Origin of the sequence: Rheinheimera pacifica, assembly GCF_024809855.1 — a bacterium.
Taxonomy (GTDB): domain Bacteria; phylum Pseudomonadota; class Gammaproteobacteria; order Enterobacterales; family Alteromonadaceae; genus Alishewanella; species Alishewanella pacifica_A.
Genome location: NZ_JANUEM010000008.1, coordinates 1 through 171980, shown reverse-complemented (window position 1 = coordinate 171980; position 171980 = coordinate 1). Strand labels below are relative to the sequence as shown.

The 171980-nt window shown below is 49.2% G+C and carries 160 protein-coding genes, 7 tRNA genes and 1 pseudogene; 88 read left to right on the top strand and 80 right to left on the bottom strand.

Annotation, left to right across the window (positions count from 1 at the left end):
• Window positions 1-128 precede the first annotated feature (128 nt).
• Window positions 129-1031, bottom strand: coding sequence for a pseudouridine synthase (locus tag M2404_RS12415; RefSeq protein WP_259240059.1), 903 nt, complete (start codon window positions 1029-1031; stop codon window positions 129-131).
• 91 nt (window positions 1032-1122) lie between these two features.
• Between M2404_RS12415 and M2404_RS12410 the strand changes: the two genes are divergently transcribed.
• Both M2404_RS12410 and hxpB read left to right on the top strand, forming a co-directional pair.
• Window positions 1123-1812 carry a tRNA-uridine aminocarboxypropyltransferase gene (locus M2404_RS12410; RefSeq protein ID WP_259240058.1) on the top strand — a complete coding sequence of 230 codons (690 nt, stop codon included), beginning with the start codon at window positions 1123-1125 and terminating at the stop codon, window positions 1810-1812.
• A gap of 27 nt (window positions 1813-1839) precedes the next feature.
• Complete coding sequence (gene hxpB, locus M2404_RS12405) at window positions 1840-2529, top strand: hexitol phosphatase HxpB (RefSeq protein WP_259240057.1); 690 nt, start codon at window positions 1840-1842, stop codon at window positions 2527-2529.
• Here hxpB and M2404_RS12400 read toward each other — a convergent pair.
• The 8 genes from M2404_RS12400 to hemA all read right to left on the bottom strand — a co-directional run bounded on the left by M2404_RS12400 (window position 2510) and on the right by hemA (window position 10638).
• Window positions 2510-3301, bottom strand: coding sequence for an alpha/beta fold hydrolase (locus M2404_RS12400; RefSeq protein ID WP_259240056.1), 792 nt, complete (start codon window positions 3299-3301; stop codon window positions 2510-2512). The genes hxpB and M2404_RS12400 overlap by 20 nt on opposite strands.
• Window positions 3292-4302, bottom strand: a complete 1011-nt coding sequence (locus M2404_RS12395; RefSeq protein ID WP_259240055.1) for a M14 family zinc carboxypeptidase — start codon at window positions 4300-4302, stop codon at window positions 3292-3294. Before M2404_RS12395 ends, M2404_RS12400 begins: the two co-directional genes overlap by 10 nt.
• Before the next feature lie 131 nt (window positions 4303-4433).
• Entirely contained in the window at window positions 4434-5282 is an 849-nt protein-coding gene (gene kdsA / locus M2404_RS12390) for a 3-deoxy-8-phosphooctulonate synthase (RefSeq protein ID WP_259240054.1), read from the bottom strand.
• A gap of 42 nt (window positions 5283-5324) precedes the next feature.
• On the bottom strand, window positions 5325-5705 hold the full coding sequence (locus M2404_RS12385; RefSeq protein ID WP_259240053.1) for a SirB2 family protein: 381 nt from the start codon (window positions 5703-5705) through the stop codon (window positions 5325-5327).
• 51 nt (window positions 5706-5756) lie between these two features.
• Window positions 5757-7316: a DUF3369 domain-containing protein gene (locus M2404_RS12380; protein ID WP_259240052.1), complete on the bottom strand. Its 1560-nt coding sequence runs from the start codon at window positions 7314-7316 to the stop codon at window positions 5757-5759.
• A 97-nt stretch (window positions 7317-7413) separates the two neighbouring features.
• Window positions 7414-8277, bottom strand: coding sequence for a peptide chain release factor N(5)-glutamine methyltransferase (gene prmC / locus M2404_RS12375; RefSeq protein ID WP_259240051.1), 864 nt, complete (start codon window positions 8275-8277; stop codon window positions 7414-7416).
• On the bottom strand, window positions 8278-9369 hold the full coding sequence (gene prfA / locus M2404_RS12370) for a peptide chain release factor 1 (protein ID WP_259240050.1): 1092 nt from the start codon (window positions 9367-9369) through the stop codon (window positions 8278-8280).
• 18 nt (window positions 9370-9387) lie between these two features.
• Entirely contained in the window at window positions 9388-10638 is a 1251-nt protein-coding gene (hemA, locus tag M2404_RS12365) for a glutamyl-tRNA reductase (protein ID WP_259240049.1), read from the bottom strand.
• 29 nt (window positions 10639-10667) lie between these two features.
• On the opposite strand from hemA, the gene lolB reads away from it, so the two are divergent.
• From lolB to M2404_RS12315, 10 genes are all read left to right on the top strand, one after another.
• Window positions 10668-11333 carry a lipoprotein insertase outer membrane protein LolB gene (lolB, locus tag M2404_RS12360; RefSeq protein ID WP_259240048.1) on the top strand — a complete coding sequence of 222 codons (666 nt, stop codon included), beginning with the start codon at window positions 10668-10670 and terminating at the stop codon, window positions 11331-11333.
• Window positions 11330-12175 carry a 4-(cytidine 5'-diphospho)-2-C-methyl-D-erythritol kinase gene (ispE, locus tag M2404_RS12355; protein ID WP_259240047.1) on the top strand — a complete coding sequence of 282 codons (846 nt, stop codon included), beginning with the start codon at window positions 11330-11332 and terminating at the stop codon, window positions 12173-12175. Before lolB ends, ispE begins: the two co-directional genes overlap by 4 nt.
• A 79-nt stretch (window positions 12176-12254) precedes the next feature.
• Window positions 12255-13190 (top strand): ribose-phosphate pyrophosphokinase, encoded by a 936-nt coding sequence (locus M2404_RS12350; RefSeq protein ID WP_405047784.1) that lies wholly within the window; start codon window positions 12255-12257, stop codon window positions 13188-13190.
• A 183-nt stretch (window positions 13191-13373) separates the two neighbouring features.
• A complete protein-coding gene (locus M2404_RS12345) occupies window positions 13374-13976 on the top strand; it encodes a 50S ribosomal protein L25/general stress protein Ctc (RefSeq protein WP_259240045.1) in 603 nt (200 codons plus the stop codon).
• On the top strand, window positions 13976-14578 hold the full coding sequence (pth, locus tag M2404_RS12340; RefSeq protein ID WP_259240044.1) for an aminoacyl-tRNA hydrolase: 603 nt from the start codon (window positions 13976-13978) through the stop codon (window positions 14576-14578). The genes M2404_RS12345 and pth overlap by 1 nt, the downstream gene beginning before the upstream one ends.
• Before the next feature lie 42 nt (window positions 14579-14620).
• A complete protein-coding gene (gene ychF / locus M2404_RS12335; RefSeq protein WP_259240043.1) occupies window positions 14621-15712 on the top strand; it encodes a redox-regulated ATPase YchF in 1092 nt (363 codons plus the stop codon).
• A 185-nt stretch (window positions 15713-15897) separates the two neighbouring features.
• A tRNA-Met gene (locus M2404_RS12330) sits at window positions 15898-15974 on the top strand.
• 19 nt (window positions 15975-15993) lie between these two features.
• Window positions 15994-16078 (top strand) — tRNA-Leu (locus M2404_RS12325).
• Between the two features lie 29 nt (window positions 16079-16107).
• Window positions 16108-16182: transfer RNA gene (locus M2404_RS12320), tRNA-Gln, on the top strand.
• A gap of 65 nt (window positions 16183-16247) precedes the next feature.
• Window positions 16248-16322 (top strand) — tRNA-Gln (locus M2404_RS12315).
• Between the two features lie 316 nt (window positions 16323-16638).
• On the opposite strand, the gene M2404_RS12310 is transcribed toward M2404_RS12315, so the two are convergent.
• A complete protein-coding gene (locus M2404_RS12310; protein ID WP_259240042.1) occupies window positions 16639-17826 on the bottom strand; it encodes an FAD-dependent oxidoreductase in 1188 nt (395 codons plus the stop codon).
• Between the two features lie 144 nt (window positions 17827-17970).
• Here M2404_RS12310 and M2404_RS12305 point away from each other — a divergent pair, with 144 nt between their 5' ends.
• The 4 genes from M2404_RS12305 (at window position 17971) to ppiC (ending at window position 21336) form a co-directional block, all read left to right on the top strand.
• Window positions 17971-18600, top strand: coding sequence for a peroxiredoxin-like family protein (locus M2404_RS12305; RefSeq protein ID WP_259240041.1), 630 nt, complete (start codon window positions 17971-17973; stop codon window positions 18598-18600).
• Between the two features lie 184 nt (window positions 18601-18784).
• Complete coding sequence (gene aguB, locus M2404_RS12300; RefSeq protein ID WP_259240040.1) at window positions 18785-19681, top strand: N-carbamoylputrescine amidase; 897 nt, start codon at window positions 18785-18787, stop codon at window positions 19679-19681.
• Window positions 19682-20794, top strand: coding sequence for an agmatine deiminase (aguA, locus tag M2404_RS12295; protein WP_259240039.1), 1113 nt, complete (start codon window positions 19682-19684; stop codon window positions 20792-20794).
• 263 nt (window positions 20795-21057) lie between these two features.
• Window positions 21058-21336: a peptidylprolyl isomerase PpiC gene (gene ppiC / locus M2404_RS12290; protein WP_259240038.1), complete on the top strand. Its 279-nt coding sequence runs from the start codon at window positions 21058-21060 to the stop codon at window positions 21334-21336.
• Between the two features lie 9 nt (window positions 21337-21345).
• On the opposite strand, the gene M2404_RS12285 is transcribed toward ppiC, so the two are convergent.
• From M2404_RS12285 to M2404_RS12275, 3 genes are all read right to left on the bottom strand, one after another.
• Window positions 21346-22062 (bottom strand): RES family NAD+ phosphorylase, encoded by a 717-nt coding sequence (locus M2404_RS12285; RefSeq protein ID WP_259240037.1) that lies wholly within the window; start codon window positions 22060-22062, stop codon window positions 21346-21348.
• Complete coding sequence (locus M2404_RS12280; protein WP_259240036.1) at window positions 22056-22454, bottom strand: MbcA/ParS/Xre antitoxin family protein; 399 nt, start codon at window positions 22452-22454, stop codon at window positions 22056-22058. Before M2404_RS12280 ends, M2404_RS12285 begins: the two co-directional genes overlap by 7 nt.
• Window positions 22455-22564: 110 nt before the next feature.
• Window positions 22565-23815, bottom strand: coding sequence for a DEAD/DEAH box helicase (locus tag M2404_RS12275; protein ID WP_259240035.1), 1251 nt, complete (start codon window positions 23813-23815; stop codon window positions 22565-22567).
• Between M2404_RS12275 and M2404_RS12270 the strand changes: the two genes are divergently transcribed.
• The 3 genes from M2404_RS12270 to M2404_RS12260 are packed head-to-tail and all read left to right on the top strand — an operon-like array spanning window position 23809 to window position 25099.
• Window positions 23809-23931 carry a hypothetical protein gene (locus M2404_RS12270; protein ID WP_259240034.1) on the top strand — a complete coding sequence of 41 codons (123 nt, stop codon included), beginning with the start codon at window positions 23809-23811 and terminating at the stop codon, window positions 23929-23931. The two genes, M2404_RS12275 and M2404_RS12270, sit on opposite strands and share 7 nt — an antisense overlap.
• Window positions 23928-24197 carry a GIY-YIG nuclease family protein gene (locus tag M2404_RS12265; RefSeq protein WP_259240033.1) on the top strand — a complete coding sequence of 90 codons (270 nt, stop codon included), beginning with the start codon at window positions 23928-23930 and terminating at the stop codon, window positions 24195-24197. Before M2404_RS12270 ends, M2404_RS12265 begins: the two co-directional genes overlap by 4 nt.
• Window positions 24197-25099 (top strand): AEC family transporter, encoded by a 903-nt coding sequence (locus tag M2404_RS12260; RefSeq protein WP_259240032.1) that lies wholly within the window; start codon window positions 24197-24199, stop codon window positions 25097-25099. The genes M2404_RS12265 and M2404_RS12260 overlap by 1 nt, the downstream gene beginning before the upstream one ends.
• Here the strand turns inward: M2404_RS12260 and M2404_RS12255 are convergent.
• The 3 genes from M2404_RS12255 to acnA all read right to left on the bottom strand — a co-directional run bounded on the left by M2404_RS12255 (window position 25096) and on the right by acnA (window position 28964).
• Window positions 25096-25269, bottom strand: a complete 174-nt coding sequence (locus M2404_RS12255; protein WP_259240031.1) for a type II toxin-antitoxin system antitoxin — start codon at window positions 25267-25269, stop codon at window positions 25096-25098. The two genes, M2404_RS12260 and M2404_RS12255, sit on opposite strands and share 4 nt — an antisense overlap.
• 8 nt (window positions 25270-25277) lie before the next feature.
• Window positions 25278-26120: an SPFH domain-containing protein gene (locus M2404_RS12250; protein ID WP_259240030.1), complete on the bottom strand. Its 843-nt coding sequence runs from the start codon at window positions 26118-26120 to the stop codon at window positions 25278-25280.
• 126 nt (window positions 26121-26246) lie between these two features.
• Window positions 26247-28964: an aconitate hydratase AcnA gene (gene acnA / locus M2404_RS12245; protein WP_259240029.1), complete on the bottom strand. Its 2718-nt coding sequence runs from the start codon at window positions 28962-28964 to the stop codon at window positions 26247-26249.
• Window positions 28965-29241: 277 nt separating this feature from the next.
• On the opposite strand from acnA, the gene M2404_RS12240 reads away from it, so the two are divergent.
• The gene (locus M2404_RS12240; protein ID WP_259240028.1) at window positions 29242-29367 is read left to right on the top strand and encodes a hypothetical protein; all 126 of its coding nucleotides are present in this window, start codon (window positions 29242-29244) and stop codon (window positions 29365-29367) included.
• Window positions 29368-29550: 183 nt separating this feature from the next.
• Here the strand turns inward: M2404_RS12240 and M2404_RS12235 are convergent, their stop codons facing one another.
• The 21 genes from M2404_RS12235 to M2404_RS12135 all read right to left on the bottom strand — a co-directional run bounded on the left by M2404_RS12235 (window position 29551) and on the right by M2404_RS12135 (window position 55139).
• Complete coding sequence (locus M2404_RS12235; RefSeq protein WP_259240027.1) at window positions 29551-30549, bottom strand: hypothetical protein; 999 nt, start codon at window positions 30547-30549, stop codon at window positions 29551-29553.
• A 75-nt stretch (window positions 30550-30624) separates the two neighbouring features.
• The gene (locus M2404_RS12230) at window positions 30625-31500 is read right to left on the bottom strand and encodes an eCIS core domain-containing protein (RefSeq protein ID WP_259240026.1); all 876 of its coding nucleotides are present in this window, start codon (window positions 31498-31500) and stop codon (window positions 30625-30627) included.
• A 99-nt stretch (window positions 31501-31599) separates the two neighbouring features.
• Window positions 31600-33537, bottom strand: a complete 1938-nt coding sequence (locus M2404_RS12225; protein ID WP_259240024.1) for a hypothetical protein — start codon at window positions 33535-33537, stop codon at window positions 31600-31602.
• A complete protein-coding gene (locus tag M2404_RS12220; RefSeq protein WP_259240022.1) occupies window positions 33534-34904 on the bottom strand; it encodes an ATP-binding protein in 1371 nt (456 codons plus the stop codon). The genes M2404_RS12225 and M2404_RS12220 overlap by 4 nt, the downstream gene beginning before the upstream one ends.
• The gene (locus M2404_RS12215; protein WP_259240021.1) at window positions 34885-37752 is read right to left on the bottom strand and encodes a contractile injection system tape measure protein; all 2868 of its coding nucleotides are present in this window, start codon (window positions 37750-37752) and stop codon (window positions 34885-34887) included. The genes M2404_RS12220 and M2404_RS12215 overlap by 20 nt, the downstream gene beginning before the upstream one ends.
• Window positions 37730-40120: a hypothetical protein gene (locus M2404_RS12210; protein WP_259240020.1), complete on the bottom strand. Its 2391-nt coding sequence runs from the start codon at window positions 40118-40120 to the stop codon at window positions 37730-37732. Before M2404_RS12210 ends, M2404_RS12215 begins: the two co-directional genes overlap by 23 nt.
• Window positions 40113-40901 carry a hypothetical protein gene (locus M2404_RS12205; protein ID WP_259240018.1) on the bottom strand — a complete coding sequence of 263 codons (789 nt, stop codon included), beginning with the start codon at window positions 40899-40901 and terminating at the stop codon, window positions 40113-40115. Before M2404_RS12205 ends, M2404_RS12210 begins: the two co-directional genes overlap by 8 nt.
• Complete coding sequence (locus tag M2404_RS12200; protein ID WP_259240017.1) at window positions 40894-44778, bottom strand: hypothetical protein; 3885 nt, start codon at window positions 44776-44778, stop codon at window positions 40894-40896. The genes M2404_RS12205 and M2404_RS12200 overlap by 8 nt, the downstream gene beginning before the upstream one ends.
• The gene (locus tag M2404_RS12195) at window positions 44775-45200 is read right to left on the bottom strand and encodes a GPW/gp25 family protein (RefSeq protein WP_259240016.1); all 426 of its coding nucleotides are present in this window, start codon (window positions 45198-45200) and stop codon (window positions 44775-44777) included. The genes M2404_RS12200 and M2404_RS12195 overlap by 4 nt, the downstream gene beginning before the upstream one ends.
• A complete protein-coding gene (locus tag M2404_RS12190; protein WP_259240015.1) occupies window positions 45201-45500 on the bottom strand; it encodes a PAAR domain-containing protein in 300 nt (99 codons plus the stop codon). It lies immediately after the preceding gene.
• A 9-nt stretch (window positions 45501-45509) separates the two neighbouring features.
• Window positions 45510-47297 (bottom strand): type VI secretion system tip protein VgrG, encoded by a 1788-nt coding sequence (vgrG, locus tag M2404_RS12185; protein ID WP_259240014.1) that lies wholly within the window; start codon window positions 47295-47297, stop codon window positions 45510-45512.
• A 3-nt stretch (window positions 47298-47300) separates the two neighbouring features.
• Window positions 47301-47984, bottom strand: coding sequence for a CIS tube protein (locus tag M2404_RS12180; RefSeq protein WP_259240012.1), 684 nt, complete (start codon window positions 47982-47984; stop codon window positions 47301-47303).
• Window positions 47984-48157, bottom strand: a complete 174-nt coding sequence (locus tag M2404_RS12175) for a DUF5908 family protein (RefSeq protein ID WP_215395576.1) — start codon at window positions 48155-48157, stop codon at window positions 47984-47986. Before M2404_RS12175 ends, M2404_RS12180 begins: the two co-directional genes overlap by 1 nt.
• Before the next feature lie 4 nt (window positions 48158-48161).
• On the bottom strand, window positions 48162-48626 hold the full coding sequence (locus tag M2404_RS12170) for a phage tail protein (protein WP_259240010.1): 465 nt from the start codon (window positions 48624-48626) through the stop codon (window positions 48162-48164).
• Window positions 48627-48641: 15 nt separating this feature from the next.
• Entirely contained in the window at window positions 48642-49100 is a 459-nt protein-coding gene (locus M2404_RS12165) for a phage tail protein (RefSeq protein WP_068229268.1), read from the bottom strand.
• A gap of 41 nt (window positions 49101-49141) precedes the next feature.
• Window positions 49142-50701, bottom strand: a complete 1560-nt coding sequence (locus M2404_RS12160; protein ID WP_259240008.1) for a phage tail sheath family protein — start codon at window positions 50699-50701, stop codon at window positions 49142-49144.
• 17 nt (window positions 50702-50718) lie between these two features.
• Window positions 50719-51561, bottom strand: coding sequence for a hypothetical protein (locus M2404_RS12155; protein WP_259240007.1), 843 nt, complete (start codon window positions 51559-51561; stop codon window positions 50719-50721).
• The gene (locus M2404_RS12150) at window positions 51558-52139 is read right to left on the bottom strand and encodes a Pvc16 family protein (RefSeq protein ID WP_259240006.1); all 582 of its coding nucleotides are present in this window, start codon (window positions 52137-52139) and stop codon (window positions 51558-51560) included. The genes M2404_RS12155 and M2404_RS12150 overlap by 4 nt, the downstream gene beginning before the upstream one ends.
• Window positions 52140-52555: 416 nt before the next feature.
• Entirely contained in the window at window positions 52556-53362 is an 807-nt protein-coding gene (locus M2404_RS12145) for a substrate-binding periplasmic protein (protein ID WP_259240005.1), read from the bottom strand.
• Between the two features lie 173 nt (window positions 53363-53535).
• Window positions 53536-54579: a recombinase RecA gene (gene recA, locus M2404_RS12140; RefSeq protein WP_215396317.1), complete on the bottom strand. Its 1044-nt coding sequence runs from the start codon at window positions 54577-54579 to the stop codon at window positions 53536-53538.
• 62 nt (window positions 54580-54641) lie between these two features.
• Window positions 54642-55139 carry a CinA family protein gene (locus M2404_RS12135; RefSeq protein ID WP_310503087.1) on the bottom strand — a complete coding sequence of 166 codons (498 nt, stop codon included), beginning with the start codon at window positions 55137-55139 and terminating at the stop codon, window positions 54642-54644.
• Window positions 55140-55491: 352 nt separating this feature from the next.
• Between M2404_RS12135 and M2404_RS12130 the strand changes: the two genes are divergently transcribed.
• From M2404_RS12130 to M2404_RS12090, 9 genes are all read left to right on the top strand, one after another.
• Window positions 55492-56187: a 3-keto-disaccharide hydrolase gene (locus M2404_RS12130; RefSeq protein ID WP_259240004.1), complete on the top strand. Its 696-nt coding sequence runs from the start codon at window positions 55492-55494 to the stop codon at window positions 56185-56187.
• A complete protein-coding gene (locus M2404_RS12125; RefSeq protein ID WP_259240003.1) occupies window positions 56187-57866 on the top strand; it encodes a GMC family oxidoreductase in 1680 nt (559 codons plus the stop codon). Before M2404_RS12130 ends, M2404_RS12125 begins: the two co-directional genes overlap by 1 nt.
• Window positions 57866-58663, top strand: a complete 798-nt coding sequence (locus M2404_RS12120; protein ID WP_259240002.1) for a gluconate 2-dehydrogenase subunit 3 family protein — start codon at window positions 57866-57868, stop codon at window positions 58661-58663. Before M2404_RS12125 ends, M2404_RS12120 begins: the two co-directional genes overlap by 1 nt.
• Window positions 58664-58775: 112 nt before the next feature.
• On the top strand, window positions 58776-59372 hold the full coding sequence (locus M2404_RS12115; RefSeq protein WP_259240001.1) for a DUF6088 family protein: 597 nt from the start codon (window positions 58776-58778) through the stop codon (window positions 59370-59372).
• The gene (locus M2404_RS12110) at window positions 59365-60420 is read left to right on the top strand and encodes a nucleotidyl transferase AbiEii/AbiGii toxin family protein (RefSeq protein ID WP_259240000.1); all 1056 of its coding nucleotides are present in this window, start codon (window positions 59365-59367) and stop codon (window positions 60418-60420) included. Before M2404_RS12115 ends, M2404_RS12110 begins: the two co-directional genes overlap by 8 nt.
• A 196-nt stretch (window positions 60421-60616) precedes the next feature.
• Window positions 60617-61501, top strand: coding sequence for a hypothetical protein (locus M2404_RS12105; RefSeq protein ID WP_259239999.1), 885 nt, complete (start codon window positions 60617-60619; stop codon window positions 61499-61501).
• A gap of 152 nt (window positions 61502-61653) precedes the next feature.
• Window positions 61654-64227, top strand: coding sequence for a DNA mismatch repair protein MutS (gene mutS, locus M2404_RS12100; RefSeq protein WP_259239998.1), 2574 nt, complete (start codon window positions 61654-61656; stop codon window positions 64225-64227).
• Window positions 64228-64286: 59 nt separating this feature from the next.
• The gene (locus M2404_RS12095) at window positions 64287-65456 is read left to right on the top strand and encodes a benzoate/H(+) symporter BenE family transporter (protein ID WP_259239997.1); all 1170 of its coding nucleotides are present in this window, start codon (window positions 64287-64289) and stop codon (window positions 65454-65456) included.
• Entirely contained in the window at window positions 65456-66097 is a 642-nt protein-coding gene (locus M2404_RS12090; protein WP_259239996.1) for a GntR family transcriptional regulator, read from the top strand. Before M2404_RS12095 ends, M2404_RS12090 begins: the two co-directional genes overlap by 1 nt.
• A 27-nt stretch (window positions 66098-66124) precedes the next feature.
• On the opposite strand, the gene rpoS is transcribed toward M2404_RS12090, so the two are convergent.
• From rpoS to M2404_RS12035, 11 genes are all read right to left on the bottom strand, one after another.
• Window positions 66125-67117 (bottom strand): RNA polymerase sigma factor RpoS, encoded by a 993-nt coding sequence (rpoS, locus tag M2404_RS12085; RefSeq protein ID WP_259239995.1) that lies wholly within the window; start codon window positions 67115-67117, stop codon window positions 66125-66127.
• 83 nt (window positions 67118-67200) lie between these two features.
• On the bottom strand, window positions 67201-68184 hold the full coding sequence (locus tag M2404_RS12080; protein ID WP_259239994.1) for a peptidoglycan DD-metalloendopeptidase family protein: 984 nt from the start codon (window positions 68182-68184) through the stop codon (window positions 67201-67203).
• Window positions 68136-69038, bottom strand: coding sequence for a DUF368 domain-containing protein (locus M2404_RS12075; RefSeq protein ID WP_259239993.1), 903 nt, complete (start codon window positions 69036-69038; stop codon window positions 68136-68138). The genes M2404_RS12080 and M2404_RS12075 overlap by 49 nt, the downstream gene beginning before the upstream one ends.
• Window positions 69039-69051: 13 nt before the next feature.
• Window positions 69052-69690 (bottom strand): protein-L-isoaspartate(D-aspartate) O-methyltransferase, encoded by a 639-nt coding sequence (locus M2404_RS12070; RefSeq protein ID WP_068229186.1) that lies wholly within the window; start codon window positions 69688-69690, stop codon window positions 69052-69054.
• 1 nt (window position 69691) lies between these two features.
• Window positions 69692-70444, bottom strand: a complete 753-nt coding sequence (surE, locus tag M2404_RS12065) for a 5'/3'-nucleotidase SurE (RefSeq protein WP_259239992.1) — start codon at window positions 70442-70444, stop codon at window positions 69692-69694.
• 4 nt (window positions 70445-70448) lie between these two features.
• Complete coding sequence (truD, locus tag M2404_RS12060) at window positions 70449-71492, bottom strand: tRNA pseudouridine(13) synthase TruD (RefSeq protein ID WP_259239991.1); 1044 nt, start codon at window positions 71490-71492, stop codon at window positions 70449-70451.
• A complete protein-coding gene (ispF, locus tag M2404_RS12055; RefSeq protein WP_259239990.1) occupies window positions 71489-71968 on the bottom strand; it encodes a 2-C-methyl-D-erythritol 2,4-cyclodiphosphate synthase in 480 nt (159 codons plus the stop codon). Before ispF ends, truD begins: the two co-directional genes overlap by 4 nt.
• A complete protein-coding gene (gene ispD / locus M2404_RS12050) occupies window positions 71968-72660 on the bottom strand; it encodes a 2-C-methyl-D-erythritol 4-phosphate cytidylyltransferase (protein ID WP_259239989.1) in 693 nt (230 codons plus the stop codon). Before ispD ends, ispF begins: the two co-directional genes overlap by 1 nt.
• Entirely contained in the window at window positions 72653-72952 is a 300-nt protein-coding gene (gene ftsB / locus M2404_RS12045) for a cell division protein FtsB (RefSeq protein ID WP_259239988.1), read from the bottom strand. The genes ispD and ftsB overlap by 8 nt, the downstream gene beginning before the upstream one ends.
• A 73-nt stretch (window positions 72953-73025) precedes the next feature.
• On the bottom strand, window positions 73026-73679 hold the full coding sequence (locus M2404_RS12040) for a hypothetical protein (protein ID WP_259239987.1): 654 nt from the start codon (window positions 73677-73679) through the stop codon (window positions 73026-73028).
• A 48-nt stretch (window positions 73680-73727) separates the two neighbouring features.
• Window positions 73728-74477: a TerC family protein gene (locus M2404_RS12035; RefSeq protein WP_259239986.1), complete on the bottom strand. Its 750-nt coding sequence runs from the start codon at window positions 74475-74477 to the stop codon at window positions 73728-73730.
• A 155-nt stretch (window positions 74478-74632) separates the two neighbouring features.
• Between M2404_RS12035 and M2404_RS12030 the strand changes: the two genes are divergently transcribed.
• The gene (locus M2404_RS12030) at window positions 74633-75151 is read left to right on the top strand and encodes a DUF1569 domain-containing protein (protein ID WP_259239985.1); all 519 of its coding nucleotides are present in this window, start codon (window positions 74633-74635) and stop codon (window positions 75149-75151) included.
• Between the two features lie 36 nt (window positions 75152-75187).
• On the opposite strand, the gene M2404_RS12025 is transcribed toward M2404_RS12030, so the two are convergent.
• Complete coding sequence (locus M2404_RS12025; RefSeq protein WP_259239984.1) at window positions 75188-75547, bottom strand: DUF3192 domain-containing protein; 360 nt, start codon at window positions 75545-75547, stop codon at window positions 75188-75190.
• A gap of 175 nt (window positions 75548-75722) precedes the next feature.
• Between M2404_RS12025 and M2404_RS12020 the strand changes: the two genes are divergently transcribed.
• Window positions 75723-76013: a hypothetical protein gene (locus M2404_RS12020; protein ID WP_259239983.1), complete on the top strand. Its 291-nt coding sequence runs from the start codon at window positions 75723-75725 to the stop codon at window positions 76011-76013.
• Between the two features lies 1 nt (window position 76014).
• Window positions 76015-76794: a Zn-ribbon-containing protein gene (locus M2404_RS12015; RefSeq protein ID WP_259239982.1), complete on the top strand. Its 780-nt coding sequence runs from the start codon at window positions 76015-76017 to the stop codon at window positions 76792-76794.
• On the opposite strand, the gene syd is transcribed toward M2404_RS12015, so the two are convergent.
• Window positions 76779-77330, bottom strand: coding sequence for a SecY-interacting protein (syd, locus tag M2404_RS12010; RefSeq protein ID WP_259239981.1), 552 nt, complete (start codon window positions 77328-77330; stop codon window positions 76779-76781). The two genes, M2404_RS12015 and syd, sit on opposite strands and share 16 nt — an antisense overlap.
• 20 nt (window positions 77331-77350) lie before the next feature.
• Between syd and queF the strand changes: the two genes are divergently transcribed.
• From queF to M2404_RS11970, 8 genes are all read left to right on the top strand, one after another.
• Window positions 77351-78247, top strand: coding sequence for an NADPH-dependent 7-cyano-7-deazaguanine reductase QueF (queF, locus tag M2404_RS12005; RefSeq protein WP_259239980.1), 897 nt, complete (start codon window positions 77351-77353; stop codon window positions 78245-78247).
• Window positions 78248-78703: 456 nt separating this feature from the next.
• Window positions 78704-80257 (top strand): sensor domain-containing diguanylate cyclase, encoded by a 1554-nt coding sequence (locus M2404_RS12000; RefSeq protein WP_405047783.1) that lies wholly within the window; start codon window positions 78704-78706, stop codon window positions 80255-80257.
• A 32-nt stretch (window positions 80258-80289) separates the two neighbouring features.
• Window positions 80290-81648, top strand: coding sequence for a nucleotide 5'-monophosphate nucleosidase PpnN (ppnN, locus tag M2404_RS11995; protein ID WP_259239978.1), 1359 nt, complete (start codon window positions 80290-80292; stop codon window positions 81646-81648).
• A 1-nt stretch (window position 81649) separates the two neighbouring features.
• Window positions 81650-82462: a flap endonuclease Xni gene (xni, locus tag M2404_RS11990; protein WP_259239977.1), complete on the top strand. Its 813-nt coding sequence runs from the start codon at window positions 81650-81652 to the stop codon at window positions 82460-82462.
• A 1-nt stretch (window position 82463) separates the two neighbouring features.
• Window positions 82464-82889, top strand: a complete 426-nt coding sequence (locus tag M2404_RS11985; RefSeq protein ID WP_259239975.1) for a DUF3192 domain-containing protein — start codon at window positions 82464-82466, stop codon at window positions 82887-82889.
• Complete coding sequence (locus M2404_RS11980; protein ID WP_259239974.1) at window positions 82864-84240, top strand: hypothetical protein; 1377 nt, start codon at window positions 82864-82866, stop codon at window positions 84238-84240. Before M2404_RS11985 ends, M2404_RS11980 begins: the two co-directional genes overlap by 26 nt.
• Before the next feature lie 163 nt (window positions 84241-84403).
• Entirely contained in the window at window positions 84404-85411 is a 1008-nt protein-coding gene (locus M2404_RS11975; RefSeq protein WP_259239973.1) for an isocitrate dehydrogenase, read from the top strand.
• Between the two features lie 78 nt (window positions 85412-85489).
• A complete protein-coding gene (locus tag M2404_RS11970; protein WP_259239972.1) occupies window positions 85490-85708 on the top strand; it encodes a VF530 family protein in 219 nt (72 codons plus the stop codon).
• A gap of 40 nt (window positions 85709-85748) precedes the next feature.
• Here M2404_RS11970 and M2404_RS11965 read toward each other — a convergent pair whose 3' ends face one another.
• The 8 genes from M2404_RS11965 to M2404_RS11930 all read right to left on the bottom strand — a co-directional run bounded on the left by M2404_RS11965 (window position 85749) and on the right by M2404_RS11930 (window position 91654).
• Window positions 85749-86318, bottom strand: a complete 570-nt coding sequence (locus M2404_RS11965) for a nucleoside deaminase (protein ID WP_259239971.1) — start codon at window positions 86316-86318, stop codon at window positions 85749-85751.
• A gap of 45 nt (window positions 86319-86363) precedes the next feature.
• Window positions 86364-86834, bottom strand: a complete 471-nt coding sequence (gpt, locus tag M2404_RS11960; protein WP_215395632.1) for a xanthine phosphoribosyltransferase — start codon at window positions 86832-86834, stop codon at window positions 86364-86366.
• Between the two features lie 32 nt (window positions 86835-86866).
• Complete coding sequence (gene deoD, locus M2404_RS11955) at window positions 86867-87568, bottom strand: purine-nucleoside phosphorylase (RefSeq protein ID WP_259239970.1); 702 nt, start codon at window positions 87566-87568, stop codon at window positions 86867-86869.
• 9 nt (window positions 87569-87577) lie between these two features.
• Window positions 87578-88792 carry a phosphopentomutase gene (locus M2404_RS11950; protein WP_259239968.1) on the bottom strand — a complete coding sequence of 405 codons (1215 nt, stop codon included), beginning with the start codon at window positions 88790-88792 and terminating at the stop codon, window positions 87578-87580.
• 245 nt (window positions 88793-89037) lie between these two features.
• Window positions 89038-91203 carry a prolyl oligopeptidase family serine peptidase gene (locus M2404_RS11945; RefSeq protein WP_259239967.1) on the bottom strand — a complete coding sequence of 722 codons (2166 nt, stop codon included), beginning with the start codon at window positions 91201-91203 and terminating at the stop codon, window positions 89038-89040.
• Between the two features lie 139 nt (window positions 91204-91342).
• A tRNA-Phe gene (locus M2404_RS11940) sits at window positions 91343-91418 on the bottom strand.
• A gap of 19 nt (window positions 91419-91437) precedes the next feature.
• Window positions 91438-91513 (bottom strand) — tRNA-Thr (locus M2404_RS11935).
• A 65-nt stretch (window positions 91514-91578) separates the two neighbouring features.
• A tRNA-Phe gene (locus M2404_RS11930) sits at window positions 91579-91654 on the bottom strand.
• 200 nt (window positions 91655-91854) lie between these two features.
• Here M2404_RS11930 and M2404_RS11925 point away from each other — a divergent pair.
• On the top strand, window positions 91855-94620 hold the full coding sequence (locus M2404_RS11925; protein ID WP_259239966.1) for a hybrid sensor histidine kinase/response regulator: 2766 nt from the start codon (window positions 91855-91857) through the stop codon (window positions 94618-94620).
• A gap of 40 nt (window positions 94621-94660) precedes the next feature.
• Here the strand turns inward: M2404_RS11925 and M2404_RS11920 are convergent, their stop codons facing one another.
• The 4 genes and pseudogenes from M2404_RS11920 to M2404_RS11910 all read right to left on the bottom strand — a co-directional run bounded on the left by M2404_RS11920 (window position 94661) and on the right by M2404_RS11910 (window position 100133).
• A complete protein-coding gene (locus tag M2404_RS11920; protein WP_259239965.1) occupies window positions 94661-97327 on the bottom strand; it encodes a PKD domain-containing protein in 2667 nt (888 codons plus the stop codon).
• Window positions 97328-97461: 134 nt separating this feature from the next.
• Entirely contained in the window at window positions 97462-98064 is a 603-nt protein-coding gene (locus M2404_RS11915) for a response regulator (protein WP_259239964.1), read from the bottom strand.
• Window positions 98065-98073: 9 nt separating this feature from the next.
• Window positions 98074-98349, bottom strand: a pseudogene (locus M2404_RS20340) (winged helix-turn-helix domain-containing protein); the annotation flags it as partial.
• Between the two features lie 188 nt (window positions 98350-98537).
• Complete coding sequence (locus M2404_RS11910) at window positions 98538-100133, bottom strand: isocitrate lyase (protein ID WP_259239963.1); 1596 nt, start codon at window positions 100131-100133, stop codon at window positions 98538-98540.
• A 227-nt stretch (window positions 100134-100360) separates the two neighbouring features.
• On the opposite strand from M2404_RS11910, the gene M2404_RS11905 reads away from it, so the two are divergent.
• Entirely contained in the window at window positions 100361-101299 is a 939-nt protein-coding gene (locus tag M2404_RS11905; protein WP_215395640.1) for a LysR family transcriptional regulator, read from the top strand.
• A gap of 295 nt (window positions 101300-101594) precedes the next feature.
• Here M2404_RS11905 and aceB read toward each other — a convergent pair whose 3' ends face one another.
• Window positions 101595-103199 carry a malate synthase A gene (aceB, locus tag M2404_RS11900; RefSeq protein WP_259239962.1) on the bottom strand — a complete coding sequence of 535 codons (1605 nt, stop codon included), beginning with the start codon at window positions 103197-103199 and terminating at the stop codon, window positions 101595-101597.
• Window positions 103200-103438: 239 nt separating this feature from the next.
• Here aceB and M2404_RS11895 point away from each other — a divergent pair, with 239 nt between their 5' ends.
• The 3 genes from M2404_RS11895 (at window position 103439) to M2404_RS11885 (ending at window position 106589) form a co-directional block, all read left to right on the top strand.
• On the top strand, window positions 103439-104092 hold the full coding sequence (locus M2404_RS11895; RefSeq protein ID WP_259239960.1) for a DUF2726 domain-containing protein: 654 nt from the start codon (window positions 103439-103441) through the stop codon (window positions 104090-104092).
• Window positions 104093-104242: 150 nt separating this feature from the next.
• Window positions 104243-104437: a hypothetical protein gene (locus M2404_RS11890; protein ID WP_173500863.1), complete on the top strand. Its 195-nt coding sequence runs from the start codon at window positions 104243-104245 to the stop codon at window positions 104435-104437.
• Between the two features lie 190 nt (window positions 104438-104627).
• On the top strand, window positions 104628-106589 hold the full coding sequence (locus M2404_RS11885; RefSeq protein ID WP_259239959.1) for a HAMP domain-containing methyl-accepting chemotaxis protein: 1962 nt from the start codon (window positions 104628-104630) through the stop codon (window positions 106587-106589).
• Between the two features lie 66 nt (window positions 106590-106655).
• Here the strand turns inward: M2404_RS11885 and M2404_RS11880 are convergent, their stop codons facing one another.
• Window positions 106656-108209, bottom strand: a complete 1554-nt coding sequence (locus tag M2404_RS11880) for a methyl-accepting chemotaxis protein (protein ID WP_259239957.1) — start codon at window positions 108207-108209, stop codon at window positions 106656-106658.
• Window positions 108210-108431: 222 nt separating this feature from the next.
• On the opposite strand from M2404_RS11880, the gene M2404_RS11875 reads away from it, so the two are divergent.
• The 5 genes from M2404_RS11875 (at window position 108432) to M2404_RS11855 (ending at window position 112410) form a co-directional block, all read left to right on the top strand.
• Window positions 108432-109778 carry a DUF4397 domain-containing protein gene (locus M2404_RS11875; RefSeq protein WP_259239956.1) on the top strand — a complete coding sequence of 449 codons (1347 nt, stop codon included), beginning with the start codon at window positions 108432-108434 and terminating at the stop codon, window positions 109776-109778.
• Window positions 109779-109799: 21 nt separating this feature from the next.
• Window positions 109800-110498, top strand: a complete 699-nt coding sequence (locus M2404_RS11870) for a response regulator transcription factor (RefSeq protein ID WP_259239955.1) — start codon at window positions 109800-109802, stop codon at window positions 110496-110498.
• Complete coding sequence (locus tag M2404_RS11865) at window positions 110495-111586, top strand: HAMP domain-containing sensor histidine kinase (RefSeq protein WP_259239954.1); 1092 nt, start codon at window positions 110495-110497, stop codon at window positions 111584-111586. The genes M2404_RS11870 and M2404_RS11865 overlap by 4 nt, the downstream gene beginning before the upstream one ends.
• Window positions 111587-111669: 83 nt before the next feature.
• Entirely contained in the window at window positions 111670-112053 is a 384-nt protein-coding gene (locus M2404_RS11860) for a response regulator (RefSeq protein WP_068229078.1), read from the top strand.
• An 81-nt stretch (window positions 112054-112134) separates the two neighbouring features.
• Complete coding sequence (locus M2404_RS11855; protein WP_259239953.1) at window positions 112135-112410, top strand: DUF5666 domain-containing protein; 276 nt, start codon at window positions 112135-112137, stop codon at window positions 112408-112410.
• A 70-nt stretch (window positions 112411-112480) separates the two neighbouring features.
• On the opposite strand, the gene M2404_RS11850 is transcribed toward M2404_RS11855, so the two are convergent.
• Together M2404_RS11850 and M2404_RS11845 are read right to left on the bottom strand one after the other, a co-directional pair.
• Complete coding sequence (locus M2404_RS11850) at window positions 112481-114397, bottom strand: phytase (protein ID WP_259239952.1); 1917 nt, start codon at window positions 114395-114397, stop codon at window positions 112481-112483.
• 30 nt (window positions 114398-114427) lie between these two features.
• Entirely contained in the window at window positions 114428-117193 is a 2766-nt protein-coding gene (locus tag M2404_RS11845; protein WP_259239951.1) for a TonB-dependent receptor, read from the bottom strand.
• Window positions 117194-117395: 202 nt separating this feature from the next.
• Between M2404_RS11845 and M2404_RS11840 the strand changes: the two genes are divergently transcribed.
• The 4 genes from M2404_RS11840 to M2404_RS11825 all read left to right on the top strand — a co-directional run bounded on the left by M2404_RS11840 (window position 117396) and on the right by M2404_RS11825 (window position 120817).
• A complete protein-coding gene (locus M2404_RS11840; protein ID WP_259239950.1) occupies window positions 117396-118292 on the top strand; it encodes a GGDEF domain-containing protein in 897 nt (298 codons plus the stop codon).
• The gene (locus M2404_RS11835) at window positions 118292-119320 is read left to right on the top strand and encodes a helix-turn-helix domain-containing protein (protein ID WP_259239949.1); all 1029 of its coding nucleotides are present in this window, start codon (window positions 118292-118294) and stop codon (window positions 119318-119320) included. Before M2404_RS11840 ends, M2404_RS11835 begins: the two co-directional genes overlap by 1 nt.
• 27 nt (window positions 119321-119347) lie before the next feature.
• Window positions 119348-120259: a metallophosphoesterase family protein gene (locus M2404_RS11830; RefSeq protein ID WP_259239948.1), complete on the top strand. Its 912-nt coding sequence runs from the start codon at window positions 119348-119350 to the stop codon at window positions 120257-120259.
• A 99-nt stretch (window positions 120260-120358) separates the two neighbouring features.
• Window positions 120359-120817 (top strand): hypothetical protein, encoded by a 459-nt coding sequence (locus M2404_RS11825; protein ID WP_259239947.1) that lies wholly within the window; start codon window positions 120359-120361, stop codon window positions 120815-120817.
• 27 nt (window positions 120818-120844) lie between these two features.
• Here the strand turns inward: M2404_RS11825 and M2404_RS11820 are convergent, their stop codons facing one another.
• Window positions 120845-121930, bottom strand: coding sequence for an AI-2E family transporter (locus M2404_RS11820; RefSeq protein ID WP_259239946.1), 1086 nt, complete (start codon window positions 121928-121930; stop codon window positions 120845-120847).
• 41 nt (window positions 121931-121971) lie between these two features.
• Window positions 121972-123210 (bottom strand): DUF819 family protein, encoded by a 1239-nt coding sequence (locus M2404_RS11815; RefSeq protein ID WP_259239944.1) that lies wholly within the window; start codon window positions 123208-123210, stop codon window positions 121972-121974.
• Window positions 123211-123416: 206 nt separating this feature from the next.
• Here M2404_RS11815 and M2404_RS11810 point away from each other — a divergent pair, with 206 nt between their 5' ends.
• Window positions 123417-125462, top strand: coding sequence for an alpha/beta hydrolase family protein (locus M2404_RS11810; protein WP_259239943.1), 2046 nt, complete (start codon window positions 123417-123419; stop codon window positions 125460-125462).
• Between the two features lie 41 nt (window positions 125463-125503).
• On the opposite strand, the gene M2404_RS11805 is transcribed toward M2404_RS11810, so the two are convergent.
• Window positions 125504-125851, bottom strand: coding sequence for a HopJ type III effector protein (locus M2404_RS11805; protein WP_259239942.1), 348 nt, complete (start codon window positions 125849-125851; stop codon window positions 125504-125506).
• A gap of 185 nt (window positions 125852-126036) precedes the next feature.
• On the opposite strand from M2404_RS11805, the gene M2404_RS11800 reads away from it, so the two are divergent.
• Both M2404_RS11800 and M2404_RS11795 read left to right on the top strand, forming a co-directional pair.
• A complete protein-coding gene (locus M2404_RS11800) occupies window positions 126037-127410 on the top strand; it encodes a DNA-3-methyladenine glycosylase 2 family protein (protein ID WP_259239941.1) in 1374 nt (457 codons plus the stop codon).
• A gap of 1 nt (window position 127411) precedes the next feature.
• Window positions 127412-127879, top strand: coding sequence for a methylated-DNA--[protein]-cysteine S-methyltransferase (locus M2404_RS11795; protein ID WP_259239940.1), 468 nt, complete (start codon window positions 127412-127414; stop codon window positions 127877-127879).
• A 12-nt stretch (window positions 127880-127891) separates the two neighbouring features.
• Here the strand turns inward: M2404_RS11795 and M2404_RS11790 are convergent, their stop codons facing one another.
• On the bottom strand, window positions 127892-128428 hold the full coding sequence (locus tag M2404_RS11790; protein WP_259239939.1) for a porin family protein: 537 nt from the start codon (window positions 128426-128428) through the stop codon (window positions 127892-127894).
• A gap of 217 nt (window positions 128429-128645) precedes the next feature.
• On the opposite strand from M2404_RS11790, the gene M2404_RS11785 reads away from it, so the two are divergent.
• The 11 genes from M2404_RS11785 (at window position 128646) to M2404_RS11735 (ending at window position 143250) form a co-directional block, all read left to right on the top strand.
• A complete protein-coding gene (locus M2404_RS11785; protein WP_259239938.1) occupies window positions 128646-129533 on the top strand; it encodes a pirin family protein in 888 nt (295 codons plus the stop codon).
• A 91-nt stretch (window positions 129534-129624) separates the two neighbouring features.
• Window positions 129625-130335, top strand: a complete 711-nt coding sequence (mtnN, locus tag M2404_RS11780; RefSeq protein ID WP_259239937.1) for a 5'-methylthioadenosine/S-adenosylhomocysteine nucleosidase — start codon at window positions 129625-129627, stop codon at window positions 130333-130335.
• Window positions 130336-130369: 34 nt separating this feature from the next.
• A complete protein-coding gene (locus M2404_RS11775) occupies window positions 130370-131293 on the top strand; it encodes a cobalamin biosynthesis protein (RefSeq protein WP_259239936.1) in 924 nt (307 codons plus the stop codon).
• Between the two features lie 123 nt (window positions 131294-131416).
• On the top strand, window positions 131417-135916 hold the full coding sequence (locus M2404_RS11770) for an EAL domain-containing protein (RefSeq protein ID WP_259239935.1): 4500 nt from the start codon (window positions 131417-131419) through the stop codon (window positions 135914-135916).
• 110 nt (window positions 135917-136026) lie between these two features.
• On the top strand, window positions 136027-136872 hold the full coding sequence (locus M2404_RS11765; RefSeq protein WP_259239934.1) for a DMT family transporter: 846 nt from the start codon (window positions 136027-136029) through the stop codon (window positions 136870-136872).
• A gap of 304 nt (window positions 136873-137176) precedes the next feature.
• Entirely contained in the window at window positions 137177-138610 is a 1434-nt protein-coding gene (gene miaB / locus M2404_RS11760) for a tRNA (N6-isopentenyl adenosine(37)-C2)-methylthiotransferase MiaB (protein WP_259239933.1), read from the top strand.
• Window positions 138611-138656: 46 nt separating this feature from the next.
• A complete protein-coding gene (locus M2404_RS11755; protein ID WP_259239932.1) occupies window positions 138657-139661 on the top strand; it encodes a PhoH family protein in 1005 nt (334 codons plus the stop codon).
• Complete coding sequence (gene ybeY, locus M2404_RS11750) at window positions 139661-140122, top strand: rRNA maturation RNase YbeY (RefSeq protein WP_259239931.1); 462 nt, start codon at window positions 139661-139663, stop codon at window positions 140120-140122. The genes M2404_RS11755 and ybeY overlap by 1 nt, the downstream gene beginning before the upstream one ends.
• A 33-nt stretch (window positions 140123-140155) precedes the next feature.
• On the top strand, window positions 140156-141028 hold the full coding sequence (locus M2404_RS11745; RefSeq protein ID WP_259239929.1) for an HlyC/CorC family transporter: 873 nt from the start codon (window positions 140156-140158) through the stop codon (window positions 141026-141028).
• 5 nt (window positions 141029-141033) lie between these two features.
• On the top strand, window positions 141034-142596 hold the full coding sequence (lnt, locus tag M2404_RS11740) for an apolipoprotein N-acyltransferase (RefSeq protein ID WP_259239928.1): 1563 nt from the start codon (window positions 141034-141036) through the stop codon (window positions 142594-142596).
• Between the two features lie 75 nt (window positions 142597-142671).
• Window positions 142672-143250: a GNAT family N-acetyltransferase gene (locus M2404_RS11735; protein WP_259239927.1), complete on the top strand. Its 579-nt coding sequence runs from the start codon at window positions 142672-142674 to the stop codon at window positions 143248-143250.
• A gap of 130 nt (window positions 143251-143380) precedes the next feature.
• On the opposite strand, the gene M2404_RS11730 is transcribed toward M2404_RS11735, so the two are convergent.
• A complete protein-coding gene (locus M2404_RS11730; RefSeq protein ID WP_215395674.1) occupies window positions 143381-145774 on the bottom strand; it encodes a Lon protease family protein in 2394 nt (797 codons plus the stop codon).
• 147 nt (window positions 145775-145921) lie between these two features.
• Here M2404_RS11730 and M2404_RS11725 point away from each other — a divergent pair, with 147 nt between their 5' ends.
• The 6 genes from M2404_RS11725 (at window position 145922) to M2404_RS11700 (ending at window position 149639) form a co-directional block, all read left to right on the top strand.
• Window positions 145922-146197: a hypothetical protein gene (locus tag M2404_RS11725; protein ID WP_259239925.1), complete on the top strand. Its 276-nt coding sequence runs from the start codon at window positions 145922-145924 to the stop codon at window positions 146195-146197.
• 93 nt (window positions 146198-146290) lie between these two features.
• The gene (locus tag M2404_RS11720; RefSeq protein ID WP_259239924.1) at window positions 146291-146911 is read left to right on the top strand and encodes an HvfX family Cu-binding RiPP maturation protein; all 621 of its coding nucleotides are present in this window, start codon (window positions 146291-146293) and stop codon (window positions 146909-146911) included.
• Entirely contained in the window at window positions 146904-147572 is a 669-nt protein-coding gene (locus M2404_RS11715; protein ID WP_259239922.1) for a sigma-70 family RNA polymerase sigma factor, read from the top strand. The genes M2404_RS11720 and M2404_RS11715 overlap by 8 nt, the downstream gene beginning before the upstream one ends.
• Entirely contained in the window at window positions 147565-148269 is a 705-nt protein-coding gene (locus M2404_RS11710; protein WP_259239920.1) for a DUF3379 domain-containing protein, read from the top strand. Before M2404_RS11715 ends, M2404_RS11710 begins: the two co-directional genes overlap by 8 nt.
• Window positions 148270-148282: 13 nt before the next feature.
• Window positions 148283-149119 (top strand): helix-turn-helix domain-containing protein, encoded by an 837-nt coding sequence (locus M2404_RS11705; protein WP_259239919.1) that lies wholly within the window; start codon window positions 148283-148285, stop codon window positions 149117-149119.
• A 64-nt stretch (window positions 149120-149183) separates the two neighbouring features.
• Window positions 149184-149639 carry a carboxymuconolactone decarboxylase family protein gene (locus M2404_RS11700; RefSeq protein WP_259239917.1) on the top strand — a complete coding sequence of 152 codons (456 nt, stop codon included), beginning with the start codon at window positions 149184-149186 and terminating at the stop codon, window positions 149637-149639.
• A 72-nt stretch (window positions 149640-149711) separates the two neighbouring features.
• Here M2404_RS11700 and M2404_RS11695 read toward each other — a convergent pair whose 3' ends face one another.
• The 6 genes from M2404_RS11695 to M2404_RS11670 form a co-directional block, all read right to left on the bottom strand.
• A complete protein-coding gene (locus tag M2404_RS11695) occupies window positions 149712-150500 on the bottom strand; it encodes a PEP-CTERM sorting domain-containing protein (protein ID WP_259239916.1) in 789 nt (262 codons plus the stop codon).
• Between the two features lie 150 nt (window positions 150501-150650).
• Window positions 150651-151214, bottom strand: a complete 564-nt coding sequence (gene pnuC, locus M2404_RS11690) for a nicotinamide riboside transporter PnuC (RefSeq protein ID WP_259239915.1) — start codon at window positions 151212-151214, stop codon at window positions 150651-150653.
• Between the two features lie 15 nt (window positions 151215-151229).
• Window positions 151230-151637 carry a DUF393 domain-containing protein gene (locus tag M2404_RS11685; RefSeq protein ID WP_259239914.1) on the bottom strand — a complete coding sequence of 136 codons (408 nt, stop codon included), beginning with the start codon at window positions 151635-151637 and terminating at the stop codon, window positions 151230-151232.
• An 8-nt stretch (window positions 151638-151645) separates the two neighbouring features.
• On the bottom strand, window positions 151646-152356 hold the full coding sequence (locus M2404_RS11680; RefSeq protein WP_259239913.1) for a hypothetical protein: 711 nt from the start codon (window positions 152354-152356) through the stop codon (window positions 151646-151648).
• Between the two features lie 115 nt (window positions 152357-152471).
• A complete protein-coding gene (locus tag M2404_RS11675; protein ID WP_310503086.1) occupies window positions 152472-153170 on the bottom strand; it encodes an aspartate/glutamate racemase family protein in 699 nt (232 codons plus the stop codon).
• A 63-nt stretch (window positions 153171-153233) separates the two neighbouring features.
• Complete coding sequence (locus tag M2404_RS11670; RefSeq protein WP_259239912.1) at window positions 153234-154235, bottom strand: serine hydrolase domain-containing protein; 1002 nt, start codon at window positions 154233-154235, stop codon at window positions 153234-153236.
• Between the two features lie 209 nt (window positions 154236-154444).
• On the opposite strand from M2404_RS11670, the gene M2404_RS11665 reads away from it, so the two are divergent.
• Complete coding sequence (locus tag M2404_RS11665) at window positions 154445-155896, top strand: winged helix-turn-helix domain-containing protein (RefSeq protein WP_259239911.1); 1452 nt, start codon at window positions 154445-154447, stop codon at window positions 155894-155896.
• Window positions 155897-155947: 51 nt separating this feature from the next.
• On the opposite strand, the gene nhaD is transcribed toward M2404_RS11665, so the two are convergent.
• The 3 genes from nhaD to M2404_RS11650 all read right to left on the bottom strand — a co-directional run bounded on the left by nhaD (window position 155948) and on the right by M2404_RS11650 (window position 158994).
• Complete coding sequence (gene nhaD / locus M2404_RS11660; RefSeq protein ID WP_259239910.1) at window positions 155948-157420, bottom strand: sodium:proton antiporter NhaD; 1473 nt, start codon at window positions 157418-157420, stop codon at window positions 155948-155950.
• An 85-nt stretch (window positions 157421-157505) separates the two neighbouring features.
• On the bottom strand, window positions 157506-158360 hold the full coding sequence (locus tag M2404_RS11655) for a universal stress protein (RefSeq protein WP_259239909.1): 855 nt from the start codon (window positions 158358-158360) through the stop codon (window positions 157506-157508).
• A gap of 151 nt (window positions 158361-158511) precedes the next feature.
• Window positions 158512-158994 (bottom strand): zinc ribbon-containing protein, encoded by a 483-nt coding sequence (locus M2404_RS11650; protein WP_259239908.1) that lies wholly within the window; start codon window positions 158992-158994, stop codon window positions 158512-158514.
• A 133-nt stretch (window positions 158995-159127) separates the two neighbouring features.
• Between M2404_RS11650 and leuS the strand changes: the two genes are divergently transcribed.
• The 13 genes from leuS to lipA all read left to right on the top strand — a co-directional run bounded on the left by leuS (window position 159128) and on the right by lipA (window position 171907).
• Window positions 159128-161719, top strand: a complete 2592-nt coding sequence (gene leuS, locus M2404_RS11645) for a leucine--tRNA ligase (RefSeq protein WP_259239907.1) — start codon at window positions 159128-159130, stop codon at window positions 161717-161719.
• A gap of 1 nt (window position 161720) precedes the next feature.
• Window positions 161721-162200, top strand: a complete 480-nt coding sequence (locus M2404_RS11640) for an LPS-assembly lipoprotein LptE (RefSeq protein WP_259239906.1) — start codon at window positions 161721-161723, stop codon at window positions 162198-162200.
• Window positions 162201-162219: 19 nt separating this feature from the next.
• Window positions 162220-163263, top strand: a complete 1044-nt coding sequence (gene holA, locus M2404_RS11635) for a DNA polymerase III subunit delta (RefSeq protein WP_259239905.1) — start codon at window positions 162220-162222, stop codon at window positions 163261-163263.
• A gap of 6 nt (window positions 163264-163269) precedes the next feature.
• Window positions 163270-163905 (top strand): nicotinate-nucleotide adenylyltransferase, encoded by a 636-nt coding sequence (gene nadD, locus M2404_RS11630; RefSeq protein WP_259239904.1) that lies wholly within the window; start codon window positions 163270-163272, stop codon window positions 163903-163905.
• Window positions 163906-163967: 62 nt separating this feature from the next.
• Window positions 163968-164288, top strand: coding sequence for a ribosome silencing factor (gene rsfS / locus M2404_RS11625; protein ID WP_068228951.1), 321 nt, complete (start codon window positions 163968-163970; stop codon window positions 164286-164288).
• 6 nt (window positions 164289-164294) lie between these two features.
• Window positions 164295-164765 (top strand): 23S rRNA (pseudouridine(1915)-N(3))-methyltransferase RlmH, encoded by a 471-nt coding sequence (gene rlmH / locus M2404_RS11620; protein WP_259239902.1) that lies wholly within the window; start codon window positions 164295-164297, stop codon window positions 164763-164765.
• Between the two features lie 2 nt (window positions 164766-164767).
• The gene (mrdA, locus tag M2404_RS11615; protein ID WP_259239901.1) at window positions 164768-166636 is read left to right on the top strand and encodes a penicillin-binding protein 2; all 1869 of its coding nucleotides are present in this window, start codon (window positions 164768-164770) and stop codon (window positions 166634-166636) included.
• Window positions 166629-167747 (top strand): rod shape-determining protein RodA, encoded by a 1119-nt coding sequence (gene rodA, locus M2404_RS11610; protein WP_259239900.1) that lies wholly within the window; start codon window positions 166629-166631, stop codon window positions 167745-167747. Before mrdA ends, rodA begins: the two co-directional genes overlap by 8 nt.
• Complete coding sequence (locus M2404_RS11605; protein ID WP_259239899.1) at window positions 167747-168583, top strand: septal ring lytic transglycosylase RlpA family protein; 837 nt, start codon at window positions 167747-167749, stop codon at window positions 168581-168583. The genes rodA and M2404_RS11605 overlap by 1 nt, the downstream gene beginning before the upstream one ends.
• 39 nt (window positions 168584-168622) lie before the next feature.
• Complete coding sequence (locus M2404_RS11600) at window positions 168623-169786, top strand: serine hydrolase (RefSeq protein WP_259239896.1); 1164 nt, start codon at window positions 168623-168625, stop codon at window positions 169784-169786.
• 106 nt (window positions 169787-169892) lie between these two features.
• Window positions 169893-170174, top strand: a complete 282-nt coding sequence (gene ybeD, locus M2404_RS11595; RefSeq protein WP_215395704.1) for a DUF493 family protein YbeD — start codon at window positions 169893-169895, stop codon at window positions 170172-170174.
• Between the two features lie 49 nt (window positions 170175-170223).
• A complete protein-coding gene (gene lipB, locus M2404_RS11590; RefSeq protein WP_259239895.1) occupies window positions 170224-170931 on the top strand; it encodes a lipoyl(octanoyl) transferase LipB in 708 nt (235 codons plus the stop codon).
• Entirely contained in the window at window positions 170924-171907 is a 984-nt protein-coding gene (gene lipA, locus M2404_RS11585) for a lipoyl synthase (protein WP_259239894.1), read from the top strand. Before lipB ends, lipA begins: the two co-directional genes overlap by 8 nt.
• Window positions 171908-171980 lie beyond the last annotated feature (73 nt).

Below are 171980 nucleotides of genomic sequence, written 5' to 3'. Positions count from 1 at the left end.
GATGTTTGGCGATTGATCTGATCACCGAACGCCATGAATGTTCCTTATGAGTTCATCTTTTTGTTTTAGTTAATAATTTTGTGGGGATACCTCAGACTCTGACCCCTTGAAAATTTTTGTGTGAAAGGTTAACCAGGCCAGGCTGACAGCTGCAACTTACTGCTGAATTGCTGCTGTTTTTGCGTTACAGGGTCGGTAAAACTTAACTGCTTTGCCAACAATTGCAACGGCGTATCAAACTGCGGTGCCTGCTTCGGCTGCAGTACCGGGTAGTAATTATCATGCAAAATCGGCATACCCAGGCTAAGCATATGCAGGCGTAGCTGATGGGTTTTACCGCTGTGTGGTGTCAGCTCAAACAGCCCGAGCTCGCCACTTTTCGACACCAGGCTAATATCAGACTGCGCATTTACCTCACCGGCCACTATGGCGTTAATAAAACGCGGCGTGCTTTTTTCAATGCGGTTTTTAATCTGCCAATGCTGTGGTAACGCAGCTGTGGCGGCCCGCGGTGTTAACCGCGCTACCGCCTGATATTGCTTGTTGATAATACCCTCGCTAAACAGCTGGTAATAAGCGGCGCGGCTTTGGGCATTAACAGAAAACAGTACCAGGCCTGCGGTATCACGGTCTAACCGGTGCACAGGGGCAATATCGCTTATACCGGTGTCGCGCTGTAAACGCGCCAGTAAGCACTCATTAACATACTCACCGCCTGGCGTTACCGGCAAAAAATGCGGCTTGTCGGCCACAATAATATGCTGATCGCGATACACAATGTGGTGGGCAAACGGAATAACCTGCTCAGCCGTTACCTCACGGTAATAGCATAGCCGTTTGCTGGGCATAAAGGGCGTATCTGTGCTGATGGCGTCGCCGTTAAACCAGTGCACTTTGCCCGCAGCAATACGCTCACGCCAGATAGCCTCGCTGATAAACGGAAACTGGCTGCAAAGAAATTGCAATACGCTATGCCAGCCGTTGTTAACGGCTGGCAGGGTAATTTCAGAGGCTTGGCGGGCTATCGACACTGTGTATTCCGGAGTGAAAATCAGCGCGCAGTGTAGCATAAAAGCCGTTACAATAGCCGCCCGTTGCCGTTCAGATGCTGTTGGAACCTGCATGTTGCATATTAATTCTGTCCTTAACCTACGCACGCAAGAACTGGCCAAAGCCACCCGGGTGTTTAACGCCCGTGGCAGTAAGGTTAAACGCTGCGAGCAGTGTCTGCTACCTGCTACCGATTGCATTTGCGCCAGTAAACCCAGCGTCGTGAGTAACAGCGCCTTTTGTTTTATTATGTACACCGGCGAGTGCTATAAACCGAGTAATACCGGCCGTATTATTGCTGATGTGATAGCCGACAACCATGCCTATGTCTGGGACAGAACCCGGCCCGATGCAACCATGCTGGCGCTGCTGAGTGATGCGCGTTATGCACCGATGGTGGTATTTCCGCAGCAATACGCCGAGGCTGAACGTTGCATAAATAGCCCGCTGGAGCTTAGCGCCATACAAAATGGCAAGATACCGCTGTTTATTATGCTGGACGGCACCTGGCGCGAAGCAAAAAAAATGTTTAAAAGCGCTTATTTAGCTAACCTGCCGGTGCTGGGCATTCAGCCACAACAAGCCTCAGGTTATCAGTTACGTGAAGCGGCACACCTGCACCAGCTGTGTACCGCCGAAGTTGCCATTGAAGTACTGAAGCTGGCAAACGATAATAGCGCTGCAACAGCACTGCAACAGTACTTTGATACCTTTCGCAGTGCTTATATTGCCGGTAAACCTCATCTGAGTTTTGCCTTGTAACACAGCAGAGACAACAGCAGGAATACTATGATTCAGGCAGTTATTTTTGATATGGACGGCGTACTGATTGATTCAGAGCCTATGTGGCATCAGGCCGAGCTTGAAGTGTTTAGCAACCTTGGCGTAACTATTTGCCCACAGCGCCAGCAGCAAACCGTAGGTATGACAACCAAAGCCGTTACTGCGCACTGGTACCAGCAGTCGCCGTGGACAACGATGTCACTGGATGACGCTGAACAAGCCGTGCTGCAACACGTTGCGGCGCAAATAAAGCAGCAAGGGGTAGCCAAAAAAGGCTTGCTACCACTGCTAAACCAGTTAAAACAGGCTGCTATACCAACCGGCCTGGCAACTAATTCGCCCGGTTTTTTAATGGATACCACCTTAGAAAAACTGCAGATCCGCCATTATTTTAATACCCACTGTTCGGTAGAAATGGTACAGCAAGGTAAACCAGCACCGGATATTTATTTACTGGCAGCAGAAAACCTTGGCGTAGCGCCCCAGCACTGTCTGGTGTTTGAAGACTCTTACACCGGCTTAAGCGCAGCCAAAGCAGCCGGGATGAAAGTTATAGCCTTGCCCGCCGTACACGACTGGCACCTGGAAAAATTCGATCTGGCCGAACTGAAACTACGCTGCCTCAGTGAGTTTGATTTAAACCAGCTTAGCAGCAACCCTTTTACTGTGGCTCAGTTTAGCGCCCAGCCTGCCTGATAACGGCAAGCTGCTGCCGGTATTGCGCCACCAGCCAGGGGGCGTCATCCAGCGCTAAATCGTGCCCGGCCCAGGGGTGCTGAATATGTGCTACCTGCCAGTAACGGGCTAAATCGGCCGAGCATTGCGGGCTTACCAAGCTATCACCCAGGCTGCTCAGTAATAACGTGGGGCATTGCGGCGCTGGCGTTACCACAAAACGACTTGCTGCCCATAACTGGCGCAGGGCATTTAATTTACTGACCGGCCTTTGTTGTTGCCATAACTGCCAGTCTGGTATGACACGGCTATGTGCGGCGGCATTGGCGCTGGTTAACTGTAAAATGAGTTGTTCACGCTGTGCAGCACCCACCACCACACTGCGCAAAATAGCCGGGTAATTACGCCAGTACAAACGGCGGAAAAACGGTGACAATGGCCTGGCACTACTGTTAATCAGCGTTACCGAGGCCACTTCATACGGATATTGCGCCGCCCAGTCGGCAGCCAGCATTCCGCCCAGTGAAATAGCCAGCAAATGCACCCGGCCGTTATATTGTGGCGTCTGCTGCCATTGTTGCCGCACCGATTGGCGTAGGCCGCTTATGCTGCAAGGCGAACACTGCTGATATAGCTGGCCGGTGCCGGCAAAGTCAAAGCTCAGTACCGGGTTAGGTAACGCAGCACTCAACAGGGTTTTAAATTCACCCCAATGACGCTGCTCACGGGTAAGGCCGCGGATCAGTAATACCGGTGTGGCATCTGCTAATACCGCAAAATTTGTTAATACCATAGCGCTCTGGCCTGTGCCTGTAACTGCGGGCGGTTAACCTGCGGCAACCAGTTTTGGTAAGACATAGTGCTGTTAATAAGAAAATTAATCAGGATAAGGTGACTGCGCAGCACCCGCCTTACCCGGTGTGGCTTTACCGGATGAAACATGCCCAGGCTGGATAACAGCTGAAACGGGTTTTTCCGTACCCAGTTCCACGAGCCCATTTCCAGCGTTAACGGCAGCATAGTGGTGTTGTGCGCCAGCGATAAATCGTACAGATAATCCCATAAATCACCATGGCACAGATAGTGTTGCGATTGCGGCTCAAAAATATAATTCTGGTGCGGGTAAGTTTGAAATAACAGCTCACGCAGCCGGTACATTTCAGCCAGATGTGCAATAGGCTGGCGCTTGCTTTTAGCGTACGGAAACCACAACCGGTCAGTAGTACCAAAACCGGAATGGCAATCCAGCACCAGTGAAAACGGCCGGTTAAACAGCTCGCGCTGAATAAAACCGGCTACGGCCTGGTTTTCTGCTTCCATTCTGTCGGTACGGCCACGATGCCAGGGAATAGTGCGGCTGATACGCTGGCCGCCCACCAGCCAGGCAGCACCTTCAGTGCATTCCACCGGAGCATTACGCATTAAATCAACACTATTGCCATTTGCCCGCCAGCCATTTGCCATACCGGCCGGGTTAACCAGCGGAATAAAATAAATACAGCAATGCGCCAGCGTATGTTGCAGGCATAAGTCCCAGGGTAAGCGGTTAAGTAAGGTTTGCAGATACGCCAGCACTACCTGGGTGCCAATACGCTCCAGGCCATGAATGCCCCCTACCAGCACCACAGCAGGAACAGATGCACTGCGGTTACCAAGTTGCAGGCCATATAATGGCAGGCGCTCTGCCATATGCGGTATGCTGGCAAGCAGCTCAACCTGTAATTGTGGCGGTGCCGTGTCAATTAACTGTTGCAGCTGAGCCAGCTCGGGCAGCATGGTGTCAGTATCAACCAACAGCGCACTCCGTTAGTGAAAGTTATATGACAGCATACCTGATGCCTGGCAGACAAAAATGGCAGTTTTATGAAGATTAACAGTAAAACGCCGCCAGAGTGGCGGCGTGATTAGCTTAGCAAAACGCAGGGTTAGTTGGCAGCGGTATCCAGCGGCGCAAAACTTTTTACTAAATCATCTACGGCTTTCATTTGCAGTAAATAATCTTCCAGTTTGGCCAGTGGTAAAGCACAGGGGCCGTCACATTTAGCCTGATTCGGATCCGGGTGGGCCTCAATAAACAAACCTGCCAGCCCAAGTGCCATACCCGAGCGCGCTAACTGTGCAGCCTGGGCGCGGCGGCCATCAGCCGAGCTTTCGCGGCCACCGGGTTTTTGTAAGGCATGGGTAGCATCAAAAATAACCGGGCCATAGTTTTTCATTTCATCCATGCCCAGCATATCAACCACCAGGTTGTTATAACCAAAACAGCTACCACGTTCGCACAGGATCACCTGCTCATTACCGGCTTCTTTAAACTTGGTAATAATATGGCGCATTTCATGCGGGGCTAAAAACTGCGGCTTTTTAACATTAATAACCGCACCGGTTTTTGCCATTGCCACCACTAAATCGGTTTGCCGGGCTAAAAACGCCGGTAATTGGATCACATCTACCACTTCGGCTACAGGAGCGGCCTGGTGCGGTTCATGCACATCGGTAATTAACGGTACATTAAACGTGCGCTTAATCTCTTCAAATATCTTTAAGCCTTCTTCCATGCCGGGGCCACGGTAAGAATGCACCGACGAGCGGTTGGCCTTATCAAACGAGGCTTTAAATACGTAGGGAATACCCAGCTTAGTGGTAACTTCCACGTAATGCTCGGCAATACGCATAGCTAAATCGCGTGATTCCAGCACATTCATGCCGCCAAATAACACGAAAGGTAAATGGTTAGCCACTTGCGTGCTGCCAACTTTAATAATTTGCGCAGTCATAGTTTTTCCTAAAACACAGGCACAACGCCTGTGGTATCTTTATCAGAATGCCGTTAAAAACACGGGCTGTTTAGTCATGGCAACCCGCAGTACCAGGCCCAGCCAACCCAGCGCACCTAAAAAGCAAATCCAGCGGATAGCCGCAGTGCGGCCTTTAAATGCCATTACGCCAAGCGCAATATAAGCCAGCACCGCAAGAAATTTTTCTGTCAGCCAGGCGTGCACAAACGGGTATTGCTGTAGCGTTAACATTAACAGCACAGCACTAACCAGCAGCAGAGTATCAATAACATGCGGGGCTATTTTAAAAAATTTTGTTTGTAGCATTGCCGCTGGCTTTAGGCTCATGGCATAACGCACTAACAGAAAACTGACACTGAGCACTACCATTAACAGGTGAAAGTGCTTATAAGCCATATACATAATGCTTGTCCTTCCTTTATTAATAAAACAGCCAGCGTAAGCTGGCTGCAGTTACTCGTTGCTATCCGGGTATTTTTGCAGTATTGCTTCCAGTTTGTCGACCCGGCTTTTAAATATTTCTACCAGTTCGGGGTCAAACTGCTTACCAGCTTCAGCTTCTATCGTTGCCATTACCCGTTCCAGCGGCCAGGCAGATTTATAACAGCGCCGGTGGCGCAATGCATCATAAACATCGGCAAGGGCTGCAATACGGCCGTAAATATGAATATCTTCACCTTTTTTACCGGCAGGGTAACCTGTACCATCCCATTTTTCATGGTGATCCTGCGCGATAACTGCACCGGCCTGAATAATGCTGCGTTTGGAGTCTTTTAATATGTCATAACCAATGCTGGTATGGGTTTTCATTACTTCCCATTCCTGCTCCTGCAGTTTAGCCGGTTTATTTAAAATGCCGTCCGGAATACCCACTTTGCCAACGTCATGCAATGGCGCGGCAAACATCAGCCGTTCGGCTTCTTCTTCCGGTAAACCATAAGCTTTTGCCAGATCGTAACAAATAAAGGCTACCCGTTTAACATGGTTACCGGTTTCAACAGAGCGATGCTCTACCGCTTCGCTTAAGCGGTATACAATTTCGCGTTGGGTGTCTTCTATTTCATGCTGCAGTTGCACATTTTCATAGGCTACCTGCACATTTTGTGAGAATAGCTCAATCAGCTTTTTCTGATTTTCGGTAATGGTGCCCGGCAAACCTGAAATATACAGCAAAGAACCATGGGTAAATTTACTGGTGCAGTAAGCCACCAGATAGTTATCGCGGTAAACAATACTGCGTGATTTTAAGGCTTTGTCAAAGGCGTCCATCAGCTCTGGTGCCAGCACTTCCTGCACCGGTTTACCTTCTTTGCTTTCAAACTCGCCCTGGCCGGCAAACACGACCAGATTGTGCGGATCGGTTATTTCACCGGCAACATTACCCGCTACCAGCGATGAGCTGACCAGTAAAGCATCTTCGTTACAGCCCAGAATAGATGTCAGTTGCTGCAATACGCCGTCAATAAACTGCTCCATCGAATGCGATGAGAATAAGTCGGCCGACGCATTAATGATTTTTTCCAGCCCCTGACGGCTTTGCTCCAGTGACATAATATCGCGGTAGGAGCGCAGGCTGGACATAATAACGGTAAACAGTTTTTGCGCAGTAAGCTCGGTTTTTGATTTATAGTCGTTAATATCGTAGTTAATAATAACCTGGCGCTCCGGCGCCTGCCCCGGCTGGCCGGTGCGTAAAATAATACGCACATGTTCGTTATGCAACTCTTCACGGGTATAGCGCGCTACCAGCAAGCCGGCGTCGTCGGTTTCCATGACTACATCCAGCAAAATAATAGCGGTGTCGGGGTGTTGTTTAATAAGTTCTTTAGCTTCAGCACCGGAGTAAGCACTGAAAAACGTCAGGTTTTTACTTTGAAAAGTAAAATCACTCAACGCCAGTTTGGTAACGGCGTGCACTTCCGGCTCATCGTCAACAATCAGTACTTTCCAACTACCGTTAAGCACCGCGACTGTGGGTTCTGGCTCTTCGGCAAATAAAAAATCATCGCTCATCCGCTTTTCCTTTAGCTTGCTTTAGTCTGAGTAATTGCTGAATTAGTTATATGCTGTATCCAGAGCAGGGTCAAAGGAAATGGATAAAAACAACTGCTTAACCCGCTAAACAACCACCACTGATACGCCAGTTGTTACCGTAATCACGTTTTGACTCAACCTGAGTAAAACCGGCTTGCTGTAGCAATAACCGCACTGCATCAGCCTGATTATAGCCATGCTCCAGATAAAGCCAGCCATTGGCATTAAGATGCTGCGGCGCCTGACAGATGATCTGGCTGATATCAGCCAGCCCCTGTTGCTCAGCAGTCAGAGCGGTAACCGGCTCATATTGCAGTGTGGCTAAATGCGGGTCCTGCGGATCGATATACGGCGGATTGCTGACAATCAGATCAAACTTTGTGCTGCCAAGTGCGCTAAACCAGTTACTTTGCAGCACGGTGCAATTTTTTATCTGCAGTTTTTCCCGGTTACGTTCAGCCAGTGCTGCCGCTTTAGCAATGTAATCTACCGCGGTTAACTGCCACTGCGGTTTATTGTGTGCCAGCGCCAGCGCAATAGCGCCGGTGCCGGTGCCTAAATCCAGCACTGCTGCCTTGGCTGGTAGTGGCAGTGCTAAGGCTTGTTCAACCAGTATTTCGGTGTCGGACCGCGGGATCAAGGTGCTGGGGGCGACTTCAAGCTGTAAGTCAAAAAAGTGCCAGTAGCCAAATAAATAGGCCAGTGGCTGGCCCGACAGGCGCGCACTTAGCAGCTCAGTTAACCGGGCCAGCTCGGCACTGCTAAGTTCACGCTCAGGGTGGCTGTATAAATAGCTGTTGCTAACATTAAGCACATGGCACAGGCACAATCTGGCTTCAATATCAGCCGTTGCGCTAACGGCCTGCAGCTGTTGCTGTGCCTGCTTTTGCCACTGTGCCAGTGTTTGCTGTTGCACGTTTTGCCGCACTTTTGGCCGCATTTAGCGGTTCTCGTCGGCCAATGCGGCTAACAAGTCGGCCTGATGCTCGTGCTTTAACGGTTCTAATACCTGATCCAGATCACCTTCCATTACCTCGTTTAAGCGGTAAATGGTAAGGTTTATCCGGTGATCGGTTAAACGGCCCTGCGGGAAGTTATAGGTACGGATGCGTTCAGAACGATCGCCACTGCCTACTAATGAGCGGCGGGTAGATTCTTCCGCCAAACGGCGTTTTTCATCTTCTGCCGCCTGAATACGTGACGCTAACACACTCATCGCCCTGGCACGGTTTTTATGTTGCGAACGTTCGTCCTGACACTCTACCACTATACCGGTTGGTAAGTGCGTTATACGAATGGCAGAGTCAGTACGGTTAACGTGCTGACCACCGGCACCGGAAGCACGGTAGGTATCCACTTTTAAATCTGCCGGGTTTATTTCTATTGCTTCACTTTCCGGGATCTCCGGCATAATGGCAACGGTGCAGGCCGAGGTGTGCACCCTGCCCTGTGATTCGGTAGCCGGTACGCGCTGCACGCGGTGGCCGCCAGATTCAAACTTCAGCGTACCGTAAGCCCCTTCGCCCTGTACGCTGGCAATAATTTCTTTATAGCCACCATGCTCGCCATCACTGGCGCTGACAACTTCAAGTTTCCAGCGGCGTTTTTCGGCAAAACGGCTGTACATACGAAAGACATCACCGGCAAAAATAGCCGCTTCATCGCCACCGGCACCGGCACGAATTTCCAAAAAGCAGCTGTTATTGTCGTTTGGATCTTTGGGCAGCAATAAAATTTGCAGTTCCTGATCCAGTTGCTCAATGCGTTCTTTGGCGGCTTTATATTCTTCCTGCGCCATTTCACGCATATCCGGATCGCTGTCTTTTTGCATTTCTTCAGCCGAGGCTAAATCCTGCTGCGCCTGCTGATAGTCGGCAAAGGCTTTGCTGATATCTTCCAGTTGGCTGTATTCTTTTGACAGCTCACGAAACTTGCTTTGATCGCTTATTACGCCAGCATCACTTAATAATGCCTGCACTTCTTCGTAGCGCTCAGCCAGCCCTTCCAGCTTGCGGTATACCGATTCTTTCATGGTGTTTTATTTGCCTGATTAAAGATCTAACAAGGTGTTGATCAATGTTTGTTTGTTCGGTTCATCATCCTGCACTAACTGGCGGATGGCTTTGGTTGGGCTGTGCATCAGCCGGTTACTCAGTTTAGTTGACAGTTCAGCCAGCACTTTTTCCGCGTCTTGTCCGGCGGCCAGTTGGTTAGCTGCTTTGGCCAGTAATTCTGTACGCACCTGCTCGCAGCGCTGGCGATAATCGCGCACCCAATCGACACTGCCTTGCAGGGTTAACCACTGGGCAAACTCGGCTGCGCCAACGGCAATCATCTGCTTTGCCTGCTCAGCTGCCTGCAAACGGTTATTCAGGTTTTGCGCCACTATCGACTGTAAATCATCTACGGTATACAGGTAAGCATCCTCCAGCTCTGCCACTTGCTGCTCAATATCGCGTGGCACGGCTAAATCAACCAGAAACATTGGCTTATGCTTTCGCTGTTTTAACGCTTGCTCTACCATGCCTTTACCAACTATCGGCAAAGTGCTGGCGGTAGAGCTGATCACAATGTCTGCATCAGCCAGCGTTGACGGCACCTGCGCCAACGTAATGGCCGAGGCACTGAATTGCTCAGCTAAGTGCACTGCACGCTCATAAGTGCGGTTAGCGACTGTTAGCTGCCCGGCGCCTTGCTCCTGCAAATGTTTGGCTACCAGCTCAATGGTTTCACCGGCGCCAATCAGCAACACCCGTACTTTGGCCAGGTTACCGAAAATTTGCCTGGCCAGGCTTACCGCCGCAAACGCCACAGATACTGCATTGGCGCCAATATCGGTGTCGGTGCGCACCTGTTTGGCCACCGCAAAGGTTTTTTGAAACAAACGCTCAAACTGCGGGTTAACGGTGCCAGCACTGCGCGCCTGATTGTACGCTTGCTTTACCTGGCCGAGAATTTGCGGCTCGCCAAGCACCAGCGAATCCAGACCAGAGGCTACCTGCATCAGATGCTCGGCGGCAGCATTGTCCTGATGTAAATACAAATGCGGCTGTAATTCACTGCCATCAATCGCATGAAATTGTGCCAGCCAGGCAATTACCTGTTCCGCTTGGGTGGCTGTGCCGTTAAAATACAATTCAGTGCGGTTGCAGGTAGATAAAATTACCGCATCGGAAATACTGGTTAATGTAGTCAGTTCGCGCAAGGCTTCAGGCAACTGCTCAGGCGCAAAAGCAACTTGCTCGCGCAGGGCAACCGGTGCCGTTTTATGATTAATGCCGAGTGCGAAAATGACTGTCACCTGTATCTTCAGAATTGTCAGGGGGCGAATTGTACAAAAAGCCCCAACTTAATAAAAGCGAAGAAAGCTCAGTGAAGGACTTTAGTGTGGCGCATCCGTTTATTCGTCCGTTATTTATCAGCATTGTTATTTTATTACTCAGTGCCTGTAGCGTATTTCAGCGCCAGGCTCCGGCTGAAACGCCGCTTACCATCAACGAGCGTGAACAACATATACTGGCAATGCAACAATTTTCGTTGCAAGCCAGTGTTGGCATTAAAACACCGGAAGACTCGCTTAGCGGTAACTTGCGCTGGCAACAGCAAGACGGCGCAACTTACAACGCCCGTTTAAGTAATTTTGTTGGTATCAGCCTGTTCGAGCTAAGCGAAACTGAACAAGGCAGCGCTATTACTATTAAAGGTGAAACCTACCGCGCCGTAGATACCAGCACCCTATTGCTACAACTGTCGGGCTGGTCAATGCCGCTGCACGACATGCCGCTATGGCTGCGTGGCTTACCCGGCAGTAAAGGCCGCAACATTATACGCGACGAATTTGGCCGGGTTACGTCATTTGATTTAACAGACAGCACCGGTATTGTCTGGCAGTTGCAGTATCAGGGCTTTTTCCCCGACAGTCTGGCGCTGCCCAGGCGCCTGTTACTGCAAAGCAGCGACAGCCAAATTAAAATTGTGATCCGGAGCTGGCAATGAAGCACCTTACCCTGCCGGCAGTGGCAAAACTGAATTTGTTTTTACATATTACCGGTCGCCGGCCTGACGGCTATCACAACCTGCAAACCTTGTTTCAGTTGCTGGATGTCGGCGATGAGCTGAGCTTTACCCAGCGCCCGGATGGCAATATCACTCTTGATTGTAATGATGCATCGCTGGTTAACGAGCAAAACCTGGTGCTGCGCGCTGCCCGCCTGTTACAGCAATATAGCAACAGTACGCAAGGCTGCGATATTTATCTGGATAAACGCCTGCCAATGGGCGGCGGTTTAGGTGGTGGCTCATCCGATGCTGCCACTACATTGCTGGGGTTAAATAAATTATGGCAACTGAATTTAACCACCGATACGCTGGCTGAGCTGGGGCTAAAACTGGGTGCCGATGTGCCCTTGTTTGTTCGTGGCTACACGGCCTTTGCCGAAGGCGTAGGCGAAAAATTACAACCGCTGCCTATGGCCGAAAAAGTTTACCTGGTGGTTACACCAGATTGTCATATCAGTACAGCTGAAATTTTCCAACACCCTGATTTAATACGCAATACACCCATTATAAGCTTTGAGCAGGTGTTAACAGCGCAATGGCGTAACGACTGCCAGCCATTGGTAGAACAGCTCTACCCTATTGTTGCAATAACCTTACAGTGGTTGGTAGAATACGCGCCGTGTCAAATGACGGGTACTGGCGCCAGTGTGTTCGCCGCATTCCCGGACCAGACCAGTGCTCAGCATGCTCTTGCGCAATTACCGCCGTCCTGGCGTGGTTTTATTGCCAAAGGGGTCAACCAGTCGCCTGTGTGGGCTGCGTTGGCAGATACCGAATAAGTAACCGCAGCGGTGTTTTTGCCGCTGTTAATTGATAAACCGGACTCACCACCGCCCTGAGGATCCTACCGTGCCTGACATGAAGGTTTTCGCTGGTAACGCTATACCAGAACTCGCAAGTAAAATCGCCAGCCGCCTGTATATTAAACTTGGAGATGCCGAAGTCGGCCGTTTCAGTGATGGGGAAGTTAGTGTCCAGATCAATGAAAATGTGCGTGGTTCTGATGTGTTTATCATCCAGTCAACCTGCGCTCCGACTAACGATAACCTGATGGAACTGATTGTAATGGTTGACGCGCTGCGTCGTGCTTCAGCCGGCCGTATCACAGCAGTAATACCCTACTTCGGTTATGCCCGTCAGGACCGCCGTGTACGTTCAGCCCGGGTGCCTATTACCGCCAAAGTAGTGGCCGACTTTTTATCCAGCGTCGGGGTAGACCGCGTATTAACGGTAGACTTGCACGCCGAGCAAATCCAGGGGTTCTTCGACGTACCGGTAGATAACGTATTCGCCAGCCCGGTGCTGCTGGACGATATGCGTAAAAAAGGCTTTACCTCGCCGGTAGTGGTATCACCGGATATCGGCGGTGTAGTACGTGCCCGTGCTATTGCCAAATTACTGAACGACGCCGATTTAGCTATTATCGACAAACGCCGGCCAAAAGCTAACGTTGCCCAGGTAATGCATATTATCGGTGATGTAAAAGACCGCGACTGTATTATCGTTGACGACATGATCGACACCGGCGGTACTTTATGTAAAGCGGCCGAAGCCTTAAAAGAGCAAGGCGCCAAGCGAGTATTTGCTTATGCGACTCACCCGGTATTTTCCGGCGGCGCAGCAGAGAACATCGCCAATTCGGTGATCGATGAGCTGATTATCACCGATACCATTCCGCTAAGTGCCGAAATGAAAGCCGTATCTAAGGTGCGCCAACTGACATTAAGCGAAATGCTGGCCGAGTGTATCCGCCGGATCAGCAACGAAGAATCTATCTCTTCAATGTTCGACTAAGCACCATCTTATATGTGTAAAAGGCGCTGCGGCGCCTTTTTTTGTTTGCCTCGCTTATTAATTCCTTCATTGTTTTCATTTGCAGCTTCTGTAGCCCGGTGGTAATATGTCGCGCCCCTGAAAAGGGCATCCAGCCTGAGACTGGTCGCGAGTCTTGGGAAACCTTAATTTTTGGAGTACATCATGTCTGATGCAATTTTTACATTAAATGCAGAAGTCCGTACTGACGCGGGGAAAGGTGCGAGCCGCCGCCTGCGTCACGAAGACAAAGTACCAGCTATCATTTACGGTGGTAGCAAAGCACCGGTTTCTATCACTTTAGAGCATTCTAAACTGTTAAAAGCTCAAAGCTTTGAAGCGTTTTACTCTCACATTCTGACCATTAAAGTTGGCAAAGAAGATGTAAAAGCTATCGTTAAAGCTATGCAACGTCACCCGTTCAAGCCAAAAATCATGCACGTTGACTTCCAACGCGTTGAAGCTGGCCACGAGCTGAACACTGTTGTTCCTGTTCACTTCGTTAACGAAGAAGCTGCAATCAAAAAAGGTGGCGTAGTAGTACACGCTGCAAACGAAATCGAAATCTCTTGTCTGCCTAAAGACTTACCAGAGTTTATCGAAGTTGACATGAGCAATGTTGAAGTAGGTGCCCACCTGCACTTATCTGATCTGAAAGCACCTAAAGGTGTTACTTTCGTTCAGTTAGCGAAAGGTCACGACTTAGCAGTTGTTTCTGTAAACAAACCAGCTGGTAAAGCTGCTGACGAAGAAACTGCCGCAGAGTAATGTCTGGCAGCGTTCAGTCAACAGTTCAGTTGATTGTGGGCCTGGGGAATCCGGGCCCGGAATACAGCCAGACACGGCACAATGCCGGTGTCTGGTTTGTACAGCAGCTGGCCCACGCCTTTAATGTCAGCTTAAAAAACGAGCCGAAGTTTTTCGGTTATACCGGTAAGTTTGTTTGCGCCGGGCAAGAATTCAAGTTACTTATTCCCTCTACTTATATGAATTTAAGCGGTAAAGCCGTGCTGGCTATGGCACAGTTTTACAAGCTGACACCCGAACAAATACTGGTAGCGCATGATGAAATGGCACTGGAGCCGGGTGTGGCAAAATTTAAACTCGGTGGTGGCCATGCGGGCCACAATGGCCTGCGCGATATTATGGCGCGCCTTGGCAACAACCCGAATTTCTACCGGCTACGGCTTGGCATTGGCCATCCGGGCCATAAAGATCAGGTAACTGGCTATGTATTGGGCAAGGCCCCGGCCAGTGAACAAAACCTGATTGAACAAAGTATTGATGAGGCAGCACGTTGCTTTGACATTCTGGCCCGCGATGGCCTGGTTAAAGCGCAAAACCGCCTGCACAGTTTCAAAGCCAGCTAAACAGCAGGCGCCGTTAATTACAGCACGTAAAGGATACTAGTTATGGGTTTCAAATGTGGCATCGTCGGCTTACCTAACGTAGGCAAATCCACCCTGTTTAATGCGTTAACCAAAGCAGGGATTGAAGCAGCCAACTTTCCGTTCTGTACTATTGAACCCAATACCGGCGTAGTGCCGGTGCCTGATTTACGGTTGGATAAGCTGGCGAAAATTGTTAACCCTCAGCGCGTACTGCCAACTACCATGGAGTTTGTTGATATTGCCGGTTTGGTAAAAGGTGCCTCTAAGGGTGAAGGCCTTGGCAATAAATTTCTGGCAAATATCCGCGAAACAGACGCCATCGGCCACGTTGTGCGCTGTTTTGACGATGAAAATATTATTCACGTAGCAGGCAGAATTGACCCGGCTGACGATATCGACACTATTAATATGGAGCTGGTGCTGTCTGATATGGACAGCACAGAGCGTGCTATGTTGCGTGTTAGCAAAAAAGCCAAAGGCGGCGATAAAGATGCTAAAGCTGAAATGGCCGTGCTGGAAAAAGTTAAAGCGCATTTAGAGCAAGGCCACACACTACGCCAGTTACCGCTTGATAAAGAAGAAAAAGCGTTAATTGCTTATATGAACTTCTTAACCATTAAGCCCACCATGTACATTGCCAACGTAATGGACGATGGCTTTGAGAATAACCCTTACCTGGACATAGTACAGGCTATTGCCGACAAAGAAGGGACGATCGTTGTGCCGGTGTGTGCGGCGATAGAATCAGAAATCGCCGAACTGGACGACGACGAGAAAGCCGAGTTTATGGCCGATATGGGCTTAGAAGAGCCTGGCTTAAACCGGGTGATCCGCGGTGGCTATTCACTGCTAAGCCTGCAAACCTATTTTACTGCCGGCGTTAAAGAAGTACGCGCCTGGACAGTAGCCGTAGGCGCCACAGCACCACAAGCTGCCGGTGTTATTCACACCGACTTTGAAAAAGGCTTTATCCGCGCTGAAGTTATCGCCTATAACGACTTTGTGCAGTTTAACGGCGAAGCCGGAGCCAAAGAAGCTGGCAAATGGCGCTTAGAAGGTAAAGACTACATTGTAAAAGATGGCGATGTAATGCATTTCCGTTTTAACGTCTAACCAAATTTTAGCGCCGGAAAAAGCCGTTGTTTGCCGACAACGGCTTTTTTATTGCTTGTGAAACCAGCGTTTTGCGTATTAATTCGGCAAACGAACCAACATTGATTTTTAAACGCAAAAAAACGGTTGACGCTATAGGAGCAGTTCTGGATAATACGCGCCACTTGCTTAGGTCAAGTTATAGTGGCTACATAGCTCAGCTGGTTAGAGCACAGCACTCATAATGCTGGGGTCGCAGGTTCGATTCCCGCTGTAGCCACCACTTAACTTTACCTGTGCATGCGGGGATGGCGGAATTGGTAGACGCACTGGATTTAGGTTCCAGCGCCGCGAGGTGTGAGAGTTCGAGTCTCTCTCTCCGCACCACTTTACAGTGGTTGCACACAAGTTTTTGCAGGGGCGTAGCCAAGCGGTAAGGCAGCGGGTTTTGATCCCGCCATGCGTTGGTTCGAATCCAGCCGCCCCTGCCATTAATTCAGTGAACGTAGTTTTCGTAAAATCCTGCCAAACGACGATCACACAACAGTGTTTCAGTAGGGGCGTAGCCAAGCGGTAAGGCAGCGGGTTTTGATCCCGCCATGCGTTGGTTCGAATCCAGCCGCCCCTGCCATTAAACAGAAGAACCCAGCTTAGGCTGGGTTTTTGCTTTCTGGTTTCGCCTGTTTTGGTTTAGCTTAAATTTGCCGGTTACAACATCTTTTGTGCTCACCACAGCAACTCACAAATGCTAACGCATTTGTTCAGACACTCTGCGGCTGCGCCAAAAGAGTTCTAATCTGCTATTGAGAGAAGGTTGGAACCCTGCAGCGCACAGCCACAGAGTGTCTGAGTCCTGCCGTAGGCATAAGGACGAGTTGCTGTGGCGAGCACTGTAGGTGTTGCAACCGTATCGCTGGGCACAAGTCCCAACCTACTTTGACGATCAGTTACTCAGAACCAACTGCATAACGTGCTACTAAGGTTTTTAGCATAGTACTGCGCGCAGCCACACTTAATGCAAACTGGCGCAATTTACGCAGCGGCGTAATATCATTACCGAATACCTGATAAAAGCCATCCATCGCGCTCATCATTAATAAGTTCGCCGGCTTACGTTTGCGCTGATAGCGTTGCAGCAAAGCAGCATTGCCAATATCAGTATTATGCCGTTGTGCATCGATAATCAGCTCTGTGAGTAGTTTAGCGTCAGCAAAACCCAGGTTAACCCCCTGCCCCGCCAGCGGGTTAATGGTATGGGCGGCATCGCCTGCTAATGCTACACGGCCAGCGTAATAACGGTTAGCGTCCATCCGTGCCAATGGAAACCAGGAACTGGCGACCACTTCAACTTCACCTATTTGCACCGGAAAAGCTTTCATAAGCTCCTGTGTTAACTGCGCCGGGTTAAGTGCAGCCAGCTGCTTTACCCTTGTGGCTTCGTCGTACCAAACTATTGAGCCTTGGTTACCCGGCAACGGTAAAAAGGCTTTTGGCCCACCTGGCGTAAATTGCTGCCAGGTAACATCTTGTTGCGGGTAAGGCGTATTAACCAGCGCAACTAAACACGCCTGGCGGTATTGCCAGCCATTGGTGCCAATACCAGCCAACTGGCGCAGTTGTGAGTTGCCACCATCTGCTGCAATGACCAGTTTACTTATTAGTGTTTCGCCGCTATCGAGCAGCAATATCGCACTGTCGGCATTTTGCTGCAATGCACTGACAGATGCCGGGCAAAATAGCTGCACATTAGCGCCAAATTGCTGCCACAGCGCCAGTTGCAGCAGGTTATTCTCTACAATATGGCCCAAATGGCTGCGTTTAATATCTGCCGCGTTAAAGGTAACGATGTTGTGTGGCTGTTCAAACGCCTGTAAGCGCTGATAAGGGCACAGGCGCATCTGCGAAAGCGTCTGCCAGGCACCGAGTTGGGTTAGCCAGGCTTCGCTGGCAAGGTTAATAGATGACACCCGCAAATCCGGCGCACTGTCAGCGTTAAATTCAGGCGGCGGCTGCTTTTCTATCAGGGCAACACGCATACCCGCCTGACTTAACGCCAATGCAATAGCGGCGCCTACCATGCCGCCGCCAACGATGCTGATGTCGATATTATGCTCAGACGCTGTATTAGTAGTCATAGGTATTATTCACATTCTCTGTTAGCGGCATTGTACGCCAGAGCCGCGTAAAAACGAAAACTGCCATTTATTGTTGAATACTGAAAGTAAAATGGCTTAGGGCCTGTCTTTGTTAGTTCAAAATTCGGATAACAAGGACACTTTATGAAACTTTATCTAAGTGCAGCTATAGCTTTATTGTTCAGCATCAAACTTATGGCCGCTACCATAGCCCCCTCTCCTGAGCAGGTAACACCTTTGCTGAATGGTTTAACCATACCGGACGTCAGCTTAACAACAGCTGATAATAACCCGGTACAACTTGCGGAACTGGTAAAGCAAAAACCCAGCGTACTGGTATTTTATCGCGGCGGCTGGTGCCCTTATTGCAATGCACAATTATCTGCACTGCGCGATATTGAGCCACGGCTTAATCAACTGGGTTATCAGCTGATTGCTATAACGCCAGATAGTACTGCGTCAATCAATAAGAGTTTAAAAAACACCGGCGGCCAGCGGCTGAACTATGCGCTGTTGTCTGATGCTAATTTTGCTGCCAGCAGCGCTTTTGGCCTGGCGTATTATCTGGATGATAAAACCGCAGCGGCTTACAAAGGCAAGCTAGGCAGCCTGATCACTACCGAAACCGGCACTGAGAAAGTAGTACTGCCGGTGCCGGCAGTGTACATCGTTAACACTCAAGGCGAAGCGCTGTTTAACTATGTACATATTAACTATAAAACCCGGTTAGAAGGCGAATTGCTGTTAAAGGCTGCCGAGTTGGCGCTGCAATAAACCTATCTCTTTTCAGGTCGTCTCTCACCTGTTCATAGCGGCGGACAAAGCCATATTTTCCGCTGCTGTTTTTTTATTAAAAAGCGTTGACGCAACGACAAAAATGCGGCATTTTCGCGCCCTATTTGGCAAGCGCCTTAGCTGATGCTAGCCTGTTGGTTTTACCCTCTGTCGGAGATAACTGATGCGTAATGTAACCGTTGCTGCAACTCAAATGGTTGGCGGCTGGAATGTTGATGAAAACATCAAACGTGGCGAGCGTTTAGTGCGTGAAGCGGCCGCTCAGGGCGCCCAAATTATCCTGCTGCAGGAGTTGTTTGAGCGCAATTATTTCTGCCAGAAACAAAAACCGGATTATTTAGCTTTTGCCACTACAGTAGCAGAGAACAAAGCTGTGGCGCATTTTACTAAAATCGCCAAAGAGCTGAACGTAGTACTGCCCATCAGTATTTACGAGCGCGCCGGTAACTGCCTGTATAACAGCGTGGTAATTATCGACGCCGACGGCGAAAACCTGGGCACTTACCGTAAAAGCCATATTCCGGATGGCCCGGGTTACAGCGAAAAATACTACTTCACGCCCGGCGATACCGGTTTTAAAGTGTTTGCCACCAAGTACGCCAAAATCGGCGTGGGTATTTGCTGGGATCAATGGTTCCCCGAGTGCGCGCGCAGCATGGCACTAATGGGCGCAGAGCTGCTGTTTTACCCTACGGCAATCGGCAGCGAGCCGCACGACCCAACCATCAGCTCACGTGATCACTGGCAGCGCACACAGCAAGGCCATGCTGCTGCTAACTTAATGCCACTGATTGCTTCTAACCGTATCGGTACTGAAACCGAAGGCGATTACCATATTACCTTCTACGGCAGCTCTTTTATTGCCGACGAAACCGGTGCCAAGGTACAGGAAGCTAACGAGACAGACGAAGCCGTGCTGGTGCATACCTTTGACTTAGACGCCGTTGCAGCTACCCGCCGTGCCTGGGGCATTTTCCGTGACCGCCGTATTGATATCTACGGTGCTGTTATGACCAAAGATGGCGAAACCAAACAACCTGTTAAACAAGGTGGTAACTAAGTGGCTTTTACAACACTAAACAGCACGCCACGCGCCGACGGTTTTAGCATGCCTGCCGAGTGGGCTGCGCATAAGCAAACCTGGATGGTATGGCCAGAGCGCACCGACAGCTGGCGTTTAGGCGCCAAACCGGCACAGCAGGCCTTTGTGGCGGTAATTAAAGCTATTGCCGGGTTTGAGCCGGTAACCGTTGGCGTATCTGCTAACCAATACGCCAATGCGCTGGTACAGCTTACCGATGCCGGCACAAAATTTCCTATCCGCGTGGTTGAGATATCAAACAACGATGCCTGGTGTCGTGATACCGGGCCAACCTTTGTAACTAACGCTAACGGCGGAGTACGCGGTATCGACTGGACCTTTAACGCCTGGGGCGGTTTAAACGGTGGTTTGTACTTCCCGTGGGATAAAGACGATCAGGTGGCCAGCAAGGTGCTGGGTATAGAGCAACTGCCGCGTTACCGCACCGAGGGCTTCGTGCTGGAAGGTGGCGCTATTCATGTTGATGGTGAAGGTACTCTGTTAACTACGGCAGAGTGCTTATTAAACAGCAACCGTAACCCGCATTTAAGCCGTGAGCAGATAGAACAGCAGATGCGTGATTATCTGGGCATCGACAAAGTTCTGTGGTTAGAAGACGGTATCTTTAACGATGAAACCGACGGCCATATCGACAACATGGCCTGTTTTGTTAAACCCGGTGAAGTGGTGCTGGCCTGGACCGATGACGAAACCGATCCACAGTATGCCCGCAGCAAGGCAGCGTTGGATTATTTAGAAGCAGCAACCGATGCTAAAGGCCGCAAAATTAAAGTACATAAGTTACCGGTACCGGCGCCTATTATCGCCAAAGCGGAAGAGTACGCCACGGTAGATGCCACCATGAGCGCCATTCCACGCGAGGCCAATGCCCGCCTGGCGGGCTCTTACATTAACTTTTATTTGTGTAATGGCGGCTTAATACTGCCAACGTTCGACGACCCTAACGATAAAGTAGCAGCAGACATTTTGCAAAGCCTGTATCCGGCGCATAAAGTAGTCACAGTGCCGGGCCGCGAGATTCTGCTGGGTGGTGGTAATATTCACTGTATTACCCAGCAACAGCCTCGCTAACTCAATTACTCTGCTGACGTGAATAGCAGATGCGAAGCAGTCTTTTCTTTGACCGTTGAACGCCCGGACGGCGTGTCGAAGAAAAGATCTGCGTAGTAGCTGCGGTATCGCTGAGCTGGTTCATTTAGCGAGCAAGCTCCGATTGCAACACCCGCCCCGGCTCGTCACAGCAACTCGCGAGTGTTAACACACTCACTCAGACACTCTGTGACGACCGAAACGGGGTTCCAATCTACACATAGCCTTCCATTGAGGATTCAAAAATGTCCAAAGCCTGCGCCTTACATATACTGGTAAAAACCCGTGAAGAAGCGGAAAAACTCAAACAGCAACTGGCCAAAGGCGCTGATTTTGGCAAACTGGCCAAACAACACTCACAATGCCCGTCGGGTAAAAAAGGCGGTGATTTAGGCGAGTTCCGCAAAGGCCAGATGGTAAAAGCCTTTGATGATGTTGTATTTAAAGGCCCGCTATTAGAGGTTCAGGGGCCGGTGAAAACCCAGTTCGGCTTTCACCTGATTAAAACTTTGTATCGCAGCTAGTTTAACGGCTTATTCATTACAACTGACAATCTGATTTATCGCGCTGATGCTGCCATTTTGCCAGATCATCTCATAATGGCCGCACTGAACAATTTGCCTGACATACTGCGGGCTAAATAAGCCCCAACACACAGCACCGCTGTTACGCACCGAGTAATACTGTACACCGGCACCGCCCTGCCCACGTAAATGGATCCCAAGCGCACGGGCTGCGCTGTAGTCCTCTTTTGCATAAACCGCGTGCTGTGCTGACAAGGTAGTCAAATCTGCCAGACTAACATCGGCAAACTGACAACTTAGTGCCCGGAACACAAAGCGCTCATAGGCCAGCCCCGGCACTTTGGCCCAATAACAGCCCTGATGGTAAGCCACTTCACTGATTGCCGTTTGCACGGTATCCGCCAGATATAGCACACCAAAACGGCCGTCAGAAAAACGGCTACCGGCCGGGTTTACATGGGTAAAAGGGGCAACAGCATAAGAGCAGCCGGCAATGCCAAAGGGGATCTCAGTGCGGGGCAGCAAACTCAGGTTACCTGCCTGCGCCTGTAGCCTGGGGTTAGTAAGTGCTTGCAGTGTAAATAAGGCATCGAACTCATCAGCATCTGCTACATCGTCAAACACCGACTGCGGCGGATATTTCGAATTAATCAGCCGGTAGCTTTGCTGCTGATGTAATTTAACCTGAGATAAATTGTCCGGCCCCACACTCGCCTTTACTACCACATGCCACCACGCAAGGCATCAATGTGTTTAAAGGTTTCGTACAGCGCCGCAAACTGGCCGCTGCTGATAATATCCAGCGGGCTGCTACCATTAAAATACGGGTTATGGTTGGGTAACGCCATAAAACCATACAGGTTTTGCGGGTTATCAAACAATAGCCTTAAGCTGCTGTGAATATTCAGCAGGTAGCTTATACGCTCTATCTGGTCTTGCGTTAAGCTGGCGCAGTAAGGGTCATTACGGTATTTGTAATATGCTGCTTTGGAGATCTGTAAAATGCGCTGCACTTGCTCTGGCGAGCATTGCCATTTATCCAGAATAGCAAATACGGCTTTAAGCCCTGTAGCAGCAACTTGCCGCTGGCTTTGTCTGTCGAGCTGTACCGCTTGCATAACAACCTCGTACCTTGCCAAATTGATATCAATATAGACCATTAATAAAAATATGTCTACATAGAGACAATCATGCAGCTAAAAAAGCAGACACTATGGTCTGCTTCGTTTTATGCTTTCCCTAAGGCCTTTGCGCGCAGCTTGGCTTTTAGCATACCTTTCTTTGCCGGTTTTTTCGGCCCGTCACCGTGGCGAGCCTGTGCTTGCGCTGGTGAAACATAGGTAGGGTCGTGCTCGTAACCCGGCAGTATTTTAGCCGTGATCACCTGTTGAATAAGCCGCTCTATATCCTGCAACGCTTTAATTTCTTCCGGCGTGATCAGTGTTAACGCCACACCACTGTTACCGGCACGGCCGGTACGGCCAATACGGTGTACATAATCTTCCGGCACCTGTGGTAAATCGTAATTCACTACATAAGGCAGCTCGTTAATATCCAGCCCACGGGCGGCAATATCAGTTGCGACCAGTACCCTTACGCTGCCGGTTTTAAAATCTTCCAGCGCTTTAGTGCGGGCGCCCTGGCTTTTATCGCCATGAATGGCTGCGCTTTTTAAGCCATCTTTCGCCAGTTGCTTCGCCAGACGGTCAGCACCGTGTTTAGTACGAACAAAAACCAGCACCTGCGGCCAGTTATTTTTACCAATAACATGCGATAACAGCTCGCGTTTGCGGTGCCGGTCAACTAAATATGCCAGTTGCTCTACCCGCTCGGCAGTGGCATTGGTTGCTGCTACTTCAATCAACTGCGGGCTGTTTAGCAACTCATCGGCCAGTTGTTTTATCTCATTGGAATAGGTAGCAGAAAACAGCAGCGTTTGCCGTTTAGCCGGCAACTTGGCCATAATGCGTTTGATATCAACAATAAAGCCCATATCCAGCATGCGGTCGGCTTCGTCCAGTACCAGCACCTCTAGCGCAGATAAATCCACGGTTTTCTGGTGCAGGTGGTCAATAAGGCGCCCTGGCGTAGCAACCAGTATATCCAGCCCCTGCCCGGCTTCATCATATTGTGGCCGAATAGATACACCGCCATAAAACACCGCTGAGCGTGTATCCAGGTACTGGCTATATTTACGCACATTGTCATACACTTGCTGGGCCAGTTCACGGGTTGGCGTTAACACCAGTACCCGCACCTGATTTGGCGCTACGACCTTAGGCGCATTGAGCATTTGCTGCAGCAACGGTAAAGTAAAGGCCGCCGTTTTGCCCGTACCGGTCTGCGCACCAGCCAGCACATCTTTACCGGCCAGAATCACCGGTATACTTTGCAATTGCACCGGCGTAGCAGCAGCATAGCCTTGCTCTGACAGAACACGTAAAATGGGCGCCGCCAAGGCGAGAGATTGAAATGACATTAAAATTCCTGTTTTGCCAAAGCTTAACTACCGTTGCCGTTATTGCGCTGAAATACTGCACACGGCTTAAAGCGCGCAGTATAGCAGAACAGCACCGCACGGAGTTAACCCCGTGAGCAACTGGTATCTGTATATGGTGCAAACCGGTAGTGGCATGCTATATACCGGCATTAGTACCGATCCTGTCAGGCGATTGCGCCAGCACAGTGGCGAGCTGGCCGGCGGTGCTAAAGCACTACGCGGTAAAGGGCCGTTAACGCTGGTGTATCAGCAGCCTGTTGCTGATAAAAGCACTGCCGCCAAAGCCGAGTATCAACTTAAACAACTATCCAGAAGTGCAAAGCTGGCACTTGCCGCCAGCTATAACCCAAGTGAGATTTGATGGACAACTTTTTGCTTATCCTGGCTTATCTGTGTATTGGCGTTTTACTGCGCCGGTTACCTGCCATGCCACAAAACAGCGGTATTGCACTGAATATGTATGTGCTTTATGTGGCACTGCCTGCACTGATCCTGAAAAACGTACCCCAGTTACAATTTTCTGCTGCATTACTTATTCCGGCCGTTACACCCTGGTTGCTGCTGTTGGCAGTAGTGGCAACAGTATTGCTGCTCAGTAAAGTATTTCGCTGGCCCCGCGAGGTTACCGGCGCCTTGTTAATCGTGCTGCCGCTGGGTAATACCTCGTTTTTAGGCTTTCCGATGACAGAGGCATTATTTGGCAGTAACGCCATGCCTTATGCGGTGGTATACGATCAGCTGGGTTCATTTATTGCGCTGGCAAGTTATGTCACGGTTATTGCTGCGCTATACAGCCCAACAGCAGCCAAACCAACTGTTAAAGGTATTATCGTTAAAGTTATTACCTTTCCGTCTTTTATTGCCTTACTACTGGGCTTGTTACTGCGCGGCACTGAATATCCGCCCTTTGCCACACAGTTAATTGATAATCTGGCAGCAACTCTGGTACCGGTGGTAATGGTAGCGGTAGGTTTTGCCCTGACGATCAAATTCAGTAAAAGCGAAATATCGCCGCTTATTTGTGCACTGCTGATTAAACTTGCGCTCATGCCTGCGCTGGTAGCTGCGCTGTGGTTTAGTGTTGGCCAACGTGGTATTGCTGTGGATGTCAGTATTTTTCAGGCAGCAATGCCACCGATGATCTCTGCCGGTGCTATTGCCATTATGGCAGGGCTGGCGCCGCGCCTGGTTAGTGGCATTATTGGTATTGGTATCTTACTGGGGCTGGTTAGCTTACCGGTGGTATTCTGGCTGCTGCATTAATCGCCATCAGACTGATCTTTTGCCGGTTTTAACCGGCTGGCTTTCTTCAGCGCATCGTTAAGCAAAAATTCAATCTGGCCGTTAACACTGCGAAACTCATCATCTGCCCAGCGCTGCAAAGCGCTGAGCATTGTTTCGTCAATACGTAAGGCAAAGGCTTTTTTAGCCACAACAACCCCTACTGATACAGGCTACCGGTATTAATTACCGGCTGCACATGATGATCACCACACAATACCACCAGCAGATTACTGACCATTGCAGCTTTGCGCTCGTCATCCAGTTGTACCACGTTGCGCGCAGATAACCGCTCCAGCGCTGTTTCTACCATACCCACGGCACCTTCAACAATTTGCTGGCGTGCAGCAACTATTGCTGCGGCCTGCTGGCGCTGCAACATGGCACTGGCAATTTCCGGTGCATAAGCTAAATGGCTAATGCGGGCTTCCAGCACCTGCACCCCGGCTTTATTTAACCGTGCCTGAATCTCGCTTTTAAGCAGCTCAGTGATGTCATCAGTGCTGCTGCGCAGACTGATAGCCTCATCATTACCGGCATCGTAAGCATAGCTGGAGGCCAAATGACGGATAGCTGATTCACTTTGAATACTGACAAAGTTCTCGTAGTTATCCACTTCAAATACGGCTTCAGCACTGTCTACTACTTTCCACACCACTACAGCAGCAATTTCTACCGGATTACCGGCATTATCGTTCACCTTCATTTTGCTGCTTTCAAAGTTACGTACCCGTAACGATACTTTTTGTTTGCTGTACAAAGGGTTAGACCAACGTAAGCCATTATTCAGATCGGTACCGACATAACGGCCAAACAGCTGCAGCACGGCCGACTGGTTCGGGTGTACCATATAAAAACCAAACCAGCAGATAAACACCACTACTGCCAGCAATAAGGCTAGAGCTTTTACCGCCCCCGGTAACACCACAACCCCTGCTAATGTCAGCAACTGCGCCAGTAGTAACACCCCTATCATGCCAAAACCGCCTTTACTGTTAATCATGCGTTCCTGCAACATAGTCAGCCTCTCAAATTGATATTATTTTGATATCAAAATAGCAGTTATTGTATAAATTGCAAGCAATAAAAAAGCTGATTAAAAAATCAGCTTTTTTGCAATCGGCGTTGCTCAGGCGGCACCGATCATCCTGCGCAGCACATAATGCAAAATCCCGCCATGCTGGTAATAGGCCAGCTCGTTACCGGTATCAATACGGCAGATAACATCTAACTCCTGCTTGGCACCATCAGCATAAGTAATTATTAACTCAAGCTTTTGCCGTGGTTTCAGGTTGTTTAATCCACGCAGCGTAAAGCTTTCTTCCCCGGTCAGCTTAAGGGTTTTACGATCGCTCCCTGACGGAAACTGCAACGGCAACACGCCCATGCCAATTAAGTTAGAACGGTGAATACGCTCAAACGATTCTGCCAACACTGCCCGCACTCCCAGCATCAGCGTGCCTTTGGCTGCCCAGTCTCGCGATGAACCTGTACCGTACTCTTTACCAGCCACTACGATCAGCGGCAGCTCTTGCTGCTGATAACGCATAGCCGCATCAAAAATTGGCAGGGTTTCACCCGACGGATAATGCTTGGTTACCCCGCCTTCAGTGCTCGGCACCATTTCGTTACGAATACGCACATTGGCAAAGGTGCCGCGCACCATTACTTCGTGGTTACCCCGGCGCGAACCGTAAGAGTTAAAATCGGCTTTATCAATATCATGCTCAAGCAAATACTGGCCAGCCGGGCTGCTTTGTTTGATCGAACCTGCCGGTGAAATATGATCGGTTGTCACCGAATCGCCCAGTACAGCCAACAGCCTGGCGTTAATAATGTCGGTTATCGGCTTAGGCTGGCGTGTCATACCACGGAAAAAGTCTGGCTGACGGATATAGGTCGACTCAGGCCAGGTGTACGTTTTTGCCTGCGATACATCAATAGCGCGCCAGCTTTCGTCACCATCAAACACCTGGGCATATTCTTTACTAAACATGCTGCTGTTTACCTGCGCCACCGCAGCTGCAACGTCTTTACTGTCAGGCCAGATATCTTTTAAATATATATCTTTGCCATCTTTACCCTGCCCCAATGGCTGGCTGTTTAAATCAATATTAATTGTGCCGGCCAGTGCAAAAGCCACCACCAATGGCGGTGAAGCCAGCCAGTTAGATTTAACTAACGGATGGATACGGCCTTCAAAATTGCGGTTACCAGACAATACCGCCGAGACATTTAAATCTGCATTGCTAATGGCATTTTCTATCGGTTTGGCCAACGGGCCTGAATTGCCAATACAGGTAGTGCAACCATACCCCACCAGATTAAAACCCAGTTGCTCAAGCGGCTGCATTAAGCCAGCCTGTTGCAGATAGCGGGTAACAACTTTGGAGCCGGGCGCCAGTGAGGTTTTTACCCAGGGTTTACGCGTAAGGCCTTTAGCCACTGCATTTTGGGCCAGCAAGCCTGCAGCCATTAACACACTGGGGTTTGAGGTGTTGGTACAAGAGGTAATAGCGGCAATAACTACGGCATGATTGTCCAGCTTTATGCGGTGCCCATCCAGATCGAAGCTGTGATCGGGCTGTTTTGTGTCGGTTTGTGCCGCACCTTCATTTACCATTTCAGCATCACGTTCTTTGCTTACTTTTGGTTCAAGTGCCATAACATCGTCACAGTGTTGTTTAAGCCCGCTTAATGTCACTTTATCCTGTGGTCTTTTCGGGCCGGCCAGTGACGCCACTACTGTGCTTAAATCCAGATGCAGGGTATCGGTAAATACTGGTGTAACACCTTTTTGCCGCCATAACCCCTGCGCCTGGCTATAGGCTTTTACTCTGGCGATAACCGCCTCATCACGGCCGGTGAGCTGCAGATAATCCAGCGTTACCTGATCAACCGGGAAAAAGCCACAAGTTGCGCCGTATTCCGGCGCCATATTGGCAATAGTGGCACGATCTGCCAGCGCTAACTGATCCAGACCATCACCAAAAAACTCAACAAACTTTCCCACCACGCCATGCTTGCGCAGCATTTGCGTAACGGTAAGCACTAAGTCGGTGGCTGTAATACCAGCATTTAACTTGCCGGTAAATTCAAAACCCACCACTTCAGGGATAATCATCGACACCGGCTGGCCCAGCATGGCCGCTTCAGCCTCAATACCGCCGACACCCCAACCCAGAATACCCAGCGCATTAATCATAGTGGTGTGAGAATCGGTGCCCACCAGCGTATCAGGGTAAGCTAACTGGCCGTCTGCAGTTTGCTCTGCCCAGACTGTCTGGCCCAGATATTCCAGATTCACCTGATGGCAAATACCGGTACCCGGCGGCACTACACGGAAATTGGCAAAGGCTTTAGCGCCCCAGCGTAAAAAGGCATAGCGCTCGTAATTGCGCTGCATTTCAATATCAACATTCTGCGTAAAGGCCTGCTCTGTTGCGTAGCGATCTACCATTACTGAATGGTCAATTACCAAATCCACCGGCGATAACGGGTTTACTTTGTCCGGGTCTTCCCCCAGTGCCGCCACCGCAGCACGCATAGCGGCTAAATCAACCACTGCAGGCACGCCGGTAAAATCCTGCATTAACACCCTGGCCGGGCGAAAAGCAATTTCGCGATCCGAAGTACCTGTTTTTTGCCAGTCAACCAATGCCTGAATATCAGCATCGGTTACGGTATCACCATCAAGGTTACGTAGCAGATTCTCCAGCAAAACCTTAAGTGAAAACGGTAAGCGGCTGATATCACCAAACTGGCTTGCAGCCTTATTCAGACTAAAAATACGATACTGCTGTTTATCTACCGTAAGTTTGTCGGCGTAGGGGTTAGCTGTAGTCATAACATACCTCGTACTGATTACTGTTAACTAAGTGTAGCTCATCAGCATTACAGTACGAGTATGAAACGGTGAGCGGGCAAGCAAAAGAGATAGCACACCAACGGCCCTCCACTTAGCTACATCTTTTAACACGCACCAGACTAGGAGATGAAAAGTGCACACACCGACAAAGCACAAGTTTGATTACCCTCAAACAATATCAATCAATCTAAAAAGGTAATAAACAATGTTTAGCGTAATGGAACTTAGGCTTATCAGAACCTCAGTCAAGAAAACCATGGCTGATATGCTTAAACGTAAGGCCATCCTTGACCCAGAATCCGATGACGCTGTCGAAATAGCCAATGATTTGGTGATGTACCAAAATGTACTGGATAAAATTAATGATCGGGAAGATGTTTAGGTTTTCAGTAAAAAGTTGAGCTAAAACGCTTTATGCGAAGTCAGTAAATGGCCTGACTTCGCCAAAGCGCTGACGTCAGCGTGAAGTAGTCAAAAAAATAATTGAAAATAATTGGGGTCAGATCAGAGTTAAATAGTTAAATAATCTAAATTTAACCTTAACAAGCCCCCTCTAACTGATGCTTTAATCATCTGTCAACTCACTGCCATACTCTGTGTTAAATTCATCTCGGGTTAGCACTTCATAGGGCCCCGATTTAACCGGCCATTCATCAATATGATTCTGCCCTACTTTCCAAACACCCGGTTTAGCTGCATCAAATGCAGCAGCAGTTTGCATGTGTGATGTCCTTTCGGTGCTAATCTGCGCTCTACTTCGACCACCTAAATGCCCACGAACGCCTGATATAGCTGTTGGTAAATTGCTATAGGTAGTTATATCTCTCCCACCCGCTATCGCCTTTACAATGGTCAGTAGGATTTTTACATCAGCGACTAAATTATCTTTTTTCTTAGTATCATCCTGGATCCTGCTATTGTGCACTTCTGCGTCATTGCCAAAACGATATAAAGCTGGCATCGCGCCTCTCATTTCAGATTTCTGGTCAATAGTTAAAGAACCATAATTCGTAGCCTTATTAACCCAGATATCCGCTAGATCGGCCAAAGTTGCCGCATTCATTTCAACAAGCAACTCTGAAGAATCACCTCGGTCTCGTTTATCGGAAGTAAAAATCCAACTAAGTAAATTGCGAGTATCGACACCTTTTCGGTATTCTCCCTCAGTCCAATATCCGCCATCTGTTTCTCGTTTTGAAACTACTTCCTCTGATATTCGTCGACGCCCTGATTCAGGATGGTTTTCTCCTACAACATTTAATTTACCGCTTGATAAGCGTTTTAGCTGCGTTATGTTATCGCTCAGGTTCATTCGCTGACTTACAATGCCACCAAGATGTCTGCGTTGTAATTGCTGCTGTTTACCTTGGCGGATAGCCATTAACTGCGTAGCTTGCTGCTGCAATAACGGACTTTGTTGCAGTGCCGCACTGGCGGCACTAGAACCAGCTGAGTGCTGCGGTTCCAGAGCAGGTTGAGTACGGCCGTTAGCAAATTTCATTTTTAGTAACCTTTTGCTTTGCCAGAACTGCGGCATAAAATCAATGACACTGCCCGTATTCATTCGAAAACGCGCGTGATCAGCTACAACATCGCGAATCAGCTTAAAGCCGTTATTCTGAACTTCGCGACTGGGCCGTCAGTAATTAGCATTTATGTAATCAACGCAAGCCTGATAATTCGTACCCGCTGTACTGAGCCCATATCTTGTGACTGCATCCGCCAATTTATCTAAAATTTGCTGTGCGTTCCTGCCAGTAAAATCTACCCTGGACTTTTGATTACTGCCAAATTTCACATGATCTTTATGGACATGCCAATCAGCCCCTTCTCCGGCCTCAAACCTGATTAACTGGGTAACATGTCGTTGTTTAACTTTGCGCTGCAGCGCCTTAGCCCCCATCACATCCGCTTCATGCTCCAGCCCCGGATCGTCATTAATGGCCTCGCCTTTAAGCTGAGTGGTAGCTTTTACCCTGCCCTGCTTTTGTTGCACTACATGCCAGGCTTCGTGTGGCAGATGTTGTTCCTGCCCCGGCGCTACATGGATATCGCTGCCCTGCGCATAGGCATGGGCTTGCATTTGCGCCGGTTTGGCCGAGTTGTAATGCACTTTTACATCATCCATCGCGTAGCCGGATAAACTCTCGATGCCACTTTTCAGTTGATCCGGCATACCGGTGTTATTGCTGTTGGTAGCTTCGGCCTGACGCTGATTAACAGCAGCAGATTCAAACTTTCCCTGTAACGGCTCCTCTTCATCCGGTTGTCGTTGCATTGCAACATCAAACTTGCCCTGCACAGGCTCTTCATCTTCCAGCGCTGCTTGCTGGCTTACTATGCTTTCATCTGGCTTGTGCTGAATTAAAGCAGCATTACCGTGTTTTAGCGCCTGCAGCTGCCGGGCCTGTTGTTGTTGCCGGCTGCTTTGCTGTAAAGCAGCGCTGGCTGCACTGCCTGACGCTGCAGCTACCGGTTGTTGTGATTGTGAGGTACGGCCAACAGCAAATTTCATGGTTGTTTCCTTAAGTTTGCAAAGCCTGTACTGCGGCTGCAGGTTAATAAAGTGTAGGTTAATACTGTGCTCTGCACACAGTTACTGATAAACGGTTATCTACGGATAATGCTCACGTTGTTGCTGTTGCTTACGAAAATACCACTGCAACAACAAGGTAATAAATAAAGCCACGGCTAACACCAGATTCTGATACCGGTGCCAGAATGGATCACACCATAAGATCAGCAATAGTAAGAAGGGTTGCAGCAGCAGGAAATTTATAAAGTAACGCTTCCGGTACAGCACCCTAAGCTCAAATACCACCAACGAAATAACACCATATAACGCCAGTAACGATACTACGCTAAACAGCAACAGGCGAGCCTGCCAGCGGTTCGGGCAAATCAGGTTGCACAAAGCTTCCGAGGCAGTTAAGTACGTTTTGTAAAACTGGTTGTCGGTTTGTATCTGCGAATTAAAAGCGACTCTTAACCGGCTGTACTGATCTTCGTTAAGCGGCATGCCCCATAGCCCGGCACCGCTGAAATTCCAGTTGGCATAGGTTAATTCATTGGCAAAGCTGTCGGCATCGGCAAAGTGCCGCATATGAAATACCGGCAGCATTTTTTCCAGCAGCATATTGGCATCTGCTGTTGTATCCATACTGTCGATTGCCGACTTTAACTGCTGCATGCCTAGCCTGAAGCCCAACTCTTCGGTACTGAACAGCTGCTCTGCAGAGCTGTTACTTAGCTGGGCTTTGTCATCAAAACGGATCAGCAACAGGTTAACGTAAGGCGCGACGGCCAACAGATTATCCAGCGTATAGAAACCCAGTTCCTGCACCTGAGCTTTGGTATCATCTGGTACCGATTTTGTCTGGCGCAGTAAGGCACTGATTGGCACCGTCAGGTTAACAAAATAAGTGTCGGTATTTGTCGTTGGCTGCTGGTGGTTGAGTTGTAGTTTTAGCGTTTTAATAAAACTGATCACTGTGCCGTGATATTGCTGGGGTAATTGCCTTAAGTCTAAATCCAGCGTAATGCCATCTGCTACGGTGCGCTTTTTACTTAACCCCAAAGTCACCAGCGGCTGCAGGTTGTTAAGCCAATACCCCTGCAGCGAAGTACCAAGCAACGACTGCATATCGCCTATCAGTGCCTGCTGTGCGCGGGCATTTTGCCAAAGCTGCAAATCCTGATTTTTAACCACAATATCAAGATAATTATTATGTGCCTGCGCCAGGTTGATAAACTCATTAAAAGGCCGTGAGTTCTGCCAGTTTGGCGGGGGTTGTAATTTGTGATTGCTGTCGACAGTAAAGGCATACAAGCCGATGCGATGCAGGCTGGCAAAATCGACTTGCTGGGGTGCGTTCAGCCAGTATGGCTGCAACGCATAACTGAAGTTCACAAAAGAAGCCTGAGACGGTACTTGCGGCGCACAACCACAGTCCGCCACAGGTTGCCACTGTAGCGGTGCCATACTGTTAACCGGCCCGGTTTTAAACGCTTGTTGATACAGTAATTGTCGCTTTGCCACGGGCCAACTCTGGTTAGGAATATTTGGCGCAAAACCCACTAAATCCAGTGCTGTATCCAGAAGATCCTGCTGACGAAATACTGCCCCCTGTAAAGATGTCAGTTGCTTACTGTCTTGCGCGGTTATTACCACAAAGGCACTGCGCTGTTGCAAATCTTTCAGCTTTTGGGCACTTACCACATAACCATACTGGTTTTCAGCACTGTCGGCAGTATCCGGTGCTAACGTAACTTTAGTTACCAGTTCAGTAACATAACGCTCGTAATCATGCACCAATGGCCGCAAAGCAGTGCGCACGGCATTGTCCAGCAGGTACTGCTCGGTGTAGATAATATCCTGCAGTGCCAGCAGTTTCTCCAGTTGTGCCTGCCGTTCTGCCAGAGCGGTTAAATCAGCCTCGGTTAACTGATAAAACCCCAGCTCGCGGCTTTCCAGTGGTTGCCATACACCGGTTACGGTGGCATTAAGCCAGGCCGGACATAACAGCAACAGTGCCAGCATCCATTGCTTCATACCATCATGCCTTCTTTACGCCGCTCGCGGCTGATGCCTTGCAGCAAATCAGCTTGCGTCAGGGCTTTGTCGTTACGCAGTAATGCAGCCACTGCGGCATAACGCACTACGTTGGTCATCGCGCCGCCAGCCAGTTCAAACTCATGTGCCAGATAATTCAGATCCACATCACTGCCCAGCGCAACATGCTCACCCAGAATATGCTGCCACAGCCGTAAGCGCTCAGAGATATCCGGTAGCGGAAAATACACCATCGACTGGAAACGACGGGCAAAAGCTTCATCAATGTTGGCTTTAAGGTTGCTGGCCAACAGCACTACGCCCGGAAAATCTTCAATGCGCTGCAGCAGGTAAGATACTTCCTGATTGGCATATCTGTCGTTACTGCTGCTGGTTTGCGTACGTTTGCCAAACAACGCATCGGCTTCATCAAAAAATAAAATCCAGTGCCGCGCCTGAGCCTGATCAAACACAGTAGCAAGGTTTTTTTCGGTTTCGCCAATGTACTTGGATACCACGGCAGATAAATCTATCCGGTAAACGTCAGCGCCGGTTTGCTGGCCAATTAAGGTAGCGGTAAGGGTTTTACCGGTGCCGGGCGGGCCATAAAACAATGCCCGGTAGCCGGGTTTTATACTGCGGCCCAGTTGCCATTGCTGCATCACTGTATGCTGATGCTCGGCCCATCCGATTATATGCTGCACCTCAGCCATGACAGCAGCGGGTAATACCAGATCCTGCCAGTTTAACGGCGTGGTAAGCAGCTTGGCCGGAAAGTGAATGTTGTAATCAGGTTTTTGTCTGGTTCCACTACAAAACAACTGCAAATATTCTGCACTAACCGTTAACCGGGCGCTTAAAAAAGGCTCTTCTGCCTCATCATGGCGCAGGCGGATAATATTTTCCCGGCACAGTAGCTGGTCAGGCTGCAGCAGTTGTATTACCTCCAGCCGGGCAGTTAAATCATTGGCTGCCAGCAAAAATGCTGCCGTTTGTGCACTGGGTAAAAAGCCCTGATGCTGCTTAGCGCTGCAGCCGCCAAATTCGCTGAAATTACGTGCCAGGTTCTCATTACGCACAAAAAAGGTATCCAGCAACTGTGGCTGTAAATGCGGTGCCAGTGCCAGTATTAATATCAACCGCTGCGCTGCACTCAGCTGTTGTTTAATAACAAAAGCGGCATAACTGCCCTGCGCAGTATCCAGTTTTGGGGCTGGCGCCTGCTGTAGCATATTCAGCGGCTGTTGCTGAAAATAGCTATGCAGCCTGAGCTCAATACAACGCGCCAGCCAGTCCAATTCCTGCTGCATGCAGGCGGCATTATCAGGCATTACACTATGTTGCAGTTTAGCCGCGCCAGTGAACATACACTTCTCCTTGCATCCATGGATAACGGATCAGCGAATAAGACCACGGCAAGCCGTCAAGTAACATGTCGTAGGGCCCGCTGTCCAGTTGCAGCTGCCAGCCAGAGCCATTGCCTGCACGCTCCAGCGTACCGCCGCGCTGCAAAAAACATTCGCGTAACGTGGTTACTGTGCTGCCGGCCAGCTTTGGCCACTGTGCCAGTATGCCTGCCAGCAGGCTATCAGCCATCGCCAGAGCTTCATCAGTTAGTTGTGGTACAAACCCTACCGGGCAGGGCGGCTGTACACCGCTTAGCAACATAGGCAATGACCATTGCTGCCAGTAATCCGGTACAAGTTCGGCCTGCCAGTGTGCTGTGGTCATATAGTGCAGTAAAGCGCACGCCTGCCAGGCTTGTTCCGTACTGATAAAGCGCTGTGCCGATACCCAACCCAGCCGCTGCAGTAACATAGGTATATAGGGCGCTGCCAGCACTATACCGGCGTTGGTAACCCAATGCGCTTGTGCCTGTGTTTGCCCGTCGATAAGCCCACCAGTGATATGATCTTGTGCTACACCAGACACCAGCGATGATGATGCCGGTAACACTTCCGGGCCAGGCGCCGCGGCTTTTGGCACTGCTGCTAAAGCAGGCAGCGCTGCCTGAGTAGTTGTAGCAGCCATGCCAGCCAGCTGTACCTTTAACTGTTGCAGCAATTGTGGCTTGCTGCCCTGTGCAGCATTACCAGTGTAATGCTGCAGTTGCTGCGCCAGTTGCTGCAACAGCTTGCGGCTGGCAGCGCCGCCGGTTTCAGTTTCTAACCACAGCTGTAATTGGCTTACTAGCAATGGCAATGTCAGTGGCTGGCGCTGCAGGCTACATTGCAACAGCGGCAACCAGCGCGCCTGACGATATAACGGCAAAGGCAGGCTAATGCCCCCCAATCCCCACTGCAGCAGGCTGGTATAAGGCTGCATACTGGCAAAGCTGGCGGGTTGTAACTGCTGAAACAACCGCTGCAAGTGATCGTCAGACGCATACTGCACCAGGCGCGCTAATAACGAACTGCCCGACAACTGCTGGCGTAAACCGTCCAGCCATAAAGCATTAGGTTGCTGCAACAATTGGCGCAGCAGCAGGTTAAACAGCCGCTGCTGCGCCAGTGTAAGCTGGCCGAGCAATAACAACTGCTGCCACTGGCGCCAGCGCCTGGCCTGATGCTGTAACGCGCTGCGTGGTATAGGCCGTGTTGCACTAACCTGAGGCAAAGCCGTTACCGGCTGTGTCAAACGGTAGCTAAAGTAACCCGGTAAAGCACTGAAGCTGTCATCCAGGCCATCGGCTGCCGGTGGTGTGGGATCTGCAATACCTGCCAGCAACTCTGTTAGTTGCAGCAACAACGGGCTATGCCAGGAAAACAGCTGACGGCTGCGCTGCAATACCCGAAGCATATGCTGCACCAGGCTTTGCACTGATAAGTTGTCATGCGCCGCCATTTTACGCAGCAAATAATGCAGATAGCTGCGCCGGTTAAACTGGCTGCCACGCTCTACCAGCAAATAGCTCAGGCTCAGTTGCCACAAATGGCGTTGCCGCTGCTGTAAGGCAGGCGGAGGTAACTGAGCCTGTTGAGGCTGAGACCGGGCTTTAATACTACTTTGCACCGCACTGAACAACTGCGGCTGAGCCATCAGTTGCAGCATAAACCGCTGCTCAGACGGGGCCAGAAGTTGCAATAGCTGAGCCAGCATGGCCTGGCTTAAACCAAAAGCCAATACATGGCATATATCACTGTGGCTGGCCAGTTGCCGTAATATGGTTAGCAGCTCAGCGCTATGCTGCAGGTAAAAAGCCCAGTTTCGCTGCAGGACCGGGTTATCGGCCAAACGTAATGCTAACAGTAGTTGCTCACGCTGAGGTACCGTTAAACCACCTACTGCTGCTTCTTTAGCAGAAGGAATGTTAGTTGAGTCTGGCTGCGATAAAGGAGCATCTGCCATACCGGTTAGTAATTCTGTCAGTTGCAGCAATAACGGGCTGTGGCGGGCAAACAGCTGACGGCTACGCCGTAAAGTCAGCAACATGTGCTGCACCAGGCTTTGCACCGATAAGTTGTCGTGCGCCGCCATTTTACGCAGTAAATAATGCAGATAACTGCGCCGGTTAAACTGGCTGCCACGTTCTACCAGCAAATAGCTCAGGCTCAGTTGCCACAAATGGCGCTGCCGTTGCTGCAGCGCAGGCGGTGGTAACGACGCCGATTGAGATTGCAGCGCAGAGTTACTGCGGCCCTGCACCACACTGAATAACTGTGGCTGTGCCATCAGTTGTAGCATAAAGCGCTGCTCGGACGGTGCCAGTAACTGCAGCAGTTGCGCCAGCATTGTATGGCTTAAACCAAAAGCCAGAGCCTGACATAAGTTACTGTGGCTGGCCAGGTACTGCAGTACAGCCAGCAGTTGTGTAGCGTGCTGCAAATATAACGACCAGTGTTGCTGTAATGTTTTACTGTCGGCCTGTTGTAATGCCGTGATCAGTTGCTGTTGCTGCGTGGCAGTTAAACCCCGCGGTTTCGTTACCTCTGGCTGCGACACAGCTGTTGGCAATAACAACCACAACTGCTGGCGCAGTGCTTCACGAAAACAATGCTGCAACACATAGCGATCAGCAGGCAAATGCAGCGGCGGCAGTTGTAACTGAATTTCATCAAGCCGCACGGTAGTACCGCTGTCAAACTCGTCTAATACCTGCCGGGCAACAGGCAGCAGCTCTTCAACAAACAGTTGCTCACCGCCTTCGTTAAACCACTGTGCCATCGCTGTTGAATAGCACTGGAAATCAAGCTCAACCTGCATCAGCTGGTGCATCGGCATCCTCCGCAGGCTGGTTTAAGCGATAAAGAAACTGTGCCAGTGCCCGGCGTTGTTTATCTGCTCCTTGCCGATCAGCTTTTAGCGCCGAGCGCCAGTATTTAAACAAGCGCTCAAAGCGGTTCATTTGGGCAAAATCAAGAAAAAACACCCGGCAACTTAAATGCGCCGGGCCGTTCATTTGTAGTGTTTCACACACCAGTTGCTGAAAACCGGTATCGGCAAAACGTGCGGTCCAGGCCGGGCACAATATGCTGATATTGCCTGCATAAAATGTAGCAGGCAGTTCTGCTTCGCTGCTTTGTGATGGCAGTAATAGCAGATGCTCCATCACGTGCAGGCCTTCGGAGGCGCGGCTGACATGAGACAAAAACATCACCAGGCTGTTGGCCATAATTAACGCCCGGCGATAATAACGGTAACTGCCAACCAGCCACCATTCATCCTGCCTGCTATGCGGTACTTTAAGTAATACCTGATAGCGGTTTTGCTGCAGCAAAATACGGTAATTACTTAGCTGAATACCGGTTTGCAGCAGGATCTCCGGCAGGCAGTTACCGTCAAAACAACATGCATCGTCAAGCTTACGCCGCAGTGCCTGGCTATCTGCAGCATAGCGCAAACGCAACGGAGGTACTGGCAGCAGCACTAGTGCACTGCTGCTGGTTTCATCCAGATAAAGCTGCTGCAGTTGGTCGGTATCGCTGCGCAGCCGCAACTTGTGTTGCAGCACAGCTGTGGTTAATGACTGAGCCGTTTGCGCCAAATCCAGCACCAGTGCCTGTTTGCGTACAAAGCCCCCTACAGCGTCACGCCACAGTGGCGCATAATGATCCGGCGCCGCCACCCGATCCCGCGTCATAACAACAATTTGCTGCAAATAACTGACTTTTTGCTGCAACCGCTTAAGTGCCGCTGACTGTGCAGTATGGTAGTAATCAAAATGCTGCAGGCTGTGCTGGTGCAGGCTCTCACCATAGAGTGCCAGCAAATAATCCAGTAGCCGGTGTTTGCGTTGCAGCACATTGTCCAACCGCTGGTAAAGCTGTGCCTGGGTGGCATCCATATCCTGATATAACAGCGCATCCAGATCGCGGATACCGGAATTGCGCAAAGACTGATAATAATAACTCTGCGTAATATGCTGCGGTGAAAACAATGCAGGCAACTGCTGCAACTGCGCAAGAAAATTTGCCAATAGCTGTTCAAATAGCAGTAAGTAACCTTTTAACTGTAACTGACGGGGCGAGCTTTGTGCCAGCGGCCTTTGCAAGCCGTAGTTTTGCGGCAACAGTGTTTGCAACGAATGATAACGCCCCAACGCCCGGTAGCGGCCGGCCGGAGACGGACATAGCGCGGCAATATCCGTTTGCCAGCGGCTGTATTGATGAAAACGTTTTTGCTGATAACGCTGTACAACGGCTTGCCAATCAATATTGATATTCTTATTACCCATACTCAGGCGTACCTGTGGCGGGCTAGTGGCATCAGGCAAGGGTAAATAATATACCGGTAAGCCTTGTTGCAATGGCAAATTATCATAACAAGGGTTGCCCCCGCAGCGCAGATGAAACTGCCGCAGTTGCACTACCCCCTCAATATGCTGCAGTGGCTGAAAAAAGTCGGTGATATGCAACTGGCGCTGCTCACTTTCGCTGTATTCCAGCACGCCGCCGGTGGTTAGCGGCCCGGTAAACAGCTGTTCATAATCAGCACCCAGTGCCAGTAAATCGGTATAGCTGCGCCGGGCACTGCTGCGCTGCAACAATTGCTGACAACGGTAGTAAAACTCTGCCAACAGCTCTACCGGATCGGCAGATGACTGCACATCAAGCTCAGCCACCGGTTCACAGTACAACGGCGTAATAATATCTATCTGCCCCAGTTGCTCACCCAAATTGCGCTGCGCACTGTAGCATCGCCTGATAGCCGCAATCAGTGGTGCCGCAGGCTCATCTGGCTGTGCTGCCACAGCAACGGCGCGATATAACCCTAATACCTTGCCGGGTAGCAGATAAATATCGGCCAGTTGCGGTATCTGATCCAACAGGTAACGGCGGTAATCGGCAGCAGTAGTTGGCCTGCTGCTGAGAATTTGTTCCGGCGATACCAGGCCCAGTGCGGCAAAGTCTATTTTGCCATCCGGGCTACTGAGCAAATCGGCCATCGGAAAATTACAGCGGTACTGCAACTCTGTCAGGCTGAAACAGAGTTGTTCCAGCAAAGTAATACCGGGGTCATGCAGGTTGTAGTCGGTCCAGCGCTTACCGGCCAGTTGCTGAATATCGGCCAGCGCCTGCTGCTTTAAGGCGGTAAAGCTGTCTTTTTCGTGCGTCTGGCGCCGCTTAATACTGTATTCAGTCACCACTGCCTCCGCTGGTACTGTCCTGCCAGCATTGGCTCATGTCAGCGTCAAACCAAAGCTGGGTCAGATAGTAGCTGATACGAACATTCGCGCCCAAATCTGTGCGTGAACGCAACTGCAGACAATAGCCCTGCTCCAGTGCCTGCCAGCGTAAATCCAGCTTGCAACTGCGTGATAAATAATACGCCTGCTGCACGTTAATGCGCTTTTTGCGGTTGAGAAAATTAAACCACCAGCCTTGCGGATTAAACGTATTAAGTGCCACCGCCTGTAGCAAAGCGTACTTGCCAGTACCTTTATTGCCGGTACCGGCCATTACCTCAAATGCCTGACAGCCCTGCAACGGGCCACTGATATCGTGCCACTGCCCGTTGGCAGGCACCTGACGTTTGCCGGTGGGCTGATAACCCTGCCGCCCCTGTTGCGTGAGCACACCGGCGACATCCAGCGTGCTGGCCGGGTTAGCTGTGCCAATACCCAGCCGTTGCTGAGGGGTAAGGCTTAGCAGTGCTTGATCAGCATGCTTAAATTGCAGGGCATTGCTGCTCTCGTCAAAGCTGACGCTCCACAACGGCTGCTCGCTGAGGTTATCGCGGAAAAAACTGAGTAGTTCGGTGTGTTTACCCAACACTGTGATTTCAAAACCATAACGGGCCGATTTATCAAAACCGTCTTCCAGTGTATTGAGTGACGAGTCAATCAGATCAGAAAATTCCTGCGCCGACGGCATAGCGCCATCGCGGAAAAAGTTTTTCAGCGTATTACGGTTACGTTTAGCCATCGCGTGCTTCCTGCTGAATAATAAAGGTATGGCCAATTTCAAGCTCGCTAACACCGGTGCGCTGCGCCAGCTCAGGCTGTGGTACTGCCAGCAAACGTAAACTGTGCTGCCGCGCCGGTGTCAGTAAATTCCAGGGCCGCACCGGCTGCAATACCAGTTGTTCGGTATCCTGGTAGCTGGCACTGTCCTGCAATTGATACTGGCGGCTGCCGTACTGGCTGATATGCAGCAAAGAAAAGTCTGTCACGTAGTCAACATAAGATTGTTGCTGAATAAAAGATTGCACTAACTGTGGCCTTAACTGCCAGCCAAAACGCGCATCCAGCCCCTGCTGATGCCAGGGGCAAAGGTAATCAGACAGTGCCTGCTGCAGGCGCTGTAAGCCATCACCGCTGTGTAACGCCGGATTAAGCTGCACAGCACAGCGTACCTGTAACTGCTCAAAACCGGGGTTAGCTACTTCAATGCTGGCAAAAGGCGATGCCAGCGCAGCAACATAATGCTTAATCTGGCGCAGCAACTCGCCGCTCACCAGGCTGCGCTGGCAGTCCTGATGCTGACAGCCCTGCGGCTTTGCCACCACAATAAGCAGCAGCCGGCCGGGCGTAAGGCTGCTTTGCTCCAGCGCAGCATTAGGAAAACACTTTACCTTAGCCAGTTGCGGAAAAGCCTGCAGCACCAGGCGTTCAAAATCCCAGGCGGTGCTGGCACGTTGTTTGTGGCTTAAGCGCTCGGCAATACGCTGCACTCTGGCTACGCTGCTTTCCTTATGCGGGGTTTGTTGTAAAACGGGCAAATAACCACTAACCGTAATACCTGCCTGTTTACTTTGCAGCGCCCATTGCAAGGCACTCTGGCTTAGCAGAGCGGCATCGGTTAATGGCTCTGTTGCCAGTAATTGCACAGCATTGGTCATAATACGCTGTAAACGGCCATAGCGCCGGCTTTGCCCGGCGCAGCTCAACCGTAACCAGGCCTGCCCCGCAGGCATTAACTGATGCTGTTGCTGCAGTGCATGCGGTAACTGCAATACCACAGCACCGCTTGACGTCAGGCCACGGCTGCTGTCTGTCAGCAGTGCCTGATCGGTAAAATCCAGCCATTCATCATCATGCAGGTATTGCCAGCGCAGCGCGTTTTCCGGCACGGTATTGCTGCTGCCGCTGGCAGGTTCAATGTCAAACAACAAACTCAGCTGACCGCTGACGCTGGCCCCGGTTAACCCGATAAATACGTAAGCCTGATGCGCAAAATGCGGTAGCAACCTTACGGCGTCACGCCGGGCGCTGGGATAACTCTGGCGCTGGCCAAACGGATACAACTGCAGCAAGCGATCCCGGCTGCCAATGGCCGGATCACGGCTGGTATGGATATCGCAAAAAGCGCTGTAACTTACGCTCAGCAGTTGCAACAGCGGCGCATAGGGCGGCTGCGGCAGTGGCCGTGGCTTTTTGTGTTTAGCGTTATAAAGCAGGGTTTCACTCAGCGCAGTGCTATAACGGCTATGACCAAAACCGCTGACCGGCTGGCTCAGGCTAAGGCGGAAAAAGCCCTGGCTGGCGGTAGGGTGATACGCCAAATCAGCCTGCGCCGACGTTAACCTGAAACCACTGACAGCACTGAAAACCAGTTGCTGCTTAGAGCGCACCGGAGCATGGCTGTGTGCTGCTGCAAACAGGCAAAACTCAGCCTGGTGTTGCTTATCTTCAGTTACCGCTTGCCAACGGCCTTGATCCAACAACGCCAGCCGGGCCCTAAAACTGTAATTACTGATATCTTCACCATATGCCGCATAATGGCCAGCCAGCCCTTCGCTGCCAACCGGCAGTTCAGCCCAGTCAAGTTCAAGCTCAAGCTGCTGTAAATGTTTATGTTGCCAGTCACTGTGATTAAACAACAGGTAACTGCCAGGCAGTGGTACCGGGCCAAACGGCCAGAAAGGCTTAGTGGCATCCAGTGGCCCAAGCTGATTACTCAGGTTAAGGCTGCGGGCATTTTTTACGCTGACTTCCAGCCGGCACCGGGCAATATCAAACTGGCTGCAAAGCGAATAACCACACAGCTTAGCCATCGGGTTTAACGTCAGGCGCATACTGGCATCAGTGTCATCAAAAGCACATACGGCGGCAAAGCTGCTACTCAACTGACAACGTAACCGTAGCCCCAGCACAGCCGGGCCCAGCGGCTGAACAGAATATTCAGCCACACTGACAAAACCTGTAGCAGTAGACAGCGATAATAAAAACAGGTCGCTGCAATAACGGTAAAACACCGTCATTCTGTCGTCGCTAAGCAGTTGCTGCACACATTGATAACTTTGCACATCGCCACTTTTAAGCGCCAGCAATTCGGCCTTGGCTAAAATAGCCTGGCTGTCTTTTGCACTTAACCAGTTATCCGGCCCAAACAGATAGTAGCTAAACAGCATACCGAACAAACGGCTAAACTCTGGCTGCTGCTCTGTACGCTGCAGCAACAGCAACAATACCTGCTGATAAAACGCCAGCCAGCGCTCCGCTACCGGCATCACAGGTAAATCGGGCAGGCTGCTGGCCAGCGCAGTGGCGTCCTGCTGCAACTGTGCCGGCGATACTGCATAATCCAGCGTGGTTAAAATTGCAGCCAGTGCCTGCTGCAAACGTTGCGGCCAGCTGTAATCTGCCCGCTGCAACAACCCGGTTAACCGTGCAGCCAGTTGCTGCGGTGGCGTTAAACTTAGCTGCAACTCTATGCAGCGCTCGCCTTCACTTAACTGCAAAGTTGGCGACACTATGGCAAACCCCGGCATGCGGGGTATGCCGTCATTTGCAACAAACAGCGGCCTGCCGACGGATGCCTCAATACTGGCGCCACTGCTGTATATACGGCTGACAAAACCCAGCTCCTGCTCAGGTGAAATACGTTTACTGCTGAGTAAACTCAGGTTGTACAACTGATGCACCTGCACGCTCTGCAGATGCTGTGGCACTGTAGTATGAAACAAAAGAGGCTTGCCGTCGGCCATTTTACCGGCACTAAAACGGGTGTTGGCAGGTAACAATACCTGGCCTGTTACAGGTTGCACACTAAGCCAGATACTTTGTGCTACCGGTTTACGCCAGGGCATTTTCAGGCAGTCGTCATAATAAAATGCCAGATGGCGCTCAGTTAACTGGTTCAGCTGTTGCTGGTTGTTCTGATATAAACGCAAAAACGCCAGAAACAATGCCAGTGCCGGCTCATTTTGCCCAGAGCACAACAATTGGTTAAGTTGCCCGTCAGTTTCCTGCTGCAAATAGCGGCATAGCTGTATCACCCCGGCTGCACTGCGCTGCAGCGCTTCATCTACACTGCATGTTGCTGAACTTGCCGGGGCAAACTGCAACAATGTATCCAGGTCTGCCGCAGCAGGCAGGCTTGCCGTGGCTTGCTGTAACAACGGCAGATAAGGCGCCAGTTGGGTATGCCAGCTGCTGTGTAATTTGTCGGCCAGTATCACCGCAGATTCAGAGCCTGGCTGCAGCAATTGGTGGTACCACTGGTGATATTGCTGTAGCTGCGCCATAACAAAATTAAATTGTCTCAGCGGTGTTTGCTGTTGCAGTATTTCCCAGTCCTGCTGCAGCCGGTTTGCGTCCAGTGCGGCTATCTGCGCCAGAATAGCAGGTTCACTGCGGCTAAATAATTGCCGCCAGTTACCCTGCGTGCTGCCGTCCAGATCAACAAAGCGGATATTCTCTGCCAGCCCGGCAGCCAGGCTCAGCAACTGGTTAAAATTCAATGTATCGGGCTGAAAATAGCCACTTTGCAGCGACGCATAACGCTGCTCACTTTGTACAGTGCCGTCAGCATGAAACAACGCCGGCCAGTGTGCATATGAGCCAAGATGGGCTGTCACTGCGCCACCTCTGTACCTTCAAGTAGGTAAAACGGATACACCATATTGTGCCGGCTGTTGGTACCTCGGATCTGATAATTTAGCTGCAGCATTAACACACCATCAAAAATCTGCTGTAAATCCGGTGTGACCTGCAATAGCTGAATACGCGGTTCGAAAAACAACACAGCATGGCTGATCGCATCAATGATATTGGCCAGGGCATGCTCATCCAGAGTACTAAATACATAACGCTGCAAGGTACAGCCATATTCCGGCTGCATTACCCGCTCGCCGGGCCGGGTAGAGAACAAAATGCGTAAGCTTTGCTCTATATCCTGTTGATCTGTCACCATTTCGCAGTGGCAACTGCCACGACTAAAACCGGGCGGAAAAGCCCAGCCAATACCTAAAAACGCGTTATCCGGTTGCTCAGCGCTCATTTAGCCTCCTATCATCACGGTTGGGGCTCCCATCATCACAGCTCCGCCATGAGCACAGGTATCACCGAGCCGGGCTGCCGGTTTGCCGCCAATCAGCACTGTAGTTGAACCTTTAATAATGCTGTCGGGCGGGCCAACACATACACAGCTGTCACCCAATACCGCTGCAGGCAGTTTTTCAATCAGCACTGTGGGTATGCCCGGCCCAATCACCGGGCCTCCAACATGTGGGATCGGCGGCAGGCCAGGGGTTTGCATCGGGCACTGGTGCATATCGGTTAAACGTGCTGCTGGTGGCATACAAAACTCCTAGTTAATCATTACCAGAGCACCTTTTACCGTAGTCTGGCCGCTGGCAGACAATTCGGCACTGGCACTTCCCTTGGCAGTAAAACTTACATTGGCCTGCTGGCTGATATTCAGCGCTTCGGCCTTAAAATCGGCTTTGGCGGCCAGCTCAACATTACCCACTGCCTGCAGGCTGATTTTGCCTTTGGCGTTTAAGCTGATGTCTTTGGGGCTATCAAGCAAAATGCCGCTGTCAGACAGCTCAACCTTATTACCATGCTGGTCTTGCAGCAGAATGGTTTTACTGTCGTCATCCAGCACGGCTTTATTACCTGCGGGGGTAAAAATGCTGATCTTTTTCTTCTCTTCGTCGTACTCCAGTGTCAGCTTGGTGCGGCTGACAAAAGCTTTAATATTGTTTGCCGCTTCAGCGGCATAAGGCGGCTGTTTATTGCTGCTATATACGCTACCTAGGATCACCGGATAACAGGGATCATTATTCAGGTAGCCCAGGATCACTTCGTCTCCAACCTCTGGCAGACAAAACTGGCCAAAGCCGCTTGAAGCATAAAAACTCAGTAACCGGGCCCATATGCCTTCGGTTTCAGCTTCCAGCAACGGTACTTTGATCTGAATGCGGCACTCGCCCGCCGGATCACTGTCCAGTTGTTGTACAACACCAATTTGCAGCCCACTCACACCAGGCAACATACCGCCCGCTAAGGGAGCGCTGATATCGGTATTTTGTGCAAACCACTGTGCCGACATGCCAAAACTTACCTGAGATATCCAATCGCCATCTTCAATAATATGCCGCACCTGAGACACAAAAACGTCGCCGTTAAAGCGCTCGCCTACACCGTTCACCGTAATTAATACACCGGGTTTTAGCAGCGCAGAGCCCTGGCAGCGCAGCTCACCGCGAATGCGTGCCAGTGCGGATTTCAGCTGCTGCGCTTTCGCCCAGCTGGTTAAACTGGCATCAGTAAGCGGAGCATTACTTTGCAAACGAAATGCTTTTACTGCCGCTACGTCAGCCAGCGTACCGGCAGCTATATTGCCCTGGCCTGTAAGGGTTGCACTGGCAGCTTCGTCGCTTTGAACTTCCTGATTGGCGGGGTTCCAACTAACTGTTTTAACTGAGCTAAACTGCTGGCTGGCATCCAGACTGGCATTAAAACTAAGTAAATCATCGCCGTAAGTAATACTAAGCACCGCTGCGGCTGTAGTATCCGGCGGCGCTATATTCAGCTTGCCATCATCGGCACACAGCAGCATGCCGTTTACTTCGGCACGCAGCAGCATAAAATCCCAGTCAGTGCTGTAATACTGCACCAACTCGGCATGGCTTTCAGCGGTGGCGGTGGCATTGCAACTGACAGCATATTTACCAGCCAGTTGCTGCCAGATATCGCTGTCGGTCATGTCAGTATAATTGGCATTATTACGCGCCAGCGTAGCGGCAAAAACAGGATCACGGCACTCAACAATAAGTTTCGCCTGATTGTTACCACTGATAGCCAGGCTGTGTTTAACCACTACCCCGCTAAAGATTTGTTGTTCATCATCACCATAACCGGCACTTACCACCAGTTTGGCGCCTGGCACCAGAGAAGCCTGATTCGACAGCGGAAAATCTTTCGCCGGCATGTCACCATCACTGAATGTCAGCACAGCCAGCGGTACCCGGTTTAATGCCTTGGTAATATCAACACTGATAATACTGATGCTGTCGGCCAACGCGGTACCATCGCTGGTGATGCTAAGCCGTACCGGACCGTCGGCACCTTGTAACGGAGAATTGGCCATAACTTACCTCAATGGTGGGAAATACAGCTGGCGGCCGGGCGTAAGCACGCTAACGCTGTCTAACTGGTTAAATTCAGCGACTGCCAGGTAGTAGCTGCTGTCACGGTAGATGCGGTAACACAAATTAGGCAGAGTGTCACCGGCTTTTACCAGCACCTGATGCGTCAGATCCGGCGATTGTCTGTCAGCCTTTAGTGCCTCTTGTTTGTTTGACATATAGCTGCCGAAATTCAGCTTAATTTTTGCCCTCAGCGGGTCACCACCGGGTTTAAACAGGGTGTAATCCACTGTCATGCTATTTAAGCGGCCAACAAAACTAAAGTTTTGGCCCCATTGCAGCTTTACAATGCTGGGTTCATGTTTTTCACCAACGTAGTGATACACCACATTTTTCAGCTGCTTTACCTGTTTACTGACATCCGCTACCTGTTGCCCTGATACCGGCACCACGCCGGTGCCATCCAGCACCAGATCAAAGCTGAGTTTTTCCTGCTGGTACTGGCTTAATTTGCTTTCTACTGCCGACTTACCCACAGGTAAATTCTTGCTGTTATCGGTGTTGTAACTAATACCCAACTGATGATTCAGGCTGGCCGGATTAATCATCGCCTGAAACTGCCCTTCGCCTGTGGGCTGGCCATTGTTGTCGCAACAACTTATAGTTAACAGCGACTTACTGCCACTCATCAGCGCGGCCTCTGCTCATACTGCGCCTGCTGCAATAACCGCTGGCATTCCTGCAGGATGTCCTGCTTTAGTTGCTGTAAATCCTGTGCCGGGTAAGGCTGACGTGCCGGGTTGTCGCTTTGCTCTTCCAGCAGGGTAGATTTGACAATCAGTTTGGTGACTTCAATCGGCATAGTGTTAGCGCTCCCGGGTTAGGTACTGATAGCTAAATTCCAGCTTTTCTATGGCTACCTCGTTTTTGCTGGCGTTAAAGCCTTCTACCTGCCAGCTAACGGGGTAAGCGTTAACAAACGACCAGCTGCGGGCAGGCTGGCCGGTTTCATCCAACAATTCCACGGTGATTGTCATGGGAGTAATGGCTATATCTACCCCCTGCTCAAACACCTTAATGCACCATTGCACCAGCAAAGAGCTGTTTGGTGCTATACCACGCTTTAATACCAGATTGCTGTGCTTTACCGCTTTGGGCAGCTTATGCACAAAACGGTTTTCACCGCCTTCTACTACATCTTCAGTATCCAGTTGTGCACCTATACCCGACACTTCCTGAAACGCGGTGTCGGCGCTATCGCCGGATGAAGCAAACTTCACCCGGAAATAAAACGCCGGTAACGGATAATCTGACGCTGCCAGTTCACTCATACTGCGTATTACCTGTTACGGGTTATCAATGGTGATACCTTCATGTACAATTTCGATGGTTTCTATTGCCACCTCATTGCCGTCTGACTTCAGATCCGTGCCGGTAATTTTGGTTGGCCAGGCGTTGGTTAAGGTCCATACCATGGTGGTGCCGCCTGCTTCGTCCAGCAAACTGATGGTAATGGGCAGACGCTTGATGGTGTTCATCTTGATCTGGCTAAACCAGGCCCAGAATTTGTTATCCGATTTATACACGCCTTTTTTCATCGTGACGTTGCCGGACTTTTTCAGCCCCGGCATTTTGGTGGCAGAAAATACCGGGTTATCACCGGCGCGGTATTCAATAATTTGCGCCTCGACATCCAGGCCGGATACTTCCTGAAACGACATTACTTCAGAGTCCCATTTCACCTGAAAATAAAACTTCGGTAAGGGCCATACCGAAGTGGATTGGGTTGAACCGTCATCAGCCATTGTTAAGCTCCTTGTATTCGTTTAATAAACCAGTTAGTTAATTAAGATTTCTGCATTTGCTGCTGGAAAGTAATTTCAATAAACTCGGCCGGACGGATCAACGCCACCAGTACCGTTACCCGCAACACGCCTTCGAGAATATCTTCCGGAGTCATGGTTTCACCTAAGCCGACACTAACGCTGAATGCATCTTCCGGTGACGCACCGGCCAAACCACCACGTTTCCAGATACCGGTAAGAAAATTGCGGATCATGCTTTTAATGGTGACCCAGGTGCTGGCGGTATTGTTTTCAAACACATAGGCTTTGGTGCCAAGCCGGATAGATTCTTCCAGCATAATCATGGTCCGGCGTACACTAACGTAGCGCCAGTCCAGGCTGTTACCATCCAGTGTACGGGCGCCCCATACCAGAGTGCCTTCGCCAATAAAGGTACGAATAGCATTAACCGACTTACCCTGAGTGCTGACGTTTAAATCTTCCTGCTCATCGTGGGTAATATTTACCGCCGGTGACACCACAGCGCTTAAACTGACATTCGCCGGGGCTTTCCACACACCTTTGGTGTTATCCACCATGGTGTAAATACCGGCCATTGCAGCAGCGGGCGGCAGCAGGTTTAATACATCGCGCATTTGCCCCAGTAACTGGTTGTACAGCGGGCTGATTGCTTTTAGACTTTTGTGCAATAACATCTGGCTGGCTACCATTTCGGCTTGATCCAGCTTGCTCCAGTCTTTGCTGATATCGTTAATGGCATCCAGTTGCTGTTGCAGTTTTAACTGAGCGGCTTTATCCGCAGCGGTGGCTTTATCATCCAGCTTGGGCAACTCATCCGGCAGGTTGCGCTCTTGTTTTAATAATTGTTGTAGCAACTCGGCAGGTGTCAGGTTCAGATAACTCAGATCACGTTCCTGCACTATGGTGGTGTTTAGCCAGGGGTAATAGGCTGTCGCAAAATCCAGATAGTTAATACCCAGCTTGCCACGGAAATTATCAATGCAATCGCCATCAGGATGCTGACGCGGCTTATAACCCTGCCATACGTCCAGAATAGCAATACGGTTACGCATTTTTCCGCCACAGTGCGCCAAGGCCGCTTGCTGTACCGCAATACAATCATCTTCGGCCAGCAGCACAGCTTCGGGTATTACCAGCATGGTCGGTTCCTGCTCTTTGATCAGCTGATCAATACCGGCCATTAATTTCGCCCCTTCAATATCGTCTGCGTAGTTACCTACCGACACAATGTAGCAAGGGCCACCACCGTTTTGATAAAACAGCATCATGGCGTAATACAACAGGTTTTTTCCGCTGTCGTGGTTCAGTTCATAATGTTTGCCTGCCACTATAAAACTGTTATCGCCTGCAGCGGCAGCCTCTGCCAAAGCAAACATTGGCAACGGCGCAAACCCAAAGTAATTGTGAAACTCTGACATTGAACTGATACGCATTGGCTGGTTAGTCAGTGACTTATTGCCATTCAGTGCTTTTTCGGTATAGCCGATAAAAGCCGGCACAGCCGTTGCCACTTCCACCACTGAATTGGGAAAGGCATTTTTCTCTACGATATAAACGCCCGGCGTTTTCATCTGCCCCATGATGTGTTCCTTTCTGGTTAATAGTTAAGGTAAATTTCCGACACGTGACTTGCTACTCCGTTGACTACTGCTTTATCGATTTGCCCGGCTACCGCAACCGGTAACCGTTTAATCAGAATTTTCTCACTGCCATGTACAGTGGTTATCAGCTGAAACCGGTACGGGCTGAATTGCTGCAGCTTTAAAGGTTGGGCAGAATCAAATACCTGGGCCACACGGCCATTGGCCAGGCAGGTATCGTCTTGCTGAATAAATTGGGTTTGCTGCGCCATATCCTGAATGCGCAGCGGTTGAGTAAAGGCTGTACCACACAGGTAATAGCGCCAGACACTCTGCCTGCTGCCAAACCGCAGCAGATAAGATATTGTGTTATCTGCAGTAAGTTGCGCTATGTGTAAAGCGGTTATATCAAGGGCCAGCAGCATTACAGGTAAAGTTTTGCCTTTTGTCGACAGTATGCCGGCCAGGCGCGTATCATCAGCACTTATTATTTCTGTGCTGCCAACCTCCGGCCCGGAATGTAAGCGTAAAGTGGCATCATCCTGTATCGCCCCTCGGTTATCGCAGTACAATAATTGTTGTGGCTGTAGCTGTGGCAGGCTGTAACTACTAAAGAGCGGGTCGTCGCTGTATAAAAGAAAATATAATGTCAGAACTGGCTCACAACAGGCAGCGGCTATGTCACGCCGACTTGTGTCCAGCAATAATACGGCGCCCTGTTTTGTAGGCTTAAGCAACAACTGGGCATTTTGTAACTGGCGCTGTGTTGGTACTGCAGCGGTAAGACGTAACGATTGTGCCAAACCATCACTAAAATATTGATGTTGAATTACAATATTACATAGTGGCAGATAACTCATGGCTGAGTTCCGAGATCAGTATCCGGTTTACGCAATAAACTGCTCTGGCTATAAATATCAGCACCGTCAAAGCTGATCATCCGTACCTTATACAGCACTGATGGCAGATATTTACCACTTAACATGCCCCACAGATTACTGGTGTCCTGAATACTGAGGTTTTCCATATCCAGCGCCAGCCGCTCGATCGTGGGATCAAGATCAGGCAGGTTTTGATGAGTAAACAGTGGGTTACGCTGAAAAAAACTGATGCTGGCTGATAATAACGTCAGAGCGTCACTGTAGTTAGAACCGTTGAAGTTGGCAGCCAGCATTAAATGTAAATTAAGGTGTAATGGCGGAGCGCTGTTGGCACTGCGGGCAAAACCAGCATCAGGCAACACTGTTTTACTGCGCGAAGCTGCTTCTTTTTCGATACCAACTAAAAACAGCACCAATTTGTTATTAACCTGAGTCAATACGGTACCGTCGGCCTCATTTAAGTTAGACACCAGCACCACATCTTCTTCCAGTTTAAAGTTATGCCGCAAAAAACGGTTTAATTGCACCGCCAATTGTGACAACGTCTTTGCTATCATGTTGTGTTTCCAGCCAAACGAACACCACACAGCCTTCATGGCTGTGAACGATACTTCAGATTAACAGTGAATACCTGCAGCGCTTTTAACTGCGCTTTTAGTCTCCGACAACAGTAAAAACAAATAACAAAAACGAGCAGAAGGTTATTTATACAAGGAGCGTTCACATAATGCGATTAAAGATAGTAATTGTTTAGTGCTTTGCAAACATATAATAAATTTATCAAGTAAATCGGCATTTTCATTAGAAATATATTTAATACCTGCCTACCGGGAGATAAAAGACGCAAGCCCTGGCGGGTAGCCATGAGACAGCAGAAGGAATGACAAAGATGGTATGCGTTACTATCATATATAGGCACTTAACACAGGCCAAAGTGCTGCTGGTCTGAACAAGGCTTGAACAGTCAGTTGTATTAGTCTGTTGCAGGTAATAAAGAAGCCGGTTTGGGTAGTTGGATCTGATAACCGGGCAGCGGATAACGCTTTACAATAGCGGCCACAGTGCCGTTTGCATAAAGCTTTTGCCAGGCCAGATCTAACTGTTTTAGCTGGGTGCTACTAACAGTGCGCAGGTTAAAACCAAAATAAACCATACTCTGGTGCACCTGAAACAGTGGCACATAATCTGCCGTGGGCAAACCAGATTGGGTTTTCCAATAATGATAAGCCGCAATATCCTCCAACACGCCGTGCACCCGGCCATTTAGTAATAATGCCTGCTTATCTTCATTGCTACGAATAAACACAAAGCGGGTACGGCTTTTCGCATCATTTAAAATGCTGTCCAGCTTGTCGCCGTAATAAGCACCATTTAGCAGTGCTATAATGCCGTTAGTACCGCTGTTTTGTAGTTGGTCGACTGCAGTAAGGCCTGAAAAAGCACGCGGCAAACCTACCAGATAGATGCTTTCCTGCTGATACGGGCCAATAAAGGCAAACTGTTTGCTACGTTCAGCGTTATAACTAAGGTGGCTTAGTACATCCAGCTCGCCTTGTTCGATAAGTTTTAATGACCGTAGCCAGGGGCTGTGAATAAACTCAAGCTCGCAGCCAATCTCTTGCACCAGCCGTTGCAGCAGCTCAACATTAATACCACGCCAGCTGTCGCCGTGTTGCATAATATAAGGTGCGAAACTGGTTTCAATGCCCATACGTAAAGTACAGCTGTATACCGGCTGGCTAAGAATACAGCTAACAATAAACGTCAGAAAACCTTTCATTATGCCCCCCTGCAATACCATGCACTGACATCAACTATAAGCCCGGCTAAGCCAATTTGCCTGCAGCTGTGTAAAATATAGCCATCGTCCGGCACTACCGACAGGTAGGGTTCTTCCTGAAAGCACAAAAAAGCCAGCTTACGCCGGCTTTATTAACAACAGATGGGCAGCCTTTATAAATCGGCTTCAAACGCCTCTGGAATGCTTTCTTCAATCGGCTTTTCGCCCGGCTTTAACAACAGGCGGGCACGCAGTTCTTTTTCAATTTCATCAGCAACTGGTTGGTTATCTGCCAAAAACTTCATTGCATTAGCTTTACCCTGGCCAATTTTATTGCCTTGATACGCATACCAGGCACCGGCTTTATCTACCAGACCCTGAGCTACACCTAAGTCGATTAACTCGCCCAGTTTATTAATACCAGCACCGTACTGAATAATAAATTCAGCCTGTTTAAACGGCGGTGCGACCTTATTTTTTACCACTTTGACGCGGGTTTCGTTACCGGTGATTTCATCACCTTCTTTTACCGAGCCAATACGACGGATATCTAAACGCACTGAAGCATAAAATTTTAGTGCATTACCACCGGTAGTTGTTTCCGGATTACCAAACATTACACCAATTTTCATGCGTATTTGGTTAATAAAAATACATAAGGTATTTGAGCGCTTAATATTAGCCGTTAGTTTACGCAGTGCCTGTGACATCAGACGGGCTTGTAAACCCATATGGCTGTCGCCCATATCGCCTTCAATTTCAGCTTTTGGCGTTAAGGCCGCTACCGAGTCGACAATCACCACATCAACAGCAGCAGAGCGCACTAACATGTCACAAATTTCCAGTGCCTGCTCACCGGTATCCGGCTGAGACACCAGCAGTTGATCAACGTTAACGCCCAGTTTTTTTGCATACACCGGATCCAGCGCGTGTTCTGCATCAATAAAAGCACAGGTTTTGCCAGCCTTTTGCGCCTCTGCAATCACCTGTAAAGTTAACGTTGTTTTACCGGATGACTCCGGGCCATAAATTTCAACAATACGGCCATAAGGTAAACCGCCAATACCAAGTGCAATATCCAGCCCCAGAGAACCGGTTGATACGGCAGCAATATCCAGCGCGGTGCTGTCACCCAAACGCATAATAGAACCTTTGCCGAACTGACGTTCAATTTGACCTAAGGCAGCAGCAAGCGCTTTTTGTTTGTTGTCGTCCATTTTTATATCCATGGTTGAGCCGGGTTTACCGGACAATTAACACTGTATGCTCGTACAGTAGTCTAGTTTGCTAAAGCTGTCAACAGTTCAATGCTTTGTTTGAGGGCATAATCGATAGCTTGCTGGCGTACCTGCTGACGGTCACCGGCAAATACCAGATGGCTGCTGGCCACATTACCATTAAGGTAAAAACCAAAACACACTGTGCCTACCGGCTTATATACCGAACCGCCATCCGGCCCGGCAATGCCAGACACAGCGATGGCCATATCGGCCCCAGCTGCTTTAGCCGCACCTTCAGCCATTTCACGCACGGTTTCTTCACTTACCGCACCAAATTGCAGCAAGGTAGCGCTACGCACAGCCAGTAGTTGTTGCTTGGCTTTATTGCTGTAGGTGATAAAACCACGGTCAACATAGGCCGAACTACCTGGCACTGCAGTTAACCAATAGCCAATACCACCGCCGGTACAGGATTCCGCAGTGGTAACCGACCATTTTTTTTGTATCAGTAACTGCCCAAGCTTTGCTGCCAGCGTCATACTGTCTGCGGTTGCCATAATTCACCCACGCCATAAAAAGTACCTGCTATTATGCCGCCAGAACCGAAAACGGAGCAAGTGCCACCTGGCTATACTGTGGGTAGCCCGCGCCCTTATCTGTGGCCAGCAAAATGTAACGGATTACATTTTAGATTGTCAGGCTACGCAGTATAAAAGCGGCCTGATTAATGGTGTTTTTTTGCATACAAAGCAGCATTTATCGAGTTTTTACACTAAAAAAGCACTGTGATTTTATCGAATTCTGCTTTTATTTTGTGGTAGTTTGCACTATAACAGCAAACGCAATGATATCGGTTACATTGAAACAACACTTATAACAAGAACCACTGGCAACAAGAGGAGAACGACCTTGAAGATCAGACATCAACTTTACGCCCTACTGCTGACGCTTGGCAGCTTTAGCGCACTCGCGGCGGATAATCAGTTAACCGCGCAAGAGCAACAGGATGGCTGGCAACTGCTGTTTGACGGCAAAGATCTGTCGCAGTGGCGCAACTTTAAACAGGAAGGGTTAAGCGATAAGTGGGTAGTCGAAAATGGCACTATTAAGCTAACCGGTAAAGGCGGTGGCGATATTCTGACTAAAGCCCAGTATCAGGATTTTGACCTTAAGCTGGATTGGAAAATCGCCGAAGGCGGTAATAGCGGCATTTTTATTCTGGCAGATGAAGCCGGCAGCCAGATTTACTCACATGCGCCGGAAATTCAGATCCTTGATAACGAGCGCCACCCCGATAACAAGCTGGCAAACCATTTATCCGGTTCTTTGTACGACATGATAGCCTCTCCGGTAGCCTCACATAAAGTTGCCGGTGAGTGGAACCAGGTACGTATCCGGCTGGAAAATAACCAGCTAACCATCTGGCAAAACGACGTAAAGGCAGTATCGGTAGAGCTTCACAGCAAAGAGTGGCAGCAATTGGTAACCGCCAGCAAGTTTGCCAACTGGTCTGGTTTTGCTGCTAACAGCCGCGGCCATATTGGTTTACAGGATCACGGTGATGTGGTGTGGTTTAAAAATCTGAAAATTAAAGAGCTAAACTGATGAACGATTTTGCCTATGACGTATTGGTTGTCGGCTCAGGTGCCGGCGGTGCCATGGCTGCTTATGAGTTAACCCGGCAAGGCCACAAAGTGCTGTTGCTGGAAGCGGGCCGCAATTACGACCCGAAAACAGAAACTCCGATGTTTAGGCCCAACTCAGCCGCACCGCTGATGGGCACATCCACACCAGATAAAGACTTCGGTTTTTACGACTCCACCGTAGACGGTGGCTGGCAGGTGCCAAACGAGCCCTATACCACAGCCGAAGGCTCAGACTTTTTATGGTGGCGCGCCCGGATGCTGGGAGGCCGCACTAACCACTGGGGCCGCTACTCGCTGCGTTTTAGCGAGCATGATTTTAAAGGCAAAAGCCGGGATGGCCTCGGTGCCGACTGGCCTTTCACCTATGACGACATCGCCCCCTGGTACGACAAAACCGAAGCTTTAGTTGGCGTTTGCGGCACCAATACCGGCCTGGATGATATGCCACCATCATCAGAAGGGGTGTTACAACCGCCTCCCCCGCCACGGGTACCGGAATTACTGATAGCCGCTGCAGCAAAAAAACACGGTATTGCCGCTGTGCCTATGCACCGTGCCGTACTGACAAAACCGCTGGATAACCGCGCAGCCTGCTTTTATGCTACGCCCTGCGGTTATGGCTGCTCGATCGGCGCCGCTTTTCAAACCACAACGTCACTGCTGCCGATGGCACAGGCAACCGGTAATCTGCAGATTATTACCGATGCGATGGTAAAAACAGTTACCGTTGATGCACAGGGTAAAGTTACCGGTATCAGTTATATTGACAAAAAAACCGCCACTGAGCAGCAACTCAGTGCAAAAGTGGTGGTCCTGGCAGCCAGTGCCTGTGAATCAGCCCGCATTTTACTCAATTCAAAAAGTGCCAGTCACCCTAACGGCCTGGCCAATTCCAGCGGCCAGGTCGGCCGTAACCTGATGGACTCTACCGGCGCTGGCCTGTCTGCACTGGTACCGGCACTAATGGATCGGCCTCGTTATAACGAAGACGGTCATACCGCCAATCATTTGTTTATTCCCTGGTGGGGCCACAAAGCACAGGCGAATAAAGAACTGGATTTCCCGCGTGGTTATCACTTTGAACTTGGCGGCCGCTTTGGTGAACCGGGCGCTTATGTCAGCGGTAACCTGCAAGGCTATGGCACTTCGCTAAAACAGCAGGTACGTGCGCATTACGGCTCTTACGTTTCATTTGCACTGCGCGGTGAAATGTTGCCAAACGAACATTGCTATATGGATATCGACCCACAGGTAACCGACAAATGGGGCATTCCGGTGGCACGTTTTCACTGGCAATGGTCTAAGCACGAACTTAAACAAGTTGAGCACGGCCTGAAAACGGCCAAAGCTATTCTGGAAACGATGGGCGCAACAGTTGGTGAATTACCCGCAGCCGAAGATGCCATCAGAAAAGGGGGTGAAATTATTCACGAAGTAGGCACCACCCGGATGGGCAGCTCAAGCAAAGACTCGGTAACTAACCAATGGGGGCAAAGCTGGGATTGCCCGAACCTGTTTGTCATGGACGGTGGCGTTTTTGCTTCTAACCCACATAAAAACTGCACCCTGACCATTATGACACTGGCAATGCGTAACAGCGCCTGGCTGGCTGAGCAGTTAACAGCGGGGAAACTATAATGCAAAAACCAACCCTGATATCAAACCAAAGCACTGCCGAACATGGCGACAACCTCTCTTCGGTTTATACTAACCATTTAAGCCGTCGTGATTCACTAAAACTGCTGGCCGCACTGGCTGCCAGTGCCATGCTACCCGCCCTTGCAGGGTGTGAGCCAACCCCCGTGGCAAAAACAGCCAGCGGTACCACAAGCACAGAACACTGGCCAGAGCTAAAGCTGCAACCTATAACTGCCAAGGGTTACGGTAAAGATCCAAACCTGATCATGCCACCTGAAGCCCCCTGGCCATTGACACTAACACCTGCTCAACTATCACTGGTGGCGTTATTGTCAGATATTATCGTGCCGCAGGAAGGGCAATCACCATCAGCTTCGGCAGTGCAGGTACCCTCCGTAATTGATGAATGGGTTAGCGCACCTTATCCCAGCCAGCAGCGGGACAGGCTGACTATTCTGTCTGCACTGGCCTGGCTGGACGATGAGGCCACTCTGCGTTTCTCCAAGCCATTCACGACACTTGGCACAACACAGCAGTTGGCGATTATCGACGATATTGCCTACGACAACGAACAAACCCCAAAACAGTTCCAGCGTATTGCCAAAGCCTTTGGCCGACTGCGCAATCTGGTACTAGCAGCTTATTTCTGTACGCCGGAAGGCATTAAAGATATCGGCTATCTGGGTAATGTTCCCATCGCTGGTGCCTACCCCGGCCCCACGCCAGAGGCATACAGCCATTTAAATAAAACACTGGCAGAATTGGGGCTTAGTGACTTTGCTTATCCGGTGAGTTAAGCCTTAGTCAACGTCCATTTAACTTAGCTCTCTGATCGCACAGACAGGGAGCTTTTTTACTTTCATGATGTCAGAAACTGGAATATACTTTCTCTCATTTTGAGAGGTACCCATGAACACATTGCCCGAGACTATTCTTAAAGAAGCCTTATCCCTTCCCGAGGGTGGTGTGCTATCGCCTAAAGAATTTTTGCATTTGGGAAGCCGGTCCGCCGTAGATCAGGCATTCTCTCGCCTTGCCAGGATGGGCAAACTACTGCGCGTGGCGCGCGGTACATACTCTGTTCCGGTGTCCAGCCGGTTCGGCCAGCGTGCGCCTGCTGTTGAAAAGCTCGTAAAAGCGCTGGCTGAACAAAGTGGTGAAATCTTTGTTCCACACGGCGCCAATGCTGCCAATGCTCTTGGGCTAACACAGCAGGTGCCTATTCGTGAGGTTTATCTGACCTCAGGAAAAACCCGAAAATTGCAGCTTGGCCGTTCGGAAGTGCTGGTCAAGCATGCTCCCCGCTGGATGCTGGCTCTCGGTGCACGACAAGCCGGAGCGGCTATACGTGCACTGGCGTGGATTGGACAGACACATGCCGAAACATCGTTGGCCTCACTTCATCGTACCCTGCCACACTCTGAGTGGCAGGCACTTATTCAGGCTCGCGCAACATTACCCGGCTGGATGGCTCAAGCCATAGGTAAAGAAGCCGCCCGTGCCTGAATACTTCTTCGATCTAAGCAAGCAAGATCAACACGATGCACTGGAGCAAGGGCGTGCTGAAACCGGCCGCCCCTCTCACCTGCTCGAAAAGGATCTGTGGGTAGTGTGGGCTCTTCGTGCCCTGTTCGAGTCACCCTTATCAGGTGACCTCACCTTCAAAGGCGGTACGTCATTATCAAAGGTCTATAAAGTCATTGACCGTTTCTCCGAAGATATCGACCTGACCTACGACATCCGCAAACTTATCCCGGATTTAATCGGTGAAAGTGGGGAATTGCCTGCCAGCCGCAGTCAGGCTGATAAATGGACACAAGCTGTGCGGCACCGGCTACCGGGCTGGATCAAGGAAAATATACAACCTGTGATTCGGGCAGCCCTGGTCCGTGATGGTCTGGACGCCAGACTCGAACTCGGAGGGCCAGGGAAGGATAAGTTATTCCTGCACTATCCTGCTTTGACACAAGGCACTGGATATATAGCGCCGACTATTACACTGGAATTCGGCGGCCGCGCTACTGGTGAACCACACAAGATATTCCAGGTCTCCTGTGACATTGCCGACTATCTGCCCGAAGTATCCTTTCCCACCGCATCACCACAGGTCATGAGCATCGCACGCACCTTTTGGGAGAAAGCCACGGCTATACACGTATTTTGCGCACAAGGCCGTATTCGCAGTGAACGTTACGCACGGCACTGGCACGACCTGGCCGCAATCGTACGAAGCCCTCATTTCACGGCGATAATTGCTGATCGTCAGGTGGCAACGGATGTCGCCCGCCATAAGTCACACTTTTTTATCGAAAAAAACGCAGATGGCCAAGTGATCGACTATGCAGCAGCAACCACCGGACATTTGAAAATTGTCCCTGAGGGCAAAGCTAAAGCTGCACTTGAAAAGGACTATGCGGCCATGCTGGCCGATGAAGTGATGGTTGGCGATGTCCTCCCCTTCGACACACTGCTAGAAATATGCGTCAGCCTTGAATCCAAGCTCAACAATCATACCATTACCCTCAATTGCGACGATATAAACTCGCCGAGGTAACACATGCTGTAAAAGCAGCATAGCTTGCCAATGATAGAGATCAAACCAACGTCCGGCCTATCTTGGGTTGTTACCATACAGCATTCTACAAGCAAAAATATAAGGTATTTATTTTTAAACTGAGATAACCGCTTTGAATTATTTCTAAATCAATTGCAGAATATCCCTAAATCAGAAGCAATGCAGGGATGTTCGAATGATCAAATTCACAGATAAAGATATCCTTGCGCTGGATGAGCGTTTTGCACGGGAAGACATTCCATTCCACGCCAGACCACTCCATGCCGCCACGGAAATTCTTGGCGAACAGTTTTCTATAGGCTTTATCGACAATCCCCAAGTAGGTGAAATCCAACGTGCGTATGCGCGCTTGATACCTGAAGTTGAGTTCACCTGGCCAGGCATGGGAACTGGCCTAGCATCATCAGTTGATCGTGTCAGGAAAGCCATTATCGGCGTCACTTACGGAACTGTAAATATAACAGTCGATAAAGGATTAGGCTTTTCAAGCTATCAGGAATGGGCGGCATGGTGCCGTGGCGATCCAAAGATTGCCGGAAGATCTGCATTTGCTTTTGCAGATATGCATGATCTTGTCTCTGGTATTGATCACAATACTCAGCATAAAAATGTTTCAGCCTTGTGGGGACTTGCGGCGGAACAACTGAAAATGGTTGCTGAAAGTCTTTCTCAATCAGGCTCGATAAGCAGTCCAGTTCTACAACCCATTTGCCTGACTGCCGAATTGGCTATGAAAGGCACCCTTTTACATCTTGGTATACCCGAGAAAGATTTAAAAAATCCAAAACTATTTGGGCATGATTTAGGCAAACTCGGGCAGAGAATGGTTAAAGAGAAAAACCATAGGGATGACACACTATTGTTACGTGCACTGAGCAAGTTTCCCGATTATGTCGGCGGTCGTTACAAAGAAACAATGCTAACTCGGCTAGAAGTTATAACTTTGGCCCTTGATGCCCAGTTTGTGGCAGCGTCTTCGGTAAGACGCATATCTGGTGTTGACATGGCGTTACAGATGGAAAGTAGCACTCTTGGTCCCCGGGACAACTTTTTTCCCTGACAACTGAGCAGGGCTCCCCCAACTACGGTAATTGCAACTTTTCTAAATATTTATCATCTGCCCCATACGATCACAGGCGCACACGCACTAAAAAACTTCTGTTATAATCTCCGGCTTTATCATCGCCAACCGCCGCGGATAAGAACATCTGTATGACTACTATCAAAGACCTGTCTTCTCATACGCCCATGATGCAACAGTATCTGGGGTTAAAAAGCGAACACCCTGACATTCTGCTGTTTTACCGCATGGGTGACTTTTACGAACTGTTTTACGACGATGCCAAACGCGCCGCAGCACTGCTGGATATTTCACTGACCAAGCGCGGCCAGAGCGCCGGTACACCGATCCCGATGGCGGGCGTGCCTTATCATGCAGTAGAAAATTATTTAGCCCGCTTAGTACAGCTGGGCGAATCGGTGGCAATTTGTGAGCAAATTGGTGACCCGGCCACCAGCAAAGGCCCGGTTGAGCGCAAAGTGGTGCGTATTGTTACCCCCGGTACTGTTACCGATGAAGCCCTGTTAAATGAGCGGCAGGATAATTTACTGTGTGCTATCAGCCAGTTACGCGGCCAGTATGGTTTAGCACAGTTAGATTTAAGCAGCGGCCGCTTTTTGCTGAATCAGGTAGACAATGTTGATGATTTAGCCGCGCTGCTGCAGCGGTTAAACCCGGCAGAACTGTTGTATCCGGAAGATTTCGCCGACAGTTATCTGATAGAAAAACGTAAAGGCGCACGCCATCGCCCGGTGTGGGAATTTGAACTGGCCACCGCTAAGCGTCTATTGTGCCAGCAGTTTGCTACTAAAGATTTACTCAGTTTTGGTGTAGATGAAGCACCGGTAGCGCTGATGGCCGCCGGTTGTGTAATGCAGTATGTAAAAGACACCCAGCGCGCCGCGCTGCCGCATATCCGTGCCGTAGCGCTGGAGCGCTCACAGGATAATATCGTGCTGGACGCCGCTACCCGGCGTAATCTGGAACTAACACAAAACTTAGCAGGCAACTACGAACATACGCTGGCCGCCGTGCTCGACCGCAGCCAAACTGCGATGGGATCACGCCAGCTAAAACGCTGGATCCATGCACCATTACGTGATCAGGCACGGGTTAATGCCCGGTTGGACGCCGTAACAGAGCTCAATACTGAATATGAGCAGTTACAACCACTATTAAAGCAAATTGGTGATATTGAGCGGGTTATTGCCCGTTTAGCGCTACGCAGCGCACGCCCGCGTGACTTTGCCCGTCTGCGTCAGGCGCTGCAGCAATTGCCGGTACTGGCACCGCAGCTGTCACCGCTTAGCAGTGCTTTACTGCAACAAATCAGCCTGGCTGCCCAGCCGTTGCCACAGCTATGTACGTTGTTAGAACAGGCCATTGTGGAAACGCCGCCGGTGCTGATCCGCGATGGTGGCGTTATTGCGCCAGGCTATCATGCTGAACTGGACCAATGGCGCGCTTTAGCTACCGGTGCTACCGATTATTTAGAGCAACTGGAACAGCGTGAGCGCGAGCGCACCGGTATTGCGTCGCTGAAAGTAGGCTTTAACCGTATTCATGGTTACTACATTGAAACCGGCCGCAGTGCCGACACTAAAGTACCACCGGAATATGTACGCCGCCAAACGTTGAAAAACAACGAGCGTTATATTATTCCTGAGCTAAAAGAGTACGAAGACAAAGTACTTGGCAGCCAGAGTAAAGCCCTGGCACTGGAAAAACAGCTGTATGAGCAACTATTTGAGCTGACTGCGCCGTTTTTAGCGCAATTACAACAACTGGCGCAGGCACTGGCCGAGCTGGATGTGTTATGTACCTTTAGTGAGCGGGCCGACAGCCTGAACTACTGTCGGCCGCAGCTTAGCAGCCAAACCGGCATAGTGTTGCAGCAGGCACGGCATCCGGTGGTAGAGCAGGTATTAACCGAACCCTTTATTGCCAACCCACTGCATTTACACCAGCAACGCCGTATGCTGATGATTACCGGGCCAAATATGGGCGGTAAATCTACCTATATGCGCCAAACTGCACTGATTGTGCTAATGGCCTATATCGGCTGTTTTGTACCGGCCGACAGCGCCCAGATTGGCCCTATAGATCGTATTTTCACCCGTATTGGCGCTTCAGATGATCTGGCCTCCGGCCGCTCTACTTTTATGGTAGAGATGACTGAAACCGCGACAATTTTGCACCACGCCACCGAACACAGCCTGGTATTGATGGACGAAATTGGCCGTGGCACCAGTACCTACGATGGCTTAAGTTTAGCCTGGGCCTGTGCAGATTATCTGGCAACCAAAATTAAAGCCTTAACCTTGTTTGCCACCCACTACTTTGAACTGACTGAACTGGCAGAGCAATTGCCGGGGCTGGCCAATGTGCATCTGGACGCGGTAGAGCATGGCGACAGCATAGTATTTATGCACCACGTGCAGGATGGCGCCGCCAGCAAAAGCTTTGGCTTGCAGGTAGCCCAACTGGCAGGTGTGCCCAAAGCCGTTATTAAGCAGGCGCGGCATAAACTTTCTGAGCTGGAGCAGCACGGCAGCACGGCATCGGTAAAAGCAGCAGTAAGAACAGCGCCAACAGCGATACCACCGCAACTTAGCCTGCTGGAAACAGAACATCCGGTAGTAGAACAACTGCGCGATATTAACCCGGATGATTTAACCGCCCGCCAGGCACTGGATTTGTTGTATCAATTAAAACAGCAGTTGTAGCTTGACAAAAAATGTATACATTTTAAATTAGGTATACTTTTTTAAGTTTGAGTTAGCTTATGCAAATTAATGATATTAGCCTGTCGGCCATAGTAGCGGGCTTTGTTGCCGTACTGGTTGGCTTTGCCAGTTCAGTGGCCATTGTATTGCAAGCTGCGGCGGCGGCAGGCGCTACCCAGGAGATCATGGCATCCTGGTTGCTGGCATTGGGTATCGGTATGGCGGCTACCTGTATTGGTTTGTCCTGGTATTACAAAGCCCCTGTTATTACTGCCTGGTCTACCCCCGGTGCCGCGCTTTTAGCTACCAGCCTGCAAGGCTTAACCATTAATGAGGCTGTTGGAGTATTTATCTTTACTGCTGTCCTGGGGTTAATAATTGGCTTAAGCGGTTGGTTTGATAAATTAACCCGGCTTATTCCGCTGCCACTGGCAAGCGCCATGTTGGCGGGTATTTTGCTGCAATTTGGCTTAAGCATTTTTACTTCACTGCAAAGCCAGTTATTGCTGGTTGGCCTGATGTGTATCAGCTATTTGCTGGCCAAACGCTTTATGCCGCGCTATGCCATTTTGTGGGTACTGTTAACAGGGCTGCTGTGTGTAGTGACACAGGGCCAGTTTAATGACAGTGCCATTACGCTAAGTTTAACCACACCGGTATGGGTAACACCGGATTGGTCACTCAGCGCCCTACTCGGTGTTGGCCTGCCACTGCTGCTGGTTACCATGGCATCACAGAATATCCCCGGTGTGGCGGTGATCCGTACCAGCGGTTATCAAACGCCGGTGTCTCCGCTTATCAGCAGCACTGCCCTATCAACCTTACTGCTGGCCCCCTGGGGCGCTTTCTCTATTAATCTGGCGGCTATTACTGCGGCTATTTGCACCGGCACTGAAGCACACCCCGACAAGGACAAACGTTATATTGCCGGTATAGCTGCCGGTGTATTTTACCTGCTGGCAGGGCTGGCTGGCGCCACTGTAGTGGCGCTATTTGCGGCTTTTCCTAAAGAAATGATTGCGGCGCTAGCTGGCCTGGCATTACTGGGCACCATAGGTGCTAATCTTGCCGTAGCTACTGCAGAGGGTGAGCACCGCGAAGCGGCTGTTGTTACCCTGCTGGTTACAGCCAGCGGTGTGAGTTTTTTTGGTGTTGCCGCTGCATTCTGGGGCATTATTGCCGGTGGTTTAACCCTGCTGATCGTTAATGGCCTGCGCCGGAGCCTCTGATGCTGAAAAAACACCAGCTATATAACCAGCTAAAACAAGATATTCAACTGCAACGCTGGGCAGCAGGTTCCGTTCTTACCCAGCAGCAACTGGCTGAGTATTATGGTGTAAGCCGCATAGTGGTGCGTGATGTACAACAGGCATTATTAAGCGAAGGCTGGCTGGAGCCACATGGCAAAGCCGGTATGCAGGTACCAGGTTTTAGTGCTACCGAAGCACAAGAGCTGTGTTTGTTACGTTTACAGTTAGAACCGCAGGCACTACAACTGGCCGCTGCCAATATGAGTTTCAGCCAACTGGGCCAGGCCGAAGACTTACTGGCCTATATTGCAGCGAATAAAAGCCTGGCACCTTATCAGCGTGGAGAGCTCAACTGGCAGTTCCACCGCCTGCTATATCAAAGCTGTGCCAAACCACATTTACTGCGCTTACTGGACCAATTGCATCAACAGGTATCACGCTATCTGGGGTATCAAGAGCAAGCCCTGACCTACGCCGACACCAGTGCCGCCGAACACGCCGAATTACTGGCTTTATTACGCCGGGGTGACACCGGGCAGGCCGGTAAATTGCTTGTACAGCATATTACCGAGGCCGGTAACCTGCTGGTGCAGTTTCTGCAAAAACAACAAGGCGCCTGATAGCGCCTTGTTTGGTTTTAAGCAGAGTTAATCCTGAAACAGGGTTTCTATATTCAACCCCTGATGCGTCACAATTTCACGTAAACGCCGCAGCGCTTCAACCTGAATTTGCCGCACCCGCTCCCGGGTTAAACCAATTTCATGGCCAACATCTTCCAGTGTAGAAGGCTCATAGCCAAGCAAACCAAAACGCCGCGCCAGCACTTCACGCTGCTTTGGGTTCAGCTCATTCAGCCACACCACCAAGTGCTGACGAATATCTTCATCCTGCAACTCAGTTTCAGGCCCCAGCTCTTTTTCATCAGCAATAACATCAAGTAACTGCTTTTCTGACGAACCCGCGACAGGCGTATCTACCGAGGTTATTTTTTCATTTAACTTCAGCATTTTCCGCACTTCTTCTACCGGCCTGTCCAGCGCACTGGCAATTTCCTCCGGTGTCGGTTCATGATCAAGCTTTTGTGATAACTCCCGTGCTGCACGCAGGTATATATTCAGCTCTTTCACCACATGAATGGGCAGGCGGATAGTACGGGTTTGGTTCATAATGGCGCGTTCTATGGTCTGGCGGATCCACCAGGTGGCATAGGTTGAAAAACGAAAACCGCGTTCGGGATCAAATTTTTCTACCGCGCGGATCAGGCCCAGGTTACCTTCTTCGATTAAATCGAGTAACGCTAAACCACGGTTAATATAGCGGCGGGCAATTTTAACAACTAAGCGCAGGTTGCTTTCGATCATACGCTTACGTGCAGCCTGGTCGCCTTTTAGTGCCAAGCGGGAAAAATACACCTCTTCCTCTGCAGACAATAATGGCGAAAACCCTATTTCACCCAGATAAATTTGTGTTGCATCCATAGTTTTATGGCTGTCATCACGGGCAAAAACATCTTCAGTCACATTTTCTTCAGCGGTTAAATCGGCCGCATCCGGCTCTGCATCGTCTTCCAGCAAAACAGATTCGTCTATCAGTTCATCTTCTTTAAAATCTAAAACGTCGTCGTCACTCTTTTGTCCCATATCCTTTCTCCCACGTCTATAGGGTCAGGAGCCACTAAGGCATTTCGCATCCATTCCTGAACTTACTTGTGCTTTTGATCTTATTATTTTGGTAAATATTTTAATGGATCTACTGAAGTGCCACGAAAACGGATCTCAAAGTGCAAACGTGGATCGGTAGCGTCAGTACTGCCCATTTCGGCTATCTGCTGTCCGGCAGTAACCATTTGTCTTTCTGTTACCAGCAGCTTACGGTTATGGGCGTAAGCACTTAAATAATCGTCATTGTGCTTAATAATAATTAAATTACCATAACCCCTTAACGCATTGCCGGCATAAACTACCTGCCCACTGGCTGCTGCGTTTATTCTGTCACCTTCGCGCCCGGCAACATCCACCCCTTTATTACCTTGCTGCTGGTGCGAAAAACCGGAAATTATTTTACCTTTTACCGGCCATTGCCATTGCACCACGTTCCGACTTAAAGTGGGGTTTTGCGCTTTTTTCTCCGGCGCTGTATTGGTCTGAACATAACCCGTTTGATTTTTCGGCGCAACAGGTTTAGCCGGTTTTACCGAACTATTTGATTTTGTTTGGCTTGAATTATTTGTATTTTTAGCAGTATTTGTTACAGGTTTTGCGGCTACTGGTTTTGCAGCCGGTTTAGCCACCCGGGCCGGGGGTACGCCGGTTAGCTTAAGCTGTTGTCCGGGATAAATAGTATAGGGGCTGGCAATAGCATTAAGCCGTGCTAGTTCACGCACATCTTTACCGCCACGAAAAGCAATAGAATAGAGAGTATCACCGCGTTGCACAGTATAGCTGCTGCCAGATAACGAACCGCGGTTACGTTGCTGATAGAAATTCTCCCGCAGTTCCAGCGTGCTGACAGGAGCTGGTGTTGAACGGGAAGAGCAGCCGCCCAGCACCATTACAAGCAATATTAACCACAGGCTGAAAGCACGCGCCCAAAGCCTTAGCGGGCGTGCAGTTGCGTGATACAGGTAGCTGTGGTTAGTACAACGAATAAAAACCTCCTTTAGTCTTTCGTCGTCGTATTGTCCGCTGTAGCTGGCAGAGTAAACCATTTTTCCAGATTTAACAGCATTAACATAATACCTACGCCGGCGAGCAGGCATACTAATGCCATACTGATATCAGCATCACCTACCTGACTGGCATACTGCCATGGCAGATACATTTTTTGCTCAGTCTGCCAGGGCCAAATCCGGTAGAAGGCGCCCATGACCACACCAATTAACAGCGCCAACGTAGCATCATGATAATGTCGTAACAGCCAGTTTAGTAAGCGGGAAAAGCTCAGTAAACCAAAAATACATCCGGCCATAAACAGCGCCAGCACACCAAACTGTAATTCAGTTACCGCCAACAGTACCGGCGCATACATGCCCAGAACCAGTAAAATAAAACTACCTGATATACCCGGCAGTATCATCGCGCATATCGCCACCGCACCGGCAAAGAAGAACAGCCAGGGCGCCGGGTTAAGTTCATGTGGCGCCAACATGCCAACCAACACGGCAAAAGCAACTCCGAGCAGGCATAACCCGGCACGTAGCAAGCTCCAGCGCAGGCTTGTCATTAATGCGGGCAATGCCGCCAGGATCAGGCCATTAAATAGTGCCCACAATGGAATAGGCCGATATTCAAGAAAATAACTAATAACGCCGGCCAGAGAAAAAATGCTGATAAAAATGCCGCCAAACAGACAAAGTAAAAATGTGCCATCAATATGCTGCCACAGCGCAGTAATCCTACCCCGGCCAAGCAAACGCAACGCCTGCATATTGCAGTTGCTGATGGCTGCCAGTAAACGCTCATAGATACCCAAAATAAAGGCCAGAGTACCGCCCGATACCCCAGGCACCACATCGGCAGCGCCCATCGCCAGCCCTTTTATAATCCACTGAATATATTGCATGAGTTTTCCTTAATCAGGCCAGAGCCCCTGGCACAAGCGGTACAAAACGTACTGCTTCAATATCTGTACTACTAAAATCATCGCCATTACGCTGGTATACCCGCAAAACCTGATCATGTAACCCTACAGGGATCACTAACCGGCCTCCCTCCGTCAGTTGCTGTAACAAGGCTACAGGTACCTCAACCGGGGCGGCTGTAACAATAATGCTGTCAAACGGCGCTTTGCTGGGCCAGCCCTGCCAACCATCGCCATGCTTCATCGATACATTATGTAAATCCAGTTGCTGTAAGCGCCGCTTCGCCTGAAACTGCAGCGCTTTAATACGCTCAACACTACATACATGTGAAAATAACCTGGCCAGTATTGCAGTTTGATAGCCCGAGCCGGTACCAATTTCTAATACTTTACCCGGCGCTTTGTCCTGCAATAACAATTCTGTCATGCGGGCAACGATATAAGGCTGAGAAATAGTCTGGCCCTGACCAATTGGCAGGGCGGTATTTTCATAAGCTTTATGTGCCAGTACGGCCTCAACAAACAAATGTCGTGGTGTGTGCGCTATAGCAGCCAGAACCTGAGGATTGCGGATACCCTCAGCCTGAAGTTTTTGCGCCAATACCGCGGCGCTGCGTGACGTTGCTACTGCCATATTACAAGCTAATCCCCTCTAACCACTGTCGTAAGGTATCCATACTTTTATAGGCCGACATATCAATTTGCAGTGGTGTTACAGACGCATAACCGTTGGCTATGGCATAAAAATCGGTGCCTTCACCAGCATCCAACTCAGGCCCCAGTGAACCATACCAGTATATTTTTCTGCCCCAGGGATCGGTAGCACTGGTCATGGTTTCAGCTTTATGACGCCGGCCCAGGCGCGTTACCTGAATGCCTTTTAACTGTTCGATTGATACCGCAGGCACATTAATATTTAAAATCTGATCGGCCGGTAACGGATGTGATTTCAGCTTTTTTATCACCTGCACAGTAACATAGGCGGCTGTAGCAAAATGCTCTTCTTCGCGTCCGGCCAGCGAAACCGCAATAGCGGGCAACCCCAAGTGCCGCCCTTCTGTGGCGGCTGCAACGGTACCTGAATACAGCACATCATCACCAAGGTTGGCGCCATGGTTAATACCGGCTACCACTAAGTCTGGTGTAAAGTCTAACAACTGACTAATGGCTAAGTGCACACAGTCAGTGGGGGTACCATTTACCGATAAAAAACCATTTTCCATTTTCTGCACCCGTAATGGGTTAATCAGCGTTAATGAATTACTGGCTCCACTACAGTTCCGATCCGGCCCGACAGTTGTTACTTCAGCAATCTGGCTTAGTGCCTGTTGTAACACCTGCATACCTTTGGCATGCACACCATCATCGTTACTTAATAAAATTCGCATTTGGCTACTCCATATCAACGGTTTTGCGGCCGCAATCCTGGTACTTCAGCAACTCTCTTAACACACTGGTAGCAAAACAACCTGCCGGTAACGCAAAGCTTAGCGTTATATCGTTACCTTGCTGTTGCACGGTAAGTTGCTGCGGCAGCAGCCGTATCGCCCGCCGCTCGGCTTTTAAGCGATAATCTTCCAGCCCTTGCACCAGCTCGTTGTGCTGTGCCAGCACCTGCCGTTCAAATTCGGCGGCGGCGCCACTAACCATTGGCTCACCAATGCCCGCCAACACTGCGGTAATATGCAAGTCCTGCTGTTGCAGACGCTGCTGTAAAGTGGTATCTGCCTCTGGCACCCGAAACACTGAGCCAGAACCATTTAGCTGCAGCACATCACCATCTTGCACGGTATTAAATAAACCTGAGCTGATACGGGCACTAACCTGCTGATTAAACACATAAGAGCGGGCGGCAGATAATGCCAGGCCACGTAATTTACGATCGGTAATACTCTGGCCATTAAACAGTTGCTGCGCTAATGCCAGATTCCCCCCGTTAATGCCGAAACGCTGTTCACCGTAATAATTCGGCACACCCTGGCCGAGTAAAGTGGCGCGTTTAAGCACCTCTGCAATATCTGATACCTGGCGCAAGCAGATTTGAAACAAATTAGCTTTAAGTGCACCTAAACGCAGTTTGCGGTAATGGCGTTGCATATCCAATACTGTGCAGCCTTCAAGCTGCCAGCTTTGCCAGTTCAGCGGTTGCTTAATTGGCCACTTAAAGCAAAACCACTGCCTGGTCACCGCATGGCGATCTTTTAAACCGGCATAACTGATATCACGGGCGCGTAAGCCGGTAAGCTCTGCCAGTTGTTTAGCCACATATTGGGTGTTCTGGCCGGTTTTTTCGATATACAGCAAAATATGCTCACCAGCGCCGCTCGGGCTGAAATTAAGCTGCTCTTCTACAATAAAGTCGTTACTGTGTTGGCGTAATAACGCTGTAGCCGAAGGTTCATCGTACAGATAACTCAGGGGCTGTGCAGCGGTCATGCGCCAACCAGCAGTACTACAGCTTCTGCCGCTATACCCTCTTTGCGGCCAACAAAACCCAGCTTTTCAGTGGTCGTGGCCTTTACGTTTACCTGTGACAACTGGCAAGCTAAGTCATCGGCAATACACTGGCGCATGGCATTAATATGTGGCGCCATTTTAGGTGCCTGCGCCATAATCGTAATGTCCAGATTACCGATTTTATAACCAGCTGCACTAACATCAGCAAACACCTTACGCAGTAATATCCGGCTATCTATACCTTTAAAGGCGGCGTCCGTATCAGGAAAATGATGGCCAATATCACCAAGCGCTACTGCACCAAGTAAAGCATCCGATAACGCATGCAACACCACGTCACCATCAGAATGGGCCAGCAAGCCCTGCGTATATTCAATTTTAACGCCCCCCAGCGTTACCGGGCCTTCGCCGCCAAAGGCATGTACATCAAAGCCGTGACCAATACGCATATTCATTAACTACTTTGCTCCAGATAAAACGCAGCCAGGGCTAAATCGGCTGGCTGGGTAATTTTAATATTGTCGCTGTGCCCTTCCACCAGCAGCACGCTGTGGCCGGCCCATTCCATGGCGGATGCCTCGTCTGTAATATGTATCCCGGCACTGACGGCATCATGCAAAGCCGCTTTTAATAACGAAGTAGGAAAAAACTGCGGTGTCAGCGCATGCCACAAGTGTTCGCGGCTTACGGTTTCTGCCACCATTAATTCGCCACGTTTCATGGTGTCGCGTACACGGCAGGCCAAAATGCCACCTTCACCACTGGCTAAACAACGCTGAATTAGCTGTTCAATGTCAGATTGGCGCACCAAAGGCCGGGCAGCATCGTGCACCAATACCCAGGGGTATTGATGTTCATCGACAAAATTCAGTGCATTGAGCACCGAATGCATACGCTCTTCACCACCTTTAACCCGGATAACATTACTGTGGCTTAACGCCGTGGCATCAAAATACGGATCTTCTGCCGCCAGCGCCAGCCAGACTTGCTCCACGCCAGCAACCGACTGTAACCTGGCAACACTGTGCTCCAAAATAGTTTTACCGTGCAAAACCAGATATTGCTTTGGCCGGTCGGCCTGCATGCGCTTGCCAACGCCCGCGGCGGGCACAATAGCCGCAATGGCGGGATAATTAAGGTTAGTCATTAATTGTTTTACCCGGCTCTGCCTGACTGAATAAACGGAAGAACACTTCGTCCTGCTTAATTAACCCCAGCTCGTTGCGGGCACGCTCTTCAATTGCGTCCAGCCCCTGTTGCAAATCGGTCACATCGGCTTTTAGTAAGCGGTTACGCTTTTCCAGTTCCAGATTACTGGCCTGTTGGGTACGCAGTTCTTCTTGCAAGCGAAAGTAATCGGCAATGCTATGCTGGCCCAACCACAAACGGTATTGCAGCAAGCCCAGCACAATTACCAGCAGTAAAGTGAGTATTCGCATAATACAGCTTCATTAAACAGACTGCGGTTATTATGAAGCCTCTGCCCCCGATTGCAAAGCAGGAAAACCAACATCAGGCTAACAATGCCGGTAAAGGTTTAGCAAAGTTTTGCCAGTTTAACCGGCTGGCCAGCAGCAATTCACGCAGGCTAAGCAAACGCGGTGGCTTTTTGTCACCATTTAACCACTGATGGCCGCAGCAGGCTGCTGTCATAATAGCTTTGGCAGGTTTAAGCACAAATTTATCGCTATTCTCCTGCGCCAGCGGTGTACCGGAGAAACTAAACCAGCCGTGCTCATTGCAATGCAGGCGCAGCCCGTCAAGATCAACTTCATCTACGCTGTCGAGCACTATCTGCTCGTGGGTCAGGTGGGTAATATACACCGGCACTATCAGGCCGGGTTTGGCATATTTGCTATAAAACGCATCTATCGGATCAGCCTGCTGTTTGCGTGCCGGGCAGTTTGCAGCCTGTTTGTGATACCAGGACGCATTTTGGCTATCCAACTGCAGCGAAGTATTTTGTTGCAGTATATTACTGGCCGCCCGGCGGATATAAAATGGCAGGCTGGCTAAACGGTTTGGCAACCGCAGCAATTGCTCGGTACTCAGCTGCGACAAACGCAGCAGTTCACGCTCATACAAAGCATTACACAGCTCGGTATAAGTCTGGTTGTCTCTGGACACCTGCCAGAAATGGGGTTGGTTACTACCGGCGTCAATCATGGCAAGATGTTAGCCAATCGACCGGCGCTTGTAAAAGCAAACATGCGCTTATTCCGTATCCGTTTTTTTATGCAGTTTTACTGTTTCATGCTGGTTTTTCTTACGTACTTTCAGGTTAATAAGCTCAACACAGATTGAAAATGCCATAGCAAAGTAGATATACCCCTTAGGCACATGTACATCCAGCCCTTCTGCTACCAGTGTAAAACCAATCAGCATTAAAAACGACAACGCCAGCACTTTTATAGTGGGATGCTGGTCGACAAACTCACCTATCGGTTTGGCCGCAAACAGCATCACCAATACTGAAGCTATAACGGCAATAACCATAATGGATAAGTGTTCAACCAACCCTACTGCGGTAATAACTGAATCAAGCGAAAACACGATATCCAGCAGCATAATTTGCACTAATATCGCCAGATAACCAGTTGCCGCTTTTGTTGTGCTGAGTTGGCTGCTACCTTCCAGGCTGTCGTGAATTTCATGGGTCGATTTTGCCAGCAGAAAAAAGCCTCCGACAATCAGGACAAAATCTCTCCCGGAAATATCAAAGCCAAACAGACTGAACCAGGGCTCTGTCAGGCCAATAACCCAGGCCAGGCTGAATAACAGCAACAAGCGCGATAACATTGCCAGGCCAAGGCCAATACGCCGGGCAGAATCACGTTGTTCTGGCGGCAATTTTCCTACCAGGATAGAAATAAAAATAATATTGTCGATCCCCAGCACAATCTCAAGTGCCATTAACGTGCCTAACGCCACCCAGGCTTCCGGGCTGTAGATCCAATCAAACATGATGTGTCCTTTGCTAATCTGGCTGCTGTAATATCACTACGCCATGCTACTGAGATTTACAACTATTTACATCAGCCAAATCAGCTTAATTTTAGTGGCAGCCTGAATGTAAACAAGCTAACGTAAGCAACAAATAACTGGTAACCGATTTTGGCATGAACCGACGTAAATTTCTTTTAACCACAGTTGGCGCACCACTGGCAGTGGCATTTGGTACTAAAGTGGTGGCTATGGCACGGCATTACCCGCTGGATGAACTGCTGGTGCAGTTAAAACGCTTACCAGCCGCTAAACTGACCAGCCACGGCAACTGGAGTGTCAGTAAAGTGTTTCAGCATCTGGCCCAAAGTATCCGCTACTCGCGCCTTGGCTATCCGCAGGCAAAATCGGCTTTGTTTCAATACACCGCTGGCGCGGCGGCATTAAATGTATTTTCAGCCAGCGGCTCTATGATGCACCCGCTGGACGAGCCTATTCCAGGTGCCCCCAAATTGATAGATGCCGTACCTAATGACGTCGCACTGGCAGAACTGGTAACCGAAATTGAATTATTTATTGCCTGGCAAGGCGATCTGGCCCCGCATTTTGCTTATGGCAACCTGACCAAAGCACAATACTACAGTGCTCATTACCTGCATGTGCAAAATCACCTGCAGGAAATTACGCTCAGCTAATAATATACCCGGCGGACAATTCCGCCGGCATACGCATTACAAATACTGATAAGCTTTATCGCCCCAGCCGCTAAGCTTGTTTTGCTTAAAAATAAGCGGCGTGCATTCATCTTTGGTGGTTTTACCATCACTTTTTACATGATGCGTACGGTAAAACAGCACCTGCACGGTTTCACCGTCTTTATTAAACGACTCAGTAAAATCCGGTGTACCCAGCAAGGTGCGCACATCTTCTGCGCTGCTATTCAGTGCCAGCCGGTTAATCTGCTCCTGATTATACTGCTGGGTTTTCTTCCAGCTGCTGTCATCATCCAACTCGTGCTTGCCTCCCACTGCAATCACACATCCTGATAAGGTAACTGCCAAGGCAGCAGCAACAAATACTTTTGCTAACATAATGATTTTCCTGTGTTGTTTTAATAATCAGCCGCAGCAGCGGCCTGCAATTATTTCAGCAAATGTCATGCCACAGATTAAAACAATATAAAACATACACTTATAAAATCACCGCTACTATCTGTCGGCGCTTAGTGGTAAATTTCGCTATTAGTTAGTCAAACAGGCAAAAGCCATGACAGATCCCGTACAAATGTTGCAACAAGTTGCCGCACAACTGCAACGTGAAGGCAAAACGCCGAGCCTGGCGTTGTTTCGTGCCCGTTTAGCCGGGCGTATCGCACCACAACAACTCTTTGCGGCATACCAGCAATGGCGCAATAACCCGGTATTTGACGATACCGCCCCAAGTTATGAAGTAGCGCCTGCACCAAATACCGCTAATCATACAGATACTGAACTGAGGCAAACTCTGGCGCGCATTGAGGCCAAGCTGGATTTACTGCTAACTAAGCTGGATAAGTAGTATGTATCTGGCTGAGTTGCAGTTTAAGGTCATAGCTGATACCAACTTTAACCGCGCTGAAAGCGCTATCCGCCGTTATATTGAAAGCCTGATATTTAATGGCCAGGTGCTGGGCCGGGAATTTCCAACCGCCTGGCAACAAGACAGCTTTAACTGCCGCCTGGTGCTACCGGATGAACAAGCATTAAAACAAACACACCACAGCACTAAAGGGCTACATGCCCTACAGCAATTAGCCAGCGCAGGCCTGGCTTATCCGCAACAACATATTCTGGGTATGGATCTGATGTCACAACATAGCGACCCTTGCCCAAACGCAGATTTTTATATTCTGTACAGCCGCTTTAATGACACCTGCTCGCCGGTACGCTGCGGCGAACATTTTGCACCAGTGCCGTTATATCAGCTAAACACAAAAGCGGAAGATCATGAAATGCTTATCCGCTGGCAGTTGCAATACCAGGCGCTGGACGAGATCCAAATGCAGCAAACGCGGGTACTGGTTAAAAGCGCAGAGCGCAGTTTGCAACAGCTAAACAGCACACTAAACAAACAAGGCCGACAACTGGCGCGCCAGCTAGAAAAAGCCAATAACAAAACGGTGTATTATGCGTTGTACAGCGGCAGCAGCAATAACTGTGAAAGGGAAGCGGTTAAGCCCTGCCCAGGCTGTGGTGGTAGCTGGCGTTTACAGCAGCCACTACAGCAGTTATTCGACTTTAAATGCGATAACTGCCGCTTGCTGGGCAATATTGCCTGGGATTGTCAGAGTCCGTCGTAACTGCAGGGAGACAACTGGCTGATAAAATCGGCCAGGCTGTCAGCCAGCTTTTCTTTTACTTCCTGCCCGACATGCTCCAGAAACACTTCACCTGTGCTGTTAAGTACCGACAACAAAATATCATCATCTTCAGTGGTAGCAAAAAACACCGTTTCGCGCTGTTTTAACCGCCGTTTCATAATAATATGGCCGATAATATTTTCCTGCAGCCGCTTTACATCATCACTATTCCAAACCATCAACAACAACAGCTTACCCCGGCTATGTTCAGCCGCTAAACCTGCACCATAGTGCAACTGGTAAAAACTTTTGATATCCGGGTGTAATTCCAGCTCGAGTGCTTGTTCAACATTAGAAAAATCAGCAGGCGGTTGCTGCAAAACCGGCTGCCATTGCACTTTGTCGCCAACAGGCTCTGCAACCTGACATGGCGACGGGCTTTTTGGATCGGCCCAAGTGGTTAATGTCAGCTGTTGCTGCTGATACCACAGCACCGCACGCTGAATAAATTGACTGTAATTCGTTGCCAGAGCCACGCGACCTTCCATCAGACTTTATGATAAACTTGCGCCATTGTAACGCTAACTACGCCGTGATGACAAAAACAGACATGACCAGCAGCCACTCAGAACTTCTTGCCGGATTAAGCCTTGGTAAAGTAACCGCCTATGCAGATCAGTATGATGCCAGTTTATTGCAGGCAGTACCGCGCAGCCTGGGCCGGGATGATATTGGTCTGTCCGCCACAGCCTTACCCTTTGTCGGGCAGGACATCTGGCACGGCTACGAGCTATCCTGGCTTAATGCCAAAGGCAAACCTATGGTAGCACTGGCTACTTTTGTGGTGCCTTACGATTCGGTAAATTTAATTGAATCCAAGTCATTTAAGTTGTACCTCAACAGCTTTAACCAAAGCCGATTTGCGGATCTGGGCCAGGTGTATCAGCATTTGCAGCGCGATTTATCAGCCTGTGCCGGTAAAACAGTAAAAGTCAGTCTGCATAACGTTAATGAGATTATGGCGTTTCAGCCTACCTGGATCCCTGGCCGCTGCATTGATGATCTGGATATTGAAATAAATCAGTACCAGTATGATGCCAGCTTGCTGCAAACCCAAACTGACGCGGATATCGTTGAAGAAAAGTTGCACTCACATCTACTTAAATCAAATTGTTTAATTACCTCACAACCCGACTGGGCCAGTGTTTATATCCATTACCGTGGCAAAGCGCTTGACCACGAGGCACTGTTACGTTATTTGATCAGCTTTCGCAGCCACAACGAATTTCATGAACAATGTGTCGAGCGCATTTTCAGCGACATCTGGTCACATTGCCAACCCAGCTTTCTATGTGTTTACGCCCGTTATACCCGTCGCGGAGGCCTGGATATTAACCCCTGGCGTGCCAGCGAACCCTGCACGCCACCGGCAATTCGCCTAAGCCGTCAGTAACAAGCTAACATTACAAAATCACTTTCAAAAAAATAGTACGCCAAATAAGTAATTAATTTAAAAACCAATAACTTATTTATTTTGTACAAATAAATTAACGGCAAAACACACAGAAAATCTGAAATAACACAAGAAACATTACAGCATTACTTTCAAATAACACAGTTTTCTGCTTAAATACTCAGCGTCTGGCAGACGGACTGCCAGACAGTAGTTCCAACAAGGAATGCTGATTATGCAACACCTGACCTCTGCTGAAGAACAAACCTGGTTACCTTATTACCTGTGTAAGAAGTAAACCGGATAATAATAAAGATAAATCCCCTGCTACAGCAGGCCTACGGGCCTGCTGTTTTTTTATTTACCAAAGCATTTAGCTTAAAACAGTGATCGCATTTATTACTTTTGTCGATATACTTAAATCTAAACATAGATTTAACAGCGAACCTTCAGGTGGTGGTCTTGCAGGACGACACACAAAAACAACTGGCCAGTGCACTTAAAGCACGTAAAGCATTGGAAGATACTTATGAAGCCCAGTTTAAAATCATGGCCCAGTTTGTCTCGCGGCTGTCTCTGGCGTGCAAAGGGGTTGATGTCGATTTAGATAACCGGCTGGCAAAGTTGCGAACCGAACTAAACCGCGGCACCGATCTGGAAAAGCTGCTGCCATTTATTGAAGCCACCAGCGACAATCTTAAACTATTAGAATCAAAGCACCAGGCCAATATTCAAAGTATGCAGCAAGGCCTGGCTGATGCCGGTAAGCTGTTGCAACAACAAAAAGGCCTGCCAGACCAGCTACGCCGTGACTTACGCCAGTTATTGGGTAAAGTCGGGCAACCCTCTGCTACAGTACATGCATTTTTGCCGCACCTGACGGAACTGGCCAAACTGTATCAAAACGTGCTACAAGCCAGACAGCAACTGGCCGACAGCGATGATGACGAAGTACGCTACGGCCATATCTGCCGCCAAATAAGTGTCGAGTTAACCAATTTGCTTAGCGAACTGGCGTTTGCCGAGGATAGTGCTGCTGAAATTGATGAGATCAGGCTGAGCCTGATGGGAAAGCTACCCATTGATGCCCTGCTGGAAGCCTGCTTAAAAACTATCGGCATTATTATCAGCAGTATTAACCGCGAGCGGCAGTCAGCTGAACATTTTTTAGTAAAACTCAATGATGCTCTGACCAGCGTGCAACAGTCGGTAGTATCGTCATTAAGTGCATCAGTTGATCTGAAACAAAAAATGCTGGGGCTGAATCAGCAAATTGAGTTACAAATTGATCATCTGAGCCATGCCAGCCAAAAAGCCACCTCGCTGGAGCAGTTAAAATTACTGGTCAGTGATAAGTTAACAGCGATTACAGGCTCGTTAGGCGAAAAAACACAGTTAGAACAGCAGGAACGGCAACAATTGCTGTTAACACTTAGCAATATGGAACAACGCCTCATTGAGCTGGAAACAGACGCCGGTACTTTTAAAAAGCGTATTGCCGAGCAAAATTTCCGTAGCCTGCAAGATGCCTTAACAGGAATACCCAACCGGGCCGCTTTTGATGAGCGCTACCAATTAGAAATTAAACGCTGGCAACGCTATAAAAAACCGCTTTGCGTAGTGCTGGCAGATGTTGACCATTTTAAAAACATCAATGATAGCTATGGCCACAGCGCCGGTGATAAAACGCTTAAAGTGATTGCCAAAACGCTGAAACTTAACCTGCGCGAAACTGATTTTATCGCCCGCTACGGCGGTGAAGAATTTATTATGCTATTTCCGGAAACCGGGTTAGCCGAGCTGGAAAAGCGGCTTAACGCCTTAAGGGAGAAGATTAGTAGTATTCCTTTTAAATTCAAAAATGTAAGTGTGCCGATTACCATTTCATTTGGCGCTACCCGATTTACTGAACAAGATACCAACCGCAGTGCTTTTGATCGTGCCGATGAAGCACTGTACGAAGCCAAAAAAGCAGGCCGTGATAAAGTTATTCTTAAACCTGCCTCCTGACACGGCATTAACCTAATGTATAAGGAGCACATATGCATGTGCAGTTAAACCCGCTTGGGTCTATGGATTTGTTATCGCAATTGGAAGTTGATCATTTAAAACAAAATACCCAGCAAGAAGCCTTTCGTTTATTTCGTAACTGTTGTTTAGCTGTACTTAATGTGGGTAGCCACACCGACAGCTCAGCTGAAATTTATGAACAGTTCAGCGATTTCGCCGTTAACCTCATAAGCCGCGAGCGCGGTATTAAAATTGAATTATTTAACCCGCCGCAAAGCGCTTTTGTTGACGGCAAAATTATCAAAGGTATACACGAGCACCTGTTTGCCGTACTGCGCGATATTTTGTTTTATCACAGCCGTTTACAAAGCAGCAAAAACTGGCTGGATCTAAACAACAGTGCTCATATTACCCATACCGTATTTGATATTTTGCGTAACGCCCGTGTCATTGATGCCAGCAACGAGCCTAATATGATTGTTTGCTGGGGTGGCCACTCTATTAATGAAGTTGAATATAAATACACCAAAGAAGTAGGCTACGAGCTAGGGCTGCGTGGTATGGATATTTGTACCGGCTGTGGCCCTGGCGCTATGAAAGGGCCAATGAAAGGCGCCACCATCGGCCACAACAAGCAACGTATCAGCAGTGGCCGCTACCTTGGCCTGACAGAACCCAGCATTATTGCGGCTGAACCACCAAACCCTATTGTAAATGAACTGGTGATCCTACCGGATATCGAAAAACGGCTGGAAGCTTTTGTCCGGGTGGCACACGGTATTATTATTTTTCCTGGCGGTGCCGGTACCGCAGAAGAACTGTTATACCTGCTTGGCATTATGCTAAACGAAGAAAATCAGCAGCAGACATTACCGATTATTTTAACCGGACCCAAGCAAAGCGAGGCTTACTTTGGCGAAATTGCCAGCTTTATCGAAAACACCCTGGGTAGTAAAGCGCTAAAACTGATTGAAATTATTATTGATGATGCCCCCGCAGTAGCGCGTAAGTTAAAGCTGGCCGCTACCGAAGTACGGCACTACCGTAAATCTGTCGGCGATGCGTACCACTTTAACTGGACGCTGCAAATAGAACCGGACTTTCAGCAGCCTTTTATCCCGAATCATCAGAATATGGCCGCACTGGACTTGCACCTGAATCAGGACAGCGCAACACTGGCTGCCAACCTGCGTCGGGCATTCTCCGGTATTGTCGCCGGTAACGTAAAAGATGAAGGTATCAAAGCTATTCGCCAACATGGTCCCTTCCAGATAAGTGGTGAACCCAAACTGATGCAAATGATGGATACGTTATTACAGGCTTTTGTAGATCAGGGCAGAATGAAACTGCCAGGCAGCAAATATGAACCCTGTTACAAGGTAGTGCGCTAACATGGCACACTTGCTGTTAATTGATGCCCTTAACCTGATACGCAGGCTTTACGCTGTGCAGGAACGGCCATATCTGCCTGTAACCGATGAAGTGGCTGAGGGCACCAAAAACCAGATCATTCGCAACACAGAAAATATGCTGCGTCAGGCTCTGGCAAGATTACAGCAAGAACTAGCACCAAGCCACGCTGTACTGGTATTTGACGGGCATAACAGCTTGTGGCGTAAAGCACTGTATGCTGAATACAAAGCCAACCGTAAGCCCATGCCAACAATTCTGGCAGATGCCCTGCCAGGCTTACAGCAATGTGCCAAAAGCCTTGGCTTTGACAGCGTGCAACAAGATGAATACGAAGCTGATGATATTATTGCCTCTGTTGCAGTAAAGCTGGTGCAACACGGCCAGCAAGTTACCATAGTGTCAACAGACAAAGGTTTTTTACCACTGTTAAGCCAGAATATTCAAATTTACGACGCTTTTGCCCGTCAACATCAAACTGAAGAAGCTGTGCAACAGAAATTTGGGGTCAGCACGACTCAGTTGGTGCGCTACTGGAGCCTGGTAGGTGACAGCACCAATAATATTCCCGGTGTAAATGGCATTGGCCCAAAAGGTGCACATGATCTGCTGGCGCTGGGAGCTACGCTTACCGATGCACTGGAGCATCCTGATTGCCATAAAAAATTGCGCGAAAAAATTCTGCAGCATAAAGAGCAAATTAAAATCTTTATGCAGATCCTGACGCTGAAAACCGATATACAGCTGGGGCTGAACCTGCAGGATATGCGGATCCAACCCGTGGTTAACAGCTGATATGATGCAAAAAGCCGCTTCTGTATTTCAGTTTAAGCTACGTAAATGGACCTGGCTCAGTATTGGGCTGGCAGTGTATATACTGCTGACGGCCGTAGTTTATTTCTGCTATCAGGATGATGTCGATCAAATGACCTGGGTAGACCGGGAAGCCTTTAACTATAAGCTGATAAGCCAGTATAAACTAACCGACAACCTGACACAGGACGACGTGATGCGCCGCCTCGGCACACCGGATATTACTGAAGCCGTGCTGCAGGGAAAAGATCTGTATCAGGTATTGTATTACCGCACCCATCGCAGCGTTGCAGATGGCATCACCACAGCTGATGAATGCACAGCATTACTGTTTAAAAACCGCTACCTGCAGGCCATAGGCGAAGAGGCCGTGCAGCGCTACAGTGTTGTTAGCGGCCATGCTAACTGACATCAGAACATGGCAAGGTTATCAGCAACTTTACCAACATTGCGTTAATCAGGCTGCTAACATTACTTCAGCTGAAACACTGTATAAAGCCGCAATATTGCTGAGCAAACAGCGCGAAGCATGTGATACCACCGCCACATATGACAGCATTAGCCAACCAATGCCTCAACTACCGTTACCTCTGTGGCGTATTGAGATATTGTTATATCTTGCCGATTGTTATCAGCTGCACCCACTTAACCGGCGTTTACTGCTTCTTGCAGGCTGCTGCAGCGCCATAGTGTCGGCTAAACAAACAGAGCCGTTGCCGTACCCCGCCCTGGCGGCAGCCAGAGAGCTTAAACCGCTGCCCCAAGCTGCCAGCGTAGTTAAAGTATTAAGCGGCTGCTATGCCACAGAGCGCAAACAGCCGCAGTGGCAACAAGCTTTGCTAAGCCTGTTGCTGACACAAAGTGAGTACTTATCTAACCAAGGCGAATGGCAAACAGCATTAGCAACGCGCCTGATGCTAAGCCAAAGTGATTACGAATTAGATATTTTGCACCAGCTCCTGTTACAGCCAGCTGCAGAGCTTACACAACAGCCCGCTACCTTTGCACATTTAATACAAAACTCCCGCTTTAGTGAGCTGCGCTACTATGACAATAAAGCCTTAGAGCACTACCTTACAACGAGCGCAGAGCACTCGGCGCCAATACTGGCACTGGCAAGCCAGTTAAACCGCCAGCAGCAAGATGTACAAAGCGTAAAACTGGCTATTGGCATTATCGGCAGGGATGCCCTGCCTGCTGCATTGGCACAGGCTGAGCTACAGTATTATCTTAGTGCCCTGCACCACCCGTGGCAGGGCGTGTTTAGCCAGTTTTGTCATGTGTTTGCACAAGCGCTGCAGCTATTTATGCCCCAGCTGCAATACACCGGCAGCCGCTTGCTGGCACTATGTTGCTGCGCCCCGTTATGGCTTGACCCGCTTTACCAGCGCACGCCACTGGTGAGCCGCTCTGGTGCCGGTTATCAAAGTGCCTTTACGCCAACGCTACATTGCCAAAGTGAAACTTACCTGCCGCAGCTTATTGAGTTGCTACAGCTATATCAGTTGGATAATTACACTGCAGCTATTACAGCCTGGCTGCAACCCAATGCAGGCCAGCGCTTAACGGTTGTTTCATTAAACCTGCAACTGGCATGGCTTAGCAGCCTGGCGCTATATTGTGCTGCACCGGTACAACCGGTTAATGTGTTGCTGCGCAAAACCGCAGCTAACAACCAGGCAACGGTTACTGCAGAAAACTGGCTGCAACAGCTGGCACAGCGCAGCCAATGTTATTATCCCCTACAGCTTAAATTGTAGTTTTATTACAACATTCACCAACCTTATACCGTATATAAGGCAGATAACTGCGCTAAATCAGCACCAAACTGGCGTAATGTGCCGAAAAATGCTATATTCTGCGCCGTTTTCAGGCCCGCCAGAGGCCCTCTTTCCTAATAAATACGACAGCTAAGGACCCCCCATGAGCAAGCAAATTATTACTGTCATTAAAGGCGATGGCATAGGCCCAAGTATCGTTGAAGCCGCCATTCAGGTGCTGGACAAAGTGGGCTGTAACTTCGACTACGAATATGTCGATGCCGGTTTAACTGCGCTGGAGAAAACCGGTGAACTGTTGCCGCAAACCACGCTTGATGCTATTGCCCGCAATAAAATCACTTTAAAAGGCCCGCTGACTACACCGGTGGGCGAAGGTTTCACCTCAATTAACGTAACACTACGCAAGAAATTTAACCTGTACTCAAACGTACGCCCGGTTATTTCGTTTAAAGGCACTAAAGCCCGTTATGAGAACATCGACATCATCACTATCCGCGAAAACACCGAAGGTATGTACTCTGGCCATGGTCAGGTAGTGTCTGCCGATGGTCTGGTAGCAGAAGCGACCAGTATTGTGACTAAAGACGGTGCCGAGCGTATTGCGGTATTTGCTTTTGAAACCGCCCGCCGCGAGAAGCGTAAAAAGGTAACGATTGTACACAAGGCCAATATTCTGAAATCGACCTCAGGTTTATTTCTGAAAACAGCACGTGAAGTGGCTACCCGTTACCCGGATATTGAAGCGCAGGAAATGATTGTTGATAACGCCTGTATGCAGCTGGTAATGAACCCGCAGCAGTTCGACGTTATTGTTACTACCAACCTGTTTGGTGACATTTTATCTGACTTATGTGCCGGTTTAGTGGGTGGTTTAGGTATGGCACCAGGTGCTAACATCGGTGCTGACTGCGCTATCTTTGAAGCTGTACATGGCAGTGCGCCGGATATAGCCGGTAAAAACCTGGCTAACCCAAGCTCAGTAATTCTGGCGTCTATTCAGATGCTGGAATACTTAGGCATGCAGGACAAAGCCGAGAAAATCCGTAGTGCTCTGGCCGATGTTATCGCCACTGGCGATCGCACCACCCGTGATTTAGGCGGCAGCTTCGGCACCACCGACTTTACCGCTGCGGTATTAGAGCGTTTATAAGCCTGGGCCGTATAAAGCCGGTTCAGGCATGAACCGGCTTGCTCACGTCAACACTCTCGCCAACAACAGGGGCGTTATATGTCTCAACCAAATAACCCGCTGCACGGCGTTACACTGGAGCAAATTGTCACTGCACTGGTCGATCACTTCGGCTGGCCGGGCCTGGCAAAACAGATTGATATCAACTGCTTTAAAACAGATCCGTCGGTAAAAAGCAGCCTGAAGTTTTTACGTAAAACGCCCTGGGCAAGGCAGAAAGTAGAAGAGTTATATGTAGCAACCAAGCTGTATCAGTAGTGCTGATCCAGCTTGGTTTATTTAGCCGTTACACCACACCCTAGCCGTTATAAATAGCACCACCGCTGCCAATATAATTTTGCAATACGCTATTGGCTGCATCACGTTGCACTAATTGCACCACTTCAACGCCGGCATCACGTAAATACTGATAACTCTGCGCAAATACCGGGCCTTCATCAAAACCGATAGCACGGGCATCTTCTGCCGTGGCTGCGCACACTAAACGCTTTACCCCACTCCACAAAGTACCGCCTAAACACATGGCGCAGGGTTCGCACGAGGTAAATAGTTCCCGCTTCACACCATCACTTGATAAGCTAAAGCTTTGCACATTTTGCTCTGCCAGCATTATCGCCATCATCTCACCATGTGCGGTAGAGTTGTGCAGTGGCACTACCCGGTTTACCCCCACGCTAACCAGTTTGCCGCTGTCGCAGTCAAAAATAGCACTGCCAAAAGGGCCGCCGGTGCCACGCAGCACGTTTTGTTTTGACAGCTCTACCGCCAGCGCCATTTTCTCATCATCGTTTTGATACACTTTTTGCCAGTCGACGACGTCGTTAATCCAGTCCGGCAAGTGCAGGGTTAATTGTTGTACTGCGGTCATTTTTACTCCAAAAACATCTGCTAGCAAACGAGCAGGATTGCTTATTTACTTTTCAGCTAACGGCTTGCTATAGGCCAGTTCCATATCCCATGGCAGCTGGATCCAGGTATCCTGCTCAATATCCGTTACGTATTTATCTACCAGCGGCTTACCCTGCGGCTTGGCATACACAGTAACAAAGCAGGCTTTAGGGAAATGTTCACGCAGGGCTTTGGCTGTTTCTCCGGTGTCTACCAGATCATCCACAATAAGCAGTTTGTCAGAATCAGCCAGGCTGGCATCTTTTAAAACGCTCAGGCTGCCTTGTTTATCATGGTCATAGCTGGCGACACAAATACTGTCTACCACGCGGATATTCAGCTCACGGGCCAAAATAGCGGCTGGCACCAGGCCACCGCGGCTTACCGCCACTATGGCGTTGTAATCCTGGCCCAGCAGTTGATGCGCCAGCTCTTTAGTGGCACGGTGAAATGCTTCCCACGATACATAAAACATTTTATTGCTTGATAGTGACATCTGTCTGCCCTGCAAAATCGGTTAAACGGAAATTATAAGCAGCCCAGTGCTACTTCAACCATTTCATTAAAGCTGGTCTGGCGCAGCTCAGCACTTAGTGCTTCACCGGTACGGATATGATCGCTTACGGTAAAAATAGCCAATGCATTAATGCCGTATTCTGCCGCCACGCCATATAAACCGGCCGCTTCCATTTCTACCGCCAGCACGCCATATTTTTCCAGAGTGTCGAATAAGGTTGCATCCGGGTTGTAGAACAAATCTGAGGTAAAAACATTACCTACTTTGACATTAATATTTTTTGCCCGGGCCGCAGCAACCGCTTTTTCCAGCAGGTTAAAACTGGCAATAGCGGCAAAATCCATCCCGGCTAAGCGGTTACGGTTTACGCTGGAGTCGGTGCTCGCGCCCATGCCAATCACTACATCGCGTACTTTTACGTCCAGCGGCAAGCCGCCACAAGAGCCAATACGGATAATGTTTTTAACACCATAGAATTTTACCAGCTCGGTAGCATAAATAGACATAGACGGTACGCCCATGCCCGAGCCCAGCACGCTTACCGGCTTACCTTTATAGGTACCGGTATAGCCAAACATATTACGTACGGTATTAACACAAACTGCATCGGTTAAAAAAGTTTCTGCAATATGCTTGGCCCGCAGCGGATCGCCCGGCATTAATACTGTTGCTGCAAAAGCGCCTTCTGGCGCATTAATATGCGGAGTTGCCATAAAAATCTCTTAGTTAATTTTATCTAAAAAGGAGTCGCCATAAGCCATGGCTTCCAGCTCAAAATAACCAGCCAGCGTTTGGCCAATATCAGCAAAGCTCATGCGCTCGCCTAAATTAATGTCTTGCATGCCACTTTTGTAAGCCAGCACAGGAATATATTCACGCGTATGCTCTGTACCATGCCAGGTTGGATCGCAACCGTGGTCTGCTGTCAGGATCATCAGGGTGTCATCACCACAAGCCGCTATCAACTCAGGCAAGCGGCTGTCGAAGTATTCCAGCGCTTCGCCATAACCGATAGGATCACGGCGGTGGCCAAAATTCTGATCAAAATCAACCAGATTGGTAAAAATAATGCTGTTATCAGCCTGTTGTGCCATTTGTACCAGCGTTTTATCTACCAGCGCTTCAAGGCCGGTGGCTTTTAAACTTTCACTAATACCCTGATGAGCATAAATATCAGCAATTTTACCAATGCTGATCACTTTACCACCAGCGCCTGTCAGCTTGTCCAATACGGTTGGTGCCGGTGGCAGTACTGAATAATCGCGGCGGTTGCCTGTGCGGGCATAGTTACCGGCATTATTCCCCAGAAACGGCCGGGCAATAACACGGCCAATGTTGTATTTATCTAACAACTCGCGGGCCACCAGACAAAAATCCAGCAGTTTTTGCAGGCCAAAATGCTCTTCATGCGCCGCTACCTGAAATACGCTGTCGGCCGAGGTATAACAAATCGGTTTGCCGGTTTTAATATGCTCATCACCCAGCTTTACCAGAATATCAGTGCCCGATGCATGACAATTGCCCAGAATGCCGGGCACACCGGTACGCTGGCATAGCTCGTTAATCAGCTCTGCGGGAAAACTGTCGGTTTTATTATGGAAATAACCCCAGTCGAACAGTACCGGCACACCGGCGATTTCCCAGTGACCGCTTGGTGTGTCTTTGCCACTACTTAGCTCACGCGCATAGCCATAAGCGCCGGTTATTGCCCCAGCAGCGGTTATATCGGCCTGTACACCATTTGAGGCTGCGGTGGCAGCCTTAACCAAACCCAGCTGCGCCAGATTAGGTAGCGCCAGCTGGCGGCCTTTTTGCGCGTGAAAGGCTTTTGCAATACTGGCAAAGGTATTCGCACCAACATCACCAAATTTATCGGCATCCGGGGCATAGCCAATACCAAAGCTGTCTAATACCAGGATCACTGCTTTTTTTGCCATTGTCCTGCTCCTGAACTTTTGTTGTCTATCTGTGACAAACCAGTTGTGATAAAACCAAACCAGCATAACCGTTGCAAGGCTTATATAACAGGCTGGCGTACACATTTAAAAAAGGGCACGCAGTGTAAAACGAAGCGCTAATCTTTACAATATCAACTTTAGATAAACACCATACTGCATGGAACCGTTCGGATAAAAACAAAGAACCCGCCTGTCACGGCGGGTTCTTATCATTGCTAATCTAGTTAAGGCAGCTGCTTATAGCCCATGTTATACAGTGTAAAACTCACCATATCAGCCGTTTGCTCAATCTGTTTTGATACCGGTGTACCGGCGCCATGGCCAGCGTTAGTTTCAATACGGATAAGCTGCGGGTTAACCCCGGCATCTTTTGCCTGTAACTCAGCAGCAAACTTAAATGAGTGTGCAGGCACTACGCGGTCATCATGATCGGCAGTGGTAACCATGGTTGCCGGATAGGCCACACCTGATTTAACGTTGTGCACTGGTGAATAAGCCAGCAGATATTCAAACATTTCTTTGCTTTGCTCACTGGTGCCGTAGTCGTATGCCCAGCCAGCACCGGCAGTAAAGGTGTGGTAACGCAGCATATCCAGCACACCCACCGCCGGTAACGCTACTTTAATCAGCTCTGGCTGTTGTGTCATTACTGCGCCCACTAACAAACCGCCATTAGAGCCACCACGAATAGCCAGCTTATCTTTAGAGGTATAACCTTCTTTTTGCAGATACTCTGCCGCGGCAATAAAGTCGTCAAACACATTTTGCTTCTGCAATTGCGTGCCAGCCTGATGCCAGGCTTTGCCGTATTCACCGCCGCCGCGCAGGCTTGGTACCGCATAAACTCCGCCCAAATCCATCCACACGGCATTAGGAATATTAAACGCCGGCGTCAGGCTGATATTAAAACCACCATAGCCATACAGCATGGTTGGGTTGCTGCCGTCACGTTTCAGGCCTTTTTTGTAGCTGATAATCATTGGCACTTTAGTACCATCTTTCGAGCTGTAAAATACCTGCTCTGATACATAATTATCGCTGTCAAACTTGGCGCCTGATTTGCTGTAAACGGATGAGTTACCATCAGTTGGGCTGAAATCATAAATAGTTTGCGCCGTAATATAGTTGGTAAAAGTGTAATACAGCTTTTGGTCATCTTTCTTACCGCTAAAACCACCAACACTGCCCACGCCAGGTAACGTAATATCACGCACCTGTTTGCCGCTATAATCGTACTGCTGCACTTTGGCAATGGCATCAACCATATACTCAGCAAAGATATAACCAGCACCGGTTGATACACTCAGTACGTTATCTGTTTGCGGGATCAGATCCTGCCAGTTTTCCGGCTGCGGTTTGGCGGCATCAACCGTAACCACTTTTTTATTCGGTGCATTTAAGTTGGTAACCAGAAACAGTTTGCTGCCGTCATTATCCAGCAGGTCGGTATCAGAGTCGGTGTGATCTAAAATGGTCACCAACGGGCTGTCTGGCTTGGTTAAATCTTTTAGGAACAATTTATTACCGGAGGTAGATACCGCAGCAGAGATCAGCAGGTAACGATCATCTTCGGTTACCGAGGCGCCAACATAGCGATGTTTTTGTGCTTCAGTGCCGCCAAAAATAACGGCGTCATCTTTTTGGGCACTGCCCAGTTTATGGTAATACAGTTTGTGTTGATCGGTTTTTGCCGACAGTTCGCTGCCATCAGGCTTATCATAACTGGAATAGTAAAAACCTTCGTTGCCTAACCAACTGATGCTGCTGAACTTAACATCTGTCAGCTCTGCTTCAAGCGGCTTTTTAGTTTCAACGTCAATAATGATAATTTTACGCCAGTCGCTGCCGCCTTCTGAAATAGAATACGCCAGCATAGAGCCGTCTTTGGAAAAACTGACCTCTGCCAGCGATGTTGTGCCGTCGCTGCTAAAGGTGTTGGGATCTAAAAACACCTCACTACTGCCATCTTCAAGCTGGCGGTACAACACATACTGGTTTTGCAGGCCGTCATTTTTATAGAAGTAGGTGTATTTGCCTTCTTTGAACGGCGCTGTTACTTTTTCATAGTTCCACGATGCCGCCAGCTTTTGCTTTATCTGCTCACGATATGGAATTTGCCCCAGATAATCGAAAGTCACTTTATTCTGCGCTTTTACCCAGGCTTCTGTTTCGCTACTGCGATCGTCTTCCAGCCAGCGGTACGGGTCAGCAATTTTTTGTTCAAAATAGCTATCGACCACATCACCTTTAGCGGTTTGCGGATAGGAAAAGGTGGTTTTTGCAGCTTCTGTCATAGTTACACTATTGGGTTGGGTTGCAATATCAGTTTTCGATTCGCTGCCACAGGCAGCCAGTAAGGAAACGGCCAGGATACTTAAAACATGTTTCATCGTGAGGAACTCCCTGATTCTTGTTGTTATAACCCGCCAGAGCTTAACAAAGAAGCCGGTGTTTGCCTATTTCAGCTCAACAGATTTTAGGCACTATTAAACGAAAAAACCCTAACCGGGTGGTTAGGGTTTTTAAGGATGGTGCCCAGACCCGGAATCGAACCAGGGACACGCGGATTTTCAATCCGCTGCTCTACCGACTGAGCTATCTGGGCCAAACTGGTTGACGCAAAATGGTGCCGCTTATCCGAGTCGAACGGATGACCTACTGATTACAAGTCAGTTGCTCTACCAACTGAGCTAAAGCGGCTGCGACAACGTGACACAAGTTAAATAACACTGTTACTTTAATACAACTTGAGCACCTAAAACTGATGGTGCCCAGACCCGGAATCGAACCAGGGACACGCGGATTTTCAATCCGCTGCTCTACCGACTGAGCTATCTGGGCAACGCGGGTCGTATTAAACGGATTTTACGATCTTAAGTCAACAGATATTTTAATGCTGCCGGTGCGTTAGCCTATTAGTTGTACAACCCGCTAAAATAAACAGCAAAAAGCAGGGCTGGCTACCTAAATTACAAAAAGTTGTTAAAATGCCAGCCACTGCATAAAGTCTGCTAAGCTGGCAGCAAAATATTGGATAACTAATGGAAAATACGTCGTTTAGTAAACCGATTTTTAAGCGCCTGACTTTACTGTCTCTGCTGATTTTATTTGCTCAGGCCGCGCTGTTTGCCTGGCTAAACCAACCTGAGCCGGGCTTAAATGAACAACAACTAAACCGGCTAACAGCCGACAGCCGCCTGCTAAGCCGTGTTTTACAGCCACTGCTGGCAGAAAACAATACCGCCGCTACTGAGCAAATGTTGTTTCAAACCCGTGATGGCAACAGCGAGCGCGCGCTTTATGTTTACCGGACATTGCCTAACCAACAAACTGAACTGATAGCCAATACCAGCAATGTGCAGGGCTTTGTTCCCCAGCCGGTATGGCAGGACAGTGCCCAACAGCAGGATAATTATCTGATCGTTAATCAGTTGATTAATTTACCGCAGCAGCAAACTGCTATTTTGGTTTATGTACAGCAGTTAAAACTGCGCCCAAGCTGGCCTTTTTTTGCTGCTTTTGGCGTAAGTTTAATATTCGCGCTGGTGTTAAGTGCAGTGTTTGCGGCCACTATTTCAGGCTTTTTCAGCCGCCGTATTAAACCTTTATTAGCAGGTACCCGCCAGGCGCTGGATAAAGATCAATATAACAGCAGCGTTGACAGCCACCCCCAAGACAGCTATGGCACGCTAGGTAGCTATATTAACCAGCTGTTCCGCCGGATAGAACATACGCAGGAAACCCTGGCCGCATCGGAGCAAAACATTAAAAATCTGAAGCAGGAAGTAGAAAGCCGTATTAAAGAGCGCACCGAGGCACTGGAAACGGCCAAAATAACAGCAGAAAAAGCCAACGAAGCTAAATCTACCTTTCTTGCTACCATGAGCCATGAAATTCGCACACCGATGAATGGCATCATTGGCACTATTGATTTACTGCGCAAAACCCAGCTATCTACCTCGCAGTTTCGCATGACAGACACAGTACGCGAATCATCATTCTCATTGCTGCGTATTCTGGACGATATTCTCGACTTTTCGAAAATTGAAGCCGGTAAACTGCAACTGGAAACCATACCATTGTCGCTGGTGGATATTATTGAAGCCGTTGGCCGCATTTTGGTATCGGTGGCACACCAGCGACAAATTGATCTGAAACTTTTTATTGACCCCCGCATTCCGGATGGCCTGATTGGCGACCCGGTGCGGTTGCGGCAAATTTTGTATAACCTGGCCGGTAACGCGATTAAGTTTACCCAGACCACACCGGAGAAAACCGGGTTGGTTATGATTAAAGCTGAGCTGCTGGAAGAGAACATGGATTTCAGCCAGATCCAGTTTAGTGTCACGGATAACGGCAAAGGCATGACACAGCGCCAAATTAACTACGTTTTTCAGCCATTTAACCAGGCTGAGGGTTCCATTACCCGTAAGTTTGGTGGCACAGGCCTAGGTTTATCTATTTGCCAGCGCTTAACCACACTGATGTACGGAGATATCAGTGTTAACAGCCAGGTAGATCAGGGCACAGAGTTTATTGTGCGCATACCCATGCGCCGCTCAGATGAAATTCAATATCTGGATAAAGAACTGCTACGTGATATTTATGTGTGCCTGTTCAGTACTGACGAACATAACATGGCACATTTGCATAATTATCTGAGCTACACCGGTGCCGAACTTGATGTTGCCACCCATTTTGACACTCTGCTACAAAAAGCACAGGCTCAGCAGCCATTACCACCGAAGCAAGCCGCAGTGTGGGTGCTGGACGCCACTTATGAGCAAATCCCGGCGAATGAAATAGAGCAACTGCTACAGTTGCCCACGATGAATCAGGTGCAGTTTGTCGTGATCACCAATCAGATTGAATTGTCAGAGTGCAGCACCGACAGGGTTTACTATCTGCACAGCTCACCAATATGCCGTAGCCATTTATTTGACGCCGTATTAATAGCGGCAAAGCGCAAAACCAAACCTGTTTATACCAGTGCCGCACCACAACCCAGCCGTTTGGTGCCGCCAATAGAAGAGGCCCGTAAACAGCGCCGGCTGGTATTACTGGCTGAAGATAACGTAATGAACCAGCGCGTAATTGTTGATCAGTTAAATGCGCTGGGTTATGCAGTGGAAGTAGCCGATGACGGCGCCATAGCACTGGAAAAATGGCGCCGGTATCACTACCCGCTGCTGCTGACAGACTTGCATATGCCCAATATGAGTGGCTACGATCTTACCAGTGCTATTCGCAAAGAAAGCCTGCACTTAAGTGAGGGCGCAGAGTTTACCCGTATTGTTGCGGTAACTGCTAATGCCCTTAAAGGTGAAGAGCAAAAATGCCTGAGCGTAGGCATGGACGGCTACATCACCAAGCCTATTGAACTGGCTACGCTGGAAACCATGCTAACGCGCTGGCTACCGCATACAGCGGAACAGAAGAAAACGCATAGCTCAACCACGGAAAACAACCAGAACAATTCGCCGATATGCTTTACCACTATTGCCAATTTTCTGGGTAATAATCCAGCCAAGCACGAAGAATACCTGAACTACTTTGTAAAGCATGGCGCTGAGCTGCTCAGCAATATGGCCATTGCAGTGCAAAATCAGGATCGTAGTACCGTGCGCTCGTTAGCACATCAGTTTAAGTCAGTCGCTAAAAGTGTGGGTGCACTGGGTCTGGCCGACGAGGCATTAAAACTGGAAAAAGCAGCAGAAGAAAGTGACTGGGCAGTAATTAATGAATATATTCGTTTGGTGCAGGACAAGTATCAGGATGTAGTTAGCTACGTAAAGCAGCGCTACTGAGCACTTAAAGCAACGCCAGCTTGCGCTGGCGTTGTCCAAATTACTTCACAGTGTCTGGTTGCCTGCCAGGGTAAAGTACCTTGCGCTCTGCAACTTTTGTTTTTACCGCAGCCGCACTAACCGTTGCCAGGCTGTTGTTCCAGTAGTCAAAATCCAGTTGTTCATAAATATTCATTCTGGTGCCAATCCACAAGCCAAAGTCACTTTGCTGGTCAAAACGGATAAAGTCTTCCTCAATGACGTATATCCTGGTGCCAAGCAAGCCCTGCTCTACCTTCAGTAACTGCCACTCACGTAGCCGGCATGACTGCTGTGCATCAAAGTTACATACCGCATAATTAAAGCTCAGCGTGGCATCGTCTTTAAGTTCCCAACTTAACGCTTCGTTAGCAGTATAGGCACGCTCAAATGCCGGTGGTAAGTCAAGGTAACTGCCAGCCTGCCAGCCGGTAGCATTACTATCAAACTGCCAGCCAAAATAATTGCTGCCAAAATTGCATCCGCCTTGCTCATTGGTATCATTGCCACTGCAAAACACCAGGCGACCATCAACCCAGCTGTTAAAGGTCCACTGGTTTATCGTAGTTTGCCAGTATTTACCTGCTGGGTTAACAAATGCTGTAGTAGCAAAACTGGCAGTTTCGTCAACTTTAAAACCATAGTCAGCACGAGAACCAATCAGTGCACCTGCTGCATTATAAGCAATAGTAAACACTGAAAAATCTGTACCGGACTGATCAAGAATTTGTTTAACCAGGCTTGTACCATCGGCAAAGTTCAGTGTCAGTTGCCCGTTGGCAATACTCCAGTCAAATGTACGTTCAGTATCCAGGCCTACCCCGCTGCCATCGGCATTAAATTGCAATGGATCCAGATAAAAGTCTGTTCCGGTGCCATTGGCAAACATTTTACTGAAGTAAGAGTTCATCGCCCAGACACCAGGCATAGTCTCTGCAGTGAATGTTGAGGCTGAAGCACTGACAACTTTACGCATCATAATATTGCCTATGCTTTCACGCACGGTGCCCGGGGCGGTAATGAGCCCCTCGCTGGTATTTAAGGGCTGAATACTTTCCGCACTCTGACTGACTATCCGGTAAGTATCAAGCGCCTGCCCTTGCGTAGTGCGGGTTAACACTGAACCAGAAGCGCTACGCCTTACCTCAACCTGATTATAATTGTCAGCCAGCAACGCGTTTACCTGCTGTTGGCTTAACCCGGCGAGCCCGACAACCGGCATTTCAAAACTTACAGAAATAACCGGGTTGGTATAAGCAACGTCAATCTTACCGTTGTTGAGTGTCCAGTTATAAACATAGCTACCTGTCGTTGTCGTCCGGCTTCCTTTACCGTCACTGTCAAATTGCCAGCGCTCGCCAGAGCGGGTAACAAAGCCTGTGGCAGCACGCGGAGTCTGGAAATACAACGAAGGCACTGCGCCGGTTGCCAGTGGCGGTGTTAAGACAGGATCTTCGGCGATAGCTGTAATAGTCTGCGCTATAAGCTCAGGGCTATCGGCGTTAATCCGCTCAACCACCTGATTATAAGCGGCAACATTTATCAGCAAACCGGTCAAATTGGTAACACCTTCCGGCAGGGCTAGTGCAGGGTTATCAGTAAAGATTTTTATTACTGCCGCAGCTTCTACCAGCGCCTGAGCATCCACTGATTTTTCAGTAAAGACCAGTTGTTCAATATTAGCCGGCGCCGCACCGTTGTTCGCACTAACCAGTAAGGCATAAAGCGCTGTCGATACGGCATTTACCGATACAACATTACTACCATCAGCCTGTGCCTTTACTTTATCGGCAGCGGATTTACTTTTGGCAGAGCTGGCGACAATGGGTTCTGCATCAGCAAAACCACTGTATATTGCACTGTAACGCAGGGCAGAATTAGTCGCCGATGTAACCTGTACAGACACAACGGTATCCAGCAGGTCATCGTCCAGATTAAGCTCTGCGCTGAAACTGCCATTATCCCCTACCGTAACCGTTACTGGCTCAGCAGCTCCTGAAATAACAACAGCCCCACCGTTAAACGACGCACCGCTTACCGTACCATCCAGTGCAAAAGCCAGCAAATTAGGTTCTACTGTCACACTGGTTTCGGCCTGGGATGTATCATTATCGTCATCCGTTGCAGTTATTGTAAATGTCAGCGTAGTTGCCACCGTTACTGCGGGGGCAGTAAAGCTGATTTCTGTACTGTCGGCTCCAGTTAGCGTCACCGACGGACCTGCCGTTTGCAGCCAGCTTATCGCAGCTACTTCGTCATCATCAGTAATGGTTGCTGTTAAGGTCGCTGCGCTTTTTTCAGCTATAGGAGTAAACGTTGCGCTAATTTGCGGCGGGGTATTGTTTATCAGCGCTACAGTAACTTCGTCGGTTGCTGTCTGGCCTTTTGAGTCTGTTACAGTTAAACGCAATACGGCTTGCGCATCTGCATCAACAGAGGGAGCTGTTACCGTAGGAGTTAATGTATCGCTGCCCGATAACACTAACGCTGGCCCGGATACCTGGCTCCAGTTTACAGTAACATCCCCTTCACCACTGGCTTTCGCGCCACTGACAACAACCGTACGCCGCTCTTTAAGGTTAAAATTTGCACCTGCGTCCGCTACTGCATCATCGTCATCTGAGCCACAGGCACAGAGCATCAATGCCGATGCTGCAACAACAAGTATCTTCTTTTGCAATATTTCCATACTTCACATTCCTCTGTTTGTACATCAACATCCCGGGCATTCAGCCACAGTTCATTTTCAAGTATACGAAGAATAAAAAAAGTAAGAATACTACCGAAGATTTTTAATTGTGATTTCTTTTGAATTTATAAATATCAATAGTTTAAATAGACTTCCTCATAATCTTTTTCAAATAACAGAGGCCAGAGGAGTTGGTAAAGCTCTTGTGGTTTTGACACACTACCATGTGCACTATGGGCTTTAAGAACATCCGGCTTACTGTGTTCAGAAAGCATGGTGTAAACGATAAAGGCTGTTTCGATCTGTTTCTGTCGCATTCTTTGCAATAATTTTAAACCCGCCAGAGGATCGTTATCACGCCCCATATCAGAAATTACAGCGTCATACTGATATAAAGACAACAACACCAATGCATCCTCAGTATTAGTCGCCAGATATACCGCAATGTTGTTCTGCTTAAGATAAGCCACCTCAGAGCTATTATTGCCAGGGTGATCATCAACCCACAGTACCCGGCCAACAGTATTTGCAGGTTCAGACCTGCCAAATTCAGCCTGCACGGGAACACTGTCATCGTGCTGCGTAAATAACACTAATGAGCTCACACCGAATGCCAGCATAAACATAATACCGGCAACACCCCATTTCCGGCGGGAAAGGAGAGAGCCTCTGGTATCTGCATCTATATTTTTTATATTGTGACAAGAACGCAACTTTGCTGCCAGCTCAGGCGCCAACCTGTACCCTTTACCGTGCATTGTTTGTATCACAGGCCCCTGATAGCCAAATTGCCTGAAAGCTTTACGGCTGTCAGACACTAAACGGGATAACGACCATGCTGATACCACCGTATCCGGCCATAAAGCATCTAGTAATTGTTGAGCGCCGCAGTAATCAGGCCAGGTCTGGATTAGATAAGATATCAGCTCAACTGAGCGGGGCTCTATTTCAGCAAGCTGATGCTTTGCCCTGACAGTAAAAGCCGTGCTATCAAGTTCAAATTCATCAAATACATACTTCATTGGTAATGATTAAGCAAAAACAGAAAGATAGCGGTATAGCCTTTATACAATGCCTTGCAATCGGGGCAAAGAAAAAACTTTACCGTGACAGTAAACTAAGTCTCATAAACTGTACATAAGAGTATAAAAAAGGGCAACCAATGGCTGCCCAAACTGTCAGTTACCTGACCACGTAGCGTAAAACTAACTTAAAACTGATTCATAGTGTTATGCGCACCACCAGCTTTTAGTGCCGCTTCACCAGAGAAGTACTCTTTGTGATCATCGCCCACATCAGAGCCTGACATATTCTGATGTTTAACACAGGCAATGCCCTGGCGGATTTCCTGGCGCTGCACCCCTGCAACATAACCCAGCATACCGGCTGCACCAAAGTACTCTTTCGCCAGGTTGTCGGTAGACAAGGCTGCAGTATGGTAAGTTGGCAAGGTGATCAGGTGATGGAAAATACCGGCCTCCCGCGCTGCGTCTGCCTGGAAGGTGCGAATACGGTTATCGGCTTCCAGTGCCAGTTCGGTTGTGTCGTAATCGGCACTCATTAGCAGAGCACGGTCATAAGCTGACACATCTTTACCGGCAGTTTTCCAGGCATCAAATACCTGCTGGCGGAAGTTTAATGTCCAGTTAAAGCTTGGGCTGTTGTTGTACACCAGCTTGGCGTTGGGCACCACTTCACGAATGCGGTTTACCATCTCGGCTATCTGTCCTACATGTGGTTTTTCTGTTTCAATCCACAGTAAATCGGCACCGTGCTGCAGTGAGGTAATACAATCCAGCACCACACGATCCACACCACTGCCCTGCTTAAACTGGAATAAACCGCTGGCTAAGCGTTTGGGTTTTAACAGCCTGCCATTGGCTTTTACCACCACATCACCGTTGGCAATATCGTCAGCACCGTTAATTACATCACCGTCTAAAAAGCTGTTGTATAAGTCGCCCAAATCACCGGGTTTATTGGTAACAGCAATTTGTTTAGTTAAACCGGCACCTAACGAGTCGGTCCGGGCAACAATAATGCCGTCATCCACGCCCAGCTCTAAAAAGGCATAACGTACAGCGTTAATTTTTGCCAGAAAATCGGCATGCGGTACAGTAACTTTGCCGTCCTGATGGCCGCATTGTTTTTCGTCCGACACCTGGTTTTCAATCTGAATAGCACAGGCACCGGCTTCTATCATTTTCTTTGCCAGCAAATAAGTAGCTTCTTCATTACCAAAACCGGCATCAATGTCGGCAATAATCGGCACTACATGCGTTTCAAAGTTATCAATTTTGCTTTGTACGGCAGCAACTTTAGTGCTGTCTCCGGCAGCCTTCGCCGCGTCCAACTCACGGAAATAGCCACCCAGCTCACGCGCATCGGCCTGTTTTAAAAAGGTATACAGTTCTTCAATTAACGCCGGTACGGCAGTTTTCTCATGCATAGACTGGTCAGGTAGCGGGCCAAACTCAGAGCGCAGCGCCGCTATCATCCAGCCAGACAAATACAGGTATTTACGTTTGGTAGTACCGAAATGTTTCTTAATGGCGATCAGTTTTTGTTGCCCAACAAAACCATGCCAGCACCCCAGCGATTGGGTGTACTGGCTGCTGTCAGCATCATAGGCAGCCATATCGGCCCGCATAATTCTGGCGGTGTATTTGGCAATATCCAGCCCGGTATGAAAACGGTTCTGCGCCCGCATTCTGGCAGCAGACTCAGGGTTTATCGCACTCCAGGCCTCGCCGTTTTGTTGGCGTAGCCGGGCGATTTGTTGCATTGCATCTTGGTAAGCTGACATAGCAGTATCCTCTTTTGCTTATTGCCCGGCTTGCCGGACGCTGACTGTTATCAGGCTGATGTGTAACCTGTTGCCTTACACTATAGGTTTCATTTTTGCAATTCATAAAGGTGATTTTTGTGATGCCGACCATTCACACAACTAATACCAAAGTCAGCTTGACGCTGGCCTCTGTGCTAATGCTATGATTCAGTTCAGTTATGAAATATCGCTGGGTTATTTAACTAATGAATATTAATAAAATGGATTTGAATTTGCTGGTGTACCTTGATGTGTTGCTGCGCGAAAAAAATGTGACCCGCGCAGCCAGCCGGCTTAATATCACCCAGCCAGCCATGAGTAACGGCTTAAAACGACTGCGCGACTTGCTTAATGATCCGATACTGGTGCGCACTTCTGATGGCATGGTGCCTACAGAAAGAGCCCGCGAGCTGGCGCCGGTAGTACGCGGTGTATTGTTAACACTGGAAGAAACGCTGCAACCGAACAAAGATTTTGAGCCGCTTAACAGCCAGCGGGTATTTCGTATTATGGCCAGTGACTATGCGGCATCGACATTAATACCAGCATTACTGAAGAAAATGCGCGTACAAGCACCGCATACCAGCCTGGATATTATGACACCGTCCGATGTCACCTTTCATGACGTTGAAAACGGCAAGGTAGATATGGCGATTAACCGTTTTGATCAGTTGCCGCAATCGTTTCACCAAAAAACGGTATGGCGTGATAGCTTCTCTTGCTTAATTAACACACAAAACCCGGTACTGAAAAACTTTAATTTAGACAGTTACTTAAAAGCACAGCATATTTGGGTAAGTAAAACCGGCTTTGGCGTGGGCGTGGGTATGGACCCCAAAGACGTGCAAAAACTGGGCTGGGTGGATGAAGCCCTGGCTAAATTGGGCAAACAGCGCAGCATCTCAGTATTTACCCGTAACTACCATGTGGCAATGCATTTGGCTGTAGGCATAGATTTAATTGCCACCCTGCCAAGCCGTGCCGCCCGCCTGTACGAGAATGATAGTAGCATGGCCATTATGGACCCACCGTTTGCCATACCATCCATTGAACTGAAGATGATTTGGAGCCCGTTGCTGCACCAGGACGCCAGCCATATCTGGTTCCGCCGCTTAATTGTTGAAACGGCAGATGAACTGAACTAACAACAAGCGAAGGCTGGAATCACGATTTGGTCGACACAGAGTGTCTGAGTGAGTGCGTAAGCGTGAGCGAGTTGCTGTGGCGAGCCAAAGCGGGAGTTGCAGCCGAAGCCTTACTGCTGGCTTAGTAAAACACCCAGCCTCACTCGCCGGGGCAACTCGCCCTACTGCCTACGGCAGGGCTCAGACACTCCCCGGCTCCTTCAACAGGGTCTTTTCCGCGCTGCAAAACAAGGGGGCTCTATAAAAAAGGCGCTGTCAGCAAGTCAGCGCCTTTTGCTTTGATGGTTTACTCAGGTTAATCAAGTAACTGATAAGCTGGCAGGGTCAGGAAATCTACCAGCTGATCAGAAGTCGTGATATCAAGCAATAAAGTTTGCGCTTTAGCAAAATTTTGTTCTGCCCATAACGTTTCACCTACTTCTGCCCGTACCACTTTTGCCTCTTCCTCTAACATAGACGCAAATAAGGTTTTGGTAATCAGCTTGTCGTTACTTAAGCTTTTACCATGTTTAATCCACTGCCAGATCGAGGTGCGGGAAATCTCTGCCGTCGCGGCATCTTCCATCAAACCATAAATCGGCACACAGCCTTTACCACTGATCCAGGCAGCAATATATTGCAGCGCCACCCGGATATTAGTGCGCATACCCTCTTCGGTGCGCTCACCATCACAAGGTTCAAGCAACTGTGCTGCGGTAACGTCATCATCTTCTGCACGGCTGACATCCAATTGGTTCTGCTTGCCGCCCGGCAGGTACTTAGCAAATACCGCGTTAGCGGTAGCGGCAAGGCCGGGGTGTGCTACCCAGGTACCGTCGTGGCCATTACTGGCCTCCAGCTCTTTATCTGCAGTGACCTTAGCCAAAATAGCAGCGTTTTCTGCAGCATCTTTGGCTGGAATAAAAGCCGCCATACCGCCCATTGCCAGTGCGCCGCGCTTATGGCAGGTTTTCACCAGCAAGCGCGAATAGGCATTTAAAAAGGGTTGCTTCATGCTAACTACCTGCCTGTCGGGCAGTACTCTGTCTGCGTGATTTTTTAGCGTTTTGATATAACTGAAAATGTAATCCCAACGGCCGCAGTTAAGTGCCACTATATGCTCGCGCAACATATACAGGATTTCGTCCATTTCAAACACGGCAGGCAGGGTTTCAATTAATACCGTTGCGCGAATGGTGCCAATGGGTAGGCTGAACTTTTGCTCAGTGTAACGAAACACATCATCCCACCATTTTGCTTCCAGGTGGCTTTGCAACTTAGGCAGGTAGTAATACACACCGCTGCCACTTGCTAAACGGGTTTGGTAGTTGTGCAAAAAATACAGCGCAAAATCAACCAGAGCTCCCGGAATTTGCTCGCCATCTACCAGCAAGTGTTTTTCCCACAGGTGCAAACCACGCACGCGGGCAATTAACAAAGCCGGATCATCTTTTAAGGCATAATGCTTACCACTTTGTGGGTCGGTATAACTAATGGTGCCCAGGTTAGCATCGCGCAGGTTGATCTGGCCTTCAATAACCCCTGCCCAGCTTGGCGCCTGCGAGTCTTCAAAGTCAGCCATAAATACTTTTACATCAGCATTTAGCGCGTTAATGATCATTTTGCGATCAACCGGGCCGGTAATTTCCACTCTCCGGTCCTGCAAATCAGCCGGTATTGGCGCTATGCGCCAGTCAGACTGGCGGATATTCGCCGTTTGTGGCAAAAAATCCGGCAGAGCACCTGTGTCATAGCGTTGCTGTGTTGTTTGGCGTGCGGCTAATAACTCTTTTAAGCGAGGCCGAAACTCACGGGTTAATACTGCCAGCAAGGCGCAGGCCTGCTCTGTCAGAATAGTATCGTAACCGTCATTTAACGGCGCATTTATGCTTAAACCGGCACGGCTGATGCTTGTTGTCATAAGTCTGTCCTTTTTTGCTACCTGTACTCTGGTTACCGGTAGGGCTTTCAGGTATCAGGGCTGGCATTAACTATAAGCGCTTTTCAACTATAAAATGTATTAATGCAGGCAATGCTAACCATTCGCAGCATAAATAGTAAAATGATGATTACGCAAGAAAATATGGCACAACTTATGCTTTATTTATCGCAGTATTATGATGCATTAGGCATTCAGTCAATTTTCTGTCGGAGGTATGCATGGAATTTGTCCTGCTGTTAATTTTACTGTTAGTCATCGTTGTGGCTATGGTAGCCAGCCGCTTTATTGACAGTGGTAACCCTTTCCCGGTGCAGAAGAAGAACAGCTTATTCAGCCCGGTAGAACGCTCTTTTATGCAACTGCTGGAAAAGGCCGTGGCTAACGATTACAAAGTAATGAACCGGGTAAAACTGGCAGATATTATCGAACTTAAAAATGGTACCAGCGATAAAGCCCGCGCCAGCACCATGCTCAAACTAAATACCAAGTATCTGGACTTTGTTTTATGTGATCCGCAGGATTTTAGCGTAATAGCGGTACTGGATTTAGTTAACAATACCAGCAAAGATGGCCACAAGGCTGTACCCGACTGGTTTGTTAACGGCGCACTGGACGCAGCAGGTGTACCTTACCTGCGGATGAAAATAAAAGCGGGTTATACCGCAGCAGATATTCAGGCAGCCATTGCAGCCCGGTTAGGTAAAACAGTAACCAAACCCGAACCAATGTTTAAAGGTTTAGTGAAAAAAGGCCCTACCCGGCCGGTACGCTCACTAAAACCGGCAACGACAGGCGGCAATACTTTGCCGGTGCCAGCGCTGTCGCACTCCCAGATTAAAGCGCAACAAACCGCGCTGATACAGGCTTCTTAACGCACCTGGAGAAATGAGTCACTCCGCGCTAAGTTGGAATGCCGCCCGCTGCAACGGGCGGCATTTTTTTATGCTTAAAAATTAAATAAACGCTAAAGGTATTTATCATCCTGCCGTTACAGTCTTGAGGAATTGGCATAGGAGGTAACTATGAGTCAATCCGTTGGCGCTGCGGCGTCAAACCAGGGCTTTGAAGTACTGGGCGCCGTAATGGCGAAAAAGCAGCAAAACCAGGAAGCTAAAATGGCAACCATGCTGGTACAAAGTGCTATGCAATCGGTTGAGCAGGTACAGGCTTCATCCCCTGTAGGCAACCTGGGTCAAAATATAAATATTACGGTGTAAGTAATATTTTATGTAATAAAAACAAAGGCCAGCACTTGCTGGCCTTTTTATTTTCTTGCCACTGATCAAATTTTTTCACTAATTGGTAAAAACTTCCTTGCAGTTCTATTTGTTAAGCGTAATCTGATAATTTGATTATAATGATCTAAATCAATGGCTTACAAATACTTAAACATTTAAGGTGCAACCCATGGGAATGATAACTACAAATTTAAACAATTTAAGTGTGCGTAAAAAGTTAATTGGTGGTTTCAGCGCTATTTTGTTAATCACTCTGGCGATCAGCATTCTAAGTTATCAGGCGCTGAATAATCTGGTAAACCGTTTTGAATTGGTGAACCAGGTTAGCCAGATAAACACCATGGTAAGTGATGCGCGGATCCAGGAAAAAAACTTTATCTTACGCAATGATCAGGCCGCAGCAGAAACCGCAGGACAATATATTAAGGATATTCTGCAACTTTCAGCCAAAGCAGCGGCGGGCTTCTCAACAAAACAAAGCCTGGATCAGCTAAATCAACTTGAAAACAGCGCTAATAATTATCAGCTGCAACTAACCGATTATATTGCTCAGGCTGGTGTTAATCAGGAAGCACAAAATCAAATGGAAGCTGCCGCACGCTTTGCGGTTAAAGCACTAAACGAGCTACAACAGCAACTAAGTAGCCAGGCAGTAGAGCAAATACGTACAACGGCTGACCAACGTAGTATAGAGGCACTGCAACTTTCCAATCTGGCAAGTGAGGCTGCGCAAATTATGCTGTCGGTACGACGCGACGAAAAAAACTTTGTACTGCGCCAGCAACAACAGGATGCGGCCGCAGTTAAAGCACAAATTGATACTCTTAGCAGCCAGTTAAGCCGTCTTGCCAATTCGTTGACTGATTCTGTACTTAAACAGCGTTTATATGACACGCAGCAACAAGTAAACAACTACCAAACTCAATTTGAGCAATATAAAACCTCGATAGCACAGGCCAATCTTACAGAACAACGGATGACGGAGCACGCCCGCAATGCTGTAAGCCAGGCAACAGATGCGACTAATCGACAACTAACCCAGCTTGCAAAAGAATCTGACAAGCTTGAAATAATTATTATATCTGCTGCAACAGTGGCTATCATTGTTGGTTTGCTGGCTGCAATACTGATCACACAAATGATCGTGTCGCCACTACAGCGTGTCGTTGCTGTAGCCGAAAAAATTGCCGGTGGTGATATTACCGAAGATTTACCAACCGACAGAAATGACGAGCCGGGCCAGTTAATGCAGGCCATGCAAAAAATGAGTGTAAGCTTACGCAAATTAATTAACAGCTTAACCTCTGGCATTGCTCAGTTGGCAACGGCTACCGAAGAAATGGCAGCAATTTCTCAGCAAAACTCTGCCGGTGTTAGTCAGCAAAAAGAAGAAACCGAACAAGTGGCTACTGCAATGAATGAAATGACAGCCACAGTGCAGGATGTAGCCAGAAGTGCTGAAGACGCCTCAACCGCCGCCACTGAATCGAACGAGCAGGCGATGCTTGGCGAAAAAGTAGTACAGAAAACCATGGCTCAAATTAAAACACTGGCCCATGAAGTTGCAAGTTCAGCACAAGCCATTACTGAGCTCAAGGAACAAAGTAACAATATTGGCTCAGTGCTGGATGTCATTAAAAGTATTGCCGATCAAACCAACTTGCTGGCACTGAATGCAGCGATAGAGGCAGCCCGTGCCGGTGAAGCTGGCAGAGGTTTTTCAGTTGTGGCAGAAGAAGTACGGGCACTGGCATTTCGTACTCAGGAGTCAACCGGACAGATAGAGCAACTGATCAGTTCTTTACAACATAAAGCTGAAGCTGCAGTAAACAACATGGGCAAAAGCGCCAGCCTGGCAGACAGCACCCTTGAAAGTGCAGACGATGCCGGTGATGCGATTAATGCCATTAACAGTGCTGTAGGCAGTATCCAGCAGATGAACCAGCAAATTGCCGCGGCTGCACTACAGCAAAGTACTGTTGCTGAGCAAATCAATCGCAGCATTTTCAGTATTCGTGACGTTGCCGATCAATCTGCCACGGCCAGTGAAGAAACAGCTGCCGCCAGTGCGGATTTAAGCCGCTTGGGTAGCGAGCTACAACAATTAGCTTCTCAGTTCAAAGTGGCCTGACAAAAAGTAGTTTAACTGACAATAAAACCACAGCCGCCCGGTATAACCGGACGGGCGTGGTTTGCGCTATCTGGCAAAGCGTACTACCAACTCATGCAGTTCATTAGATACCTGTTGCAATTGTTTAATGCTGTCGGCTGAATTACCGGCCTCACTCAAGGTGTTATTGGCCAGGCCGGAAATATTGACTACCTGTTGATTAACTTCATCAGCAACATTTGCCTGCTGTTCTACCGCAGCCGCCATCTGAATAGCCATATTGGCAATACTGCCCACGGCGTCTGAAATACCATATAGCATTTCTTCCGTTTCTTTTACCCGGATCAGCCCGGCTTCTGCACCGCTGGTGCCATTTTGGGCTACCCGTACTGCAGTATCAGCTCTGGTAGTTAAATCACTGATAATCTGGTGGATTTCTTTAGTAGACTCCTGCGTGCGCCGTGCTAGGTTGCGCACCTCATCGGCTACAACAGCAAAGCCACGCCCCTGATCGCCGGCACGCGCCGCTTCAATAGCCGCATTTAATGCCAGTAAATTAGTTTGCTCAGCAATTTGTTCTATCATCTGCGCTACGGTAGCAATTTTCTTGGTTTGCTCTGATACTTCCGTTACTGAGCTGCTAATTTCATTCACTGTCTGGCGCAGCTCTTCAATAGCTTTGCGGGTAACTGCTGCCGTTTGCCGGCTGCGCCCGGCCAACTCGTTTGATTGCTCAGCACGCTCCGCCGTTTCCTGTACATGCTTTGATACTTCAGCGATGGTAGTTGTCATTTCGTGCATGGCGGTAGCCGCCTGCTCGGTTTCCTGCTGCTGGCGTTTAATTAGCTTCATCGAAGATTGCGCCAACTCCAGGCCAAGATCCGATTGTTCAGACACGCTTTTAGCCGCATCTTCCATCCGGCTTAGTACCGCACCTAAATGCGCTTTAGAGCTCATAACCGCCACTTTAAGCTCGCCTACACCGGGCTCATCATCAGTAAAGGTTTTTACCGCCAGTTCATGCCGGAATGAATTCGCCAGCAGCGTTTTAACGCTATCCAGCGCACTTTTTTTGCTGTGATTGGCCCAAACCGCATAGCCCAGAAGCGTTAGCAGGATCAGTAGCTGAGACCAACCGGTGAAACCGGTAAAATACAAAGCAGCGGCTATTGCCAACACAACTACCAAAAGCATATTTGCTACGCCAAGATGAAAATTCCGGGCTTGGAACTTGCCGTTGTTAATGGCAGTATAAAGCTTTTCTGCCCGTTTAATATCTGTGCGGGAAGGACAGGAACGCACGGACTCATAGCCTATAACCCGGCCGTTTTCTGTTACCGGAGTAACATAAGCATCAACCCAGTAATAGTCGCCATTTTTACTGCGGTTTTTCACCAGCCCCATCCAGGGCTTACCGGCTTTTAAATGTTCCCACATTATTTTGTACGCCAGCGGCGGCATATCCGGATGGCGTACTATATTGTGTGGCTGGCCAATTAATTCATCTTTGCTAAAACCACTGATAGCGATAAACGCGTCGTTACAATGTCGGATATTGCCATGAAGATCTGTATTGGATATCAATTTCTGGTTTGGCGGGAACGTTCTTTCGGTATTTGTAACCGGCATGTTACGGCGCATAACAGTGTATTCCTTACTTAAGATCAGAGAATCCGAGTCCTAAAAATAGCAATACTTTACAATAAGGCAATGAAGGTTAACTAATAAACCCTTAAAACGCTTATTAACACTCAAAAACACAACGTTAAGATAGGTTAAGCAAGGTAAAGCTGGGTAAAACTATGAACTGAATACATTAAAAGCCTTCTTAGCGCTGTTAAAAACTTAATTTTATGAGGCGTTATGCGTATTTTTTTATTAACCTCCCTACTGTTGGGCACTGCTGTATTAACCGGTTGCGGTGGCAGCAGTTCAGGTGACACATCAGCCACTTATACCAGCAGTTATATCCAGCTATACAATGGTTCTGCCAACAGTACATCAACCAGATTAATACTGACCAATAGTGATGACAGCAGCGTGTTAGCAGGTTCTGCCACTTATACCGACGCAACATCATTAGTAACTTATACGCCCGCAACTTACGATATTAAACTAAGCCGCCTTAACAGTGATGGTGATGATATTAGCATACTGGAAACCAGTATGAGCCTGCGCCAAAGCTACAAACACCTGCTACTGCTAACCGGAGATTACAACAGCCCTGAACTGCTAAAGCTGGAGTTTTTGCGCGATGACAGCCTGACAGATACGTTTAAGCTATATGTTGTTAGTTTATTACCGGATGACAGTGCCTACGATATTTATTTAAGTAAGTCAGATGCTACTTTTGACGATGCAACTCTGATGGCAACACTAAACTACAGCCAAATCAGCTCTGCTCTGGAATTTGATAGTGGTAACTATATTATTTATATTACGGCCGCTGGCAGCCGTGACATCTTGTTCCAGTCATCCAAATACAATTTTCAGTATCTCACTGAGTATGTTCTGGTACCCCGTATTGCCTCAGGCCCATTAGCCGGTAATATAGCGGTAGACGTAATCAATAACACCACAACCGTCGGCAACCTGACAGATTTGACCGCCCAGGCACAATTCCGCTTGTATAACAGTATTGACAGCATCGGCAACAGCGACATTTATTTGAATGACAGTGTCGCCTTTACCTCATTAGCCGTTGATAGCATGTCAGACTATGTTGAATTAGCCGCAAAAGACTACCGGTTATCAGCAACTGATGAGCAAGGGGTATTCTATTTAAACAGTGCCTTAATGACATTAAACCAGGGCCAGAGTAAAGCTGTAGTACTGTATCAAAACGCCAGCGCCAATACCGCCGCCATAGTGGTAGAAGAAAGTAATGCACCACAGATTTATGATTTTGATATCAACGTGGTAAATACTATTACTTCGTACAGTGCGTTAGGGGTTTATTTCGTACCGCCAAACGCAACCATTGATACAGCAGAGTATTATATTACATCACTGAACAGTGGTGCACAAAAAGAGATTAATGTACCTGACGGCGAATACACAATTTATTTAACTTACACCGACAGCAATAAGAACAAAACACTGTTGGCAGAGTCTGAAGTGCTGCAGTTTGTTGCCGGCAGTAATTACTTGCTGGTTGCCGAACCCGATAACACCCGGAACAGTGGCTATAAACTAAGTTTACTACGTTAATTTTCCATACCTGAGGTAGCTGTGATCCGGTTATTACTAATTGATGATGATGTAGCACTAACCACCTTACTGGCAGAGTATCTGCAAAAAGATGGTTTTCATCTTACTGTTGTTAATGACGGAACAACCGGATTACGCCGCTGCCAGCAACAACAGTTTGACTTAATTATTCTTGATGTAATGATGCCACAACTGGATGGCATATCAGTGCTAAAGCAGTTGCGCCAGTTTAGCCATACACCGGTCATTATGCTGACTGCGCGCGGTGAAGGGTTAGACAAAGTGCTGGGGCTGGAACTGGGTGCAGATGACTATTTGGCAAAACCTTGTTTACCGCGGGAACTGAGCGCCCGTATTAAAGCAATTTTGCGCCGTAGCAGGCAGCAGTTACAGCACCACACACTGACAAATGGTGATTTGTCGGTCCAACCTGCCAGCCGTCAGGTATTGTGCCGCAAGCGGGAAATTACTCTAACCGGAACCGAATTTAATATCCTGTACCTGTTGGTTAGCTGCTCCGGTACTATTTTATCTAAAGCTGAAATATCACAACAGGCACTGGGGCGTACTCTTGGCGCTTATGATCGCAGCATTGATGTACATATTAGCCATATCCGGCAAAAATTAGGGCCTCACCCACAAGCTATGCAGTGGATCACCGCTGTACGTGGTAAAGGCTATCAGTTTAATACCCAACACACTATCAATGAGGGCTTATGACTAAGCTATTCTGGCGTGTGTTTTTACTGTTTTGGCTAACCTTGCTGCTAACCATCTCGCTGGTAAGGCTTACTTTTATCTGGCAAAACGACGAAGACTGGCGTCCGGGTATGCGACCACCACCTGGTGTTTTACAGCAACCAATGACGCGGTCAGAGCCGCCATTACATCGTCACCCAATATTTCACTTAACCTTACTGCTCATCAGCAGCGCTATCTTCAGCTTGCTGCTGGCACGTTATATTGTGTCGCCAATCCGCCAGTTAAAACAAGCTCTGGCAGATTTAGCTGGCAATCGCTGGCAAACCCGGCTCGATCAGAGACTGATATCAAGACGTGACGAATTCGGCAGCCTAAGCCGTAATTTTAACCATATGGCCACACAGGCCAGCAACGCTATTGCTTCCCAACAACGCTTATTACACGACGTATCGCACGAACTGCGCTCGCCGCTGGCACGCATGCAAATTCTTACTGGCCTCGCAGCGCAGAGCCCGGCCGATGCAATGCTGGCTATTAGCCGTATTGAACAAGAAACCGAGAAGCTAAATGAACTGGTAGATGAAATTCTGACCTTCTCCCGGCTGGACAGCGGCGGCGCTGCGCCACAGCTCACCCAGGTTGATTTAGCAGACTTATTAAAAGTACTGGTCGATGATGCCCAGTTAGAAGCGCAAGCACTGCATAAAACCATTTTTCTGCACCTGGCAGAAGTGCCGTTAATCACAGCTGATCCAGACTTACTGTGCCGCGCTATAGAAAATGTGCTGCGCAATGCCATAAAATTCAGCCCGGCCTATTCAGAAATAACGCTACGTTTATGCCAGAAGCACCATTCAGTACAACTTGAAATCGCCGATCAGGGGCCTGGTGTGCCTGAAGCTTTGCAGGATAAATTGTTTACCCCGTTTTTCCGTGCTAATAGCAGTTTTAGCGGTGTAGGCCTGGGCCTGAGCATTGCCAAAAGAGCTATTGATAGTTGTGGTGGCAGCATCAATGCATACAACCTGTGGCAACAACAACGCATTAGCGGCTTTGTGGTATGCATTAAATTTCCAATCAGTTCATCTGCAATTCAGTTAGAGTGATTATATTGAAAAAATTTTCCCAATTCAGTTAAAGGTCAGCCATACTGTATCAGATTGGCAAACAGCTAAAGGCAAGGATCGCTATGACACAACAGCAATGCTCGGTACTTATTATTGATGACGCCTACACCGTGCGGGAGTACCTGCGCCAAACACTGCTTCATCTGGGGATCAGTAATGTGCAGGAAGCAGCCAACGGCAAACGTGGGCTGTCTGCTTTTGCTGAGCAACAACATGATTTGGTATTTCTTGATATTGAACTGCCTGACATTAACGGCCAGCAGTTATTGCAACAAATTAAAACTCAGGCCGACAAAACCCACGTAGTAATGGTTACAGCCCACAACTCAGTAGATAACGTGCGTAACAGCATCGCTTCCGGTGCCAGTGGCTTTATCGCCAAACCCTTTTCACCACAAAAGATAAAAAATATTGTTGAGCGCTGCCTGTCGGCCAAATTAAATTAAACAGCGGTAGTGTTCAGCAAAAATTCATGTGCTGTAATACATAGTTTAGTTACTGTTACCCCATAAAACAGGAGCAACAAAATGAAACTAAACCTGAAAACCTTATTACTTGCCACTACCGTAGCAACAGTTTCAATTTCAGCACAAGCAGATGATATAGAAGGTAAAATTGAAGCTATCAATGCTGAAGCCCAGTCTTTTGTAGTACAGGGTATAACCTTTTTTACCGAAACAACAACCGATTATGATGACGGCCTGAAAACCTTTGCTGATTTAAAAGTCGGGCAAAACGTTGAGGTGGATTTTGAATACCGGGATAAACGCCACATTGCTACAGAAATAGAACTGGAGAAATAAACCGTTCTGCTTCAAAAAAGGCTGCACCATTTTTGGCGCAGCCTTTTTTATTACGAATATTGATTAATGGCTACTGCAGATGCTGTAAAATCTGCGGCCATGGTACCAGTTTCAAGTTTTGTCCCTGTTCTGGCATGCGGTTACGGCCATCCTGTACTATCAATGCGCCCTGTTCAAAACCGGGCCCCAGTGAACGGGTAGTAACCTCCAGACCATCAGTTTCAGAGACACCATCTATACCCAATTGAGGGTTGGTGCTGATGCGAAAATGTAAGCGTTCAGCATATGGGGCCGTTGCATCAAACACCAGATAACTGTCATTACCCTGGCTTGATACCAGCAAATAACTGCTACCGTTATGCTCTGCCAGCGCAATACCTTCAATATCTGCCACCAGGTGCTGGCCATCAACACGGATGATTGCTTCCCCCGTTGTCGCCGCATCTGCTTCGGCGGCAAAACGCCAGATAGCTTCATCTTCTTCGCCAACGAATAACACGCCGCGTTTATCATCAGCCACACACCCTTCCGGCTGCGACGGCACATGCAATGAGCGCACTAAAGTGCCCTGCCAACCTATACCATCAGTGTCAATGCGATACTGTTCAATTAGGCCGGATTTATCATTAACAAACACATAGTGCTTACCACTTTGTGCACTGTGATACATACACAGGCCATAAATCTCTGTCAGGGTAGTGCCGACTTTACCGGCATTATGCAAAGTGCCGGTGCCATCAATAGCAAACAGTTGCAGGCTGTTATCATCGCGCAAACTGGCGGCAGCAATATCGTGCGCTGCACTTTGCCATTGCAGGCCATAACGCACATCAACATTATTCAACCGCCCCACGCTATGCTGTTGCACACGTTTGCCTTGCATATTGTATACATCCAACCCGGCCCTTTTGTCGGTAGCAAGGAGCAGGCTAAGCTCAGGTCGCGTCGGATTATGCCACACTGCAGGATCGTCCATTACATCACCGCGTGCCAAAGCGGCTTCGGTTTGTAAGGTTGGTTGCAACTGCACCACTGCCGTTTTCGGCGGGCGGGCAGCCGTAACAGGCAGTGTCAGCGATAACTGCTGCACTGCGTCTGCCGCCTCACTGCTGATATAAGCTGTCTCTCTGTTGTTCTGCGTACTTAGCGCTAAACCGCTGGCCTCAGCCAACGCCGGAATATTGACAGCCTGAGCTATCCGGCCATCACTTTTTATATGTAACAGCCGGGCGGGTTCTTCTTCCAGGGCCAGCAGGCTGCCATCCGTCAATACCTGCAATGCTTTCACTTCACCCTGCAACTGACCAAAAGGCTTATTCACCTGCACTAAACTGCGGCCTTCGTCGGCTTCGGGTTCCGCCTGATAACGCCAGATGGCACGATCTGCTTCTGCGATATACAGTGCACCTGAGGTGTGGTCTACCGCACAGGCAGTGCTGTCATAAGGCACATTCAGTTCGCGTATTACCAGCGGTTGTGTCAGCCACTGTTGTTGCTGCTGTAGTAGCAGCTGATCCGCACCTCCACGGCCGCCCAGTAAAAACAAGCTGAGCTGCTGGTTTTCGCTGCTTTGGTAAAAGCATAAGTCTTCTACCACCCGGCTGCTGATCAACTGCCGGTGCACCAGCTGCAGTGGTGTTTGCCCGGCCGGGGCAAAACGCCAGAGATACAAAGTATTGCTGTCTGTATCCATTGCAGCCAGTAAAGTGCTGTCCTGCATTAGCGGCAGTTGAGTCAGGCGGCTGAAACGGCCACTATGCTGACCAAGCACGGTATCGCCCTGCTGCACCTGTAACCCTGTTGCGTTAGTAAACACCTGATACTCAGCGCCTGCCAGCTGCGTATTATGGTAATGGCTGGCATTGACAGCCAGGGGTTGTGGCCCCGACATTGGTGAACCTGGCTTATCTGCCTGGCAGGCGCTTAACAAGCCCGCCAGCGCAAGACTTAACACACTGAGTTGAAACATTTTTTTATTCGACAACATTATTTTTACCTGCCTGATTCTTTTAGCTGCTTACCAGTTAGTAATTTGCACACCCAGTACAAAGGTGCGGCCGTATTGCTCATACTGGAAGTTATAAGGCTTGCGCCCGGTGTAAGCATAGTAAGGCTCGTCACTGAGATTGATCACATTAAAGTACAGCTGCATACCACGCCGGATAGTCCACTTGCCGGTGAAATCCAGTTGCAGATGATCATCTGAATACACGTCGTAAGCCGCATCAGTAACATCGCCCACTTCGGCCAGATACTTCGACTTATAGTTGGCTGCAAGGCGCAGGCTTATTGTATCGGTTTCATAGCCCAGGCTCAGGTTAGCGGTTTTGTCTGACTGGCTGGGTAACGCCACTTCGCGGCGAAACAAAGTGCCATCGTCAAACCATTCAATATCAGCGGTAGAATCCGTTAAGGTCAGGTTAGCGGATATCAGCAGGTTATCCAGAGCGTTACCAAAACCTGATACTTTATGAACAGCGTTCAGTTCCAGACCGTATAAATCAGCCTTGCCGCCGTTAACGTAGGTTTCTGCTTTGGCAAAGTTGGCATACTCACCACGGCCAGCTAAATCGGCCTCATAGATAAAATTATCAATCTGCTTATAAAACAGCATGGCAGAAAGTACGCCAAGTTTGTCAGCGTAATGCTCAATACCCAGATCCAGGTTATTTGACTTCAGCGCTTTTAGATCCGGGTTACCAAAGGCTGCCTCTAATTCGTCATCATCCTCCTCCAGTATAAAAGCCGGTGCCAGTTGCTGAAAGTTAGGCCGTACCAGGCCAGTGCTAAAAGCCGCCCGCACTATGCTTTGCTCTGACAGGTTATACCGCCCCACTACTGCAGGCAGCCAGTAACCTTTGCTACTGCGTTGCTGGTTAACGCTAAACTCTTCATTTATATCGTCATAGCGGGTGCCGTGCGCATCGCGTTTTTCATGCTCGTAACGCACCCCGGTAATTAACTGCCAGTTATCCCGCTCCCACTGCGTCATAAAATAAGCCGCACTGATATCTTCATCTACCTGATAATCATTAACTTGCGACTCAACATCGTCAATAAAGTCGTCGCGGTTTAAGCCACTAACCAACTGATAAATATTGCCACTGTTAATTGCCGGGCCCATATTACCCAAACCATAATCTACATTGGCAGCAGCATAGTCGCTCAGGCTTAAGGCACTAATGCCCAGATCGCCGAAGTCTTCAAACAGCCAGATATCTTCTGCTGCGCTTTTTTCGCGCTGGCTGAATTTAACACCGCTTTTTAGCAACAAGCTGCCGTGGCGCAGAATAATTTCACGGCTTAAATCAAACTTAATATTACGTTCGGTTTCTTTGGCGTAAGTATCACCCATTTCTACTTCTTTCAGCTCGTAACCGTCGGCAAGAAATGCTGTAGCCGGCGCCGTTAAACGCAGGATATTACTCCCGGTGAAACCAACACCATCAGCAAACTCCTGCTCAAAATCAGCCCCGCTGATACTAAATGGTGTATCTTCATCAGCCTTGCTAGCGCCGGCTTCTAACTGCCACTCCCAATTGCCGGACGTTTGTTTGGTTCCCAATACTATGGCACTGATACTCTGTGTTTCTTCACGCTGCTTTAAAGAGCGGATCAGTGCTGCTTCACCGAGGCTACCGGCAAACTGCGGATCGGCCAATTCTATTGCCATACTCTGGCGCTCTTCAGTGTCACTGAAACGGCTGTACAGACTACGCAGGTAATATTCGTTGTTGTTACCCGGCCGGTAATCCAGGTTCAGTGCCAGGCCAATACGCTCGCGGCTAATTAAGTAATTGCGTAGTTCAAACTCTTCCAGCCCGTCGTCAAAATCCCAGCTGCCACCGGTTTCAACGTTCTGTGAGCCAAATTTACGTTCGGCGTAACTGGCTGCAATGGCAATACCCAAACTGTCTGTTTCGCCTGCGGCATCCAGTATTTTACTAAACACGCCAGATACTTTAGGGCTGGTTTTACTTTGCTGCTGGTTGTAGCCAGCTTCTGCGGTAAAAGAGTAAAAATCGTTGCTGCGGTCAAAGGCCGATAAGCTTTTAATTTCCACTGTACCGCCTAGTGAGCCTGCTGGCATATCTGGTGTCAGGGTTTTGTTTACTTCTACCGATTCAAGCAAGTCTGATGGGATCACATCCAACGCTACGGCACGACGGCCAGCTTCTGGTGCTGCTAACTGGGTACCATTGTAGGTTACTGCGTTATAGTCCGGCGCTAAACCGCGTACCCGGACAAAGCGGCCTTCACCCTGATCGCGCTCTACCGATAAGCCAGCTAAACGTTGCAGTGCCTCACTGACATTACTGTCAGGAAACTGGCCCATCTCGTCGGTACTGGCTACGGTAACGATGCCGCCGGCATTACGCTGGCGGTTAAGCGCTTTACTCACCGCACCGGATTGCCCTACCACTTCAATATGTTCCAGCGTTTCACTGGCAGACAACAGTTTAATATCGCCGAGGCGCAACCCGGTATCTGCGACAACCAACACCCGGGTTTCCGGTATAGCACCGAGATAATTCACCAACAAAGTGTAAGTACCGGCAGGTAACTGATTAAAGTGAAAACGACCATCGGCAGCCGTAGTGCGGCGTAGCTTTAACTCCGGAATACTCACTTCAGCACCTGTTAGCAGGTTACTACGGTTATCAGTAATACGGCCCAGCACATCGGCATCAGCCAATACGGGGGCAGATAAAGCGGCAAAAGCCAGGCTTACAGCACAAGCCAGCACAGAACGGGGGTTATTTTTATGATACGTCAGCTTCATCGGTTGCTCTTAATTTTTCGGCTAATAACTGCATGCAGTGTGCCCTTGCTGTGTGACAAAACACCGTTTGTTAACAATACACACTGAGCCAATATGACCCGGGTCTTAACGGTGCAACGCAGTGTCTGAAGTGCTAAAGCCTGTCATTCAACTGTCATACAGGCGGCAGAAAATTATATTTATTTGTGCGGATAAACTGATCATGTGGCGACAACACCGTTACAAAATGCTATTCAGCCTGCTATTGCTGTTAAGTGGTCTGCTGCTGGCTATTGATATTGGCAGTGCCAAACACAGCAATGAATTTGACTGGCTGGACATTCTCGGTGAGGGCACAACTTTGCTGGTAGCCTGTGGCTGGCTGGGGCTGATTATCAGCAGCCGCCCGGCAGGTCGGATAACCGAATGGCTGTACTATGGCAGCCTGCTACTGGTGTATTCATACTTTCTTGATCTGTTGGACGAGTTTATCCGCTACCCGGAGCATATCCGGCTGATGAGCTGGCTGGAATCTTTGCCTGCACCGGTTGGCATGCTGGTACTGACTTATGGCCTGATTGGCTGGCACCGTGAACAGCGTGCTATTAACCGCCAGTTACGCGGCCGTGAATTGTTTTTGCGTGACCATCAGCTTATAGACCCACTAACCCAGCTATACGGCATTGAGTATCTGCAAGCGGTATTACAACGCGAAATAGAGCTGCATCAAAGCCAGCACAAAGCCTTAGGTTTACTGGTACTGGATATTGATAATTTCGCTGAGTTTAACCGCCAGTATGGTATAGCCAACGGCGATGCCTACCTTGGCCAGTTAAGCGAATTACTCAGCAACCAACTACGCCACAGCGATGTAGTATGCCGCTATGCCGGAGACCGTTTTATTGCGCTATTACCTAACACTGCCCTGGCGCAGACAAACATTATGGCGCAGCATTTACGCCAGCAGCTATCGCAACTGTCGGTTGAGAGCAGCAGGCCACAGCTAACATTGGTAGAAATGGCCGTTCAGCAAGACAATGCTCAAAGTGCTTTACATGCAGCCGATCAGGCTATGGCGCTGGCAAAAAAAACCGCCACGCATAAATTGCAACCGATCTGATGAGTATCCGTCTCTTCGGCTATCAGGACAAAATCCTGCTGTTGCAACATGGCAGCACTGAGCTGCTGGCGCTGGCACAGCGGCGTGGTGCCCAGTTGCATAAGCTGTTAAGCGGCACCAGTATTTTTGAACAAGACTTACACAAACCGCACGGCAGGCTACACCATAACGACTGGCTGAAACTGCTGCAAAACTGTCAGCAGCAGCTTAACAGCCCGGAATTGCCCTATCTGCTGGGCAATGCCTTACTGAACAACCACTATATTTCACTGTGCCAAAGCCTGCAGTATGCACAAAACCTGCATCAGGCGCTGGCGCAATTGTACTACTTTCGCCATCAGCTGTTTCCTTGCTTCTATGCACGACTTTCCCAACAACAGCATTGCATCATCATTGAATTTAAACCGGCGCTGGGTTTGGCCAGTCAGCAGGCTTTTATGCTGACAGCCGTTATCTCGCTGCTGCTGGGTTTAGTAAAACAGCAGTTGGGCACGGTAGCAGGCATCAGCCTGCAGTTGCAGCAAGCAGCCTCACATCAGTTACAACACCAACTGCATTGGGGGGTGGATGTCAGTTTTAATCGCAGCCTTGACTGTATCAGCATTCCGCTTGCTTTGTGGCAACAAGTTTTTACTGATGCAAACACACTAAAATTTAACGCTGCCCGCCGCACCTGCCGCCAGCTTAACCATGTGCTGAGCAAACAACGGGCTTTGCCGGAGAGTATTTGCCGGTTGCAGCACAGAGCTCTGCCACAACTGCTGAATCAGGATCAGGTTGCCGCTGAGCTTGGGCTAAGCAGTAGCAGCTTAAAACGCCAGCTTAACCAGCATAATACCAACTTTGCCACCCTGCTGGACGAAGTACGCCGTGATGCAGCCCGGCAACTATTGCAACAAGGCCATTATTCTAACCGTCAGTTGGCACTAAAGCTGGGTTACTCTGACGAGCATAACTTTCGCCGTGCCTTTAAACGCTGGACAGGCTTAATTCCCAGCAGCTTTAAAGGCATGTTTAATTTCAACTAACCACAACATTACGACCAAGGATTTTTAATGAAACTGTTTAATGCTATCAGCCTGGTGTTATTACTAACTTGTTTACTTAACGCCTGTTCACCGGCAGGCACAGCAAAAGCCGGCCTGGCGCCAGCTACAACATCGGCAACAGAAAATATAGTGTTGCGCTTTGCTGTACTGGGCGATGCCGAACCTAAGCCTGAGCCAGAATTTCCGAATCTGGCCGCGGCAGTAACCGATATAAACCGGCTGGCAACACAAACCAAACTGGACTTTGTTGTCGGTGTTGGTGATATCGCCCACAAGGGCACTTTAATACAGTACGACAATGCCACACCGGTGCTGCAACAGCTAACGTTACCGTTTTACCCGATTATGGGCAATGAGGAGCACGGCAGCACTGTTGAACGCTTTATGCAGTATGCTAACAGCTGGAACGCCGGAAAAATTACCCTGGATACTCCCAGTTACGTACTGGAGTTTGGCACGGTGGCGCTGGTATTTGCCTCGCCCGATCACGGCCGCGACTTTAACGATGACGGCATCAGTTGGATGCTAAACCAGCTAAAACAGCTGCAACCAAAGCCAGTGCTGTTAATCGTGCACGGCGCTCAAACCGGCGTATACCCGGAAAATGCTGATAAAGGCATTGAGCACCCGGGCTTTGCCGGGGTGATTGCCCAACCTAACCTGGCAGCGGTGATCTCCGGCGATTTACATATGGATATGAACCGCGTTGAACATTCAAAACAACTGGGCACGGTACACTACCTGCATATCCCCGCACTGGAGCGCACAAAAATTCCGGATGAAACACAGCATACCGCCATGTTTCGCGTATTTAGCCTGAGCAACAACAGCATAATGCAGGTAGATACCTACCAAGCCGGCAATACCATGCCACTGGCGCAGCATAGCTATAGCTTTAACTTACCCCGGTTGCCATAGCAGCCGCTAAGCAATGCTTACTTGCTTGCAAGATAGTTTGCAGCTATGTTACACCGCTTTAATAAAGCTGCCGTTTACTGATCCCTTGCAGGAACGAAGATGAGCGAACATCAAATTATTATTTTGCCGCAGAACCCGCTATGGATACCGCCTTCGGGCATGGCTGCCGCCACTCAGCAGTTTATCGCCGGGCTGTTTCCGGCGGCAGAACATATAGAGGTTACCTGCACAGACGAAGTGCGTTATTACGACTGCGGCGGCAATTTTGAACATATTCATTGCCCGGCCTGTTATGCAGAGCTTAGCGTGGAGCAATGGCATAGCATGATGGACGCAGACTACAATGCTGAAAACAACAGCTTTGCCATGCAGCAGCAGGCATTGCCGTGCTGTGGCGAGCTATGCAATTTAAATCAGCTGCAGTACTCCTTTGAGCAAGGCTTTGGCCGTTTTGCCATTATTATGGATAACAGTGTCGGTGTGCTGGATGCTGCCACGCAGGCAGCAATAGAAGTGTTTTTAGACAACCAGCCGGTAAAAATTATCTACCGGCATTAGGCGTAATTAAGCGGGCTTTCACCCCGCTTAGCTTTTATCCTGCTTTTCCAGAAAGTCTTTAAACTCGATGGTGTAAAGCTTAATCAGTACATGGGTCAGGGCAAATATAATCGGGCCGTAGATCAAACCGATAACGCCAAATAACTGCAAACCACCAATAAGTGACAGGAAAAGCACCAGAGTGCTCATATTGGACGTACCCTGCATCAGAATAGGCCGTAAAAAGTTGTCAATAGAGCCAACAACTATGGCGCCCCACAAGGTTAAAAATAATGCCCAGGGCCAATCACCCGTAAGTAATAAATATAAACTGGCAGGTGCCCAGATTAACGCCGCGCCGACCAACGGGATCAACGACGCAAATACCATTATGGTTCCCCAGAACAACCCCGGCATACCAACAATTGCCATGCCAATACCACCCACAGCGCCCTGTGCCAGAGCAGTCAAAAAGGTTCCCATAACAGCAGAGCGTGCAACGGTATTGGCTTCGGTAAGTAATTTTTCCTCCTGTGAGCGGGCCAGCGGCAATATCCAGAACAAGCTTTCAAGAATTTTTTTATGGTCGCGCAGCAGAAAAAACAGCACAAACAACATCAGAAAAAAGCTGACAATTATTCCCGTTACGTCTCCCACTACTTTAGTACTTAAATCAAGCAGCTCTTTACTAAAGCCTGAAGCAAACTCGGTCAGCCGGTCAATAATGTCTCTGATAGTGAAGTCACCTACGGGCAAAAAGTCGTTTATTCTTTCAATGCTATCTGTAATAAATGGCTGCTGCAGCAACTGTTCAGCGCCGCCCTTTTCAACCCACTGGTAACTTTGCTTTGCAAAGGTAATACTTTGCTGAACTATCGCCATTAGCACTACAGCAGCCGGTACCAGGATCACCACCACCAGCAAAGAGCAGGTAATGGTTGATGCCAGATTAGGTTTATCAGGAAATTTGCGCACAATTCTCTGATGCACCGGAAAACACAGTAACGACAGGACAAATGCCAGCACTACCGGGCCAATAAAGGGAGCTATCAACAGATAACTGGCATACAGCGCCAGTAATAAGAAAATAATTAACACCCAATGGCCCGGTTCAATTTTAACGTGGTTACTCACTGGTAAAACTCCCTTTCCGGTTATTGCACGGCTATTTTATGTCAGGGCGCAACCTGCTGCATGATCAGGCCACAAATATAAGCGCCATAGGTGCCAAGACCATAACCCAGCACCGCCAGTAATACGCCAACAGGCGCTAAAGATGGGTGAAACGCAGCCGCAACAACCGGTGCTGACGCCGCACCACCAACATTAGCCTGGCTACCCACAGCCATATAAAACATCGGTGCTTTTATTAAACGGGCAACAATCAGCAACAACACAGCGTGTACTAACATCCAGACTATGCCAACTAAAAACATCAGCTTATTGCTAAAAATCGCCGTAACATCCATATGCATCCCTATGGTAGCGACCAGGATATACAGAAATGCCGAACCTACCTTTGATGCACCTACCGCTTCCAGTTTACGTACCCGGGTAGTAGACAAATAAAGCCCCACAGTCGTGGCAATAACTACCAGCCAGAAGAAGGTGCTGGTTAAACTGTACATTGCCAGTTGCGGCGCCACCTGCTCAATCCACGGCGCAATAATATCTGCCAGTGCATGGGACAACCCGGTAACACCAAACGCCACTGCAACAATCAGCATAATGTCGTTTAAATTAGGAATACGGGCATTTTGCGCCTGATATTGCTCAATTTTCTGCCGCAGGTTCATAATGCCACGGGTGTCAGCACCATTTTTGCGATCAAAAAACTCGGCCCGGCTGGCGATAAACAGCAATACTGCCATCCAGACATTCGCCACCAGCACATCCACGGTGATCATGACAGAAAAAATATTGCCATCAACGTTAAACACTTCTTTCATGGCCGCCTGATTCGCACCACCGCCAATCCAGCTACCAGCAATGGTTGTCATGCCACGCCAGATATCACCACCCAGTTCCTGCGGAAAAAAGTAGCCGACACTCATCAGTGCAATAGGCCCGCCAATAACAATGCCCAGGGTACCGGTTAAAAACATAATCAGCGCTTTAGGGCCAAGGCCAAGAATAGCTTTAAAATCAACGCTCAAGGTTAACAACACCAAGCTAGCTGGCAGTAAATAGCGTGACGCCATTTTGTATAGCGACGAACCTTCGCCGTCAATCACGCCAAAGCTGTTAAATAGCGAAGGGATGAAATAACACAACAACAACGCCGGCACATATTTATAAAAAGCTTTAAAGAAGCGGTTATCGCTATGGCTGGTATAAAACACGGCGCCTAAAATGGCGGCCATTAAACCAAGTACCACTGCATCGTTAGTGATAAGTACGCTGGATTCTTGCATCGGATACCCTGAAAGATAGTTAGTAATTAATTGCGGTTTTATAACACCGCTTTTTGCGCAAACATACCACAGCGCTACCGCTTAACAAAGCTGTAGCCGTTGTTCTGCCGCAATACTGCGGCAATCCGACAACAGAAACTAGAGCTTGGGCAGATTTTATGCTGTTATGATGCGGCAAAACACACCCTAAAACGCATGGAGGAACAATGCGAAACCTTACCGGAAGCATCACACTACTGCTGGCATTGGCCTGCACAGCTGTTGCCGCCAAACCTATTACGTTGGAACAAACTGTCGGTATACAACATGTCACTCAACTGGTTGTAAGTAACGACGGCAACTACACCGCCTTTATCCGTAACCGGCCGCGTAACCCCTATAATGAGAACGATGGTTCAAGCCACCATGAATTATTTTTGCTTGATAAAAACGGCAATGAGTCCCCCTTTATCACCGGCGATGGCCGGGTGGGCAATATTAAGTTCAGCCCCGACAATTCACAGCTGTATTTCACCGCCAAAAGAGGCGATGACAAATTTACCAGCCTGTATCGCATAGCCGTTAGTGGCGGCGAAGCACAAAAAGTACTGAGCCTGCCAAATAATATCAGCAGCTACGATATCAGTGCCGATGGCAAATATCTGGCTTTGCTGGCCAGACCGGCTGAAGCAAAAAACCTGGCTGAATTAAAAAAGAAGGGCTTTAAAGCCGAAGTGTATGAAGAAGATCTGATCAATACCCAACTGTGGCTGGCAGAGCTGCAGCAACGGCCGTTAAAAGCCGAAACAGTGGCAGTTGACGGCAATGTATTGTCAGTGGCTTTTGCACCAAAACAACAGCAGTTGCTGGTGCGTGTAGCACCCACCGCATTGATTGACGATAACTACATGGCCAGCCAGTATCAGTTGCTCGATTTTAGCGGCAAAGTACAACAACGTTTTGCTACTGTCGGTAAACTGGACAAAGCAGAGCTGTCACCGGACGGCAGTAAACTGGCACTGATTGGCAGCGAAGATATTCACGACCCTTCAGCAGGGCGCTTAATACTGGCAGATGTAAAAAGTGCCAACCTGAGCGAACTGCTGCCCAACTATGCAGGCCACGTGCAGGACATTGCCTGGCGCAGTAATAATGAACTGCTTTATGTTGGTCATATTGGTACCGAAGCCGAGCTGGGCGCGGTAAATGTGCGCAGTGGCAAAACCAGCCAGTTGGTAAAACCCGGCTCAGGTATTATTACCCGCGTAGCACAGCCAGTCAGCGCCAAACACAGCGTATTACTTGTTAACACTGCCGCTCACCCTGCTGAAGTTTATCGCCTGAACGGCAACAAGCTTAACCGGCAAACGCAATCTAACCCCTGGCTGGCCGACATTAGCATGCCAAAACAGGAAACTATCCGACATACAGCCAGCGATGGTGTTGAGCTGGAAGGCATTCTGGTATATCCGCTAAATTATCAGCAAGGCCAGCGTTATCCGCTGATCATGGTGGTGCATGGTGGGCCGGAAGCCCATATGTCTAACGGCTGGCTCGACCGCTACGCCAGCCCGGTGAAACTGGCCGCCAGTGAAGGTTATATGCAGTTTTTCCCTAACTATCGCGGCAGTACCGGCCGGGGTGTAGCTTTTTCCAAGCTGGGGCAAAATGATTATGCCGGCAAAGAATTTGATGATTTAGTCGATGCCAAAAATTATCTGGTTGCACAGGGGCTGGTTAATAGCGCCAAAGTGGGTATTACCGGGGGCTCATACGGGGGCTATGCATCGGCATGGGCTGCCACTAAACAAACCGAACACTTTGCTGCCAGCGTGATGTTTGTTGGCATCAGTAATAACTTGTCTAAATTTGGCACCACTGATATTGCCAATGAAATGCACTTGGTGCATGCCCGCAGTTACCCGTGGCAAAAATGGCAATGGTACTTAGAGCGCAGCCCGATTTACCATGCCGAACAGGCTAAAACACCCATTTTGATTATGCACGGTAAAGAAGACACCCGTGTACACCCCAGCCAGTCAATGGAGTTGTACCGCTACTTAAAAACCCACGGTAAAGTGCCGGTACGCTTAGTACTGTATCCGGGCGAAGGCCACGGCAATCAAAAAGCAGCAGCCCAGCTGGATTACGGTATGCGCCTGATGCGCTGGATGGATCATTTCTTAAAACAGGGTAACAAAGATTTACCACCGCACGAGCTGCCACATGCTGACAATATAAAAGCAGCCACCAAAGAAAAAGACGCGGCTTAAAAGCCGGATAACTTAAGATGCCCGGCTTGCCGGGCATTTTTTTATTCAGCCGCTTTGGCGCTTAACGCTGGCGCTTCAAACGCCACACCGTCCCAGCCGGTACGGATAAAATTACGAATATTCTGATGATCGCTGCCTTTGGGGGTATCCAGTACAGCGCGGTAGTAATCACCAAATAAAAATAACGTTTGCGGTGCCGATAACTGGTGCAGCAAGCCAAAAGCCAGGATTTTGCACGAACCATTGTTTTCACCGGCAGCATTATGCAAGTCGCCATTTTTAAACGCTACCGGCGTAAACTGATATAACGCATCAATAAGCGCAATACTTTGCCCGAAACTGATACTATCGGGCTCAGTACTCAGTTGAATAAAAAAATGCTCCAGCATAGTAACTCCTGTTCGTTGTGACCTCGCAGGCCTGCGGCAATCTGCTGATACTAAGCGTTGCCTTTAAGCTTAGCAACTACACAAATAATCAAGTAACAGATCTTTACTATTGAGTACCGGATCCGGCTAACGTCATATGCATTGCCTGATATACTCTGGCCATTATCCGTATGCCGGACCACGTTATGTTAAGCACTGATATCTGCCAACAGGCACGCCTGGCAAGAGATGCCCGCTTTGATGGCCTGTTTTTTACTGCCGTAAAAAGTACCGGTATTTATTGCCGCCCGGTTTGCCCGGCAAAAGCACCAGCCGAGGTGCAAGTGAGTTATTATTTTTCATCTGCCGCCGCCTGCGCCGCCGGTTACCGGCCATGTTTACGTTGCCGGCCAGACAGTGCACCAGGCTCTGCTGCCTGGCAAGGAACAGACACCACCTTACAACGTGCCTTAAAACTTATTGATGAAGGCGCGTTACAACACCAAAACCAGACACAACTGGCAGAGCGGCTTGGGATCAGTGAGCGTTACTTACGCAAAATGTTTCAGCAGCAACTGGGGCTGGCGCCAAAACAGTATGCCATTACCCAACAGGTGTTATTTGCTAAAAAACTGCTGCATGAAACGGCACTGCCTGTCAGTGCTATTGCTTATCAGGCCGGTTTTAACAGCGTGCGGCGCTTTAATGATGCTTTTAAACAACAACTGCAACTTAGCCCCGGGGCCATCCGCCGCCGGCGTGACGGCGCTGAACAGGACATCATACGGTTAGAACTGAGTTACCGCCCGCCACTGGCCTGGCACACTATGCTGCAATTCTGGCAGACGCGCACGCTGGACGGTATTGATTGGGTAGATCAGCAAAGCTATGGCCGCACGTTCAGCTACCAGCAGAGCGCAGGCTGGTTTGAGGTAACGCCGAAAACGGACAGCAGTTTACAGCTGAGCCTGCACTGGCCCGGTAAGCAAGGCTTGTTTAGCCTGGTGCAGCAACTGCGCCGCCTGCTGGATTTGGATGCCAATATGCTGCAGATAGAGCAGCAACTGCAGCAGCATGCTTTATTTAGTCGGGGCATAATCAGCGGCTTGCGTATTCCCGGCTTATGGGGTAGCTGGGAAGCGGGTGTCAGGGCTATACTGGGTCAGCAGGTCAGTGTGGCCGGAGCCCGCACCCAACTTAACCGTTTAGTACAGGCACTGGCTGAGCCGGTGGCCGGTGACAAAAAGTTGTTCCCTACCCCGCAGGCCGTGGCACAAAGCAGCCTGGACATGATAAAAGTACCACAGGCGCGGCGCGACACGCTAAAAGCCCTGGCGCACTTTGTTATGGCAACGCCTGACGCAACACCACAGCAGTGGCTCAGCATCAAGGGCATCGGCCCCTGGACAGTAAACTACGCCTGTTTGCGCGGTTTATCAGCCAGTGATATCTGGCTGGCGGGTGATCTTGGTGTACAAAAAGCACTGGCCCGCAACGGTAATGCTACTACTGATACCAGTAGCCTGGCACCGTGGCGCAGCTATGCAACCTTTCAGTTATGGTTTAGTCCCGGAGAATAATATGTTTAGCCAATATATCAACAGCCCGCTGGGGCCAGTACAGATTTTAGCAACCGCCAGCGGTATCAGTGCCATCAGCTTTGTTGCCACTCAGCAGACAGCAGAGCAACCTTCTACTCTGACAGCCTTAGCCGCGCAGCAGCTCAGCGCCTATTTTGCCGGCACCTTAAGCCATTTCAATTTGCCGCTGGAGGCCAGAGGTACTGCATTTCAGCAACAGGTATGGCAAAAGCTGTGTGCTATACCTTTTGGCCAAACCTGTAGCTATGCCGATATTGCCCGTGGCATCGACAATGTTAAAGCAGTAAGAGCAGTAGGTGCAGCTAATGGCCGTAACCCTATTGCTATAGTGGTGCCGTGCCATCGTGTAATAGGCGCCAATGGCACCTTAACCGGTTATGCCGGCGGGCTGGATAAAAAAGACTGGCTGCTAAAACACGAACAGCGCCAAAAGGCGCTGTTCAGTTAAAAGAAATGCTGATTAGAACTGGTAAGACACACCAAAACGGAATTCATTTTTCGTGTCGCCGCTATTGAGTGCCACATTGCTGCGGATGGCCCAGTCCGGGCTCAGGTGATAAGCGATACCACCGGCTAAACTGCCATAATTATCGCCAATAGAGTGATAAGTAGCTTCAGAGTACAACTCTACCTGCGGTGTTAACGGGTGACGCACACCTACACCACCATAACCACCGCTGTCATCTGCATCACCGGATGCATTCTGAAAACCGGCCAGAATATAAGTTTGGGTATTAGGTGAAAAATCCAGTTTAAAGCCGGTTAAGTAATTTACCCCAACCTTCAGCATGTTCGCATCAAACGGGCCTTGCGATACGCGGGCAAACTCGGCGTCCAGCACCCAGTTTCTGTCCAGACGGTATGATGCTTCAACATAAGGACCGTCCGGGCCGATATCAGTGTAACCTGCACCAACATAATCCCATTTAATGTTAGCCTGTGCACCGGCAGCAAAAGCAGCGGCAATGATACTTGCAGATACGATTGATTTTTTCATTTTATACTCCTAGGTTTCTCACACTGAGTCACACTTAATTGTAACGTGAGACTTATTTTTATTAAGGCACAGCTTAGCCTTAGCGTCTTAACGCTGGCTGAACCTATCAGCAGGGCGCAAACATTCTAATTATTAGAATGCTTTATCGTGAATAATGTAATTTTCTTTCCATTAACACTAAGCTTTAATAGCAACCTTTAATGCCGGAGAAACCACCATGACCACACGCACAGTGCAACGCCTGATCCCTGCAATACAGGCATCTGATGGCGCCGGGGTAAAAATTAAGCGCAGCCTGGGGCAAAACCAGCATACCCGGCTGGACCCATTTCTGATGCTGGACTTTTTTGGTTCAGATCAGGCCGGAGACTATATTAAAGGGTTCCCGCCCCACCCTCACCGCGGTTTTGAAACGGTAACCTATATGCTGGCAGGCCATATGCTGCATGAAGATCATCTGGGCAATCAGGGCCATCTTAAAAGCGGCGGCGTACAATGGATGACCGCAGGCCGGGGTATTATTCACTCAGAAATGCCGCAGCAAGATGCAGGCTTAATGCAGGGGTTTCAGCTATGGCTAAACCTGCCGGCAGCGGAAAAAATGAAACCGGCAGCGTATGTCGATATCAGCCCGGATCTGATCCCACAGCTAACATTAGCCCAGGGCACAGCCAAAGTGATTGCCGGCACTTTACAAAGCGGTGACGTACAGCAAGGCGGGCCAATACAAGGCTTAACCACCGAGCCACAATACTATGATTTACACCTGACAGCCGGGCAGACAATAACCCTGCAACTGACACTGACCCACAGTGCTTTTGTTTACCCCTATGCCGGTGATATTCAAGTGGTTGATGATAAAGAACAGCGCAAAGTGCCACAGCACCATGCCGGTGTATTAACCAATGGTACTGCTGTCACCCTGCATGCTGAACACGATTGCCGTTTATTAGTGCTGGCAGCAGCGCCTATTGGTGAACCTATAGTGCAGTATGGCCCTTTTGTGATGAATTCTATGGCCGAGATAGAACAGGCCATCAGTGATTATCAGCAAGGCCGCCTGACGGATAATAAAGCAGCCAGCAGCATTGAGCTGGCCCGGTAAAAGGTTTAAACAACGCTTTAAATAATGAAAAGCGGGATTTTGTCAGCACAGCGTTTTATACTAACGCCTTTGTTATGACAGAGACTGCAGTATGCAATTAATCGGTATTATCGGCGCCATGGAGCCGGAAGTGGCGCTGTTGCGCCAGCAAATCGTTGAAGTAGAAACCACCGAGCTGGGTTCCTACGTATTTTACAGCGGCCGCCTCAATGGCGTTGCAGTTGTGCTGGTGCAATCCGGTATCGGTAAAGTTGCGGCTGCAGTTGCCACAACCTTAATGATCCAGCATTTTAAACCAGACGCTGTTATTAATACCGGTTCAGCCGGCGGCTTTGACCCGCAATTAAGCGTTGGTGATGTAGTGATCAGTACCGAAGTGCGCCACCATGATGTTGACGTAACGGCTTTTGGTTATGAAATAGGCCAGGTGCCACAAATGCCCGCCGCTTATTTGCCACATCCGGCTTTGGTAGCCGCCGCCGAGCAAAGTATTGCCTTGCTGGGCTATTGCAAAACCAAACAAGGGCTTATTGCTACCGGCGACAGCTTTATCTGTGATCCGGCGCGTATTGCTGTTATCCGCGAACAATTTCCCACTATGCTGGCGGTAGAAATGGAAGGTGCCGCTATTGCCCAGGTATGCCATATGCTGCATACCCCTTTTGTGGTGATAAGAAGCTTAAGCGATATTGCCGGTAAAGAATCGCCACAATCTTTCGAAGCCTATCTGGAGGTCGCGTCAAAAAACAGTTCAGCCATGGTTGCTGAACTGATTAGCAGCCTGGCCGGTGTAAGCCTGTAACGTGCTGCCACAAGGGCTTTGGTATGCGCCTTTAATGCTGCTGGCCGTGGTGCTGGCAGCAAACTGGTTTAGCTTACCGGCAGCCTACCATCCGTTAACACTGTTTCGTTATTATGCCCGCCAGTTGGCACAAAAAGTACACCCTGATCCTACCCGGCCAGTACAGCAACAACTCACGTCAGGTAGCCTGGCAATAGTAGTCGCTTTGGCACCGCCGTTGCTATTGTGCTACAGCCTGTATCAGTTTTCAGAACTGCCGCAACTGCTGGATGCGCTGTTGCTGTATCTCAGCCTGGATTGGCAGCAGCAACGTAAATATATGCTGGGCATCAGCGACAGCCTCAAGCGCGGCCAGCTAACGCTGGCAAAAGAGCAAGCGACAAAATTACTGCTGCGCGACACCAGCCGCCTGACAGCAATGGGCGTAAGTAAAGCCATAATAGAGAGCACGGTGCTGCGTAACACCAGGCTGATGCTGGGTGTGTGCTGCTGGTTTTTAGCCGGTGGTGGCATCGCCGCACTGGCATACCGGTTGTTGCAGGAACTGGCCCAGCAATGGAACAGTAAACTGCCGCTAAACCGCTACTTTGGCAGGCCCGCTGCCTGGCTGGCCACTATTACTGCGGCCCCGGCGGTACTGATTAGCAGTATTATTCTGGTGTTGCAGCATGGTATCAGCCGCTGCTATAAGCAAGTTCGTCAGATCCCACGGCTTAACATTAACTATCTGTCTTTTTTACTGTTGTGTTGTGGCAGCGTGGCAGTGCGCTGTAATCTTGGCGGCCCGGCATATTATGGCCATACTAAACTGCTGCGCAGCCGCATATCCTATCAGCGAGAACCTGCCTGGCAGGATATTGGCAACGCCGTGCGGGTTGTGCATTTTGCTCAGCTGTATTTTATGCTGCTGGTACTTAGTGTTACCTTAGTGCAATTGGCACTGATCTGGCTGAAATAGCCGCGATAATAAGCGCTTTAGACAGAAAACTGGACAAGCCATTCACTCTCAGTATATGTTCTGCAACACAATCCAGATGTAGCAGCAATAAAAATAACCACGCTACAGTAAACGGGAGTTTCAGTGAATTTTGTGCAGCCTTTGATGCGTTTTGCAGCCCTGCTTCTGATGCTGGCTGTGTTCAACTTAGCTGCGGCCCCATTATTACGCCCACTGACACCGGATCAAGGGCTGACACAGGGTTCAGTTAATGATTTGCTGTTAGATAACGAAGGCTTTCTCTGGCTGGCTACCGAGGGTGGCCTTAACCGTTTTGACAGTAATCAGGTGGTGCAGGTAGAGACAGCGCTTGCCAGTTTAAAAGAAATTTCATTTACCCGTTTATTACAGGACAACAGCGGTAGCATTTTTGCTGCAACCGCCACAGGCGATCTGTACCGTTATAACCGCATCAGTGGTTATATCGAACCGGTGACCAGTTTACGCCAGCAAAACGACCTACCCGACAGCATTTTTATCTCAGGGCTGGCATCCTACAACAGTGATACTTTGTTGCTAAGCACCCATCACGCCGTATTTCGTTTATCGTTAACTGATGGCAGCCAGGAGAAACTATTTGATATCCGCAACGCGGGGTATAGCAACGGCTGGCTGCGCAATATTCAATATTATCAGGGCTATGCATTAATAGCCGCATTTAATGGTGTTATTGCCATTAACCTCAGCAACAACCAGCACCAGTACCTGCCTTATTTAGACAGCGATATAGTCTCAAACGACCAGCTACACAGCAAAGTGCTGAGCATTAAACATAACCGTTTGTGGATAGGTACTGTCGATGGCCTGTACAGCCTTAACCTTGACGACATGCTGGCCTACTTACAGCACCAAAGGCCCTACCAGGCTAAAACTGAGCTGGCTGCACTGAATATCTGGCAGATAAAATGGGTTGATGATCATGCCCTGATCCCAACCGAGCGTGGGCTATACCGCTTTTATCCACAGCAGCAAAGCAGCGAGTTTGTGCTGCGCTTCAGCGATGCCAGTCTGGGTTTATTTGACAATACTATTATTGATATTGTGGCCGATAAGGCCGGCGGCTACTGGTTGGCATCACGTGACAATGGAGCTTACTACTGGCATCCCCGCAGCCAGGCTTTCAGCCAGATTGTCCGCACCCATAATGACAACTCCACGCTTAGCAGTAATGTGGTTTACAGCCTGCTGGCAAGCGACAACCAGACACTCTGGATAGGCACTGCCAATGGCCTGAACAAAAATCAGCTGCATAACGGCACCAACACCAGCTACTTAGTAAACCCCGACCCTAAGGCCATTCAGCATGACGGCACGGTTTACGCTATTTACCCGGCAGATAACAACAACCTGTGGTTGGTTAACGCCAGTGGCCTGCGGCTATTTGATACCGCGACCGGCAAGCTGCAACTACCCGACAAACTCAAAGAAAGTGACAAACATTATTTAAATGCGAGGAACAGTAGCTATTTTTTGTACCAGCAGCAATGGTACTTTTTTTACGATAGCAAACTTATGCGTTATACGACGGACACAGGCACAGTAGAAGACATCAGTAATAATTTCAGTGCCTCCAACGGCAGTAGTACTATTTTAGGTGTTTATACCGGCAAAAATATGGGTTTGTTAATAGCAAAACCGGACGAAATCTGGTTATGGCAACCTCAGGATAACAGCCAACGCCTGATCTACCAGGCCCCTGCCTACCAGCCTATGCTGGGCCGTATTGCCAATTCTATGTTGCAGGATAAACAAGGCCGGTTGTGGATCAGTATGTCAGGCATAGGCTTGCTGGGTTTTGCCGCAGACACACTGGAGTTGGCGCACTATTACAGTGTAGATGACAGCCTGCTATCCGATGCCGTATACAACCTGCAGTTAGATGCGCATGACGACATCTGGTTTTCCAGCCACTATGGCCTGGCCCGGCTTGATACCACAAGTCTGCAAATTGAGTTTTTCACCCGTGACGATGGTATTTATACCCATGAATATAACGGCGGCGCAGTAACCACACTTGCTGATGGCAGGCTTGCCTTTGGCAGTATGCGCGGTGTAACACTGGTAGATACAATGCGGTTGCAGGAACAAAGTAGCGAACCAAGCGTTATTATTACCAGCCTCAGTTTACTGTCTGGCAATTTTAAGCCGGTCAATACCAATTTAAATGAGCGTCATTTTACGCTGTCGCACAAAGATCTTGGCATCACGCTGCAATTTAGCGCGATGAATTTCAGCAACCAACACAAAATGCGTTATCGCTACTGGCTGGACGGCAAACAAAATATCAATTACCCACCACAGCGCGGCAACAGCGTTATTTTTCCGCAGCTAAGCAGTGGCGATTACACCTTTAACGTAGTGGCTATTTCTCCTGAAAGCGGCGCGGAAAGCGCACCGGCAAAAATTCATTTACACATAAAACCCGCGTTCTGGTTGTCCGGCTGGGCATTGCTAAGCTACGCGGCCCTACTGGCACTATTGTTGTATAAAGTATACCGGCTGCGCCGCCATCAACATGCGCTGCTACGCAGCATACATAGCAAAGCCCTGCAAAGTGAACAGCGCTTAAAACAAGCTCTGGCGTCGGTAAACAGCGGGGCCTGGGAATGGCAAGCCGACACTAACCTGCTGTTCGCGTCCCGCATTCATACTATGCTCGGCTACAGTGAAAGCATGAACCCCCTAACACTGCAGCAGCACCAGACATTGATCCACCCAGACGACAGAGATGGCTTCTGCACCCAGTGGGCCCGCTTTTTACAACAACCTGAGCAAGGTTTTGATTTTACCTACCGTATGCAACACCAAAGCGGTAACTGGCTATGGTTTCGCGATCAGGGTAAAGCAACTGAACATGACACCGACAACAGCGTAAGCAAAGTAATAGGTACTTTTAGCAACATCACTGAAACCCGCGCCAACCAGGAAAAGGCCCGGCTATTTGGTGAAGCCTTCCAGCAAACCCGCGACTGGGTAGTTATTCTGGACGACAGCCAGCGGGTCAAAGCCGCCAATCAGTCTTTTGCCGATGCTTTTGGCAGTGTAGAGCAATATCTTGACCAACCGCGTACCCACCATCTGGGTATTAGCCTGGTACGGCGGCGGTTTTACACCAAGCTGTTAAAAGAAATGAGGCCAGGCCAGCACTGGCAGGGCGAAGAGCTGGTTATTACCCCGGATGGCCGTGAACGCCCTACGCTGATCAACATCAGTGCCATTGGCGAACAGCAGGAACTGGCATTTTTTGTACTCGTATTTACCGACATTACTGCACAAAAAATAGCTGAAGATGAACTGCGTTACCTGGCTAACTATGATGCCCTGACCGGTCTGCCCAACCGGGCTTTATTAATGGACCGTATCTACCACGGCATTGATCAGGCCAAGCGTGATAAAAGATCACTGGCACTGTGCTTTATTGATCTGGACAAATTTAAGCAAATTAATGACTCACTCGGCCATGATGTCGGCGATTTACTGTTAAAAGAAGTCGCCCGGCGTTTAACCCTGACACTACGAGACAGCGATACCGTAGCCCGCTTAGGCGGCGACGAGTTTATTGTGCTGCTTGAAGGTTATAAAACCACCGACAATATCAGCCATGTTGCCCGTAAGATGCTAACCGTTGTCAGTGAGCCGATGCAGTTAGGTACTCATACCGTTGGTGTGTCGCCCAGTGTTGGTATTGCGATATACCCCGACGACGCCATCAATGCTATCGAACTACTAAAACATGCTGATGTGGCGATGTACCATGCCAAAGAGGCCGGGCGTAATAACTTCCAGTTTTTTACCGCCGAAATGAACGAAAAAGCCCATATGCGGCTGGCACGGGAAACCCGTTTACGCAAAGCATTGCAACAAGATGAGTTTGTTAACTTTTATCAGCCCATCGTTAATAGCCAAACCCGCCAGGTAGTTGGCGCAGAAGTGTTGATCCGCTGGCAAAGCAGCGAAGGGTTAATTTCTCCTGCCGAGTTTATTCCGCTGGCTGAAGAACTGCGGCTTATTATTAATATGACGCATCAGTTACTGGAGCGGGCCCTGAGCGACTTACAACAGTGGCATCAGAATGGCTATCAGCTGTATTTGTCGGTTAATTTATCTACCCAGCATCTGGAACAACCTGCGCTGGTAGAACATACCCGGTTTCTGTTACAGAAATATCAGATACCTGCCAGTTGCCTGCGGTTTGAAGTTACCGAAAGCGCGCTGATGCGCGACCATCAAAGTGCTATTGATACCATGCTGGCGCTTAGCGAATTGGGCGTGCAACTGGCGCTGGATGACTTTGGTACCGGCTACTCGTCACTGAAGTATCTGAAAGAACTGCCAATTGACGGCATTAAAATTGACCGTAGCTTTGTACAGGATATCGGCATAGACAGCAGTGATGAAACCATTATTGAAGCCATGCTCAGTATGGCCAACAGCCTTGGCATGTACTGTGTAGCAGAAGGCGTAGAAACCGAGCAACAACTGGCGTTTTTCAACCGCCGCCAGTGCTACCTGATCCAGGGATATTTATTCGCCAAACCGATGCCAGCAGCCGATATTCCGGTATTTTTACAAACCGAGCTGTAACAAACGCCAGGCCGCTGCTGTACTGCGATATATTCTGCCGTTAGCTGCATTAGCTGCTACCGGCTCTGGTATACTAAGCAGCCTTATTACCCACGCTGCAGGCTGTTATATTGTCGCCGTTAGCCAAAGGAGCCTTACTACTGCTGCTGGCCGAAGCCTGCTTTGCGGGTATTGGCGCTGTAGTTAAATTTACCAGTGGCACCGCATCTGAAGTGCAGGTGGTATTTTTCCGCAACTTTTTCGCCTTGCTGCTAATGCTGCCATTTTTGTACAAACACGGCTTCAGCCTGCTAAAAACCCAACGCTGGTACCTGCACCTTAGCCGCGCGTTAACCGGGCTTATCTCAATGTACTGCTTTTTCTATGTGCTGGCGCGCCTGCCACTGGCGCAAGGTATGCTGGTATTATTGCTCTCGCCCTTTATTGTTCCCATTATTGCCCGGTTTTGGTTAAAAGAGCGTCCCAGCCGCCTGACACTGTTTGCCATAGTACTGGGCTTTGTTGGTGTCATGCTGGCGCTGCCCGGCACCGCCGGCACTGTTGATGTCATTATGCTGGTAGCGCTGATATCTGCGGTACTGGTGGCCGTGACCAAAACCACTATCCGTTATATGTCTGATACCGAACCGGCGGTGCGTATTGTGTTTTACTTTTCGCTACTCACCGCCATTTTATCAGCTGTGCCGCTGCCATTTTACTGGCAGCCGCTAAACAATGAAGTATGGCTGGCATTTATTGGTATGGGCGTGCTGGCGGCCATTGGCCAACTGGCAATGACGCGCGCTTATGCCGTGGCGCCAGCCAGTGATATTGGTATGTGGACATACAGCAGCGTAATTTTTGCCGGTTTATTTGGTTATCTGTTCTGGCAGGAGCCGGTAACCATGGCCTGGTTTGCTGGTGTACTGGTGATTTTCTACGCCGGTTATATTACAACCCGGCAAAGGCTGTTATAGCGATTCTGCCAACTCACTATGAACAGGCAGCGATCGGTTTACTCTAAGTCAACCGTTGAAGGCATGGATGCTGACAAATTCGCCGGGAGCGAATTTGAACAGCTCTGCTGGTCCGCAGGATAAACTTCATGGATGAAGTTTATAGTCGAGCCCCCACGGATGGGTTTACGGCGCGTTGACGTGGGTAAACCGATCTCTGCCCTACTTCGAAGCAGCCATTTTAAGCAAGCGCTGGCAACACGGGCCCGAACAGGCTAAAATACGCTCCCTTTTTTCCAAGTGACAATACAGGTAACGACACACAATGGGCAAAAAACTGCACATTAAAACCTGGGGCTGCCAGATGAACGAATACGATTCATCCAAAATGGCCGACCTGCTGGATGCTACCCACGGCTATACGCTGACCGAAGAGGCAGAAGACGCAGATGTTATTCTGCTAAACACCTGTTCAATCCGCGAAAAAGCGCAGGAAAAAGTATTCCATCAGTTGGGTCGCTGGCGTCCACTGAAGGAGAAAAACCCTGATTTAGTGATTGGTGTCGGTGGCTGTGTAGCCTCACAGGAAGGCGCATCTATTCGTGAGCGTGCGCCTTATGTTGATATCGTCTTTGGCCCGCAAACCCTGCACCGGCTGCCGGAAATGATCAACGCCGTGCGCGGTAACAAATCGCCGGTAGTGGATGTCTCTTTCCCGGAAATTGAAAAATTCGACCGCCTGCCCGAGCCTAAAGCCGATGGCCCAACCGCCTTTGTGTCGGTAATGGAAGGTTGCTCAAAATACTGTACCTTCTGCGTGGTGCCATATACCCGCGGTGAAGAAGTCAGCCGGCCGCTGGATGATGTGTTGTTTGAAATTGCCCAGTTAGCCGAACAAGGCGTGCGTGAAGTTAACCTGCTGGGGCAAAACGTTAACGGCTACCGCGGCGAAAAGTTTGACGGCACTATCTGTCATTTCTCAGAATTACTGCGTTTAGTCGCCGCGATTGATGGCATTGACCGTATTCGTTACACCACCTCGCACCCGGTAGAATTTACTGACGATATTATCGAAGTATACCGCGACGTACCCGAGCTGGTTGATCACCTGCACCTGCCGGTACAAAGCGGTTCAGATCGTATCCTGAACCTGATGAAACGCGGCCACACCGCGCTGGAATATAAATCGCAAATTCGTAAGCTGAAGAAAATTCGGCCGAATTTAAGCATGTCATCTGATTTTATTATCGGCTTCCCCGGTGAAGACGATGCCGACTTTCAGGCCACCATGGACTTAATTGCCGCAATCAATTTTGATATGAGTTTCAGCTTTATTTACAGTGCCCGGCCTGGCACACCGGCAGCAGACTTGCCGGACGACGTCAGCGAAGAAGCGAAAAAACAACGGCTGTATATTCTGCAAGACCGCATTAACCAGCAGGCACTGAAAATTGCCCGCGGTATGCTTGGCACCGAGCAACGTATTCTGGTAGAAGGGCCGTCGAAAAAAGATATTATGGAACTGACCGGCCGTACAGAAAATAACCGAGTGGTGAATTTTGAAGGCTCACCAGACATGATAGGCTGCTTTGTCGATGTAAAAATTACTGATGTATTCAGTAATTCATTGCGTGGTACGCTAATCCGCACTGAGCAGGATATGGGTCTGCGCCGTGAAGTAGCGCCGCAGCAAATTCTGGCACGGCAAAAAGCCGTACCTGCAGCAGACGCACTTGGCGTAACCACTTTTACACCTTAACTGATCCGGGGGCATTAATTGCCCCCTTCTACACTGAGGCAGGCATTTGAGCACAACTTTACATACTGCAGATTTAACGCTGGAAGGTGCTGACAACCGGCGGTTAACGCTGTTATGTGGCCCGTTTGACGATAACTTAAAGCACGTTGAACGCCGTTTACTGGTAGATATCAGCCAACGCGACAACCAGCTGAAAATAGCTGGCCCGGCCGATAACGTTGCAGCAGCTTTAGATGTACTGCAGCAGTTGTATGCCGCCACGGCGCTGCCAACGGCAGAGTTAACCCCCGAGCAGGTGCATTTGCTGATCAGCGAAAACTACGATATTCAGTACCAGCAACACGACGGCGAGCCGCGTGATTTTAGCCTGAAAACCAAAAAAGGCCTGATCAAACCGCGCAACCCGAATCAGGCAGCTTATGTTGGTAATGTGCTTAAGCATGATGTCTGCTTTGGCATTGGCCCGGCTGGTACCGGTAAAACCTATTTGGCCGTAGCCTGTGCCGTCGATGCGCTGGAGCGTAATCTGGTACGGCGTATCATTTTAACGCGCCCGGCAGTAGAGGCCGGTGAAAAACTGGGCTTTTTACCCGGCGACTTAGCTCAGAAAGTTGACCCGTACCTGCGCCCTTTGTACGACGCCCTGTTTGAAATGCTCGGCTTTGAAAAAGTTGAAAAGTACCTGGAGCGCGGCATTATTGAAATTGCGCCACTGGCGTATATGCGCGGCCGCACCCTGAACGACGCCTTTATTATTCTTGATGAAAGCCAGAACACCACGGTTGAACAGATGAAAATGTTTTTAACCCGTATTGGCTTTAGCTCCAAAGCGGTGATCACCGGCGACATTACCCAGGTAGATTTACCCCGTGGCCAGTATTCCGGCTTAAAACATGCCATTGATGTGCTTAGCGATGTAGACGAAATCAGCTTTAACCACTTTACCGCCAAAGACGTGGTGCGCCATCCTATAGTGCAGCGCATTGTTATGGCGTATGAAGCATTTGAAGCAGCAAAAGCAGCGGCAGATAACGCCGCTAAAGGCCAATAATGGCAATTACTCTCGATTTACAGCTGGCCAGCACAGCAGACAATTTACCCAGCGAAGCCCAGGTACAGCAATGGCTGAATGCGGCCATACTACCGTTTCAGACCGAAGCTGAAGTCACAGTGCGAATTGTTGATCAGGCCGAAAGCCAGCAACTGAATTTTGATTATCGCAGCAAAGATAAACCCACTAATGTGCTGAGCTTTCCGTTTCAGTGCCCGCCGGGTATTGAGCTGCCGCTATTGGGTGATTTAGTGATATGCGCCCCGGTTGTTGCCGCAGAAGCCGCAGAGCAACATAAGAGCCTGCAGGCGCACTGGGCGCATATGGTAATACACGGATGCTTGCATTTATTGGGCTTTGACCATATAAATGACGACGATGCCGAGCAAATGGAAGCCGAAGAAGTGACCATATTGCAACAACTTGGCATTAATAACCCCTATTTGTTGGATAACGAATAGGATTTTTTTGTTTTTTGGAGCAACAGTTCACCCATGAGTGACGACAATCCCCACTCTAGTCGCGGTTCTGCCGGCAAATCCTGGTTAGATCGGATCGCCAGTATCTTCAGTGCAGAACCACAAGATATATCTGACTTACAAGACATCATCAGCGAAGCGCAAACACGCAACCTGATCGATACCGATACCAAAAGCATGCTGGACGGTGTGCTGGATGTTTCCAGTATGCGGGCCCGTGACATTATGGTACCGCGCTCACAAATGGCCACCATTGATATTGACGACTCCGTCGCTGATATGCTGCCCATTCTGATGGAAAACAATCACAGCCGTTATCCTGTCGTTAATGAAGACAAAGACCATATTGAAGGCATACTACTGGTAAAAGACCTGTTGCAGTATGCACTGGACCCTAATGTTAACAACTGGCACCTGCGCGATTTACTGCGCCCGGCAGTGATTATCCCCGAGAGTAAGCGGGTTGATGCGTTGCTAAAAGAATTCCGCCAGAAACGCTACCATATGGCGGTGGTGGTTGATGAATATGGCGGTGTCTCCGGCCTGGTAACCATTGAAGATATTCTGGAGCAAATTGTCGGCGAAATTGAAGATGAGCACGACGATGAAGAAGAAAACGACATCAAGAAAATGGCATCGCGGGTGTTTCAGGTGAGTGCCTTAACACCGCTGGATGAGTTTAACGAATCCTTCAACACCACCTTTGATGAAGAAGATGCTGACACCATAGGCGGCATAGTGCTGCATGCCTTTGGCCATATGCCGGCTAAAGGTGAAAGCATCGAGCTTGAAGGGCTAACCTTTAAGGTCAGTAAAGCGAACAGCCGCCGTTTGGTGCAGCTGCAAGTGATCCGCGCTAAAGAACCTGCCGAGACAGAGGAAAACTAACTATCTTGCGTGCTGTAATCGCCAAGTTACAACCGGCCCTGTCCCATCTGTTGCTGATTGCAGCCGGTGGGCTTACCACTCTGGCCTTTGCCCCATACACACTATGGTGGCTACCACTGCTTAGCCTGGCATTGCTGGTATTTTTACTGCAGCGGGCAACAACAGCAAAACAGGCTGCACTAAGCGGCTTTAGTTTTGGCCTGGGCTGGTTTGGTGTTGGCATCAGTTGGGTGCATGTCAGTATTGATCAATTCGGTGGCTTACCACTGGCTGGCAGCCTGGGGCTGATGGCCCTGCTGGTTAGTTATCTGGCGTTATTTCCGGCACTGGCAAGCCTGCTTAGTTATAAATTGCAACGCCCGGCGTTTACACCACTGTTATTTGCCGCTTGCTGGACAATCACAGAATGGCTGCGTAGCTGGGTATTTACCGGTTTCCCCTGGTTGTCTATGGGCTACAGCCAAACCAGCCATGGCCTGCGTGACTTTGCCCCGCTGATTGGCGAAACCGGCATCAGCTTTTTGCTGGTGTTTTCTGCTGCCGCGCTGGCCCAGCTTTTTTCGCAGCAACGCGCAGCCAGCCGTTACAGCTATGCCTTTATTGCCGGTTTATTATTTGTGCTAAGCCCGCAGCTGGTAACGTTTAATGGCTGGCAATACAGCAATAAACAGCTGTCTGTCGCGCTGGTGCAAGGCAACATAAAACAGGATTTACGCTGGGCACCGGAGCAAGAATGGCCCACCATGCTTAAATATATGGATATGACACGGCCAAACTTTCAGGCCGATTTAGTTATCTGGCCGGAAGCGGCTATTCCCCGGCTGGAACCTGCAGCGCAGGATTTTCTGGACAACCTCAACCGTGCAGCGCTGTATCAGAATACCGCCGTTATCAGCGGCATTCTTGACTACAACAGCCAGACTGAACAAGCCTGGAACAACCTGATAGTGCTGGGTAAGCGCTATACCGACTCGACCGACGGCGACTACTTTTACGGCCATGGCAACCGCTACAGCAAGCATCATTTACTGCCAATAGGCGAGTTTGTACCGTTAGAGAGCTTGTTACGCAAACTGGCACCTATTTTTGATTTACCAATGAGCTCCTTTACCCGTGGTGCTTATGTGCAACCGAATCTGGTGGCTAACAGCTACCATTTGCTGCCCGCCATTTGTTTTGAAATTGCCTTTCCAGCCCAGATAGCCGCCAATATGACTGACGCAACACAGCTGCTGCTAACAGTAAGCAATGACGCCTGGTTTGGTGACAGCATAGGGCCGCACCAGCATTTGCAAATTGCCCAAATGCGGGCGCTGGAATTTGGCCGGCCTGTATTGCGGGCAACAAATAACGGCGTAACAGCCACCATTGATGCCAGCGGTAATATCAGCGGCACCGTACCGCAGTTTACCGAGGCAGTGTTAAAAGACGAATTACGCCTGAGCACTGGCACCACCCCATACAGCCGTTTTGGCGATAAGCCGTTGTGGTTAATATGCGGTTTGTTACTGTTTTTATTCAGTATTATTAAATGGCGCAGTGCAAAAACGGCTGTTAACACTATTTAGTTATTAACATTTAACTTGAGAAGCCATCCCAGTCAGGTAGACTAGCTGCACGCTTTTGTTTTGCCGGCCCATGATATGACCTTACTGTACAATATCAGCCGTACTCTGCAACGCCGCCGCAACAGTACCTGGCATGCACTGGGATATGACACTACAGTGCGCGCTGAAACCCCGGCCGACTACGAGGCAGTAGCCAGCCTCACCCGCTCTGCATTTAATAATGAAGCTGAAGTACACCTGATTACGGCGTTGCGCCAGCAGACAGCCGATTGCATTGCGCTGGTAGCAGAGCAGCACGGCAAGCTCGTTGGCCATATTTTGTTCTCTGCCGCTACGCTGGATAACGCACCGCAAACCCGGTTAATGGCCTTAGCGCCCATGGCGGTAAGCAATGTATTACAGCATCAGGGCATAGGTTCGGCGCTGGTACGGGCCGGGTTGGAGCAATGTAAAAAACAGGGCGCTGCGGCAGTAGTAGTGCTGGGGCATCCGGCGTACTACCCCAGGTTTGGTTTTGTTCCGGCCAGCCAGTTCAATATTAGCTGCCCGTGGCAGGCACCGGACAACGCCTTTATGCTGTTAGAGCTGACACCCGGCGCGCTTAAAGGCAAAAGCGGCCAGGTGCAGTATCACCCGGCTTTTGCGGCGCTTTAATCCGTGGATACAACTCGAACCGGTTTACCCACGCTAACACGCCGTGAATACATCCCTGTAGGCTCGACTCAGGCATCCATGCCTTCAACGGTTAGCTTAGGGTAAACCGATTCTCATATGGATGTATTAACTAATCCTCATCCATGCTGCCATTTACTATTTCGGCGATTTCCGCTAACCGTACCAGGGCACGGCCATTAACTGATTTTTTCGGATACTGGCCGCGGCTGTTTTTCTCACCGGCTTCTACACCGGTTAGCAGGGTTAAGGCTTCATCCACGGTTTTTACCACATACAAATGAAACTTCTGCTGTTTTACTGCGCTGATCACATCGTCATTCAGTACTAAATTCAGCTGATTACTGGCCGGAATAATTACCCCCTGCTCGCCGGTTAAACCACGGCTTTGACATAAGCGGAAGAAGCCTTCTATTTTCTCGTTTACGCCACCAATGGCTTGCACCTGGCCATGCTGGTTAATAGACCCTGTTACTGCCAGGCTTTGTTTAATCGGAATATCAGTAATAGCCGATAACAGCGCACACACTTCGGCCAGCGAAGCACTGTCGCCGTCGATATGGCCATAGCTTTGTTCCATGGCAATATTGGCCGACAGCGTTAGCGGAAACTGCCGGGCATATTTCGCACCAAGGTAGCCGGTTAACAGCAATACGCCCTTAGAATGAATGGCTTTGCCCAGCTCAACCTCGCGTTCAATATCAACTACCCCGCTGGAACCGGCAAATACCGTAGCGCTAATGCGTGCCGGTGTACCAAAGGCGGTATCACCAATTTCCAGTACCGTTAAGCCGTTAATTTTGCCCACGGCCAGGCCGTCGGTATCAATTAAAATCTGGCCTTCCTGGATATCTTCCAAAAAGCCTTCGCTAATGCGGCCGGTACGGTGCTGCTTGCCTTTAAGCGCCTGTTGAATATGCTCTGCCGTTAAGCTGCTGCTGTGCTGCTGGCCGGCGTAATAGCAAGCTTCACGCACCAGCTCTAATACATCGGCAAAGCGGGCCGACAGCTTACGCTGGTGCTCAGCCTGGCGAAAACTAAACGTTAGTAGTTGCTTAAAACCACTGGCAGTCAGCTCGTCAATATTAAGCAGGCGCATTTGTTCACGAATTTGCATCGCCATATAGGTGATGGTTTCGGCAGTATTGGGTAGGTAATGCTCAAAGTCGGCCAACACCCGGAACAGCTCGTTAAACTCATCGTCAACGTCCTGAATAAGGTAATACAGATCGCGAGAGCCCAGCAGTACCACTTTGACATTCAGCGGTATCGCCCGTGGTGTAATAATGGTTGAATTGGTAACGGCATGCTCTGACAGCGTATCAATTAACAGCTCGCCGGATTTAAGTGCCAGTTTTAAAGCATCCCACAGTTGCGGTTGTGTCAGCAGCCGGTCGGCATCGAGGATCAGGTAACCGCCGTTGGCACGATGCAAAGCGCCGGGGCGGATCATGCGGTAATTGGTGTATAAAGAGCCGCTGTTAGAGTTGTATTCTACCCGGCCAAACAGGTTACCGTAGCTGGGGTTGGGCTCAAAAATAATCGGCGCACCCGACATGCTCTCGTAATGCACCAGTACGTTTGGCACAAATTCTTCAATAAAAATCTCGCGGTTGTCGGCCTCTTCCTGTTTTTCGGCTTCAGATTCATCCGGCATCAGTTCCAGCACCGCTTTTACCAGGTGGCTGCGCATTTCACGAATGTAACGCAGCACGCCAAGCTCAGCGGCATAGTCGTGCTCGAGCTGTTTCAACAGTGGTTTAATCGCCTGCTCTATGGTGTCTTTACGCAAGGCGCGCAGGCTTTCCGACAGCTCACGTTTCCACTGCGGCAGCTCAAGCAATTGCTCATTTAATATGGTTTCCAGCTCGCTGACCAGGCCATAAAAATACTGCCGCTGCTCTTCGGTTAACTTAGAAAACTCCTGATCGTCCAGCGGTTTGCCGTCGATAATCGGCGAAAAACTCACTGCGCCGTTTTCTTCGTACAGCACAACATTTTTTTCCAGCGCCTTGCTTTCTACCAGCTCAATCGCATTTTCGTATTTATCATCAAAGGCGCGGGCGATGGCTTTTTTCTTACGCTGATAACCTGGGTTATCAAAAGCAGCCGGGAAAGTATCCAGCAGCTCATCAATCAGGGCTTCAATTTTTTTAACCAGAATTTTGCCCTCACCCGGCAATAAACGCAGGGTGTTGGGTACACGCTCATCATCAAAGTTATTCAGGTAGCACCACTCTTCCGGCGTGGCTTTTTCACTGGCAGCCTGCTGCAGTATGTCCTGTACCAGCGTAAAGCGCCCCAGGGCAGGCTCACCCATTACATACAGGTTGTAACCGGGCATATCCATGCCAATGGCAAAAGCCAGTGCCGATTTGGCTCTGTCCTGGCCAATAAACGCCGGGATCAGTTGCTTAACATCCAGCGCCTGTTTAATCAGTTTGCTGTCAAGATGCGGCCCGAGCTGTTGTACTGTCAGTGCCAGAGGATTGAGGTGTTGGGTCATGTATTACCTTAGCTTAACCAGCTGTTATGCTGGCTATACTAGCAAAAAGCAGCCCTGCTGTGCTGGTCAATTTCATTGTTTAGTTAAAGAAAAACCCGTTGTCGTCGATACAGTGCTTACCAAGGCAAACAGTACACGGGGCAACTTATGAACGAGACTTACCGCTTACAAAAAATCCGCAATCTGGGTGTGCGCCTGCAAGAGCTGGAATTAGTATCGTTAACTCCGGGTAAATCTTACACCTCAGCTGCGCTTAACTTTCTGTTTGCTGATCATGAATTAGAACGCCCCGCCGGTGTGCCGCTGGAGCACACGCTAAAAACACTTGGGGCCGCTATCGTTAGCAAGCGCAAAGTACGCTTTGCCACCCTTGACGCCGATGCAGTAATCGACTTTTTCTGCCGCTTATACCGCGTACACTAGCCCCTTGCAGCGCAGCAAATTAGCGCTGCGCTGAAATATATCTGCCTGCTGGCCGTTCTTATCCGTTAATTAATCTGATTACGGGGCCAGCAGATGCAAGCGGCACTATCGTTCTATCAATCCACCGTTACACAAAGCCAGAAACTATCAGGTCTGGCGCCGCTATTGCTAAGGCTATATCTGGCACCGGTGCTGTTGCAGGCGGGCTGGAATAAATATCAGCATTTTGACAGTACTGTCGCCTGGTTTGCCAATACTGACTGGGGTTTAGGTTTACCTGCTCCGGCGTTGCTGGCTGCGCTGGCGATTGCAGCCGAAACTCTGGGCGCAGTATTTTTATTACTGGGTTTATTTACCCGTTTAGTCAGCATTCCGCTGGCCGTTACCATGCTGGTTGCCATTTTTGCCGTGCACTGGCCCAATGGCTGGCTGGCCATAGCAGACAGCAGCAGTTGGCTGGCCAACGAGCGGGTGATTAACTCGGCCGAACAGCTAAGCAAAGCCCGAGAGCTGTTACAGCAACGCGGCAATTATGACTGGCTTACCAGTAACGGTACTGTGGTCATTTTAAACAACGGTATCGAGTTTGCGGCCACTTATCTGGTTATGTTAGTCAGCCTGTTTTTCAACGGTGGTGGCCGCTATACCAGCCTTGATTACTGGCTATGCCGCCAAAACACCATAAAAATGCAGCAAAGGCCAGCTTATGAATAACATTCATTTTTTGCCAGCGAAGCACAATAACGCTAGGCTATCAGCCAATCCAGCAACAATTAACGCCAGTGCTATGCCAGAGCCATCACCAGCCGCACCAGATAATACAGCAGCACCAGCACCGCATGTTGCGCTGATAAAACCTGGCGGCAGTAAAAATAAGCGCTATGAACAGTTGGTACAGCTTTACCATGCTGATATCTACCGCTATAGCTACTGGCTGTGTAAAGACGCTAATATTGCCCAGGATTTAGTGCAGGAAACCTTTTTACGCGCCTGGAAACACCTGGACAGCCTGCTGGATACCGCTGCGGCAAAATCCTGGTTAATTACCATTTTGCGCCGCGAAAATGCCCGCCGGTTTGAACGTAAACAATTTGACTATGACGACGCCGCCGAGCAAGACAGCCTGCCCGACACAGAGCAAAGCAGTGTCGAACAAGATTACGATAACCATAAGCTGCGTATTTATATGGCAGCGTTGCCGGAAGAATACCGGGAGCCTCTGGTAATGCAGGTTATCGGCGGTTTTAGCAGTGATGAAATAGCCAGCCTACTACAGCTGAATGTGAACACGGTAAATACCCGTTTATTCCGCGCCCGTAAGCTATTGCGTGAACAACTGAATATTAACCGGCATGGGGAGACTCACCATGAATAACACTGAAGTACGCCGTATTTTACTGGTTGATCCCTTTAGCCGGGAACCGGCGGTGCGTGATGCCTTAGCACGGGATACTACTTTGCAGCAATTTGCTCTTGAACTGCAACAGCAACAGCGGGAGCTGGAAGATGCCTTACAGGTACCGGTACCGCCTATGCTGGCAGAACGCCTGCTGCAAATACCGGCACAGCAGCAACCTAAACTGCTGCGCCGCTGGTTTACACCGCTGGCGCTGGCAGCCAGTATTGCGCTGGTATCGGTGCTGGGTTTACAGCTTTATCAAAGCAGTTTTGCCACCGATCTTGGCAGCCATGCACTGGCGCACGTGTACCATGAGAATGATTACCTGCAACAGCATGCGCAAAGCCAGCCGCTTAGTGAAGTAAACCTGAAACTGGCCGATTTCAGCGCCAACCTGCAAGACTGGCAGGATGAGATAATTTATGCCCGTTACTGCACCTTTCAGGGCGTAAGGTCGTTACACCTGGCGGTGAAAACCACCACCGGTTACGCCACAGTATTTATTGTGCCCAAAGAAGCTGAACTGGATTTTGTTGCCAGCTTTGCTGACAAGCGGTATCAGGGCTTAACCCTGGCGATGTCTAAAGCCAATGTAGTGGTAGTAAGTGACAACGCTGACGACTTACAATACCTGCCACAGAAGCTGGCAGATAAACTGATTTTTTCTGCCTGAGCCGGAGCAACCTATGCCTGCGATTATTACCGGCACTGCGACAGCTCCTGTCGGCAACCTGCAGCATTTGGGTTTACAGGCATTTATGCCGCATTCTGCGCTGGCCGCCTGGGTGCAGTGTTATTGGGTAATGCGCCTTACAACCTTACCCACTGCCGGTTACAGGCAAACACTGTATCCGGACGGTGGCAGCAGCCTGAATTTTTATTTTCAACCCGGCCAGCTGCCCAATTGTCATTTTAACGGCAGCCAGACACTAACCAGCTTACAGTTAACCGGAGTTCTGGACGCCGTTGGCATACGCTTTTATCCCGGCGGCGCTTTTCAGCTACTTGGGCAGGATGCTCCACTGTTGCAGGGCGATGCGGTTAATGCCGCTGATTTTGGCATTTCTACGTTGCAACCACTGCAACAGCAACTTGCTGCGACTGAGCATACCGCAGTAAGGTTACAATATATTGATCAGTGGTTGTTGCAGCAAGTGCAGCAACGTAATGCCAAAAACAGCCATATTCAACAAGTGTTACCGGTTTTATTGCTGCAACAAACAATGCCTTCAGTTAGTGAGCTAAGCGCCGGAGTTAACCTGAGCCGGCGCCAGTTTGAGCGTAAATTCCTGCAACAGGTTGGTTTAACACCCGGCAAGTTAAAGCTACTACAACGGGTGCGCCATGCCAGACAACTGATTAACCTTAACCCGCAGCAGCCCCTAACCGATATTGCGCTCTGCAGCGGTTTTTATGATCAGGCGCATTTTATTCATCAATTCCAGCACATTACCGGACAGACACCCGGCCAGTACCGCCGCCGCAAGCAAATCGGGTTTAACGTGCCGCCTAATTTGTCGTAAAAATACAATTCTGCTTAAACACTATGCGCCACTATAGTGACTCCATCACCAAAGGAGGCACAATATGACGCCACGCATAGATCGTAACGATGTTTATAAACTGCAACCCACCTTAGTAAAAGCCCTGGGTAGTTTGGGTGAAGCGGCCGGACAGGTCATTGAAGCCTCACTGGTGCATCTGTTGCACCTGCGTATATCACAGTTGAACGGTTGTGCCTTTTGCCTGCATATGCATGCTGCAGAAGCCCGCCACGACGGCGAGCAACAGCAGCGGCTGGATGTACTGGCCGCCTGGCAGGAAACCCATTTTTTCTCCGCCCGCGAGCGCGCGGCACTACGCTGGGCCGAAGCGCTGACCCTGCTGGCCAAACAACAGGTATCTGACGACATTTACACCGAACTTACCGCACAGTTCAGCCAGCAGGAAATTGTCAATTTAAGTGCGGTGATAGTAACGATGAACGCCTGGAACCGCATAGCCGTAGGCTTTCAGTTTCAGCCGCAACAGAATAAAGATTAACGCACTGTACAAACAGTACATGGATAAAAAAACGGCCCGCGAGGCCGTTTTTAACCATGCTTAAACGCAACCTCAATTGCTGTAGCGCATACGCATGCGTAAACCCGCCAAGCCTGCTGCAAACAGCAAAATACTGGCAGGTGCCGGAACATCATTTACCGGATCAACCTGATTGCCTATGTAGCCGATCAGGTTTTTGGTGAGTTCCTGTGAATTGGGCAAGTCAAACTCATTCATCATAAAATTCACATCCAGGATCGTGGTTAATGCGCCAGCCATTGCGTTGCTCAGACTGCCAACACCAAAAGCCACACCCGAGCCCATAGAACCATCAGCACGTGACGTGATCCACTGGCCGGTACCGTTATCCATAAAACAACCTGAAGCGGCGTAAGTTACTTCGCTTACTGCGTTAGGGCCGGTAAACGGGGCGTGTACCATCTGAGTGCCATCGAAACAGCCATCAAAGCCAAGCGCTCCTCCCCCTAACAGTTCGATAAGCTCAAGTACCGAATTATTCCGGTCCATAAAGCTTGAGTTTTCACCCATTAAAAACAAACCACCACCATTACCGAGGTAGTTCATATAGGTATTTTGCGCGGCAGAATCCAGTGCGGCGGCATTAAAAAACCGCACATCCCACACCTGAGCATAGCCGGAAATATCAGCCAGCAGGTTATCAACAATAGTGACTGTGTTACCTACAGCTAAATGCAGCGCCTGCAAGTTGGCCGTTAATGCACTGGTAGTATCCACTTCTGTAGTTTGATCTGCACCATTTATAATAAGAATCGGGCCTGCTGACACTGTGCCGGACAAGGCAAGGCCCGCCACACACAGTAAATGTTTTAATGTTTTCATGCTTCGCTCCGTGAATTAGTTTTGCCTGATATGGCGAAAGCACAGAGCAACATTCGAGCCATCTAATATAACATTTCAAAAACAACAGCTTATATTTTGACCGGTTTAATCACATAAAATCTGCGTAAAAAAAACCGACAAACCAACCACTTAAATAGCTGATTGTTTACTTAAACGCCGCCATAAATACAGGCCATACCAGGCATTAAACCAAAAGCCGGTATACACAATAGCGGTAAGATGTAGTTCGCGCGAAAAATATAACGGCACTGCCAGCGTGTTAACAAGCAGCCAGAACCACCAGGTTTCCAGTTTGCGGTTCATCAGCAAAAACTGGGCAATAACGCTGAACATTAAAATGGCCGAGTCAACAAAAGGGGCATAGGCATCGGTAAAGCGGTGCAATACAAAACCATATAGTAAGGTAACCAGCAGCGCCAGTGCGGCATAAGCCAGCAAGCGGACAAGCGGCGCTGAGGTTACCGCTTTAACACCGCTGCTACGGCCCCATTGATACCAGCCAATAAAGTTAGTGCCGATAAAAAACAGCATCAGCACCACTTCGGCATACAGCTTTACCTGATAAAACAGCGCTGCAAATAAGGCACAGCCAATTACACCCAGCCACCAGGTGTGAATACTGTTACGTGCTGCCAGAAACACCGCCAGCAAATAAAAGCCATTGGCGCCATATTCCAGATAAGTGGGGTTCATCAGGGTTTCCTACAGTTAAAAACGATCATTACCGCCAACACCAAGATTATTGATTTTGCGTTTACCCAGCAGTTTAAGCAGTAAATTGCGGAAAAAGCGTAACAGCGGATACAGCCACGTTGCCAGCCGCTTTGATTTAAACAAGTGATAATTCAGCCGGTTAAATAGCCCGCTGCGGCTGCTAAGCAAAGACAGCATATAAATAGCGTCACTGCCGTAGTACCAGTTATCGCCCATTTTCAGCACCATACCCTGATCAATATCCAGCCCCCGTGCGGTAATTTGCTGCATTACCTCAGTATCTTCACGGGCATTAATCAGTTTAAGCTCGCCGACACTCTGGCGGATACGTACCATCTGGCAATAGGCATTGCAGGCCGGGCAGTCTTTGTCGTAAATCAGCAGGATGGGGGTTTCAGCCATTAAGATACTTATTTTGCTGTCATTGAAGGTTTGTAACTGCTGGAAACTCCAATGTTTTTCGGATCATACAGTGATGCTATACCACTTCGTTTATTAAAACTGCTTAATCTGCAAGGCGTCGAGTCATTAAGCAATTTTGCTCCTTTCTTTAGATAATGCTCCAGCCACCATTGCTCAGCCACGGTAGTTTCAAACTTTGTAACATTTTTCAGCTTTTCAAGCACTTCATAGTCATAGGGCCATAAAGAGCGGTCTACGCTATAGTCCAGGCCTGTCTTCGTAGCATGGATGTACCAGGGAGCCCAGCTATCTCTTCCGGCATGCTCTTGAAAACGACTAAACTCCCGCGCCAGGGTAGTCTGACCGACATACAGAATATTAGAACCGTCTGTCGCGCCATCATTTTCATAGATGATGTAAATAACAGCATCCTCACGCCCGCTGTCATCAACCGTAGGATAACGCTGCAACACAGCGCTGTGGTTTTTGGTCATTGCCTGAAGCTGAGAGCTTTTCTTACCTTTCGGGCTATTGTTAATCAGCTTTTTAGTCTCGTGCAGTGGTTGTAACTGAGCACTATTGTTTGCCGTATGCTGTAAATATCTCTGCGAAACAGCTTCAGGACGCTGACTGGGAAATTCAGCATAAGGTTTATCACTATGCGTATTAGTATTGTCTGCTTGCTGCCGCTGTTGAGTATTTGCAACATAAATCCCCATCGTAAGCCCTCTTTTTACCCGGTACACCGCCACTATATTGCTCAATAATTAGCGTATTTTGCAGAGAAAACCAAGTTGTTCCTGAAATATTATCAATTGTTCTCGCTATCAGGCTTTATTCTGCCAGGGCAAACTCAACCGCCGCGTTAGCATGAAGCACCGTAGTATCAAACAGCGGCACGGCGGCATCAGCTTTACCCACCAATAAACCAATTTCGGTGCAACCCAGAATAATGCCATCCACGCCTTGCCAGGCAAGGCCTGCCATCATCTTGCGTACAACTTGCTTAGATTCAGCGGTAATGACACCCAGGCATAGTTCCTGATAAATAATCTGGTGCAGGCTGTCGCGCTCAGCCTCATTTGGCAATAGCACTTCAATGCCATGCAATTCGCTTATCCGCTCGCGGTAAAAAGGTTGCTCCATCGTAAACTTAGTGCCAAGCAAACCTACGCGGCTGCAACCTGCCTGCTTTATTGCAGCGGCAGTAGCATCGGCGATATGCAGCAGCGGAATACTCACTGCCGCTTCAATGCTACCAGCTACTTTATGCATGGTGTTGGTACAAAGCACAATAAAATCGGCGCCAGCCGCCTCAAGCGAACGCGCAGCATCGGCCAGTACAACACCTGCGCCGTCCCAGTCACCGGCATGCTGCAGGCGTTCAATTTCATAAAAATCAACGCTGACTAAAATACATTTGGCAGAATGCAGCCCACCCAGTTGTTGTTTTACACCTTCGTTAAGCAGGCGGTAATAAGGAATAGTAGACTCCCAGCTCATACCGCCGATAAGGCCAATGGTTTTCATCATAACGCTCTCGTTTATCTTCAGGTAGATAACATGGCGTAAAAAACCATTGTCTGCAATACCCGGCTAGCGGCTGCTCACAACTGCCAGCTTAGCCAGCAGCTCCCTGAACTGCCGAAAAGCGTTTTCTGCATTGTTGCTATTATCAGTGCGCTTTATTTGTCGTATCCCAACCAGTTTCTGCTCAGGTATAACCACAATATACTGTCCCAGATAACCGTCAGCATAGTACAACAGCTTTGTTTCACCATCTGCATTGGTGTAAGAATGCCGCCACCACAGCAACCCCATCCGTGCATCAAATGGTTGCCCCTGTGCCAGCATCTCTTCAATATATTCTTTACTAATCAGCTCTTTATCGCCCCATTTTCCATCATTAACTATAAGTAAGCCAAACCTGGCAGCATCGGATGCTGTCAGTTCAAGCCCGGCCATTGCATGCGGGTTGCCAGCATCATCAAAGTAAAATGTGTAGCGGCTTATGCTTAGGGGCTCAAAAAGCGCTGTAATGATAAATTTGTCCATCCGCATACCAGACGCTTTTTCAATAATACCGGCCAGTAAGTTAACTGCCTTATTGTTGTAGCGTGCCACAGTACCAGGCTGCTCAGACAGCTCAGCAGCAAGTGCCAGCCTGATAACGTCCGGGCTAGGATAAATCTCCTCTCCTGCATTATTAACATTCTGTAGTCCTGAAGTATGGTTCAGCAAATGACGTACGGTGATCTTCGACTTCTCACCTTGCTTCCACTCCGGATAAAACCGGTAAACAGGTTCATCCAGCGAGGCGAGCTGACCATTGAATAGCAAGCGGCCAACAGCCAAAGCTACTACCGATTTATACGCAGACATCAGTTCTATCGGTTGCTCACTCTCAGTAGAAAAGTAAGACAACAATGGTTGATCATCCTGCATAATTAACACTGCATCAGATTTCGTCTTAATTGCCTGCTGTTTAATTTCCTGCAGGATAGTATCGGTACTGTCCACAGCTTCAGCACCGCCTTTATTAGAAAATAATAAAAAAATGGCCAACCAGCAGGCCGGATACAGCTTTTTACAGTACATATTGACTCCTACAACAGCATGACAAGTTCTGGATACAAGCACAGTATGGCCTCCGGAACGCCTGATATTCATGTTAAACCTTATTAAATATGCTTAATTTGTTAATTAACCTGTCTGCCCGGTGTAAATAACTTTTTGTGCAGAATAAACGGGACAAAACCAGTAAACTGGGCCAAGTGCTAACAATACAGCAAGTTGGGTAACCTCTGATGAGTCAAGCTGAACACCCGGTGCCACAGGCAGTTGTATTTCTGAATAAAGTCTGGTTTCTGGATTGCAAACACAACATCCTGAGGATGGGCGATGTAATATTTGAACTGGAACATCAGCTATTTGTCTTGCTGGATTATTTTATCCGCCACCAGCAGCAAATTCTGAGTAAAGAACAACTTTTAAAAGCCAACTGGCCCGGCAAAGTAGTTAACGACGAAAACCTGACCGTTGCTATCAGTAAACTGCGAAAGATCTTTTCTGATAACGCCAGACAACCCACTTTTATCAAAACAATTCCGGGGGTCGGTTATCAGTTTATCGCCAACGTCAGCCCCGTTCCTTTAACAGCAAAAAAGCCGATCAGCATAAAGCGGCGCAAGTACTGGTTCTTTATTATTACTGCCCTGCTGATCGCGCTAGTTGTCCTGTTACTACTGCCAGATAAAGACAAGAGCACCGTCAACAGCCATTCACCGGCTGCAGATACCGGTTTTATCAAAGAACTGATCGTCCTGTCTGAACAGGCCGATACAGCGGCTATTCCGGCTTTACTACGGCAATGGCGCGCAATTTTGCCACAACAGCCAGACAACGCTGAAGCATACTGGTATATAGCCAAACTAAAAATTACGCTGTTGCAATGGCAGGTTGCCACTGACCCAGGCCACTTTGAAGAGCTGGACGCGCTATTGCATAAAACCCTGAGCCTGAACCCCGACAATGCCGAAGCCTGGAGCTGGCTGGCACGGTTATACTTCTGGCACAAACAGGATTATCAGGCATCAGAACAGTACTTCCATAAATCGCTGGCACTAAAACCAGATGCAATGATCTACTACGCACTCGCCGAAATGCTCCTGGCCCAGACCAGGTTTGAAGAAGCTCTTAGTTTTGTCGCCAAAGCACGCAGAATGCAACCGCATCATTTTGCCTTGCCTGGTATGGCCTGGGTTTATCAGTTAAGCGGTGCTCCGGAAGAAGCCTGGCAAGAGTTACAACGGATCAAACAAACAGAACAGACTGACAAAATGTGGCATGTTTCAGCCCTTCGTATCAGCCATCAGTTGGGTATGTATGAAGAGAGTTATCATTCCCTGGTATGGCTGTTAAGCCAGTCAGCAGAGGGCACCGCTCTGATGCAACCTGTCAGGGATATTTTTCTGGCTCAGGGTATGCCTGCGGTATACCAGTTTTTACTTAAGCAAAAGTTTAGCGGCGATATCGGTCACTACGAGCCTCCGTTATCATGGAGCCGTTATGCCATTCTGGCCGGAGATAAAAAAGCGGCTTTACTCTATCTGCAACAAGCCGCTGATGCTTTTCAGATCCCATTGTTATGGGCCGCCGGCGATCCTATTTATCAGCCTATTCATAATAGTAATGAGTTCAGAAACTGGCTGACCCGCATCAATCTGACACCATCGCCCCCAGTGCTTGCGACAAAATAAAGCCGGACAATTCCGGCTTTATTTATCAACATGCTGCATTCTTAATAAGTGCTAATGCCCGATGGAGCGGCTGGCTACATCGCCGACGATATGAAATAAGTCGGCGTTTAAATATAAATGCGTTAATACGCTGGCGATATAGCCCAGCAAAATTACCGGTGCCCATTTTAAATGGCCGGCAAAGGTGTAATAACCACGGGCCTGGCCCATTAACGCCACACCGGCGGCCGAACCAATTGATAACAGGCTGCCACCAACACCGGCGGTTAAGGTGATCAGTAACCACTGGCCATGCGACATAACCGGGTCCATGGTTAATACGGCGAACATTACCGGGATGTTATCTACCACAGATGACATTAAACCCAGTGCTATGTTCGCGTAGGTTGCATCAAAGTTACCGTACAGGCCGTTAGATAAAAGTTCTAAATACCCAAGGAAGCCCAGACCACCGACACACACCACCACGCCGTAGAAAAACAGCAGCGTATCCCATTCAGCACGTGCTACCCGGTTAAATACATCAAACGGCACTACCTGACCCAAAGCACGGATGCGTTCCATATCACCTTCACGCTCGGCCAGTGCGCGTTTGCGTGCCAGAGAACCGGGTAACGTCATCCGCAAAAAGTAACCAAAGAATTGTAATAAACCCAAACCTGTCATCATGCCCAGCACCGGCGGCAACCCCAGCACAGAATGGAACACAACCGATAAGGCAATGGTACAGATAAACAGCGTAAGAATACGCAGCGCGCCGCGTTTTAACTCAACCGTTTCTTCGTCTCCCTCATGCTTACCGGGATAACGGTTTTCGACAAAAAAGCTCATGATGGCGGCCGGTACTACAAAGTTAACCACTGCAGGAATAAACAACACAAAAAACTCGGCAAAGGTCACTTTCTCTGCCTGCCATACCATCAGGGTGGTAATGTCACCAAAGGGGATAAAAGCGCCACCGGCGTTGGCAGCTACCACTACACTGACACAACACAGGCTGATAAAGCGTTTATCACCATCAGCCACTTTCATTACCACAGCACACATCAGCATTGCGGTGGCCATGTTGTTGGAAAAAGTAGAGATACCAAACGCCAGCACGCCACAAATCCAGAACAGGCTACGATAGCTAAAGCCCTTGCGGATTAGCCAACTGCGCAAAGCATCAAACAGCCGGCGCTCTTCCAGCGCACTGATATACGTCATGGCGACCAGCAAAAACAGCATCAGCTCGGCGTATTCGAGCAAGGTATGGCGAAATGAATCCTGAGCTATTTCAGACATGCCCTGCTGGGTATAGTGCCAGCCAATCATGCCCCAGATAATACCGGCCGCCACCAGCACCGGTTTGGATTTACGCATATGAATTTTTTCTTCTGCCATTACCAGCACATAAGCAAAAACAAATAAACCCAGGGCAATAATGCCCAATACAGAGCCGGTAAGATCAATTGGCCCGGTGGCAGCAAGAGCAACCTCTGGCACTAAAGCCAGTACAGCGATAACAGCGGTGATACATTTCATGTTTAACATCTTTATTTCTGCGCAAGTAAAGTGTGTTGTTACACGGGTTGATAAAAAACAACCCGGCCAGGCCGGGTTGCAGTAACTAACGTAAAATAAGCAGGGAGCATTTAGCTTTGCAAATCATGGCTGTGGTGGTACTGCCAACAATAAATTGCCGGATACGGGAATGGCCATAAGCCCCCATTACTATTAAATCTATAACCTTTTCTTGCTGGTACTGGTGCAGCACTGTTTCCGGCTCGCCAGCTACTATGGCTACTTTGGTAGCAAAACCGGCATTGCGTAGTATTTGTGCACCGTTTTCCATTTGCGCCTGCGCAGCTTCTGTATCGGCACCGGCCATTACCAGATGCACGGGCAAGCCGCGGCACAGCGGGCTGCCAGCCAGCATTTCCAGGCCTTTTAGTGCCGTGGCGCTGCCATCATAGGCCAGCATAATACGCTGTGGCGCTTTATAACTTTGCTGGGTAAGTAAAATGGGGTTGTGTAAACTGCGGATCACCCGTTCAACATGCAGGCCCATATGGCCGTGTGCCTCAGCACTGCTAAAACCACGCTTGCCCATTACCAGCAACCGGGTTTCTTGTTCCAGTTCAGTTAAGGTTTCTACCAGTTGGCCGTGGCGCAAACGCTCGTCTACCGCTTTCACACCCGCTTGTTCAGCACGCGCTTTGGCGGCATCTAAAATACTGCGGCCGCGCTGCATCGCCAGCTTGCTGTGTTTTTCATCCAGCTCGGCCAGTTGCTGTAGTAATAATTCCTGTGAGCCCAGGCCAATACTGCCGCTTAGATCCGGTGTTTGAGTGTGCAGGGCTTTGTCCAGCACATGCACTACCGACATTGCCACATCGAGTTTTTTTGCTGCCCATACGGCGTAATCGCATACCGCTTCGGCATAAGGTGAGGCATCAATACACGCCAGTACTTTTTTGTTCATTGGTAAAACCAGGCTATTGCGGGCGGCTTAACAATATAGAGGACATTGCAACAGGCACTATTCTGCATTAATGGCATAGAACAACACATTTCACAAAGGGGGGATTTTATGGCGGCATAGCTTAACAAAAAAGCCAGGCACTGCACAGCACTTAAACCGGTAAACCTTCACGGAAAAACTGTACGCCACCACATTCACCGCAAGCCAGCAGCTCTGCCGGGTGGGTGTAATCAATATGTTGTAAGCAGTGGCTGCAACGATAACGCCCCATGCCCACTATTTCGCCCTGATAGTAAACACCCTGATGCTTAAAATCCTGCGCCAGCTCCTGCCACTCTAGCTGGCTTTTATCGGTAATACTGCTTAACTCCTGCCACAGCGCTTCTGGCCATAACGATGGGGCTTCAGTGCTGTTTTTAACGGCCTCATCCGTATCGTGGTCCTGCCACTGACGTTTTAGTGTTTCAACAAACAGTGCAGTTTCATAGGCGCTCAGCTCTTTACCGGCTTTAACATAGGCTTTTAACTGCTCAACAAAACCAACCATATTGTCCAGTTGTTGTTGCTCAGCCTGTTGTAATGTGTGGCTAAACTCACTAAGCCAGGCCTGATACTTCTTTACAAAATCTGTCATGGAACCTCCAATGGTTTAAAACCAGTATAGACAATGCGCTGCTTGTTGTTGTCAAAACGCCGCTGCGGTATGCTATAGCCACTTTTTTGCCGCTTTAGCGGTGCTTGTACTAACCCCTTTTCGGAAGACCTTAATGCAAGAACAATATAACCCGCAGCAGATTGAAACCGTACTGCAGCAGCAATGGGAACAAACCAACGCGTTTAAAGTGACAGAAGACGCCAATAAAGAGAAATTTTACTGTCTGTCTATGTTCCCTTACCCCAGCGGGCGCTTGCATATGGGCCATGTGCGTAACTATACCATTGGTGACGTTGTCAGCCGTTTTCAACGGATGCAGGGTAAAAATGTCATGCAGCCTATGGGGTGGGATGCGTTTGGTTTACCGGCAGAAAACGCCGCTATTAACAATAAAACCGCACCGGCGAAATGGACTTACGAAAATATCGATTACATGCGTAACCAGCTTAAACGCTTAGGTTTTGGCTACGACTGGAGCCGTGAAGTCGCCACCTGCAAACCAGAATATTACAAATGGGAGCAGTGGTTTTTCACCAAACTGTATGAAAAAGGCCTGGTATATAAAAAAATGGCCACCGTTAACTGGGACCCGGTAGATCAGTGCGTACTGGCTAACGAACAGGTTATCGACGGCCGTGGCTGGCGCTCTGGCGCTTTGGTTGAGCAACGCGAGTTAGCGCAGTGGTTTATTAAAATTACCACCTACGCCGAAGAGCTACTGCAAGATTTAGATCAGTTAGATGGCTGGCCGGAACAAGTTAAAACCATGCAGAAAAACTGGATTGGCCGCTCTGAAGGCGTTGAAATCTGTTTTGATATTGCCGGTTCAAACCAAAGTTTAAGCGTATACACCACCCGCCCGGACACCTTATACGGCGTAACCTATGTTGCCGTTGCGGCCCAGCACCCGCTGGCACAACAAGCCGCAGCCACTAACCCGGCACTGGCCGCGTTTATTGAAGACTGCAAAGGCGGCAAAATGGCCGAGGCCGAGCTGGCCACGATGGAGAAAAAAGGCTGCGCTACCGGTATTTATGCCGTGCACCCGTTAACCGGTGAACAAGTGCCGGTATGGGTAGCCAACTTTGTGTTGATGGATTACGGTTCAGGCGCGGTAATGTCCGTGCCGGGCCATGATCAGCGCGATTATGAATTTGCTACTAAATACAGCCTGCCCATTAAACAAGTTGTTGCACCCGCTGATGGCGCTGCACAACAATGTGATTTAAGCCAGGCCGCCTACACTGAAAAAGGTGTGCTGCTAAACTCTGCCGAGTTTAACGGTTTAACCTTTGAGCAGGCCTTTAATGCCATAGCTACCAAACTGGCAGCTATGAGCCGGGGCGAAGTAAAAGTAAATTACCGCCTGCGCGACTGGGGTGTATCACGCCAGCGTTATTGGGGCACGCCCATCCCTATGCTAAACCTGGCAGATGGTTCAGTAGTACCGGTACCGGAAGATCAACTGCCGGTACGTTTGCCGGAAGATGTGGTGATGGATGGCGTAACCTCGCCGATTAAAGCTGATCCGGAGTGGGCAAAAACCACATACAACGGCAGCGATGCCTTCCATGAAACCGATACCTTCGATACCTTTATGGAATCCAGCTGGTACTATGCCCGCTATTGCAGCCCGGATCATGACAAAGCCATGTTAGACCCGGCCAAAGCCAATTACTGGCTGCCGGTAGATCAGTATATCGGCGGTATTGAACACGCCATTTTGCACCTGCTGTATGCACGCTTTTTCCACAAGCTGCTGCGTGATGTTGGCCTGGTAAACAGCGATGAACCCTTTAAGCGTTTATTGTGCCAGGGTATGGTACTGGCCGAAACCTTCTACCGTGATACCGACAACGGCGGCAAACAGTGGTTTTCACCGGCCGATGTTAGCGTACAACGCGATGATAAAGGCCGTATTGTAACCGCCATACTGGATACCGACGGCCTGCCGGTTGTGGCATCAGGTATGAGCAAGATGTCGAAGTCGAAAAACAACGGTATCGACCCGCAAAAAGTAATCGACCAATACGGTGCCGATACTGTACGCCTGTTTATGATGTTTACCGCCCCGCCAGAGCAAACGCTGGAATGGTCAGATTCTGCCGTGGAGGGTGCACACCGCTTTATTAAGCGTATTTATACCCTGGTTAGCGACTTTGCCGCAGCAGGCCCTGCCGGCACGCTGGATATTTTGGCTTTGAATAACGAGCAGAAAACTCTGCGCCGTGAACTGCATAAAACCATTGCCAAAGTATCAGACGATATTGGCCGGCGTTATACCTTTAACACTGCTATTGCCGCCATTATGGAGCTAAGCAACAAGCTGCAAAAAGCCAGCCTGGCCACTGAGCTTGACCGCGCAGTAATGCAGGAAGCCGTGCTGGCATTGCTGCAATTGCTTAACCCTATTACGCCGCACGTTGCCCAGTACCTGTGGGCACAACTGGGCCAGAGCCAAAGCATTGAGCAAACGCCATGGCCGGTAGCAGATGAAAGCGCCATGGTAGAAGATGAAAAACTGGTGGTAGTACAGGTTAACGGTAAAGTGCGCGGTAAGGTTACTGTTGCCGCCGATGCTACTGAAGATACCGTACTGACCGCCGCCAAAGCTGACGACAATGTTGGCCGCCATCTGGAGGGTGTAACACTGCGTAAAGTGATCTACGTACCGGGCAAACTACTGAACCTGGTGGTGGGCTAAGATGGCCCGCCTAAGCCTGCTGGTTGCTCTGCTAAGCAGCATGCTGCTTAGCGGCTGCGGCTTTCATTTGCGCGGTGATTTGCCGCTAAGCCATTTTCCGGCCATGTATATTCAGAGTGATCGCCACTCTGAGCTGGCAGCACTGGTAAGCAACCGGCTGGAACACAATAAAGTCGAATTGCTGGCGTCATACCAGCAATCGGCGCCGATGCTGCAACTGCTTAGCGACTCGCTGGAGCGGCGCACGTTATCGCTGTTTCCTAACGGCCAGGTGGCAGAGTATGAACTGATTTATAAAGTAAGCTACGCCCTGACTATGCCGGATGGCGAACCGCAACAATATCAGTTTGAGTTGTTCCGTGATTATCAGGACGATCCGAATCAGGCCGCTGCTAAAGCCAAAGAGCTGGAACTGATGTTGGGTGAGCTACGCCAGCAGGCCGCCAACCGTATTGTGCGCCAGCTGTCGCGGCTGCATTAATGCCAGCCGGGCTGCTCTGATGCAAAAACTCTATGCCAATCAGCTGCAACAACACTTAGCCGGGCAACTTGCTCCCTGTTACCTGCTGTTTGGCGAAGAACCGCTGCAAAAGCTTGAAGCTATAGATGCCATTCGTGCCGCAGCCAAACAACAAGGCTACCTTGAGCGCATCAGCTTAACCGCCGATGCCCAGTTTGACTGGAATGAACTTAGTAACGAGCTACAGGCCATGTCGCTGTTTGCTGAACGGCGTTTAATTGAACTGGAGCTGGTGCAGCAAAAACTTTCCACTGCTGCCAACGAGCAACTAAAAAACCTGCCACAACAGTTACACAGCGATATTATTTTGCTGATCCATGGCGAGCGCAGCCACAGCGATGTCAGTAAACTGGCCTGGTTTAAGCAGTTGCAAAGCCAGGCAGTACAAATACCCATTTATGCCCTGGACGAGCGGCAAAGCCAGCAATGGTTAAGCCAGCGTGCGCGCCAGTTACAGTTGCAGCTAAGCAGTGATGCCATAGCGTTATTGCAACAGCACTGTGCCGGTAATTTACTGGCCGCCCGGCAAGAGCTGGAAAAACTGGCCCTGAGCAATTTACCCCAGCCACTGGATGCCAATGCGTTAAGCAGCTTTTTGGCTGATCATTCCAGCTTTACCGTATTTCAGCTGACAGACGCTATTTTACAGGGCCAGACCGACGAAGCCTTACATCGCCTGCAGCGGTTGTGCCAGCAGGATACCGAACCAGTTATTATTGCCTGGCAGTTGCAAAAAGAAGTGCTGCAACTGCGCCAGTTACAACAGGCCCCGCAGCACAGCCTGAACGACACTTTTAAAAGCCTGGCTATCTGGCCCAAACGCCAGCCGCTGTACCAGAACGCGCTTAAGCGTTTATCGGCGAGCTGGCTGAATTATCTGCTTCAGGAATTGGCCGCATTTGACCGGCTATATAAAAGCGGCCAGCTAACTAATAGCGACGTGGCACTGGCACACCTGGTAACCTTATTTATTAAACCGGTGCCGAAAGCGTTCTCGTTGCAACACCACGCCAGCTATGACTAAGCATTTATGATAAAACACATTGGTATTCTGGGCGGCACCTTTGACCCGGTGCACAACGGCCACCTTGCCTGTGCCAATTATGTGCAGCAGCATTGCGCCCTGGATGAAGTACGGCTAATGCCCTGCCACCTGCCACCGCACCGTGCCACACCGGGTGTAAGCAGCGAGCAGCGCGCCGCCATGGTGCAACTGGCTATAACCCCTTACCCACAGCTGAAACTGGAACGGCTAGAGCTGAATAAACCCAGCGCTTCCTACACCGCAGACAGCCTGCAATTGCTTAGCGGGCAAGAGCCCGGCAGCCGCTTTTATTTTATTATCGGTATGGATTCGCTTTGCTATTTTCGCAGCTGGAAAAACTGGCCAAGCATATTAGAGCTTGCCCACTTACTGGTATGCCAGCGCCCCGGTTACAGCCAGCAAGACGGCGATGCACCGGCGCTATTGCAGCAGTTTGGCGTAACCGACCAGGCAACAATGCGCCAACACTACAGCGGCTGCATTATGCTGCTGGCAAACCCGTTAACAGACATCAGCGCCAGCGAAATACGACGCCAACTGCAGCAACAGCATAGCCCGGTAAAAACTTTAGATCCCGCCGTATTGAACTATATTCAAACACAGCAACTCTATCAGGCTTAAGCGCTATATCCGCGTTTAAACTGTGCTAAAATGCCGCTTTTTTAACGCGCAGAGGAATCAGGGTGCAAACAGCCGAACTGGTAAGTTTTATTCAGGACAAAATTGACGACATGAAAGGCCGCGATATCGTGACTTTAGACGTGCGTGGCAAATCCAGCGTCACTGAGTTTATGATAGTGTGCTCCGGCACATCAAACCGTCACACTAAATCTATTGCCGACTATGTTGCTGGCGAAGCCAAAAAAGCCGGCTTGCCAACCTTAGGCATTGAAGGCCAGGCATCCGGCGAATGGGTATTGCTGGATTTAGACGACGTGGTAGTACATGTAATGCTGGAAGAAACACGCAGTTTTTACCAGTTGGAAAAGCTTTGGAGCGCCTAGGCTGACATGAAGTTAGTGCTGATTGCTGTAGGCAACAAAATGCCCGCCTGGGTACAAACCGGTTTTGATGAATATGCCAGACGCTTTCCACGAGATATGCCACTGGAGTTAATTGAAATTACGGCCGGAAAACGCGGTAAAAATGCCGACATTAAACGTATTCTGGAACAGGAAGGCGAAAAAATGCTGGCAGCCGTACCACGCGGCAGCAAAATAGTTACGCTGGAAGTGACCGGCGACAACTGGAGCAGCCCTACCCTTGCCACTAAACTTACCGACTGGCAACGCGATGGCCGTGATGTATGCTTGCTGGTTGGCGGCCCCGAAGGGCTGGCTCCAGCCTGTATTGCTGCCAGTGAGGCTAAATGGTCATTGTCAGCACTGACTTTGCCGCATCCGCTGGTTCGGGTGGTACTGGCCGAAAGCCTGTACCGGGCCTGGAGTATTTGTACTAATCATCCTTATCATCGCGAGTAAAGATGTTTAAAAAGCGCGTTGCCATTCAGGATTTTGCCGCCGAAAGCCGTTTGTTTAATCACCGGGCGGTGTTTGCTGTTCTGTTTGTCGTGCTGCTGTTTGGCATTATCGTGTTTAACCAGTATCAACTACAGATTGTTTCTTATCAGGATTATCAAACCCGCTCTGAAGGTAATCGCATTAAAGTAGTGCCGCTGGCGCCAAACCGTGGCCTTATTTATGACAGAAGCGGCATTTTACTGGCTGAAAACCGGCCGGTATTCTCGCTGGAGCTGATACCAGAACAAATTAATGATATGGCAGCAACTCTGGCAGAACTGGCAACGCTGATCGAATTTACCGCTGAACAGCAGGACGCATTTCTAAAACAGGTAAGAGCCCAGCGCCGCTTTAACAGCATCTCGCTAAAAGAGCAGCTTAATGATCAGGAGGTCGCCGTTCTGGCGGCCAATCAGCACCGTTTTCCCGGCGTCACAGTTGAAGCACGCTTAAGCCGGCATTATCCGTTTGGTGATCTGTTCACACATGCTCTGGGTTATATCGGCAAAATAAACAGCCGTGAATTACAGCAACTGGAACTGGATGGCGAACTGGCAAACTATGCAGCCAGCCGTGATATCGGCAAAATTGGCCTGGAGCGCTTTTATCAGCGCGAATTGCACGGCACCATGGGTTATCAGGAAGTTGAAGTTAACAACCGTGGCCGCTCAATCAGGGTACTGCGCTCAGTTCCTGCAGTATCAGGCAAAAATATTCAGCTTGGCCTCGACGTTGGCCTGCAATTAACAGCGCAGCAGATACTCAAACAACATCGCGGGGCCATAGTAGCGATAGATCCACGCGATGGTGCAGTACTGGCGTTTTACAGCAACCCCAGCTACGACCCCAATTTATTTGTACACGGTATCAGCTCCGCTAATTACAACGAATTACTGAACTCACGCGACAGACCGCTGATTAACCGCGTAACTCAGGGGGTTTATCCGCCGGCTTCTACGATTAAGCCACATCTGGCCTTGCTGGGGCTGGAAACCCGCACTATTTCAACCAGCACCAAAATCTGGGACCCCGGTTATTATACCCTGCCCAACAGCGACCACCGTTTTCGTGACCATATCCGCTGGGGCCACGGCTGGGTTGATATTTACACTGCTATTACCAAAAGCTGCGATACTTTTTTTTATGATATGGGTATTAAACTGGGCATTGACCGGATTTCTGAATACATGCACAAAATGGGCTTTGGCGAAAAAACCGGTATCGATATTATGGAAGAGAGCAGCGCCAATATGCCATCACGCGGCTGGAAACGCGCACGGCACAACCAGCCCTGGTATCCCGGTGATACCGTGCCGCTAAGTATTGGCCAAAGTTACTGGACCACCACACCGTTACAGCTTGCTGTTGCCACTACACCTTTGCTTAACCGCGGTAAATTAGTTACGCCGCACATGGTAACTGCCTTTAATAATGGTGAAACCACAGCTGCCAACCTCATACCGCCACGGCAGGTGCTTGAGGTTGAAAATGAACAAAATTTTGCTGTGGTTATGGACACCATGTACCAGACAGTAAGCACCCTTGGCGGCACAGCATACAGAGCTTTTCTTGGTACAGAATACCGCTCGGCCGGCAAAACCGGTACTGCACAACTTGCCGCTATAGCACAGGATGCCAAGTATGACGCCGATGCCATTGATGAGCGCCTGCGCGACAACGCCATGTATGTTGGTTATGCCCCGCATGACAACCCCACCATACTGGTGGTGGTTGCGCTGGAAAATGCCGGTGGTGGTGGAAGTAATGCTGCGCCACTGGCCCGCCAACTGATGGATTACTACTTTGCTGCCGGAGTAAACCGCGATGAATGATAATTTCACCGGCAATGCCCGGCACAGCCGGTTGGCGCAATTCCATATCGACATGCCTTTATTACTGGGTTTACTGGCACTGATAGGCTTTGGCTTAATGGTGCTGTACAGCGCCTCCGGCCAAAGTATTGTTATGATGGAACGCCAGATGATACGCCTCGGTTTAGCACTCGCTGTAATGGTTGCTTTTGCTCAAATTAAACCGCAAACGTTAAAACGCTGGTCTTTTCCGTTATTTCTGGTTGGTGTAGCGTTGCTGGTAGCGGTAATGCTGGTGGGTAGTGTTGGTAAAGGCGCCCAACGCTGGCTGGATCTGGGTTTTATGATGTTTCAGCCCTCAGAAATAATGAAGCTTGCCGTGCCAATGGCAGTAGCCTGGTTTATTGCGTCCCACAGCCTGCCACCGCGTATTTTGCATCTGTTGGGCGGCGTTATACTGTGTGCTATCCCCACACTGCTGATAGCACAGCAACCCGATTTGGGTACCTCTATTCTGATCGCCACCGCCGGTATTTTTGTGTTGTTTTTATCTGGCATGAGCTGGCGCATTATTGCACTGATAGCAGGCTTAATTTCAGCATTTTTGCCCATACTATGGCTGTTTTTAATGCGGGACTACCAACGCCAGCGGGTGTTGACGTTTCTTAACCCGGAAAGCGATCCGTTGGGTTCCGGCTACCATATTATTCAGTCAAAAATTGCCATTGGCTCTGGTGGTTTTGATGGTAAAGGCTGGCTACACGGCACGCAATCGCAACTGGAATTTTTACCCGAGCGCCATACCGATTTTATTTTTGCTGTTCTCAGTGAAGAGTTTGGCATGCTGGGTGTGTTAATATTGCTGGCGCTTTACTTGTTTATTATTGTGCGCTGCATGATTATTTCCAGCCGGGCGCAGGATAATTACAGTAAGTTGGTAGCCGGCAGCTTTACGCTGACCTTTTTTGTCTATGTATTTGTTAACATAGGCATGGTATCCGGCCTGTTACCGGTGGTGGGTGTGCCTTTACCATTAGTGAGTTTTGGCGGCACCTCCATGGTGACACTGATGGCCGCTTTTGGTGTAATAATGTCGGTAGGAACTCATAAACGCATGTTGGCAGCACCCTGATGAAATACGTAGCTTTAACTCTCTCAGTACTGCTTTTACTCAGTGCCTGTAGCAGTAAACGCAGCAGCACCACTACAACGGCTGAACCAGAGCCTAATGCCGGGCGTTATCAGCAAAAGAAAGACAGTATTCCGTCACGCCTGCCCACACTGCTGGAAATGACCGACCCGGTACCGCAGGCCGAACCACTAAGCCGTGGCGGCAACAGGCCCTACAGCTTGTTTGGCCAGCATTATACGCCGATGGTGCAAAGCACAGATCATCGTGAAATTGGTATTGCTTCGTGGTATGGCAATAAATTTCATGGCCATCTAACATCCAATGGCGAAACCTATAATATGTTTGGCATGACTGCAGCACACAAAACCCTGCCGTTACCGTCTTATGTTAAAGTTACTAACCTGGATAACAACCAGTCTGCCATAGTGCGGGTAAATGACCGGGGCCCGTTTCACAATGACAGAGTTATTGATTTATCCTACTCGGCCGCACATAAAATAGGCATGCTGCAGCGGGGTACAGCCAGAGTTCAGCTGGAGCTTCTACAATCGCCCGCCATGTACGCACAGGCTGCAATACCCGGCGCTATAGCAACCCAAACCAACAGTTGCTTCATTCAGGTGCTGGCCAGCTCAGACAGCAACCGTCTCAGCCAGTTGCAGCAAAAACTGCAACACGAGCAGGCACTGCCAAGTGAAATACAGCCCGGCAGCGGAATTTTTCGCTTATTAGTTGGTCCTACTGCCAGTAAGCAGCAAGCGCAGCAATGGCTGCAACAGTTAAAATCCGGGCTTTTCCCGGATGCATATTTTTTTGATAGCCGTCAGTGCAGCTGACATCTGATTAAACATAACGATTAAAAAAGAACAGGTCTCATGAAAAGTTATTGCCATATTTTTGCCGTCGCCGCCGTTTCCCTTGCCAGTGCCAGCTTTAGCTTGTCTGCTATTGCGCAGACAGTTATTCCTCAGGCTCCTGAAGTTGCCGCCAAAGGCCATATTCTGATTGATTTTGATACCGGCAAGGTGCTATCCGAACACAATGCCGACATGTCGCTGGCACCGGCTAGTTTAACCAAAATGATGACCAGCTATGTTATCGGCACCGAGCTGAAAAATGGCAATATCACCAATGAAGATATGGTTACCATCAGTGAAAATGCCTGGGCAAAGAACTTTCCCGGTTCTTCATTAATGTTTATTGAAGTAGGCACTAAGGTATCGGTAGCCGACTTAAACAAAGGCATTATTATTCAGTCTGGTAACGACGCCTGTGTCGCACTGGCAGAGCATATTGCCGGTAGCGAAAGCGCCTTTGTAGACTTAATGAACGCCCATGCCCAGCGCCTGGGTATGACCAATAGCCGCTTCGGTAATAGCCATGGCCTGCCAAGCGCCGAAAACTACTCTACCCCGCGCGACATGGCCAAATTATCAGCTGCATTAATCCGCGACGTACCGGATGAATACGCCATTTATGCCGAAAAAGAATTTACCTACAACAATATTAAACAGTACAACCGTAACTCGCTGTTATGGGATCGCAGCCTGGAAGTAGACGGCATTAAAACCGGCCACACCAGCGAAGCCGGTTTTAGCTTAATTACCTCAGCCACCCGTGATGGTATGCGCCTGGTTTCGGTTGTTATGGGTACCAACAGCGAGCGCGCACGCCAGGCTGAAAATAAAAAACTGCTGACTTACGGCTTTCGCTTTTTTGAGACCTTTTCGCCTTATCAGGCCGGTGAGAAATTTGCTGAACAACGTATCTGGCAAGGCGAGAAAGAAAATATTCAGTTAGGCATACTGCAGTCAGCCCAGGTTACTATTCCGCGCGGCCAGCGCAAAAACCTGCAGGCCGATTTTACCTTGAATCAGCAACTGCTCGCCCCCATAACCAAAGGCCAGCAGGTGGGTACTATTTACCTGAAGCTTAACGGCGAGGATATTGCCACTTATCCGCTGGTAGCGCTGGAAGATGTAGCAAAAGGCGGCTTCTTCAGCCGGATGATTGATTATATTAAAATGCAGTTTAACTAATTCGCCCAGATTATAGCTTTCTAAGTCCCGGCAATAGCCGGGATTTTTTGTTACAATCAGGCCTAAATAGTAAGACAACGGCAAACGCCGTGACAGTGAGACAAAAATGGCGCACGAAGTAAAAAATACTAAGTTTGATGAATATCTGGAATTCCCCTGTCAGTTCAGTTTTAAAGTACTGGGCGTGGCCGATGACGCGCTGGTCGATCAGGTTATGGCCGTCGTGCGCCAGCATACCGATGCCGGTGACTACAGCCCGGCGGTTAAACCCAGCAGCAAGGGCACCTATCATTCTGTTTCGGTTAGTGTAACCGTAACCAGCAAGCAGCATATTGAACTGCTGTACACCGAGCTTGGCAAAATTGAGCTGGTGCGCTACGTATTGTAAGCCGGTAGCAGCAACTCAGCCATTCGTATTGCGCGTATAAGGCGGTATAATGCACAGCGTTTCACAGCAGGCTGGCCAGCAGTTGACAACTGAGCCCGCAGTAGCAGAGCAACTGATTATCAGAGAACTTGGCGTGCAGGACTACACCACAGTGTGGCAGGCCATGCAGCAGTTTACTGATCTGCGAAATAGCAACACAACCGATGAGTTATGGCTGCTGGAGCACCAGCCGGTATTTACTCAGGGCCAGGCAGGGAAAGAAGAACACCTGCTGTTTCCCGGTGATATTCCGGTGGTAAAAGTCGACCGTGGCGGCCAGGTTACCTATCATGGCCCCGGCCAGTTAATGGTGTACGTGCTGCTGGATTTAAAGCGGCGCAATATGGGTGTACGCCAGTTGGTAACACTGCTGGAGCAGGTGCTTATTCAGTTATTGTCGGCCTATGGTATTAATGCCTACGCCAAACCTGATGCGCCCGGCGTTTACGTTGACGGTGGTAAAATTGCCTCTTTAGGGCTGCGGGTACGTAAGGGGTGCACCTTTCACGGCCTGGCACTGAATGTAAATATGGATTTAAGCCCGTTTTTACGTATTAACCCCTGTGGTTATGCTGGCTTGCAAATGATCCAAAGTAAAGATTTAGGCGGCCCGCAAAGCATTGCAGAGGCCAAACAACGAATAGTGCAGTGTTTTTCGCAACAACTGAATGTAGCCACACTGCAGCACACTACAGGGTTAGATTGGCAAAATGACTAAAACTGCACGTATGGAACCCGGCGTTAAACTGCGCGACGCTGACAAAATGGCCTTAATTCCTATTAAGGTATTGCCAACCGAGCCGGAACAAATGCTGCGTAAGCCTGAGTGGCTGAAGATCAAACTGCCAAAAAGCTCAGAGCGTATCGATCAGATCAAAGGCGCTCTGCGCAAGCACGGCCTGCATTCGGTATGTGAAGAAGCCGCCTGCCCTAACCTGACTGAGTGCTTTAACCACGGCACTGCTACCTTTATGATTTTAGGGGCGATATGCACCCGCCGCTGCCCGTTTTGTGACGTTGCCCATGGCCGGCCGTTACCACCCAGTGCCGAAGAGCCGGAAAAGCTGGCTTTAACCATCCGCGATATGAATTTAAAGTACGTGGTAATCACCTCGGTTGACCGCGATGACTTACGTGACGGCGGCGCCCAGCATTTTGCCGACTGTATCAGCGAAATACGCAAGCACAGCCCACATATTAAAATTGAAGTATTAGTACCTGATTTCCGTGGCCGTATGGATACCGCACTGGATATTTTAACCCAGACACCACCAGACGTATTTAACCACAACCTGGAAACCGCCCCGAGGCTGTACAAGCTGGCCCGCCCGGGTGCCGACTACAAGTGGTCACTGCAGCTGTTAAAACGCTTTAAAGCTGCCCACCCTGACGTATCAACCAAATCCGGTTTGATGGTCGGCCTGGGTGAAACCACCGAAGAGCTGCTCGAAGTATTAAAAGACCTGCGCGAGCACGATGTCGATATGCTCACCGTAGGCCAATACCTGCAACCAAGTAAGCACCACTTACCGGTAAAAAGGTACATGCCCCCGGCCGAATTTGACGAAATTAAGCGTATAGCTTATGAACTCGGCTTTAAACACGTCGCCAGCGGCCCGTTTGTAAGATCAAGTTATCACGCAGATCGCCAGGCGGCAGGTGAAGATATCAGTGTGACTTACAACGCTAAATAGTACTCTACAATGCTATTTTGTACTGTACATCGCTATTTTGTACCGCTACTTCGCAGTAATAGCGGAGTGGCTT

Bases quoted from the DNA above. Each gene is read 5' to 3' on its own strand.
- M2404_RS12410 (WP_259240058.1), top strand. From the start codon at position 1,123: ATGTTGCATATTAATTCTGTCCTTAACCTACGCACGCAAGAACTGGCC.
- hxpB (WP_259240057.1), top strand. From the start codon at position 1,840: ATGATTCAGGCAGTTATTTTTGATATGGACGGCGTACTGATTGATTCA.
- M2404_RS12400 (WP_259240056.1), bottom strand. From the start codon at position 3,301: ATGGTATTAACAAATTTTGCGGTATTAGCAGATGCCACACCGGTATTA.
- kdsA (WP_259240054.1), bottom strand. From the start codon at position 5,282: ATGACTGCGCAAATTATTAAAGTTGGCAGCACGCAAGTGGCTAACCAT.
- M2404_RS12385 (WP_259240053.1), bottom strand. From the start codon at position 5,705: ATGTATATGGCTTATAAGCACTTTCACCTGTTAATGGTAGTGCTCAGT.
- M2404_RS12380 (WP_259240052.1), bottom strand. From the start codon at position 7,316: ATGAGCGATGATTTTTTATTTGCCGAAGAGCCAGAACCCACAGTCGCG.
- prmC (WP_259240051.1), bottom strand. From the start codon at position 8,277: ATGCGGCCAAAAGTGCGGCAAAACGTGCAACAGCAAACACTGGCACAG.
- prfA (WP_259240050.1), bottom strand. From the start codon at position 9,369: ATGAAAGAATCGGTATACCGCAAGCTGGAAGGGCTGGCTGAGCGCTAC.
- ispE (WP_259240047.1), top strand. From the start codon at position 11,330: ATGAAGCACCTTACCCTGCCGGCAGTGGCAAAACTGAATTTGTTTTTA.
- M2404_RS12350 (WP_405047784.1), top strand. From the start codon at position 12,255: ATGAAGGTTTTCGCTGGTAACGCTATACCAGAACTCGCAAGTAAAATC.
- M2404_RS12345 (WP_259240045.1), top strand. From the start codon at position 13,374: ATGTCTGATGCAATTTTTACATTAAATGCAGAAGTCCGTACTGACGCG.
- pth (WP_259240044.1), top strand. From the start codon at position 13,976: ATGTCTGGCAGCGTTCAGTCAACAGTTCAGTTGATTGTGGGCCTGGGG.
- ychF (WP_259240043.1), top strand. From the start codon at position 14,621: ATGGGTTTCAAATGTGGCATCGTCGGCTTACCTAACGTAGGCAAATCC.
- M2404_RS12310 (WP_259240042.1), bottom strand. From the start codon at position 17,826: ATGACTACTAATACAGCGTCTGAGCATAATATCGACATCAGCATCGTT.
- M2404_RS12305 (WP_259240041.1), top strand. From the start codon at position 17,971: ATGAAACTTTATCTAAGTGCAGCTATAGCTTTATTGTTCAGCATCAAA.
- aguB (WP_259240040.1), top strand. From the start codon at position 18,785: ATGCGTAATGTAACCGTTGCTGCAACTCAAATGGTTGGCGGCTGGAAT.
- ppiC (WP_259240038.1), top strand. From the start codon at position 21,058: ATGTCCAAAGCCTGCGCCTTACATATACTGGTAAAAACCCGTGAAGAA.
- M2404_RS12280 (WP_259240036.1), bottom strand. From the start codon at position 22,454: ATGCAAGCGGTACAGCTCGACAGACAAAGCCAGCGGCAAGTTGCTGCT.
- M2404_RS12270 (WP_259240034.1), top strand. From the start codon at position 23,809: ATGACATTAAAATTCCTGTTTTGCCAAAGCTTAACTACCGTTGCCGTT.
- M2404_RS12275 (WP_259240035.1), bottom strand. From the start codon at position 23,815: ATGTCATTTCAATCTCTCGCCTTGGCGGCGCCCATTTTACGTGTTCTG.
- M2404_RS12260 (WP_259240032.1), top strand. From the start codon at position 24,197: ATGGACAACTTTTTGCTTATCCTGGCTTATCTGTGTATTGGCGTTTTA.
- M2404_RS12250 (WP_259240030.1), bottom strand. From the start codon at position 26,120: ATGATTAACAGTAAAGGCGGTTTTGGCATGATAGGGGTGTTACTACTG.
- acnA (WP_259240029.1), bottom strand. From the start codon at position 28,964: ATGACTACAGCTAACCCCTACGCCGACAAACTTACGGTAGATAAACAG.
- M2404_RS12240 (WP_259240028.1), top strand. From the start codon at position 29,242: ATGGCTGATATGCTTAAACGTAAGGCCATCCTTGACCCAGAATCCGAT.
- M2404_RS12235 (WP_259240027.1), bottom strand. From the start codon at position 30,549: ATGAATACGGGCAGTGTCATTGATTTTATGCCGCAGTTCTGGCAAAGC.
- M2404_RS12230 (WP_259240026.1), bottom strand. From the start codon at position 31,500: ATGAAATTTGCTGTTGGCCGTACCTCACAATCACAACAACCGGTAGCT.
- M2404_RS12225 (WP_259240024.1), bottom strand. From the start codon at position 33,537: ATGAAGCAATGGATGCTGGCACTGTTGCTGTTATGTCCGGCCTGGCTT.
- M2404_RS12220 (WP_259240022.1), bottom strand. From the start codon at position 34,904: ATGTTCACTGGCGCGGCTAAACTGCAACATAGTGTAATGCCTGATAAT.
- M2404_RS12215 (WP_259240021.1), bottom strand. From the start codon at position 37,752: ATGCACCAGCTGATGCAGGTTGAGCTTGATTTCCAGTGCTATTCAACA.
- M2404_RS12205 (WP_259240018.1), bottom strand. From the start codon at position 40,901: ATGGCTAAACGTAACCGTAATACGCTGAAAAACTTTTTCCGCGATGGC.
- M2404_RS12195 (WP_259240016.1), bottom strand. From the start codon at position 45,200: ATGAGCGCTGAGCAACCGGATAACGCGTTTTTAGGTATTGGCTGGGCT.
- M2404_RS12190 (WP_259240015.1), bottom strand. From the start codon at position 45,500: ATGCCACCAGCAGCACGTTTAACCGATATGCACCAGTGCCCGATGCAA.
- vgrG (WP_259240014.1), bottom strand. From the start codon at position 47,297: ATGGCCAATTCTCCGTTACAAGGTGCCGACGGTCCGGTACGGCTTAGC.
- M2404_RS12180 (WP_259240012.1), bottom strand. From the start codon at position 47,984: ATGAGTGGCAGTAAGTCGCTGTTAACTATAAGTTGTTGCGACAACAAT.
- M2404_RS12175 (WP_215395576.1), bottom strand. From the start codon at position 48,157: ATGCCGATTGAAGTCACCAAACTGATTGTCAAATCTACCCTGCTGGAA.
- M2404_RS12170 (WP_259240010.1), bottom strand. From the start codon at position 48,626: ATGAGTGAACTGGCAGCGTCAGATTATCCGTTACCGGCGTTTTATTTC.
- M2404_RS12165 (WP_068229268.1), bottom strand. From the start codon at position 49,100: ATGGCTGATGACGGTTCAACCCAATCCACTTCGGTATGGCCCTTACCG.
- M2404_RS12160 (WP_259240008.1), bottom strand. From the start codon at position 50,701: ATGGGGCAGATGAAAACGCCGGGCGTTTATATCGTAGAGAAAAATGCC.
- M2404_RS12155 (WP_259240007.1), bottom strand. From the start codon at position 51,561: ATGAGTTATCTGCCACTATGTAATATTGTAATTCAACATCAATATTTT.
- M2404_RS12150 (WP_259240006.1), bottom strand. From the start codon at position 52,139: ATGATAGCAAAGACGTTGTCACAATTGGCGGTGCAATTAAACCGTTTT.
- M2404_RS12145 (WP_259240005.1), bottom strand. From the start codon at position 53,362: ATGAAAGGTTTTCTGACGTTTATTGTTAGCTGTATTCTTAGCCAGCCG.
- recA (WP_215396317.1), bottom strand. From the start codon at position 54,579: ATGGACGACAACAAACAAAAAGCGCTTGCTGCTGCCTTAGGTCAAATT.
- M2404_RS12135 (WP_310503087.1), bottom strand. From the start codon at position 55,139: ATGGCAACCGCAGACAGTATGACGCTGGCAGCAAAGCTTGGGCAGTTA.
- M2404_RS12125 (WP_259240003.1), top strand. From the start codon at position 56,187: ATGAACGATTTTGCCTATGACGTATTGGTTGTCGGCTCAGGTGCCGGC.
- M2404_RS12120 (WP_259240002.1), top strand. From the start codon at position 57,866: ATGCAAAAACCAACCCTGATATCAAACCAAAGCACTGCCGAACATGGC.
- M2404_RS12115 (WP_259240001.1), top strand. From the start codon at position 58,776: ATGAACACATTGCCCGAGACTATTCTTAAAGAAGCCTTATCCCTTCCC.
- M2404_RS12105 (WP_259239999.1), top strand. From the start codon at position 60,617: ATGATCAAATTCACAGATAAAGATATCCTTGCGCTGGATGAGCGTTTT.
- mutS (WP_259239998.1), top strand. From the start codon at position 61,654: ATGACTACTATCAAAGACCTGTCTTCTCATACGCCCATGATGCAACAG.
- M2404_RS12095 (WP_259239997.1), top strand. From the start codon at position 64,287: ATGCAAATTAATGATATTAGCCTGTCGGCCATAGTAGCGGGCTTTGTT.
- M2404_RS12090 (WP_259239996.1), top strand. From the start codon at position 65,456: ATGCTGAAAAAACACCAGCTATATAACCAGCTAAAACAAGATATTCAA.
- rpoS (WP_259239995.1), bottom strand. From the start codon at position 67,117: ATGGGACAAAAGAGTGACGACGACGTTTTAGATTTTAAAGAAGATGAA.
- M2404_RS12080 (WP_259239994.1), bottom strand. From the start codon at position 68,184: ATGGTTTACTCTGCCAGCTACAGCGGACAATACGACGACGAAAGACTA.
- M2404_RS12075 (WP_259239993.1), bottom strand. From the start codon at position 69,038: ATGCAATATATTCAGTGGATTATAAAAGGGCTGGCGATGGGCGCTGCC.
- M2404_RS12070 (WP_068229186.1), bottom strand. From the start codon at position 69,690: ATGGCAGTAGCAACGTCACGCAGCGCCGCGGTATTGGCGCAAAAACTT.
- surE (WP_259239992.1), bottom strand. From the start codon at position 70,444: ATGCGAATTTTATTAAGTAACGATGATGGTGTGCATGCCAAAGGTATG.
- truD (WP_259239991.1), bottom strand. From the start codon at position 71,492: ATGACCGCTGCACAGCCCCTGAGTTATCTGTACGATGAACCTTCGGCT.
- ispF (WP_259239990.1), bottom strand. From the start codon at position 71,968: ATGAATATGCGTATTGGTCACGGCTTTGATGTACATGCCTTTGGCGGC.
- ispD (WP_259239989.1), bottom strand. From the start codon at position 72,660: ATGACTAACCTTAATTATCCCGCCATTGCGGCTATTGTGCCCGCCGCG.
- ftsB (WP_259239988.1), bottom strand. From the start codon at position 72,952: ATGCGAATACTCACTTTACTGCTGGTAATTGTGCTGGGCTTGCTGCAA.
- M2404_RS12040 (WP_259239987.1), bottom strand. From the start codon at position 73,679: ATGATTGACGCCGGTAGTAACCAACCCCATTTCTGGCAGGTGTCCAGA.
- M2404_RS12035 (WP_259239986.1), bottom strand. From the start codon at position 74,477: ATGTTTGATTGGATCTACAGCCCGGAAGCCTGGGTGGCGTTAGGCACG.
- M2404_RS12030 (WP_259239985.1), top strand. From the start codon at position 74,633: ATGAACCGACGTAAATTTCTTTTAACCACAGTTGGCGCACCACTGGCA.
- M2404_RS12025 (WP_259239984.1), bottom strand. From the start codon at position 75,547: ATGTTAGCAAAAGTATTTGTTGCTGCTGCCTTGGCAGTTACCTTATCA.
- M2404_RS12020 (WP_259239983.1), top strand. From the start codon at position 75,723: ATGACAGATCCCGTACAAATGTTGCAACAAGTTGCCGCACAACTGCAA.
- M2404_RS12015 (WP_259239982.1), top strand. From the start codon at position 76,015: ATGTATCTGGCTGAGTTGCAGTTTAAGGTCATAGCTGATACCAACTTT.
- queF (WP_259239980.1), top strand. From the start codon at position 77,351: ATGATAAACTTGCGCCATTGTAACGCTAACTACGCCGTGATGACAAAA.
- ppnN (WP_259239978.1), top strand. From the start codon at position 80,290: ATGCATGTGCAGTTAAACCCGCTTGGGTCTATGGATTTGTTATCGCAA.
- xni (WP_259239977.1), top strand. From the start codon at position 81,650: ATGGCACACTTGCTGTTAATTGATGCCCTTAACCTGATACGCAGGCTT.
- M2404_RS11985 (WP_259239975.1), top strand. From the start codon at position 82,464: ATGATGCAAAAAGCCGCTTCTGTATTTCAGTTTAAGCTACGTAAATGG.
- M2404_RS11975 (WP_259239973.1), top strand. From the start codon at position 84,404: ATGAGCAAGCAAATTATTACTGTCATTAAAGGCGATGGCATAGGCCCA.
- M2404_RS11970 (WP_259239972.1), top strand. From the start codon at position 85,490: ATGTCTCAACCAAATAACCCGCTGCACGGCGTTACACTGGAGCAAATT.
- M2404_RS11965 (WP_259239971.1), bottom strand. From the start codon at position 86,318: ATGACCGCAGTACAACAATTAACCCTGCACTTGCCGGACTGGATTAAC.
- gpt (WP_215395632.1), bottom strand. From the start codon at position 86,834: ATGTCACTATCAAGCAATAAAATGTTTTATGTATCGTGGGAAGCATTT.
- deoD (WP_259239970.1), bottom strand. From the start codon at position 87,568: ATGGCAACTCCGCATATTAATGCGCCAGAAGGCGCTTTTGCAGCAACA.
- M2404_RS11950 (WP_259239968.1), bottom strand. From the start codon at position 88,792: ATGGCAAAAAAAGCAGTGATCCTGGTATTAGACAGCTTTGGTATTGGC.
- M2404_RS11945 (WP_259239967.1), bottom strand. From the start codon at position 91,203: ATGAAACATGTTTTAAGTATCCTGGCCGTTTCCTTACTGGCTGCCTGT.
- M2404_RS11925 (WP_259239966.1), top strand. From the start codon at position 91,855: ATGGAAAATACGTCGTTTAGTAAACCGATTTTTAAGCGCCTGACTTTA.
- M2404_RS11920 (WP_259239965.1), bottom strand. From the start codon at position 97,327: ATGGAAATATTGCAAAAGAAGATACTTGTTGTTGCAGCATCGGCATTG.
- M2404_RS11910 (WP_259239963.1), bottom strand. From the start codon at position 100,133: ATGTCAGCTTACCAAGATGCAATGCAACAAATCGCCCGGCTACGCCAA.
- M2404_RS11905 (WP_215395640.1), top strand. From the start codon at position 100,361: ATGAATATTAATAAAATGGATTTGAATTTGCTGGTGTACCTTGATGTG.
- aceB (WP_259239962.1), bottom strand. From the start codon at position 103,199: ATGACAACAAGCATCAGCCGTGCCGGTTTAAGCATAAATGCGCCGTTA.
- M2404_RS11895 (WP_259239960.1), top strand. From the start codon at position 103,439: ATGGAATTTGTCCTGCTGTTAATTTTACTGTTAGTCATCGTTGTGGCT.
- M2404_RS11890 (WP_173500863.1), top strand. From the start codon at position 104,243: ATGAGTCAATCCGTTGGCGCTGCGGCGTCAAACCAGGGCTTTGAAGTA.
- M2404_RS11885 (WP_259239959.1), top strand. From the start codon at position 104,628: ATGGGAATGATAACTACAAATTTAAACAATTTAAGTGTGCGTAAAAAG.
- M2404_RS11880 (WP_259239957.1), bottom strand. From the start codon at position 108,209: ATGCGCCGTAACATGCCGGTTACAAATACCGAAAGAACGTTCCCGCCA.
- M2404_RS11875 (WP_259239956.1), top strand. From the start codon at position 108,432: ATGCGTATTTTTTTATTAACCTCCCTACTGTTGGGCACTGCTGTATTA.
- M2404_RS11865 (WP_259239954.1), top strand. From the start codon at position 110,495: ATGACTAAGCTATTCTGGCGTGTGTTTTTACTGTTTTGGCTAACCTTG.
- M2404_RS11860 (WP_068229078.1), top strand. From the start codon at position 111,670: ATGACACAACAGCAATGCTCGGTACTTATTATTGATGACGCCTACACC.
- M2404_RS11855 (WP_259239953.1), top strand. From the start codon at position 112,135: ATGAAACTAAACCTGAAAACCTTATTACTTGCCACTACCGTAGCAACA.
- M2404_RS11850 (WP_259239952.1), bottom strand. From the start codon at position 114,397: ATGTTGTCGAATAAAAAAATGTTTCAACTCAGTGTGTTAAGTCTTGCG.
- M2404_RS11845 (WP_259239951.1), bottom strand. From the start codon at position 117,193: ATGAAGCTGACGTATCATAAAAATAACCCCCGTTCTGTGCTGGCTTGT.
- M2404_RS11840 (WP_259239950.1), top strand. From the start codon at position 117,396: ATGTGGCGACAACACCGTTACAAAATGCTATTCAGCCTGCTATTGCTG.
- M2404_RS11835 (WP_259239949.1), top strand. From the start codon at position 118,292: ATGAGTATCCGTCTCTTCGGCTATCAGGACAAAATCCTGCTGTTGCAA.
- M2404_RS11830 (WP_259239948.1), top strand. From the start codon at position 119,348: ATGAAACTGTTTAATGCTATCAGCCTGGTGTTATTACTAACTTGTTTA.
- M2404_RS11825 (WP_259239947.1), top strand. From the start codon at position 120,359: ATGAGCGAACATCAAATTATTATTTTGCCGCAGAACCCGCTATGGATA.
- M2404_RS11815 (WP_259239944.1), bottom strand. From the start codon at position 123,210: ATGCAAGAATCCAGCGTACTTATCACTAACGATGCAGTGGTACTTGGT.
- M2404_RS11810 (WP_259239943.1), top strand. From the start codon at position 123,417: ATGCGAAACCTTACCGGAAGCATCACACTACTGCTGGCATTGGCCTGC.
- M2404_RS11805 (WP_259239942.1), bottom strand. From the start codon at position 125,851: ATGCTGGAGCATTTTTTTATTCAACTGAGTACTGAGCCCGATAGTATC.
- M2404_RS11800 (WP_259239941.1), top strand. From the start codon at position 126,037: ATGTTAAGCACTGATATCTGCCAACAGGCACGCCTGGCAAGAGATGCC.
- M2404_RS11795 (WP_259239940.1), top strand. From the start codon at position 127,412: ATGTTTAGCCAATATATCAACAGCCCGCTGGGGCCAGTACAGATTTTA.
- M2404_RS11790 (WP_259239939.1), bottom strand. From the start codon at position 128,428: ATGAAAAAATCAATCGTATCTGCAAGTATCATTGCCGCTGCTTTTGCT.
- M2404_RS11785 (WP_259239938.1), top strand. From the start codon at position 128,646: ATGACCACACGCACAGTGCAACGCCTGATCCCTGCAATACAGGCATCT.
- mtnN (WP_259239937.1), top strand. From the start codon at position 129,625: ATGCAATTAATCGGTATTATCGGCGCCATGGAGCCGGAAGTGGCGCTG.
- M2404_RS11775 (WP_259239936.1), top strand. From the start codon at position 130,370: ATGCTGCTGGCCGTGGTGCTGGCAGCAAACTGGTTTAGCTTACCGGCA.
- miaB (WP_259239933.1), top strand. From the start codon at position 137,177: ATGGGCAAAAAACTGCACATTAAAACCTGGGGCTGCCAGATGAACGAA.
- ybeY (WP_259239931.1), top strand. From the start codon at position 139,661: ATGGCAATTACTCTCGATTTACAGCTGGCCAGCACAGCAGACAATTTA.
- M2404_RS11745 (WP_259239929.1), top strand. From the start codon at position 140,156: ATGAGTGACGACAATCCCCACTCTAGTCGCGGTTCTGCCGGCAAATCC.
- M2404_RS11735 (WP_259239927.1), top strand. From the start codon at position 142,672: ATGACCTTACTGTACAATATCAGCCGTACTCTGCAACGCCGCCGCAAC.
- M2404_RS11730 (WP_215395674.1), bottom strand. From the start codon at position 145,774: ATGACCCAACACCTCAATCCTCTGGCACTGACAGTACAACAGCTCGGG.
- M2404_RS11725 (WP_259239925.1), top strand. From the start codon at position 145,922: ATGAACGAGACTTACCGCTTACAAAAAATCCGCAATCTGGGTGTGCGC.
- M2404_RS11720 (WP_259239924.1), top strand. From the start codon at position 146,291: ATGCAAGCGGCACTATCGTTCTATCAATCCACCGTTACACAAAGCCAG.
- M2404_RS11715 (WP_259239922.1), top strand. From the start codon at position 146,904: ATGAATAACATTCATTTTTTGCCAGCGAAGCACAATAACGCTAGGCTA.
- M2404_RS11710 (WP_259239920.1), top strand. From the start codon at position 147,565: ATGAATAACACTGAAGTACGCCGTATTTTACTGGTTGATCCCTTTAGC.
- M2404_RS11705 (WP_259239919.1), top strand. From the start codon at position 148,283: ATGCCTGCGATTATTACCGGCACTGCGACAGCTCCTGTCGGCAACCTG.
- M2404_RS11700 (WP_259239917.1), top strand. From the start codon at position 149,184: ATGACGCCACGCATAGATCGTAACGATGTTTATAAACTGCAACCCACC.
- M2404_RS11695 (WP_259239916.1), bottom strand. From the start codon at position 150,500: ATGAAAACATTAAAACATTTACTGTGTGTGGCGGGCCTTGCCTTGTCC.
- pnuC (WP_259239915.1), bottom strand. From the start codon at position 151,214: ATGAACCCCACTTATCTGGAATATGGCGCCAATGGCTTTTATTTGCTG.
- M2404_RS11685 (WP_259239914.1), bottom strand. From the start codon at position 151,637: ATGGCTGAAACCCCCATCCTGCTGATTTACGACAAAGACTGCCCGGCC.
- M2404_RS11680 (WP_259239913.1), bottom strand. From the start codon at position 152,356: ATGGGGATTTATGTTGCAAATACTCAACAGCGGCAGCAAGCAGACAAT.
- M2404_RS11675 (WP_310503086.1), bottom strand. From the start codon at position 153,170: ATGATGAAAACCATTGGCCTTATCGGCGGTATGAGCTGGGAGTCTACT.
- M2404_RS11670 (WP_259239912.1), bottom strand. From the start codon at position 154,235: ATGTACTGTAAAAAGCTGTATCCGGCCTGCTGGTTGGCCATTTTTTTA.
- M2404_RS11665 (WP_259239911.1), top strand. From the start codon at position 154,445: ATGAGTCAAGCTGAACACCCGGTGCCACAGGCAGTTGTATTTCTGAAT.
- nhaD (WP_259239910.1), bottom strand. From the start codon at position 157,420: ATGAAATGTATCACCGCTGTTATCGCTGTACTGGCTTTAGTGCCAGAG.
- M2404_RS11655 (WP_259239909.1), bottom strand. From the start codon at position 158,360: ATGAACAAAAAAGTACTGGCGTGTATTGATGCCTCACCTTATGCCGAA.
- M2404_RS11650 (WP_259239908.1), bottom strand. From the start codon at position 158,994: ATGACAGATTTTGTAAAGAAGTATCAGGCCTGGCTTAGTGAGTTTAGC.
- leuS (WP_259239907.1), top strand. From the start codon at position 159,128: ATGCAAGAACAATATAACCCGCAGCAGATTGAAACCGTACTGCAGCAG.
- M2404_RS11640 (WP_259239906.1), top strand. From the start codon at position 161,721: ATGGCCCGCCTAAGCCTGCTGGTTGCTCTGCTAAGCAGCATGCTGCTT.
- holA (WP_259239905.1), top strand. From the start codon at position 162,220: ATGCAAAAACTCTATGCCAATCAGCTGCAACAACACTTAGCCGGGCAA.
- nadD (WP_259239904.1), top strand. From the start codon at position 163,270: ATGATAAAACACATTGGTATTCTGGGCGGCACCTTTGACCCGGTGCAC.
- rlmH (WP_259239902.1), top strand. From the start codon at position 164,295: ATGAAGTTAGTGCTGATTGCTGTAGGCAACAAAATGCCCGCCTGGGTA.
- mrdA (WP_259239901.1), top strand. From the start codon at position 164,768: ATGTTTAAAAAGCGCGTTGCCATTCAGGATTTTGCCGCCGAAAGCCGT.
- rodA (WP_259239900.1), top strand. From the start codon at position 166,629: ATGAATGATAATTTCACCGGCAATGCCCGGCACAGCCGGTTGGCGCAA.
- M2404_RS11605 (WP_259239899.1), top strand. From the start codon at position 167,747: ATGAAATACGTAGCTTTAACTCTCTCAGTACTGCTTTTACTCAGTGCC.
- M2404_RS11600 (WP_259239896.1), top strand. From the start codon at position 168,623: ATGAAAAGTTATTGCCATATTTTTGCCGTCGCCGCCGTTTCCCTTGCC.
- ybeD (WP_215395704.1), top strand. From the start codon at position 169,893: ATGGCGCACGAAGTAAAAAATACTAAGTTTGATGAATATCTGGAATTC.
- lipB (WP_259239895.1), top strand. From the start codon at position 170,224: ATGCACAGCGTTTCACAGCAGGCTGGCCAGCAGTTGACAACTGAGCCC.
- lipA (WP_259239894.1), top strand. From the start codon at position 170,924: ATGACTAAAACTGCACGTATGGAACCCGGCGTTAAACTGCGCGACGCT.